The sequence below is a fragment of the Candidatus Nomurabacteria bacterium genome (assembly GCA_023898465.1).
In the GTDB taxonomy this organism is placed as follows: Bacteria; Patescibacteriota; Patescibacteriia; order HK-STAS-PATE-3; family HK-STAS-PATE-3; genus HK-STAS-PATE-3.
The window spans coordinates 346029-576714 of record CP060223.1 but is presented as its reverse complement, the minus strand read 5'-3'; the positions used below and the strand labels follow the sequence as shown (position 1 = coordinate 576714).

Annotated in this window: 237 protein-coding genes and 4 tRNA genes (2 of these 241 only partly in view); 161 read left to right on the top strand and 80 right to left on the bottom strand. The window is 45.1% G+C overall.

Features of this window, described 5'->3' with window-relative positions; translation table 11 throughout:
* From H6760_02855 to H6760_02760, 20 genes are all read left to right on the top strand, one after another.
* Positions 1 to 354: the 3' portion of a PspC domain-containing protein gene (locus H6760_02855; GenBank protein USN53094.1), read on the top strand. The gene continues 90 nt to the left of window position 1, outside the view; only the last 354 of its 444 coding nucleotides appear in the window; its start codon lies beyond the left edge, outside the window; the stop codon is at positions 352 to 354.
* A 3-nt stretch (positions 355 to 357) separates the two neighbouring features.
* The gene (locus H6760_02850) at positions 358 to 1341 is read left to right on the top strand and encodes a hypothetical protein (protein ID USN53093.1); all 984 of its coding nucleotides are present in this window, start codon (positions 358 to 360) and stop codon (positions 1339 to 1341) included.
* 550 nt (positions 1342 to 1891) lie between these two features.
* A complete protein-coding gene (locus H6760_02845) occupies positions 1892 to 2806 on the top strand; it encodes an A/G-specific adenine glycosylase (GenBank protein USN53092.1) in 915 nt (304 codons plus the stop codon).
* A 456-nt stretch (positions 2807 to 3262) separates the two neighbouring features.
* Positions 3263 to 3979, top strand: coding sequence for a hypothetical protein (locus H6760_02840; protein ID USN53091.1), 717 nt, complete (start codon positions 3263 to 3265; stop codon positions 3977 to 3979).
* A gap of 96 nt (positions 3980 to 4075) precedes the next feature.
* A complete protein-coding gene (gene xseA / locus H6760_02835; GenBank protein USN53090.1) occupies positions 4076 to 5344 on the top strand; it encodes an exodeoxyribonuclease VII large subunit in 1269 nt (422 codons plus the stop codon).
* A complete protein-coding gene (gene xseB / locus H6760_02830; GenBank protein USN53089.1) occupies positions 5341 to 5556 on the top strand; it encodes an exodeoxyribonuclease VII small subunit in 216 nt (71 codons plus the stop codon). The genes xseA and xseB overlap by 4 nt, the downstream gene beginning before the upstream one ends.
* A gap of 1 nt (position 5557) precedes the next feature.
* The gene (locus H6760_02825) at positions 5558 to 6154 is read left to right on the top strand and encodes a hypothetical protein (protein USN53088.1); all 597 of its coding nucleotides are present in this window, start codon (positions 5558 to 5560) and stop codon (positions 6152 to 6154) included.
* A gap of 51 nt (positions 6155 to 6205) precedes the next feature.
* Positions 6206 to 7003, top strand: coding sequence for a VIT1/CCC1 transporter family protein (locus H6760_02820; GenBank protein USN53087.1), 798 nt, complete (start codon positions 6206 to 6208; stop codon positions 7001 to 7003).
* A 3-nt stretch (positions 7004 to 7006) separates the two neighbouring features.
* A complete protein-coding gene (locus tag H6760_02815; protein USN53086.1) occupies positions 7007 to 7672 on the top strand; it encodes an ABC transporter ATP-binding protein in 666 nt (221 codons plus the stop codon).
* Positions 7665 to 8906 (top strand): ABC transporter permease, encoded by a 1242-nt coding sequence (locus H6760_02810; GenBank protein USN53085.1) that lies wholly within the window; start codon positions 7665 to 7667, stop codon positions 8904 to 8906. The genes H6760_02815 and H6760_02810 overlap by 8 nt, the downstream gene beginning before the upstream one ends.
* A 19-nt stretch (positions 8907 to 8925) precedes the next feature.
* The gene (locus H6760_02805; GenBank protein ID USN53084.1) at positions 8926 to 10263 is read left to right on the top strand and encodes a hypothetical protein; all 1338 of its coding nucleotides are present in this window, start codon (positions 8926 to 8928) and stop codon (positions 10261 to 10263) included.
* Positions 10264 to 10318: 55 nt separating this feature from the next.
* Positions 10319 to 10666, top strand: coding sequence for a hypothetical protein (locus tag H6760_02800; protein ID USN53083.1), 348 nt, complete (start codon positions 10319 to 10321; stop codon positions 10664 to 10666).
* 1 nt (position 10667) lies between these two features.
* Positions 10668 to 11486: a hypothetical protein gene (locus H6760_02795; protein ID USN53082.1), complete on the top strand. Its 819-nt coding sequence runs from the start codon at positions 10668 to 10670 to the stop codon at positions 11484 to 11486.
* Positions 11479 to 11712: a DUF4342 domain-containing protein gene (locus H6760_02790; protein ID USN53081.1), complete on the top strand. Its 234-nt coding sequence runs from the start codon at positions 11479 to 11481 to the stop codon at positions 11710 to 11712. Before H6760_02795 ends, H6760_02790 begins: the two co-directional genes overlap by 8 nt.
* Entirely contained in the window at positions 11705 to 12049 is a 345-nt protein-coding gene (locus H6760_02785) for a 4a-hydroxytetrahydrobiopterin dehydratase (protein USN53080.1), read from the top strand. The genes H6760_02790 and H6760_02785 overlap by 8 nt, the downstream gene beginning before the upstream one ends.
* 171 nt (positions 12050 to 12220) lie before the next feature.
* The gene (csrA, locus tag H6760_02780; protein USN53079.1) at positions 12221 to 12643 is read left to right on the top strand and encodes a carbon storage regulator CsrA; all 423 of its coding nucleotides are present in this window, start codon (positions 12221 to 12223) and stop codon (positions 12641 to 12643) included.
* A gap of 81 nt (positions 12644 to 12724) precedes the next feature.
* Positions 12725 to 13849 carry a CapA family protein gene (locus H6760_02775; GenBank protein USN53078.1) on the top strand — a complete coding sequence of 375 codons (1125 nt, stop codon included), beginning with the start codon at positions 12725 to 12727 and terminating at the stop codon, positions 13847 to 13849.
* Positions 13850 to 13878: 29 nt separating this feature from the next.
* Positions 13879 to 14307, top strand: coding sequence for a DUF1761 domain-containing protein (locus H6760_02770; protein ID USN53077.1), 429 nt, complete (start codon positions 13879 to 13881; stop codon positions 14305 to 14307).
* A 135-nt stretch (positions 14308 to 14442) separates the two neighbouring features.
* Positions 14443 to 14679 carry a DUF378 domain-containing protein gene (locus tag H6760_02765; protein USN53076.1) on the top strand — a complete coding sequence of 79 codons (237 nt, stop codon included), beginning with the start codon at positions 14443 to 14445 and terminating at the stop codon, positions 14677 to 14679.
* Between the two features lie 96 nt (positions 14680 to 14775).
* Positions 14776 to 15213 (top strand): hypothetical protein, encoded by a 438-nt coding sequence (locus tag H6760_02760; GenBank protein ID USN53075.1) that lies wholly within the window; start codon positions 14776 to 14778, stop codon positions 15211 to 15213.
* Positions 15214 to 15218: 5 nt separating this feature from the next.
* On the opposite strand, the gene H6760_02755 is transcribed toward H6760_02760, so the two are convergent.
* From H6760_02755 to H6760_02740, 4 genes are all read right to left on the bottom strand, one after another.
* Positions 15219 to 16952: a cytochrome c biogenesis protein DipZ gene (locus H6760_02755; protein ID USN53074.1), complete on the bottom strand. Its 1734-nt coding sequence runs from the start codon at positions 16950 to 16952 to the stop codon at positions 15219 to 15221.
* Positions 16953 to 16956: 4 nt separating this feature from the next.
* Positions 16957 to 17592 (bottom strand): thioredoxin family protein, encoded by a 636-nt coding sequence (locus H6760_02750; GenBank protein ID USN53073.1) that lies wholly within the window; start codon positions 17590 to 17592, stop codon positions 16957 to 16959.
* Positions 17593 to 17748: 156 nt separating this feature from the next.
* On the bottom strand, positions 17749 to 18102 hold the full coding sequence (locus tag H6760_02745; protein USN53072.1) for a hypothetical protein: 354 nt from the start codon (positions 18100 to 18102) through the stop codon (positions 17749 to 17751).
* Positions 18103 to 18105: 3 nt separating this feature from the next.
* A complete protein-coding gene (locus tag H6760_02740; protein USN53071.1) occupies positions 18106 to 18309 on the bottom strand; it encodes a helix-turn-helix transcriptional regulator in 204 nt (67 codons plus the stop codon).
* 109 nt (positions 18310 to 18418) lie between these two features.
* Between H6760_02740 and H6760_02735 the strand changes: the two genes are divergently transcribed.
* The 6 genes from H6760_02735 (at position 18419) to H6760_02710 (ending at position 22448) form a co-directional block, all read left to right on the top strand.
* Entirely contained in the window at positions 18419 to 18955 is a 537-nt protein-coding gene (locus tag H6760_02735; GenBank protein USN53070.1) for a YbhB/YbcL family Raf kinase inhibitor-like protein, read from the top strand.
* A 116-nt stretch (positions 18956 to 19071) separates the two neighbouring features.
* Positions 19072 to 19728 carry a hypothetical protein gene (locus H6760_02730; GenBank protein ID USN53069.1) on the top strand — a complete coding sequence of 219 codons (657 nt, stop codon included), beginning with the start codon at positions 19072 to 19074 and terminating at the stop codon, positions 19726 to 19728.
* Positions 19729 to 19823: 95 nt separating this feature from the next.
* Positions 19824 to 20603: a PD-(D/E)XK nuclease family protein gene (locus H6760_02725; GenBank protein ID USN53068.1), complete on the top strand. Its 780-nt coding sequence runs from the start codon at positions 19824 to 19826 to the stop codon at positions 20601 to 20603.
* Positions 20604 to 20666: 63 nt separating this feature from the next.
* Positions 20667 to 21359 (top strand): DNA alkylation repair protein, encoded by a 693-nt coding sequence (locus H6760_02720; protein USN53067.1) that lies wholly within the window; start codon positions 20667 to 20669, stop codon positions 21357 to 21359.
* Between the two features lie 65 nt (positions 21360 to 21424).
* Positions 21425 to 21892 (top strand): hypothetical protein, encoded by a 468-nt coding sequence (locus tag H6760_02715; GenBank protein USN53066.1) that lies wholly within the window; start codon positions 21425 to 21427, stop codon positions 21890 to 21892.
* A gap of 16 nt (positions 21893 to 21908) precedes the next feature.
* Positions 21909 to 22448 (top strand): hypothetical protein, encoded by a 540-nt coding sequence (locus H6760_02710; GenBank protein USN53065.1) that lies wholly within the window; start codon positions 21909 to 21911, stop codon positions 22446 to 22448.
* On the opposite strand, the gene H6760_02705 is transcribed toward H6760_02710, so the two are convergent.
* A complete protein-coding gene (locus tag H6760_02705) occupies positions 22428 to 22727 on the bottom strand; it encodes a S26 family signal peptidase (protein ID USN53064.1) in 300 nt (99 codons plus the stop codon). The genes H6760_02710 and H6760_02705 overlap by 21 nt on opposite strands.
* A 1-nt stretch (position 22728) precedes the next feature.
* The gene (gene sodN, locus H6760_02700) at positions 22729 to 23181 is read right to left on the bottom strand and encodes a superoxide dismutase, Ni (protein USN53063.1); all 453 of its coding nucleotides are present in this window, start codon (positions 23179 to 23181) and stop codon (positions 22729 to 22731) included.
* Positions 23182 to 23422: 241 nt separating this feature from the next.
* Here sodN and H6760_02695 point away from each other — a divergent pair, with 241 nt between their 5' ends.
* From H6760_02695 to H6760_02670, 6 genes are all read left to right on the top strand, one after another.
* A complete protein-coding gene (locus H6760_02695; GenBank protein ID USN53062.1) occupies positions 23423 to 24844 on the top strand; it encodes a L,D-transpeptidase family protein in 1422 nt (473 codons plus the stop codon).
* Between the two features lie 120 nt (positions 24845 to 24964).
* On the top strand, positions 24965 to 26629 hold the full coding sequence (gene secD / locus H6760_02690) for a protein translocase subunit SecD (protein USN53061.1): 1665 nt from the start codon (positions 24965 to 24967) through the stop codon (positions 26627 to 26629).
* The gene (gene secF, locus H6760_02685; GenBank protein ID USN53060.1) at positions 26626 to 27537 is read left to right on the top strand and encodes a protein translocase subunit SecF; all 912 of its coding nucleotides are present in this window, start codon (positions 26626 to 26628) and stop codon (positions 27535 to 27537) included. The genes secD and secF overlap by 4 nt, the downstream gene beginning before the upstream one ends.
* A gap of 111 nt (positions 27538 to 27648) precedes the next feature.
* Positions 27649 to 28794 (top strand): hypothetical protein, encoded by a 1146-nt coding sequence (locus tag H6760_02680; protein ID USN53059.1) that lies wholly within the window; start codon positions 27649 to 27651, stop codon positions 28792 to 28794.
* A gap of 33 nt (positions 28795 to 28827) precedes the next feature.
* Positions 28828 to 30246 carry a hypothetical protein gene (locus tag H6760_02675; protein USN53058.1) on the top strand — a complete coding sequence of 473 codons (1419 nt, stop codon included), beginning with the start codon at positions 28828 to 28830 and terminating at the stop codon, positions 30244 to 30246.
* Positions 30247 to 30249: 3 nt separating this feature from the next.
* A complete protein-coding gene (locus H6760_02670; protein USN53057.1) occupies positions 30250 to 32019 on the top strand; it encodes a type IV secretion system DNA-binding domain-containing protein in 1770 nt (589 codons plus the stop codon).
* Positions 32020 to 32034: 15 nt separating this feature from the next.
* Here the strand turns inward: H6760_02670 and H6760_02665 are convergent, their stop codons facing one another.
* Entirely contained in the window at positions 32035 to 32433 is a 399-nt protein-coding gene (locus tag H6760_02665) for a hypothetical protein (protein USN53056.1), read from the bottom strand.
* Between the two features lie 170 nt (positions 32434 to 32603).
* Here H6760_02665 and H6760_02660 point away from each other — a divergent pair, with 170 nt between their 5' ends.
* On the top strand, positions 32604 to 32864 hold the full coding sequence (locus H6760_02660) for a hypothetical protein (protein ID USN53055.1): 261 nt from the start codon (positions 32604 to 32606) through the stop codon (positions 32862 to 32864).
* 195 nt (positions 32865 to 33059) lie between these two features.
* On the opposite strand, the gene H6760_02655 is transcribed toward H6760_02660, so the two are convergent.
* Positions 33060 to 33458 carry a hypothetical protein gene (locus tag H6760_02655; protein USN53054.1) on the bottom strand — a complete coding sequence of 133 codons (399 nt, stop codon included), beginning with the start codon at positions 33456 to 33458 and terminating at the stop codon, positions 33060 to 33062.
* A 260-nt stretch (positions 33459 to 33718) separates the two neighbouring features.
* On the opposite strand from H6760_02655, the gene H6760_02650 reads away from it, so the two are divergent.
* Both H6760_02650 and H6760_02645 read left to right on the top strand, forming a co-directional pair.
* Positions 33719 to 34993 (top strand): DNA polymerase IV, encoded by a 1275-nt coding sequence (locus H6760_02650; protein ID USN53053.1) that lies wholly within the window; start codon positions 33719 to 33721, stop codon positions 34991 to 34993.
* 110 nt (positions 34994 to 35103) lie between these two features.
* A complete protein-coding gene (locus tag H6760_02645; protein ID USN54045.1) occupies positions 35104 to 35427 on the top strand; it encodes a hypothetical protein in 324 nt (107 codons plus the stop codon).
* Between the two features lie 126 nt (positions 35428 to 35553).
* On the opposite strand, the gene H6760_02640 is transcribed toward H6760_02645, so the two are convergent.
* The 4 genes from H6760_02640 to H6760_02625 all read right to left on the bottom strand — a co-directional run bounded on the left by H6760_02640 (position 35554) and on the right by H6760_02625 (position 39697).
* The gene (locus tag H6760_02640; protein ID USN54044.1) at positions 35554 to 36966 is read right to left on the bottom strand and encodes a carbohydrate binding domain-containing protein; all 1413 of its coding nucleotides are present in this window, start codon (positions 36964 to 36966) and stop codon (positions 35554 to 35556) included.
* A 185-nt stretch (positions 36967 to 37151) separates the two neighbouring features.
* On the bottom strand, positions 37152 to 37751 hold the full coding sequence (locus H6760_02635) for a hypothetical protein (protein ID USN54043.1): 600 nt from the start codon (positions 37749 to 37751) through the stop codon (positions 37152 to 37154).
* Between the two features lie 77 nt (positions 37752 to 37828).
* Positions 37829 to 39310: a 4-alpha-glucanotransferase gene (gene malQ / locus H6760_02630; GenBank protein ID USN54042.1), complete on the bottom strand. Its 1482-nt coding sequence runs from the start codon at positions 39308 to 39310 to the stop codon at positions 37829 to 37831.
* A gap of 6 nt (positions 39311 to 39316) precedes the next feature.
* On the bottom strand, positions 39317 to 39697 hold the full coding sequence (locus H6760_02625) for a phage holin family protein (protein ID USN54058.1): 381 nt from the start codon (positions 39695 to 39697) through the stop codon (positions 39317 to 39319).
* A 250-nt stretch (positions 39698 to 39947) separates the two neighbouring features.
* Between H6760_02625 and H6760_02620 the strand changes: the two genes are divergently transcribed.
* From H6760_02620 to H6760_02500, 25 genes are all read left to right on the top strand, one after another.
* Positions 39948 to 40955, top strand: a complete 1008-nt coding sequence (locus H6760_02620) for a hypothetical protein (GenBank protein USN54041.1) — start codon at positions 39948 to 39950, stop codon at positions 40953 to 40955.
* A gap of 43 nt (positions 40956 to 40998) precedes the next feature.
* Positions 40999 to 42117 (top strand): tRNA 2-thiouridine(34) synthase MnmA, encoded by a 1119-nt coding sequence (mnmA, locus tag H6760_02615; protein ID USN54040.1) that lies wholly within the window; start codon positions 40999 to 41001, stop codon positions 42115 to 42117.
* Between the two features lie 60 nt (positions 42118 to 42177).
* Positions 42178 to 43524 carry an ABC transporter ATP-binding protein gene (locus tag H6760_02610; protein ID USN54039.1) on the top strand — a complete coding sequence of 449 codons (1347 nt, stop codon included), beginning with the start codon at positions 42178 to 42180 and terminating at the stop codon, positions 43522 to 43524.
* Between the two features lie 2 nt (positions 43525 to 43526).
* A complete protein-coding gene (locus H6760_02605; protein USN54038.1) occupies positions 43527 to 44726 on the top strand; it encodes an ABC transporter permease in 1200 nt (399 codons plus the stop codon).
* A 45-nt stretch (positions 44727 to 44771) separates the two neighbouring features.
* Entirely contained in the window at positions 44772 to 50192 is a 5421-nt protein-coding gene (locus H6760_02600) for a fibronectin type III domain-containing protein (protein USN54037.1), read from the top strand.
* Positions 50193 to 50194: 2 nt separating this feature from the next.
* On the top strand, positions 50195 to 50512 hold the full coding sequence (locus tag H6760_02595) for a hypothetical protein (GenBank protein USN54036.1): 318 nt from the start codon (positions 50195 to 50197) through the stop codon (positions 50510 to 50512).
* On the top strand, positions 50496 to 50999 hold the full coding sequence (locus H6760_02590) for a hypothetical protein (GenBank protein USN54035.1): 504 nt from the start codon (positions 50496 to 50498) through the stop codon (positions 50997 to 50999). The genes H6760_02595 and H6760_02590 overlap by 17 nt, the downstream gene beginning before the upstream one ends.
* A 101-nt stretch (positions 51000 to 51100) precedes the next feature.
* Positions 51101 to 52789 (top strand): MFS transporter, encoded by a 1689-nt coding sequence (locus H6760_02585; GenBank protein ID USN54034.1) that lies wholly within the window; start codon positions 51101 to 51103, stop codon positions 52787 to 52789.
* 40 nt (positions 52790 to 52829) lie between these two features.
* Complete coding sequence (locus H6760_02580; GenBank protein USN54033.1) at positions 52830 to 53168, top strand: hypothetical protein; 339 nt, start codon at positions 52830 to 52832, stop codon at positions 53166 to 53168.
* 18 nt (positions 53169 to 53186) lie between these two features.
* Entirely contained in the window at positions 53187 to 53969 is a 783-nt protein-coding gene (gene heR, locus H6760_02575; protein USN54032.1) for a heliorhodopsin HeR, read from the top strand.
* 66 nt (positions 53970 to 54035) lie between these two features.
* Positions 54036 to 54482 (top strand): hypothetical protein, encoded by a 447-nt coding sequence (locus tag H6760_02570; GenBank protein USN54031.1) that lies wholly within the window; start codon positions 54036 to 54038, stop codon positions 54480 to 54482.
* Positions 54483 to 54978: 496 nt separating this feature from the next.
* On the top strand, positions 54979 to 55524 hold the full coding sequence (locus H6760_02565) for an RNA polymerase sigma factor (protein ID USN54030.1): 546 nt from the start codon (positions 54979 to 54981) through the stop codon (positions 55522 to 55524).
* A gap of 4 nt (positions 55525 to 55528) precedes the next feature.
* Complete coding sequence (locus H6760_02560) at positions 55529 to 56680, top strand: hypothetical protein (GenBank protein USN54029.1); 1152 nt, start codon at positions 55529 to 55531, stop codon at positions 56678 to 56680.
* Positions 56681 to 57050: 370 nt separating this feature from the next.
* A complete protein-coding gene (locus H6760_02555) occupies positions 57051 to 57323 on the top strand; it encodes a hypothetical protein (protein USN54028.1) in 273 nt (90 codons plus the stop codon).
* Positions 57324 to 57748: 425 nt separating this feature from the next.
* The gene (locus H6760_02550; GenBank protein ID USN54027.1) at positions 57749 to 57925 is read left to right on the top strand and encodes a hypothetical protein; all 177 of its coding nucleotides are present in this window, start codon (positions 57749 to 57751) and stop codon (positions 57923 to 57925) included.
* Between the two features lie 343 nt (positions 57926 to 58268).
* On the top strand, positions 58269 to 58745 hold the full coding sequence (locus H6760_02545; GenBank protein USN54026.1) for a hypothetical protein: 477 nt from the start codon (positions 58269 to 58271) through the stop codon (positions 58743 to 58745).
* A gap of 89 nt (positions 58746 to 58834) precedes the next feature.
* Positions 58835 to 60091: a hypothetical protein gene (locus H6760_02540; protein ID USN54025.1), complete on the top strand. Its 1257-nt coding sequence runs from the start codon at positions 58835 to 58837 to the stop codon at positions 60089 to 60091.
* Positions 60092 to 60141: 50 nt separating this feature from the next.
* A complete protein-coding gene (locus H6760_02535; GenBank protein USN54024.1) occupies positions 60142 to 60621 on the top strand; it encodes a metalloregulator ArsR/SmtB family transcription factor in 480 nt (159 codons plus the stop codon).
* Complete coding sequence (locus tag H6760_02530) at positions 60611 to 62842, top strand: copper-translocating P-type ATPase (GenBank protein USN54023.1); 2232 nt, start codon at positions 60611 to 60613, stop codon at positions 62840 to 62842. The genes H6760_02535 and H6760_02530 overlap by 11 nt, the downstream gene beginning before the upstream one ends.
* Positions 62839 to 63885 (top strand): sulfite exporter TauE/SafE family protein, encoded by a 1047-nt coding sequence (locus H6760_02525; protein USN54022.1) that lies wholly within the window; start codon positions 62839 to 62841, stop codon positions 63883 to 63885. The genes H6760_02530 and H6760_02525 overlap by 4 nt, the downstream gene beginning before the upstream one ends.
* A 16-nt stretch (positions 63886 to 63901) precedes the next feature.
* On the top strand, positions 63902 to 64147 hold the full coding sequence (locus tag H6760_02520) for a cation transporter (protein ID USN54021.1): 246 nt from the start codon (positions 63902 to 63904) through the stop codon (positions 64145 to 64147).
* Between the two features lie 53 nt (positions 64148 to 64200).
* The gene (locus tag H6760_02515) at positions 64201 to 64521 is read left to right on the top strand and encodes a YdeI/OmpD-associated family protein (GenBank protein USN54020.1); all 321 of its coding nucleotides are present in this window, start codon (positions 64201 to 64203) and stop codon (positions 64519 to 64521) included.
* 2 nt (positions 64522 to 64523) lie between these two features.
* Positions 64524 to 64889, top strand: coding sequence for a DUF1801 domain-containing protein (locus H6760_02510; GenBank protein ID USN54019.1), 366 nt, complete (start codon positions 64524 to 64526; stop codon positions 64887 to 64889).
* Complete coding sequence (locus H6760_02505) at positions 64890 to 65552, top strand: M48 family metallopeptidase (GenBank protein ID USN54018.1); 663 nt, start codon at positions 64890 to 64892, stop codon at positions 65550 to 65552. It begins immediately after the preceding gene.
* 54 nt (positions 65553 to 65606) lie between these two features.
* On the top strand, positions 65607 to 66251 hold the full coding sequence (locus H6760_02500; protein USN54017.1) for a hypothetical protein: 645 nt from the start codon (positions 65607 to 65609) through the stop codon (positions 66249 to 66251).
* Between the two features lie 24 nt (positions 66252 to 66275).
* Here H6760_02500 and H6760_02495 read toward each other — a convergent pair whose 3' ends face one another.
* The 4 genes from H6760_02495 to H6760_02480 form a co-directional block, all read right to left on the bottom strand.
* On the bottom strand, positions 66276 to 68222 hold the full coding sequence (locus H6760_02495; GenBank protein USN54016.1) for a hypothetical protein: 1947 nt from the start codon (positions 68220 to 68222) through the stop codon (positions 66276 to 66278).
* A complete protein-coding gene (locus H6760_02490; GenBank protein USN54015.1) occupies positions 68209 to 68598 on the bottom strand; it encodes a HAMP domain-containing histidine kinase in 390 nt (129 codons plus the stop codon). The genes H6760_02495 and H6760_02490 overlap by 14 nt, the downstream gene beginning before the upstream one ends.
* Before the next feature lie 210 nt (positions 68599 to 68808).
* Positions 68809 to 69663, bottom strand: a complete 855-nt coding sequence (locus tag H6760_02485; protein USN54014.1) for a hypothetical protein — start codon at positions 69661 to 69663, stop codon at positions 68809 to 68811.
* 217 nt (positions 69664 to 69880) lie between these two features.
* A complete protein-coding gene (locus H6760_02480; protein USN54013.1) occupies positions 69881 to 70567 on the bottom strand; it encodes a response regulator transcription factor in 687 nt (228 codons plus the stop codon).
* A 79-nt stretch (positions 70568 to 70646) separates the two neighbouring features.
* Between H6760_02480 and H6760_02475 the strand changes: the two genes are divergently transcribed.
* Positions 70647 to 71021: a response regulator gene (locus H6760_02475; protein ID USN54012.1), complete on the top strand. Its 375-nt coding sequence runs from the start codon at positions 70647 to 70649 to the stop codon at positions 71019 to 71021.
* Here the strand turns inward: H6760_02475 and H6760_02470 are convergent, their stop codons facing one another.
* Positions 71022 to 72398: a cysteine--tRNA ligase gene (locus H6760_02470; GenBank protein USN54011.1), complete on the bottom strand. Its 1377-nt coding sequence runs from the start codon at positions 72396 to 72398 to the stop codon at positions 71022 to 71024.
* Between the two features lie 174 nt (positions 72399 to 72572).
* Here H6760_02470 and H6760_02465 point away from each other — a divergent pair, with 174 nt between their 5' ends.
* The 25 genes from H6760_02465 (at position 72573) to H6760_02345 (ending at position 99168) form a co-directional block, all read left to right on the top strand.
* The gene (locus H6760_02465; protein ID USN54010.1) at positions 72573 to 72995 is read left to right on the top strand and encodes a hypothetical protein; all 423 of its coding nucleotides are present in this window, start codon (positions 72573 to 72575) and stop codon (positions 72993 to 72995) included.
* 6 nt (positions 72996 to 73001) lie between these two features.
* Positions 73002 to 73451: a hypothetical protein gene (locus H6760_02460; GenBank protein USN54009.1), complete on the top strand. Its 450-nt coding sequence runs from the start codon at positions 73002 to 73004 to the stop codon at positions 73449 to 73451.
* A gap of 445 nt (positions 73452 to 73896) precedes the next feature.
* Positions 73897 to 74136 (top strand): hypothetical protein, encoded by a 240-nt coding sequence (locus tag H6760_02455; GenBank protein USN54008.1) that lies wholly within the window; start codon positions 73897 to 73899, stop codon positions 74134 to 74136.
* Positions 74137 to 74184: 48 nt separating this feature from the next.
* Positions 74185 to 75186, top strand: a complete 1002-nt coding sequence (locus tag H6760_02450; protein USN54007.1) for an ATP-dependent Clp protease ATP-binding subunit — start codon at positions 74185 to 74187, stop codon at positions 75184 to 75186.
* Between the two features lie 70 nt (positions 75187 to 75256).
* Positions 75257 to 75442 (top strand): hypothetical protein, encoded by a 186-nt coding sequence (locus H6760_02445; GenBank protein ID USN54006.1) that lies wholly within the window; start codon positions 75257 to 75259, stop codon positions 75440 to 75442.
* A gap of 173 nt (positions 75443 to 75615) precedes the next feature.
* The gene (locus H6760_02440; GenBank protein ID USN54005.1) at positions 75616 to 76137 is read left to right on the top strand and encodes a hypothetical protein; all 522 of its coding nucleotides are present in this window, start codon (positions 75616 to 75618) and stop codon (positions 76135 to 76137) included.
* Complete coding sequence (locus tag H6760_02435; protein USN54004.1) at positions 76134 to 78476, top strand: DUF853 family protein; 2343 nt, start codon at positions 76134 to 76136, stop codon at positions 78474 to 78476. The genes H6760_02440 and H6760_02435 overlap by 4 nt, the downstream gene beginning before the upstream one ends.
* Before the next feature lie 294 nt (positions 78477 to 78770).
* Positions 78771 to 79307, top strand: a complete 537-nt coding sequence (locus tag H6760_02430; GenBank protein ID USN54003.1) for a class I SAM-dependent methyltransferase — start codon at positions 78771 to 78773, stop codon at positions 79305 to 79307.
* Between the two features lie 47 nt (positions 79308 to 79354).
* Positions 79355 to 79972 (top strand): hypothetical protein, encoded by a 618-nt coding sequence (locus H6760_02425; protein ID USN54002.1) that lies wholly within the window; start codon positions 79355 to 79357, stop codon positions 79970 to 79972.
* 69 nt (positions 79973 to 80041) lie between these two features.
* Positions 80042 to 81667, top strand: coding sequence for a DNA polymerase III subunit gamma/tau (dnaX, locus tag H6760_02420; GenBank protein ID USN54001.1), 1626 nt, complete (start codon positions 80042 to 80044; stop codon positions 81665 to 81667).
* A 60-nt stretch (positions 81668 to 81727) separates the two neighbouring features.
* Positions 81728 to 81801, top strand: a tRNA-Gln gene (locus tag H6760_02415).
* Between the two features lie 344 nt (positions 81802 to 82145).
* Complete coding sequence (locus H6760_02410; GenBank protein ID USN54000.1) at positions 82146 to 82682, top strand: host attachment protein; 537 nt, start codon at positions 82146 to 82148, stop codon at positions 82680 to 82682.
* Positions 82683 to 82851: 169 nt separating this feature from the next.
* The gene (locus H6760_02405; protein USN53999.1) at positions 82852 to 83571 is read left to right on the top strand and encodes a hypothetical protein; all 720 of its coding nucleotides are present in this window, start codon (positions 82852 to 82854) and stop codon (positions 83569 to 83571) included.
* 6 nt (positions 83572 to 83577) lie between these two features.
* Positions 83578 to 84195: a hypothetical protein gene (locus H6760_02400; protein ID USN53998.1), complete on the top strand. Its 618-nt coding sequence runs from the start codon at positions 83578 to 83580 to the stop codon at positions 84193 to 84195.
* A gap of 1 nt (position 84196) precedes the next feature.
* A complete protein-coding gene (locus H6760_02395) occupies positions 84197 to 84961 on the top strand; it encodes a hypothetical protein (GenBank protein ID USN53997.1) in 765 nt (254 codons plus the stop codon).
* A gap of 10 nt (positions 84962 to 84971) precedes the next feature.
* Positions 84972 to 86192 carry a serine protease gene (locus H6760_02390; protein ID USN53996.1) on the top strand — a complete coding sequence of 407 codons (1221 nt, stop codon included), beginning with the start codon at positions 84972 to 84974 and terminating at the stop codon, positions 86190 to 86192.
* Positions 86189 to 88984: a S8 family serine peptidase gene (locus tag H6760_02385; GenBank protein ID USN53995.1), complete on the top strand. Its 2796-nt coding sequence runs from the start codon at positions 86189 to 86191 to the stop codon at positions 88982 to 88984. The genes H6760_02390 and H6760_02385 overlap by 4 nt, the downstream gene beginning before the upstream one ends.
* Entirely contained in the window at positions 88984 to 89415 is a 432-nt protein-coding gene (locus H6760_02380; protein USN53994.1) for a GtrA family protein, read from the top strand. Before H6760_02385 ends, H6760_02380 begins: the two co-directional genes overlap by 1 nt.
* Positions 89416 to 89515: 100 nt before the next feature.
* Complete coding sequence (locus tag H6760_02375; GenBank protein ID USN53993.1) at positions 89516 to 90232, top strand: glycosyltransferase family 2 protein; 717 nt, start codon at positions 89516 to 89518, stop codon at positions 90230 to 90232.
* Positions 90233 to 90241: 9 nt separating this feature from the next.
* On the top strand, positions 90242 to 91267 hold the full coding sequence (locus H6760_02370) for a GDP-mannose 4,6-dehydratase (GenBank protein ID USN53992.1): 1026 nt from the start codon (positions 90242 to 90244) through the stop codon (positions 91265 to 91267).
* Between the two features lie 19 nt (positions 91268 to 91286).
* Positions 91287 to 92462 carry a methionine adenosyltransferase gene (locus H6760_02365; GenBank protein ID USN53991.1) on the top strand — a complete coding sequence of 392 codons (1176 nt, stop codon included), beginning with the start codon at positions 91287 to 91289 and terminating at the stop codon, positions 92460 to 92462.
* A complete protein-coding gene (locus H6760_02360; protein ID USN53990.1) occupies positions 92459 to 93394 on the top strand; it encodes an NAD-dependent epimerase/dehydratase family protein in 936 nt (311 codons plus the stop codon). The genes H6760_02365 and H6760_02360 overlap by 4 nt, the downstream gene beginning before the upstream one ends.
* The gene (locus H6760_02355; protein ID USN53989.1) at positions 93384 to 94694 is read left to right on the top strand and encodes a nucleotide sugar dehydrogenase; all 1311 of its coding nucleotides are present in this window, start codon (positions 93384 to 93386) and stop codon (positions 94692 to 94694) included. The genes H6760_02360 and H6760_02355 overlap by 11 nt, the downstream gene beginning before the upstream one ends.
* Positions 94695 to 94702: 8 nt before the next feature.
* Positions 94703 to 96655: a glycosyltransferase family 39 protein gene (locus H6760_02350; GenBank protein ID USN53988.1), complete on the top strand. Its 1953-nt coding sequence runs from the start codon at positions 94703 to 94705 to the stop codon at positions 96653 to 96655.
* Between the two features lie 2 nt (positions 96656 to 96657).
* The gene (locus tag H6760_02345; GenBank protein ID USN53987.1) at positions 96658 to 99168 is read left to right on the top strand and encodes a glycosyltransferase family 39 protein; all 2511 of its coding nucleotides are present in this window, start codon (positions 96658 to 96660) and stop codon (positions 99166 to 99168) included.
* Here H6760_02345 and H6760_02340 read toward each other — a convergent pair.
* The 15 genes from H6760_02340 to H6760_02270 are packed head-to-tail and all read right to left on the bottom strand — an operon-like array spanning position 99140 to position 114484.
* Positions 99140 to 99856: a class I SAM-dependent methyltransferase gene (locus H6760_02340; GenBank protein USN53986.1), complete on the bottom strand. Its 717-nt coding sequence runs from the start codon at positions 99854 to 99856 to the stop codon at positions 99140 to 99142. The two genes, H6760_02345 and H6760_02340, sit on opposite strands and share 29 nt — an antisense overlap.
* Before the next feature lie 27 nt (positions 99857 to 99883).
* Positions 99884 to 100774: a sulfotransferase gene (locus tag H6760_02335; GenBank protein USN53985.1), complete on the bottom strand. Its 891-nt coding sequence runs from the start codon at positions 100772 to 100774 to the stop codon at positions 99884 to 99886.
* A gap of 2 nt (positions 100775 to 100776) precedes the next feature.
* On the bottom strand, positions 100777 to 101724 hold the full coding sequence (locus H6760_02330) for a glycosyltransferase (GenBank protein ID USN53984.1): 948 nt from the start codon (positions 101722 to 101724) through the stop codon (positions 100777 to 100779).
* Positions 101725 to 101729: 5 nt separating this feature from the next.
* Positions 101730 to 102683 carry a hypothetical protein gene (locus tag H6760_02325; protein USN53983.1) on the bottom strand — a complete coding sequence of 318 codons (954 nt, stop codon included), beginning with the start codon at positions 102681 to 102683 and terminating at the stop codon, positions 101730 to 101732.
* A 1-nt stretch (position 102684) separates the two neighbouring features.
* Positions 102685 to 103650, bottom strand: coding sequence for an exo-alpha-sialidase (locus H6760_02320; protein ID USN53982.1), 966 nt, complete (start codon positions 103648 to 103650; stop codon positions 102685 to 102687).
* Positions 103651 to 103653: 3 nt separating this feature from the next.
* Positions 103654 to 104958 carry an ATP-grasp domain-containing protein gene (locus H6760_02315; protein USN53981.1) on the bottom strand — a complete coding sequence of 435 codons (1305 nt, stop codon included), beginning with the start codon at positions 104956 to 104958 and terminating at the stop codon, positions 103654 to 103656.
* A 9-nt stretch (positions 104959 to 104967) separates the two neighbouring features.
* The gene (locus H6760_02310) at positions 104968 to 105669 is read right to left on the bottom strand and encodes a WbqC family protein (GenBank protein USN53980.1); all 702 of its coding nucleotides are present in this window, start codon (positions 105667 to 105669) and stop codon (positions 104968 to 104970) included.
* A 12-nt stretch (positions 105670 to 105681) separates the two neighbouring features.
* Complete coding sequence (locus H6760_02305; GenBank protein ID USN53979.1) at positions 105682 to 106809, bottom strand: DegT/DnrJ/EryC1/StrS family aminotransferase; 1128 nt, start codon at positions 106807 to 106809, stop codon at positions 105682 to 105684.
* 1 nt (position 106810) lies between these two features.
* On the bottom strand, positions 106811 to 107887 hold the full coding sequence (locus tag H6760_02300; GenBank protein ID USN53978.1) for an FkbM family methyltransferase: 1077 nt from the start codon (positions 107885 to 107887) through the stop codon (positions 106811 to 106813).
* Positions 107888 to 107891: 4 nt separating this feature from the next.
* A complete protein-coding gene (locus tag H6760_02295) occupies positions 107892 to 109682 on the bottom strand; it encodes an ABC transporter ATP-binding protein (protein USN53977.1) in 1791 nt (596 codons plus the stop codon).
* 1 nt (position 109683) lies between these two features.
* Complete coding sequence (locus H6760_02290; GenBank protein USN53976.1) at positions 109684 to 110562, bottom strand: glycosyltransferase family 2 protein; 879 nt, start codon at positions 110560 to 110562, stop codon at positions 109684 to 109686.
* A 1-nt stretch (position 110563) separates the two neighbouring features.
* On the bottom strand, positions 110564 to 111445 hold the full coding sequence (locus H6760_02285) for an FkbM family methyltransferase (GenBank protein USN53975.1): 882 nt from the start codon (positions 111443 to 111445) through the stop codon (positions 110564 to 110566).
* Entirely contained in the window at positions 111442 to 112572 is a 1131-nt protein-coding gene (locus H6760_02280; GenBank protein ID USN53974.1) for a glycosyltransferase family 4 protein, read from the bottom strand. The genes H6760_02285 and H6760_02280 overlap by 4 nt, the downstream gene beginning before the upstream one ends.
* A complete protein-coding gene (locus tag H6760_02275) occupies positions 112569 to 113531 on the bottom strand; it encodes a glycosyltransferase (GenBank protein USN53973.1) in 963 nt (320 codons plus the stop codon). The genes H6760_02280 and H6760_02275 overlap by 4 nt, the downstream gene beginning before the upstream one ends.
* Entirely contained in the window at positions 113528 to 114484 is a 957-nt protein-coding gene (locus tag H6760_02270; protein ID USN53972.1) for an SDR family NAD(P)-dependent oxidoreductase, read from the bottom strand. The genes H6760_02275 and H6760_02270 overlap by 4 nt, the downstream gene beginning before the upstream one ends.
* A 104-nt stretch (positions 114485 to 114588) precedes the next feature.
* Here H6760_02270 and H6760_02265 point away from each other — a divergent pair, with 104 nt between their 5' ends.
* Complete coding sequence (locus tag H6760_02265; protein ID USN53971.1) at positions 114589 to 114789, top strand: hypothetical protein; 201 nt, start codon at positions 114589 to 114591, stop codon at positions 114787 to 114789.
* On the opposite strand, the gene H6760_02260 is transcribed toward H6760_02265, so the two are convergent.
* The 7 genes from H6760_02260 to H6760_02230 all read right to left on the bottom strand — a co-directional run bounded on the left by H6760_02260 (position 114779) and on the right by H6760_02230 (position 121727).
* Positions 114779 to 116290: a hypothetical protein gene (locus H6760_02260; GenBank protein ID USN53970.1), complete on the bottom strand. Its 1512-nt coding sequence runs from the start codon at positions 116288 to 116290 to the stop codon at positions 114779 to 114781. The two genes, H6760_02265 and H6760_02260, sit on opposite strands and share 11 nt — an antisense overlap.
* A gap of 140 nt (positions 116291 to 116430) precedes the next feature.
* Positions 116431 to 118209, bottom strand: a complete 1779-nt coding sequence (locus H6760_02255) for a M23 family metallopeptidase (GenBank protein USN53969.1) — start codon at positions 118207 to 118209, stop codon at positions 116431 to 116433.
* A 3-nt stretch (positions 118210 to 118212) separates the two neighbouring features.
* Complete coding sequence (locus tag H6760_02250) at positions 118213 to 119736, bottom strand: hypothetical protein (protein USN53968.1); 1524 nt, start codon at positions 119734 to 119736, stop codon at positions 118213 to 118215.
* 18 nt (positions 119737 to 119754) lie between these two features.
* Complete coding sequence (locus tag H6760_02245) at positions 119755 to 120300, bottom strand: T9SS type A sorting domain-containing protein (GenBank protein USN53967.1); 546 nt, start codon at positions 120298 to 120300, stop codon at positions 119755 to 119757.
* A 147-nt stretch (positions 120301 to 120447) separates the two neighbouring features.
* Complete coding sequence (locus H6760_02240) at positions 120448 to 120663, bottom strand: polysaccharide biosynthesis C-terminal domain-containing protein (GenBank protein USN53966.1); 216 nt, start codon at positions 120661 to 120663, stop codon at positions 120448 to 120450.
* Positions 120664 to 120704: 41 nt separating this feature from the next.
* Positions 120705 to 121058 carry a hypothetical protein gene (locus H6760_02235; GenBank protein USN53965.1) on the bottom strand — a complete coding sequence of 118 codons (354 nt, stop codon included), beginning with the start codon at positions 121056 to 121058 and terminating at the stop codon, positions 120705 to 120707.
* A gap of 165 nt (positions 121059 to 121223) precedes the next feature.
* Positions 121224 to 121727: an oligosaccharide flippase family protein gene (locus H6760_02230; GenBank protein USN53964.1), complete on the bottom strand. Its 504-nt coding sequence runs from the start codon at positions 121725 to 121727 to the stop codon at positions 121224 to 121226.
* A 244-nt stretch (positions 121728 to 121971) separates the two neighbouring features.
* On the opposite strand from H6760_02230, the gene H6760_02225 reads away from it, so the two are divergent.
* The 7 genes from H6760_02225 to H6760_02195 all read left to right on the top strand — a co-directional run bounded on the left by H6760_02225 (position 121972) and on the right by H6760_02195 (position 126124).
* Positions 121972 to 122556, top strand: a complete 585-nt coding sequence (locus H6760_02225) for a glycosyltransferase family 2 protein (protein USN54057.1) — start codon at positions 121972 to 121974, stop codon at positions 122554 to 122556.
* Between the two features lie 32 nt (positions 122557 to 122588).
* Entirely contained in the window at positions 122589 to 122894 is a 306-nt protein-coding gene (locus H6760_02220) for a DUF2304 domain-containing protein (GenBank protein ID USN53963.1), read from the top strand.
* A gap of 1 nt (position 122895) precedes the next feature.
* Complete coding sequence (locus tag H6760_02215) at positions 122896 to 123120, top strand: hypothetical protein (protein ID USN53962.1); 225 nt, start codon at positions 122896 to 122898, stop codon at positions 123118 to 123120.
* A gap of 14 nt (positions 123121 to 123134) precedes the next feature.
* Positions 123135 to 123329 (top strand): hypothetical protein, encoded by a 195-nt coding sequence (locus H6760_02210; protein ID USN53961.1) that lies wholly within the window; start codon positions 123135 to 123137, stop codon positions 123327 to 123329.
* Positions 123330 to 123409: 80 nt separating this feature from the next.
* Complete coding sequence (locus H6760_02205) at positions 123410 to 124030, top strand: glycosyltransferase family 4 protein (GenBank protein ID USN53960.1); 621 nt, start codon at positions 123410 to 123412, stop codon at positions 124028 to 124030.
* Positions 124027 to 125055, top strand: coding sequence for a glycosyltransferase family 4 protein (locus H6760_02200; GenBank protein USN53959.1), 1029 nt, complete (start codon positions 124027 to 124029; stop codon positions 125053 to 125055). Before H6760_02205 ends, H6760_02200 begins: the two co-directional genes overlap by 4 nt.
* Positions 125048 to 126124 (top strand): glycosyltransferase family 4 protein, encoded by a 1077-nt coding sequence (locus H6760_02195; protein USN53958.1) that lies wholly within the window; start codon positions 125048 to 125050, stop codon positions 126122 to 126124. Before H6760_02200 ends, H6760_02195 begins: the two co-directional genes overlap by 8 nt.
* A gap of 132 nt (positions 126125 to 126256) precedes the next feature.
* On the opposite strand, the gene H6760_02190 is transcribed toward H6760_02195, so the two are convergent.
* Positions 126257 to 127807 carry a hypothetical protein gene (locus tag H6760_02190; GenBank protein USN53957.1) on the bottom strand — a complete coding sequence of 517 codons (1551 nt, stop codon included), beginning with the start codon at positions 127805 to 127807 and terminating at the stop codon, positions 126257 to 126259.
* A 41-nt stretch (positions 127808 to 127848) separates the two neighbouring features.
* On the opposite strand from H6760_02190, the gene H6760_02185 reads away from it, so the two are divergent.
* On the top strand, positions 127849 to 128934 hold the full coding sequence (locus H6760_02185; protein ID USN53956.1) for a glycosyltransferase family 4 protein: 1086 nt from the start codon (positions 127849 to 127851) through the stop codon (positions 128932 to 128934).
* Here H6760_02185 and H6760_02180 read toward each other — a convergent pair.
* Both H6760_02180 and H6760_02175 read right to left on the bottom strand, forming a co-directional pair.
* Positions 128931 to 129809, bottom strand: coding sequence for an EamA family transporter (locus H6760_02180; GenBank protein ID USN53955.1), 879 nt, complete (start codon positions 129807 to 129809; stop codon positions 128931 to 128933). The genes H6760_02185 and H6760_02180 overlap by 4 nt on opposite strands.
* A 2-nt stretch (positions 129810 to 129811) precedes the next feature.
* Entirely contained in the window at positions 129812 to 130171 is a 360-nt protein-coding gene (locus tag H6760_02175) for a hypothetical protein (GenBank protein USN53954.1), read from the bottom strand.
* Between the two features lie 67 nt (positions 130172 to 130238).
* Here H6760_02175 and H6760_02170 point away from each other — a divergent pair, with 67 nt between their 5' ends.
* The 6 genes from H6760_02170 to H6760_02145 are packed head-to-tail and all read left to right on the top strand — an operon-like array spanning position 130239 to position 135755.
* On the top strand, positions 130239 to 131846 hold the full coding sequence (locus tag H6760_02170; protein USN53953.1) for a glycosyltransferase family 39 protein: 1608 nt from the start codon (positions 130239 to 130241) through the stop codon (positions 131844 to 131846).
* Positions 131847 to 131850: 4 nt separating this feature from the next.
* The gene (locus H6760_02165; protein ID USN53952.1) at positions 131851 to 132693 is read left to right on the top strand and encodes a hypothetical protein; all 843 of its coding nucleotides are present in this window, start codon (positions 131851 to 131853) and stop codon (positions 132691 to 132693) included.
* 4 nt (positions 132694 to 132697) lie between these two features.
* Complete coding sequence (locus H6760_02160; GenBank protein ID USN53951.1) at positions 132698 to 133090, top strand: hypothetical protein; 393 nt, start codon at positions 132698 to 132700, stop codon at positions 133088 to 133090.
* Positions 133083 to 133577: a dTDP-4-dehydrorhamnose 3,5-epimerase family protein gene (locus tag H6760_02155; protein USN53950.1), complete on the top strand. Its 495-nt coding sequence runs from the start codon at positions 133083 to 133085 to the stop codon at positions 133575 to 133577. Before H6760_02160 ends, H6760_02155 begins: the two co-directional genes overlap by 8 nt.
* Positions 133564 to 134502 (top strand): carbohydrate kinase family protein, encoded by a 939-nt coding sequence (locus H6760_02150; protein USN53949.1) that lies wholly within the window; start codon positions 133564 to 133566, stop codon positions 134500 to 134502. The genes H6760_02155 and H6760_02150 overlap by 14 nt, the downstream gene beginning before the upstream one ends.
* Positions 134499 to 135755: an adenosylhomocysteinase gene (locus H6760_02145; GenBank protein ID USN53948.1), complete on the top strand. Its 1257-nt coding sequence runs from the start codon at positions 134499 to 134501 to the stop codon at positions 135753 to 135755. The genes H6760_02150 and H6760_02145 overlap by 4 nt, the downstream gene beginning before the upstream one ends.
* Before the next feature lie 158 nt (positions 135756 to 135913).
* On the opposite strand, the gene H6760_02140 is transcribed toward H6760_02145, so the two are convergent.
* Together H6760_02140 and H6760_02135 are read right to left on the bottom strand one after the other, a co-directional pair.
* A complete protein-coding gene (locus H6760_02140) occupies positions 135914 to 136237 on the bottom strand; it encodes a hypothetical protein (GenBank protein ID USN53947.1) in 324 nt (107 codons plus the stop codon).
* A gap of 30 nt (positions 136238 to 136267) precedes the next feature.
* Complete coding sequence (locus H6760_02135) at positions 136268 to 136849, bottom strand: hypothetical protein (GenBank protein ID USN53946.1); 582 nt, start codon at positions 136847 to 136849, stop codon at positions 136268 to 136270.
* A gap of 425 nt (positions 136850 to 137274) precedes the next feature.
* Between H6760_02135 and H6760_02130 the strand changes: the two genes are divergently transcribed.
* Positions 137275 to 137592 carry a hypothetical protein gene (locus H6760_02130; GenBank protein USN53945.1) on the top strand — a complete coding sequence of 106 codons (318 nt, stop codon included), beginning with the start codon at positions 137275 to 137277 and terminating at the stop codon, positions 137590 to 137592.
* Positions 137593 to 137622: 30 nt separating this feature from the next.
* Here the strand turns inward: H6760_02130 and H6760_02125 are convergent, their stop codons facing one another.
* Complete coding sequence (locus tag H6760_02125) at positions 137623 to 137913, bottom strand: hypothetical protein (GenBank protein ID USN53944.1); 291 nt, start codon at positions 137911 to 137913, stop codon at positions 137623 to 137625.
* 124 nt (positions 137914 to 138037) lie between these two features.
* Here H6760_02125 and rfbB point away from each other — a divergent pair, with 124 nt between their 5' ends.
* The 3 genes from rfbB to H6760_02110 are packed head-to-tail and all read left to right on the top strand — an operon-like array spanning position 138038 to position 140632.
* Positions 138038 to 139057: a dTDP-glucose 4,6-dehydratase gene (rfbB, locus tag H6760_02120; protein USN53943.1), complete on the top strand. Its 1020-nt coding sequence runs from the start codon at positions 138038 to 138040 to the stop codon at positions 139055 to 139057.
* Positions 139054 to 139878, top strand: a complete 825-nt coding sequence (gene rfbD, locus H6760_02115; GenBank protein USN53942.1) for a dTDP-4-dehydrorhamnose reductase — start codon at positions 139054 to 139056, stop codon at positions 139876 to 139878. The genes rfbB and rfbD overlap by 4 nt, the downstream gene beginning before the upstream one ends.
* A gap of 4 nt (positions 139879 to 139882) precedes the next feature.
* The gene (locus H6760_02110; GenBank protein ID USN53941.1) at positions 139883 to 140632 is read left to right on the top strand and encodes an NTP transferase domain-containing protein; all 750 of its coding nucleotides are present in this window, start codon (positions 139883 to 139885) and stop codon (positions 140630 to 140632) included.
* A 2-nt stretch (positions 140633 to 140634) separates the two neighbouring features.
* On the opposite strand, the gene H6760_02105 is transcribed toward H6760_02110, so the two are convergent.
* Complete coding sequence (locus H6760_02105; protein USN53940.1) at positions 140635 to 141990, bottom strand: PEGA domain-containing protein; 1356 nt, start codon at positions 141988 to 141990, stop codon at positions 140635 to 140637.
* Positions 141991 to 142070: 80 nt separating this feature from the next.
* On the opposite strand from H6760_02105, the gene murA reads away from it, so the two are divergent.
* From murA to H6760_02085, 4 genes are all read left to right on the top strand, one after another.
* Positions 142071 to 143324, top strand: a complete 1254-nt coding sequence (gene murA, locus H6760_02100; protein USN53939.1) for a UDP-N-acetylglucosamine 1-carboxyvinyltransferase — start codon at positions 142071 to 142073, stop codon at positions 143322 to 143324.
* A complete protein-coding gene (locus tag H6760_02095; protein USN53938.1) occupies positions 143324 to 144559 on the top strand; it encodes a S41 family peptidase in 1236 nt (411 codons plus the stop codon). The genes murA and H6760_02095 overlap by 1 nt, the downstream gene beginning before the upstream one ends.
* Before the next feature lie 82 nt (positions 144560 to 144641).
* Entirely contained in the window at positions 144642 to 145088 is a 447-nt protein-coding gene (rplI, locus tag H6760_02090; protein ID USN53937.1) for a 50S ribosomal protein L9, read from the top strand.
* Positions 145085 to 146728, top strand: coding sequence for a CTP synthase (locus H6760_02085; protein ID USN53936.1), 1644 nt, complete (start codon positions 145085 to 145087; stop codon positions 146726 to 146728). Before rplI ends, H6760_02085 begins: the two co-directional genes overlap by 4 nt.
* Positions 146729 to 146759: 31 nt before the next feature.
* Here the strand turns inward: H6760_02085 and rpmA are convergent, their stop codons facing one another.
* The 11 genes from rpmA to H6760_02030 form a co-directional block, all read right to left on the bottom strand.
* Complete coding sequence (gene rpmA / locus H6760_02080; GenBank protein USN53935.1) at positions 146760 to 147038, bottom strand: 50S ribosomal protein L27; 279 nt, start codon at positions 147036 to 147038, stop codon at positions 146760 to 146762.
* Positions 147039 to 147102: 64 nt separating this feature from the next.
* Complete coding sequence (locus H6760_02075) at positions 147103 to 147378, bottom strand: hypothetical protein (GenBank protein USN53934.1); 276 nt, start codon at positions 147376 to 147378, stop codon at positions 147103 to 147105.
* A 4-nt stretch (positions 147379 to 147382) separates the two neighbouring features.
* The gene (locus tag H6760_02070) at positions 147383 to 147934 is read right to left on the bottom strand and encodes a hypothetical protein (GenBank protein ID USN53933.1); all 552 of its coding nucleotides are present in this window, start codon (positions 147932 to 147934) and stop codon (positions 147383 to 147385) included.
* Complete coding sequence (locus H6760_02065) at positions 147931 to 148491, bottom strand: PilN domain-containing protein (GenBank protein USN53932.1); 561 nt, start codon at positions 148489 to 148491, stop codon at positions 147931 to 147933. The genes H6760_02070 and H6760_02065 overlap by 4 nt, the downstream gene beginning before the upstream one ends.
* Complete coding sequence (gene pilM / locus H6760_02060; protein USN53931.1) at positions 148488 to 149537, bottom strand: pilus assembly protein PilM; 1050 nt, start codon at positions 149535 to 149537, stop codon at positions 148488 to 148490. Before pilM ends, H6760_02065 begins: the two co-directional genes overlap by 4 nt.
* A gap of 1 nt (position 149538) precedes the next feature.
* Positions 149539 to 151398, bottom strand: a complete 1860-nt coding sequence (locus H6760_02055; GenBank protein ID USN53930.1) for a hypothetical protein — start codon at positions 151396 to 151398, stop codon at positions 149539 to 149541.
* Positions 151398 to 151976 carry a hypothetical protein gene (locus H6760_02050; GenBank protein ID USN53929.1) on the bottom strand — a complete coding sequence of 193 codons (579 nt, stop codon included), beginning with the start codon at positions 151974 to 151976 and terminating at the stop codon, positions 151398 to 151400. The genes H6760_02055 and H6760_02050 overlap by 1 nt, the downstream gene beginning before the upstream one ends.
* Before the next feature lie 20 nt (positions 151977 to 151996).
* Positions 151997 to 154204, bottom strand: a complete 2208-nt coding sequence (locus H6760_02045) for a type II secretion system protein (protein ID USN53928.1) — start codon at positions 154202 to 154204, stop codon at positions 151997 to 151999.
* Positions 154201 to 155403 (bottom strand): type II secretion system F family protein, encoded by a 1203-nt coding sequence (locus H6760_02040; GenBank protein ID USN53927.1) that lies wholly within the window; start codon positions 155401 to 155403, stop codon positions 154201 to 154203. Before H6760_02040 ends, H6760_02045 begins: the two co-directional genes overlap by 4 nt.
* A gap of 2 nt (positions 155404 to 155405) precedes the next feature.
* On the bottom strand, positions 155406 to 157133 hold the full coding sequence (gene tadA, locus H6760_02035) for a Flp pilus assembly complex ATPase component TadA (protein ID USN53926.1): 1728 nt from the start codon (positions 157131 to 157133) through the stop codon (positions 155406 to 155408).
* Between the two features lie 81 nt (positions 157134 to 157214).
* Entirely contained in the window at positions 157215 to 159017 is a 1803-nt protein-coding gene (locus H6760_02030; GenBank protein USN53925.1) for a glycosyltransferase family 39 protein, read from the bottom strand.
* Here H6760_02030 and H6760_02025 point away from each other — a divergent pair, their 5' ends adjacent.
* From H6760_02025 to H6760_01805, 45 genes are all read left to right on the top strand, one after another.
* Positions 159018 to 159389 (top strand): hypothetical protein, encoded by a 372-nt coding sequence (locus H6760_02025; protein USN53924.1) that lies wholly within the window; start codon positions 159018 to 159020, stop codon positions 159387 to 159389. It abuts the gene before it with no gap.
* Positions 159390 to 160436 (top strand): phospho-N-acetylmuramoyl-pentapeptide-transferase, encoded by a 1047-nt coding sequence (locus tag H6760_02020; protein ID USN53923.1) that lies wholly within the window; start codon positions 159390 to 159392, stop codon positions 160434 to 160436.
* A 1-nt stretch (position 160437) separates the two neighbouring features.
* Positions 160438 to 161865, top strand: coding sequence for a UDP-N-acetylmuramoyl-L-alanine--D-glutamate ligase (gene murD / locus H6760_02015; GenBank protein USN53922.1), 1428 nt, complete (start codon positions 160438 to 160440; stop codon positions 161863 to 161865).
* Positions 161865 to 162983, top strand: a complete 1119-nt coding sequence (gene ftsW, locus H6760_02010) for a putative lipid II flippase FtsW (GenBank protein ID USN53921.1) — start codon at positions 161865 to 161867, stop codon at positions 162981 to 162983. Before murD ends, ftsW begins: the two co-directional genes overlap by 1 nt.
* Positions 162980 to 164059: an undecaprenyldiphospho-muramoylpentapeptide beta-N-acetylglucosaminyltransferase gene (murG, locus tag H6760_02005; GenBank protein ID USN53920.1), complete on the top strand. Its 1080-nt coding sequence runs from the start codon at positions 162980 to 162982 to the stop codon at positions 164057 to 164059. Before ftsW ends, murG begins: the two co-directional genes overlap by 4 nt.
* Positions 164059 to 165426, top strand: coding sequence for a UDP-N-acetylmuramate--L-alanine ligase (murC, locus tag H6760_02000; GenBank protein USN53919.1), 1368 nt, complete (start codon positions 164059 to 164061; stop codon positions 165424 to 165426). The genes murG and murC overlap by 1 nt, the downstream gene beginning before the upstream one ends.
* The gene (murB, locus tag H6760_01995; protein USN53918.1) at positions 165416 to 166312 is read left to right on the top strand and encodes a UDP-N-acetylmuramate dehydrogenase; all 897 of its coding nucleotides are present in this window, start codon (positions 165416 to 165418) and stop codon (positions 166310 to 166312) included. The genes murC and murB overlap by 11 nt, the downstream gene beginning before the upstream one ends.
* Position 166313: 1 nt before the next feature.
* A complete protein-coding gene (raiA, locus tag H6760_01990) occupies positions 166314 to 166598 on the top strand; it encodes a ribosome-associated translation inhibitor RaiA (GenBank protein USN53917.1) in 285 nt (94 codons plus the stop codon).
* A 52-nt stretch (positions 166599 to 166650) separates the two neighbouring features.
* Positions 166651 to 169347 (top strand): preprotein translocase subunit SecA, encoded by a 2697-nt coding sequence (secA, locus tag H6760_01985; GenBank protein USN54056.1) that lies wholly within the window; start codon positions 166651 to 166653, stop codon positions 169345 to 169347.
* Between the two features lie 91 nt (positions 169348 to 169438).
* Positions 169439 to 169879, top strand: coding sequence for an NADAR family protein (locus H6760_01980; GenBank protein USN53916.1), 441 nt, complete (start codon positions 169439 to 169441; stop codon positions 169877 to 169879).
* Complete coding sequence (locus H6760_01975) at positions 169876 to 170310, top strand: NUDIX domain-containing protein (GenBank protein ID USN53915.1); 435 nt, start codon at positions 169876 to 169878, stop codon at positions 170308 to 170310. Before H6760_01980 ends, H6760_01975 begins: the two co-directional genes overlap by 4 nt.
* Complete coding sequence (locus tag H6760_01970; GenBank protein ID USN53914.1) at positions 170307 to 170711, top strand: DNA-binding protein; 405 nt, start codon at positions 170307 to 170309, stop codon at positions 170709 to 170711. Before H6760_01975 ends, H6760_01970 begins: the two co-directional genes overlap by 4 nt.
* A gap of 521 nt (positions 170712 to 171232) precedes the next feature.
* On the top strand, positions 171233 to 171430 hold the full coding sequence (gene infA, locus H6760_01965; protein USN54055.1) for a translation initiation factor IF-1: 198 nt from the start codon (positions 171233 to 171235) through the stop codon (positions 171428 to 171430).
* Positions 171430 to 171543 carry a 50S ribosomal protein L36 gene (gene rpmJ / locus H6760_01960; GenBank protein ID USN53913.1) on the top strand — a complete coding sequence of 38 codons (114 nt, stop codon included), beginning with the start codon at positions 171430 to 171432 and terminating at the stop codon, positions 171541 to 171543. Before infA ends, rpmJ begins: the two co-directional genes overlap by 1 nt.
* A gap of 2 nt (positions 171544 to 171545) precedes the next feature.
* Complete coding sequence (rpsM, locus tag H6760_01955; protein USN53912.1) at positions 171546 to 171938, top strand: 30S ribosomal protein S13; 393 nt, start codon at positions 171546 to 171548, stop codon at positions 171936 to 171938.
* A 3-nt stretch (positions 171939 to 171941) separates the two neighbouring features.
* Positions 171942 to 172412, top strand: a complete 471-nt coding sequence (rpsK, locus tag H6760_01950) for a 30S ribosomal protein S11 (protein ID USN53911.1) — start codon at positions 171942 to 171944, stop codon at positions 172410 to 172412.
* A 1-nt stretch (position 172413) separates the two neighbouring features.
* On the top strand, positions 172414 to 173025 hold the full coding sequence (rpsD, locus tag H6760_01945) for a 30S ribosomal protein S4 (protein ID USN53910.1): 612 nt from the start codon (positions 172414 to 172416) through the stop codon (positions 173023 to 173025).
* Positions 173026 to 173054: 29 nt separating this feature from the next.
* A complete protein-coding gene (locus H6760_01940) occupies positions 173055 to 173807 on the top strand; it encodes a DNA-directed RNA polymerase subunit alpha (GenBank protein ID USN53909.1) in 753 nt (250 codons plus the stop codon).
* 4 nt (positions 173808 to 173811) lie between these two features.
* Positions 173812 to 174165, top strand: a complete 354-nt coding sequence (gene rplQ, locus H6760_01935) for a 50S ribosomal protein L17 (protein USN53908.1) — start codon at positions 173812 to 173814, stop codon at positions 174163 to 174165.
* 16 nt (positions 174166 to 174181) lie between these two features.
* The gene (gene rplM, locus H6760_01930; protein ID USN53907.1) at positions 174182 to 174529 is read left to right on the top strand and encodes a 50S ribosomal protein L13; all 348 of its coding nucleotides are present in this window, start codon (positions 174182 to 174184) and stop codon (positions 174527 to 174529) included.
* Positions 174530 to 174535: 6 nt separating this feature from the next.
* Entirely contained in the window at positions 174536 to 175015 is a 480-nt protein-coding gene (rpsI, locus tag H6760_01925) for a 30S ribosomal protein S9 (GenBank protein ID USN53906.1), read from the top strand.
* A gap of 46 nt (positions 175016 to 175061) precedes the next feature.
* Positions 175062 to 176531, top strand: a complete 1470-nt coding sequence (locus tag H6760_01920; GenBank protein ID USN53905.1) for an oligosaccharide flippase family protein — start codon at positions 175062 to 175064, stop codon at positions 176529 to 176531.
* Positions 176491 to 177615, top strand: coding sequence for a glycosyltransferase family 4 protein (locus H6760_01915; GenBank protein USN53904.1), 1125 nt, complete (start codon positions 176491 to 176493; stop codon positions 177613 to 177615). Before H6760_01920 ends, H6760_01915 begins: the two co-directional genes overlap by 41 nt.
* Positions 177608 to 178333 carry a glycosyltransferase family 2 protein gene (locus H6760_01910; GenBank protein ID USN53903.1) on the top strand — a complete coding sequence of 242 codons (726 nt, stop codon included), beginning with the start codon at positions 177608 to 177610 and terminating at the stop codon, positions 178331 to 178333. Before H6760_01915 ends, H6760_01910 begins: the two co-directional genes overlap by 8 nt.
* On the top strand, positions 178333 to 179217 hold the full coding sequence (locus H6760_01905) for a glycosyltransferase family 2 protein (GenBank protein USN53902.1): 885 nt from the start codon (positions 178333 to 178335) through the stop codon (positions 179215 to 179217). Before H6760_01910 ends, H6760_01905 begins: the two co-directional genes overlap by 1 nt.
* Positions 179218 to 179221: 4 nt before the next feature.
* Positions 179222 to 180781: an O-antigen ligase family protein gene (locus tag H6760_01900; protein ID USN53901.1), complete on the top strand. Its 1560-nt coding sequence runs from the start codon at positions 179222 to 179224 to the stop codon at positions 180779 to 180781.
* On the top strand, positions 180768 to 181790 hold the full coding sequence (locus H6760_01895; protein ID USN53900.1) for a glycosyltransferase family 2 protein: 1023 nt from the start codon (positions 180768 to 180770) through the stop codon (positions 181788 to 181790). Before H6760_01900 ends, H6760_01895 begins: the two co-directional genes overlap by 14 nt.
* A gap of 1 nt (position 181791) precedes the next feature.
* Entirely contained in the window at positions 181792 to 182622 is an 831-nt protein-coding gene (locus H6760_01890) for a glycosyltransferase family 2 protein (protein USN53899.1), read from the top strand.
* A gap of 49 nt (positions 182623 to 182671) precedes the next feature.
* Positions 182672 to 184612, top strand: a complete 1941-nt coding sequence (locus tag H6760_01885; protein USN53898.1) for a DUF4012 domain-containing protein — start codon at positions 182672 to 182674, stop codon at positions 184610 to 184612.
* 1 nt (position 184613) lies between these two features.
* Positions 184614 to 185627, top strand: a complete 1014-nt coding sequence (locus H6760_01880; protein ID USN53897.1) for a rod shape-determining protein — start codon at positions 184614 to 184616, stop codon at positions 185625 to 185627.
* On the top strand, positions 185628 to 186812 hold the full coding sequence (locus tag H6760_01875) for a glycosyltransferase family 4 protein (GenBank protein ID USN53896.1): 1185 nt from the start codon (positions 185628 to 185630) through the stop codon (positions 186810 to 186812).
* A gap of 42 nt (positions 186813 to 186854) precedes the next feature.
* A complete protein-coding gene (locus H6760_01870) occupies positions 186855 to 187823 on the top strand; it encodes an AAA family ATPase (protein ID USN53895.1) in 969 nt (322 codons plus the stop codon).
* On the top strand, positions 187816 to 188883 hold the full coding sequence (locus H6760_01865) for a hypothetical protein (protein ID USN53894.1): 1068 nt from the start codon (positions 187816 to 187818) through the stop codon (positions 188881 to 188883). The genes H6760_01870 and H6760_01865 overlap by 8 nt, the downstream gene beginning before the upstream one ends.
* 1 nt (position 188884) lies before the next feature.
* Positions 188885 to 189430 carry a ribosome recycling factor gene (frr, locus tag H6760_01860; protein ID USN53893.1) on the top strand — a complete coding sequence of 182 codons (546 nt, stop codon included), beginning with the start codon at positions 188885 to 188887 and terminating at the stop codon, positions 189428 to 189430.
* A gap of 3 nt (positions 189431 to 189433) precedes the next feature.
* Complete coding sequence (locus H6760_01855; protein USN53892.1) at positions 189434 to 190552, top strand: site-2 protease family protein; 1119 nt, start codon at positions 189434 to 189436, stop codon at positions 190550 to 190552.
* Positions 190527 to 191807, top strand: a complete 1281-nt coding sequence (locus tag H6760_01850) for a hypothetical protein (GenBank protein ID USN54054.1) — start codon at positions 190527 to 190529, stop codon at positions 191805 to 191807. Before H6760_01855 ends, H6760_01850 begins: the two co-directional genes overlap by 26 nt.
* Positions 191808 to 191809: 2 nt before the next feature.
* Entirely contained in the window at positions 191810 to 192868 is a 1059-nt protein-coding gene (locus H6760_01845; GenBank protein USN53891.1) for a rod shape-determining protein, read from the top strand.
* 1 nt (position 192869) lies between these two features.
* A complete protein-coding gene (gene mreC, locus H6760_01840; GenBank protein USN53890.1) occupies positions 192870 to 193694 on the top strand; it encodes a rod shape-determining protein MreC in 825 nt (274 codons plus the stop codon).
* Positions 193684 to 194229 (top strand): hypothetical protein, encoded by a 546-nt coding sequence (locus H6760_01835; protein USN53889.1) that lies wholly within the window; start codon positions 193684 to 193686, stop codon positions 194227 to 194229. Before mreC ends, H6760_01835 begins: the two co-directional genes overlap by 11 nt.
* Positions 194213 to 196150, top strand: coding sequence for a penicillin-binding protein 2 (gene mrdA, locus H6760_01830; protein USN53888.1), 1938 nt, complete (start codon positions 194213 to 194215; stop codon positions 196148 to 196150). The genes H6760_01835 and mrdA overlap by 17 nt, the downstream gene beginning before the upstream one ends.
* A 122-nt stretch (positions 196151 to 196272) precedes the next feature.
* On the top strand, positions 196273 to 196737 hold the full coding sequence (gene greA / locus H6760_01825; protein USN53887.1) for a transcription elongation factor GreA: 465 nt from the start codon (positions 196273 to 196275) through the stop codon (positions 196735 to 196737).
* A gap of 58 nt (positions 196738 to 196795) precedes the next feature.
* On the top strand, positions 196796 to 198280 hold the full coding sequence (gene lysS / locus H6760_01820; GenBank protein ID USN53886.1) for a lysine--tRNA ligase: 1485 nt from the start codon (positions 196796 to 196798) through the stop codon (positions 198278 to 198280).
* Positions 198273 to 199568: a serine--tRNA ligase gene (gene serS, locus H6760_01815; GenBank protein USN53885.1), complete on the top strand. Its 1296-nt coding sequence runs from the start codon at positions 198273 to 198275 to the stop codon at positions 199566 to 199568. Before lysS ends, serS begins: the two co-directional genes overlap by 8 nt.
* Positions 199561 to 200682, top strand: coding sequence for an alanine racemase (alr, locus tag H6760_01810; protein USN53884.1), 1122 nt, complete (start codon positions 199561 to 199563; stop codon positions 200680 to 200682). The genes serS and alr overlap by 8 nt, the downstream gene beginning before the upstream one ends.
* Before the next feature lie 10 nt (positions 200683 to 200692).
* Entirely contained in the window at positions 200693 to 201733 is a 1041-nt protein-coding gene (locus tag H6760_01805) for a hypothetical protein (GenBank protein ID USN53883.1), read from the top strand.
* A 313-nt stretch (positions 201734 to 202046) separates the two neighbouring features.
* Here H6760_01805 and H6760_01800 read toward each other — a convergent pair whose 3' ends face one another.
* The 5 genes from H6760_01800 to H6760_01780 form a co-directional block, all read right to left on the bottom strand.
* The gene (locus tag H6760_01800) at positions 202047 to 202700 is read right to left on the bottom strand and encodes a hypothetical protein (protein USN53882.1); all 654 of its coding nucleotides are present in this window, start codon (positions 202698 to 202700) and stop codon (positions 202047 to 202049) included.
* A gap of 162 nt (positions 202701 to 202862) precedes the next feature.
* On the bottom strand, positions 202863 to 204188 hold the full coding sequence (locus tag H6760_01795; GenBank protein ID USN53881.1) for a peptidoglycan DD-metalloendopeptidase family protein: 1326 nt from the start codon (positions 204186 to 204188) through the stop codon (positions 202863 to 202865).
* Positions 204189 to 204393: 205 nt separating this feature from the next.
* The gene (locus tag H6760_01790; protein USN53880.1) at positions 204394 to 205830 is read right to left on the bottom strand and encodes a glutamate--tRNA ligase; all 1437 of its coding nucleotides are present in this window, start codon (positions 205828 to 205830) and stop codon (positions 204394 to 204396) included.
* On the bottom strand, positions 205823 to 206974 hold the full coding sequence (locus H6760_01785) for an amino acid permease (protein ID USN53879.1): 1152 nt from the start codon (positions 206972 to 206974) through the stop codon (positions 205823 to 205825). Before H6760_01785 ends, H6760_01790 begins: the two co-directional genes overlap by 8 nt.
* Positions 206971 to 207699, bottom strand: coding sequence for a WecB/TagA/CpsF family glycosyltransferase (locus tag H6760_01780; protein USN53878.1), 729 nt, complete (start codon positions 207697 to 207699; stop codon positions 206971 to 206973). The genes H6760_01785 and H6760_01780 overlap by 4 nt, the downstream gene beginning before the upstream one ends.
* Positions 207700 to 207870: 171 nt before the next feature.
* Between H6760_01780 and H6760_01775 the strand changes: the two genes are divergently transcribed.
* From H6760_01775 to H6760_01750, 6 genes are read left to right on the top strand one after another with little or no spacing between them, the layout of a single operon-like run.
* Positions 207871 to 209301: a hypothetical protein gene (locus tag H6760_01775; protein ID USN53877.1), complete on the top strand. Its 1431-nt coding sequence runs from the start codon at positions 207871 to 207873 to the stop codon at positions 209299 to 209301.
* A 6-nt stretch (positions 209302 to 209307) separates the two neighbouring features.
* Positions 209308 to 210102 (top strand): hypothetical protein, encoded by a 795-nt coding sequence (locus tag H6760_01770; GenBank protein USN53876.1) that lies wholly within the window; start codon positions 209308 to 209310, stop codon positions 210100 to 210102.
* 3 nt (positions 210103 to 210105) lie between these two features.
* The gene (locus tag H6760_01765) at positions 210106 to 211947 is read left to right on the top strand and encodes a hypothetical protein (GenBank protein USN53875.1); all 1842 of its coding nucleotides are present in this window, start codon (positions 210106 to 210108) and stop codon (positions 211945 to 211947) included.
* Positions 211948 to 211983: 36 nt separating this feature from the next.
* Positions 211984 to 212490, top strand: a complete 507-nt coding sequence (gene def / locus H6760_01760) for a peptide deformylase (protein USN53874.1) — start codon at positions 211984 to 211986, stop codon at positions 212488 to 212490.
* On the top strand, positions 212463 to 213401 hold the full coding sequence (locus H6760_01755) for a methionyl-tRNA formyltransferase (protein ID USN53873.1): 939 nt from the start codon (positions 212463 to 212465) through the stop codon (positions 213399 to 213401). The genes def and H6760_01755 overlap by 28 nt, the downstream gene beginning before the upstream one ends.
* Before the next feature lie 16 nt (positions 213402 to 213417).
* Positions 213418 to 213783: a DUF2200 domain-containing protein gene (locus tag H6760_01750; GenBank protein USN53872.1), complete on the top strand. Its 366-nt coding sequence runs from the start codon at positions 213418 to 213420 to the stop codon at positions 213781 to 213783.
* Between the two features lie 37 nt (positions 213784 to 213820).
* On the opposite strand, the gene H6760_01745 is transcribed toward H6760_01750, so the two are convergent.
* The 13 genes from H6760_01745 to H6760_01685 all read right to left on the bottom strand — a co-directional run bounded on the left by H6760_01745 (position 213821) and on the right by H6760_01685 (position 225289).
* Positions 213821 to 215347: a glycosyltransferase family 2 protein gene (locus H6760_01745; protein ID USN53871.1), complete on the bottom strand. Its 1527-nt coding sequence runs from the start codon at positions 215345 to 215347 to the stop codon at positions 213821 to 213823.
* Between the two features lie 47 nt (positions 215348 to 215394).
* Positions 215395 to 216390, bottom strand: coding sequence for a carbohydrate kinase family protein (locus H6760_01740; GenBank protein ID USN53870.1), 996 nt, complete (start codon positions 216388 to 216390; stop codon positions 215395 to 215397).
* 1 nt (position 216391) lies between these two features.
* Positions 216392 to 217267 (bottom strand): class II fructose-bisphosphate aldolase, encoded by an 876-nt coding sequence (locus H6760_01735; protein ID USN53869.1) that lies wholly within the window; start codon positions 217265 to 217267, stop codon positions 216392 to 216394.
* 22 nt (positions 217268 to 217289) lie between these two features.
* Positions 217290 to 217595 carry a metal-sulfur cluster assembly factor gene (locus tag H6760_01730; GenBank protein ID USN53868.1) on the bottom strand — a complete coding sequence of 102 codons (306 nt, stop codon included), beginning with the start codon at positions 217593 to 217595 and terminating at the stop codon, positions 217290 to 217292.
* On the bottom strand, positions 217585 to 218442 hold the full coding sequence (locus tag H6760_01725; protein ID USN53867.1) for a hypothetical protein: 858 nt from the start codon (positions 218440 to 218442) through the stop codon (positions 217585 to 217587). The genes H6760_01730 and H6760_01725 overlap by 11 nt, the downstream gene beginning before the upstream one ends.
* Before the next feature lies 1 nt (position 218443).
* Entirely contained in the window at positions 218444 to 219916 is a 1473-nt protein-coding gene (locus H6760_01720; GenBank protein ID USN53866.1) for a hypothetical protein, read from the bottom strand.
* Positions 219917 to 219968: 52 nt separating this feature from the next.
* Positions 219969 to 220883: a magnesium transporter CorA family protein gene (locus H6760_01715; GenBank protein USN53865.1), complete on the bottom strand. Its 915-nt coding sequence runs from the start codon at positions 220881 to 220883 to the stop codon at positions 219969 to 219971.
* Positions 220884 to 220954: 71 nt separating this feature from the next.
* Positions 220955 to 221028 (bottom strand) — tRNA-Gln (locus H6760_01710).
* Between the two features lie 86 nt (positions 221029 to 221114).
* Positions 221115 to 222038: an ABC transporter permease gene (locus tag H6760_01705; protein ID USN53864.1), complete on the bottom strand. Its 924-nt coding sequence runs from the start codon at positions 222036 to 222038 to the stop codon at positions 221115 to 221117.
* 2 nt (positions 222039 to 222040) lie between these two features.
* Positions 222041 to 222721 (bottom strand): cell division ATP-binding protein FtsE, encoded by a 681-nt coding sequence (ftsE, locus tag H6760_01700; GenBank protein USN53863.1) that lies wholly within the window; start codon positions 222719 to 222721, stop codon positions 222041 to 222043.
* Positions 222722 to 222788: 67 nt separating this feature from the next.
* Entirely contained in the window at positions 222789 to 224339 is a 1551-nt protein-coding gene (locus H6760_01695; GenBank protein ID USN53862.1) for a serine hydrolase, read from the bottom strand.
* 30 nt (positions 224340 to 224369) lie between these two features.
* A tRNA-Gly gene (locus H6760_01690) sits at positions 224370 to 224443 on the bottom strand.
* A gap of 84 nt (positions 224444 to 224527) precedes the next feature.
* Entirely contained in the window at positions 224528 to 225289 is a 762-nt protein-coding gene (locus tag H6760_01685) for an alpha/beta fold hydrolase (GenBank protein ID USN53861.1), read from the bottom strand.
* Positions 225290 to 225355: 66 nt separating this feature from the next.
* Between H6760_01685 and H6760_01680 the strand changes: the two genes are divergently transcribed.
* A tRNA-Thr gene (locus H6760_01680) sits at positions 225356 to 225431 on the top strand.
* 40 nt (positions 225432 to 225471) lie between these two features.
* Here H6760_01680 and H6760_01675 read toward each other — a convergent pair.
* The 5 genes from H6760_01675 to murJ form a co-directional block, all read right to left on the bottom strand.
* Positions 225472 to 226443, bottom strand: coding sequence for a peptidylprolyl isomerase (locus H6760_01675; protein ID USN53860.1), 972 nt, complete (start codon positions 226441 to 226443; stop codon positions 225472 to 225474).
* A 134-nt stretch (positions 226444 to 226577) separates the two neighbouring features.
* Positions 226578 to 227000, bottom strand: a complete 423-nt coding sequence (locus H6760_01670; GenBank protein USN53859.1) for a septum formation initiator family protein — start codon at positions 226998 to 227000, stop codon at positions 226578 to 226580.
* On the bottom strand, positions 226984 to 227532 hold the full coding sequence (locus H6760_01665) for a PH domain-containing protein (protein ID USN53858.1): 549 nt from the start codon (positions 227530 to 227532) through the stop codon (positions 226984 to 226986). The genes H6760_01670 and H6760_01665 overlap by 17 nt, the downstream gene beginning before the upstream one ends.
* A gap of 108 nt (positions 227533 to 227640) precedes the next feature.
* Complete coding sequence (gene lepA, locus H6760_01660; GenBank protein ID USN53857.1) at positions 227641 to 229422, bottom strand: elongation factor 4; 1782 nt, start codon at positions 229420 to 229422, stop codon at positions 227641 to 227643.
* A 115-nt stretch (positions 229423 to 229537) separates the two neighbouring features.
* Positions 229538 to 230686, bottom strand: the 3' portion of a protein-coding gene (gene murJ, locus H6760_01655) for a murein biosynthesis integral membrane protein MurJ (GenBank protein USN53856.1). Its footprint extends 483 nt past the window's final position; the window shows 1149 of its 1632 coding nt (coding positions 484–1632); its start codon lies off the right edge, out of view — the gene reads right to left on this strand; its stop codon occupies positions 229538 to 229540.

Sequence of the window (230686 nt, the reverse complement as noted above, 5' to 3'; positions counted from 1 at the left end):
GACCCAGTTATTTTTCGTATCGTCTTTCTCTTGCTTACCATCTTTGATGGGGCGGGCGTGCTTATTTATGTTGTGCTTTGGCTGCTTATACCACTAGAAGGCGCAACGCACGCTGCTACAACACTAAGTGAGCGCGCGCAACAGGTGGGAAACGAAATTCAAGAAAAGGTTGATGCGGTACAAAACGCTGGACAGGCAAATCAGTTGCAAAATTTTCTCGGGGTCATTGTAGTGGTGTTTGGTGTAGTATTGTTGAGTCGGCAACTCTTTTCCTTTACCTGGTTGCAGTGGCATAGTATTTGGCCTTTGACGTTTATTTTTCTCGGCATTTTTATTCTTATGAAACGGAGCTAAGCTATGACAGAGACACCGCTTCAAAATCACGAAACACCTACCTTAGGAAAAGAGGCTCCACCGCCTCCACCGCCAAAGCCAGAGGTAAAACCGGAGCAGCGCGAGTCGCGTTTGCATCGTCATAATCCTGGGCGCATACTTTTTGGCATCACCTTAGTTATTGTTGGGTTTCTCTATCTAGCAGAGACGACCGGTTGGGTTGATGTGCATTTCAATCTCTGGGAGCTGTGGCCTCTGGCTATCGTCTTCTTAGGAATATCACTCATCACCAAGTCATCCTGGGGGACCTGGGTTATGGTGATTGTGATAATTCTCGTTGCAGCCGGAGTCGGCACTTCCTCGCTTTGGATTAATGAGCGAGAAGTTGAACTAAAAGACATTGACTTAGCGCGCGCAACGGACGTGGTTGCAGCAGACCTGACTATTGATATGGGAGCAGGTTCATTAGATATGCAAGCTGGCGATGCTGAATTAGCCCAAGGAACTTTTAAATCGGACTTTACGAGCCTGTCACAAGTAAGCGATGTGAATGCGGATAGTGTGCAGACGGTAGAATGGAAGACTCAAGGAAATTGGAGCGGCCTTGGATCACACATTAATCAGCTTGATCTTTCCTTAACGCGAGAGTTGCCAATTGATCTTTTGATCAAGAGCGGTGCCATGAGTATGGATTTAGATTTCACTGAAGTGATGCTGCGCAAGTTGACTATTGCTACGGGAGCTTCAAGTCTTAATCTCACGCTAGGGGATTTACTTGATGAGAGTGAAGTAGCTATTGATGCTGGAGCTAGCTCAGTTGATATTAGCGTGCCAAGTACCCTAGGAGTAGATGTAAACGTTGATGCTGGATTATCTTCGAAGAATCTGGATGGCTTCAGTAAGACAGGTGAGAAAACCTATCGCTCAGACAATTACGACACTGCAGAAAAACATCTCAGCTTAACTCTCGACCTTGGCGTTTCCAGTCTCAATATTCATTGGGACTAAAAACTTCATAGCATAAAAGGAAGACCCCCGAACATGTCGAGGGTCTTTGAGTATCAACCAGGGATTATTCGCGCTGGAAGATTCCGATTGGTGATCACGCTAGGAGACGCATCCTGGTCGTGCACGAAGCAGGAGATGTGGTTCACTATCCAGCCTGGTAGAGCGGGTTTGATTCGCCCCAGGAAGGCCTCGATCTCGCGCTCGACCTCATCCCAGAACTGGCGATGCTCGGGCGGCAGGTCTTTGAGATGAACTTGAGATCCATCTTTGAGATTTCCCGGTGCCGAGTCGATGCTGATGGTGTATCTGAGTACCAGGCCTTGTTGCACACATTCCCTTGGAAGCGACTCAGGCGGCTCAAGCTGGAAGGTGCAATTGACTGTGACTGAAATCGCGGAAGGCTGTTCCAGAGTCGTACACATAGGCAACTCCTTCTGGACGGTTGGATAAAGAACTGTATGCAGAGCTAAAAACACTTTATGCTTTCTGTCAACTTTTAGGATCTATAGATGTATAATTCTGGGTCTTTATTCATGCTATACTGGGCGCGATGAAGCTACCCAGCACAACCCGGCGAAAGAAATTTCAACAACGAATTTTAGCATGGTTCGCGGCCCATCAGCGCGATTTACCATGGCGGAAAACTCGTGACCCTTATCGCATACTCGTCTCTGAAATTATGTTGCAGCAAACGCAGGTCAGTCGGGTGATTCCGCGCTACTTTGCTTTCTTACAAGAATTTCCTACGGTACGCGCCTTGGCTGCAGCTCCTCGTTCAAGTGTTCTACGGCAATGGTCAGGCTTGGGTTATAATCGTCGCGCTATAAACTTACAACGAAGCGCGCAGGAGCTAGTCCGTGAATACAAAGGTAAGTTTCCGGCCGATGTGGAGTTGCTTGAAGCGCTACCGGGTATCGGGCCCTATACTGCTCGAGCGGTTGCTGCCTTTGCCTTTGAGATATCCGTAGCAATGGTTGATACGAATGTTGAGCGTGTGTTGACTCGTTTTTTTGTCGGCTTAGACACGCAGCCAAAATTGAGCACAAAGGAAATGGCAGTCTTAGCTGCCTCGGTGCTCCCGTCCACCCAAGCTTGGAAATGGGGACATGCTATGATGGATTTTGGTGCTACTGTTTGTATCGCGCGTGATCCCTTATGCGAAACCTGCCCGCTACGCAATACCTGTCAGGCCTTTCCCCAGATTCAGAAGTTACGTCAGCAGGGAAAAGCTTTACCGCGCACAAAGCGCCCGGCCAGTCCCTTCCACGACTCAAGTCGTTTTTATCGCGGTCGTATCGTCGCCCTACTAACTGTTGAAGCGATGAGTGCGGCGCAGCTTTTTCGACACATACAAAAATCATACCCAAAAGCTGAACGTACGCGCTTCACCACCGCGCTGGATGCTTTGGGCAAAGAAAGGATTGTGGAAAGGGTAAAGGGTAGACTGCGCTTGCGAGACAGTTAGTTTTCGCATTATAGTGAGATAGGCAAGAAGGAGGGAGTAATGATTTGCCTACGCTCTTATCATAGCGTTGCTCAAGTTGCGCATTGGTGCGATCGTTGCTGTCAACCGATTTATCCCGGTGAGATGTATGAGGGAGTGGTCCAGGTCTTACCGAATCAGGAGCATCGATTGATCGTTTGGAAGACGCATATTAATCCTAGCTGTGATTTCCCGGAAGATCCGGATGAAGAGCTATACAGACGCGATGGAGAGGGCATCGCGTCTTTACTTTTGCAAAATATGTATACCCCAGGCGAAGATGACCATTTTCGCCTGGGGCTAATGGTTGACAAAATCACCTGCAGATGCTAGGTTACGGTGTTTCATGCCGGATGTTTTCGCGGCAGAAACAGGCTCATTTCACGATTCTGCGAGAGTGGAATCACTTACAAGAGTTCCAATAACTGGGGGTATCTGATGCGTTCGTGGATTTTTTCTTTGGTTACACTGTTGGCCCTGTCCTTCAGCAACTTTGCTTGTGGTGGGAAAGAGCCAACGCCACCCGAGTCTTCGCAAGAACGACCGACGCTCGTCGATGCAACCGGACCCGTGTTCGTACATACGGACTGGAATCGCGATAAGCGTCAGGCCTTGATCAAAGACATGGCTGATCAGGCGCTGTATCGTAACCAACCGGACCACCTCATCGGCATGGTTTCGGACGAGATCCAGTTCTCCAGCCTCATCAACGTGAGGGTGGTAGGCTACCTGGGTAGAGTGGATTACGTTGACCAAGGTCGTCGATGTCAAGGTGACGAAGTGATCACAGACGGCGTCTTCGATGTTCGTGGCGATGTCAACTTCGCTCTCTTGGATATTCAAGATCCGGGGATGCAAGACAACGTCTACTTCGGTCGGGAACCTGAGAATCGGCCCACGGTGTTTTTCATCAATCTGTCTGGGCCAGGCTTCCTTGGTCTTTCGATGGATCGCATCGGTGAGATTCTGAACACGAGACAGTCGGCTGAGGACAAGGCTAGGGCTATCCTGAACTATCTTCAGTCTCTTCCTGTTCAGGAAGACTGCGCCGGTACCCATTGGGAACGCCAAGCGGTTATTATGCCGACTTGGTTGAGTTGGGGCGAACAGGTCGCTTTGGCCAGTCTACTGGTCGAGCGTCCGCCATGTGGCTAGCTCGCCTTTGAGCTCGTGCAGACCGCGTTATCGACCATCGCTTTATGCGAAGGAGGATGGCGCGGTTTTTCTTATCCAAAATGCTATACTACCCCTATGCCTGAGATGCGCATAAAAAACGCTCAACGAATCTACTCAGTCCACGAGCTGGTCCAGGGCGTTCGCGAGCTTTTGAAACAAGCAGTCGGCGTGGTCACTGTCCAGGGTGAGGTGACGGCCTATCGTGAGCCAAAGGGTAATTTAGTCTACTTTGAAATTAAGGATGCCAAGAGCGCGGTGCTCTGTTTCGCGATGACCTGGGAAATGAATGTGCCGATTGAGAATGGCATGGAAGTGCAGGTGGTTGGCTATCCCTCCCTTTTTCAACGTCGTGGTAGTTTTCATTTCAAGGTTATGGAAATCCGGCCGGTGGGCGCTGGGGCAATACAACAAGCCCTGGAAAAGTTAAAAGCCAAGCTGGAAGGTGAAGGACTTTTTAGCGAGGCACGGAAGCGGGCGCTGCCACGTTTCCCTGAGAGCATCGGGCTGATTACCTCTCCTGATGCCGCAGCCTATAATGATGTCCTGCGTGTGCTAGGTAATCGTTGGGGTGGCGCAGATATTCACTTCGCCCCAGTGCCAGTACAGGGGACGGGCTCAGCAAATCACATCGTGGCTGCTCTGCGAGGTATGCAAAGTCTCAAACCCGATGTGATTATTTTGACTCGAGGAGGAGGCTCAATCGAGGACCTCCACGCCTTTAATGATGAACAGGTTGCTCGAGCTGTTTTCGCCAGCGAGGTGCCGGTAATCTGTGGAGTAGGTCATGAGCGCGATTGGACTATCGCCGATTTAGTAGCTGATAAAAGAGCGGCTACACCTTCAAACGCGGCGGAGTTGGCTGTGCCAGATCGACGAGAAATCAACTTTGCACTTGATGCAATGCTTGATACTATAGATGTGCGATATACGGCACTCTTGCGTGCACAAGAAGCGCGAATCCAAGAAGCAATCCAAAGCATACTTGATCGTTCCCAAGTGCAGACCGAGGAATTGCGCAATCTTTTGCAAGTCTTTACCTCAAGCTTTCGCCGCTTCTCTTTAGCACTTTCACAAGCTGATCAAGAGTTAAGTCATTTAGCCTCGCAACAAGAACAGGGCTTTATGAATATGCTTACTTCTTGGCGGCAGCGTGTAGAGCATAGCGAGCAGCTACTCATATCCTTATCCCCGCAGTCGACTTTGGATCGGGGATATAGCATTACTCGCGATGCTAAAACAGGCGCAGTCATCCGCAATGCAAAAGGTATTCAAAAGGGACAGCGCATTCGCACCCAAGTTCATCAAGGAAATATTGACTCAACGGTTAACACTTCACACACATGACTACAAAACGATCACAGAAAAAAATAAGCTTCCAATCATCATTTCAGGAGCTACAAAAAATTACCGACCGTTTCGAATCAAGCGATTTAGATTTAGACGAAGCAATGCAGCTATTTGAGCGGGGCCTCACCCTGGCTAAAGAGTTGAAGAAACGCTTAGGGGAAATGGAGAATACGGTGAAACAAATGAAGAAGAAAGTAGATCAAGAATAATATGTTTCGTCCGCGCCATAAAAATCTAAGCGGCCCCCTACTTATCGTCAGTATTTTTATCTTAGTGGTTGGTTTGGGGATTTTATGGAAGCTGTATAATGCAAATGAGACTGTAGTAAATGAAAATGCCCCAGCGCTTCTGCAAAATACTAATGCGGTAAACTCCTCAAACAACAACTTCGCCTTACAGCCAGAGCAAGAGATTCCTGAAACGGTAGCGCCACCAGCACCAAAGACAAGCGCTGACGCACCGCAGAGTCAGAGTGCCTGTGAAGTAGCCGAAGGCGAATGGATTTGGCAAGATGGATTTTGTCTGCCCTCAACGCAGAGCGCGTGCTTGGCTTTTGACGGGCTATGGGGACCGAGTGGTACCACTATTCCTGATGGGTGCTCTCTCTGGGCTGAGGACGGCGGTAATGAGTGCAGTGACAGCGGTGATTGCATCGGTCGTTGCATCGTGCAAGAAGGCGATATTCCGCAAGGGGATAGAACTGATGATGATTTGCAAAACGTGACTGCCCATTGCACTACCCGCGCCCGAGTGGCTGGTTGTTTAACTGAGCTGCAAGGCGGGGTGCCGACAGTATTGTGCCAATAATCAAGATATTGCTAGCTTAGCCTGTACGCGTTATAGTGCTACGTGCCTGCTATGAAAAATATCCCAAACACATTTCCTAAAGAGCTAGAAGAAGCGCTGCAGCGTAAGAAGCAGGTGCTAAACTTACCGGAAAATTATACCCACCATCAGGTAGAGGATGTTTTTCACCAGCGAGCTACAGGGCGCTACCTGGCTGATATTGTATTTGGAGCCAGCGATGGTCTCGTCACGACTTTTGCAGTAGTGGCTGGTGCCGCGGGCGCCGATTTAGCTGCTACGGTAATTATCATCATTGGTGCGGCCAATCTTCTCGGTGATGGCTTATCAATGGGCTTAGGTAATTACTTAGGTAAACGCTCAGAGGGTGAATACGAAAAAAAGCAGCACGAAAAAGAGAACTGGGAAATTGATAACTTTCCTGAAATTGAGCAACACGAGATCAAGGAGATTTTTGCGCATTGGGGATTTCAGGGTCAGGCACTTGATAACGCGGTTGCTACCGTGTGCAGCAATCGTGAGATATGGATTGAAATAATGATGAAAGAGGAATTAGGTATTTTTAAAGACGATGATTACCATCCAGCTAAACACGGTCTAGCCACTTTTATTGCTTTTGCGCTGGCTGGTTTCGTTCCTCTACTTCCTTTCCTCTTTGGCTATGCTGGTATGTTTGCCTTCACTGCCTCTATGGTGCTGACCGGATTAACCATGTTTTTTACTGGCGCCTTTCGATCAAAAATTTCCACCATCACGTTTTGGAAGGGTGGCTTAGAGATGTTAGCGGTCGGCGCAATTGCTTCTGGATCAGCTTACCTTATTGGTGTAGTCTTAAGTCGAATTTTGGAATAAGTTATGGCACTACTTGAGTTAAAAAATGTAGTTAAGGCGTATCAGTTAGGTGATCACTCACTTGAGGTTCTGCACAGTGTAAATCTATCGGTCGCCAAAGGGGAGTTTGTCGCCATTATGGGACCCTCTGGGTCAGGTAAGTCGTCGCTTTTAAATATCCTAGGTTGTTTGGATTTACCAAGCAGTGGGGAATACCATTTTGATGGACGTTTAATCCAGGGCTTAGGCTCAAACGCCTTAGCCAAGATTCGCTTAGAGGAAATCGGTTTCGTATTCCAGAGTTTTAATCTCTTACCTCGCTATAGTGCGATGAAAAATGTGGAGCTACCTTTAACCTATAGTCGGAAAAAGAATCGCAAAGAAAAGGTAATGGAGATCCTCGAGCAGGTTGGCTTGGTTGATCGGGCGCATCATGCACCGCGTCAGTTATCAGGCGGAGAGATGCAACGCGTTGCGATTGCGCGGGCGCTTGTGAATGACCCTAAAGTTATTTTTGCCGATGAGCCAACTGGTAATTTGGATTCTAAAACCGGTGTAGATATTATGAACCTCTTTGCCAAGCTGCATGCACAGGGCCGAACCCTTGTAATGGTTACTCATGATGATGAAGTGGCGGCCTACGCTCAGCGTAGAATACTTATCCGTGATGGGGAGGTGCGCGATGCTTAATCTCATTTGGGAGAATTTACGATTAGCCCTAAGTGCTATCTGGAACAGTCGCTTACGTAGCTTCTTAACCATGCTTGGCATAGTCATCGGTGTTTTTTCGGTGGTAACTCTGGTAAGCATCGGTACCGGTGTGCAGAAGGAATTTGAAAGCTCAATTTCTGATTTTGGTGCAAATATTGCCGCAGTCATTTCAGGTGACCTCGGTGGAGAGGAAGGCGGGGGAGCGATTACCAGTTTTGCCAGTCTCTCTTCCCTTAGTCTCGAGGATGTTGCCAGCATACGTACGATTGATGGGGCGAGTGTTGTAGCACCCATGATGATCGTTCCTGGAGCGGTAAGTATTAATGAGGATACGCCATTCCAACCCTTGATTATGGCAACGACTTCGGACATTGATACCTTGCTTGAGTTTAACTTCGTGAATGGTCGAGGTTTTTCTAGTAGTGAAATGACTGACAGCGCTAGGGTGGCGATCGTGGGAAGTGATTTTGCGGATATGTATTTCCCAGATGGCGCACTAGGTCAGGATTTTATGCTTCTCGACGAGAAATTTACGATTGTTGGTACTTACGCGAGCTCTTCAGAATTGTTTAGCGGTGAGTCTAATGGCGTACTCGGCAAGGTTCCTAACTTCAATGAATCAATTCTCATTCCGGTCTCTACAGCTGAGGACGTGCTTGATACCTTAAACATTTTCCGAATTGTTGCTCGCTTTGATAAAACCGAGCAAGTGCAACCTGGTGTTGATGCTATTCAAGAAAAGCTACTTGCCAATCACAAAGGAGTGAAAGATTTTTCAGTCTTAACCGCAGACGATATTCTTGATTTGTTTGATCAGTTTTTCGGCATTCTCACTGGCGCGGTAGCGGGCATTGCTGCTATTTCACTGATCGTCGGAGGAATTGGCATTATGAATATTATGCTCGTGTCAGTGACTGAGCGAACAAAGGAAATCGGCCTACGAAAGGCGATTGGCGCTTCAGGAGCAAACATCCTTTTACAATTTCTCATAGAATCGGTAATATTAAGCATTGTTGGTGCATTGATAGGTATAGGCTTGTCGATCATTGCCGGGATATTTATTCAAGCCAAGCTGGGCTTGAGCACATTCCTGGACATCAGGATCGCCTTTATCGGAATAGCCTTCTCGGTACTTATTGGCGTGATATTCGGAGTTGCTCCGGCTATCCGAGCCGCCCGACTAAATCCAATCGACGCACTTCGCTACGAATAATTAATTTTTGCAGTATTCCATGCCTGTAACACAAAAACGAACGAAGAAGACAACAGCAAAAGCAGCTCGAAAAACAACCAGCGTGAAAAAACCTAGCCAGAAAAAGCCTCGAGCCAAATCTCGACAAGTTTCGGCTGCAAAAATTTTACCACAGGCACAAACAACACCTAGTTTACCATCGGCTCCAATCAAAGCTGCTTTGCCGGTTGCTCGTCAATGGCCTCGATGGGCGCCATACTTTGGCGGACTCGCGTTAATCGCTTTAGCGGTTACTGGCGCGATGCTCTTTGGCGCACCAAAATATCAAGACACCGATTCAAGTCAGGGCATAACTTTAGGTGAATCTGATGCAGTGAATCCTAGCTTAGAAACTTCGCAGCTCAGTGTTTGGCAATATGCATATACTTGGAATGGGAATACTCTTGATCAGGAGACATCAGAGCAAAGCACTTACTCTGAAAACGTTAGAAATGTTACAGAAGAAGATTTTACTGCCATCGCGCAGCAATTCGGTTTAGCTGATACTATTCGCTCTACCGTCTTTGATGAAGATAACGTTTCTTTTGAGGCCGGCGTGGTTACTCCTAGCGTAGAGAATAGTGGAGATACCTTAACTCCGCCAGACGCCACTGTATTGAGCGATCCAAATGCGTATCAGCTTTATGCCTATGCTCAGGATAATCGCTATTGGTATTCCTTACTCTCAAGCGCAGATTGGTTGTCAACGCATCAGAGCGCAGTCCCAACAGCAGACGAGGCTAAGCAGCTAGCTGAAGACTACCTAAAGTCGAGAAATCTTTTGCCAGCCGACGCAGTAGGTCCTTATGTTGCCAATGCGACAGAGAACACGCCCTTTATCTCCGTGTATTACACCCAAGAAATAAATGGCGTACCAGTCATCGATCAGAGTGGTGAATTGATTCGTTATGTGACAATTGAATTTGGCGCAGAGGCAAAAGTGATAAATGTTACCGGCCCAGTTATTCCAGTGCTTTTACAGGAATCAGATCAGAAGATTTTTGCTAAGAGCGCTTCACAGGCCTGGGATGAGCTGCAGGATAATAAATGGGGACCAGGGCGTGATCAAGTTGCTCAACCGAACGAAAACGCTCAAGTACATACCCAGAATATAGCTGTGCAATCAGTTGAGCCAGCGTACGTGCAGGTTTGGACGCCGACCACAGACGGTAAGCGCCTTTACGAGCCATCCTATCGTTTTATTGGTTCAATTGACGACGCTGATACTGCTACCTCATTTGCCTATTACCTGGTAGTGCCGATGAATGATGATGAGAGTGTTGCAGGTAATGCAGTCCCGACTGCGACAGATCTTCCTCTAGACGTGCAGCCCTATTAGGCCAGGTTTCCATTCACCTTGAGGTTTGCTATGCTGTAGCTAGCTACTTTTTGCTATGCGAGCTTCAACCCTCATTATTCTCATACTCTTTCTGGCAACGCTTGCCTTTGGCGGTGTATATTTTTTTAGCTCGTCAAAGAGTGTATCTGAGGATAATACTAACTCAAGTCCACATAGTACAAATACTGCAGGTCAATTAAATGTAAATATTGAGACCACTGAGCTCTCAGCAGTGCCACCAGAGCCTAGCGATGATATTGATAGTATTGCTAACGCATTAGCCTCAGATGCACAGGTTGAGGAAACGACTACGTTAAAAACCGACGACGCAGCTCTTTTGAGCGAGGACGAACAAGCGTTGACTGATTTAGGTCAGGCTTATACTGAAAGTGACTTGCCTTAATATGCGCTACACCACGCATCGCATTTCAATAGTTGCCCTAATCGTGTTAGCTGTTTTGCCAACACTCGCTTTGGCTCAAGTAAATTTCGGATCTGCGGTAAATAAAGCGCGAAATGTGGCTGACGCTACAAACGCACGTAGCGCGGAATTACAAGAGCAAGTGGAATCAGCGCTATGTACGCGGCTTGATACTTTACTTGTACAGCAAAGCCAGCGTTTCTCTGCTAAGGAGGATGCGGTAAGCCTCGTACAAAATCGTCGTGAGCAAAGCTGGAATACCCGGGTGGAAAGTCGCGAGCAATCGCTTGATGAGCATCGGGATACCTGGGATAAAAATCGTCTACAACAATTTACTCGCTTACGTGCAAGGGCAAATACGGAAATTCAGAAGCAAGCGGTGGAAGCATTTATCCAAAATGTTGAAGACGCGATAGAGATTCGTCGTGCAGCCGTTGATGCAGCGTTGGCGACATATCGTAAAGGGCTTGAGGATTTATTGGCTGAACGTAAAAGCATTACTGCCGCAGCAACTGATGAGTATAAAAGCGAAATTGCAGTTGCTCTAGATGCAGCGAAAATTGATTGTGTTAGTGGTGTAAATGCGAGCGCGGTGAAGAGCACACTTCTTGATGCTTTTGCCGCTGCGAAGCGAACTTTACAAATTGCACTTAGTGATTTACGAGCAAGTAGCGATGACCTACAACAGCTAAGCGAAGCACGGCGAAGTGCAGTTGTGGCAGCCGGTGAGGCCTATACATCCACTTTAGCGCAAGCTACCAAGACTCTTAAGCAACAATTTGGAGAACAAAGCAATGACTGAAGAATTTAAAGTCAATGGTGAGGACCTTGTTCGCAAGATCAAGGAACTCATCCACGAAGGCAATGTTCGTCGCATTAGCATACGGCAAGATGATAAAACCATGCTGGAAATTCCAGTTACCTGGGCAGCGGTCGGCGCGGTGATTGCGCCAGTTTTTGCCGCAGTTGGTGCTTTAGCAGCATTGGTGACCGAATGCACTATCGTGGTGGAGAAAAAAGATGAGTGAGCTCCTAGCGAAGAAATGCGTTCCATGCGAGGGCGGTATACCGCCGGCAACTGATGAAGAGATAGCTCAGCTTCTCCCGCAGCTTTCTAACTGGGAAGTGAAAGTAATAGAGAAGAATGGTGTGGAAATGAAGACACTGCAAAAGCGTTTCACTTTTGACGACTTCCGAGCTGCTATGGCATTCCTACGTAAGGTTGAAGGGCTAGCCGAGTCCGAAGGACATCACCCTGACTTTTGCGTTCACTATAATAAAGTCGATTTCACCTTGTTTACTCATGCCATTCGCGGTTTGCATGAAAACGATTTTATTCTGGCCGTTAAGATAGACCGTCTCTAGAGTGGTTGACCCCACACCAAGTTTGGTGTGGGACTCACTCCGTACCAGGTTCGGTGCATGGTTGACAAAATAGAGAGACTCGCGTAGTATCTCCGTTTGCAACAGGAGGGCGTTTTTGGCGCCCGAGAAACCAAGGATGGCCACACAGCCAAGCAATGGAGTACAAGAGTCATGCTCATTTTGACAAGGAAGTTGGGGGAGAATATCCGGGTAGGTGATCGGGTCAAGATCATCATCCTGGATGTGAAGGGTGGACAGGTCAAGATTGGCGTTGATGCGCCGAAGAATGTCGCTGTCCACCGGGAAGAGATCTACGATCGGGTGCGCGATGAGAATCGTCGGGCATCCGGTGTTTCAGCTCAAGCTCATGGCGAGGTCGCACAGAACTTCGCTGACGCCAAGCAAGCACCCGAGGTGAATAGCTCGTCTGCCAAGCCCAGCAAGCTGGAATTGGCGGCGGGGCGAGTGAAAGAAGCTTTCAGACTGCCGTCCACAAGGACCGGAAAGTCGAGAAGGCCTCGGTCCAATGGAGTGGACAAAAAGCCTTCTTCGAAGCCCAAGTCTTCGCCCAAGCAGCCGGTCAATCCTCGTTGACCACTATGGCCTGTCGTCATCTTTCGGTGTCGGCAGGCCTTTCTTATTCCTCGTTTTTGGAAAATAGGGTATCGTGTGGGTATGTCTGCCCGTTACTTTTATCCCGTAGTTGTTATCATCCTGGTCTTAGGCGCAGGTTGGTTTTGTATTGCTCAGGTGGCAAATAAGATTGCCGGGCGAGCACCGAGGGTATACGCTTCACTACAAGATCAGCTTGTCTATGAGCCCTCAACAGACTTGAGTGAGGTGCCTGAAGAATCGTCACAAAGCATGCATCTCTATGCTGTGGGGGATATTATGCTTTCTCGTACTGTGGCAGATAAGATGGCGAAAAAGGGAAATGACTATCCCTTCTCTGGCATGAAAGATATTTTACAGCAGGCCGATGCAGTGTTCGCAAACCTGGAGTGTCCTATTACAGCCGGTCGGCATATTGAAGCAGAAGAGTTAAGCTTCCGGGCTAACCCTGGGGTTGAAGAGCTAATGGCTGACGCAAATATTTCCGCAGTTTCCTTGGCAAATAATCACAGTCCTAACTTTGGAAATGATGGATTGTTAGATACGATAAGCTATCTGGACGCAGCCGGGATCGCCTCGACCGGGGCAGGCGAAGATTTAGATCAGGCGGAGCAGCCGGCCTTGCTGACGCGTAATGGAATTACCATCGCCATCGTTGCGTACACCTGGAGCTCCTTAGTTCCAGCCAGCTATGGCGCAAGCGACACGCAGCCTGGGACTGCGTTTATGGACATAGCAAATATGCAGTCCGCTGTGCAGCGAGCGCAAGAGATGGCTGACTATGTGTTTGTTTCGATGCACTCTGGTATTGAATATACTTACACGCCAACACAGCAGCAGATTGATTTCGCTCATGCAGCAATTGACGCTGGAGCAGAGCTAGTGATTGGTCATCATCCTCATGTGGTGCAAAATATCGAAGCGTATAAGGGGAAGTATATTCTCTACAGTCTAGGTAATTTTATTTTTGATCAAATGTGGTCACAACCAACCAGGGAGGGGATGCTGGCTGATATCGAAATCGATAGCCAGGAGGGTGTCACTGGTTTAGACTTCGTACCGGTTATTATTGATGACTATGCGAGGCCTCGTCCGGCTACAGATAAAGAAGCGGAGCCTATCCTCGAGCGCTTACAACTCGATAAGGTTGCTTGTCCCTGCACTACCCAAACGGCAGATGACGCCTAAACCCCAATCGTATATACTATGCACAAGTTTTGAAAGGGGGTGATTATGTGTTCGATGTAGCTATTAATTATTGGGCGGTTTTAGTTGCTGGTGCCTCATCCATGTTGGTTGGTAGTATTTGGTACGCACGAAGCGTTTTTGGTAAGGCCTGGATGGGCTTTGTAGGAAAAACCGAGGAGCAAATTAAAGAGGGGAATCCGGCAAGATCAATGTTCTTTGCCTTTATTCTTTCTTTAGTTGTAGCTTATGTACTTGCGCATGTCATTGGGTATGTAAAAGTTACCACATTGGTAGATGGGTTGCTTACCGGTTTTTGGATGTGGCTAGGATTTGTCTTTGCCACTGTTGGTACAAACTACTTATTTGAGTTTAAGAAGTTTGGCCACTTTGCCATTACCACTGGCTATCACCTGGTTCAGCTCCTTGTTATGGGGGCTATTTTAGCCGTGTGGCAGTAATTTGTATTGCACTAAACAAAAGCCCCGTGAAAGCGGGGTTTTTGTATTCTAGTAATAAATCCCAATATATAGCACTATTTTTCATTCAGTGCTATACTTATTCACAGCATAACAAGAAAGGGGGTGAGTAACGTTATGAAAATGAATGTAATGGATTGGATCGCAATGATCCTTCTCGTCATTGGTGGCCTTAACTGGGGTCTATACGGTGCTTTTGAATTTGATTTGGTAGCAACTATTTTTGGCGATCTCTCAGTGGTTTCCAAGATCGTCTACGTCCTCGTTGGTCTCTCAGCGTTGTACGTGCTTGTTACCTTGCCAGCAAAAGGCAAGTCAGGTTCATCGAGCATGCCTTCGATGCCTCAGCAATAGTATTTCTTTGAAACTTGTTTTGCAGCGGGCTCACGGTCTAAAAAACTGTCGCGCGCTGCAAGCCGAGGTGTTAAAGATTCCTTAACTTTGAAACATATGAAATCTTCGTTGGCCTTAACTTTGATTTTGCTTTTCGTGGTGTTGGGCGGTCTCTTGTCAGGCTATTTAAGCTATGTAAATTTGTTTGCGAACGGATGTGGTCAAACCATTATTAGCTGCGGAGTGAACCCTGTATATATTGTTGGCTTACCAAACTGCGTATATGGATTTGCCATGTATGTGGCTATTGGAATTTTATCCGCAATCTATTGGGTGAAGGGAAGTTCAAAAGGTATCGCCAATGCTTTAGTTTGGTTAGGTTTGGTGGGCACGCTTTTTGCACTGAGTCTCTCGGTATACGAATTGTGGTTGGCTGCGGAGAAGCCAGAATCCCTCCCAGCTTGTGTGTATGGATTCTTTTTCTACCTCGGAATTTTTGTAGTGAGCCTGCTTCTGCGCCGTAACGAAATGCGCAAAATGCAAACAACCGTATAGCTACTTTACCCGAAGGTAAAAGTGTAAGCCTCTAGTCCAGCGGCTGGGATTTCAATCGTCAGTGTATGGCTGCCGTAGTTTTCTGTGCTAATGAGATGATAAAGGGTGTGGGCTTGTATGGTAACCTGACCGTTTTTATCGACATCTGCACCTGTTTGAGTTGAGCTAAGGTTTTCTCCATCCAACTTGAGTTGCAGCTGCACAGCGTTATCCGCTGCTGCCACCATGTAGACATTCTTCGCTTGATAGGGAAGTGTAATACTTGCCGTATTTGAATTTGTTGCGTACTCGTCCTGGAAGTTCCAAGTTCCGCTTAGGTAGAGCATATTTTTTTTCATATCATCCGGCAGAGTGAGCTCTTGGGATCCAGTTTGAAATTGAGTACCGTTGCCGAGGTATTGATTTCGAGCTGAGCCAAAATAAAGCTCCGGTGTAGCAATTTGGGTGAAATCAGTATCCGTTGTTTCGGTGCTAATACTTGCATTGACTGACTTGCCTGCGTTTTGTAATGCCTCTTGGATTTGTCGTTCAGTTTCTTCATAGCCACCTTCGCCAATGTGATCATAGATGATGTTACCATTTTGATCGACTAAATACTTCCTGGGCCAATAGCGATTTTTATATGCTGACCAGGTAGCGAAGTTGTTATCCTGCATGACCGGATAATCAATCTCGTAATCCCGCAATGCTTTTGCCACGTTATCAGGATCTTTTTCAAATTCAAATTCAGGTGTGTGTACGCCAATGATGACCAGTCCATCATCCTTGTATTTCTCCCACCAGTCCCTGAGGTAGGGGAGGGTGCGCTGGCAATTAATGCAACTGTAGGTCCAAAAATCAACCAGTACCACTTTACCACGCAGCTCTTTTAAGCTTAGTGGATCGGAATTAAACCATTCACCGCCTGGGATGAGCTCAGGCGCGGGCGTGTCTTCTTTTTTGCTCTGGGTTGCTTCGTTCATAGGCTTGCCTTGGATATCTTCATTTGGCTCAGCATTAAGCTTATCTAATTCTTGCTGGACTTGCTCGTTGTCCTCAATCTTAGTTAAGCCAATGCCATAGTTTGGGAAGGTATCGAGAATAAAGGTTTGAAATTTCCTATCAAGGTTGGCTGAAATACCAATTGCCGTAATAATCATGAACACACCAAAAGCCTTTTGGATGCGACCGGTGTTTTGCATTAGCCAAGGCACTCGCTGCAAGAGATGACGTCCGCCATACATGATCGCCAGCATTGGAATAGCTGTTCCGATAGCATAGGCTAGGGTGATAAATGCGGCGCCGCTGCTTACTGAGCCGGTGAGCGCGAGTGAAATAACCGATGCCAAGATTGGGCCGACACAAGGCGTCCATAGCAAGCCAATACTAAGTCCGATGAGGATGCCGCCCCAAAAGCCAGTTCGATTTGCTTGACGGGGTGCTCGGCTAGAAAGGCGCGAGAAAAGTTGCTCTAGCCAGACTTGGACTCGAGGGAAGAGGAGGCTAACCCCAAAGCCGAAGAGCACGACAATTGAGAAGGTCCGTAAAGCCCCGGCTGAGATTCCAGTAGACTGCACAATGGTGGCCAGGAAAAGTGTAAAAAAGCTGAAGCTTAAAATAAAGCCGAGAACAATTCCGAGCGGCCTCCGTTTACTGCCAGTCACTGATCCAGTCAGGATAACCGGTAGTATTGGCAGAATACAGGGTGAGAGGACGGTGACGACACCGGCGAGAAAGGCAAATCCAATAAGTAATAGCATGGATTTATTGCAGCTTCCTTGCTAAGAGGTCAACGTCTCCACCATTCCATTTTGCTAATTCATTTCCATCGGCATCGACCTGTACAAAAGTGTGCTGGTAGGTGATGTCGTACTTATTTTTTAAGGCAGTTTGGGAATCGTAATCAGTTTTTAAAATGACAACTCCTGAAGGGATCTCATCAAGCCGCGATGTAAATGCTTCGTTCGCAGCTTTGCAGGTTGGACACCAGGTGGCGTGAAAAAAAAGCACACGCTTTTCATCGCTGGCGCTAGCAAAAGCAGCTGGCGTGTAATCAATGTATTGACCAGGAGCGGCGCTAACCGAGTTAGTGTTTGCGCTGCCATCTTTTTCCATTGCATGCTCGTCATCCTCCATCATGGCGTCGCTATTGGTGTTTGTGTCGTCTTCCATCATGTGTTCTTCGTCGTCCACCATGGCCTCATTTGTATTGTCATCCATGTGGTCATCCATCATCGCTTCGTTTGTATTTTCATCTTGCATCATGGATTCGTTTTCGTTGCTGTTGCTTGAATTTGTGCTGGTAAAATAAATAATTAACCCCAAAGCAACTGCAATAATGGTGATTATCGCTGCAATGGTTAGACCGCTGAGGCCTCGTTGATCTTTGATGTTAAGCATGGGATCTCCGGGTTTAAAAGTAATTGCCCTTAGTGTAAACGGCAAGTTTTTATATGTCAAGTCGACTTTACATGCCTTTCCCCGCATCTAACATGGTGCGGGGGTTCGGCACGCAAGCATGTTGGGTGCTATTGGACGAATTATGCTATAAGCTGATTATTTTTCCTGCTGGAGTGTTGCAATAATCTTTGCTAGCAACATAACGGCTACGGTGGCAATGAGCCAAGCATCTAAGGCATGTTGCAGGCCTTGTACAATGATGCCTGTAATACCGATGAGGATGCCAGCTAAGAAGGCGCTGCGTCCGGCTTTTCGTTGTACATGTTCTTCTCGCTCATCTCGCGGACGCTCTTTCCAGAAAAAAGCAGCATAAGCAAAACCGATCAGCGCTAAAATAACGATGAAAGACATTTCTAGGGTACTCGGCATCCACCAATCAAAAGGATTAAGCAGGCCTAGACTCAGTAAAATAATGATTATGGCGAGGATAAGCGTGGCGCGCGTATTCATACGTTATTCGTCGAGTGAAAAAATATCATCAGTCTTTTTACTGTAATGCTGGGCGATTTTTAACGCAAGCCGAACCGAAGGGGTGTAGTTACCTCGCTCAATAGCAATAACCGTTTGGCGGGTGACGCCAACAGCTGCCGCAAGTTCCTCTTGGGTCTCTTCATTTTTCTGCCGGTACTCAGCCACTTTATTCAATACCTTTTCCATAGCGCTAGCCTACTGCTTTCTTTTTAGCACGTCAAGTTGACTTTACACGCCCTTTATCTTCTCTATGTATAGCTTGCTTGTTCGCTCATCAGGTGTATAGTGAGGATGCATGCGTATTCGTCTCATAATAGTTATTGCTCTTTTTTGCGGCGCAGTACTTCTTTATTTCATAGCTAGCAAGAAAGATGCTAGCAAGGAGGGAGATATGCGACTTACGAGTACAGCCTTTCAAGAAGGTGAAAAAATTCCTTCACAGTATACATGCGATGGAGATGATGTGAATCCACCTTTGCATATTAGTGAAACTCCGGACGGCACGGTCAGTTTTGCGCTAGTGATGGATGACCCTGATGCGCCGGGAAGCACTTGGGATCATTGGATAGTTTGGGATATTTCACCAGATACCAATGAGATAGTAGAAAATAGTGTTCCGCCTAATGCCCGACAAGGCACGAATGATTTTCAGCGTTTGCAATGGGGCGGCCCCTGTCCACCAAATGGAACACATCGGTATATTTTTACCTTATATGCTCTAGATACCTTTTTAGATTTGGAGGAGGGTGCTACCAAGGATGATTTAGAGCAGGTAATGCAAGGACATATATTGGCGCAGGCTCAGCTGCTAGGGTATTACCAAAGGCCATAGTAGTTTTTAGTTGACCAAGGATTAACTTCATGTTAGCGTGAGGCCGATTTATTGCACTTTTTTCTACAGGCAAGAAGAGGGGAGGCGCGATGACTACGGAATCGAGACTCAGGCGTTTGGGGGTGCAGCTCTACCGTAAGGGGATTGTGCAGACGGGTGAATTCAGACTGAAGGTGCACGATCGTTTGCCCGAAGCTCCGCTTTCTCCAATCTACATCAACCTGCGTGTAGCACCTCGGGGCGAGCTTACCGCCCTGCTGATCACAGAGATTGCCCGTGAGTTTCGTCTCTGTGCACAGCGGAGGGAGCTGGCTTTCTTTCATGTCGTGGGTTTGCCAACGGCGGCGGAACCGCTTGCTGAGAGTTTTGTCTTCTCAGCTGATTTGCCAGCTGACCGACTCCTTCGGATGGAGAAGGGTGAGGCGGGAGGGAAGCGGAAGATTGCTTCGATCGTGCATGGGAGCATGCAAGCTGGTGCTGCTTGCCTCATGCTTGATGATGTCGTCACAGCGGCTGACTCCAAGCTAGAGGCAGCACAGGCTCTGCGAGAGAAGGGTCTGGTAGTGACCGACTGTCTCGTGGTGGTGGATCGGGAAGGCGGAGGGATGCGGGATTTGGCCAAGAACGGAATTCAACTCCACTCCCTCTTCACACTCTCCGGACTCCTCTCGCTACTGGAGGAGGAAGAAGAAATCACCCCTGATGAAGGGAGACGTGTTGCGAGCGGTATCCAGGAGCTCAATGCCTACCTGGAGGCTCATCCGCTGAGCTGAATGAGACGCCTGGTGAATACTTATTTGCCAGGCGTTTTACTTTTACCACTTGAATTGGTTGCCTTGAGGCCCTTTTCACGCTATGCTTTTACTACATGAGTCAATACTATAATCCGCGTCGGAAATCTAATCTCTACGATCCAAAAAGTACTCGTCCTTTCCGACTTAGTCGATCAAAGATTGACCTTTTTCTCAATTGTCAAAGATGTTTTTATCTTGATCGGCGATTAGGCGTAGCACAGCCACCAGGATTTCCCTTTAATCTCAACTCCGCAGTTGATGCATTATTAAAAAAGGAATTTGACCTGCATCGGGTGAAAAAAACTGCTCATCCCATGTTAGCGGCCTATGGCATCAAAGCGATTCCTTTTGCCCATGCAAAAATGGATGAATGGCGTGATGCGCTGCGAGGCGGAGTTGCTTTTCATCACGTGCCAAGTGGTTTCCTGGTAACCGGTGGTGTAGATGACATCTGGGTGAATGATAAAGATGAGTTGCACGTGGTTGATTACAAGGCGACGGCAAAAGACGGCGAGGTTTCATTAGACGCTGATTGGCAGATTGGGTATAAGCGGCAGGTTGAAGTGTATCAATGGCTTCTGCGTCAAAATGGTTTTAAAGTTTCTCCGACCGCTTACTTTGTCTATTGCAATGGTAAAACTGATGCAAAGGCCTTTGATGCCAAGCTTGAGTTTGATGTGAAGGTGATTCCATACAAAGGAAATGATGGATGGGTAGACGAAGTGCTGGTAGAAGCAAAAGATTGTTTATCCAGCTCACATATACCTGACTCTGCCGAGGATTGTGACTACTGTGCGTATCGTGCAGCAGCCAGAGAGGTAGAGCGCAAACCCGGCCAACAAAAATTGTTATAAACTTCCCGTAGGCGAAGAATGTATCTTCGCCGAAAATGAATTCTTCGGCCGCGCAATATGAATATGTCTACTCAAGCGCAAGTACAAAAAATATTATCAGATCTAAAGAAGCAGGGGAGCGCGAAGAATCGAGCCGGCATGAGTCGCTTTGGTATTAAAACGCAAAGCGCTTTTGGTGTGTCGGTAGTTTGGTTACGCAAATACGCTAAGCAGTACGGCAAAGATCATGCCCTGGCGCTGGCTCTCTGGAAAAGCGCTAAACATGAAGCACGTATTCTGGCTGCTTTCATCGATGAACCGAGTAGGGTAAGTAAAGCTCAGATGAATGCTTGGGTAAAAGATTTTGATTCATGGGACGTGTGTGATCAGGTCTGCGCGAGTTTATTTGATAAGACCCCATATGCATTTGCGATTGCTCTGCAATGGGCTAAGCGTAAAGAAGAATTTGTCCGTCGAGCCGGGTTTGCGCTCATGGCTGCTTTGGCTTGGCATCATAAAACAGCAGAAGACAGGCAATTCGTGCCTTTCCTACGGGCCTGCATTGCGCAATCAGGCGATGAGCGTAACTTTGTGAAAAAAGCAGTGAATTGGGCCCTGCGTCAGATTGGTAAACGAAATCGTACTTTGCATAGCTTAGCTATTGAGACTGCTAAAATCCTCAAAGATTCACCAAGTAAGAGTGGTCGCTGGATAGCCTTAGATGCGTTGCGCGAGCTCCAAAGTCCTAAAATAAAAGCGCGTATTCCACAAAGTTAGGAATATACCTGTAGCACTGAGTCGGGGTTCAAGTGCTATCGGTTTTATGCTATACTAGGGATGTTATGACAGAGACCTATTTCCAAATCATGATCCGCATCAAGGACTCCTTTATTCCAATGATCAAGGAGAAGCTTGACTTAGGAGATGGGACTGAAGTTGATGAAGTCGACTACTATTTGGGGTCTGGTGGAGATAGTGGTAAAACTGAGAAAATTACCGTCTCAGGTCGTACCACTCTTCATGAATTTATTGAAAAGGAAGGTGCACTTTTCAAGCTTACGCAGGAGCACCTTAGTGCCGCAGATCGCGATGGCAAAGTGAAGCAGGATGAAAACTTGGTAAAGATTGAAAAGCATCGCGAGTTATTTAAACAAGATGGTGTCGAGGTGGCGATTGATCACGTACATGACCTGGGAACCTTTTTAGAGATTCAAGGCAAAGATCAGGCTGGAGTAGAGGGTATTTGTCGCAAGCTTGGTTTTACCGCATCGCAATACATCGATCACCCATACGATTGGTTAAAGCGTTAGCGTGAAAGAGATTATTATGAGATTAGGTCGACAAGATATTTTTTTTCTTACCCGTGTATATCCGGGACTACTGTTGCTTATCAGTTTAATGCTCGGATTGTTGTGGGGACAATTGGTCTTTGCTCAGACACATACGCTTGATCTACGTTCTGATGCAGAAGATGTGATGATACTGCAAAGCACCAAGTTTGTTTTTGTCTTGGACGGTGAAGAAATTCGTGATCAGTTAGCCCAGAACGTACAGGTTAGTCTTTCTCAAGATGACATCGTTTTAGCAGCTGTTAATATGAGTGCGAATAGTCCTGATTTCCTTTATCGCTTTAGCTTGCCCGGGACCTATGACCTGAATGTAAAAGTAATTGCCGCTGATGGCGAGTTGGTAGAAAAAACTTTTTCATTTCGTGTTGCGGCAAAAGCTTCTGACCCGGAAGAAATTGCCCGGGGAGTGCTTATTCTCAGTATTGCTGGAGGAGTCTTGTTAGCTTTCACTATAGGCTTTGTTATCGTGCTGCAAGGTAGACATAAGAAGCAGCGCTTAGACAAAAATTCTACCTAGGATATTCTTCCTATCCCATTGACCAAGCTGGCGACTGTCAGTACTTTTCGCAGCGTTGTCACCATGCAGTGTATACAAATTGTGTTCACCCATTTTTTGTACTTCAGCGATGCGTTTTATGATCAAGGCATTATTTCGTGGATCGCGAGCCAGCACCACATCATTTATTTTTGGAGAGCTAAAGTAGTAGGGGAGCACAAAGCAATGCTGCCCGGGCTTTAGCGCAGGCAGCATACTTTCACCTCGCACAACAATATGTCGAGGTAGATTAAAATGCATTTTAGTGGTGAGAGGCCTGATGATGCATCTCAGCCAGCTTCATGATATCAGCGTGCATTTTTTCAGCTGCTTCGAGATCAACGTGCTGCTTCACATATGAACACTGTTTGGCAAGCTTCCAAATGAACTCATGCAAATCAGGAAAAGCATCGAGATGCTCTGGTTTGAAAAAATCAGTCCAGAGTATGAGAAGTTCGCGCTTGGCAATTTCACTTTGCTCCTCTTTGATCAGTGTATAGCGGGCAACGGTGTGGTGGTAGTTGAGTTTATCTTCTGGACTTGATTGCGGAGTGGGCGTTGTGAGCTCAAGGAGCTTCTTAGTCATGCTCACTGCTGCTCGCGCGGCAATTTCCGCGGAGGCACCATCGTATACTCCACAAGGTCCATCACAGTGGGCCGAAGCCTCCTCGCCAAATAGTACTTTAGAGAAAATGCTCTTAATTTTTTTCTTCATAGAAGTGTCGAGAGTAAATGCTGAGTGCTGCTATTGTAGCAAAAGGAGCAGCGAACTCAAGATATATGTTGACGAGAAGCGAAAAGTGTGCTATGATGTATGCAGTCGGCTCTTTCCAAAAACAAAAAGAGACACAAAAAGAGTCTTATCGGGTGAGGAATCACTTCGGGTTTACTAGCTTTCTAGCGAGTCCAAATTGATTCCTCACCCGTTCTCCCTTTTCTTTTGGAAAGACAAACAAATGCAAAAGTATTTTCTAGCTCAGAAGTATACCTTACTCATAACGACGCTCCTCTTCGGGGTGTTTTTTGTTTCAGGCGCTCAGGCAGTGCAGCTCTCTCTTTCACCTGAGATAAGAATTTTTGATACGCACTTTAGTCAGGTAAATCAGTTTTACGGTTTCACTGAAGCCTTTCAAGGTGGAGCAAGCGTAGCGACTGGAGATGTAAACGGAGATGGTAAAGATGAAATAATTGTGGGAGCGGGTCCAGGCGGCGGACCAAACGTGCAAGTCTTCACGAGCGAGGGAGTAAAGCTCAGCAGCTTCTATGCGTATATGGATGCGTTCCGAAAAGGTATTTACGTGGCGAGTTGTGATTTGAATAATGACGGTATTGCAGAAATCGTGACCGGTCCACGTCGCGGCGGCGGACCAAATGTGAAGGTCTACACCATGGAAGGCGAGGAGCTTTCTAGCTTCATGGCCTACGACAGCGCTTTTCGTGGCGGAGTTACTGTTGCTTGTGGCGATCTCAATGGTAGCGGCACTGGTATGATTATTACTGCTTCGGGTTTTGATAGCGGAAACCAAGCTAGACTTTTTTCACTTGATGGTGAATATCAAGGTCTGGACTTTTGGCCATTTGCAAAATACGAACGCGGCGGGTTAAGTGTGGCTACTGCGGATGTGAATGGTGATGGTGATGACGAAATTCTTTTCGCGCTGCATCGCTTTGGCCATGCTTGGGTGAAGGTATATGACGTAGCACCAGATCGCCCTATCATTAGTGAGTTCATCGCCTTTCCGCTAGCGTTCCGTGGTGGGGTAAATATTGCTGGAGCGGATTTAGATTTTGATGGTCGCGATGAATTACTCGTAGCAGCCAATGGAAACGGTGGACCACACGTACGTGCCTTCACTGCGCAGGGCGAATACCTGCGCGACTTCTTTGCCTATAGTGGAGATTTCCGTGGCGGCCTCTTCATTGCCGCTGGCGATATTGATGCAGATGGTGAAGACGAAATTGTGACTGGGCCAAATCGCTTGGTCGTTGCAAGTGTGGATCAGGTAGGGAAACGCATTGTGGTGGATCTTTCTGAGCAGCGCTTATATGCCTATGACGATGGAGTCCTCCAAAATAGCTTCCTCATCTCCAGCGGAGTAGCGCGCTATCCTTCACCAAAAGGTGAGTTCGCGATTTATCGCAAAGTGCCGGTCATGGACTATGAGTGGACCTACGGCCCGCAGCATCCGGACAACTACGATATTAAGGACGTGAAGTGGAATCTTAATTTCACTCCACATTACTATCTGCACACCGCGTATTGGCATAATAACTTTGGTCATCCTATGAGCCATGGCTGCATTAATATCTCAGAATCGAATGCAAAGTGGGTGTATGAGTGGGCGCCAATAGGAACCAAAGTGGTAGTGCAGGATTAAGCTGGGGACGAGCAGGCGGTAAAAGCCAAATAGTAACAGGTGCGTGATGCCTAATGGTCATGCCGAGTTTTGTTTTTCGCCACTTGATTACTTACTCTTTTTGTCCTACAATCTTCCCGTATGACCGTACGGAAGAAAGTTTGGCTCAGTTTTGCCGGGATTCTATTGCTCACCCTGCTAGCTGGTACCATTGACTATCAAAAACCAATCCGGATTCACGTAGGGCCAGTAGACTGGACTATTGATTTACCTGTTCAGCTGGGTTTGGATTTGCAAGGCGGCGTGTCATTGCTCTATGACGCTGATCTATCGCAAGTAGCTCCAGCTGAGGCGCAAGACGCTGTAGAAGGTGTTCGCGATGTTATTGAGCGTCGAGTGAATGCCTTTGGTGTATCCGAGCCAGTTGTCCAAACGCAAAAGGCTGGCGATCAATGGCGAGTCTCGATTGAATTACCAGGTGTCACTGACGTGAACCAGGCAATCGCGCAGATTGGTCAAACTCCAACCTTAGAATTTCGTGAACAGATTGAGACCACACCAGAGGATCCAGCAGCCATAGAGGCGCAAAACGAAGAAGTGCGAAAAAAAGCACAAGACGTATTAGCACAAGCGCTTCAACCTGACGCTGATTTTGCTCAATTGGCCCAACTCTATTCCGAAGATCCGGGTAGTAAAGATAATGGGGGCGATCTCGGTTTTGCGCAACAAGGCACTTTCGTGCAAGAATTCGATGACGTTCTCTTCGGTGATTTAGCGGTCGGGCAGGTGTATCCGGAGCTGGTTGAATCGCAATTCGGTCTGCATATTATTAAGAAGACCGACGAGCGTACAGCGAATCAAGATGGGCAAGATGTGCGAGAAGTTCAAGGTAGTCATATTCTTTTTATACTGCAGTCAACTGAACCCTCAACCGATTTTGTGGCAACTGGGCTATCGGGTAAGGATTTGGAACGAGCTTCAGTCGTGTTTGATCAAACTACCAATACTCCAGAGATTAGTTTGAATTTCAATAGCGAGGGTACACAGCTTTTTAAAGAAATTACTGAGCGCAATGTTGGCAAGGTGGTGGCTATTTATTTAGATGGCTTCCCATTAAGCTTACCAACAGTTCAGCAGGCTATCACGAGTGGAGAAGCGGTTATCTCAGGTGATTTTACCTTGCAAGAAGCGCGAGACTTAGCTCGTAATTTAAATGCTGGTGCACTGCCAGTACCAATTACGCTTGTTTCTCAACAGAATGTAGGACCAACCCTTGGTGAGCGTTCAGTGCAGTCTAGTTTTGTTGCTGGCATAATTGGGCTCGGCTTAGTTGCGCTCTTTATGATTCTCTATTATCGCTTGCCTGGCCTTATCTCAGTTTTGGCTTTAGGGGTATACTCCGCCGTAGTTTTTGCCATCTTTATTCTCTGGCCAGTGACTTTGACTCTAGCTGGAATTGCTGGATTTATTCTTTCCATCGGAATGGCAGTAGACGCAAACGTGCTTATTTTTGAACGCATGAAAGAAGAGTTGCGTGAAGGTCGACCACTTAATCAAGCGATTGAAGAGGGTTTCCGACGCGCTTGGTTGTCTATTCGCGATTCAAACATTTCAAGTTTAATTACCACTTTTATCTTGGCCTGGTTTGGTACAAGTATCATTAAAGGATTCGCGATTACCTTAGCGATTGGTATTTTAGTAAGTATGTTTTCAGCCATTGTAGTTACGCGCACATTCTTACGTCTCACTCAACGATGGGTGAGTGTGGCCTGGCTGTATGGAGTACGGAAGAAGGAACAAGTATGACGCTAAAGATTATCCAAAAGCGAAAATATTTTACTATCATTTCCGCGATACTTGTTGTGGCCTCTATTGTCGGTGCTTTGATTTGGGGCTTGAAGCCTGGTATTGATTTCACTGGCGGTTCTCGATTGGAGATAAGCTTCCCAGAACTTCGTCCAGAACTTTCGACGATACAAGACGCATTGAATCCTCTAGACCTGGGTTCTTATCAAGCAGTTCCTTCTAACGAAAAAAGCCTCATCCTAAAAACACGCGCCTTAAGCAATGACGAGCGCCAATCAGTCCTAGATGCCTTAAGCGCTTTACAAGAAGAGCAGGTGAGTGAAGATTCATTTACTGCGATTGGACCGAGTATTGGTCAAGAGTTGCGCAAGAAAGCGTATTCAGCCATTGCTTTAGTTCTCATAGGTATCATCGCGTATATCACTTGGGCCTTCCGTAAGATTTCTCGTGGCGGACCGGTGCCCAGTTGGGTATTTGGCGTTGGCGCGATTGTTGCATTGATTCATGATATTTCTATTATCGTAGGTCTCTTTGTGCTCTTTGGTCAGATATTTGGCACAGAGGTTGATTCACTTTTTGTAACAGCTTTACTTACGGTGCTAGGATTCTCAGTGCACGATACCATTGTTGTTTTTGATCGTATTCGTGAGGGTATCCAGCGTTATCATAATGAGCCTTTTGAAGAAATCGCTAACCGGAGTATTAATGAGACCATGTCGCGCTCTATTAATACCTCGATGACGACATTGTTTGTATTAGTTGCTCTGGCGGTACTGGGAGGAGAGTCAATTCGTATGTTTGTGATAGCGCTGATTGCGGGTATTATCGTGGGAACTTACTCCTCAATTTTCATTGCCAGCACGTTATTGGTTGAGTGGCATAATTGGCGAGCGCGACGCTTTCGTTAAGCTAAGATAGGGGACGGATTGAAAGGTTTTTTGTTTTGGTCAAATAGCTTGACATATTTTTGCTAATGTGCTATATTATCGTTAGTACGCTTGATTGTAAGCAATACGTCAATGGATACAAACGAGTCCAACTCAATTTTGGACAAAATCCTCAGCTCCAAGCAGCAAACTGATATGGAGCAATTTAACCCCTCTGAAACCATTTCTTTGTTACTCAAAGAGCTAACAGGAAAGGAAGAGGATATTTTACGTCGCCGACACGGTTTAAGCGGCAAAGAAACGCAGACCCTAGAAGAGATTGGTGCGCTTTATCAGGTTACTCGTGAGCGTATTCGCCAGATTGAGGGAACTGCGGTAAAGAAAATCCGCCGAGCCAAGGTCTTTGATCAGGTAATGCACCAGGTGCAGCAGCTTTTGACTACCACGCTGACTGCTCGGGGCGGCATTATGGAAGAGGAAGCGCTCCTCGAACACTTACTCAGCTTTTCTGGTCCAAGCGACATGAATCGCCGAGCGGTTATTTTTGTCTTGAGTGAATTACTAAAAGATACTGTTGAATTGATGCCTGAGAGCGAAACAATGCGCCGGGCCTGGAAACTAAAGGGTGCCGGACTCGATCTCTTGCGACAGACTGTTCGTGAGTTAGTCAGCGTGGTTACCAAGATCGGACACCCGGTTGAGTTGCCAGACTTACTCCAAGAGTTTCGCCAGACAGAGTTTGCAAAAATTCATGAGCATGCGTTGTCAGATGATATGTTGCATTCAGCCTTGCAGCTGGGTAAGGATTTAGGACGCAATCCTTTTGACGAATATGGTTTGACGAGCTGGGGAAGCATTTCTCCTCGTCGTATGAATGATAAGATTTACCTTATCCTAAAGAAAGAGGGCCAACCTCTTCACTTCACTGAAATTGCAAAGCGGATTAATACCGCCGGCTTTGATCCTCGTAAAGCATATCCGCCGACCGTGCATAATGAGCTGATTCTCAATAAGGAATATGTGTTAGTTGGCCGTGGAATTTATGCCTTGCGCGAGTGGGGCTACAAAGAAGGTGTGGTAGCTGAAGTGTTAGCTGACATTCTTCGCAAAAAAGGTGAGCCGATGAGCCGAGAAGCACTGGTTGCTGAGGTGCTTTCTCAGCGTGTCGTGAAAAAGAACACCATTCATTTGGCGCTGACCAATCGACAAATGTTTACTCGATTAGATAACGGGGACTATACCTTAACGCAAACACCACCCGAAATACCCACAGCCTAGCCCTTTTCCGTCCGTGCTCAAACAAACACGCAAATGACAATTGATTTTTCCTTCCTCAGCGAATTTTCTAACCCTTTCGCCATCACCTGGTTTCTCTTTACACATGGCGGCTGGCTTATTATTATCGTTGCGTTGTTTTGGGGAGGCTTCAAGCTATGGACTGGTTACGCCCAGGAGCGTTTTGCGTCTACTATTGAGTACGTCATTTTAGCGATTGATGTACCACGTGAAACTGAGCAGACACCGAAGGCGCTCGAGTCAGCTTTTGCGCACATCCATGGTGTTGAGTCAGCACCCTCCTGGTACGAAAAAAATATTAAGGGAGAGTTTCAGCCACCGCTCAGCTTTGAAATTATCAGCATCGGCGGCTTTATCCAATATCTCGTGCGGATTCCTATTCAATATCGTGATTTAGTTGAGTCGGCTTTTTACGCACAGTATCCAGACGCGGAAATTAGCGAAGTAGAGGACTACACCCAGCAGTTTGTCGCCCAGTTTCCAAACGAAGAGTACGATCTCTGGGGAGCGGATATTGTGTTGCGTCAAAAGGATTATTACCCGATCCGCACCTATCCGGCTTTTGAGCATACGATGACGCAGCAGCTGCTTGATCCGATGGCATCACTGCTTGAATATATGAGCCGCTTACGACCAGGTGAGCAGCTTTGGATTCAGACAATGATTGTGCCACCAGATGATGATTCGTGGCTGGATGGAGCTCGGGGAATTATTAAGAAGCTCGCTAAGGCAACCTATGGATCAAGTGGAGGTGGTGGAGGCTTGCTTGATAATGTGCTTTGGCTACCAAAACAGGTTGCCAGTGGCTTGACTGAAACCTTTACCGCTGACCTTGTCAGTCCTTTTGGTAAAGAGGAATCCTCGGATTCAAAAGAGGCTTCTATCATGAGTCACTTAACGCCAAACGATAAAGCAGTTATTGAAGCGATTTCGTACAAGACCGCCAAGCTCTATTTCGATTGTAAAATGCGTATTGTATACTTAGGCGAAGGCGATTCTTTTTCCAAGGATCGCGTGCCAGGTATTACCGGAGCCTTAAAGCAATTTAATACCCTGGACATGAATGGCTTCAAAGTCGATAAGAAGACAAAGCCAAAAGCAAAATACTTGGGTAAAGAAAAACGGATTGCCACTAAGAAGAAGCGAATTTTACGAGCCTTCCAAAATCGTGACATGTCGACCGGTGCTGATCCCTATGTGCTGAACATTGAAGAGCTTGCCACCATTTATCACTTCCCAGTAGTGAACGTGAAAGCTCCATTAGTGCAGAAGACAGAAGCTCGCCGCGCTGAACCTCCAAGCAGTTTACCAGTTGAAGTGGTGCCAATTCGTCGAGCAAAGCAAGTTCAGTCCGTGCCGGTGGACCCTGATCAAGAGGTGCTCAGTTCGGACGCCGAGGAAAAGGATCAACCGCCCAGTAATCTCCCAATATAATCCATGAGTGAAGATATTAATTTTTTTGCTAAAACGAATTTCCGCAATCAGCAGCGGCGCTTTGGTATTAGAATAGATGATCGACGCCGTCACATGTACTTTATCGGTAAGACCGGTATGGGTAAGACGACGGTGCTTGAAAATATGATGATCCAGGATGTGCGAGCTGGTCATGGCTTAGCTGTGATTGATCCGCACGGTGACTTTGTGGAAAAGATTTTAGATTACATTCCTTCACATCGAATTAATGATGTGGTGTATATTAATCCGGCTGATGTAGATTATCCGGTAGCCTTCAACGTCTTAGAAAGTGTAAACCCTGCCCACCGCCACTTAGTAGCCTCGGGTCTTGTTTCGGTGTTTAAAAAAATGTGGAGCGACTCATGGGGACCTCGATTGGAATACATTTTGCGCAATAGTATTCTCTCCTTGATTGAGTATCCTGGGTCAACACTTTTGGGTATTCCTCGTATTCTCGTCGACAACGACTATCGATCAAAAGTGGTGGAGAAGCTAACTGATCCTATTGTGAAGGCTTTCTGGCATGAGGAATTCGGCCAATACGCTAACCAATTCCGTACCGAAGCTGTTTCACCTATCCAAAACAAGATTGGTCAATTTCTTTCCTCATCAATGATTCGTAATATCATTGGCCAGCCGAAGAGTACTTTTGATTTGCGGCAATTGATGGACGAGCAAAAGATTGTCTTACTGAACCTTTCCAAAGGCCGTATTGGTGAAGATAATGCAGCTTTGCTGGGTGGTATGATGATTACCAAGATTCAGTTGGCGGCCATGAGTCGCGTAGACATTGCGGAAAAAGATCGTAAAGATTTTTTCCTCTATGTTGACGAATTTCAAAACTTTGCCACTGAGAGCTTTGCCAACATTTTGTCAGAGGCGCGTAAGTATCGCTTAAATCTTATCATGGCTCACCAGTATATTGAGCAGTTAGATGAGCAAGTTCGCGCGGCTGTTTTTGGCAACGTCGGATCGATCGTGTGTTTCCGTGTTGGTGCCGCTGATGCAGAGTTTTTGGCTAAAGAGTTTGATCCCACCTTCACTGAGACTGATTTAGTAAACCTGACCAAGTACGATATTTATCTCCGCTTAATGATTGATGGAGTAGCTTCTGAGCCTTTTTCCGCTACAACTCTGGAGCCAGTGAGCGGTCCAACCGGTAATGGGCAAAAAGTGATTGAGGTGTCACGTGAGCGCTATGCTAAGAAGCGAGAGATTGTAGAAGATAAAATCCGCCGATGGACTGGAGTTGATGAAATCTTCCTCGGACAGGGTTCCCAGGGTGGCGGAAATCGTAGCGGCGGTAATAGGGGTGGAAATGATCGTCGAGGGGGAAGTGGACCGCGTCAAAATCAAGGCGGCGGATCTCGACAACGATCAGGCGGGAATGACCGAAATCGTCAACCAAATCCTCAAGGTAATCAAAACAGCTCCCGTCCACGCAATGAGCGAGAGCAGGGAAGAAACGATCGACCGAATTTTACACAAACGGCACCTGAGCCTGAGCAGTTGCGTGAAGTAGCTCCTGAGCCACCAAAAGAAATTAGCTTACACGAGGCGCTGAGTAAAGGTCCTGTGCAATTCACAGCGAAGCCTAAGAAGAAGCAACCTCAGGAAAAGAGTCAGCCAGCCAAAAATACTCCGAAGCAAGCTGAGCAGTCAAAGTCTGTTCAGGCACAAGAGAAACATAGTCAGCCACAGACGCAATCAGGTAAGTCTCTTCAACCTGGGCAGGTTATCAAATTTACATAAGAAGCCACCGCAGCACTAGGCCGCGGTGGTAGATTGTTCGAGCTCGGGAAACACGCGTTCCCGATCTTGGTGTGCCATGATCGCTGTTCTCACACGGTTGGTGACTTCCGTTGCTGTAGCTCCGGGCTTGAAGGTGATATCTCCTTCAGGATTTTCGATATCCCAGGTTTCCAGACGATCAGGGTTTCGGCGAGAGCGGAGAAGTAGACTGAAGCTAGCCGCACCCTTCGTGAGGCTGGTTTCGACTTCCAGGACTCTCCTAATGACCGTTGGAACTTCGGCCGTGGTGAGGATGGCTGACTCGGTTTGCAGTGGCACGATCACGCACTTTCGCGTTGCATGCAAAACATAGAGAAAGACTCGGACACCATGACGTTGGTGCAGTAGCGCTGCTCCGACGTTTCCGATGACCATAGTGCCTCCTTTGGTCAGGACGGTAAAGAGCAAAGGTCTGCAGTGTAGCCTAGAGCAAAGGCGGGGGATAGGCAAGGGCGAGACGAAAGTCACCCTCCTCGTTTGCACTCGGGGTTGACTTTCGGTTTTTCTTCGGTTATACTAGAAAGGTAAGTAAAAGCGAAAAAGCCATGCAATCCGAAGCATATACCCAGGAAGCTGATCCCATCGGCGTCTTAGTAGCCTTTCGCGACCGTCAGGTTACGCCGATTGCTTTTCATTGGGGCAAGAAGCGCTATCGAGTGGAGCGGGTGAATCTGACCTATCGGCGCCGAGATGGCAATAAGCTTTATTATCATTTTGCTGTTTCAAGCCAGGACAACACTTTTGATCTTTGTTTTGACACCATACGCTTGGAATGGTGTCTATGGAGGGCAAACGAAAATATATGACACCGCGTACGATTCGAGAAACAAAACAGGAGCGGGGCACAAAGCGCTGCAGTCAATGCGCTAAGCCTATGCGTGCTTTACCTTCCTTTGTGACGCATGCGATGAAGCCTATGTATTGCAGTGAGTGTGAAAAGGTGGAGTTTGTGAAGTAGAAAAAAGCCCAGCACACCGGAGTGTCTGGGCTATGTAGCTTCCTTACCAATAGATTGGGGCCTCGAAGCGACCAGAGTTGATCAGCTCGTTCATGCGCCACCTCGCGCCCCGTTGCCAGGACTTCCCAACATTGAGCCAGCGACTATGGCCCAATGAAGCGATTTCATAGAGCGCCCTCATCGCCCTTGTCCTGCTCTCGGGATTAGGGTTGTGCCGCGCGTTGGTCAAACGGATGAACTTGGCGAACTGATGATTTGTGCAGTGACCCAGGACTCCCCAGATGATGTTCTGGATAGACCTCTCGACGTAGCTACGGGTCAGCAGGACGTAAAGCCCAAGCACGACGTCGGTGTAGCTCGGTCCCTGAACGCCGCTGGAGAGAGTGACGCTGAGACCCATTGTCTCAGCTCGCAGTCTCATTTCGTCCTGTAGTTCGGGCACGATCTCTTTCCTCGGGACCGTACTCCACTTCATCAAGGAATAGTAGAGCGTTCTGAGAAAGGGTGATTCTTCGTTGATGTCTGATGGAGTCCTCGTTTGGTGAGCACTCTTGCGACTCATAGGTTTTACCTCCTGTGTAAGGAACACTGTCTCCACCACGGATGTGAGTAAGTGCTCACAGACACCCGATTCAGGGGCATCAGACAGTCCTCTTACTTACCACCCATAAGCTTGTTTTGTCAATCTAGTTAAGTAATCGTATGTCTCATTCTCGCCTCATTCTCCATTTCGATATGAACTCGTATTTCGCCTCAGTCGAGCAGCAGGCGAATCCGAAGTTGCGAGGTCGGCCGGTCGGCATTGCCGCCACCATGGCGCCGGGAGGCTGCATGATTGCCACTTCACGAGAAGCAAAAGCGTTAGGCATTGTGACTGGTATGCGGGTGAAGGATGGTTTGCACATTTATCCTGCCCTGAAGGTGGTAGAGGTTGATCCACCAAAGTATCATTCCACCACTGAAGCAATTTTTCGTATCATGGCTGAGTACTCTGAGGATATCGAGCCTTACTCAATTGACGAGGCTTTTGTTGATTTCACTGGTGACGCCCATTCACTTGATGAAGTGGCGAAGATAGGTGAGGCTTTTCGTCAGCGTATTTTTCGCGAGGTGGGCGAGTGGCTGCGGTGTTCCATTGGGGTAGCACCAACTCGCTGGTTAGCTAAGTTCGCCTCTGATATTGCGCCAAAGGGTGGGACGGTTGTGCTTGAGCGGCGCCAGGTGCCAAGCTACTTGGCCGGCCGACCAGTGACTGAGGCTTGGGGGATTAATAAGGGCTATGAACGTCGCCTGCATGCTTTAGGTATTTTTACTCTCGAGGATCTTTATCGCTATCCAGTTACTAATCTAATGGAGGCTCTCGGAGTGCGTGGCTATGAGCTCTGGGCAAATGTGCAAGGGATTGAATTAGGCGGTGTGCAGGAGGAGCGAGACCCGAAGTCAATTGGACATACGCATGTCTTGCGTGAACGTACGCGCGATCACACTTTTCACCGAGCGGTGTTGATGAAGCTTTGCGAAAAGACTGCTCGGGAATTGCGCCAGAAGAACTTAGAAGCCCATGGCATCTGGGCAATGGCTCGCAGTGTGCCAAGTGAATATACCCGTATGGCTGAAGGCGCTTCACACGGTGGACAGCGTAAGTTAGGTGATGGGCTACGCGAAGGGCGAAAGCTTTTTCAATTGGCCTGGGATATGTTAGCACCAGAAGTTCATGGACGCTTCCTTACTTTTTTAGGCATAGGCACTTTTCGCTTACGCCCAAGGAGCGGTCAGCTCAAGATTTGGCCCGAGGTAAATCACGATGCTGTTGAAGCAGTGATTGATCGAGTGCATGAGCGTTATGGTGCGTATATGTTGCGTTGGGGAGCAATGTGGAATGTACGGAAGCATGCGCAAGAGCGAGTGGGCTTCCGTAAAACTATTGCAGCAAGCACAGTATTGCATGATAATTCGCCAAGATTAGCAAGATTTTAGCTTTATATATTGACAAAATAAACGAAATGTGCTATTATATTGCCCAGATACGTTTTGTACATTGACTCAAACTCGACCTTTTGAGGTCGGTACATACGAGGAATACTATTATGGCACGCTTGTTTACGGGTTTGCTCAAGCTGGTCGGAAAGCACATGGGACTGGCGATCATTCTGTCGCCCTTTGCCATGGGTGTGTCGGTGGCGACTCTTGCGATCATCTCCCTCCTCATGTTTTGGGGAGGATTCCCCACGGTACTCGTGTTTGAAGGCACGGGTCATCGTCCCTTCATCGAAGGAGTCTATCGGGGTTTCTTCGGAGACCTCGGCCGCTGGTTCCTGCTTATTGCAGGCGGGATCCTCGGGTTCCTCACGCTATTGTCATTCATCCTGCATCTTTGCGGGAAGGAGGAGGTCAGTACTGAGGGCGCCTGATCCCTCCTCGTCTCTCGCCGCCAAGCTTCTTCGGAACTTTGGCGGCTTTTCATATACAAAAAAGCGCCTGAGAGAGTAAATCTCTTCAGGCGCTGTTGTAGATGTGTTGACGCATGGTTCCAGCCTCTAACGCACCATTACAATGCGTTTGATGGCATGGACACTAGCGCCGGTGACCTGGACAAAGTAAATGCCGCTGGGAGCACGGACACCGCTGTGCAGCAATCCGTCCCAGATGTAGGTATGAGTCCCGGCAGACAAGGAGCGAGACTCGCCAGCAATTTGACGTCCTCCCACGTCAAAGACGTTGATACGAACATCAGCTCGTTGCTCTAGAGCAAAGACTGCAGCGTTCGCTTGGGTGGCCAGGGCTGATGGTGTCGCGCTTTGTGCGTCACCGCCTCCGACGCTAAGTACCGGACGCAAGCTGACGTCGTCGATCCAGACCGGAGTACCAGGGTCCCAGTTACCAACCGCAAAACCGAGACGAGCAACACCACTACGATTGGCAGTGAAGCTTTGTCGCACCTCAGTCCAGCTACTGTTGAGCACGGGACCAAAGACGAGTCCGCGGTTCGCAAAGCTCTGTGGGTCAACCAGCTCGACCACAATAGTCTGCGGGTCACGATTGGTCCGGGCGTAGAAACGCAATTCATAGCGTTGTCCCTGTTGGACAGTGACAAGCTGCTGATACTGCGTTTCGTAGTACTGACCCGCTTGAGCTGGTCGTAGCTTGGCTGAGTGAGCACCACTATGGGACACAGCATCGCACAGAGCATAGCCGGGTCCAAAGTGATCCTCGAATCGCCAAGCGTGCTGGCAGACCTGATCGCACTCGAACCCTCCGTTCACAATGAGTTCACCTGGAGCACGGAAACAGTCTGCACTGGGATCAACCGGCACTATCGTTACGTTGTCGAAACGATAGGTCGCCGGATGTTCACCAATGTAGAAACTGAAGCGTGCATCAGAGATGGTCTCACTGGAGCGAAAAAGGTATTCGAAGCTGCGTCGATCGGTGTGCAGATCGCAATCAGCCCAGAGGCCGATCGAATCATAGCTGGCCGGATTGATAATTCCGACCGGTATGATGTGGCGAACGCTACTGTCGCCGTCGAAGCTCAGACGATACCATTGACCATTGATCAGCGGGATCGATTGCTTGAGCTGGACTTCGTAGTATTGTCCGCTACTCTGCACGGTGACGCGACCCTCATTGCTACAGGATGCTGCAGCGCGTCCATTGGGGTCCTCCAATTCCCATTCTGAGCAAGTGCCCTGGTCAAAAGCGCCGTTTTGGATGAGGTTTTCTCCACCTCCTCCATCACGACTGCAGCTGACTTGACCCTCGAGACCGATCTCGAATTCGCCACCTCCCATACTGGTGAATACGAGTCCACCTGCCGGCGTGGTGTGAAACTGGCGAAGGTCGCCGTTGTCACACACGTCGACATTCGCGTTGCCGCGCATGCCAAAAACGAAATGAGTGACTGTAGCAGTCGAGGCTTGAGCGTGGCAGAACAGAAGAATGAATGCCACGACCCAAGCCGTGGCAGTCTTCTGCACCACGTTTGAGCCTCCTCTTCCCTTTGTGAATATACGTTCCGTTCGATAGCTACTACTATTTCTAGACCGGCCAGTATACTAAAAAGAGGGCTTTTGTCAAGTCATACGTAAAATAAAAAAGGCCCTGAAGTGTTTACCTCAGGGCCTGGGAGATCCTCCTACTTGGGCACGAAAGTTGGCATGAAGTTGTCGACGACAGAAACCCGGTGGGCATCGATCTGGACCAAGAAACACTGCAAGCTCTTTGGCGTGATGCCCAGTTCGAGCATCTCCTTCGCAGCTGCCGCTTCTAGCACGATGATATTTGCGTCATCGCCATGCTCTTCACGGAGTCGTTGGAAGAAGAGTGGAATTTGATCGCACCTTTGCCATTCGGATTCGAAGAAGCGAACCTCTTGAATCCCGCCACCCAGGGCTGTGAGAGTGACGACGGCAGCCGGATCAGTCTGCGACCAGAATCCAACCCGGGCCAGCTCATCAGGTTCATACAGCTCGGCGCGAAGTGATGCGTGCAAGTGATGCAGTCTGTGCAGGTCTGACCGGTCGATCCCTCCAACTGCGAGGTTTCGATAGGCGGCCGTCACTACCAGGCATCCAGGAAAACGAACCACCCGCGGCCTTTCCGAGACTTCAGCTGTACCGTTCTGATGCCCCGGCTGGATTTGGTCCGCGACGAGATAGCGCTGCAGTAGTCGTGTGAAATCAGCTTGATTGCTGAAGGCTATTTGCTCGTGTACACGAGCCTGAATAAGCGACATCCGATTACCTCCATTTTAATGTGCGACCTATCCAAAATCTGTACAATACTTATCGCATTCTACAAGAAAAGTAAAGACTAGATCCGACGCGTTTCTTTGAGCAGACTTTTTAGCTCTCGCGCTGTTTTTTTGCTGAGAGAGGTCGAAGTCAATCTCCAGCTCCAGTTATTTCGCTTGGTGGCTGGGGTGTTTATACGGCTGCCCTGGCCAAGCGCAAGCAGGTCTTGCATTTGTATGATTACTATTTTCGCTTTGTTCCATAGCAGGGCGTGGATGAGATTTTGCCCAATGTGTTGGGTGTCGCTCTGCCCATAGCGTGTCGCATTCATTTTACTTGTGCGCTTTGCATTGTGGAACCACTGTTTGAGTGGAGGGAGGTCGTGGGTGCCGGTATAGGCTACACAGTTTATTGGATAATTATCAGGATGGTGCACACTTCGCTTGCCATCACTTAGGCCAAATTCAAGTATGCGCATGCCGGGAAATTGAAGAGCATTCCTTAGCGCAATCACATCCGGTGTTATGACACCCAGGTCTTCGGCCACACAGTGTAGGTGTTGAGCCTTTTTCTGAATTGCGCGGAAGAGTTTTTTACCAGGCACTTTTTCCCAGTGTCCACCCTTGGCTGTTTTTGCTTTTCCAGGAATAACCCAGTTCGCTGCGTAACCACGGAAATGATCGAGCCGGAGCATGTCATAGAGCTGACTTGCTTTAGCAAAGCGTTGCACCCACCACTGGAAGTGAGTAGCTGCGTGTTTTTTCCACTTATAAGCCGGTGAACCCCACAGTTGTCCGGTTTTAGAAAAACTATCAGGTGGAACTCCAAGTACTTGGAGGGATTTACCCTGCGGGCTTATGTAAAAAAGTTCTGGATGACTCCAAACATCAACGCTGTCATGCGCTACGGCGAAAGGGAGATCGCCAAAAATACGCACACCTTTTTTATTGGCATAGTCTTTTAATGACTGCCATTGTTGAGTAGCAACCCATTGGCCAAAAGCGTGCTGCTGTATCCTATCGCTTTGTTTCTCGCGAAACTTTTGCAGTGCTTTAAAATCTCGTTCTCGATAGACGTTGATCCAACGAAACCAGGGTCGACCTCGCTGCGTTTCTTTGATTGCCATATAAAGCGCAAAATCGTCTAGCCAGTCTTTTTCTTGCTTTTGAAAAGCAGCAAAGTCACGCCGTTGCTGAGCGCTTGCATGAAGAAGGAAATATTTCCAAGCTTGGTGCAAAATTCGGCGTTTTGTTTGCGCTACCTCACGATGGCGAACTCGTTTTGCATCACTCTGTAGCGCACGAGCAGTTTTTGCATCAAGGAGTTTCTGTTGTACCAGAAGTTCCGGGCTAATAAGTTGCCAATTCAGCGCAAAGGCGGAAACGGTATTAAAGGGTGACCCCAGCGAGTCAGGGATAAGGAGAGGCAGGATGGTCCAGTATCTCTGACCTGCTTCCTGCAGCCAATCTACATAGGTATACGCAGATGGCCCAAAATCACCAATGCCATAGGGACTAGGTAGTGAAGAGACCGGCAGTAAGACTCCGGAGGCGCGTTGCATGCAGGGCTATTTAGGTTGACCTAATACTTCCACTTTTGGTTTTGTGTTGCGCTTTTTTGTAAGTCCGTTGGTGAACCAAGAAATAATCCAAAGTAGTAATCCAGCTAGGAAAGCAGGTCCAAATCCATCAACCTGAAATCCTTGCACAAAGCTCGCTACAAACCAGATAAGCAGGGCATTAATCACAAAGGTGAAAAGTCCGAGAGTGAGGATGGTAACGGGCAGGGTGAGGATGATGAGCAGCGGTCGGATAACCGCGTTCAGGATGCCTAGGATAAGCGCGGTAATAAGCGCGGCATAAAAAGAATCAACCGCAAATCCAGGCAGGAGATAGGCGACCAGGAGGAGGGCGAGTGCGTTAAGAATCCAACGAAAAATAATATGCATACGAGCAGTATAACGTATTGTTTCTTTCCATGCCACTTTGGTTTTTTTGGGCTAAAAAAAGATTTCTGTTATACTGAGTCAGTGAAAACTTGTAAACAGTGCAAGAAAAAATATGAGGAGGGCAGTGAAGACTACTGCGCGTCGTGCCTCCAGCAGACCCAAAAGGAAATCCTCGGTCGCTGGGACGACCTTGAGGAATCGGATTAGGTCGACGCGAAACAAAAAAACAAAGTTGTATAGTATTCCGCGTTTGTATTGGCAGACACTTGTGCTTTCAATTGTCCTTTTTAGCATAGCTCTGCTCACCCGTTGGTATAACCCTGGAACTACATTAACCCCGGGGCCTATCACCAATACCTCAAGCGCAGAAAACGATTATTCCTTTGTCATACCAGAAGCGCCTGACCTTGACGCGCCACAAAGCTGGACCCTCAGTGATGAGCCGATCTTACGAGGTATTACTAATGTTTCAAGTATTGTGTACCCCGATGGCACGATCGCACTCTACTATGTGCAGGATGGGAATATTTATCGGAGAACTTCTCAAGATGGGGTAGAATTTGGTGATCCCGAGTCAACCGGCATTTCTGAGGACACTAGCATTCCTTTTGATCGCCGTCCGGAAATTCATAATCCAGCAGTGCTTCAAATTTCGAGTGAGTATTTCATCATGGTGTATGAGTTATCACCTCGACAAAAAATTGAAGTGCCGCAGATTGATCAACCTCGCGCTTTTTATGTAGCCTTTTCTTCTGATGGATTGCGTTTTAGCCAGCACGGCAAAATTGTTGATGGTGCTCGTAATGATGCAGGCTTGTTGAGTAGTCCTGATCTCCTGCTTCTCCCAAATGGCAACTTGCGTATGGTATATGAGTCTCAGGGTGATCGAATTGTGAGCATGCTTTCAGAAAATGTTGGTCAGGACTGGATCTGGGAAGGTGAACGCATAGCCGCAACGGTATATGATCCAGCGCTTCACTACCTAGGGGAGGATTACATTCTCTATTACGCTGCGCCGCGAAGTGACATTTCGCAAGACGGGAACATTGTACAAAGCTTGGCAATTTTCCAAGCCGAGAGCAGTGATGGACTCACTTTTACGAAAACCAATCAAGCCGTATTGCTCGGTCCAAACAATCGCAGTATTCGACAGCCGGAAGTTATTACGCAGAGCGATGGGAGCGTCCGTATGTATGTTGAAGTTTTGCGAGAGGGTACGACTGATGTCTATGACCTCTATACCGCGCTAGGCAAGTAAAGATGCTTGCATCAGGCTTCGGCATGTGGTACATTGCGTCGCTATGACGAAGAAGAAAAAAATCGCCGTAGGTATGTCCGGTGGGGTTGATTCTTCGGTTGCCGCACTTTTATTGCGAGACCAAGGATATGACATCACGGGCGTATTTATGAAAAACTGGACCAAGTCCAAGATTTCGCCATACTGCTCAGAAGAAGCTGATCGCAAAGATGCGGTCCGGGTTGCTACCCAGTTAGGCATTCCTTTCGAAGTCTGGGATTTTGAAGAAGAGTATCGTCAACGGGTTATGGATATCTTCTTTGCAGAATACGCTGCAGGTCGCACGCCAAATCCTGATATTCTTTGTAATAAGGAGATTAAGTTTGGATTATTTTTACAACGGGCGCTTGCCGAAGGATATGATGCAGTTGCAACCGGACATTATGCCCGAGTGCGTCATGATGCAGATGGGTCTCATCTTCTCCAGGGTTTAGATAGCAACAAAGATCAGTCGTATTTTCTCATGAGTTTAGATCAGCGCAGTTTGCCCTACGCGTTTTTTCCAATCGGTGAGTATACAAAACCTGAAGTGCGAAAGATGGCGCGAGAAGCCGGACTGCGCACAGCGGAGAAAAAAGACAGCCAGGGTATCTGCTTTGTTGGTCCAGTGAATATCGCTGAATTTTTACAAACACGCTTGCACAAGCAGCCCGGCGAGGTGATAACTCCAGAGGGTAAGGTTATTGGTCAGCACCAGGGAAGTATATTTGCCACCATTGGCCAGCGAGAAGGCCTAGGGGTGAGCGGCACGGGTATTCCGTACTATGTGGCAGTAAAAGATACCGAGCATAATCGTCTTATTGCCGTGCAGGGGAATAAGCACCCTTTGCTTTACTCTACCTGGCTGAGCATGATTGAGCCAAGTTGGACAATGAGAGAGCCAGAATTTCCTTATCATTGCCAGGCTCGCATTCGTTACCGTCAGCCAGCCCAGGATTGCGTGATTGAGAAGCAGGATGGGCACTTGCGCGTTTCTTTCACTACAGCACAGCGTGCAGTCACGCCAGGACAGTTCATCGTGTTTTATCAAGGGGATGAGCTTATTGGAGGGGGAATTATTGAGGCAAGTGAAGCAATGGCGGAACTTGCGCAAATGCCTATTTGGCAGGCAAAAACTAGATAAGTTCCTCAAAAAAGCGTATACTTAAAAGAGTTTTATTCAGCTGTCGGAGTATACGCGAAGGTGGGCAAGCAAGTACTACAGCCAATTATTGAAGTAAAAGACCTTAACGTGACCTATTTTATGGGTCGCAAGAATGAAGTGAAAGCACTTCAGCGTATTAACCTGGAAATTTATCCAGGTGAATTTATTATTTTCTTTGGCCCTTCGGGTTGTGGAAAGTCTACCTTACTCTATTCAATTGCTGGCCTAGAAACCCATACGCATGGAAATATTTCAGTAGATAAAAAAGACATTGCTCATCTGACCATGCGAGAGATTGCTGAGTATCGCCAGCATAAGATTGGCATGATTTTTCAAGCCTTCTATTTGATACCAACCTTATCAGTTCGCAAAAATGTACTTTTGCCGCAAATGGCAATTCATACTGCGGTGGCCGAGCGAACTAAGCTTGCTAACGAGCTTCTCAAGCACTTTGGCGTGATTACCCAGGCTGAAAAATTGCCAACAGAGCTTTCTGGTGGTCAGCAGCAACGAGTGGCTATTTGTCGCGCTCTAGTAAATAATCCCGACATTGTGCTTGCGGATGAGCCGGTTGGAAACCTTGATTCAAAGTCAGCCAATGATGTGATGGATTTGATTCATGAGCTAAATGAGAAAAGAAATAAGACGATTATTCTCGTCACGCATAATCCGGCCCATTTGCATTTAGCCCATCGGGTTTTTTATATGAAGGATGGGCAGATCATTCAGACGAAAGTGAACCGAGCTATTCATCCCGGCGTGAAAGAGGTAAAAGAGGTGCCGCCCGTTGTGCCGCATAATCTCGAATTACTCCTGCGATCATATACCACCTTAGAGCCTCAGCATATTGAACATTTGCTTCTGCCCTATAAGTCGCGTGAGATTGTTACCGAGGTGCTGACAGGATTAACACTTCCTCAATTGTCAAAGCTAGAGGAGCAAGTGCAGCACATGTTGATGAGCGGGCTGCGTGAGGATCAGCGTTTAGAACAGTTACTTGACCTCAATATTGAGGACGGCGGCTTTGGCTTGGATCATCGCACCGCAGAAAAGATGACTGAAAAGATCGCCCAGCTTGTCGAGGAAATTAAACTACTTCAGCAAAGAGAGGGCGAAGCGCAAGCTACAAGCGAAGAAGAACGAGTGCACACAATTCGACATTATCTCCTCGATGTGTTTGCTATTCATATGAGGAGCGCGGATGAACTGCGTCGTTTCAATACAGTACTTCAAAATCGTTTACAGGGTGTTATTGATCAAAAAGAAGCTTTTCGTCAATTTGATTTACCGTGGGATGAGGGCGGCTTAGGATATAACAGACAAACAGCTCGTAAATTAGCTCGCCGTCTAGAACTAATTATGTTAGGTAAGTATCAGGTCGAGTAAGTATGCGTATTCCGGATCTCCTTTCACTTTCGACGCGTATGTTTACTACCCGTCCAATGCGGACCTTTTTAACGATCTTAGGCGTGGGTATCGGTATTGGCGCAGTGCTCTTCCTCGTATCGCTAGGCTATGGTTTACAAAGAGTTATTTTAAGCCAAATTACCACCGCCGATGCATTGTTAAGCTTAGATGTTGCCCCTGGAGATTCCGGCTTGGTTGTGTTGGATGACGCATCCTTAAAGAATCTAGAGGATTTACCAGAGGTAACAGAAACTGCGCGTTTGAAGAGCTTTTCCGGCCAGATCCACTTCCAGGGCTTGAGCAGTGACTCCCTTTTACAAGCAGTAGACCCAAATTTTTTCAGACTACATGGCTTGCAAGTCGATCAAGGTGAAATATTTAGCAGTGAGGCAAGTCAGGCAATTGTGTTATCAAGTGCTGCCGCTAAGCTCTTTAATAAGAGTGCTGACGAGATGTTGCATCAAGAAGTGACTATGACCGTATATGTGGCACAGCTTGATGAGCAGGGTTTTGAAACCGTTGATGTGCGTGAGGTGGAGCAGAGCTTCACAGTTCAGGGAATTATTGAAGATGAAACATCAAGTTTTGCCTATGTGCCGCTTCAAGAGTTGGGCATTGATGACATTGAGTCCTATGACCTAGTAAAGGTGAAAGTAGCTGAGCAGGATGCGCTGGCGACTGTTCGTGATCAAATTATTGCTCGTGGATACCTTGTTTCCTCATTATCCGACATCATCTCCCAGGCAAATCAGATATTTAACGTGCTACAAATCATCCTCGGTCTCTTTGGATTAATTGCCTTAGTTGTTTCAGCAATTGGTATGTTTAATACCATGACAATTGCCTTACTCGAACGTATTAATGAAATAGGTATTATGCGCTCGGTTGGTGTTACGCGAGCGGATATTCGTAAGATGTTTTTAATCGAGTCAATGTTGATGGGCTTTCTCGGTGGTCTGGGTGGCGTATTATTAGGATTTTTGGCTGGTCAAATTACTAATGTTGGATTAAATTTCCTGGCGATGCGCTTAGGTGGACGCTCTTTAGATTTATTTTATGAACCACTGTGGTTTGTTGTGGTTATTATTGTTTTTTCCACCTTCATCGGTTTCTTAACTGGTATTTTTCCTTCACGTCGCGCTGCAAATATGGATCCATTGGAAGCGCTGCGATATAAGTAATAGTTTTCACTTGCTCAATAGTGGAAAAAGTGGGATAATTTTGTCGTGACCAAAAAAAGGTCGGCGAAAAAAAGCCCCCCAAAAAGAGCTGGTTTCGGAATATTTTCTTTATCAGCCAGCTTACAGAAAAAAACAACGCTTCTTCGCGCGAAACGCAAGAAGCAGCGTCCTTATACCGCGTTTATCCCATTATATTTTGGATGGGTACTTGCCATTTCCTTAAAACGTAATAAAAAGGTAGCGCAAAAGGTAATAAAGCCTTTTAAAAGTTCTCGACGTTACGCAGGAGCAATTATTTCGTCTGTTTTACTCATTAGCGTGACATTTTGGGCTCTCACTATTGGTTCCTCTCGAGCGGCCACTTATTATTGGGTGCAGACAGACTGGAGCGGTGGTCAAACTGCAAATACTGCTCAGCATCCAGGTGATCAGACAGGTTGGAATGAGTACTCAGCAGCTGATGCAAACCTTAACATTGGCACGGAACTAAGCTTAACTACCACGTCGCAGTCTCTCGTGCAAACGAGTGATGCTGATTTTGGTACAGGTACCACGAGTAGCACTCAAGTCACGGGATCGGGAAGTGGGGCCTATGTTGAGTTGGCCCAATCAAGTGGTGGCACTGCCTATTCCGACACCACTGACGCAAAAGGAGTTTTTGTCGACGGTAATTATGCCTATATTGCCGATGGCGTTGATGGTTTGAAAATTTTTGATATTTCGAATCCTTTATCACCTCAGCCCCTTGGTAGTGTCGACACAAACGACGCGCGAGACGTTACCGTTTCAGGCAACTATGCGTATCTTGCTGACTATACCGGTGATGTTCGTGTAGTGGATATTAGCAACAAAAATGCGCCGAGCTTAGTAGGGCAATATACAAGCACGGGAGAGGTGTACAGCGTATACCTTCGTGGATCATATTTGTATGCCGGTTTTGCAGTAGGAGGTTGTTCAGGTTTTTGTCGTGTGATGCGCATTTATGTGTTGTCTTTGGCGGATCCGGTAAACCCAAGTCTCAGTGCGTCAAACGTTTCATATCAAGCAAGACCGTATCGCCTGGTTGCTGATGGTGATTACTTATATGGGGTTGGGTACGATGATTACGGAGAGGCTGCGAGTTTAAACATATACAATATTGGAACCCCGGGTTCTATTAGCGGTGTACGAGGATATTCGTATGATTTTGAAGCCTTTGATGAAGGATATGATGTAGCTATAGTAGGTAGCTACGCATATACCGCAGACTCCTCGGTTGGTGTCACTATTATTGATATTAGTAATCCATCTGTCCCGGTTCGCATAGGGGCTTATAGTACAGGTTTGACTGATGTGCGTTCAGTAGAGGCGGTAGGCACAGACTTGTACATTATTGATGACGCAAGCTTAAAAGTGCTTGATGTGAGCAATCCAACCTCTCCATCAGAAGTGAGCAGCACCGCACTTACCGCGCTCGGAAAACATGTGTTGCAATCAGGCACCACTAGCTATATGGCTGATGGTGCAAGCGGATTAGCCATTAATATTCCTTCAACCTATCTTACACCGGGCACTTTCACCTCAGCGGCACTTAATACAAACGGAAACACTGTTTTTGATACCTTAAGTTGGAATGCTACCGTTCCAGGAAGCACCACTTTAACTGTTCAGGCTCGTACCTCAAATGATTCAGGCATGAGTGGAGCACCTGATTGGTCCGGATGCGGTAATTTAACGAGCGGGAATGATATTAGTTCTGACGCTTGCGTCACGGATGGTGAGCAATACATTCAATATCGAGTGAGTATGTCGACGAGTGATACTAGTGCTTCGCCGCACTTTGAAGACATTAGCATCGGTTATCAACAATACCCATCATCACAAACACTGACCTCATCTGCTTTTGATAGCACCGATGCATTAAATGCGCTGGGGGGTATGCGCTGGACAGAAAATCTACCGAGTGGTACTGAAATCAAATTTCAGATTCGGACCGCTCCAGATAGCTCAGGATCTCCTGGTACTTGGTCAAGCTGGCTTGGTCCTAGCGGCACAGGGGATTATTATACTGATCCAAGTGGCGGAGAGACGGTGAATAGCACTCATACCGATAGTACGAATGATCAGTGGATGCAGTATAAGGTATGGCTAGAGTCTTCAAACGGTTATGCGGCGCCAACACTGTATGATGCAACTATGGTGTATGTGGTAAATGCACCGCCTGAGTTTGAGGGCGCACCAACAGCTACCCAGCAAAGCAGTGATGGTAGCGTGCTTATCACTTACTCAGTTCGTGACCCAGATGGCAGCTCTGGCTCAGGACAGGTGACCCCGAGTTTTGAATATTCGTTAAATAATGGCCTTGATTGGTTTAACGTGACCACAGGGCTATCATCCGGGGCAACCGATCCTAAAGACATCGATGAAACTAATTACACTGAATATAGTGCAAGCTGGAACGCAAAAGCCCAAATCGATGGGACCTATAGCACCACTACCTTAATTAGAGTCACTATTGATGATGGGGAATTAGCAAATAATACAGCCAGCGATGAAACAAGCGCCTTTACTCTTGATGTAAAAGACCCAGTCCTCGGTAGTCCGGCAATTGTGGTGGACGCACGTACTGACCCCGCTTCTCTCGATCTCTCCGGCTCTGATGATAGCAGCCTTGAAATGCAAGTATCTTTGCGGAGTGACTTTGTTGGCGCGACGTGGGTAAGCTATGCCTCTTCCTCAACTATTTCCTTGGTTACTGATCCAGATACAGTCTATGTCCGTTTCCGTGATGCGTACAAAAATACCAGCAGTAGTGCATCAGCGGTAACACCAGAAACACCAACAACAGTGATTATTCGTGATATTAGTAATGTAGAAGCTGATGCCTATCAACTCTTTATTTCTTGGAAGGCAGTAGCACTGCCCGACCCAGGCTTTAGCGAATACACGGTGTATCGTTCAACAGACGGCACGAGCTATAGTACGATTAGCCACATAAGCGATAGAGCAATTAACTATTATCTCGATCAAAGTGTTACAGCAGATACAAGCTATTGGTATAAGATATCAAGCGAAGATAGCGATGGAAATTTTTCTTACTACTCGGCGGTTGTCTCAGAGTCTGCCAACGGACAAGGAGGTACTGATAGTACGCCTCCAACTATTTCAAATGTAGCAACCAGTCAGATAGGTACTCAGACGGTCACTATTACCTGGGAGACAGATGAGCTCTCTGATTCTACTATTGGATATTCAGATACCCCAGCTGATTTTGGTACGACTATCGGTGTTGCAACTCTGATGGATAATGAAGCAGGTGTTGGTGTTCACCGAGTCATACTTACCGGACTCGATCCCTCGACAACGTACTATTTCAGAGTTCGTTCAGAGGATCCGGGTGGGAACTCGGCAACTGACTCTGACGGAGGTGATGGATATACGGTAACAACCTTAAGTGGTCCAGCAATTTCTAATGTAAGTACGCAAGAGGTGAGTAATACTGAAGCGAGTATAAGCTGGTTAACTGATGTAGAGTCTGATTCACACGTCTTCTATTCAGTGAATTCAGATATGAGTGATGCCATTGAGGTTGGTCTGGATACTCCACCAACGATGAATCATTTAGTGAAGTTATCAGGACTGACAAACGGTACCCTGTATTACTACTATGTAACCTCAGGCGTAGCTTTTGATAACAACGGTGGTGAATATTACTCCTTTGTTACGACTAGTGATACAGTGCCACCAGTCTTATCAAATATACAGGCCGATCCGGTCATTGACACTCGAGCAGTAGTTACCTGGCTAAGTAACGAGCGAGCAACATCTCAATTGCGTTATGGGACAAGCTCGGGAAATTATACGGTTACAACGAGCTTAGACGAAAGTCTCAACCTAACCCATTTAGTTACCTTAAGTAATCTCAGCCCTAAGACGACATACTATTACACTGTTTCGTCAGTTGATGCTTCAGGTAATAGCACAACGAGTACAGAAAAATCCTTTAGCACTTTAGAAATGCTGTCTGAGGAATCAGATGTAGAGCAACGTGAACAAGATGCTATTGATGGTAGTAAGGATGAGACAAATCCAAGCATAACCGGCATCGAGGTGGTAAACATTAGCGATAGCGCTGCCACTGTGCGTTGGACTACAAGTGAGGAAGCGAATAGCTTTATTCAATTTGGCCTTACCACAGTTTACGGAACTATTTATGGTGACTGGACTTATGCCACCAGTCATAGCCTTACTCTGCAACAATTAAACAGTGGGTCTACTTATCATTATCGAGTTATTTCCGTTGATGCAAGCGGCAACACGTCGATTACCGGCGATAAAACATTCACTACGTCTGGCACTGCACCAATCGATAGAAACAATCCTGATGAGATTAAGAATATCCTTGAAGAAAATCTTGATCTACTGAATGATCTCTATGGCAATGTTAGCATTGATATTTTAGAGCTAAGTTTAGAAGAGCAGTATCAACTCATCGAGGAGTTATCAAAAATAATTCCTACTCCGCTTATTAGTGGAGAGCCTCGCGTGGATGTTGGTCCAACTTCAGTCACTATCCAATGGAGAACTGATAAAGACTCTAATGCCCTGGTAGCTTACGCTTCAGATGCTGACTTTGCTCTGGCACAACAGTATACTCAGGTGGTGGGTGATGCGGAAACCTATAGCACGACCCATTCAGTTACGGTTTACAACTTACAGCCTGATACAACCTATCATTACCAAGTGCGTAGTCGAACAAAGATTAGCCAGACAACGCAAAGTGCAGACTTTAGTTTCACTACTGATCCGCAGGTTTTTGATATTCAAAATTATGCCGTCGAAAAAATATCAAGCGAGGAAGCGGTATTCCGCTGGACCACCACTCGTGATGCAGATGCCACTGTACGGGTGATACCTTATCGCAATAACATCAAAGCGGTCGATGAGTTAAGCAGTGTTCGAGATGATACGCAAACCATTATTCATCAGGTGACTGTAGATAGTTTTGAGTCTGGAGTGACTTACGCAATTGAGTTGGTAAGTGTTGATGCAGATGGCAATACGGTTTCCAAGACGCTTGACTCCTTTGTGACCGGCGATGAGAATGCGCCTCCGCTTATCTCGCAGATTCAAACTGACTCAGCCCTTTCCCCGGGCCGTGATACTAAAGTCCAAACCATCATCAGCTGGCTAACAAATGAGCCAGCCACTAGTCGAGTGTACTATCGACAGGGTGTTGCCAGTGCTGATGAAGCAATTACCGAAGCCACGCCACTTGATACAAACTATACGAAACGGCACGTTGTCGTTTTGACAAGTTTTGAGCCAGGTTCGGTGTATCAGTTCAAGGTGGAGAGCACGGATTCCAGTGGACAGACCTCGGTGTCTGAGCCTCTGACTATTCTTACTCCACAGCAAGAACAAACAGTTGTGCAGGTAATCCTAGGATCAGTGCAAGACCTCTTTGGTTGGTTAAATCTTTTCTAAATATGTTTCATCGCGGACCACTTAAAGCAACCCCGTTCAAACATGCACTTTATCTCATTAGCGCTACTGTGTTCGGCGTGCTGTTAAGTTTGCTGTTACATTTAGGAATTGAGCAGTGGTATTTAAGCTGGGCTGAGAAAAATGGACAGGTTATACATTGGACCTGGGGATGTGCGCTTCCACCATACATTCAAATTGGCTTGTTACTACTTGGAGCGATTGGTGGGTATTTCTTAGGGCGATGGTGGTGGCGAGTGCTCTATATTGAGCAGCGCTGGGTGCGGCAAGCTTCAACAGGGGATTATGAAGAAAAAAGTTAAAGTAAACGATAGCTTTCAGCAGGCCTACACATACTACCGGACAGAAGCGCCTGGCCGAAACTTTGCTCCAGAGTTTACGCCTGAATTAAGTCCTGCGCAGATGCTGCGACTAGGTGTTTTTGGGGGTAAGTACCTCAATGATTGTCAAAAAGAATTTCCCGCTTCATGGTTTCGCGGCGCACGATTATCCTCCACCCATAATCCCCACCTCAATTTCTTTGCTGTCGACGCTAGTCAATCTTTAGCAGAGTGGCAGCGCAAAGGCTGGATTTATCCAGAGGATCCACGAGGTTGGTTTCAATGGTACTGTCGCTATTATTCAGGCCGTCGTATTCCCAGGGAGGATGAGCGTCAAATAAAGCGCTGGAAAGCTATTCGTCGTCACGTTGGTCAAATCAAGAAGTATTGCGCGCCTCGTGATATGGCTTGTCGCCGTCGGCAACGTCAGGCGCTGCTACACTGGGCCTATGACGCTCGGAAGATATGATGCCGTAGTCTCGACAAGTTATTGAGCGGCGAGTATACTTGACGTTACGTTATTATCCGGGAGTGCTCCGGGTGAGTACGGCCATTCATTTTTTTGCAATTATGGAAACAAATACTTCACATCCTATTCGCGCTTGGTTCCAGAAGTGGGGCCTAGTAGTTGTACTTAGCCTTGCTTTGGTGATTATCATCTTTGATACCACCATGCTTAATGTTTCTATTCGAAACGTTGTGCATGATCTCGGTACAAGCTTGCGAAATGTGCAGTGGGCCATCACCATCTATTCTCTTGTTATGGCAGCCTTTATGCTCACTGGTGGCAGAATAGGTGATATGTATGGCCGCAAAAAGCTTTTCCTTATCGGCGTAGTGGTGTATGCGACCGGCACTATCACTGCCGCACTCAGTCCGAACGTAAATGTGTTGATATTAGGCTGGTCAATTATTGAGGGCATTGGAGCGGCATTGATGATGCCAGCTACTGTTTCGCTTATTTTGGCGAATTACCGCGGCAGGGATTTGCGCATTGCCTTCGGCATCTGGGGCGGCACCGCTGGCGCGACTGCAGCACTTGGACCACTATTCGGCGGTTATATGACTACGCATTTTAGCTGGCGCTGGGCTTTTGCTACTGAGGTGATTATTGTCATAGTTATTCTCGCTCTGGCTCGCTATATTCGTGATCCACGCACGCATGATGCTTCACGCGAGAAGCTTGATTATTTAGGCGCCATCCTGTCAGCGTTTGGTCTTGGTTCGGTGGTGTTTGGCCTCTTGGAAGCAAGTCAGTACGGTTGGTGGAAGGCAAAAGAGATTTATTCTATGGGCGATATTGCTATACATCCTTTTGACCTTTCCATTACCCCAATAGCAGTAGCCCTTGGCGTGCTCATACTCATCTTTTTTGGTTTTTGGCAGCGACGCTTACATCGTTCACAACGTGCAGATGGTTTAGTGCCCCTTATGAATCCAGTGATATTGCAGAATCGAGCTTTTTCCACTGGCATTGTGACATTGACCATTCTCGTATTAGCTCAATCTGGCATCTTCTTTACCATTCCAGTTTTACTACAGGCTATTTTGGGTTTAAGCGCCTTTGATACGGGCCTAGCATTGATGCCGATGTCGATCGCCTTGTTTATCGCCGCTGGGCTTTTCTCACGTTTCACTGGTCGCTTCCACGCTCGCTACATTATTCAGCTCGGCATTCTCATCTCTTTCATCAGTGCTTTTGTGCTCAAGAGCGAGTTCTCAGTTGATATGAGTCAATGGGATTTGATTCCCGGTCTTGCCTTGTATGGCTTTGGTTTTGGATTAATCATGTCCCAGATTACCAATCTTACTTTAGCCACTATTCCACTGCAGTTTTCTGGCCAAGCGTCAGGTTTAAATACCACCTTCCGTACTGTGGGCCAGGCACTTGGTACGGCTATTATTGGGACGATTCTCTTAAGCTCCTTACTCTCTCATGTTGAAACAGGCGTCCAGGACTTGGTAAATATCCCTGAGGCAATGAAGCCTCAGTTGATTGAAGCGATTGAGGAGCAGGCTCGTACTTTCGGTAACGCTGAACCGGGTGATACCTCTAACATCCCAGCTGAACTGCTGCCGCAGTTATCCCGTCTACAGTACGAGGCAATCGTTGATTCAAACAAAGATGTGATGAATTACGCAGCTGCTTTTACCTTACTCACCCTCATTGCATCCTTCTTCTTACCTAGAGACGCTGAACACGAAGAGATGGCAGCAGCAGGAGCGTCGCTTACAGATCCAGTAGCAGAGCCTAAGTAAGTACTACGCAAAGACCGAGGCAAGTGATATACTTTAGTATATGCGTACGTTTTTGATTATCCTTGCCTGTCTACTTAGCTGCCTCTTTGGATTTTTTCTCGTCCTGAATGTGCTTTTTTCTGATAGCGCCGGGATAAATGATTACATAGTTGCTGGAGCAATAATTTTTGCAGTGTACTTGCTTTTTAGCGCTGGCTTTACTTTTGCGTTTCCATCACTTTGGAAAGCGTGGACGGGTATTTGGCTAGTACCAGCTGCACTATTCGTGCTACTAATGCTATGGCGTGAAAGCGAACAATGGTTGTGGCAACTTATTCTTTTTGGTATTATTCTTTTTGCCGTTTGGATTGGCGCGTGGCTAGGCAAACGGTTTAAGTAAAGAAAAAAAGGGGGGGGTATGAAAATGCGTAGTCAAAAAGAGCAGTTAAAAAAACTACAAGTCTGGAATTGGTCAATGGCCGCCCTTCACTTCGTGCAAGGCGTCATTATGGTTTTGATAAGCAATAATTCATCTTTACCAGTTGTTACTTCATACCTGAAAATCGATCCAAATAATCCAGTTTTTGGTGTAGCTCCACTTCCTGAGCATTTGTTTGACTTACGCTTAGGCCCCACCGTAGCGGTCTTTCTCTTCCTTTCTGCTTTTGCGCATTTCCTTCTAGCCGGACCTTTGCGGGAATGGTATGAGGAGAATTTGAAAAAGGGCATCAACAAGCTGCGTTGGGCTGAGTATGCCTTATCCTCGTCAGTTATGATTGTAGTTATTGCCATGCTTTGTGGTGTGTACGATCTTTGGCTACTCATTTCGCTGTTTGCCTTGAATGCGATTATGAATCTCATGGGCTTGATGATGGAAGTACATAATCAGACGACCAAGCATACGAATTGGCTTTCGTACTGGATAGGAGTTTTGGCTGGCTTAATTCCCTGGCTGGTCATTGTTGCTTTCTTCATTGGCGCGGTACAGTCGACCGGAGTGGAGATTCCTACCTTTGTTTATTTCATTGTGGCCACCATCTTTGTCACCTTTAACATCTTCGCGATTAACATGGTCCTGCAGTATAAGAAGATAGGGAAATGGCAGGACTATCTCTACGGTGAAAAGGCCTATATGATTTTGTCCCTGGTGGCGAAATCAGCTCTAGCCTGGCAAATGTTTTCCGGTACTCTCCGGCCTTAACCTGAATGCTTGACCTGCAGTGCAGCGGGTGTAGACTGCTTTTGGGTATGCAAGAGGGAGGTGCATATGTCGAATTTCCTCTACGCGCAACTCAGTGTTCAAGAAGAAGAGATTCTAGAGTTGTGCGAGAGAGTGAAAAGGTGGCGCCTGTTTATCCGGATAGGGTCAACTATAGCCACGCTAGCGTTTCTGCTATTTGAGCTTGTTGCAGTGTACTACTGGGCAAGACTGGAGGATTTGCTCGGGTATCTGACTCTGCCCGGTGCTTTAACAGCGATGCTGCTCAGCTCCGGGTTACTGGGGTGGCTTCTAGTGCGCTATCTGCTGCTTGGTTCGTATTACCAAGGTCTAGACCGGGAGATGCGAAACGAACTAGCCACTAAGCATGGTCAGGCGCTCTATGAAAAGCTCATGGCGGCGCAACGGGTGTATCAGTTCTGTGTAGAGCGTCGCTCTGGTATTGGACTGGTGTGTAGCACGCTTCATCGGATGCGTTCAGCACAACAGTTCTAGTTCTCATCCCCAGACCAATCGGCCTGGGGATTTCTTTTTATAAAAAAGCACCCCCGTCGGTACAACGACACGACGGGGGCACATGCGCAGTGAGCCTGGGGGAGTGCTCAGGTGCGCAGGCGTAGGTGGAGAGAGAGGCATCTGAGCCGAAGCATCGGTGAGTCATCATCACAAAAGGTGATCAGCTTTGCAGCCAATAGACCATAAGGATATGACGCCGAACATGTCAGCACCAGACTGGCGGGGGATCCTTAGGGATGAAGCCAGTACAAGTAGTAACAAGGGTGGGGAGCCGCTTCGGGCAGTGGGATGATGCAACTACCGCTGTATGAAGGTAGCGAGGTGTCTGGGGGGACACCTATCTCATCCCGCCTCTCTCTCATTTCTAATGAACATCGAGTGCATATACTAGACTAGATATGAAAAAATGTCAAGTAATAGCATTTCTTGGTAGATGTAACAAAATAATCCTATTTCCGATATACTAATATACGCTATGCAACACGAAAGCCAAGTACAGGAAATCGTCGCCAGAGCGCAACAAGGGGATCAAGAAGGGGTGGCCGAACTTTTCCACCTTTTCGGAGACCGGGTGTTCCGTTTCTTGCTTATGCGGGTCAGTAGTCAGGAAACAGCTGAGGATTTAACCCAAACTGTTTTTCTTGAAATGATTCGCTCATTGCCCCGATATAAGGAGCAGAAACATGCAAAATTCTCTACCTGGCTTTTTCAAATTGCCCGTTTCCGCTTGATTGATCATTATCGTGGCCAACGCACCCAGGTTGATATTGAGAGCGTGAGTCATACTTTATCAAGTGATCCGGATGAGATGCCAGATGTAATAATGGAGCGGGAAATGGAATCAGCCTTAACCCGCCTTCCTGAACGCTACGCAACTCTGCTCCATATGCTTTATCGAGAGGATCTAAGTATAAGTGAAGTGGCAAAAGTAATGCAGATCAGTGCTCTCAATGTGCGCGTATTGAAACATAGGGCTTTGCAAGCCTTACGCAAGGAAATGGAACAACTCTCTTATTCGTAAATATATGTCGAAACATTTTTCATCAAAAGAAATTATCAAGCTGTTAAAGATGTCTCATTCTCAGTCTTTATCTCCGGCTGCCCGTGAACGTATTGAGGCTCGTTTGCGTATGGCTGCATCGAGCGTAACAGTCCCGGAAGCTGATCGATATAAGCAGCGATCAGGTTTTTTCCTTAATCACAAAAATATGATTGCAAGCATCCTTATCGCTATCGTGTTATTAGGCAGCGGCACCGGCACTGTCCTCGCAGCGAATAATGCCAAGCCAGGAGATTGGCTCTTTGGTATTGATCAAGCCGTCGAGCAAGTCCGTTTAAATTTAGCCACCTCAGCTGAGGCGCGACTCCGCATCCAGGCTGAGATTGCAGCTGAGCGAGCAAAAGAGCTAGCTGAGTTAGAGCAAGAGCAAAAGGAGCAACTAGCTCGAGATGCTGCTGATCATGTAAATTCCGCTCTGCAAAATGCGCAACAAACCGTAGCTGAAGTGCGCGATGAATTAGAAGCCAAAGAAAATGAGCATGCTGCAGCGACGCTAAGTAACGTTGAAGTAAAACTGCGTGAGATTGAAGACGCACAAAACAGTCATAGTCTTCAGCGAATTGAAATTGAAGTGCACGTAGCTGGTGCACAAGCCTTTGTTCAGGCTGAAGTAGCAAATCAGCACAGTGAGTTTACCCTGACTACGACTGATCGTGAAGAAATTATTAAAGCAGTTACCGACCGTTTAGGCTTAAGCGAAGCCCAAGTTCGGGCAGCTATCAAAATTGAGTATGATGGTGTAGATCTGCAAAATGCCAATAGCAGTGATGACCATTCTGACACCAATGATGATCATGGAAATGATAATAAGAATACGCATGTAGATGCAACCAACTCTCATGAAGGAAATGTGAATGATGATACCAATTCACATAACAGTAATAGTAATTCAAACGATTCAGAGGATCACGGCGATGAAGAAGAAGCCCAATGGGAAATAGAAGTCCGGGTACGTGAAGATGGCACAGAAATTAAAGCCCGCCGTGGTGATACACAGCGCTATGAGTGGACCTCTGCAAATACCAGCACCTCAAGTTTGGCTCAAGAGATTGCGACACGCACCGGCCTAAGCGCGTCGCAGGTACAAGCACTCTGGGATTTTGAAATAGATAATTAGGCTCATTCCTCCTTTCAGCCTCAAAGGCCAGGAGAGGGCAGCTCCTGGCTTTTAGGTATCTATAAAAAAATGGAGCCCCAGCGCATCTATGTTTCCCGATTGGAATTCGGGCGACAAGTATTGATGCCTGGGGCAGGATCCCGTTTTTTTTCGGCTTTTGAGTGGGATCGGTCCCATCAGCCTATCGCCGTTCTACGCTCTCGATGAACCGCGAAACATTCACGCGAGAGTGCCGACAAAACGGATTCTGAGACAACTTCTCTGTCGGCTTGAGAAGTGTCGCTATAATAAACCCCGAGCCTTGGGCTCGTCAAGACTACTTTTACTTTTCCTGCTTGAGGCGTACAATATATATATGCGTGAAAGACACATGCGACCAATCCAAGAAGAGCTTTTTCCCGACCAGGAGGCTCATATGGGTGAACAAGATGCAGAGACCGAGGTGCTGGAGGTTGATCGTCTACATGGTCGAGTGGAAATAGGCGCTGAAGGCTTTGTGCTCACCTTTTATCGTAAGGGGAATGAGGTGCAGCTAGGCTCGATTCAAGGTGCCTTAAGAGAGCAGGATGTACCAAAGGCGGTGCGAGACAAAGCGTATCGTCGTGCTTCTGCTATCCTGAGGACTGAGCAACGAGCGGCCTAGATTTCATCTAGCCGTTGGTCTTTACCGGCGGCTTTTCCTTTCCACTTATCAATAATATGCTTCGACTATAAATTATTTCACTTTTACCATTCGACTACTCTATAGCATTGCGGCCTTCTGGGTATGCTTTGCGTTGTTTTGGTTATTTCGCGACTCAGATTACCGCTTCTTTTATTCTAGCTTTGCGTTAGTAAATGCTTTTGCGCTCTTCTTACTTACTTGGCAATTACGATTGAAAAAGAAGTGGGCCTACTGGATGCTTGCTCTACTCATGTTGTTGAATATTTTTTTGACTATCACTGATCAAATAGGGTGGTTTGATTTGGTATATTTGTTTCCGGCGACTGTATCCCTTTGTTGTCTATTTTATGTTCGTCGCGAAGTGGTATAATTTGTCCTGTAAACATAATTAGTTAAGGAGTTATATGAATAAGGCAAATGCAGGGAGTAGTGGGGCTTTCTATGGTCTCGGTCTGATCGGTGCCGCTATCTACTATATCTCGGTAGCGACTTCATTTTGGATTGGCGTACTCGGTTTGTTAAAAGCGATTATCTGGCCCGTTTTCTTTGTCTACGAGGCGCTGAAGTTTTTGGGGGCGTAGTAAGTATGCCTAAATGCAGCCGCTGTGGAACAAAAACAACAGGAACGTATACACTGTGCTACTCATGCCAGACTAAGAAAAAGTCTTCGAGTGTAAAAAAGTATGGCACGAAAAAGTGCCGGAGTTGTGGTACAGTTATTTCCCGCGATCGTTCGCTTTGTTATAGCTGCTATAAGAAGAAAACAAGATAAATGCCTGCCGATCCTCAGCTTGTTGAAGGTACAAGTAGGTTTATGGGAATAATGCTGAAAGTATTTCTTCCTGCTTTTGGAATAATACTTCTGTTTACTATTGCGGCAACCTACATTCAAGTAAAGTTGAAAAAGTTTATTAAGAAAAAATAATGTCTACCTCAACAGAATTCACTCACAATCTCATTAAAGGTAAAATTGCTGAAACGATATTTGCACAAATGTTTCGCGAATCACGCCAATTTACAGTACTCGAATTTGGGTATGAAAAAATTATCCCTGAGCTTATCCAGCAGGGTTATTCACAAGATAATCCAACAGTTAATATTTTACGTACCGCGCCAGATTTCGCTGTCATTGATCATGCAACAAGCGAAGTCAGATTGATAGAGGTAAAATATCAAAAACAACTAAGTCCTGAATATGTGCTTATAGATGCTAAACGGATGGCTAAGTCTTGGAATCCTTCTTGGCTCTTTATTGCAACGTTGGATGGATTCTATTTTGATGAAGTAAGAAATATCATAGCAATAACCGGTGTAATGCCGGTTTTTACGCATCCACAAATTGGTAGTGATACTCAAGCAAAATACTTGCGTATCCTGAAGGATTTCGAGCAAGGGCAGTAAAGAGATATTTTACAGCGAAAATCCTTTTAATGCCTATTAAAATCTACTCATACTGAGTAAGCTATTTTTTCTATGCTATACTTACCCATATGAAAAAAGTAGCGACGCTCGTCATCATCGCTGTCCTCATTCTTCTGGCAGTGCTTATTGTGCTATTCACTCGTAGAAATAACGACAATACTGTTAGTCAAAATCAAAACTCCTCAATGCAAAATGAAGAAAATATCAATACACAAGAGCAGGCGAGGACGCCGGCTGATGTAGCTGGTCAGGAATTAAGTCATGGACATTGTCAGGGAACCGACAAACCCTTGCTTACCGATTATCCCATGGACCCTAGCGATGTTGGATTTATTATCCCATACGGATTAATGATCGGTGGGCACGTCACCCCAATTGATCATCAATACTTCTCACCCGAGCCTTTTGATTCACCTATTGATGCCTATCCAGTATACGCAATGGCCGATGCGCGGATTGTTGATATAGGGACGCGTACCCACTCTGGTCAGGGGCAAAATGCGAACAAGACCGTGACAGACTTTCGGATAGTATTCAGCATGAGTTGTCATCTATTTTACTACTATGATTTAGTCACTGGTTTAGCACCTGATATACTTAGTGCCTATCAGCAGCAGGGGAATAGTATTGATTTACCTGTGAAGGCTGGACAACGTATAGGGAGTATCGGCGGGCAGACTCTCGATTTTGCTGTTTGGGATACAGAGAGCGAGCTTAGCGGCTTCGTGGTGCCGGAGCATTATGAGCGTGAATCGTGGAAGATTCATACTGTTGATCCGCTGCCGTACTACACTGAAGAACTTCGCTCCCTAGCTTTGACCCAGTATTTACGTACAGTTGAACCACGTAGCGGCAAGATTGACTATGATATTGATGGACGGTTAATTGGCACCTGGTTTGTGATGAATCCTGATGGGACCACAAATGGTTATGCGGGCAATGATCCGTCTGCGTATTGGACTACCCATCTCGCGATCGCTCCAGATCATCTCGACCCTAGCGCTACGGTAATTTCAATAGGTAACTGGCCAGATGGCGCTTCACAGTTCACTATTGCTCACGACGCTGCTAAGCCAGTTGATATTAGTCCAGAAAACGGCCGGGTAGCCTATGACCTTTACGAGCAAGTCTATTACGCTGATGGCCAAGTTTGGGATAGATCAAGTTTGAGCAGCACTCTGGAGCTGCGTTCAGGAACAAGTTCAGCTGGATGTTTTATGGTAGAGATGCTGGAGAGTCGTAAATTACGGGCTGAGGTTTTTCCAGGTCAGGCGTGTAAAGATATAAACACCTTTAGCACAGGCGCGGTCGTCTACATTCGATAGGGGATTTCTTGACAGTTTTTTCTGAAGTATATATATTCGAAATAGCGAATATGTATGAACAAGTTTTTAAACTCCACGCCAAGCTTTTAAAAGCGCTTGCACATCCGCGCCGTTTGGAGGTTTTACATTTACTAAAAGAAGGCCCAGCAACGGTTGAGGAAATGCAAGACATGCTTGGTTTGCCACAAGCAAATCTCAGTCAGCATCTTAAAATACTTCGTGATGCTGGAGCGGTAAGTTATCATCGGCTGGGAAAGCGTCTTCGATACCATTTAGCTCATCCGAATTTTGCTAAGGCGAGTCAACTTATTCGCGACATTATTGTTGTTCAACAGGGCGATAAAAAACCTGATGAATTCAGTAGGACAATGAAGGATCTTATGCCAATCGTGCATGACCCTGTATGTCACATGCGTGTCTCTCCGAGTACGGCCGGCGCGGCCATGCAATATCAGGGGAAGAAATATTATTTTTGCGCGAGTGGATGTAAAAAGGCTTTTCAAAAAAATCCAGGAAAATATGCCAAATAATGTCCAACAGATCAATTTTCATGTGTCTGGCATGCATTGCGCAAGCTGTGCGGCAAATATCCAACGTCGTCTAAAGAAACTTCCAGGTGTAAAAGAGGCAACGGTAAATTATGGAAATCATCAAGCAGCAGTTAGCTTCGACCCTCATGCAACTCCAGAGTATGAAATAGGGCAAACCGTTGCAAAGTTGGGTTATAAAGCGCACATAGGCGTACATGATCACGGCGATCTTACGGAAAAGGAACGAGTCGAAGAGTTGCGTCAGTTGAGACAGAGATTGTTTGTTTCTTTCCCACTCACTGTACTATTGCTTATTGGCGCGATGGTGCCAGGAGCGCCTGATTGGCTGCGTCAGTCATGGTTGATGTGGATACTTGCCACCCCGGTACAGTTTTGGGCTGGAAAAAACTATTACCTGAGCGCTTGGTCTGCGCTGAAAAATCGCACGGCCAATATGGATACGCTTATCGCCTTAGGAACTAGCGTAGCCTATGCCTCCTCAGCATTCTCAATAGTTTACGAAAATCAATTAGCGGCATTAGGTATTAGTCAGCTAGCGTACTTTGAAACTTCAGCTACGGTAATTACATTAGTGTTACTGGGTAAATTTCTCGAGTTGCGAGCAAAAGGTCAGGCAGCTACAGCAATGAAGCGTTTGTTGAAGCTAGAGGCAAAAATAGCGCATGTATTTCAAAAAAAAACTTGGCAGGATCTTCCCCTTACTGACGTGCGTGTAGGAGACCGTATTTTAGTGAAGCCAGGTGAAAAAGTTCCTGTTGATGGGAATATTGTGTCTGGATCCTCTGCGGTAGACGAAAGCATGGTGACTGGGGAAGGCTTGCCAGTAGAGAAAAAGGCAGGAGACCAGGTAATTGGCGCAACTATGAATACTAGCGGTGCTTTTGAGATGGAAGCAAGACGAGTGGGTGATGAAACTATGCTGGCACAAATCGTACGCTTAGTTGAAGAAGCGCAAGGATCTCGACCCCCGGTACAGAATTTAGCTGACAAGATCTCAGCATATTTCGTGCCAATTGTTATCGCTCTTTCATTGCTCACTTTTGGACTTTGGTTATTTTTTGGACCAGATCCAGTTTGGGCACACGCACTTGTAAGCATGGTGAGTGTGCTTATTATTGCTTGTCCCTGCGCGCTCGGCTTAGCCACTCCCACTTCAATTATGGTCGGCATTGGTAAGGGTTCAGAGCTTGGGATACTTATAAAAAATGCTGAAGCGCTTGAATTGGGGAGACGTGTGCAGACCATTGTGTTTGATAAAACTGGCACCTTAACGGAAGGCAAGCCCCGTGTACAAGATATACAAATGATGCGTACTTTTTCCGTCCAGGAGCAGCAAGAGTTACTTGGCCGTGTCCGGACAATTGAAGAACGCTCAAATCATCCTTTAGCAAAAGCTATTGCGCAGTATATCAATGACAAAGGAATACCTAGCGCAGAAACAGCGCCTGAAATAATTGATGTGCCCGGAAAAGGAGTTCGGGCTAAGGATACTATCGGTCAAATGAATATTGGTAGTGCCTCACTGTTGGCTCAAGAGAATATCCAAATCGATGCAGACCAGGCTCAATTCATGCCAGTGAATATGTCTCGTGTATATGTGGCCGACAATCATGAAGCCCTCGTCTCCTTTAGTATTGCTGATACGATACGTGAGGAATCCGCCAGCGTAATTGCCGCCTTAAATCATCAGGGCATACAGACCATAATGCTCACTGGTGATACTAGAGAAGCAGCGCAGCACGTGCAGCGTGAGCTTAAACTTTCGCAAGTTATCGGACAGGTGCTTCCACAAGAAAAAGAGCAGCGAATAAAAGAGCTGCAGCAGCAGAAAAAAGGCGTCGCAATGATTGGGGATGGAATTAACGACGCGCCTGCCTTGGCAGCGGCGGATCTAAGTATTGCAATGGGGCAGGGAACTGATGTTGCTATTGCGACCGCTGGAGTTGTGTTACTTCGTCCAGACTTACGGTTAATTCCAGTGACTCTTGCGCTTTCTCGAGCAACTATGAAGAATATTTGGCAAAATCTTGCTTGGGCTTTTGGTTATAATGTTCTTCTCATACCCGTTGCCATGGGAGCATTAGCGCCGATTTGGGGAATTACTATCAATCCAATTTGGGCAGGCGCTGCAATGGCCTTTTCAAGTGTTTCAGTTGTGCTTAATGCCTTACGATTAAAAACGTTTCGATCACACATATGAATTATTGGGTTTTTTTCTTAGCAGGCTTAACTACCGGTGGCTTAACCTGCCTAGCTGTCCAAGGGGGGTTGTTGGCAGGCGTGATAGCTAATCAGAAGGAACGATCTGAAAACGGAAAAACATCACTAAAATCTAGCGATGCACGAATCCGCGGAACAGATATTTGGCCAGTAGGTATTTTTTTACTAGCGAAATTAATTGTACACACCGCCTTTGGTTTTTTGCTTGGCTGGCTTGGTTCAGTGTTAGCGATAGGATTAAATGTGCGTATCGCTTTTCAACTTGCTGCAGCGTTGTTTATGTTTGCTACAGCAATGAACTTATTAAACGTGCATCCAATCTTTCGCTTCTTAGCATTTCAGCCACCGCGTTGGCTGCAGCGCTTTGTGAAGAAATCAAGTAAGAGCGATACTTTATTTGCCCCCGCAGTATTAGGGGTCTTGACCGTCTTTATCCCTTGCGGCGTTACTCAGGCAATGGAAGTGGTGGCAGTTACTAGTGGCAGTCCTATAGCTGGAGCCCTTATTATGTTTTTCTTTGTGCTTGGTACTTCACCAATTTTTACCTTACTTGGCGTCATGACCGCGAAGCTCTCAGATACGATGCATGGATGGTTTCAAAAAACTGCCGCTGCTATTTTGATTGTCTTGTCGCTTATCAGCTTCAACGGGATCCTTAATGTGTATGATGCACCAATTACGTATGAAAAAATTATTGCAAAATTTCAGAACACAAGCACACCAAAGGCTGTTAGTGATGAAGTGGTACTTACTAACGGTGTGCAGCGAGTAACCATTAACGTGTTGGGTCAAGGGTACTCGCCCCGATATTTTGCGGTTGAAAAGAATAAGCCAGTGGAGTTGATATTGCAGAGTAATGACGTATATTCTTGTGCGGTTGCTTTTACTTTTCGACAATTTGGTATTGACACTTTTTTGCGTCCCACTGACCGACAAAGTTTTCAATTTACTCCAACGCAACCGGGCCGATATACATATTCATGTTCTATGGGTATGTATACAGGCGTGATGGAAGTTATTTAATTCACAATATCCAATTATGTTTTTTCAACGTAAAAAACAAAGCGATAGGCAAAAGACCCTTCTAAAAATTAGTGGTATGCATTGTACTTCATGTAGCATGACCATTGATGATAGTATTGAGGATTTGCCTGGTGTTGATTCTTCAAAAACTAATTATGCGAAAGCACGCACCGAGGTTACGCACGGTGATGAGGTAAAGGCTGACCAGCTTATTCAAGCGGTTCGCGAAGCGGGTTACCAAGCTGAAATTGATATTTCATAATACATCTTGCATGTGTTAATATCAGAAGTGAAGAAATAAACACTACGACTAAAATGTCTCAAAAAATTTCCCCTGGAACAGCTCATACAGTTCCACCTGACCTACAAAAAGCATTAAGCGCTGATAAGGCCGCTCTTGGATTATGGGAGAAACTTACACCACTTGCTCGTAATGAGTGGATTTGTTGGACCACCTTTGTGAAAAAGGAAGAAACGAGAAAGGAGCATGTCCGACGAGTGGTGAGTGAGCTAAAGGAAGGTATGCGACGTCCATGTTGTTGGTTAGGCTGTATTCATAGAAAAGATAAAGCAGTTAGTCCTTCAGTACGAGGGATACTTGAGAAACGAAATAAGAAAACCGCAAGAAAGAAGTAGCTATGCAAAAAGCTAAAACAGTAAGTGCATATATTAGTGCAGCGCCGAAGAAAGCCCAGCCAATGCTACGGCAAATACGGAAATTAATAACAACCGTAGCACCTAAGGCGGAAGAAAAGATAAGCTATGGTATGCCTTATTATGACTGGAATGGTCGTCTAGCATATTTTGCTGCATTTCGTGATCATGTGAGCTTCTTTGTTATGTCGAGCATGCGTTCTGATTCAAAATGGGCAAAGAAACTCGCACCGTATCAAACAGGTAAAGCCACACTACAGTTTCCTTTCGATTCCAAGATTCCTCTTAGTCTACTCCGTCAGCTACTTACTCATCGTTTGCGTGAGTTAAAAGTAAAGTCCGGGAAATAAATGCATACGTATCGCCTTATTCGGTCACGCCGAAGAAGTGTGGCAGTATTGATTACGCCCGAAGCGCAATTGCTGATCCGAGCTCCTCTTCAATTCCCGGTAGAAAAAATCGAAGAACTCCTACGACAGAAGTCGACCTGGATTGAGCAGCATCTCCAACGGATAAGAAAGAACGGTGGACCGAGAAAAGTAAAACAATATCAAGAAGGGGAGCGTTTTAACTATAAAGGTAAAATATTTACCCTACATTTTTCCTCAATAAAAAAAGCAACTCTCCGAGATGATGTTTTGCTTCTACCAACACAAAAAAGACTTCAGGCAAAAAAACTAGTGCACGAATGGTACAAGAGAGAGGCGCGAGAATATCTTTTTTCACGAATTCAGGAATGGAGCGAGCGGACCGGCTTAAAGTATAAAAAACTTCGTTTGAGCAGCGCTAAAACACGCTGGGGTTCCTGCAGTCTGGGTGGAAATATCGCTTTGAGCTGGCGTCTTATCTTATTACCCTCCGAAGCAATTGATTATGTGCTCGTACATGAGTTAGCCCATCTACTTGAGCATAATCACAGCAAGAAATTTTGGCAGCGGGTCGCCAGTATTTTGCCGAATTACCAGCTACAGAAGCAATGGTTTCGACAGAACCGGCATCTTGATACCCTATAGACAGCTGTACTGAGAGGTGTATGCTTATAGTATCAGAATCTTAATGGATGTAGTATGCGCAAACTTATAGGTTTTTTCTTGATTTTATTAGGCTTGGGTTTTCTCCTGCAGCAGCTTGATCTTGCTTGGGCAGACAATCTACCAAATTTTTGGTGGTCCTTGGCAATAATCGCAGTAGGTTTTTACGCATTGAATAATAATCGTCGCATGTGGTTTGGTCCGGCCCTCATTATTTTAGTTGGCTTATTATTGTTTATTGATCAACTCGATCTCTTTGCGAAATCTGCCTGGACCTTATTCTGGCCAATCATTATCATTGTCTTTGGTGCCCGGATCGTCATGGGAAAGCAATGGGATGGAAGGATGAAGGAGGATCAAGGGTCAGCTGATGCAAGCGTGGTATTTAGCGGTATAGAACGCAAAGTGACTGGTCATTTTAAGGAAGGACAAAGCTCAGCCTGGTTCGGTGGCATTAAGTTAGATTTTCGCGAAGCAGATTTGGCTGAGCAATCAGTCCTGAACGCATCAGCCAGTTTTGCTGGTATTGATATTATTGTGCCAAAAAATGTGCGGGTGGTGATGAATGTAACACCGATCTTAGGTGGCTCAGAGGATAAATCACAACCCGATCCAAATGCGAGCAAGACTCTGACAATTCAGGGTACGGCTATGTTTGGCGGGATTAGCGTGAAAAATTAAGAGCGCCAGGAAGTTTTCACAGTTCTAGGCTGGATGAAAGTTTTTTAGAAAGCCTAGTATTTGCTTACTTTGTTTTTTTGCCTCTTTAGCTGCAGTTTCCGAGGAGTGAAGAAGTGAGCTGAGGTACTCAGGATTTGCTATATTAATTTGTCCAAGCTCATTTTTTGCTTCAGCAATATGCTGAAGAATTTCTTGACTAATATCATTGATACATTCTTCCCAATACATTTTTTTTAGTTTTGTAAGATCCTCTTGAAAGTTAATTTCTTTAGTTGATATTTTTTTAATCACCCGCAGGTTGGCTGGCGTGATTCTTCCTTTTGTTAAGTCAGTAAGCCAGTCATGTGCATCATCGTTTAACTGACGTGCTATGAGGAAGTGTTTAAAAAAGTTTTGCAAATGTTGAAGGGGAGCTTCTTCTAAGCTATAGCCGTGGAGCGCAAATACCGTTATTGCTGGTAGTGCATGTCCAAAGCTTTTTTGTGCTAGCTGCGAAAGATCCTTAAATGCAGGCAAGTGTTGGGGTAGCTTAAGTTTTTTTTCATTAACGTGTAGTCGGCAATGGTCAATTTCCCATGCATTAGCCGCGTCTATGGCATTAAGAGTGTTTTCGAGATAAGTAATACCTCCCGGGATATATTGCAAAAGCTTAGTGTATTCTGATTGAAGAGTGCGGAGTAAAACATTGGCGAGAGGTAGCTTCTCAATGAGATCTTTTTCATCGAGAATGTGATCGTAAATGCCATAGGCAATCCATCCATAGATATTATTTATTGCGAGACGTAGCAGATACTCATAGTCGGATCTAAGTATATTTGAGGAAAGTGCTCGGTAACTTAGTAAAGAGAGGAGTGCGATATGTGCGTTTTCTTTTTTTTCAATAAAGTGCAGTATTGTTTGCTTACCCTGATCTTGTAACTCTGGCGCAAGACTAGTAATTTTATAAGAAAGAATTTGATGGACGTCATGCAGAAAGCGCGCCTCGCTTTCATTTGCCTTTGCGATAGTTACAGGAGATTTTTTCTCTTTTTGATGTAGTGCAAGTAGGCAGTATGCGGTTGTAAGGGCGCTCGATCGAGCAATCATTTGTTCGCCCTCGAAGCAGGGATCAATACAATAAGCAATGGCTGGCCAAGCTCCTTTTTCTTGAGCTTCCCGTAAGGACTGTTGCGCACGAGTGCTATCGAATTCATTTTCTCGAATGCCAAGCTCCCTCAGCGTTTCAATAGCTAAAGCGTTATGTAATGGATTACCCCAGGTGCCGTCAGGGAGTTGGAGCTTCTTGATATGACGTAGAATAAAGCTTGAATGTTTTTGAGGGCTACGATAGGAGAGCGCATAGAGGATTGGGAAGGAGCTAGGATAATATCGCGAGAGGAGAACTTCCTGTCGCAATGCATTTTCTAAAAAAGCATCTAGGCGCGGTGTTTTTACTCCGAGGTAACGTAAAAGGCGGGCGATATGTGCATTGACTGCCAAATCAGTATCTGACCATTCACCATCAGGGGAGTGAGAATTCAGTAGCCAGGTGCGGTAGGGTCCGCCGGGTTGCTCTTCCTGATGAATAAGGAGTTGAGTGAGCTTGGCCAACTCAGCGCCGCTTAGACCGTCGGTGTGAAGTAGATGGAGCGCATTCCATCCACATATCGTATCATCGAGGTCATCCGGATAGGGGATTTGTGTAGCCTCTGTACTTGTTCTATTCCAGTAATTAAATGAACCCTGCGCGTTAATTTGTGAACGTAAAAAATGCTCGGCTTTCTTAATGATGAGTTCTGTTTCAGTGTACTCGCGAAGTTGAGCAAGGCAAAAAAGTACATGTGAAGTAAAAAAACTCGTGAGGCGCGGAATTCCCCTGGGATTTTTTTCGCTTAGTGGGCTTGATTGACTGAGGAAGCCCCCTTCTTTTGTTTGTATGTTTTGTAGGTAACGTAGTCCTTGTTTGATGATCTGCGCATTAGTGTTCTCCATGTCGCGTCGGTGAAGAGTTTTGAGGCCAACGAATGGTAAAGGTTGTATATTCGCCGCTTTGCACCTTAATACTTCCTCCCAATTCTTGCTCAACAATACTTTTAACGGTGGATAGTCCAATGCCTATCCCAGTATCACTAGGCTTGGTCGTATAAAATGGCTCAAATATTTTATAGAGCTTATCTTTCGGGATACCAACTCCATGATCTCGGACGCTCAGTTCATTATTTGCATTATCTGCATGAAGTGTGATGAGTACAGTTTTATCTTTTTGCTCAGTTCCTTGATACGCCTCAATCGCGTTGGTTAGGAGATTGAGTATGAGCTGTCTAAACAGGAGAGGGGAGCCATAAATGGAAATTTCTCTAGTGGTCACGCAGGCGATATGCACCTTTGCTTCAGTGCTTTGGTATCGCAGTAGCTCGATAACATCGCTAATCTCATTTGCTGGGAAAAATATTTCATGGCTTTGTTCCCGACTAATTTGCTTTTTAATCCTTTGAATAAATTCTTGTAATTTAGCTCCTACTTTTACGGCTTGCTGTATACGTTCTTGTGTGTCTCCTTGCTTTGCTTCATCACTTTGTTAGAGGCGATGGATATTTAAGAGCAGGCCATTAAGTGGATTAATGAGATCATGAAACAGTCCTGCTGCTAGTCGGCCAAATTCAGCAAATTGAGACAGCTCGGATATTTTTTGTAGCTCAATTTTTCGCAAAGCCTTTGTGCGATTTTGTACCGTAATTTCTAGTAGGTCTTTCTCTTGTTTCAGGGCTTCCTCAGAATATCGAGCGCGTTGCAAAGATTTATTGATTTGGGAGTTAGCCAGCCATGAGATCACAGTTAAAAAGAGCAGTATGATAGAAAAATTTATGGCATCGCTTACTCGTATCCCTTGTTGTATCCAGGCTCGGTCCGGTGTGTGTATACCGTGCTCTTCCAGATACGCAAAATAAATCAAGATAGCCGCAGTGGCAATAGCCAAGCCAATACCAAAGCGAGCTGAAATAAGCATTCCGGAAATAAAAAGGAGGACACCAAAACTCAGTAGTGCGGCCGGCAAATCAATACCCCAAGTATAAGCAGCAAAGCTTATACTGAAGAAATATACTCCAACGACAATGTACGATGTAATCGTAATGTGTTGTTTTTTCATTAACCAGAAGAGAAAAACAAAGGCGAGAAGTATGATGAAAGGGACGGCAACTCGCAGATCGGTGAAGTCAGGGCTTTGCAGTAATCGAATAAGTACGCTGAGATTCAGCGCTAGGACAATAAGTATGGAGGTCGTCAGAATAATAAGGAGAATAAATTCCTTACGACGCTTATCCTCATCAATGGATTTAAGTGCAAAAAGCAGACGAAAAAAATGAACGCCCTTACGCGGGTAGTTCGGTTTTGAAAAAAAGCCGTTTCCAAACTGAGGCGTCGGAGCGTTCATTTTGCGCTATCAGGGAGACCAGGGCTGGAACTCACTTTGCTGCAGAGCAATTTCGGTGCTCTGCAATTCCCCCCGCGTCTCAACTTGGTTGAGCATTTGCTCCAGTAAGGTGCTCATGTGGCTTATTCCTATTAAATTTGTACTACTGCGCAATGTCGACCAGCAAGGCGCACATGTACTATAGAGCAGGTGAGATAAAGAATTGCTTAACTTTATCTTAAGAAGTGATTTTGGAAACTGAACTTATTTTATAACCTCGACCCGGGAGTGTTTCGATTATTTGTCGCGAAGCTTTTTCATTGAGCTTCCGACGCAAATTGAAAATATGCGTTTCTATTGTGTTTGAAAAAGTATTAATTGCCATATCCCAGACATGCTCAATAATCATTCCTCGGGATAAAGGACGATCTGGGTTTCGCATTAAATACTCCAATAATTCAAACTCTTTGCGAGTTAGATATACTTCTTGGCCCCCACATCGTACTGTTTGCTGAATGAGATCCATTTCAAGGTCACCAACGGCCAGTGTATTGTGCACAAAAGTATCGGGTCGACGCAAAAGTGCCCTAATTCTGGCTAATAATTCATTAAAGGAAAAAGGTTTCGTGAGATAGTCATCAGCGCCTGAGTTGAGAAATTCTACTTTCTTTTCGGTATCATTTACCACCGAAAGTGCGAGAATAGGTACCTTATTTCCACGATTTCTTATTTCTTGGCATACTTCCCAGCCATTTTTATCCGGCAGCATGTAGTCCAAAATAATCAAGTCATAGGTGTGATCCCATGACATTTTTGCACCAATGTTACCATTCTCAGCAATATCAACTGAAAAAGCCTCCGCTTCTAAAGCCGGCTTGAGAAACTCACGGATTTCTGGGTTGTCTTCGATGAGTAGTATTTTCATTTTCCCCTCGTAAATGATCCAATTATTTAAGCAGTCTTACTATAGCATAAGTATATAGAAAGTTTGCTATACTCCTTCTGTGTCTAAACCTCGAGTACTTCATTTTGAAGATGACCCAGCTTTTGCAGAAAAGTTTGGCCAGCGTCTGCGCCAAGCTGGCTTTGAGGTGCGACACTTTACTAACCCAAGTGCTGATCCGGTATCTATAGTTATGAATGAAAAGCCGGACCTGATAATTTCAGATATTGTTATGCCAGTGATGAATGGAATTGCCTCTGCTCGTTGCATTAAAGCTGACCAGCGTACAAAGCACATCCCCTTAATACTCCTTAGCTCCCTATGTTCACGCGTGGATATGCAAGCAGGTAGGGAAGTGGCTGATCAGTACGTGGTGAAATACGAAGGCGGCATGGATGAAGCCATCACCTATGCAAAAAGCTTTGTCTCAGTGTAATTAGGCTCGGCGGACAAAAGCGCCGCTTGGTCGATCCTCAACTACATACCCAGCATCGAGAAGTTGCTGACGAAGCGTATCCGCCTTTTCCCAGTCCTTTGCCTGTCTGGCTGTTTCGCGCTCTTGTAATAAGGTGTTTAATTCCTCAGGCAGCGTAATTGGGCGGATGCTTTCAATACCTAGTCCAAGAACTCGATCAAAACCTAAGAGGGTGGCCAGTTTATCATTGGTAGGTATTTCCGAGCGCAACAACTCCCAAGTTATAGCCATAGATTTTGGCAGATCTAAATCATTGTTGATGGCTTCGTGGAAGCGCTGCTCAAAATCTTCATTCCTTTGTCCCGGCTCTATAGCGCCCCAACGCTCTATTTCGGCAGTCATGTTTTGCCAACCTCGCTGGGCTGCCTCGAGAGCTTCCCAGGTAAAGTTTAACTTGGTGCGATAATGAGTTTGCAATAGCCAGAAGCGGTAGGCGATAGGATCAAAGGCCTTTGCCTGCAGTGTTTTTAAGGTAAGCGCATTTCCTTCAGATTTACCCATACGACCCTCGTCTATTATAAGGAATTCGCCATGCAGCCAGAAACGGGCCAGCGCTTGGCCGGTCACTGCTTCGCTCTGGGCAATTTCATTCGTATGGTGGACAGGAATATGATCAATACCGCCGGTGTGAATATCAGCAGTCGGTCCAAAGGCTTTCATCACCATAGCTGAACACTCTAGATGCCAGCCCGGGAAGCCAACTCCCCAAGGAGAACCCCATTCCATTTGGCGCTGTTGGTTAGCTGGACTGAACTTCCACAGAGCAAAGTCAGTCGGATGACGCTTCTCAGTATTCACTTGCACGCGGGCGCCTTCCTGTTGTCCGGCCGTATGTAGTCGGGCGAATTCGCCGTAGCGGGGGAAGGTGCTGGTGTCATAATAAATTCCATCGCTAGTCTGATAGGTAACCCCTTTTGCCTCAAGTTGTTGAATCAAGGCAATTTGTTCTTGGATGTGTTCGCTCGCACGTAGCCATTGGGTAGGGCGTTCGATATGCAGGGCATCTAAATCATGAAGAAAGGCTTCCTCATAGGAACGAGTGAGCTCGAGCGCACTTTTTGCTTCACGTTTGGCTTGTTGCTCGACTTTATCTTCTCCCTGATCAGCATCGTCGGTGAGATGTCCAACGTCGGTGCTGTTCATGACTTGGGCAACTTTGAAACCATTGTACTCAAGAGTTCGGCGGAGGAGGTCGCTAAACACATAGGTGCGGAGATTACCAATGTGCGCGAAGCCATACACCGTTGGTCCGCATGAATACATTTTTACCGGACTCTGGTCTGGTTGAGTAAATATTTCTTTCTGTCGTGTCAGTGTGTTGAATAGCTGGAGTTCCATGTAGGGGAAGTGTAGCAAGTAGAGGAGTGCATGGGCAATAGTATTCGCAGCTGAAGATGGCCATCTTCAGCTTTCGGTTGGAGGTTATTTATTACTCCTCTTGACAAAATAGAGAAAATATGCTATCATGCTCTGTTCACAATTGGAAGCACTCTAGCTACGGAGGAAAGGAAAATGAACCGCTCGCTCTTTGTCATCATGTTGTTGACTGCTGGCGTGACCCTCCTCACGGGTTGCGGACCGACAGCTCGCTTCTGTCACGAAGTTTTCGTGTGCGACAACCCTGTCGCGCATGGACACGAGGTGGTGGAGTCGACTGGAGGCGGGGAAGTCATCTTCGCCAACACTGGTCCACTTCGGGATTTCACGCAACGAGTGATCGTCTACGATTCTGACAGGAATCCTCTGGACCAATTCACGTTGGACGGAACATGTCCGACTTTCGTGAAGTGGTATCCGGAGGGCAAGTATCTCTGGACATCCTTCAACGTCGATGGGAAGAAGACACGTGACGGAAAGTTCTTCGTCCCATATCAAGGACGGAGCTTCCGCTACTACAACCATCGCTACGCTGCTGGCGTGGTGATTGGGAGGTAATGAACAATGCAGGTGTTCAACCGTTTCTTCGCTATCGTTGCTCTTCTGGGCATCGTAGCGTCGCTCCTCTCTGGGTGTGCATTCACGCTCACGGGACCGGATTTCGCAGGTTCGGAAGGCATCTTCTCGAACGACTGGAACTACACCTTGTCGTACGAGATCACTCGGCATGCAGCGGCGGACGAGCAAGACGGTACTCCGCCGCGAAGACTGACCGTGCATCCCAATGAGTACGGGACTATGACCCTGAACGAGGGGCGATACACTATCAAAGTGTATCAGTCACAGATCAGTGATCGTGTGTTTCGTACTTTCACCATCAACGTGCCGGCGATCACGGCTGAGCGCATCTACGAAGTTGAAACCGTCCGCGGTTTCACGGGCAAGTACGCTTGGGTCGTCGCGGTGTGCACCAACAACAACGGCGGACCGGACTTCACGGTTCGCGGACAGTAGTGAGGAGGAAGTATGATCTTCCCGACTCACTCACCACCATGACGCCTGTTACTCATTTGAGTGCAGGCGTCTTTCTTTTGCCTGAAGTTTTTGTATAAACTCCAGCGATGCTGAATGGCGAAGATGAATTCTTCGCCTGCGCTACGCAGGAGAAAATAATAACCGCGTAGTCCAAGAATTTATCTTGGACGGTGCATGGAATAGGGAAGGGAGGGGGGGCAATAAAGTCACCTTTACAATTCCGCGAAGTACCACCTTCGCGGAAGAAGCGCTCTCCCTGAACGTGGTAGTCCAGGGAGTTTGGTAATATATTAAATTGAACATTGCCGAAACAATTGACGCGTTATTTTATGCTTGCAAAAAGTAAAAAAGTGTGCTAGAATAGTAAATGTAAAAGAAACACAAAGACTGAATATGGTCTTTGTTTTTCAAACCAGGAGGCCTTATGCCAAATAAAAAAACAATCCCAGTACAAACCACTACACAAGTAAGCACAAGTCAAAAAATAGCCCTGCTCTATGTTGTGTCAGTGGGTGTTATCGTACTTGGCTCAGTTCTTTTTTCCGCCATCTACACTTGGACAGGCGGGAAGCAAGACACTATCCCGACCGCTAGCGCGACAAAAACATATCGCAATGGCGAAGTGCTCGGCGTAGATCAAGTCTTTGTTACCTCAGAAGAATAAAAACGTACAGCGTTAAGCGCTGTAAGCAAAAGAAAAACAAAAAAGGTTATGGAAATATTTGTACCACTCGGAATTGGGTTGATTGGACTGCTGGTAATTTTTTATTACGTTAAGGGACAGAGGGATGGCGGCCATCATGTCTCGACTTTAGGTTTATACGCAAATGATTTAACCCACCTTGCACGCCAAGGGAAATTAGATCCAGTGATTGGTCGCAGTCATGAGATTCATCGACTTATTCAAATTCTCTCACGCCGTACAAAAAATAATCCCGTGTTGATCGGTTACTCAGGAGTTGGTAAGACGGCTATAGTTGAGGAGTTAGCCAGCGAAATTGCCAACGGAAAAGTTCCCGAAACTTTGAAAGGGAAACGCGTGCTAGCTCTCGACTTAGCTGGCTTGGTTGCTGGCACAAAATATCGCGGTGAATTTGAGAAGCGCTTAAAAACTTTACGCGATGAAATCATTCATGCGAACCGAACAATCATTTTGTTCATCGACGAGATTCATACCTTAGCCGAGGCAGGTGAGGCATCTGGTGCAATTGATGCAGCCGATATTCTGAAGCCGGCTCTAGCACGCGGTGAGTTACAAGTCATTGGCGCTTCTACCCCTGAAGAGTATACAAATTATATTTCACGTGACAGTACTCTAGAGCGACGCTTCCAGCCGGTTGCCATTGAAGAGCCAAGTGCCGACATGACTTTAAAAATTTTGTATGGATTACGTTCGCGATATGAAAAGCACCATGGTGTACGTATTACCGACGAGGCATTAAATTATGCGGTGCAACTTTCTAATCAAAAATTAAGCAACCGTCATTTCCCGGATAAAGCAATTGATGTGATTGATGAAGCGGCTGCCAAAGTAAAACTCGAGTCACTGAACAATCAAGACGGCAAAGTACCAACAGTTATCGAATCTGATATTCTGACCGTTGTCCAAGAGTGGGAAAAGGACAACCGACTGGAAGAAGAGCTGCAAGCGCATGCTCCTAAGATTGCGCCAACACTTCCCACCTCATCATCTCGAAACCAAGTTCCCGTATAAAGGTCGAAGGGAGTCGGTTTAAAAAAAATTATCTCCGTTCAGTACAACGGAGCAAAAAGGAAAAAGAAAAATGGAACCATCACAAATGAATACCACACCGGTAGCTTCAACTACTGACCAGCCAGCTGCTGCCCAAGCTAAAGCACAGCCACATGTCCTGGTTGAAGTTATGGAAGGTGTCACACTTTCTGCCCTACTCATTCTTTTCAGCTTTTTATGGGCTGTCGGTGCAAGTGTGTACATGGGTGCATACTAAGCCGTTGATTGGGTAAGGCCTTATCTGCTCCGCTCTGGTTTGTTCCGAGCACTTCTCATCCCGAGGAGTCTTCCGAACAAATTGGAGCGGGGCTTTTCTTTTTTCTTCAAGTTGAGAAAGCAAGATGAAAATGTTATACTTTCATTTGTTTTAAGGGGTATAGGGGAACACACGTGGCTGATCAAACAAAGGAACATCAAGAAGCACCACCGGCTTTTTCGCCAGAGCGTGCAAAGCCCGAGGCGATAGCTCCTGAATTTGGGATTGAACAGGCTCCGCAGCCTGAAAGGGTTCTTGAAAGTGAGTCGCAACACGAGCAGGAAAAAATACATTCTGATACGGAATCTCGACGACGAATTGCTCAACCGCAGACTAAGACCAGTCAAATAGAGCCGGCCCTCCCTTATGGTACGCCAGCGCAGCAGGTAGAGGCTATTTTGGAGGAAAATCTGCAAGAGGTTTTTCGCGGGATGAGTCCTGAGCAGCAGCAGCGCTTCAAACAAGAAGGAGAAAAAACCGCTCAAAAGGTTACCGAATTGCTGAGTGCGGTAAAAGTAAAGGTACAGGCCATAACGAAGGTTATTTTACGTTGGCTACGATTTATCCCGGGCGTGAGTCAATATTATCTCGAGCAAGAAGCAAAAATTAAGACAGATAAGATTTTGCGCTTACGTCATCCAGAAAAGGATTTATGATTTTTGGTGCATTATTACAAATAGGCGGGCCAGGTGGAAGTTTAGCCACCCCCTCGGTTGAAGATATTAGCCAGAGTTTTTTTGAGCAACCTATAGTGCAAGTAGTATGGCCAATAGTGCTTTTTGGGCTGGTTGTTGTATTAGCCCTCTGGTTAATTCGCTGGTATGTGCGAGCAAAGCATCGTGTGCCAGTTGCTTTGGAGCATGTAGTACTGCTCGTAACAGTGCCTAAAGAGGCGGCGCAAGATGAACATCAACCAAGTGATCCGCGCGAACTCCTCTCCGTGGCAGAAACGCTCTATGCCAACCTAGCTGGCATCAAGGCTGAACAGCACGCAAATATTCTTACGAACGCTTGGTATAATTTTCTCTATGGCCGAACCGATCATCTCGCGTTTGAAATTGTTGCGCAAAAGGGATTGATAAAGTTTTACATGGCCGTACCGAGACACTTGCAGCAGCTCCTCGAATCACAAGTACAAGCGCAATATCCCATGGCGCATATTGAGGAAGTGCCTGACTATAATATTTTCCCTCCGCAGGGTTATGTGGCGGGAAGTTATTTGACGCTCGCAAAAGCTTCCGCCTATCCAATACGCAGCTACCGTACACTTGAGTCTGATCCACTGAACGCATTAACTAATGTGATGTCAAAGCTGGACCCTAATGAAGGCGCGGCAATTCAAATGGTCTTGCGTCCGGCAGGTACGAGCTGGCAAAAGAGCGGACATGCTATTGCCAGACGTATTCAGGATGGTAAGCCGGTTGGGCAAGGTAATTCAGGTGCTATGTCAGTGCTGGGCGCCACTTTCCGTACTTTGCAATCAAGCGTCTCTGGTACAAGTGAAGCTGATCGACGGCAGCGGATGGAACGGGAAATGACTCCATATCAAATGACGCCGGCTGAGCAGAGTAAGGTGGAGGCTATTGGGGTAAAGTCTTCTAAATCAGGTTTTCATGTGAATATACGTGTCATTGCCGCCTCCCAAACCCTAGCGCGAGCACGCATGATTCATCAGGCCGTGGTGAATGCCTTTTCCCAATACACCTCACCAGAATCAGGTAATGGATTTCGACAACGCTCCCTCCTTTCTAAAACTCGTTTTGTGCGGGACTTTGTTTATCGTAGTTTTAATGAGGGCCGTCGCTATGTGTTAAATACTGAGGAATTGGCCAGTCTTTATCACCTGCCCTCAGCCACGATTGAGACTCCAAATATTCTTTGGTTGGGTGCTCGTAAGGCGCCACCACCGGTCAATGTGCCACAGGAAGGTCTCTTACTTGGTACAAATATCTATCGGGGCGCTCGCACGCCCATACGTATTTCGCGAGAAGATCGTCGCCGTCATGCCTATATCATTGGTATTACCGGCACAGGTAAATCGGTTGAAATGCAGGAAATGGCCAAGCAGGATATTCGCAACGGTGAAGGTGTCTGCGTGATTGATCCGCATGGTGATTTAGTTGAGCATTTACTGGGCTCGATACCAGAAGAACGCATGAAGGATGTGGTATTGTTTGAGCCGGCTGATACTGAGCGTCCCATTGGCTTGAATATGCTTGATGCTGAGGGAGAAGAGCAAATCGACTTTGCTATACAAGAAATGATTGCCATTTTCTACAAGCTTTTCCCGCCAGAAATGATTGGCCCGATGTTTGAGCATAATATGCGTAACGTTATGCTTACTTTAGCGGCTGATCGCGAGGCACCAGGAACGATTGTTGATATTCCACGCATGTTTACTGACAAGACTTTCCAGCGATATAAGTTGAGTAAGGTGCAAGATCCGGTTGTTCGGGCTTTTTGGGAAAAGGAAATGGCACAGACTTCAGACTTCCACAAGTCCGAAATGCTTGGCTATCTTATTTCTAAAGTCGGTCGCTTTGTAGAAAACCGCATGATGCGCAACATCATTGGTCAACCGCACTCCGGGTTTGACTTTAGGAAAATAATGGATGAACAAAAAATACTCTTGGTGAACCTCTCCAAGGGACGGACCGGTGAAGTGAACTCTAATCTGCTTGGGCTTATCCTGGTAACCAAGCTTCAAATGGCCGCAATGTCACGGGCGGCTTTGCCTGAAACAGAGCGCAAAGATTTTTACCTGTACATTGATGAATTTCAAAATTTTATTACGCCATCAATTGCAACTATTCTTTCCGAAGCGCGTAAGTATCGACTCTGCTTAACACTTGCGCATCAATATCTAGGTCAGCTTATTGAAGACGGTAAGTCGACCATGCGAGACGCGGTCTTGGGTACAGTTGGGACTTTGTTGGCTTTCCGGGTGGGCGGAAGATGCAGAAGTTTTTGCTCGACAGTTTTCACCGGTCTTTAATGAGTATGATGTGATTAACATTGAGCGCTATAATGCGTATGTGAAGCTTTTGATACAGAATACTGCGGCTCGTGCTTTTAATATGCAGTCATTGCCGCCGACCGCATCAAACCCCGAATTAGCAGCACAGCAGGTCCGTGAATTGTCTCGTCAGCCCACTTTGGTATGGAGTATTTATTTTGAGCGGGTCTACTGTGGGTTTTGCGCTTATCGCAACGGGATTTATTACTTGTATCATAGTGCTCTTTGGCCTTGGCCAAGGTTCGCTAATGGTAAAGCATAGGTCGCCTTAATATGGTAAGCCTCGCTTCCACATCGCCAATTTTCATCTTCTTTGTCTTTCTTATTTTATTTCTTGGTAGCGCTGCTTTCGCTGGCTTGCGGGCAGCGCCTTGGCTTCCTACTCGTCAACGTGATGTTGAGCGGATGTTTCAGTTAAGCAATGTCCAGCCAGGCGAGCTTGTCATGGACCTGGGAGCCGGTGACGGCCGCTTTTTGCTTCATGCGGTAAAGCAATATCAGGCTCGGGCGGAGGGTTTTGAGATTTCGCTTCTTCCTTACCTTGCCTCGTTATGGCGTTTGCGCGGTTTAGCTCGATCACAGGCAAAAATGCATTTCCGAGATTTTTTTCATCAGAAGCTTGATCAAGCCGATCTAATTGCCTGTTTTCTTACTCCAAAAGCCATGGCTAAGCTTGAAAAGAAGTGGTTAGCCGAGGCAAAACCGGGAAGTCGCTTAGTAAGCTATGCTTTTCCTTTCCCCAATATTTCTCCAAAAAAGGCTGATAAACCTGATCCAAAGAGCGGGACAGTCTACCTCTATATACGTTGACGACAGGGGGGAAAGGCTGCTATGCTGTTTCCACAAAGAAAGCCAAAATGAGTAACGGAAATAACGCAAAAATCATACGTCAATTGATTGAAAGTGCCGAGCAGAGCCTAGCGAGAGCCAAGGCCATGCTTGAGGATGATGGCACAGAGGCAGTTGGCGCAAATACCGACCTCTTAGCTCAGGCTCGTCAAAACGGTAAAATGACTGTTGAAAACGGCGCCAAAGTAGTTGAAGGCCTCTTTGACGGTCAAAATATGCTGGGACCTGATGGCAAGCAGTACTCGGTGCCGGCAAACTATGCCTCAAAATCCAAGCTAGTTGAAGGCGATCGCCTTAAACTCACTATTATGACCGATGGTTCGTTTGTGTATAAGCAGATTGGCCCAACTGAGCGACAACGACTCATTGGTCAATTATTGCGCGATGAAACCAGTGGCGAATTCGAGGTTGCGGCTGCCAATCGAGCATATAAAGTGCTTTTGGCCAGTGTGACGTATTTTAAAGGCGAGGTAGGCGATGAGATCGTTATTTTGGTGCCAAAAGAAAAGGATAGCCAGTGGGCAGCTGTGGAAAATATCATCAAAAAGTCCGACGGTACTCCAGTAGCACCACTCGAAGAATTTCCGACTGAAGTGGCAGAAGACGATCTAGACTCCCCAGTCTAGAGCCAAAAGCACTGCTCCGTTGTCAAAACACTTCACCTTCGCTAAAATGGGTGAGCTTTTGCATATCGTATGGCTGGAACTACCTCATTATCACGTACCTACCGACCGCAGACTTTTGCTGATTTAGTGAACCAAAAGCATATTCGTTTGCCTTTGGAGCGGGAGATCATCAGCGACCGTATTGGCCATGCCTATATGTTCACTGGTCCGAGAGGGGTTGGTAAAACAACCACTGCTCGCATTTTTGCAAAGGCGATCAATTGTGCACAGCGCCAAGGAGCTGAGCCGTGTACCAAGTGTGCAAATTGTCAGGCCTTTCGTGAGAATCGCGCAATGGATGTCATTGAAATGGACGCGGCCTCTCATACCCAGGTAGATAATGTGCGCGAGAACATCATTCCAAACGCACGCACTCGTCCGAGTGTTTTTCCGTATAAAGTGTTTATTATCGATGAGGTGCATATGCTGTCGACCTCAGCATTTAACGCACTACTTAAGATAATTGAAGAGCCACCTGAGTTTGTGGTATTTATTTTTGCAACAACTGACATTGAACGGGTTCCGGAAACTATTATTTCACGTTGTCAGCGTTTTGATTTTCGCCGTCTAGAGGCAGAAGATTTACTCGATCGACTGCAGGATTTATGTAAGAAGGAAAAGGTAAAAGTTGTTGATTCAGTCTTAGAGCAGGTAGCTCACTTAGCAGACGGTTCAATTCGCGATGCAGAGAGTCTTTTAAGTCAGCTTCTCTCCCTCGAAGAAAAGGAAATAACTGAAGAGGTTGCGGCAATGGTTTTGCCTCGACGTGACCGCGAGCGGGCTATTAAGGTTTTTACCGCAATCACTGAAGCGGATCCACTGCAAGCACGGAATGAATTGCGTGAGGCCTTAGCGGCGGGTAGTCGCGTTGAGCAGTTCTATCTCGATATGTTGGGCGTGGTGCAAGATTTAATCCAAACAGCAGCGGAAAAACAGGCAAAGAAAGGTGATATAGCCGAACTCTCAACCAAATTACGACCAGGCATGTTGTCTAGTTGGTTGCGTGGATTATTGGAGCTGGAAGGCATGCTTCGTGATGTACAAGTGCCAGAGCTTCCAATAGAGCTTTTTATACTTGAACAATCCCAGGGAGGGGAGACAATAAGTCGTCCACCTGAAGATCCGCCAAGCCCACCTGAGCCTCCTTCAACCCCTAGTGCTCCCACCGAGGAAATCCCTCAAGTAGAGGAAAAAACCGAAGCGCCAGCTCCTAAGGCAAAAAAAGAAAAACCCGTAAAAGCCTCTTTACCTGCTGACGTGGGGGTACAAAAGCTCTGGGAGTCATTAGTGTTAAAGGTGAGCGAAAGTTCACATAGCTTGGCCGTGGTATTAAAAGTGTGTCGTCCAAAAGCCAAAGAGGAGGGGGTTTTTACTATTTCAGCAGCTTATCCATTTCATCGTGACCAGCTGCTTGAGCATAAAAATAGGGCAGTGCTTCTTGAAGCACTTCGTGAATTGACTGGCGAGGACTTAAAAATTGAAGGGGTGGTTGAGCGAGTAGAGTACACGCGGGCTGATGATATTCCTCAACGCTTGGATGATGTGAGTCTTGATACGAGTGATCGCGTGGCCCCTGCAAAAGCGGCCCCTAGTCGCTCAGAGGTTTCGACTGGTGATAGCACTTGGGACAAGGTCTTGCAGGCTTTTAGCGCATAAGGTAGGGTAGTATTCTGTACGATATAAGGGGAAATCTGTACATTATCGCGCTGCGTTGATTCGGGAGTCGTCTAGTGGTAGGACGCTAGGTTCTGGCCCTAGTAACCGGGGTTCGAGTCCCTGCTCCCGAGCCATCGCAGCGAAGATTATTTCTTGAGACGGGTAAATTGCATAGAGCAAAGAAGCTGCTGTAACATTCGCAGGCGATTTTCGATTCCCCGAACTAAAAAATATTATTGCACAAGAGTTTTTACCTAGCGTCAATATTGACATGTGCTTTTGTGGCGAGTAACCTAAACATACAATCTATTCAGCAAAGGACTGCAACTACAGCACCAGCTGCGCCAGGGGAATCCGAGTGAACGCCAACTGCCTCCTCGGTTTTTTCATCCCCATTGTGGAAGTGAAAGAATGCTCTTCGCCCTCAGGTAATACATATAGAGATAGCTTCAAACTATTAACTTATGTAGGAGGATCTATGCGACGAAGATTACATATTACGCAAACACTGCCTCAGTTTACTAATGAGCGCGCCTTGTTTATTGTGACTGGGACAAAATCCCTCGAGCTCTATGAGGCAATGAATGGCACAATAGAAAACGTGCTCTCATATAGAATCGAGGCGCCGGAATACTCAGATAAGGAGGGCCATTTTGCCAAACGCCGAGGTGGAAAAACTCTTGCTTCTGGCGCGGTGCGAGAAGATGTGGAGGCTTCCTTGCGAGTGAAGTTTCTCCGTCAGTTAGAGAGCAGTCTGCAGACGATTATGCACAGTGGTAAGGTTACTGCAGCATATATCTTTTCCCCTCAGCATATGATGAATGATGTCGTAAAAGTTATGCCGCGAGCAATTCAGAAGCAAACAAAGAAAGTGGTGCAAGGAAACTTTACCAAGCTACACCCCTTTGAAGTGCTACAAAAAATAGTTGATAAAGGGGAGGAAAAGGTGCAGGTAATTACTAGCGAGGCAATGAAGCTCCTACAAAAGGCTCAGTTGCAAACCAATCTTCATTAGTTGAGAACTTCTCGCCGAATTCCTTAGTAAGCCGGCGATACCAATCATGCTCCAGTACCAACTGGGGCTTTTTGGTAGAGAGTTGACAATCTCTCGATATTATTCTCTAGTCTTTTTTTATAAAATCAGGTACACTCAAGGCGTTGTAATTAATGTAAAGGGGATTTGTATGTTTGAGAACCAAGAGTCAACACCAACAGCGCAGCCAGATCAAGGCATGCGTGCAGCTCCAAGTTTTCCACAAGCTACACCTCCGCCAGCACCTCAAAATCCCTTTATTCCGCAACAAAATCAAAATACTCCGCCTCAGCCTCAGTGGCAGGCACAAACGCCTCCACCTAAAAAAGGATCTAAGGCTTGGCTTTGGGTACTCCTCGTTATCCTGGTGGTGGTAGCGGGTGGAGCGGCTGCATATTACTTCTTCTTTTTACCCAGCGACACCAATACTAATGTAAATACAGAAACGACCAATACGGTAAGCAATCAGGCAAGTAACACTGTGGTAAATCGCACAAGCAATACTAATACGAGTAATTTGAATACTGGTACCGAATTTACCACAAATACAAACACCTCAAATGCTAATCAGGCTACAAATACGTCAAACACGAACACAAGTACAAATCAGTCGAATCAAAACAGCAGTGCGCAAAACACAAATTCCAACGTTGATACTGACAGAGATGGCATAACTGATACGCAAGAGGCTGCTCTTGGTACTGATCCAACCCTAAGTGATAGCGATGGAGACGATCTTGGCGATTTTAAAGAAGTGTACATATATAACACCGATCCATTGAACCCTGATTCCGATGGCGACGGCTATTTGGATGGTGAAGAGGTAAATAACGGATATAGCCCTCTGGGATCCGGTCGACTCGAGAGTTAATGAGCTATGCCCGAGACCAACTCAGAATTTGAGCACGACGACTCTCGCGGGACCCTGAACAGTCCTGGTTTGCCTGATGAACCAGTCGCATTTAGTGAGCCAGATGTTAAGAAAGTTATATCGCCCAAGAGTCCTCGGGTATTTACCATGCTACTCCTTTCTCTCAGCGGGATTGTAATAGTTGGGGGTGGAATTCTTTTACTCGTGCCAAAAAAAGATGACTCTGAAGCAACAACAAATTCCACCACGAATGCATTACAAGATTCGATCCGTCGAATTTTACCTGAACGTCAACCAGGAACAAATGCAAGTGAAGTCCAGCAAACTCAGACGAGTGCTACATCAAGCAGTAGGGCAGTAAATCAAAATACGAATACGAGTAATGTAAATAGCTCGGTGTCATATCGAACCGATACAGATAATGATGGACTACTCGATCGTCTAGAGGCGCAATATGGCTCTGACCCAGAGAAAAGCGACACCGATGGTGATGGCTTAAACGACCTTCTAGAGGTGTATGTATATCAAACTGATCCGACTGAAGAAGATAGCGATGGTGACGGTTTTAGTGATGGCGAAGAGGTAAAAAACGGTTATAACCCAAATGGTTTAGGAAGAATATAGCATGCTTGCGTTTATTAGATTTTTACCAGCCTTTTCAACAATAGTCTTCCTTAGCGGGATGTTTGTCCTCACTCTCCGTCCTGGCTTAGTTTGGATAATCGGCGCCATTCTCACGGTGTGGAATATCCTTAGTGTGTATTTGCTAGCTGGACGGCAGTGGAGGTCGCTAACTTTTTGGTCACTTCTTATCCTGCCATTTTGGTTATATCTCAGTAGTCAAAGTATTGTCTTGTTTATCACCTCGTCATTTATTCGATGGGGCATCACTATTATCATCCCGTTTGCTCTTGGTTTTTATTATCGACAAATCTTTCATTACCACTACTCGCCGGGTAGATATCAACCCTTTGCTTTAGAAAACCTTTCAAATGGATTTGCGTTAGTGGTTATGTTCTTTGCCAGCGCCTCTCTTTACGGAATGATAGTTTTTTTGGGATTTAACTGGTTCATGCTCTTGCCTTTTTGGGTTTTAGTAGTCGTGAGCGTTTCTTATGAAATGTTATGGGTAAAAAAGACCCTGGATGTGCGGGGTTGGCGCTGGTTTGCTGTTTTTTCCATCATGCTCAGTGAGGTCTTTATCGTGATGAGCTTTTTTCCAACAAATTTCATTGTAAATGGAGCTGTTATTACAATCATTTACTACACCTTGGTGGCCATGCATCGGGCTGCATTAAAGGAGAAAATTGAACGCAACATGATACTGCGTCCTCTTGTGTTATCATTTATCTTACTCGTGATTATATTAGGAACCGCCTCCTGGGTTTAGTTGTACAAGTATGAAACCAAAGATCGCTCCCACATCCCCAAAATATTCCCAAGAAGCCTCAGTTGAGAAGCTTTATAACCAAAGTACAATTGAGCAACCAAGTAAACGAGTTTCTTGGATTTCTATTCTTCTTTTCACGGTTCTATTTGGTTTGTTATCTGGGGCAGTAGGGATGGTACTTCTCAATAGTCTATATCAACAGAACCCTCAATGGCCTTTTTGGCGAGATATTCGTCTCGCAGAAACCTCAAATGAGGCTCGAGAGGTTATTATTCGGGAGACAGGGAGCACCGATCGGATTGACCAAGACAGGCAGGCGCTTTATGACCGAGTGACTCAATCACTCCTTAGTGTATATCAAGTTGAGGATACTCAGTACACGTACCTTGGTACAGGAGCTTTTGTTACCACTGATGGTATCTTTGTTTTTGATGGAAAAGTTAATGCAAGTACCATTAGTGGTCAGGTTGTCGCATATACTAATGCAGGAAAAAAGTTGGACGTAAGTATTCTTGCCTATGATCCAATTAGCGATCTAAGCCTTGGTCAAGTGAGCGGAGAGCAATACCAAGTATTGAGCTTTGGTGTAGCTGCGGATTTGCACGCCGGGCAAGGGCTATATATTTTAAGTGCGAATCGATCACTTGGAGTGCCGCAAATTCGTAGTACGCAGTTAGTCAGCGCAAATGCATCAATAAACAGTGATCCGCTTTCGCTTGAATCAAGCGAGGTCTTATCCCACGATATTTTGCTGAGTGGAGAAGCGGCGGTGAGCCCGGGGTCAATTGTGGTTGATCAAAACGGTTCTCTGCAAGGTATATATTTGCAACAAGAAAATCCAAATCGTATTTTCCCTGTTGTATATATACGAACAGCTCTTCAGGCCTATACCAGTTCAGGACTTATCACACGGACTCGATTAGGTGTGCATGGTTATGATTTGCATAACTCAGTAGGATTAAGTGAGAGCCAAACGAATCAGCGAAATGATGGGTTTTTGTTGGCAGGGACCGCGGCTGACCCAGCAGTTGTTGAGGGTGGGCCGGCCAGCGAGGCGGGTCTACAAGACGGCGACATCATTATCTCCGTGAATGGTCAAAATATTGACCAGTCCCACAGCTTGCAGCAATTACTCCAGTCCGTGACTATAGGCGCTGAAGTGGATATAAATTACTTACGGGACGGTGTAACGCAAAACAGTAAAGTTATCTTAAGTTCACTGTCGACATGAGATGGGGGCGCTTCATAGGCGGAATAGTTCTAGTTTGGATTTTCAGTTTTTTTAGTCCGCAAGTAGAAGCGCAAAGTCAGTTTGTATATCCTGGTCAGCGGGTTGTGGGATTTACCACAACTGGTATAAGTGCAAATGAGGAAGGTGACATTATTACCGATAATGATCATCTCGCCACTATACTTTCGACCTTTCCCTCCTTAACTGTGCAGCAATTAAGTGCGCAGAGTTTTCTTTTTTCATTACCAAATGAAACTGAGGCAAATGATTTGCAGGATAGACTTGCCTCATTGCCTGAGACTCGGTATATAGAGCCAAATTATTTAGTAGGAGCAACCTTCACTCCTAATGATCCTTTGTATAACCAGCAATGGAATTTTACAAAGGTAAAAGCGTCTCAGGCCTGGGATTATGACACGAGCAGTCCAACCCATGGTGGTGATCCGAGTGTTATCGTCGCAGTCTTAGATACTGGCGTTGCCTATCAAGCATATACAGACCCTAACCCAGCGAAGTGTTTAGTAGAAAATCCGGGTAATTGCTTATCAGCTGGTGCAGAGTATGCAAAAGCGCCAGATTTTAGTGCCACAAATTTCACAACTGGATATGACTTTGTAAACGAAGATACTCATCCGAATGATGATAATGGACATGGTACACATGTAAGTAGCACCATAGCAGAGACAACACATAACAGCCTCGGCGCTGCGGGTTTGGCATATCACAGCACAATCATGCCGGTTAAAGTTTTAGCCAGAGATGGATATGGTACTACTGCTGATATTGCGCAGGGGATTGATTATGCGCGAACACACGGCGCTGATATTATATCCATGAGCTTGGGAACAAGTAGCTACAGTCAGGCTCTGACTGACGCAGTAAATGATGCTATTGCTCAGGGAATTCTAGTGGTCGCTGCTACCGGAAATGCAAATAGCTCAACCTTGCTATACCCAGCTCGCACCTCAGGAGTTATTGCCGTGGGAGCTACCGGAAATACCACACAAAATACTCGCGCCTCGTACTCTAATTATGGACAAAATATCGCCTTGGTTGCACCAGGCGGGGATGGCTCCTCATCAATTATCCAGCAAGGATTCACAAACCTCGATGGGGATAGCCTACCAGCTGATTTTACCACTTTTGGTTATGTGGGCTATCAGGGCACGTCGATGGCCACTCCACATGTGAGTGCTGCCTTAGCACTCTTTTTAGCAGCCGGCGCTGATCCTGCTGATGCTAAAGGCGTGCTTACTGAAACAGCTAAGGACCTCGGTAGTAGTGGCTATGATCTCGAGTATGGATACGGGCTTTTAGATATTGATGCCGGCTTGTCTGTTATCACTACTGATGTTACGCCGCCAGTATCCTCAGCTAGTCTCAGTCCCAGTAGTCCAAACGGCCAAAATGGTTTTTATAGCACAGCCCCGCAGATGACATTGTCCGCTAGCGATGATGCCGCTGGGGTGAGTGCAATTTTTTATCGCATTAATAGCGGTAGTTGGCAGACATACTCCAGTGCAGTGACTTTGCCTAAAGGTAATATAACTGTGGAATATTATGCCGAAGATCTTGCTGACAACATTGAAAGTGCCCATAGCTTTGAAGTAAAAATCGACACCCTGGCTCCAACGGTTACCATAACGTATCCTTTTGCAGGTAGCTCAACCGGGAATCGACGTCATTATATCGTTGGCGTATCACGTGACGATGATTCAGGAATTGCTGAAGTGACCGTGAATGGGCGTCTTGCTTTTCGTGATGGCAATACCTACTCCGGCGTGCTTACTTTAGGGCCGGGATTGAACACCGTGACAGTGAAGGCCACTGATCAGGCAGGGTTAGTGAGCACAGCGACTGATACGATGAACTACGACGTTTGGGTTAATCTACTCAGCGCGCCTTTAAGCAACCATAGTCCAACCGTGCGAACCTTGCGTCAGGATGGGAGTCTCCTATGGGAGACAATGGCCTATGCTCCAAACTTTACTGGAGGAGTGAATATTACTTCAGGTGATATTGATCGAGATGGATTAATGGAATTTGTAAGCGCGCCAGCTTCAAGTGGTGGTCCACACATTCGCGTCTTTTCCTCGCGTGGGGCTTTGGAATACCAGTTTATGGCCTATGCGCCAAGTTATCGAGGTGGAGTAAGCATTGCAACCTGCGACTTGGATGGTGATGGACGTGATGAAATTATTGTGGGTACTGGTGCAGGAAAAGCGCCCCAAGTGCGCATTTTTAGCGGCGGAGGCTTATACGGTCAATTTTATGCCTACCCATCATATTTTCGCATAGGTCTCTCTGTTGCATGTGGTGATGTGACTGGGGATGCTATTCCTGAAATTGTTGTAGCGCCAATTAGTAACGGTGGGCCACATGTGCGTGTTTTTAATGGGAGTGGAGGACTGGTCTCTCAATTTTTCGCTTACCCAAGCTACTTTAGAATCGGTTTAGACCTGGCAGTTGGTGATGTGGATGGTAATGGCGTATCAGAAATAGTCGTTGCTCCTTTAAGTAATGGTGGACCGCATGTTCGAGTATTTAATGCGAGTGGGGAAGTGCAGTCTCAATTTTTCGCTTTTGCCGAGAATTTTCGCGGAGGAGTACGCATTGCGAGCGCGGATGTGAATGCTGATGGGGCTGACGATATCATTGTGGGTGCAGGGATTGGCGGAGGGCCACACCTGAGAGTTTTTGATGGTAACGGAAGTGTCATTGAACAAATGTTTACTTTTGATCCAGCTTTCCGCGGTGGCATCAGCGTTGGAGCAAACTTTGAGCCAAGATAATGCAGCAGCTTGTTAACTACATTCGCCAACACCCATTCATTGAGCGCCGGCCTGGCCTGGCGCAATTTATTAAGTTTGGTGTTGTTGGGTTTGGGAATACCTGCCTAGACTTTAGTATTTATTTTTCGCTCACTCGTTTTTTTCACGTTCCCTTTTTAGCAGCAAACGCGGTTGCATTTTTAAGCGCAGTAAGTTTAAGCTTTACCTTAAATAAGCGCTGGACTTTTCGTGATCGTCAAAGAGCCTTTCGTCGGCAATACACTCGCTTTGTCGCTGTGAGTGCGGTAGGCGCAGTACTAACCGAATTAGGACTTTGGTTTTTTGTTGTCGTAGTAGGATTGCACGATATTTATGCAAAGATAGTGTCAGTGCTCATTGTGCTATTTTGGAATTTTTTTGCCAATAAATTTTGGACCTTTCGTCAGCATTAAGTATATGACCTGCTTGTCCAAAGGCTTAAAAATTGGTATACTAGCGGCCGAGCTCGGTACACATTTTATTCAGTATTGAGCCGTACATTAAGAAATAGTCATGTCAAATCCTGTTGAGCTTTCCATTGTTTTGCCGGCGTATAATGAAGCGAAGCGCCTGCCTCCCAGCTTGGAAACTATCCTTGAATATTTCCCCAAGCACTACCCCGATCTTAGCTACGAGGTAGTGGTGGTGGATGATGGTAGCACGGATGGTACTGCTCGATTAGCAGCTGGTTATGGGAAGCCGGTCCGGGTGCATTCTGTGCCACATGGCGGTAAAGGTGCTGCCGTTAAGGCTGGAATGCTAGAAGCAAGAGGTGTCTGGGTGTTGCTGACCGATACTGATCTCTCCACTCCGATTCAAGATTTCGCTAAGTTTTGGCCGGAGCGTAAGCAGTATGATGTGTTGATTGGCTCGCGAGCATTACCCGAAGCTGATATTACCGTTCGTCAATCTTCGGTGAAGGTAACGCTGGGACGAATTGGAAATAAGTTGATTCAATGGTTAGCAGTGTCCGGCATAGAAGATACGCAATGCGGATTTAAACTGTATAGTAAGCGCTGCCGTATGCTTTTTCAAAAGCAGCAGCTACGAGGGTGGGGATTTGATTTTGAAATACTTTTCCTGGCAAAAAAATTTCACTTCACGATGAAGGAAATTCCTGTGACTTGGAAGAATGATTTTGCTAGTAAGGTGCGTCCCTCAGATTATATAAAAACTTTTTGGGAGCTTCTTAGTGTTCGATACCATGACATTTTAGGTCATTATCGTTAAGTACTGCGTATGAGCAGACCCATTTTTGAAAGAAAAAACATATTAGTAACAGGTGGAGCAGGATTCATTGGATCTCATCTTTGTGATGAGCTGGTGAAGCAACACAAGGTTATTTGTTTAGACAATTTTTCAACTGGTCGAGAAGAAAACATAAATCATCTTCTCCAAAATCCAAATTTTGAGTTTGTGAAGCATGATTTGTCTGATCCGATAGATCTTGATCACGAGCCAGGTCTTAAACCTTTTCAAGTGGAGTTCCAAGGAGTGCAGGAAATTTATCATTTCGCCTCTCCGACTTCACCAAAGGATTATCTACAGATGCCAGTTGAAACACTGGTAGCAAATGCTCAAGCAACTCGGAATGCTCTTGAAATGGCGAAAAAATATCAAGCCAGTTTTCTCTTGGCTTCTTCTGATGCCATTTATGGCGAACCCATGGAAAGGACTCCATACCCAGAAGAATATTGGGGCTATGTGAATCCGGTTGGGTCGCGATCGGCCTTTAGTGAGGGTAAGCGCTTTGCCGAAAGCTTAACCGTGCACTACCGAGAAAAATACGCATTAAAGGCAAAAATCGCCCGACTCTTTAACACCTATGGTCCTCGCTTGCGCGTAGACGATGGTAGAATGGTGCCGGAAATGATTAATGCGGCGTTGCGTAACGAAACTATTACGGTATACGGTAAAGCAGATGATACCACGACTCTTTGTTACATCAGCGATATTGTGGAGGGCTTACTGCGACTCATGAAATCAAGCGAGTTAGGGCCAGTTAATCTGGGTAGTCCTGATCAACATCGCCTAGAGGATGTAGTAAAGTACATTCAAGAACTTACGGGCAGTACATCAGGATCTCGTTTTACCGAACACACTAAGTCAACAGTTATACAGGGCGTGCCTAATATAGCTTTGGCAAAAGAGCGCTTAGGCTGGTTTCCAGTAGTGGCCTTATCAGAAGGCTTACGCCGGACCATTGATTACTTTAAAGGCGCAAAAAATATTGATATTTCAGCTAGTATTTCAAAAGACCAGTAATAATTAAGGAACTAGGAGCATGTCAACGAATCGACATCATGTCTTTACTTCAGAGTCAGTAACCGAAGGCCACCCTGATAAGGTGTGCGATCAAATATCAGACGCAATACTTGACGAATTATTACGACAGGATCCCCATAGTCGCGCAGGTGTCGAAACCATGGCAACTACCGGCTTGATTGTTGTTGCAGGAGAGATAAGGACAAAGGGATATGTTGATATTGCAAAAATAGCTCGAGAGACTATTCGGGATATTGGCTACACTGATCCAAATATGGGATTTCATTGGCAGGACTGCGGCGTGATCGTCGCAATTGATGAGCAGAGCGCTGATATTGCGCAGGGTGTAGATGAGGGTAAGGGTAAGTATAAAAAGCAAGGAGCAGGTGATCAGGGACTCATGTTTGGTTATGCCACTGATGAAACACCTGAGTTAATGCCATTGCCGATTATTCTGTCTCATAAACTTTCTCGTCGCTTAGCATACGTGCGAAAGAAAGGAATAATGCCTTATTTAGGGCCGGATGGTAAAACTGAGGTAGCGATCGAATACGAAAATGGTAAAGCAAAGCGTTTAAACACTGTTGTTATTGCTACGCAGCATAATGAAAAAGTAAGCGAGAAAAAAGTCGAGCGCGATGTCATGAAGCACGTCATCCGACCAATAGCAGGACGCTGGATGGATAATAAAACACGTCACTTCATTAATGCGACAGGAAAGTTTGTGAAGGGTGGACCTCCAGCTGATGCAGGCTTGACCGGACGAAAAATTATTGTCGATACCTATGGAGGACACGGTAGCCATGGTGGTGGAGCATTCTCTGGTAAAGATCCTTCCAAGGTTGACCGATCAGCTTCATACATGGCTAGACATGTTGCCAAAAATATTGTCGGCGCAAAGCTTGCCAAGAAGTGCGAAATACAGCTCGCCTACGTCATTGGCGTTGCTGAACCTATCAGCGTGCTTATCGACACAAAAGGCACAGGTGTCATTAGCGATGGTAAATTAGAAAAGATCGTTCGCCAGGTGGCGGATTTGACTCCTGGTGGTATTATCCAACACCTTAATTTACGTAGGCCTATTTATCGACCAACCGCAGCGTATGGACACTTCGGTCGTAAAGAAGCAAGCTTTAGTTGGGAGCAACTCTCCTTAGCTGCTAAATTCCGATCGGCGGCCAAAAAATACCTATGAGCAAAGTCGTCGTAACTGGGGGAGCTGGATTTATTGGTTCTCACTTGGTTGACGCGCTGCTCTCCCAGGGTAATCGAGTATTGGTGATAGATGATTTGTCCACCGGCAATAAAGAGTATTTGCATCCGGAGGTTGATTTCTTAGAACTTGATATCTGTAAAGATAAGACCGCTCAGGAAATTAAAAGGTTTAAGCCGAACCAGATATTTCACTTAGCTGCGCAAAAAAATCTACGCTACTCACTTGAACATCCAGACGAAGATGCCAATATTAATATTATTGGTAGTATTAAGTTACTTGAAGCGGCTCGTGAAATACAGGTAGAGAAGTTTCTCTTTGCCTCAACCGGCGGGGCGATTTATGATGCAGATGAGGCAAGACCAACTCCAGAAACTGGTTTAGCTGCACCTATTTCACCGTACGGAATAGGGAAGCGGGCCTTTGAGTATTATCTTTCGGCTTATACGAAAGTGTATAAGATGCCCAGCGCAGCACTCCGCTTAGCAAATGTATACGGCCCTCGGCAAGATCCAAAGGGTGAAGCGGGTGTAGTGGCAATATTTATTGATCACGTATTGCACAATCGTTCACCGCAAATTAATGGTGACGGATCGCAAACTCGAGACTTCGTATTCGTTTCCGACGTTGTGCGGGCTTTTATTGCGGCGGCTGACTCGGATCGTGTCGGCATATTCAACGTTGGTACGAGTCAAGAAACCAGCATCAGCCAGCTTTGGAGCTTAATAAAAGATTCCATGCACAGCGATCTTGAAGCAAAGCACGGTCCGGAGATTCCCGGTGAATTGATGGCGAGTAGTCTTGATGTGCAAAAAAGTGCCAAGGAGTTGAATTGGGGGCCGAGCATTGATGTTGCTATGGGTATAAATGAAACAGTCTCTTGGTTTTTCAAGCAGCAAAAGTATGCGAAGTAAAAAGCGTGCTATTCGTTCACAAAAAACTAGGAAAGGGGCTTTAGCCGTTGTTGGATTGGGTTATGTTGGTCTTCCACTTGCATGCTTAGCTGTTGAAAAGGGATATAAGGTCCTGGGAGTCGTTCGAAGTCAAAAAAAAGCAGAAATGATCAGCGCTGGTGTATCTCCGATTGATGATGTGCGAGTCCGTAAAAATTTAAAAAAGAATCCTTTCTTAGCTACAACTGATTTTAGTGTAGTGAAAAAGGCAAAAGCTATAATTGTTTGCGTACCTACACCAGTTGACCACGCATACAATCCTGATTATGGTCCAGTAATCGATGCATGTAAAAAAATTGCGAAGCATCTTCACAAAGGACAATTGATTATTATTGAGTCCACCATTAATCCTGGAACTTGCGAAGAAGTTCTCCTTCCCGTGTTAGAAACATCTGGGCTTCATGCTGGTAAAGATTTTACCTTAGCGCATTGCCCTGAACGAATTGATCCGGGTAATGCAAAATGGAATGTGCGAACGATTCCCAGGGTAATTGGCGCGTATACCAAAAAAGGTAGAGCAAAGGCAATCCGGCTGTATGAGAGTATTATTGATGCGCCAATCCGGCCAATGGAATCTCTCAAGGCCGCGGAAGCGACAAAGATAATGGAAAATTCTTTTCGCGATATTAATATTGCCTTTGTGAATGAGATGGCACAATCATTTAGCAAATTGGGCATTGATATTTTAGATGTTATTGAAGGTGCTCAGACAAAGCCTTTTGCCTTTTTAGCGCATTATCCTTCATGCGGCGTTGGAGGTCATTGTATACCCGTTGATCCATATTATCTCATTGAGCGAGCAAGGCAGATTGGCTTTGATCATAAGTTCCTTAAGCTAGCGAGGGAGATTAATAATGGAATGCCAGAGTATACCGTAAAGCAGCTCATAGAGGCACTAAATCAAGTTGCTCTGCCTGTGAAGGGTACGAAAGTAGGCATATTAGGGGTAGCGTATAAGGCCAACATCGATGATGTGCGCGAGAGTCCCTCATTTCGCATTCAGGAGCGTCTTAGAGAGCTTGGCGCGCAAGTAGAGGTGTATGACCCTCATGTACCACAAAAATCCACAGTGGAGAGCCTAGAGGCTCTATTATCAAAGGTAGACGCAGTGATTCTGGTGACAAACCATCAGGCATTTCTCGATATCCCAAACAAGCTCTGGAAGAAATATCATGTAAAAGTCCTCATCGACGGTAAAAATGCGCTTGATAAGTCTGCTTTGCAAAAGGCCGGCGTGCACTATCGAGGAATTGGGCGATAGGAGTTTTTGTGAATGTACTAACTAGGCTCGGTAAACAAATCGGGCAAGAAAGTGAAAATGAGGCTCAGAACGACGCGAAGAGGGTAGAGGTCTTTAGGACGCGCTTCCCACGTTTCGCGGAGTTGCCTATCCTCGGATCGTTTTTTCGTTTTATCGTTCGTGAAAACTGGATTGCCCTTACGTTTCTCTTCTTGATCCTATTCGCTTGGACCCTGATTAAGCTTCCATATTTTTCATACAATTTTACTGGTGAACATGAATTAAAGTACAACACCTATGTAGAGCCGGCGCTCCACATGATTGAAATGAAAAATCCCTTTTGGCATCAAAGGAAATATTTAGCAAATCCCGTAAGCAATCCCCAAGGAATTTTTAATGATTTTTCACACATTCCAGTTTTGGAATGGTCTTTAGCAGGTACTTATACTCTGCTGCCTCAGAATTCGCTTGAATGGAATACTCGTTTACTTACACACTTGATCGGAATGCTCACCTTAATCGCTGGATATATTTTTTTGCGATATTGGATAAGTAAATTCCCTTCGTTAATAGTAATAAGCTTACTCGCGTTAAATCCCATTCTTAGCTTTGCGAGTTTTGTTACCGTATATGATAATTTGTTGCTGCTTTGTACATTTTTAACCTTAGCCTTTTTGTCGGAGTCACTCAAAACCAAAGATCCTGTCTATATCATGTCCGCTGGCCTTTGCTTTGGTTTAGGTTTGACGATGAAAGATTCTATTGGTGTGTGGCTTCTTCCCGCTGCACTATTGTTGCTTTGGTTACAACGAAAAAATATCTCTTTTTTTATTCAGCAAAGCCTTACATTTTTTTTCATCGCGGCAATTCCATACGGGATGCTTGTGACTGCTGTATCTAGTCTCCCGCGCTATCCCATACGCGACGCTTTTATTATTGTTTTTTGGCTACTCGCCTTACTTCTCCTTATCCATTACCGACATCGTTTTTCCAGATATATAGCAACTATAGTTGCTTTTGTGCAAAAATTTCAAATTTGGAAGTATGCTTGTATCGGATTAGTTTTTATAGGAATAACTCTTTATTGGTTGGAAAATAAAGACTCAAATACAGTAAAAGAATTTTTGACCGACGGGCAATTGATTCTCTATTGGCCGATGTATAAAGAATTGCTTTCTCAATTGCGCGAGTATGTTACAACTCCAATAGCGTGGTTGGCAATAGCAGGGATAATTTGCAGTCCTCTGATTTTTTTTCAAAAAACAGAATCAAATAAGCGAATTTTGCACATGGGTATTACTTTGGGATTTTCGTCAGTTTTTTATCTCATTCTCGCTTCCAAGGTAATCTTTTTTCATAATTATTACACCTTGATAATTCTAGTTTTTTTGTGTTTTTCGGCAGCCTTGACCTTGTATGGTATTGCCAAGCTTCTCAATAAAAGGATTTTTATGCTTCTTTTTCTGGCTAATGCTTTCATCTGGCTCTTTCCAGTAAACCTGCACGCAATTCAAGTTCGCTTAGAAAAACAACGTCCCGAATACTTAGATGCACTAACATATTTACGTCAGCATACGGACTTAGATGATATATATATTGATGAGAGTTTTGTAATGACACTTACGATAGGATCAGGGCGTCCCAGTTTTGCAAATGTTGATATTCTAGATGAAACTAAACTTGAAGATTCGATAGCTATTCGTGGTTTAGCAAAAACAATGCAAGCGTATCATGTCCGCTATCTTATTACCGCAAATGCAGAGCCTGACTATCAGCGTTTAGCCCCACTTTTTACAAAAGAGGATATGCAGTCGAGCTATTATCGTCGATCCGATATTATTAAATCTCAACTTGACCCTTCTTATCATTTTTTTCAAGATCAAGATTTGAGGATGAAGATTGTCGAAGAGTCTCGATTAAAAGATAAATTTCGATTAGAATATTCTACGGGATACTATAATTTTTTCACTTTTGTAGAGTAGTAATGTCACATTTTTTTCATAAGACATTCAAATACTTGCCACCAATTTTTCTCGGCGCTATTTGTTTAGTTTTCTTTTGGAATCGAGATCTGGCTATTGAGATGATCGAATTATCTTTGCGTTTTTTACAAATTAATATTTTCCTTAGTATCTTGATTCTTTTTGCCTATCAAGGAATACGGGACACTTTAAGAAGAAAGATATCATTTACTTTGTTAATAGCACTCGCAATTTGGGTAAACGTATGGAGCGCTGTCCACATAGAGAGGGTCTTGATACAAAGTACCGATGTGAGCGCTTATTTAAGCTTCTTTGTGCTTGTGTTGACGCTCGCCTTGCTTTTTACTTTCACAAATAGACTTCGTAGAGAAAAAAGTCTTGAAAAAATGCAAATCCCATCACTTCATTACGGGATTGTTTTGTTGGCTGTTTTGATTATATCGCTTGTGGCAACCTTTACACAGCAGCGTGGAATTTTTGTGACTATATTAAATACGCCCGTAAGTGCAGTCTTGTACAGTACGGCTCTATTATTCTTCATTTGGCTTATATTAAATAATAAAGTGATATATCGTGAACGCAAAATCGAAGATGTGGCAGCCCACGATGAAGACAGTAGTGAAAAGCTGTATAGAAAAATTCGTTTTAGCCATTCCCGTTTTAGTCGCATCCCTTTGCTTCCTACATTGTTCATACTTTTTCGTAAAAAGAACGTTTTATCCATTTTTTTGTTGGCATTAATTCTGTTGAATTATTTTGCAATTCGAGTCCCATATTTCCATGACTCGTTTTTTATTAAACTTCACCCTGGAAAATATGTGAGCTATGTGCCAGTTGCTCAAGAAATGTATGAAGCAAAAAATCCATTTGTATTCAGAAACCCCGCTTACGCAGGAATTTTTGGAAGTGCTGAAGATCAGGAGTACGGTACATTTTGGCGTATGCCGGTACTTGAGTGGACCCTTGCTCCATTCTTTAGTTTGAGGTCATATTTTAGCGATGAGTCAATTGTTCGTATATATCTTACTATTGTTGGCTCCTTTATTTTAGGAAGCATATTTTTATTAACCAGACGACTTTTTTCACCTCTTGTAGCAATTGCACTTACGTACATTTTTTCACTTACTCCAGTTTTTAATTTATTGACTTGGACCACAACACTTGATGCAACAGCACTATGTTTTTTGCTTTGCTCAGTTAATTTATACCTTTACGGGAAAAGAGACGCCTCTTTCATCATCCTTGGTTTTGCCTTCTTATGTAAGTTATCGTTTGTCGTAATAGGCGGTCCACTTCTTGCTTTACTCGTACTCTTCCTCGAAAAGGAAAAGATGTTGCATTTAATTAAGTTGGCATTAGCAAGCTTTTCTCCGTATATTTTCTTTACCCTTTTTCTCCGCAGCTTGCCGGCACATGCTGATGAGTGGGGGAGAAATATTACTATGCTTGTGGTATTCCTATTACTAGTTTTAGGTATTTATCTGGTTCTTAAATATCCATTTACTAAGGCACTTCGTTTGCTGCAAAGAAACAAAAAAGTTTGGCGGACAAGCCTTATTTCTACTGGGGCATTTTTTCTACTACTCTCTCTTTTCTTTTTGCGAAAGTCCCTACAAGCTCTTGGTGGTGAATTCCTAACAGATACATCGTTGCTCTTAAACGTGGATTTCTATCTACAATTGTTTGATAGAGTTCGGTATATGAGTACACCCTTTATCAGCTTTGTATTTTTTATCTCTTTAGGTACATTTTGGTTTCTACCCCGCAAGAAATTTTATATACTCCTCACTTTCTTCTTTACTTCATTTATTTTTTTAATCCTGGCTTCAAAGTCAATTCGCTTTGCATGGTATTATAATCATATTTTTGTTTTGACCATGGTTCTTTTTGTGGGCGGTGTTTTGTATCAAATTGAGAAGAACCTCGTCTTATCAAAGAAGAGCACTATAGCAACATTTACACTCATATTATTAACTATGGGGCTTACTTTAAATCCTACACCAGAGTACTTTCTTCAAAGTAAGTTATCTCAACTCGAAGTGCAGGCCATACGAGACGTAATATTGAAGAATAGCGACGCTAACAGTAAGGCCATGACATATTCTTCAGAATACCGTGTGCTTTATTTATATACACACCAGCCATTTGTGCAGCTAAGTGCGATTTCGAATCAAGCAGAATTGGAAAGTCTCAGGAAGGATATTAGCGATTTAGGTTTTCCTGGAGCAATGGAAAAATACCACCTAAGTACTTTTATAGACACCAAAGGTCAAAATAACTTTATCTCTTTACTCTATCTCTTCACTGATTCCACCGACAAAATAGCTACAGATCGTTCCGATTTGATCCTCTCTAAGCTTTACGAAGATGTGGAGTACTATGATGAAAATGAAGAGAATCTCAACACCAAAATTGATCCATCAAAATACTTTCAAGCAATTGGATCGGTACAGGGTGTAAGTGTTTACGAGATCATTGATCCGCCTAGTGCTGATGCGAGTGATGTGCAGTAGCACCCTTCTCGCTCTCTTCATTCGTACGATGACGTAATTGAATGATGTAGTTTGGATAAAAAAGCGGTTCATGTACTAGGCGCTTTGGCATTATTTTTTTTATGAAACGGAACAGCTTGAAGAGAAAAGAATTTCCTGTGCCAACTACATAATGTATTTCTTCGACCTCAAAGCCATAGCGCCTCACAAAGAGGCGGAAGTACTCCGGAATAATTTTTACAGTTATATCATCGTCAGGATGTCCAACATTTTTCTTTGCATACCATGTCAGGAGCTGAGGAACGCAGAGAATGTTGTCATCAGTGATAATGAGTTTACCGTCGGGAGAGAGATGCTTTTTACAGCTTTTTAGGAAACCATCAATATTGGTAAGATGATCAATTACTTTTGATGCAATAATAACTTCAAACTCTTCGTTCAGATTAAAATCTTGCCCATCTCCATACCGGATGTCGTAGCCCTGTTTGGCTAAATGGTCAATTGCTGGTTGGTCAATATCAATACCAGTAGCATGAGTTCCATACACGTGGAGATAATCAAAAAGCCAAGTGCCAATCCTGCGCTGCTCCTCAATTCCTTCAATAGTATGGTTTACGCAACCGATTTCTAAGACCCTTTTGCCTTTTGATCGATCCACTACAAACCAGCGATCATCAGCACGTTTCTTAAGTATATCGAGATCCATCATATGCTTACTTTTCTGAATACTAAATGGTTAAATGTAGCCATAGTTTTTTAGCTCGTCATGCAGTATATGGGTCAATTTCTCGTAGCCTTGCTTGTCCATGAGCTGGGAGGCATCCTTATACTGAAATCGCTGAACCTTAGCAGACTTGATGATTTTAGCAGAGTTTGCCGATTCCACAAAGCGACAGATTTTTTCTAGCTCCGAAGTAGGATTTTGGAGAATATCCTCAAATCGGATGGATAAAACATCCTCTCCAAGTGGGTTGGCTTGCCGCTCAATTTCACGAACAGACATTTTCCAGTACAGGGCGGCTAAAATGAGAGGTCGAGATGGATCATCGCTTTTTTTAGGTAAGTAGTTTTTAAATTCCTCGGGCGTCTGGATAAAATAACTATCAATACTACTTTTTTCAGTAAACATATAAGGGTAACTACGGAGCATTTCAACTGCTACTGCGCGCCCATCTCTGATAAGGTGAATAAATTTTGCCTCAGGAAAGACTTTGTGATAAAAAGATATGCGAGCAGGTCGGCCGCAGTCAATGAGCATACGATTTTTTTTCTGCGCTTGCATTTGTTTTCTCACCCAGTGCTGCAGTTTTTTTTGATTTGCTTCATTCACATGAGTTTGCTCAAGTGAACCGTACTGAGTCATTATTGGAATAAACTTGTGAGAAATTTCTTCAGGGTGGGGGAGTATGCGTAAACGAGCATGTTTTTGTAAATATCTTCCCAGCCATGGAATTTGATATATACGTGGTAAATAAGCCGGCCAAGTATGAGTATAAAATTTGCTTGAGTATTGGGAAAACCAGGCGAAGTCATTACCTTGCGCAAGTAAGGTGTGCAGTATTGTTTTTCCACTGCGCGGGGAGCCTATTAAGAACACCGGGCTGTTTGGATATGTAGTGGGTTCCATGGCTAACGACGTGCTACCTGTTCAACTATGCTTGTGATAAATAGATTACCAATTGCAAACATTTTTTTTGTAAGCGAAAGAGAAGAGTACGATTTTGAATATTTTGTTCGGATGAGTTTTAGCATTTGTCTTACTTTTGTTATTGGATTTTTCACACTTTTAATTTCGTAGCTTAGCTGTTTTTTTAGTACTTGATAGGCATATATATATTTACTAAATTCGTTAAAACCTTCAAGCATTACAATCATACCTGGAAAGAGTTTTTGTCGGTATGAAAAAGTTTGCATGCGTTTACTCCACGAACCCTCGACGCCAATTCTTCGCATGGCCATGATTTTATCCAGATATACTACTGTACCAAGTTGAGAGAGATAGAGCTTCAAGGGTATATCCCCAACAGGCGAGTGACGAAGCCAATCAGGTGGGTCTATAATATATTTTCTGGGATACACAAGAGTGGGGGATGGTGCCATCGTGCCGTAGCCAAAAAAGGTATTTTTTGGAATAATTGTTTTTTTGTTAAAGGGACGAATCGTCTTATTGGTTGCTTTATCTCCGTTGATAATTCGAACCGAGTGGAAGGTGAGACTGCACTCTGGATGTTTTTCCATGTAGCCAATTTGGATTGCCAACTTTTTTGGATCCGACCAGTAATCATCTCCTTCACAAAATGCAATATATTTTCCTCGTGCGGCTGACAAAGCGCGAAAATAATTATTACGTGCCCCGACATTTCCATCAGAAATCGCTAGGTGGATTTTATCAGGGTACTTTTTTGCATATTCCAAGCAAATTTCCCTGGTTTCGTCTGTACTGAAGTCTTCTCCAATGATAATTTCAAAAGGGAAGTCAGTTTCTTGCTGTAAAAAACTTTCTATTGCTTCTGCAATATATGGACCATGATTGTATGTGACGCATACTACACTGACGAGAGGAGAATCAGAATTCATAGGTATTATCCAACAAGCTTAGCTAAGCCAAAACCATCGCGGCCGAAGGCGTTTCCATTATAAAGTAAATATATTACATCATCTTTTTGAAAGACGTGAGGGTAGCACTGCATTTCTGAATCCCAGCCCTGGTCTGAAACAGTGATACCAGCTTGGGCATCATCTCGAGTCCAATGGGTAAGGTCATCCGAATAGGCGCATCCAATTCGATACGCACGATTTTTGTTTGTTCGAAAATCACTGGCTTCGCGATAGCAAAAGTACATGTAGTACCTTTGCTTAATTTTAATTACAGTAGGAAGCGCCTGACACTCATCGGCATTGAGAACGTCACTAATAATTTGACGATTATCATTTTGCCAATGTATGGCGTCTAAGGAAGTTGCATGAGCAATTTTGTATACTCGTGCAGCAGGTTCCTGGGCTGTTTTTGGTTTCCATCGTACTCCGTTGATGTACCACATATGAAGTTTTCCTTCGTATGCTTGGACAAAAGGATCGCCTACCATAAATGGCTCATGAAGAGAGGAGGTAAGGATAGGGCCATCACTATTTCGCTGAAAGCTTTCTCCGTTATCAAAGCTTTCCACCAGGCCAATAGATGTTTCCACTGATACAGAAGATCTACGAGAAATGCCGCTTGTGAACCCTAGTACTCGATCTTGAAACCTTAAGACATTCATTGGAAAGATGCCGTGTTCATCAAAGGTGCCAAGTTTCCCTAAAGGAAGTACGGTTTTTTTTGAGACTTCAAGTACTTTAGAAAAGTCATTTGTAAAATCGACATAAGCAATATGACTGAGGTAGGTTGTGGGTGTATCTGCTTGTCGGGTAGAAAAATATATCCGTATTCGGTCGTCCAAAAGTAACACCTGAGGCGATTGCGCGAAAAGCTTGCAATCGTTTGGAAGATTGTGTTGGGACGGATCAAAAATTTTTCCGAGTTTTTCCCAGTGCATATTATTGTAAACTCCCTTCAAGTTCAGCAATTCCAAACCCTTCTCGACCAAAGTTATTTCCCAAGTAGAGCATGTAGGTTTTTCCGTCCAGTGAAAAAATATGAGGAAAAGAGATCATTTCTGAATCCCATCCTTCAGTCGATATGTCGATGCCTACCCGTGAATCGTCACGCTGCCAATGAAATCCATCCTGAGAGTAAGCATAGCCAATCCGATAAGCCCGATCTTTATTTGTACGAAAATCAGAAGTATGCCGATAGCAAAAAAACATGTGATAGATGTCGTTAGCAAAATAAACGTCAGCGCTTGCTTGCGCCTCGTTCTCACCTAAAACGTTTGGAATAATTTTTCGATGCTCTTTTTTCCATGTAACGCCGTCAGTTGATGTAGCCATCCGGATGCCATAAACCGCCTCAGTCTTTCCATTTACTTTTCTCCAATGAGTCCCGGCGGTATACCAGAGAAACCAGCGATTTTGAAATTTCCTAATTTTAGGAACCGCAACTAAGAACGGCTCATCAGGGCTATACGAGAGTACGGGTCCAGGGCCAATTTTTTCAAAAGTTTCCCCATTGTCCTTACTTTCAGCCAGACCAATAGCGATATTGAATGGAACGGAAACGCATCGAGTCCATCCGCCATAGTAAGCGAGTAATCGATGCTTATCTCGAATGACTGAGATGGGCATAATACCAAACTCGTCAAAACTACCAATTTCTCCAAGCGGAAGCACGGGTTTTTTTGAGATCCTAAGAATATTAAAAAGGTTTTTTCGATCAAGATCAACAAAGCCGGCATAGCTTGTCGCTTGACCATTTTTGTCCGGAAGTGGCCGACAAGAAAAATATACTCGAACAAAAGAATCAAAAACTAAAGTGGCAGGAGCTTGAGCAAAAGTCTGCATCCACGCATCATTTCCGTTTTGTGTTGGGTCAAATACTTTTCCTAGTTTCTTCCAGCGGAACATGCCTTATGTATTAAGTAATAAACTCTCGATGGCGTCTACATCAAATACAGGAATATTGTGACGCTGCTTTACTTTTTCTCTATCAAAAAAGTAGTTATCAATAAAAATTGCATCGTCGGCAACGATGTGATCAGTCTTGTCCTCTCCAGGATGTAAAATCACAATCTCGTCAAATAGATTTTTTGCAAGGCAGTATTTCTGTAATGTCTCATCGAGATCGAACTCATGTTTTGTGAGAAGACAAATTTTCTTATGAGCATATTTACATTGATAGAGAAACTGCAGTGCGATAATGTTAATTTTTTCATTGATGATAATTGTATCATCGAAATCAATGTATACTTTTGTGTAAGTGAAATCAGCTTTATATCGGTTTAGCATTCTGCGATCAAGCGTGATAGGATAGTCATTTTTTAGAATCTTTACATCGATGTCGAGCGCGTCGAATATCGTGAGTAAGGCAAAATTAACTCCAATTTGACGATAAAGACCCATAGTACTTGCCTGGCGAACTGCAAATTCCATGAGTTTATATTTACCTGTGCTATCTTTTTTTACTTGAAAAAACCACGCGCCTCGAATAGCAACCTTTGTATTTATTGTTTCGGCAATTGTCTGAATATCCTGAGTGACCGGACGAGACTCTGTCCTAAAGGAAATGCCAAAATCAATTCTTGCTCTAGTCCTTGGTCCAATAAAACGCAACTGGCCATGTCGATCGGTAAAACAATCAACACTCAGCTCCTCGCCTGGTAAATATTCGTAAGCAACTAAGTCAGGTTGCTTACTGGTTTGTTCCTGCAGCTCTTCATATGTATGAACTAAACAAGTGCCTTTCCCGCCTTGTCCCTGATTTGGCTTGAGGAAAATAGGATACTCAAGATTCTGATATGGCGGTAAATACTGCTTTGGCAGGAAATCATAAGCTTGAAAAAGCTCGTAGGTGAGGATCTTCTGTCGAGCTATCCTTGTGCTTTCGTATGGAGAAGTCAAAATTTTTGCTGGATATTTATCCCGGTGTTTTGCCAAAAATTCAGTTACTGAGTCATGTGTTGGCATGACCATATCGATTTTTTGCTCTTTTAATAACTCGGTGAAGTGGTCATTAAATTTTTCGTCGGAGATTTGATATGGACCCTCGAAGTAATGCTCGGAATCATATAAGTAGCTCGCGTGATCAGACTTTCCCGAAGCTCCAAATATTTCTACGTGGAGGTTATGACGAAGCGAGTGATAAATTTCAAAAGCAATTTCTGAGCCAGCCGGGAAGAGGAGTACGCGAATTTTTTTATCTATTTGAGCGGGCATATGGGATTATTATTCGAGAATGTATTCTTGGAGTAAGTCCTTTAGCGCTTCCTGACTATTAAACATCATAACATCTATAATAGAGAGATAGGGTACATGTTCTTTATTAAACTGTTGGTAATGATGTGCTTGAGTTCGGAGAAATTGGAGCGCAACGCCATTTTTAAGGAAATGCTCTTTTGTATATAATTCTGTTCCACCAATTGGATTAATATATTGATTTGCTTGGAGTGCTTTGCAAATAGCCAATACGCGCTCGCTTGATTTTAGCGTATGGTCGACTGGAACCTGAGAGGAAATGATAAGAGGGGTGGGGATGTGGAGATATTCTTTGATGAGTTGCAGGCTGTTAAAAAGAAATTCAAAAAGATTGACCGAATCTTGTTTGAGTATCTTTTCAACCAGAGTATATGTAGGAATGAAGTAAGGGGCTTTCTGATAAGAGGATTTGAGTCTGTTTAATATACTACTTCGTTCCTTTATCCAATTATCAGCTAAGCAACGGTCGCGTATATCGAGATAATCAGAATCTTTCTTTATCGCTAGAGAAATAGTTTCAATTTTTCCATTGAGGAGGATACGGTTACGATTGATCCACCCCTTCTTGGTATATTGAATGTTGTCGTAAACCACAAATTCATCTACAGCATTCATCAGCTGAAAATATCCGATATAAGGGAAAAAATAGGGCTGCATGATTGCTATTTTCATCTGAATGGATTCCTATGTAAGCATTCTTTTAAGACTGCTAATGATGCGTGTAAAATCACTATCACTTAAATCATGGTATAAGGGTAGACAAAGAACCTGTTCGCTAATTTTAGATGCAACCGGAAGCTGCGCTGCTTTAGTTGTCGCCAGATTTTCGTAGAGTGGAATTTTACTTATGAGTGGATAAAAATATCTACGAGAAAAAATATTGTCTTTTTTTAATTCCTCATAAATATAATCTCGCGTATGAATACAATGTTCTGTATCAATAACAATCGGGAAGTAGGCGTAATTATTTTGTACGCCTTCCTGGTCTTCTAAGAAATGCAAGCCAGGTATATCAGATAGTGCTAGACGATATTTTTCTACAATTCTTTTTCTGGCTTCTATATATTTAGCAACATATTTTAGTTGAAGTAGTCCATATGCAGCTTGCACTTCGTTCATTTTGGCATTAATGCCGGGACCAATTATTATTGTCTCATCTTCAAAGCCAAAGTTTTTTAGGTGATCAATCCTATTTTTCATTTCTTCACTATGGGAAATGATCGCACCACCCTCAATTGTATTAAAAACTTTCGTCGCATGAAAGCTTAGGACAGAAAGGTCGCCAGCATTTAATACAGAAATACCATCTTGCTTCACATCAAAGGCGTGGGCGGCGTCGTAAATGACCTTGAGATTATGCTTTTTTGCTATCATGTCGATTTCCTTTGTCCTGCATGGGTAACCATAAATGTGCACAGGCATGATCGCGCTTGTTTGAGGTGTAATAAGTTCCTCAGTTTTATTAGGATCAAGTGTAAAATGAGTTGATTCAATATCAGCAAATATTGGAGTTATTTTGTTCCACCAAAGTGCATGCGTTGTTGCGACAAAGCTAAATGGGGTAGTAATAACTTCACCTTGGATATCAAGTGATTGCAGTGCAGTCATCAAAGCAAGTGTTCCATTGCTAAATACAGATACAAATGGAACATCCAGATGTTTAGCGAGGGCTAGTTCAAATTGTTGATGGAATGGTCCATTATTTGTTAGCACTCGATTCTCCCATATCGTTTTTAGCTCAGCAGTAAATTCTTCAAGTGGCGGGAGTGCTGGTTTAGTTACATAAATTGGTTGTTGGTTTGAGCTCTGCATATTAGTTTTCGACTTTCGCAAAGAGTACACTTTCTTCACCGTAGATTGAATAGTGGTCAAAATAAAACTTATAGCCCAAGTTTAAGCTTTCAATATAGGCAGGAATGTGCTTGCAATCACTTGGTTTATGGTAGACGCAAATAGACAACACAGGCCGAAATTTTTTTATTACATTTTCAGCACCTTTTAATGCCTCGAGCTCTGATCCCTCTATATCCATTTTAATAAAGTTAACGTTTTCAAGTGTATTTTGTTCAGCAAAATCATCAATTGAGATTGTATGATAAGTAGTTGATGCTTCATCTACACCAGTAATAACTTTGTTTCCTGGACCAAGGTTGTTGCAGGTTATAGGCTCGTTGCTTTTCGACCATACGGGTTTTTCCACCATGGTAATTTGTTTTGCATATTCTGGGTTTAGAGAAAGGTTTTTTCTCATTACCTCGAGGTTTTCAGGTAGGAATTCAAAACTGTACACTTTTCCATTTTCTTTAACCCTTTCAGCGAAATACATAGCCGTTTCGCCCCAACACGCTCCAGCATCAATAACAACGTCGCCTGGCTTAGCTGCAATAAGTGTGCCATTATATTGGTATTGCGGCTGTACAAAGCTACTAAAAATGCTTGGGCTTATCGAGTATGCTTTTCCCTTATATCCATATTGCTCAAGATCAAACAAAAATAATTTCCAGTCTAAAAAGTTTGGTGAGAGAAAATCGTCTTTATTAGCAACGCTTTTTTCAATGTCTTCAATCCTCTTAAAGTAGTTACCGTCATTTAGCGGGAGCTTTACTTTACGACTTCCCAACAATCTGAACGTGAGTACTTGTATTAACAGTTCTCTAGAATAGTCGTCGCTAAGTCGATCATAAAGATAATGAAAACTGTCGATTAGTATTTTTTTTCTTTTGAGAATTAGATTGAACAATCCAATTCTGTATGTGAAATCCGATAATATTTCTAATAACCAGACTTTGAATTTCTTTTTTTTAAACCGTATTTGAAGAACATTATCTTGATAATTATTAGGAAAATTCTTTTTTATTGATATATTTAACTCTTCATTAAATGTGTTCATATTCTTACCTTTTTTCATTTACGAGTAACTCGCTGTTTTGTTGAATGATATGTGAGTAAGTCCCAGAATCTTTTATGTGTCCTTTTTCGATGAAAAACAAGTTATCACAATTCTCTACTGTACTGAGACGATGCGCCACGATGATAATGGTTCTATCCCGTTTGAGGTTTTCAATTGCATCAATAATATATTTTTCAGTTTGATTATCAAGCGAGGATGTCGCCTCATCCATTACTAAGACCTCTGGGTCATGATAAAGCGCTCGGGCAATACCGATGCGCTGTCTCTGTCCACCGCTTAAGCGAACACCTCGTTCACCAACCATTGTGTTCACTCCTTGCGGTAGGGAGGCAATGAACTCTTCTAGCTGTGCCATTTTAATAGCACGAGAAACCTGTGCATCATTAATTTCATTGTCGTTTAGTCCGAAGGCGATATTATTACGAATAGTATTATCAGCCAGGAAAATAGTTTGCGGGATATAGCCGATATTTTTTTGCCAGGCTGCCATAGTATTTTTTATATCTTTTCCATCAACGAGGATTTGCCCCGAATCAATTGACAGTAGTCCGAGGATAATATCCACTATGGTGCTTTTTCCAGCTCCAGAAGGGCCAACAAATCCGATTGCCGCACCTTTTGGAATAGTGAGACTAACATCTTGCAGCACTTGTTTCTCACTGCCTGGGTAGCGAAAATATACCTTTTGAAGACTTAAGGTCGATGAGATGGAAATCTTTTTATTGTCAGAGTTTGTGTGTATTGGAGTTTCAATTTTACTCAACTCAGCAATATCATCATGGATTGAGTTTAGCGTATAAGTGTAATAACGAATCACATTACTATTACTCACAACCTTATCTAAAGAGGGCATAAGTTTAAATGTGGCAACGCCGAAGAGACTTAGTACTGGTAAGATCGACTCTACACCACGTCCTTGCCACACGAGTACTAAGGCGACTAAAAGCATGCCTGCCACCGCAACGGTTTCAATAACGGGCCGGGCGCTCATCTTAAAAATGTTTTTGTATGTTTCAGCTTTAGCGTAAGTATGGATCGATTGAGTAAACGCATTAATAAACCAAGATTGTCGATTCTTTACGAGTATTTCCTTTATACCACCAACACCTTCATTCACGCGACGAATCATAGTTTCTCGTTCAATCAGAGATTCAGATCCGAAGTGTTGAATCTTTTTTTTGACTAAGCGAAGGAAAAAAATACCACTTGATCCGACAAAGAAAAGCACTATGAGTGTATTGAGTGGCTCAACCGCAAAAAGAAAGATACTAATACTAATGATCATGATTGATTCCATGACCACCACCAGCAAGGGGAGCATGATGTAGTGTACGAGTAAGGTGGTTTCTCCAGTTACATTACGCACAAGGCGAGCTGAATTATTATTAAGGTGATAAATATAAGGCGCCCGCATGTATGAATTAAAGAGCCGAGATGATATTGCGCTGAATCTGCGATAAACGAAATGCGATTGGATATACTGAAACGAAATAATATAGGCATTTTTTAAAACAAAGAGCACAATGAGAAGAATCGACCCGTAGGTAAGTAAGCCTTTTGCATCCGTAATATTTGCACGTTGTAGTATTGGGGCAAGCCAGGTGATTTGAAAAAGAGTATCAGGATTAGAAACCGTTGAAATGAATGCAAGAATTAGACTAATCCCGATAACTTCTAAAATCGCTGCAATGAGCATTAAAACAAAAATGCCAAAGATTTTTTTCTTATCACCTGGTGGCAAAATCACCTGAAGCTTCTGTAGAATTTCTTTCATACTAACCCTTCTTTTTTATGCTTAACCAAGTATATACCAACTTCTGCAGAATGTTATTCGGAAGAAGACAAACATATTTGTAGAAAAGATGGCGCTTCAAATCAAGACGATATCTATTTTCCTTTAGAAAATGTAGATAACTTCTCCGGTAGGCGTGGTAATTTCGTCGTGCATTGTTATAAGCAGCGTATTCCTGTTTCTCAGATATTTTGTCGTGGATAAATTTACTTTGAATTGAGACGAGACAGGAATATTTGCTCTGTTTTAAATGTAGACCTTTCTCCAGATCCTCAAAGCCGATAAAATAATTCTTGTCCCAAACGATAATATCCTCAAGTTCTTTTCGATAAATCATTGCCCCCGCGGCAACATCATCAAGCTCTATAAAATCAAGGTCTGATTTTTCTGGATCGATATGAGGTCGCTCTATTTTAATTTCTTTTTTTGATAGAATAATATTGCGTCCACCTGTCCACCAGAAGCTCCCATCAATTTTATAAATTGAAAATCCAATAGCGCCAATCGTAGGATTTTCTGCAAATTTTTTAAATACGGGGACGTCCCAATCTTTATTTACATACATGTCATCATCAAGCATGAGGATGAAGGGTGTCTCAATATTTTTTACAATTTCGTGTCGAGCAGGGGAGCAGCCGATATTTTTTGTGTCAAAGATAACCGTAGTATCGCTACGCTGATTAATACCATCTAGATACTCCCTGATTCCATCATCCTCGTATCCGTTGTTATACACACGGAGAAGAAATGCAGTACGGGTATTTTGAAAAAGAGCATCTATTGTTTTTTGGAGCTGCTCAAGCCTTCTGTAGTGAACTATACAGACAGTGAGTAGGGGATGTTTTTGAGCATCCTGGGTCATGTTATTTTTTTATGAAAAACATTTCAAATGAGCGTTTTTCTTCCAGCAAGCGCGGATCGCTCTTTAATTCAGCCATAGTCATTTCCTCAACAGTGGTTTGTCCTAGCTGCTTCCGAAGATAGTTATCTCGCGAGATTGCTTTATGTATAGTGAAACCGCTTTCTTCCAAAATGGTAAGCAAATTCAACATTTCTTCCCTTGAAACCAGCTTTGGATGCAGCTCAATAAAAAGTTTTAAAGGGCCAGGCTTAGCAAGGAATTGTTTCATCCCATAAATAACTCGACATTCATAGCCTTCTATGTCCATTCGGATAAAGTTAACCTTTGGTTTATCTGCTAAGAAGGCATCAATGGTAGTTGTCTCTACCATAATTGAGGTTCTCTCTTCATCATTTTCGCTCGGAAGGAAGCTGTGCAGGTTAGAATCCTTACTTAGGAAAAATTCTGAGTGACCGACTTTATCGCTGACCGATAGTTTACGGACATCAACATAATTTTGCAGTTCATTTAACTCCACATTTTTTTTAAGTAGCTCGTAGTTACTAGGATCTGGCTCAATTGCGTAAATTTTACCTTGGCCTTGTAGTCGACTCGCTTCAAGTAAAACGTAGTAGCCAATATTTGCGCCGGCTTCAAAAATTTCGTCTCCAGGCTCGATAAAGTCTAGCATTACCTTAGAGGCCTCAGCTTCGCGATTATGATCTAAAGCGAGCTGTTTAAAAATATTATTCTCCTTGATGTCTAATCCAACACGATTAAGATAGAGAACAATTTTCTTTCCATACACTTGTACGGATATTTGGCCATTTAGGTGAATTGCTTTAATAAAAGTCCAACGCAGATTTCGCCAGGCAAGGATGAATAGCAGTTTTATCTTTTTCATAGTTTAACTCCGTAAGGTGTGAATAGTTGATTATATTGATGAAATACAGTTGTCCAGCTAAATTTTTCAAGCACGCGTTTGCGGGCAAGTTGACCTAAGCGTTGAATCTCTTCACTGGAGGTGGTGAGATGACGCAGCGCTTCATTGATACTTGTTTGGTTTTTTGCTTCTATGGTAATACCGGCCTCACCCATTGTTTCTGCTGCTCCACCCGAACTGCTGGTGATTATAGCGCAGCCCGCGCTCATCGCCTCAAGTAAGGCGACACTTGCGTTTTCCTTAGGTGAAACCAAACTATAAATGGCAGCGGATTCAAGAAGTTCTTTGTATTCGTGGCTAAGATTATCAAGCCAACCATGAAAAACTATTTTACTTTTTGCGTTACTTGCTAGCTTTTGAAGTTCTGTCATCATAGGACCATCACCAGCAATGTGTAATTCATATCCCAAGTTTTCTTTTGCCATTGCATTTATCAAATACTGAAAACCTTTTCTTGGTAATAATCGTCCAGTGGAAAGAATGATTTTTTTCTTTTCTTGTGGCACAAACTTCTTTTCATCTATGCCGTTAGGAATGTAATAAATTTTACTATGTAATGCAGAATTAATATTCTTTTCAATGAGGGTTCCTAGATATTTTGAGGGAACAATAATTTTATCACTATTATTGCTTACCAAGCGGAGTATTGGGCCGGTAAATTTGTGAAGAAGCTTAAATCTATCATCGTTGAAGCCAGGAACATCACTACCGTGACTGGTAACGACATAAGGCAATTGATATTTTTTTTTGAGCCACCATGAAATAATTCCACTAGGTATTAAAAAATGCGTATGATTAACGTCATATTTTTCTTTTTTTAAATGGTTTGTGAAAAAGAAAAAAGCGGAGATGATGAATGTGAATTGTTCCCATGGCGTACATATCTCTTTTTTTGCTCGAACTGAACGGAGTCGAAAGATCCGCATACCGTCTTTTTCTTCATATCGAGGGAGGGTTTTATAGCCCATTGTGACAACAGTGACTGAATGGCCATTTTGCACAAATCCTCGAGCTAGCTCGTAGCTAAGTGGACTAGCGCCACCACCAAGAGGTGGAAACTCGTAATTAAGTAACAGTATTCGACTCATGAATTTTCTCTACGCGATGTGGTAATTGAACGTATGGTGTAGATTTGCCGTTTGCCGTTGTAGTAAGTCTTGATAGCAATATCACCCAGGAGTCCAGAAATAAATAATTGGATGCCAGCTAGGATCAGAAAAACAGAAATCAATGGCCAGATGCTGTTTTGGAGTGAGATAATTCCCATTAGTCGAGCAATGGCAAGGTAAAGTCCTAAGACGAGACCAGCGGCTCCAGCCAATATGCCAAGACCGCCAAAAAGATGGAGAGGACGGCTAGAGTATTTTCGCCAAAACCAGACGCTTACCATATCGACAAAACCTTTTATCACGCGGCGCCAGTTGTATTTTGTTCGGCCAGTGGTTCGAGCGCGATGATTAACGACTATTTCGCCGATGCGGAAACCTTTCCACGCTAGAATTGCCGGTATGAAACGATGAATTTCACCGAAGAGGTCCAAGTCCTCGAAGCATTCTCTTCGATATGCTTTGAGCGTGCAGCCAGAGTCTTTAATTTTATCTGCTACTAGAAATCCGCGAAGGAAGTTTGCTCCACGAGACAAAAAGCGCTTCGAAAAAGTGTCTTTTCGGTTTTTTCTCCACCCAGAAACCACATCATACCCCTCTTCAATCTTCGCATAAAGTCCAGGTATGTCTGCTGGATCATTTTGTCCATCACCGTCCAGGGTAAAAATAATTTCCCCTTGAGCATGTTTAAAACCAGCGTCCAGTGCAGCGGTCTGTCCAAAGTTTTTTCGCAAACGGATAATCGTAATCGGATGTAGAGATTGTAATTTTTCAAATGTGCCGTCTCTGCTTCCGTCGTCTACAAAGATAATCTCAAAAGGTTTTTGCATCGTCTGCATGATCTGAAGAATCTCAGCATGAAGACTAGCCACAGCCTCGACTTCGTTATAGACCGGTACGACGACTGAAAAAAATGCTTTAGTGGTTGTTATTTCATTCATACGCGATAACGTTTATACCATTCATAAAAATGTTGGAGACCGCTTTCGATTGCGGTGCTTGGATCGTAACCAAGCAGTTTTTTTGCTTTCGTAATATCCGCAAAAGTTTGTTGCACATCACCCGGCTGGGGACCCTGTTGGTCAACAATAGCCGTTTTTCCAGTTACTCGTTCTACTGTTGCGATAAATTCATTTAATGAGATCGTATGAGAGTTACCTAGATTAATAATTTCGTAACCAATATCAGCTTGTAGACTTGCGAGAATTCCAGAGATAATATCCTCAATATAGGTGTAATCTCGGCGCGTTTCTCCGTTGCCAAATTTTGTAATAGCTTCGCCACGATGCACTTTATCAACGAAGAGGTAGGGCGCCATATCCGGCCGTCCTTTTGGTCCATATACGGTAAAAAAGCGTAGACAGGCCACACTCATGCCGTGCAATGCATGATAAGTGTAGCTAAGTAATTCACCAGCTCGCTTTGTTGCCGCATAAGGTGATATCGGTGTATCAACAGCATCTGTTTCACTAAAAGGGGTTTTTTCTTGATTACCGTAGACCGAAGAGGAGGAGGCAAAAATAAATTTAGGGATTTGAAAAACCCGAGCAAGCTCAAGCATTTGCACAGTGCCATTTACATTTACATCAGTATAAAGGGTTGGTTTCGCAATTGAAGGCCGCACTCCCGCCCGAGCGGCAAGGTGAATAATGGCGTCAATTGGTTGTGAATATTTTTGCAGAAATGTTTTTATTTCTTCTGGTTTACGAATGTCGCATTGAAGAAAGGAGTATTCAGAAAATTCTTTGAGCTGCGTTATATTTTCTTGCTTTTGGGTAACAGAATAGTAATCATTCAGATCATCAATCCCAATGACGCGATGTCCTTGTGCTAAGAGGGTGGTGGAGAGGTGTGATCCAATAAATCCTGCGGAACCGGTAATAAGGTAGTTCATGGAAGGGGCTGAGGAATCGCAGTGCTGAGCAGAAGCAGGCGTCCTGAAAATTTACGTAAATAATGAGAAAGGGGTATACTGCAAGGGAGATTTATACTAACGTTATGCAATTTCATCCTTTTCAATCAGCGAAAACATCCTGGATATTTTTTATACAACGCTTTTTTATCATTAGCGCGGTGGTATCAGCGTTAGGTTTTTTACTAGAACTTGTCCTGCCTGGATTCATCATTTATACAATACCGCTTATTTGGTTGCTTATGCCTTTTATTTTGGCGACACTAGGACTTATGCTTATTCAGTAGAGCGAGTGATTGAGACGTCAACTTTTTGCAGGCGATATTGAGGGGATCCCAGGCGAGTATCAGCGCTATAGCGTATTTGCAGGCCATTGTCTTCGTTGAGGAAGCTTTTATCAAAGTAGAAATCGCGATTCAGCAAGTATCTTCCATTCACCGGATTTTGTTTTTCGTAACGTGCTAAGACGTATTCTATTGAAGTATCTTTGGTAGTATCGGCAGTGAGACGACGAGTTGGGATAGTAAAAGGGTTAAAATAAGCAAATGCATCAAAAGCAATAACAGCGCTTTTATCTATTTCAATAAGTGCATGATTGGTACCTAATTGAATACTGTGTGGATTTTTTGCTGTAGCGAGGTTAGGGAAGCTGTAGTGCACTGAGCTGCCAACTTGTCGGTCAGAAGCGAGTGTTATCTGGTGACCATCTAAACTGATATTTTGTGCGCTGGCGTCAATATGCCAGGCAGGAAAATCAATATTTTGAGAATTTGTGTATAGAGTTAGAGGATTTGCGCTGCTGTTATACACGTTATCAACAAGCAACGGGGAGCTTGCTAAAACAACATATTGTTGATTTGTGCTTAGTTTTGACTGAATATCTGGATTATCAACCTCAACTCGATACATTCCAGGATTAAGCCCCTCGAGGGTAAAATCTATAGCACGAAGTGGGGTTCGAACTTTAGAGGCGCTTACTACGCCATCATCTGGAAGCGTGGTGACATATATTAGCTCACCAGATTGATCAAAAACGTTTATTTCGGTCGGATCTGGTCCTTCGTAAAAATTAAGCTCCTGTACATCTAGGTGAATATGAAGAGAGCCGCTTTCCAATAGCAGGGTATAGGTTGTATAAGGTCCCTCGAGATAGGGTAGGGAACTTTCTAATTGCTTTTTTTCAGGAAGATTAGCGAGAAATTCGCTCTGGAGCACTGGATTGAGAGCGGCATGAAAAGTGGCAATTACAGGCGTTTCTGCATCAGATTTCGGTGGGTTTTTGTAGAAATCCTGTATGGATGCGTAGCTTGGGTTTCGTTGCCACAGAGTAACGCCGTCCTGGGTGATTGAGCTCCACTCTAGAGCTTCGAGCTGGGCGGAGTATATTGGCCCTAGGTCATAGCTAATTCCACTGGGGTGGACGAGTGAAAGCTCTAAACTATCGAGGTGTTTGGGATCAAATTCAGTTGAAACGCTGAGATGATTTTTTTCGCTTAACTGCAGTGTTTCTGGTATTTTTAGCCAAATATTGGTCTCGGGCGTCGTTATGGTATGACGTTGAATCGCGTACTGCTTCCCGTTTGCAGGGTTCTCGCCAATTTCTGTAGTTTCATTGATGGCTGGAAGAGCTCTGAGCACCTTATCATTTGCAGGAAAATCAAGGGAAAAACTAAGATTTTGACCAAAAAACGCAAGGTTTTTGTTTAGCAAACCCAATCCAAATACAATAAAAAAGCCAATTACTATAGAAATGAGGTAGCGACTGGCCTTCTCTTGTTTTTCTGACATTTTTTGGCAAAAAAAGGATAAAAGTTCAGGCTAGAGTATACTAAAAATTGGTCATTTTGAAAAGTAAGAAAAACGCGCCTCCAAGTTGCTGGCCTGAAGGCGCGTGAAAGTGCGATGTATGCTGGAATAGCCCCTCCAAGCTATTGACACAGCTCAGTTTCAACGAAGAAGACCTCGTCGAAGTTGAAGGTTCCGACAGATCCCGGCGGTACCTTTACCCCGAATTTCGGGTAGGTGCTGAGGTCGCCGGAGTTGATTGTGAAGGGTTCACTTTGGAATTGATGCCACTGCCCGTCTGCGGTTGGGTTGCTCACGAGGGCGTTCAGACTTCGTTGACCAGTTGAAACACTACTCTTGAACAGTGCCCACTCGAACGGAGCCGTGGAGGTGGTGTTGTACCAGAAGCCGATTCGGTAGAGTTGTCCTGGCGTGATCTGATCGCAGTTGGTGCGAGTATAGATCATCCAATCATCTCCATCAGCGTTCACAATACGTACGTAGTGTGAGTTGCTTCCAATGCCTCCAGGCGGCCAGCTATAGCTTGAACCTCCATGAGGGTCAGCCGTCCATCCGTCAGGCACACTATTGCCGTCGTCGTCTCGGTTGAAGCTGAGGTTGCAGTCGGTTTCGAAGCAGAATTCCACCGTGGCCATTCCACTCACGTTTCCGACCTTATCCAAGGCTCTGACGTAGAAGACGTTGGTGCCCGGGTGAACGCTTTGACTCCCATTCACTTGTACCGAAGTACTAGTCGTGGAGTTCGGTGTAGATCCGTTGATTTGCCACTCGTAGAGATCCAGTCCACTACCCACGTCGCTCGAAGCATCCCAGTCAAAGAAGAACGAGTTGGTGCTCGTGCAGTCTGACGGGTTCACGCTCAAGTTCGGCGGGACCTGCGGCGCGTCGGCGTCGACATAGATAAGGAAGTTCATCTCCCCCCATCCGTCGATTCCGATGTCTGCTCCGTGGAAGGGGCGGAAGTACACTACTTCACCGTCAAGGTCAGTTGGAACATTTGGTGTTCGTGCCTGGAAGGTGAATGTTGCAGTTTGACCAGGAGCGACTGTCCCTTCGTCAAACGAGGTTACTCGTTGAGTGTTGCAGGATGCAGGGCACCCAATCCAATCTACTGGCTCAAGCCAACAGTTTTTGGGTGTGCCGTTCTGAAACACCGATCGTAGTTCAACGTAGTTATTCGTACCAACGCCTCCGCTATCAATCCACGTTGCCGTTCCCGTATTTCTGAATCTCGCCAAGTATGATTTGATGTCGCCAGGCTTGGTCCAGAATGGCGGGGCAGCGGGTGGATCTTGACCAGCAGGAGAACAGAGGTAGGGTGTGCCTAAATAGCCAGTCTCGTAGTTGTGGCCACTAGTCAAATCGCCTATGAATTCATCGCTTCGGAAGAATCGAAATTCTCCACCCGCGGTCACATCCCTAGCCCAGATGTGTTCGGCAACAATTGATGTGCTACTTGAAGCGCCTATCTGAGGGTTTCCAGTGTGCAGACCAAAGTGTACATGATCACCGTAACAATTTCCTGTACAGCCTTCAAGCGCAACAGGCATCCCTGTTGTTATCTGCTGTCCATCAGAAACAAGAAAGCTCTTGCAATGCCCAAGGAGAACAAAAGTGTTGTCTCCAACGTCGATGTTTACGTGTTTTCCGAATCCGGATTCACCTTCATCATGCAGATAGACGGTTCCGGATACTGGGGCGTACAACGTTTCATCGCCATTGTTGATCGTGTCTAGATCGATGTCGTAACGTGTTGAAGTGTACTGATGTGAGTACTCGCCATTGGCACCTTGCGTACATTTGTGAACGGTCCCTTCAGCAAAGGGAAGCTGAAGATTTGGTTGTACGGCAAAGGCACTACTCGCAAGAGCCAGGAGTAGGACCGAGAGAATCCATCTCATCCCTCACCTCCCATCTGTTGGCGCGACAACGCGGAGATTCACGTCTTCGTAACCTTTTTGGCGAGCTTTGACCGTCCAAGTGAACGGTGCATTACTCCCGCTGGGGTCGACGAGAGTGAAGCTGTTCAGCCCACGCTCCACGTACCATCCGCCGCCGTGCGCTCCATAGAAGGTCGCGTTGACTTGCATAGGATGCTCATCAGAAACGACCACGGTCGCGAGGAAGCGTTCAGACAGCTCGACTTGGGCTCGGCCGTTTTCCAGCTGACTTTCGCCGCTGGCAGAGAACCAAGCTTCGGCCGATTCCTCAGCATTCAAAGCCAGAGTGCCGTAAGGTGTTTCCACAATACGGTTTTTCTGACCAGTGACGCAGAGGTCGCCGTTGATACGGACAGGTCCCACCAAGAGCAGATCGCCTCCGTTCCCCTGGAACTCAACACGGTCTGCACCGCTTGGGTCCTTGAGACGAAAGAGAGATCCGCCGCCAGTAGTGTAGGCGATCTGGTGCCCGGCCAGGTAGTACTGACTTGAATTGGTATTCCCGTTCACATCGAGTGTGAATTGCGGATTGGTGGTGCGAATACCGAGCCCGTTTGCGTTGTAACGCATAAGCTCGGCGCTTCCGGCATACCCAAAGGTGAGCGTGTTGGTCGTGTTTGCCGGCACACCTATGAAGGCGTCCTGCAGCGTGTGCGTACGGAAGCCCATGTAGGTTTGCTTTGTGACGTCGTTCGTTCGGTCGATGTTGAAGATGTTTCCAGCCCCCGCGTTGACCGGGTTCACCACGTGGAGCTGTGAAATTGGACCATCCGTACCAAGCCCAAGGTAGCCTGACTTCGTGAGATAGACCTTTGTGAGATCTTCATGCTTCAAGTTCATGAAGTACCCACTAGTAGTTCCAGTGGTGTTCATGTAGATGCCAGCGCCAGTTCTGTAGGCCAAGCGCACGTCTGAGCTGCTGCTTCCATCACTGTTTGTGAATCTGGCAGCCCAATCTATGCCTTGTCCTTCAACATGTAGGGGCTCGTTTGGATTCTCCGTCCCGATCCCCACAAACCCAGAATTGGTGTTATGGATATCGTTGCCGTTCGCTGCCCAGAATCCACTACCACTATCTCCGCCATTTCCGGCCGAATCAGCATAGACTGCGTGTTCAGATAGCTTGGCGCGGAAGGCGTAGGGGACAGAAGCGAGCTCGGTGCGTGATTGCAGAGTGTCACCCTGCACAACGACGCTGAGATAGAGGGTTTCGATCTCATCGAGGTTGCTGGGAAGCGGCGTGATCCGGCCGAGGTATGACTGCATGAGTCCGTCCTGGACCGCGAGACCGGTTTGTACTTCTTCCCAGAGGCTGGTACCGCCACTTGCCTGATCGTAGAGCAGGAAGGTGACGTTGTAGCTGCCGTTGGCTGCCTGTCCACCATCTTCCAAGTAGCCCTGGTAGGTGAGCAGGTTTGGCACAGAAGCAAAGACGAGCGTGGCACAACAAAGCGCCACCAAAATACAGAGACTCTGGAACTTCAACATGATCTCATCTCCTTCTACTTAGCGGATAACCGCCAGCTTTTTGGTTGCCCTGTTGTTTTTGCACTGAATTTGGCACCAATAGATGCCATTCGCCAGCGCCTTTCCACTGTCGTCTCGTCCATCCCAGATAGCAACCTGTGGACCGGATTGCATCTCGCCTGAGACCAGTGTGCGTACTCGACGCCCGGTGACGTCATAGATTGCCATGGTAAGGGGCGATTTCTCTCCATTGATCCCAGGGACATTGAAGTGAATCAGACCGGATTGACCAATCGGATTGGGTTGAATGTTCGAGAGGCTTAGGCGGTGTGCCTGAGTTTCAGGTCCTCCCACTGCCGAGGTGTCATGGTTCCGAGGAATCCACGGCCCTTCGATCAGTACCCAAGTAGTATCGGCATGTTGGCTAAGGTCAGCCCATCCGATGACGCTCACCAGACGGTATTGCGCTGATTCACTCATACCATTACCTGGCATGAGTGTCCCATGGCGCAGCGTGAGCTGTGCCAAGCTCGGTGTTGCCAAGCCAAAGCTAAGCAACATCAGCAAAAAACTGAGCGTTTTCATGCATCCTCCCAAACGCGCAACTTACGCTTCGTTAGTTTAGATTGTCAACGTGCGTGCCTCATGTGAGTACTTTACTCAACATGAATACAGCGGCCCCTTTGTCAGGTCGCCACCGTCACGCAGAAATTAGCAAATCCCTCTATTTTGTCAAGCAGTTTTAAGCTGTCGTCGGAGGAAAAATGAGTTTATCCCATACCGTAGTGCAAAGGTGACCACTGTTGCCCAGGCAGCACCGATCATCCCAAGTTGCGAAATCAGCCAGTAATTCAAGACAATGTTGACTAGGGCTTCAATAAGTACTGTATAAAAGTTAAATTTTACCTTACCTAAACTTAAAAGCGCGGTATAGTTGACCATGGCCAATGAGCTGAAAAAGAGTGAGAGGATCAGAACCTGAAAGACCTTTATTCCACTCTCGTAGTCTCTTCCAAAGAGTAAGGGATAAGCGTGGGAGCCAGGAGAAAAGTAAGGCGCAGAGTGGCAGCATCAGCATGGCCATTTTGTGCTGATCCGTTTGATGCTCTGTTGTAATTGATTCGTATCAGCAGATTGTTCCGAGAGATATGGAAGCGCAGTTTGCATGATGGCATTTGGAAGTATCCAAAGTCCTCGGATGAAAGCGCCATCACACTGTAGATTCCCACATCAACCGCATCGCGAGTGAGTAAACTAATCATGACGACATCAGCAGTTACTACAACAACTTGGAATTGATTGGCCAGCATGGCGTACCAGCCAAAAGCAAAAAGCTTGCGCATTTTTTCTTTTACATACGATGGCTCCACCAGCCTTGGGGTAGTCGGCTCAGTAAAATAAGCGTCACAAGTGCCATACCAATAGCGAATCCGTAGAGGTATCCTGAATATCCAGCGTAAAGAAGTCCACCTAAGGTAAGGACAACAAGTACAAGCCGCTGGGCTAATTCATACCATGCTTTTTGCTTGATTCTTTTTCGGCCATGTTCCCAGTGCACAACTATGCCAAAAGCGTCGCAAGGGGATCAGCCAAACCATCCAACGTAACGCTGCTTGCGCTGTCGCATCGCCAATTAAGTTTGGTATAAAGCTTAGTCCAAAAGCCAGAAGGGCTGTGAGCAAAGAAGTGAAAAGAATTCCGTAACTGGCATGACTAAGCAGTGATTTTTTCTCCTCCTCGTCATTTGGCTCGGCAATATATTTCAACATCGCCATGGCTAAGCCAAAATCACCTAAGAGGATGAGAAAGTCCAGTACGGAATGAATGAGGCGAATATGCCCGACCGATTCCGTGCTGAGCACGCGGACAAGCACAAGTGTAACCACAAAGCCAGAGATTTGGACAATACCGGAACTGCTTAATAGGTGCAGCATCCCAGTGCGAAAGGCTAAGGTAAAATCCTTTTTTGCGTCAGTATATAAGTTTTGGAGTTGCGGATTTGGGAGTGGCATTCGGTATCATCATAGTGGCTAAAGTGACAAGTCACAATAGGCGTGATCACAAAGGCACGTTGTTTTTATTAATCAGCACGCTAAGTTTGGATTTTTTATAGCGTGACCCCTTGCATTTTTGACCGCTTTTTAGTAGAGTAATTTGTGCCATGAAGGTGGCAATTGTTATTCCTGCATTTAACGAAGCAAAGACTATATCTGATGTGGTGCGCGCAGTCCGTGCAGTCACGCCGGATGTTTTGTTATTGACGATGGTTCTAGTGACGGTAGTGGTCAGATAGCTCAAGCAGCAGGTGCACGGGTGTATCGCCACCTCATTAATCGAGGTCTTGGTGGAGCGCTTGCTACCGGCATTCAGGCTGCCATCCGAGCTGGCGCAGAATACATTGTTACCTTTGATGCTGACGGTCAGCATGAAGCAAAAGATATACTACGCATTATTGAGCCGCTTGAAAAAGGTGTAGCTGATGTTGTTGTAGGCTCACGTATGCTTGTCCGCGATAAGACGCAGCCTAGGATGCCTTTGCGTCGTCGGCTGTATAACGCGATAGGAAATCGGATCACCTTATTCATGTTTGGATTACAGACGAGTGATAGTCAGTCAGGCCTCCGGGAGTTTACTCGACAGGCTGCTCGCACCCTGCATCTGCAGTCAAATCGCATGGAGGTGTCTACGGAAATAATGTATGAGGTGAAGCGGCACGCTTTCCGTCTAAGCGAAGTGCCAATTGCTGCAATCTATACTGAATACTCAATGTCAAAAGGACAGAGTTTTGGAGAGGGTGTAAGAACTTTTTTTCGATTGTTATTACTTCGATTATTGAAATAAGACTATGCTGATACAGATTCTCGTTATTGTGTTTGCCTTCTTCGTGGTTGTACGGACTGCATATCGTTACGCAAAAAGGATATTACTGCCAAAGAATTCTTTTTTGGCTTCTTATTTGGCTGGGCATCAGTGTTATAGTCCTTTTACCTCGATTAACTGAGTATCTTGCTAAATTCCTCGGCGTTGGACGAGGCGTCGATGCTATTCTCTACATCTCGGTCATTGGTTTAGTGTATGCGCTGTTCCGAGTGATGATGAAGATTGAACATTTGGAACAGGAGATAACCACGATTGTCCGCGAGTTAGCACTACGTAAAGAAACGGATAAAAAAGAATAATATGAAGATCCTCATTCTTGCAGAATTTTTCCCATACACAGCAGATCTTGATTTTCGGGGCGGTGTAGAAGCACGCACATATTACTCGGCACTAGAGTTAGCAAAAGAGCATAAAGTAACTGTCATTGCCGCACAAGAAGGACACCTGACTCAGGAACCACTACCTGGTATTGAGGTTATTCGTTGCGGTCCTCGCGTTCTTTCACTCAATCAGGCGGTTTACTGAAGCGCTACATATTTATGCGTAATGTGATTGCAACTGCGCTTAAAAAAGATATTGACGTAGTTGAGGGGACAAATTTCCTGCTTTATCAAGCAGCTATCACTATTGCCAAGAAAAAGAAAATTCGCGCGGTAGCAACCTATCATGATGTGTGGATAGGTGAGTGGCGGGCTAACCTTGGTTTTCTTCTAGTCTCTTCGGTGAATTTGTAGAACGCCGCTTTTTAAAATTCCTTTGGGATAAAGTTATCGCAGTGAGTACCGCTACTCGTGCGAAGCTATTGCGGCATGGTATGGATCCAAAGCGTATTGCCGTAATACCAAACGGAGTTGACTTCACTCGTCTGCCTAAAAACCTTGAACGCTATGATGACCCAACTATTTGTTTTGTTGGCCGCCTAGTGAATTACAAACGTATACCTGATTTATTGGAAGTAGTAGCTGAGCTGCGGAATGATATGCCAAATCTGCAGGTGAAAATTATCGGTAGCGGTCCACAGCAAGCCAAGTTAGAAGCCCTAACTGAGCAGCTGGGTGTTTCGGATCGAGTGCATTTTTCCGGCTTCGTGGAAAAACATGTCGATGTCTTAGAAACAATGGCAAAGAGTCATATTCTCTGTCTCCCTTCCTCAGTTGAGGGCTTTGGGATTGTCTTGGCTGAAGCAATGGCCCTTGGCACGCCTTATGTAAGTAGCGAGTTGCCACCCACCCTCGAAGTTACTGAAAATGGGGTAGGTGGCATTTTATATCCTCCAGGAAATACGCACGCGCTTGAGGACGCAATACGAGCGATATTGAGCAATGATGATTACGCGCGTCAGCTAGGTGAAGCTGGTCAGAACTTAGCCCGTCAACGCTATGACTGGCAGGAAATCGGACAGAAGCTTCGTAGCGTTTATTCGCAACTAGGATGAATATAGCCTTACTTACCGGTACATTTTCTCGCTTTTCTGGAATTGATCGAGTTGTGGCACAACAAGCTGAGTCGCTCAGTGCGGAGGGTCATACAGTGACGGTCGTGTGTCTAGAGGGTGACATGAAGAGTGAGCATTACAAGGTATTTGTGTTGGGTATGCCGAAGTCGCTTTTTTGGCAGCGAGTGTATCGCTTAGGGTTTTTTGCTCTAGATCGAGCAAAAATTCGTTCAGCTATGAAAAGCTTAGGAAAGCAGGATACGGTGTATAGTCATCAGTATCCTCTCAACGCTTTAGCACATGAAATGCAGCGAGAGTGGGGAACTCGCTATGTCTACTACAATCACGGCATTCCACCAGCTAATACTTTTTCTACTTGGACTGAAAAAATATACATCACGATTTTTCGCTGGCTAACGAATCGCTCCTTACGAGATCCGGATGAGATTATTTCTATTAGTCGCTTTTTAGCAGAAGTATGTAAAGAAGAAACAGGTCGCGTCTCGCGTGTCGTACATGACACGGTTGATAAGGAGCGATTTCGTGAAGCGGTTTCGGGTGACGAAATTCGCGCGCATCTGGAGCTGGGTGATGCGCCAGTCCTACTTACTGTTGGGCGCTTATCTCCGCATAAAGGTTTTCACATGCTCTTAAGTGCATTTAGTAAAGTGCGTGAGCAAATTCCGGATGCGCATTTGTTAATTGTAGGAAAAGCAACTTTTGAGAAATATCTTGCGCAACTGAAACGGGCAGCTGGACCACATACGCATTTTATCGGTTTTGTGTCAGACGAAGATTTGCCAAAGTTTTACGCAGCCTGCGATCTCTATGTCACTGCGACACAATGGGAGGGCTTTAACCTGCCTTTTGCCGAGGCGCAAGAGTTTGCTAAGCCTGTTATTGCTTTTAGTGTGGGACCGCATGCAGAGGTTTTTCGTGGTAAAGGAAAATTAGTGCCTCCAGGGGATGTTGATGCTATGGCTGACGCGATCGTACGTTGGCTCAAGGAAGAGCGACATGAGTAAGCGACTCCTTATTGTCACACCTTCCTTTCCACCCGAAGGAAGCGGGGCAGCCCAATATTATGCAGAACTCGTGGCAGAAGTCCCCGAGCATCTTGAGGTGCATCTATTGACTACCTGGACTGGAAAGGAAATCACAGGATCATCCATACATTTTCACCCTGCTCTGCCGAGTGTGGTGCGCTCTTTTTTTCTCATCCGCATACTCCTTTTACCACTGTGGACTTTTTTTTGGATACTTTTTTTTCGCCTTAGAAAAAAGATTGACGTCGTGCAAGTGCATTCTAGTACGGCAATAACCTTAGGGGTAGTTTTTGCGAGTATAACATTAGGAATACCAATAGTTTACGACGTGCAAGATATGCAAGCGCCACTCTGGCTGCTGCGTTTCGGACGTAAGCCAAAATACCTGACCGTTGGTGAGGCGGTAACGCAGAGAATCCGTGATATGGGAATTGCCGAAGCACGCATTTTAGAAATTTCTTCTCTCGTTCCTAGCACCTTACCAAAGGATCTTCCAAGACGAGAGTCAAATCAATTTATCTTTGTGGGCAGCTTACTTAAAAAAGCAAAAGGTTTAGATGTATTAATTGAGGCTATGCGGGCAATTGGTAAGACAAACACAGCCTGCCAACTAAAAATTATCGGAACAGGAAAAGATCTCAAATGGTTGCAAAAAGAGATTCGCACAGACTTATGGCTTGCTTCTCACATTAAGATATTGGGAGAGCTGTCTCATGATGAAGTCCTGCGTGAAATGGCACGAAGTCAGGCGCTTATTTTACCCTCATTAAGTGAAGCGGTCCCACGTGTTATTATTGAAGCGTTTTCCCTGGGAACGCCCGTAATTGCCACTCGGGTGGGAAGTGTGCCGAAATTAATTGGAGACAATGAGCGAGGCGTACTTATTCCAACAAATGATGCACAGGCGCTTGAGCAAGCAATGTATCAAATGCTTCGCCATGACGAGGTTGTTTCGGGTATGAGTGATGCAGCTCGTAAGTACGCGCAAACTATGCCGAGCTGGGCAGACCTACGAAGAAAAATTTACCACTTTACTCTTGGTGTATGAGTGACATAGTATATGCTCCAGCACATTTTTTTACTTGGCTATTTCGCTTGCTTTTGCCAGCCAGTATCGAAAACCAAGCGCCTTTATTAGGATTAAGCGTTGGAATTATTATTACTTCGGTGGCCTTACTGTTTATTCTTCGTTGGCTCCTAGGTAGCGATACACGGCGTAATAGGGAATTGGATCGCTAAATCCCTCAAGAGTTATTGTTTGTTTTGAGGTAAAAATATTTTCAAAAACTGCTTGACTTGCAAAGCGCTCATCTAAATGAAGGAATCTTTGATAGGTATCAGTGGAAAGAATAATATATTTGATGTTATTTTGAGTAAGGTAGGGAATAAGGTTTTCTTCTGGGCCAAATAGTCCAATAACAATAGGCCAATTTCTCACGCTCGCGGCACGTAAATTAGTTGCCTCAAATGAAATGGCCGGTTGAAGATTTGTAATACTGGCAATTTTTACCATGGTTAGTGGGTCGCTAGCAAAAGCACCTTCAGGCAGAGCTTCACGTAGATCATTGAGACCTTGTAACTCATCATGGCTGACTGCGTCTTTGAGCGGTGCTTCATTGCTATTAAGTAATTGTAACGCGCCTAGTGGAATGATGGTTAGCAGCAATAGAGTAAAAATAATGACGCGATAGGAGTTTGGGATTATGCTATTGATTGCCAAGTAGGCATATCCCGCTAGTAGTGAAAAAGGTATGAAGAGATAACTAATTGCTCTCTCGGGCAGGAAAGCATATTGACCAAATTCTTGCATTGCAACCAGTGTGCTCGCAATCAGAAAAGCCCATAACATCCAAAGTGACGTTTTATTTTTTGATCGATACGTGTAAGTGAGAAGTCCGGCGAGTCCTAGTATGATCGAAATAGCAACAAATGGATTTTGTACTACATGAAGCAATTGGGCAATGGCTAAGGGGGCGTCGCTCTGTGACTGGAAGCTAGAGTCACTTGGATTTATTGGTATCCCATTTTTCAAAATTTCAGGGAGTAATAAAATGATGAAGAGCGCTGCGCCAAGTCCGAACGCAAAAATATCATGAAGGATTTTTCTGTAATCACGCCAAGCCCGTACTATAGATAACGTTGCAAGAATACTTAACCAAAAAGGAGCTGAGGGGAGGTGCAGGAGGAGTATGCTTAAACTAAATAAACTAAGCATGATGAGGCGAGGGAATCGAGTTAGCGTGCTGTTGAGTACATACATTGCTGCAAGGACTACACACATACTTACCGTGCGCGGGAGTAGATAGAAAAAACTGCTATCCTCGGTGAAGAAGATGCTTAGTAGCGCGCCAAAGAGTGCTGCGTCCACTCTCCTAGTGCTTTGCTTAATAACGAGAAAAAGTAAGCTTATCCAGAGTGCCGCCGCCCCTATGTTAAGGAGTGGAAGAAGTGTCGTGAGAGGAATATGAACAACACTTTGAATACTCGCGATAATAAAGTGGAAAAGTGGTGCTAAGCTATAGTGCGTTGCCGCTGCGTAGGTTGGCGCGCTTTGAGGAATCTGACCTGAGTCAATTATCTGTTGCGTAAACCAAGTATGAAAAAAAAGATCGCCACCTGCCTGGTACGGAGCCCTGAGTACGATAAGCAGTGTGCATGCGCTAAAAAAGAGCGCTAAGGCGATAAGGCCAACTTTTTCCAATAAAGATTCGTGCTGAAGTGGGCTGTTCATGCTAAGCTGTAGGCTAGCACGAGAATTTGCCTCAGACAATAATGCCCCAATCTATCCTCATTATTCATAATACCTTGCCAAGTTATCGACGTGAGCTTTTTGCATTACTTGGTTCCTGGTTTCAAATAGACCTCTACATCAGCGAGACGGCCTCAGAGAGTCTAAAAGGCGTCCCAGGAGTACAGATTTCTCCTTTGTCGGGGCAGGGGAGAAAAGGTGCTTTACAACAGCTTAAAGAAAAGAAGTATGCAGCTGTGGTTACCGGAAATTGGGACACACCTCAGCAGTTATGGGGATTTTATAGTGTGGCTAAGTATTGCCGCAAACAAAACGTCCCTTACCTGGTGTGGTCAGAAGAGTGGGCCTGGCCAATGACATGGCGTCGCAAACTTGTGCAGCCAATTATTTCGACCTTAGTTCAAAATGCTTCGGCAGTCATTGTGCCTGGGGTCAGGAGTGAGCAGCACTTTTTACAAATGGGTGTACGGGCAAAAAAGATTTTTTGGGCGCCAAATGCCAGCCGAGTAGAGGTACGAGAGGCAAGCTTTAAGGAAAGTACCTTACCTCAAATACTCAGCGTAGCAAGATTTTTGCCACGTAAGGGCCTAGATGTTCTCTGTAAATCCTTTGCTAGTATGCACGTGCCAGCTGAGTTGATTCTATTTGGTGCAGATGATAGTCAGGCGCCTGGATATCGACAGAAGCTGGAGCAGCTTTGTTACGCATTAGACATTGCCAGTCGAGTTCATTTTATTCGCGATGATGGGGATGTCAGCGCAAAAGTGCAAGCGTATGCAAATTGTGATATTTTTATTCTTGCTTCAACAGCACAACCAATTGCTGAGCCCTGGGGCTTGGTTGTAAATGAGGTTATGGAGTTTGCCAAACCAGTTGTAGTGACTGATGCGGTCGGATCAGCAAATGATCTTGTGCAAGACGATGTGAACGGCTTTATAGTGAGAGCAGGGGATACCAACACACTTACTCGCGCACTTGATACCTTAGCAAGTCAATCAAGTCTGCGTGAGCAATTTGGTCGTGCGTCAAAGGAGCGCATCGTAAACTTCAGCTACGAAAGAATGGCTGAGGGCTTTGCTCAGGCATTGCGGTCTGTAGTTAAAGGCTAACTAATTAGCACCACGCCCAATATTATGAAAAGGATCGCAATTATTTTTTGCGCGGCTATTTTGCGATTGAGCAATTCAGGTACTAAATTGGGTTTCCACTTTGCGAGAAGGATCGTGAAAAGAAAAAGGAAGAGATATTGTACGGTGATAATGCTACTCGCTAAAGTGACGTACCAGACAGCTATTGCAGCGGTGTAGATAAGTGCTGCAAAGTGCGCAATAATTTCTGACCCAACATAGAGAAGTGTGCCATCCCAGCCTTTTTTTAAATTTTCACGTACACCTTTAATATGTGGAAAAAATATTATCCATCCAATCAAGGCGGTAAAAAGCGTTATCCAGGCAAAGACTGTCCAATATGAATAGTAATCTAAAACATATTTACTCAGGATGTTGTACACGGCAATGGAGGACGAGCTAAGGAGCATTATGCTCAGCGACTTGTTTTTAAACACTGAAGCAAGTGAGCCGCGGGAAAGTATGAGAAAGGTCCCGAAGATGAGTCCGGCAATGCCAAGATAGGTGGTGAAGGCAAAAATTTCATGCAAAAAAATAGCACCGAGCATCGCGGTGAAAGCTGGTATAAAAGCAAAAAGAGGAACTACGCGAGAAATTTCTTCTCGGGAAATGGCAATGAAGTAAGTGTATCCCATGAGTGTCCATAATGCTCCACAGGCCAGAAGTATAGGCATATGAGTTAGCCGAACAGGCTCTTGGATAAAAAATAATATTCCACCACCTATAACAGTATAGAGGCCGCTTATTATGATCATTATTTGTCCTGGGCGTTCGATATGATGCGTGATAACTATTTTATCGATAATATTGCTGCTCGCCCAAAAAATCGCAGCAATAAAAGAGAGAATAATTCCCAAAGTCACGTTTTTTTACTCCTGTGCTGTAATACTAAGATAAGTATTCCGATTCCACTTAGTATGGATAAACTGAGTAAGACCACTGTTTGACTGAATGCTATTCCCAACCTGTTCAGCGCTAGCAAGGTAACGCCCACAAGAATAGCCGAAAGTAGTACGCGAAGGAGAAGACGGACAAAAGAATGAAGTTGTCCCTGCGTAATAATTTCCAGCCAGATGGCACCAGGAATAAAAAGTACCCCCGTGATTCCTAGGCCGAATATGATTGACTCTGTAATTTTTAGCCAAAAGAGTCCAACTATACACGAGGCGATGAATATGAGGAGTGCATGAACGGTAATTTCTCGTAAGTAGGTATTCATACTTGCATTGTATGGACCTTCGCCCTAAATTGTAAAGCCATAGGTCCTCCAGTATACTAAAATAGCTATGTCGACATTTACTTCAGTACTACAGGACAAAGCAGCTCGACCGTTTTGGGCTTTAGCAGCTCTTGGGCTTGTTATGTTTTTTCTCTATACTTTTGGTTTACACGGCACGCAAACATACGGATCTCCTGATGAGACGGCTAATGCATTTTTTGCTCGACACTATGCTCGCACAGGTTCATTTGTCATAGAGGAGTCGCTTGAGTCTTTAGCAGGCGGATTACTGCATCCACGTAGCATGCGCGCAATCGGGGATAGTATTGTTCCGGCTTCATGGCTAGGATTGCCTTTGTTCTATGGGCTAGGTATTCGTATTTTTGGTGAAGCAGCGTTGCCATTTTTTACAGCAGCGATAAGTATATTCACAAGTTTTTTTGTTTTTGCGCTTTTTCGTCGAATCTGGAATAGTCAGGTCGGGTGGTTGAGTTCTGTCTTGTGGCTTATCCATCCGATTTTCTGGTTTTATAATCACCGACCGCTTTGGCATAACACTATTTTTGTTGACTTCCTATTTATTGCCTGGTTTTTCTTTGTGAGGTGGTTAGGAAAGAAGAGGATTGTTGACGCAATTGGTTTTGCGGTAATGCTAGGTATGACGCTAGTCATAAGAACCTCGGAATTGGTCTGGGTGCTACCAGCTTTTGCTCTCTATTGGATAGTAGTTCGTCAAAAAGTTCCATGGAGTCACCTTTTCCTTATCGCAGTAATTTTCGTGTTGTGTTTTATTCCGATTGCGTATTACCAGCAGCTCACCTTTGGCAATTTTCTCAGCACTGGTTATACGATTACTGATAGTGCAACAAATAACGGAGTTCACTTAAATAGTCTGACCGCACTTTGGGTAAGTCTTGGTCACCTCTTTTTTCCTTTTGGTATTCAAATCAGACAGATTGCTCAAGTTGTTGTCCATTACCTCTCATCTTTTTTAGGCGTATGGACTATTCTTGGACTTATTGGCTTACTCCTCGTCATCTTCCGTGGTGCAAAACAAAACCGTGAAGCATTTGCCTTTGCTTGGGTAACACTTTTTTCCTTGCTCTATTTAGTGTTGCTTTACGGGAGTTTCACCTTTAGCGAATTTCTTGACCCGTCAGTATTGCTCTTTGGATCATCATATTTGCGTTACCTTATGCCGGGACTCCTACTCCTTGTGCCTTTTATGGTAGTCGCTTTGCATTTTCTTTTACACAGAATACGTTTTGGTAAGAAAATTTCGCTCTTCCTTTTGTTCATACTCATGCTGTTTTCCCTGACACGAATTTATGCTGATCCTCTCTATGGGCTGGCACTTGATCGCGAGGTGCAAGAAAATATTGCAAGCTATAATAAAGAGACAGTGCTGGAAAAAGTTCCCTCAAATGGAGTATTGCTAGCTCGAGATCAAGACAAGGTATTTTGGCCATTACGAAAAGTGATTGGATACAATGTATTACAAGCAGAACATCAACGTGCGGCAAATGCGCTTGTCGAAAAAGTACCTGTCTATGCTATAGTTTGGGGCGAGGTGGAAGCAGCGCAATTACAAGCCTATGCGCAGCAGACTGGACGCAGCTGGCGTTTAGTTAGTCCCTTGGAGGGTGGACTCAGTCTCTATACCCTGGAAAGATAAACACATGGAAGAAATACCTGCTGAGAAAAAAAATAAGACAATCCTTGTTTTGCGGATTTTTATTTGGCTGTCACCTTTCGCAGTGCTTATTTGGTTAGCCGGACAGTACACCGGCGCTTTTGGCGTAGTAACACTCCGGACAGATTTTCATGATTCCTCGTCAATAGTTAAAGTGGATGATCCAACTCGACTGCAATTAACTGAGTCCAGCTCCTCCAATAAGCCACAGTATTTTATTGACCAGGAATTGCGCTTTACGGTACGTCCGAGTGTTGCGTTTGTAGATATTCAGATGCGCCTCCGATTTCAAAATCAAGATCGACCTATTGTTTTTCTTAATCCGCAAACAAGGCTAGATATCCCGCCAGTAAATATCCCTATTAAAAGTGATGCACTTGATAATCTTACCTGGCATGTATTAGACAATGGCAGTGTACGACTTTGGCAAAAAGAAAAACGTTTTAACACAATCGATGAATTTTTTGCAAGTGATGATCATCCGAACCTTGCATTAGCTTGGTATGCGCCCGGTTTAAGCCAGGTAAGGAATGATCTATCAGCCGAAGTAATACTTCCTGAGATGAGTGGAATAGAGGTAGAGCCAAGTACAGTCGATGAACTTTTATCTTATGATGAAATACTTAGCACTTATCGTCCACCAATCCCAGATGGTCAATGGTCGGTTGCTGAGTTGACTTTCCATCTACCAAGCTTGTTTGTAAACGATAATCGATTTTATTTTTCTCTACGTGCACCATCTATGCAGTCTGATGCAGGTAGGGTAAATCTTGATTGGTTACAGACACAATTTACCAAGACGCCCCTTTGGTCACGTGTTTTAAACTAGTATCATGGATCATTCACCTGAACCAAAATTTAATATCCTCGCCCGTGATATTTTTGCTGCTCTGCTTTGCTTTACTTTTATTTTATTATTGATTGATCCCTTTGTCAGTCATTTCCCTCAGAATTTTATTTCCTACCCTTATCTCGTTGGGACAGTGATTCTCATTGGCGTACTGACCATTGCGCAGGACGCACATATATTTGAGCAGTCAGAAGAAAATTCAGTGACCTTACTCCGCATCGTGTTTCCATTACTAGGAAGTGTTGTTACGCTTATTCTTACTGGGTTATTACTTAAGGATTTTGGCTTGGGTGGATGGATTGTCGCTGCGTTGACCGGTATCCTCGCCTGGAGTATACTGAGTGCTGATATTCGCAGCATTTCTCACGATGATTGAAGGTGTAAAAATAAAAAAATTGACGGTGCATCAAGACATACCTGACCGGGATGAAGATGTGGGTAAGCCTGGTTTTTTAATGGAAGTGTTACGTGATGATGACATGTTGCTTCAGCGCTTCGGGCAAAGCACCATGACCGTCGCGTATGAAGGTACTATTAAAGCTTTTCACTATCACGAGCATCAAGATGATTTGTGGTTTGTGGCGACCGGAAAAGCAATGGTCGTGCTTCATGACCTACGTGAAGATTCTCCAACAAAGGGGGAGACTCAAGTCCTTTTTGCAGGCAAGGATGATTATAAGGTGATTGTTATTCCAATTGGTGTCGCGCATGGATATAAAGTGATGAGCCAAGACCCGGTCATTTTGTTTTATCACACTACTTCTTCGTATAATCCAGCGAACCCGGATGAAAAACGTCTAAAGTATGACGATCCAAAAATAGCATTTGATTGGTCAAAGGAAACTGCACATGCCGACACTTAGTATCTTAGTCAATGGTTCAATTGCTTACGATCGAATATTAAATTTCCCCGGAAATTTTGTAGATCATTTGCTCCCAGAAAAACTCCATCAATTGAGTGTGAGTTTTTTAGCAACTGATATGCAAAAAGGTTTCGGAGGTACTGCTGGGAATATTGCGTATTCACTAACTTTACTTGGTCTTCATCCCGAGTTGGCTGGACGAGTTGGAAATGATTTTGATGAGTATGCAAAGCATTGGCAGGCCTACAAAATCGGCAAAAAACTTTTAGAAAAAGATGCGAAGCGATCAACAGCCGCAGCAACTATGATCACCGATCGATCTGATAATCAGATTTCAGCTTTTTATCCTGGTGCACTTGCCAAGCCACTAAAGAAAAAAGTCATCCCCAGAGATGTTGCACTTGCAATCGTGGCAGCTGGTAATCCGGCAGATATGTTGCGCCTGCCTAAGCAATTTCGTCAGCAGGGGATTCCCTACATTTTTGATCCTGGTCAGCAAATTCCTGCGTTGAGTGCAGCGAATTTAAAAACAGCGATTCGCGGATCTTACGCACTCATCGGAAATGACTATGAAATTGCGCTTATAGCAAAAAAACTTGGGGTAAAAGAAAAAGGACTTTTTCAATTTACCTCGATGATAATTACCACACTGGGTAGTCGAGGTTCTCGCATTGCCTTACCAGAATGGTCTTGTGAGGTAAAGGCGGCAAAAGCAAAGAAGGTGATAGATCCGACCGGAGCTGGTGATGCATATCGAGCCGGACTTTGCTATGGTATACTAAAGGAGTGGCCATTAGAAAAAGTGGCACGTTTCGCTTCAGTTGTAGCAGTCCATGCAGTGGAACACTATGGCACACAAGAGCATCATTTTACATTATCCAGCCTTAAGAAACGTTATCAGTTAAATTATCGAGAAGCGCTATGAAATATGACGTAAAAAGCCTGACGCTTGCCGCAGAGGGCAAGAAAAAAATTGATTGGGCAGAGCGAAGTATGCCCGTATTGCGAAGTATCCGAGAACGCATGGAGCGCACAAAGCCGCTTCGCGGACTTCGTTTATCTGCTTGTCTGCATATCACGACCGAAACCGCAAATCTTTTACGTACTCTGAAGGCGGGTGGTGCGACGGTGTACGCTTGTGCTTCAAATCCACTCTCGACTCAGGACGAAACAGCCGCTAGTCTCGTGAAGCATGATAAGATCTCGGTCTTTGCTCGTCATGGCGCGAATCGTACTGTCTACTACAAGCATCTCAATGCAGCACTTGATCCAAAGCCTCAGATAACTATTGATGATGGCGCAGACTTGGTTTCACTGTTGCATGGCAAGCGCTCTCAAGAAGCTGAGCACATCTGGGGTAGCATGGAAGAAACAACCACCGGTGTTATTCGACTTCGCAGCTTAGCAGCTTCTGGTAAATTAAAATTTCCAGTGGTAGCCGTGAATGACGCGCAAACAAAACACATGTTTGATAACCGCTATGGCACGGGTCAAAGCACGCTGGATGGTGTCATTCGCGCTACTAATACTTTACTGGCTGGTAAAGTGGTCGTTGTGGTCGGCTACGGTTGGTGTGGTCGTGGGGTGGCTACTCGCGCAAAGGGAATGGGCTCGCAGGTAGTGGTCACTGAGGTTGACCCGGTGAAAGCATTGGAGGCTCGAATGGACGGTTTCGAGGTTATGCCAATGAGCCGAGCCGCTAAAATCGGTCACATTTTCCTGACCTTAACAGGTGATATGCACGTATTGCGACCAGAGCATTTTAAAGTGATGCAAGACGGCGCCATTCTCGCTAACTCCGGCCATTTTGATATTGAGATTGATCTTAAGGGCTTGAAGAAAATGTCAAAGTCAGCCTCGCTACTCCGCGACAATGTTGAAGAGTATATACTGCGAGGTGGCAAGCGAATTATTGTCTTAGCTGATGGACGACTCGTGAATTTGGCTGCAGCTGAAGGACATCCACCAGCAGTGATGGATATGAGTTTTGCGAACCAGGCTTTAGCAACTGAGATGATTGTGAAGAATCACAAGACACTTGAGCGCCGGGTCTACTCTGTTGCCCAAGAGGTTGATCAAAAAGTGGCTGCACTCAAGCTCAAAACTATGGGCATCCAAATTGATAAGCTGACTCCAGAGCAGGAGAAATATCTTAACTCTTGGGAAATGGGAACCTAAGAAGTTATGAGTAGCAATGAAGCTGCACTACGACCGGAAGCAGTAATCTAAATTTGCATAACTTTGTAAAACAGATAGACAGGGCCTCTGTGCCCTGTCGTTTGTTTAATGAAAAAGCCGCCTCACACATGAAGTGATATTGGCGGCTTTGAGGGGGGTCAGTTTTTCGCGAGGTAGAGGGTGGTGAGGAAGGGTCCGCAGCTCTCTGCTTCCACCTCGACACCAACGAAATCATCGAAGGGGACGAAGCACTGACTGGGATGACCGTCGCAGTGGTAGAACACGTAGGTCGTGCCTACCCGCTCACCGGTGGCTTCTTCGTCGATCTGGATCGGCTGAAGCCACTGAGCCTTGCCGTCCAGGTCAACATGAACCATATCGAGCTTCGCGCCCGGGATCACTTCGTCTCGGGTGACCAAGCGGCGACCCGGAAGATCCGGTGCCCGGTTCAGGATATCTTGACGGTTGATCATCGTGGACATGAATCCTCCTTGGTGGAAGCCCTGTGAGCGCTAGATCTTGACGAGGTAGAGGATTGTGTAGCGGTGTGGGAAGAGGGTCTCAGGTTCTGCTTCGGTGGACAGGAAGCGTTGTACGGTGACCGTAAGGTCCTTCAGGCCATTGGCCTGGGAGTAGACCACATGATCTTCTCCGTAAGCTTCTTGTATCGGTTCGTCGGCCAGACGGATCCGACGTGGTTGTTCAATTCTGAGATCAAAGCCCACCTCAGCCTCGAACAGCTCTGCTCCTGGCGCGATATCCTCAGCAGTTGCCAAGCGGAACTCCCGAAGGAGCGGAGTGTTTTTCAGGATTTCAACGTGGTTCATAATCTTCACCATCTTTTTTACTGGCACTTGTTCGCCCTCCTGCACGGTACTAGACGGATGTAAAGAACGAGGTAATATAGTCCAAAACCTCATTTTTGTCAATAAGGAAAGACCTGCGAACAAACGTCGAACAGGTCTTTGTTGTGGTGAGTATTGAGGATTAAGCCCGCTTGAAGCTAATACGCAGAGTGCTTCGATCCTCAGTCCATTGCCAGGTAACTGTGATTGCGCCTCGCCAAGCAGCCTGGAGAGCTCTGAGTTGCTCATCAGTCCCTTTGAGTTCAGGCGAGAGACCAAGAGCTTTTGCTCCAGGACCTCTTCTAGTAATTAGGACCGTGATGCTTTCTTTCTTGAAGAGTCCATCGATCGGTATGTCGCATTCTTCGCGCAGCCACTGGCAGGTACCGCGTGGGATTGCCCCTGAAAGACGCTGCTTTAGCCTGTCTCGGCGTTCTTGCTCAGTGGCCTCTCGTGAAGTGCACCAAGCAAGATATCTTGAAATCGGACCCGTTTTTTGCCTGGACTTCACCTTTGTGCTCCTTGTTCAGTGAATGTGCAAATGAGCTAGACAAAAGACCTTAGCAACATATTGCAAATCAAGCAAGCCTTGTTTGTTTAAACAAGGAAGGCGGGAGTATACTACAGACATGAGACATTTTTCTTCTTCTCAGTATAGAGCTCTGCGCTGGACTATGCGCATTCTCAGCCTTTTAGTCATTTCATTTGGACTTCCATTCTACTTTGGCTATGGAAATCCCTTACCCTTTATTGACTCGAGTTATACGCTTTGGGATAACACGTGGCTTAGCGTTTTTCCCATAATGTTTATTGGTCTTGCCCTGGGTTGGAAATATGAACGACTTGGCGGATATCTCAGCGCCGGTGCAGTGTTTGTGGGTCTCATTATTGGCATCATTGCTGAAGGTGAGATTCCCGTGCACATGCTAGTACCGCTGGCTATTGGAGTAGTCTTTATCTTTTTAGGAGCAAGAAAAAGAGCCATAGCTTGATGAGCTATGACTCTGTGTCGAGGGCGGGTGCTAGTAGCTGATGGTGACGCGAAGCTTGGTCACGCCCTCTGGAAGCTGAGTCAGGTCGATCTCGATACCTTCCTGATCGTCGTCTTCCTCGCGCTCCCACTTGGTGACGATGGGGTCAGCCAGGTCAGTGAGTATTCCGCTCGGATCAGGTTCATGTCCATCGAAGTAGATCTCGACTTCTTCTGGCAGCTGGACACCTGCAGTTTCGCAGGAATCATGAACTGCTTTCATTTTCCGCCAGCGCTCGTCAGGTACTCGGATGCCGTGGACGTTGAGATTGCAATCAGGCATTTCAGTTCTCCTGGGCTAAGTATGTGCACATGGCCTCGAGGTTGAAACCTTACAAAAGCGCTTGAGTAATGTCAACGAAACAGGTCTTGCCAATTACCCTAAAATCAGGCTAATCTAAGTACATATGCGTATATTGGTGACCGGAGGGGCTGGTTTTATGGGGTCGGATTTTATCCGATTTGTGCTGTCAGAACATCCAGAAGATGAGGTGCTAAATTATGATAAACTCACATACGCCGGCAATTTAGCTAATTTAGCGAGTGTAGCTGATAATTCACGCTATCATTTTGTACAGGCTGATATTTGTGATGCGCTTGCAGTAAAGAAGGCAATACAAGACTTTCAGCCCGACGTGATAGTAAATTATGCTGCAGAAACACATGTGGATCGTTCAATCCATGATCCAGAGGCCTTCCTTCGCACCGATGTCATGGGTACACACGTGCTACTTGAAGCAATGCGTGCATCAAAAGTTTCCCGTTTCTTGCATATATCAACAGATGAGGTTTTTGGCAGTCTGGCTGAGGGGGAAGCAAGTGAAGAATATCCTTTCCGACCTACGAGTCCGTATTCAGCCTCAAAAGCCGCTGCCGAACATCTTATAATGGCGTATTGGCATACCTACGAGACGCCAGTACTTATCACACACGCAACAAATAATTATGGGTGGCATCATTATCCCGAAAAAGTGATTCCGCTTTTTATTACCAATTTACTTGAGGGTAAAAAGGTTCCGCTGTATGGGGATGGGAAAAATGTTCGTGAATGGCTTTTTGTACGCGATCATTCTCGCGCGGTAGATTTAGTATTACGGAAAGGCGACTTAGGTCAATCATATAATATCGGTTCCGGAGAGCGCATCACAAATCTTGAACTTACCTCTGAGTTATTGAAGCAGCTAGGAAAGGGTGAGGAAAGTATTGAGCGGGTAAAAGATCGTCCAGGTCATGATCTGCGCTATGCCTTAAATAGTGAAAAATTGAGAAATCTCGGCTGGAAGCCAAGCTATACTTTTCAGGACGGCATTCAAGAAACAGTAGAGTGGTACAAAAAGAATGAAGCCTGGTGGCGCCCACTGAAATCAGGCGAATATCAAGAGTACTACGCCAAGCAGTACGGAGATACTAAAGGAGACTCAGCATGAAGGTCTTAATACTTGGCGCCAAAGGTATGCTTGGTTTTGAGCTGCAACGAGCGTTCGCCGCGGAAACTTGCACCTTATGGGATAAAGAAGACCTGGATATTAGTGATGCTGATGATGTAAAGAAAAAACTCAAAAAGCTAAAACCCGATTTAGTGGTAAATGCCGCTGCCTATACCGCTGTTGATGAGTGTGAAAATCACGAAGATGTTGCTAATAAAGTGAATGGAGATGCGGTAGGGTATATAGCAACTTCTTGTGCTGATATTGGTGCAGTCATGATGCATTTTTCGACTGATTATGTGTTTGATGGAGAAAAAGACGGAGGATATACTGAGACCGAAACTCCCAACCCATTAAACGCTTATGGGAGAACGAAGCTGCAAGGTGAAAGTTTATTACAAGAAGCCACAACGCGATTTTATTTGATCCGTACCTCATGGCTCTATGGGAGAAATGGAAAGAATTTTGTAGATATGATGTTAACTGCAGCACGAGAAAAGAGGGTTTTACGTGTGGTGAATGATCAGCATGGTTGTCCAACTTATGCAAAAGATTTAGCTGATGCAGCTTATCGCTTAGTTCGAGAACAAGCGCCATTTGGGATTTATCATTTGGTAAATAGTGGAAGCACTACTTGGTTTGATTTTGCAAAGAAAATATTTGCCTATAAAAAACTTGATGTGCCGGTTGAGGCAATAGCCACAAATGATTTTCCTCGCTTAGCCAAACGTCCAAAAATTTCTATACTGCAAAATACCAAAGCCCCTGCTCTGCGGCATTGGGAAGCAGCCTTACAAGAGTATTTGACCACGAAAGGATAATCTCATGAAAGGTATTATTTTAGCTGGTGGAACTGGTAGTCGACTTGCGCCACTCACCAAAGTAACAAATAAGCACTTATTGGCAGTGTATAACAAGCCAATGATTTATTATCCAATACTTACGCTGAAGCAAGCTGGAGTGACAAATATTTTGATTGTTTCGGGACGCGGACACGCTGGTCATTTCTTAGAGCTACTTGGCTCGGGTGATGAGCTTGGAGTGCGGCTTTCCTATGAAGTTCAAGAAAAAGCCGGTGGAATTGCTCAGGCTTTAGGTTTGGCTGAGCACTTTGCTGATGGTGATAAGGTGGCCGTCATCCTAGGAGATAACATTTTGGAAGATCCTATCCAAGAAGCAGTAAAAGACTTTGAAGCACAAGAAAAGGGCGGAAAGATTTTCCTCAAAGAAGTAGAAAACCCTCAATCATTTGGCATTGCTGAAATTCAAGGAGAAAAGCTCGTACAAATAGTAGAAAAGCCAAGTGAGCCAAAGTCTAATTTGGCTGTGATTGGTGTATATATGTATGATAGTAGTGTGTTTGAAGTCGTCAAAACCCTGCAGCCGTCAGCTCGCGGTGAGCTAGAAATCACCGATGTAAATAATCATTACATACAGCAGGGGACTATGAGCTACCAAATCCTTCGTGGTTGGTGGGGCGATGGCGGAGAATCCTTCGACAGCTTACTTCAGGCGGGACAGTTAGTAGCTGACCATTGCAAAAAAAATCCTCAGCACTCCTGGAATGGAGCCTAGTCCTAACGAATGTCGTAGCGCGTAAGCAACATTTGCCCACTTCTCAATTCAGAGAAGAGTAGAGATTTACCATCATTACTTGCGCCTATAAAATATTTTCCCTCCGCGCTCTGAATGAGCGTGCTTTGTGATGGATATTCTTGTTTTGTGGTGTACACTTCAATTCTTCCATTGTTAGAAGTATATGCCATGTGTGTGTTGGGCAACCATCCAAAATCTTCAAAGTTTTGACTTGTTCGCGTAAGTAATTGTACTTGTCCGCTTTGCACGTTGACTAAATTAAGCTCGTAGCCATCTGCTACTAATATTTCATCATCATTATTTGGGTTCCAGGCAATTGCATTCACGGAAACAGAAAGCGGTAGGGTAAGTAAGGGGGATCCAGGTGTATTGCGAATGAGGCTCAAGCTTAGACGCCCGGTATGAAGTAGTCCAAACCATTGGTTTTTTTGTTCGAGCAAGGTGTACGCATCATTATCCAGGTCTTGTATTAGTTCAGGCTCGCTTCGAGTTGAATCATATGAAAAAATATGAAATCCGAATGTATCCGAGGCAATAAAGTAGCCGCCGTTCGCATTAGGTAGGAAAGAGCTAACCACATCAGTCGTTATGAGCTCTGATTCTCCGGTAAAGATGTCAAGTCGATAAAAACCATTTGAGGTTTTGTAAAAAAGAAAATCGTCGCTTTGCTTGCTCCACCAAGTCTCCAGTACGTCCTGTTGTAACAAGTCAGTTATATCTCGTGTGCTCGCACTATTGGTGTTTACGAGCAGCCAGATATTTTTTTCGTTCCGGAGCATTTTGAGGAGAATGTAATTTTTTTGCGCGCTCCACTGCAGGTCTTTAATTTCTCCTGCCTCGATATTTTGAATACTTTGCCGTGAAGTACCATTGAGGCTTAATACATGAAGGTTATTTCCTTCCTCAGTCGGTGTGCTTAAGACAATTGATTTATGGTCCCCTGAAAGACGTCCAGCTTCAAATGGTCCTGACCAAAGTTGTGTTTCTTTGGGGGAGGCATAAAAAAGTGGTAAGTCAGAAATAACCGTAGACGCTTTTCCGGCTATTCGAATTTGCGATGACCAAGGTAGATAGTCCGCTTTCTCTATCCGTAGCTTGTATTGACCAGGGGCAACAGTACTAAAGCGAATAGGGGTAGTAGCCCGGAGTTTTTTATCATTGAGAAAAACATCAGCTCCTTTGGGCTGGGATGAAATAACCAGAATTCCAGTCTGATAAATGGAAAAATTGCTAAAATTGACTCTATAGCCACTGGCATAAAACACGAATAATGGTGCCAGGATAATAAAGGCAATTATTGCACTAGTGAAATACAGGCGGCGTACCCTAGGGGTCATCTTTGACGGTTTGGGGGCTTTACGATACAGTATGTATAGCAAAATTTAGTGTAGCAGATTGAACAATACTTCACCAAGAGATGCAATTTACGATTAATGGTGGCCGGACTTTGTCTGGCAGTATTCGAGTGAGTGGTGCCAAAAATGCAGCCCTGAAATTCATGGCAGCGGCGCTTTTGAGTAAAGAGACGTGGACACTAGAAAATGTGCCTGAAATTGCAGATGTGCATAACTTGGCTGACCTACTACGGGCTATTGGTGCTGATGTGCAACATCCACACGAGAATACGTATGTTATTAATGCTAAAGAGGTCCAAACAAGCGAGCTGCCGGCTGACTTATCAGCTAAATTGCGCTCATCTATACTTTGTGTAGCCCCGCTGCTTGCCCGATTTGGTGAGGTGCGCTTCAGTTTTCCAGGTGGTTGCGTTCTTGGTAAGCGTCCCATTGATCTTTTCTTGGATGGATATCGTGCCTTAGGCGCAAAAGTCGAAGAGAAAGATGACGTTTTTCATATCAGCGCTAAAAAAATACAGGGCGGTGAATTTACCTTTCCCTGGATTTCTCATACCGGAACCGAAAGCCTTATTTTAGGGGCGGTGATGGCGCAGGGCACCACCAAGATAATTAACGCTGCTATGGAGCCTGAGGTGGCTTCACTCTGTGAGTGGTTGAATAGCCTAGGCGCAAAGATAGAAAATGTGGGACATCACACCTTAACAATTCACGGCGTCGATAGCTTAGGTGGAGGAAAAACTCGAATTATGCCTGATCGTATTGAAACAGGCACTTTCGCAGTACTAGGAAACCTTATTGGCGAAGAAATAGCCATTACTGATACGCAACCAGAGGATTTAGCGACCTTTTGGACGATGTTAAAGCGAGCTGGTGGGAATTATGAAATAAATGACAGCACGGTACTTGTACATAAAGCAAAGCACTTGCAAGCTCTTGAATTACGAACTCGTGAACATCCAGGGTTTAATACTGATTTACAGCCGCCATTTACTGTTTTACTTACTCAGGCTAGCGGAATGAGCCTTGTTCAAGAAGTTATTTATGAAGGCCGACTTTTCTACACCGACATTTTGAATCGTATGGGTGCAAAAATCATTATGGCTGATCCCCACCGTGTGGTGGTCGAAGGTCCTACGCCACTGGTTGCGAAAAAAATGGAGTCACCTGACATTCGAGCTGGTATGGCTTTGGTTATCGCCGCTCTTATCGCAAAAGGAAAAAGCGTTATTGATAATGTACAACAGGTGGATCGTGGCTACGAACGAATTGATCAGCGTTTACGTGAGCTTGGTGCGCAGATTGAGAGGGTCGAGTAATGGATCCGTATAGTTTCCGTAGTGAATCATTGCAAACACGGCAGCGGCGCTTCATTGGAGGGCTACTTTTGCTTGTTATTGGCTTTGGGCTTGGCTGGTGGCTTCGCACGCCCCATCCAGACACTCTAGAAGGCTTCCTAGGCGCTTTAGAGCGCGTTTCTGGATCAAAGAGTAGTACAGCAGTATTCGAAAGCGTCTGGAACACGATAAAGCAGGATTACCTACATCAGCCAGTAACGAATGATGAGTTAATCGAGGGCGCAATTGCTGGAATGGTGAATAGCTTAAGTGATCCTTACACGATTTATTTGAGCTCAGAACAAACAAAGGACTTTTTAGGCGACATCCAGGGAAATTTCGAAGGTATTGGAGCCGAAATAGGCATTAAAAAAGACAGACTAACTGTTATCGCTCCTTTACCAGACTCACCAGCAGCAAAAGCTGGTGTACGAGCTGGGGATGTTATCTTGGCTATTGATGATCAGCCAGCTGACTTTCTTACTTTAACCCAAGCGGTAGATATGTTGCGTGGCGCTAAAGATACCACTGTTCAGGTTACTGTGCAGAATGGTGATGAGGATGCACGAACGCTAACAATTACTCGTGATGCAATTAGTGTAAAAAGCGTTAAAGCTGAGCGCAAAACGCTTGAGAATGGTAAAGAATACGCATTCATAAGCATATCCAGTTTTTCTGACACAACGCAAGCTGAGCTGCACGAGGCGATTAGCGATATGATATTAGACTCTCCAGATGGCATAGTGCTTGATTTACGCAATAACCCGGGTGGTTATTTACAGGCAGGGATAGATGTCGCGAGCGTATTTCTCAATGAAGGCGATACAGTGCTTTTTGAAGAAAAAGGGGATGGCCAGCGCATAAGTTATTCGACCACTGGTAAGCATGAATTAAAAGACCTCCCTGTTGTCGTTTTGGTAAATGAAGGTACAGCCTCAGCGGCTGAGATTGTTGCCGGGGCATTACGGGATGATGACGGCTCTCAATTGGTTGGTGTTACTACTTTTGGAAAAGGCTCTGTCCAGGACTTTATCCAGTTAGAGAACGGGGCAAGTGTAAAGATTACGGTTGCACGCTGGTTAACTCCGAATGGGACCTCGATTGATCAATCAGGCCTAGATCCTGATCAAAACGTTGAGCTCACCCAGGACGATTATGATAATGACCGGGATCCGCAATTAGAGGCGGCCCTCCAGACACTTTTTCCTAGTGAGTAGTAAAAAGGCTGCGAAATAGCCTAAATAGCGCGAAGCTTTTTCAGATTGCACATCATGTGCTAAAATGCGCATGAATTCAAGTATGGACGTTATCCTCATAGCTTCAGTACCAGGGCTTGGAAAAGCCGGGGAAATTCACCATGTGAAGCCCGGATATGCCCGCAACTTTTTGTTTGCGAGGAATTTAGCCAAGGTGGCATCACCAGAAGCGATTGCTCAAGCAAAGGAGAAGGCGAAGAAGCAAAAAGATGAGGAAGTAAAAAACCATGCTCAACTGAAAAAGCTCCAGCAGGCCATAGAAAAAAGCTCCCTTGAACTGCTTGCAAAAGGAAATAGCGACGGCACTTTATACGGCAGCTTAGGGGCACAAGATATACGTAAGGCTTTACAAGAAAAGCTTACTCTTCGGGTGCCTGAACATTTCCGTATTACTCCAGAGCATCTTAAAAATGCTGGCGAGCAAAATATTGATTGGCAAATTAACTCCCTCAAAGGGTCGCTTCATATTATTATTAAGGTCCAGCAATGAGCACATCAAAAAAATCCACCAAGTATGTTTTTATAATGGGAGGCGTGCTCTCTGGCTTAGGTAAAGGTGTTGCCACCTCATCGATCGGACTTTTATTGCAGCGTAAGGGTTATCGCGTTACCTCACTTAAAATAGATCCCTACGTTAATGTTGACGCAGGTACTATGAATCCGACTGAGCATGGGGAAGTTTTTGTTACCAAGGATGGCATGGAAACGGATCAGGACATTGGAAATTACGAACGTTTTTTGAATACTGAGCTTACCAAGACAAACTACATGACCACGGGCTCGGTTTACCTGTCACTCATCCAGGCTGAGCGTAATTTGGCTTTTGGAGGCAAGCAGGTAGAGGTTGTGCCACACGTTCCAAATGAGGTCATTCGCCGCATCCGTGAAGCAGTGAAGAAGAGTAAGGCTGAGATTGCACTTATTGAAATTGGCGGAACAGTTGGCGAGTATCAGAATTTGCTTTTCCTAGAAGCTGCTCGCATGTTAAGCCAATTGCAGCCAGGTGATGTGCAGTACGTACTAGTAAGCTATCTCCCTATTCCTGGAAATCTAGGAGAAATGAAGACGAAGCCAACGCAATATGCGGTGAGAACGCTTAATTCAGCAGGTATACAGCCGCATTTTATTTTGGCTCGAGGCTCACATGCACTTGATGCTCCACGCAGAGAGCGCATAGCCATGAACACAGGCGTTCCGGCCAAGGATATCATTTCCGCGCCTGATGTATCGAGTATTTACCAGATTCCTTTGAATTTCGAAAAGGAGCATTTGGCAGATAAGATATTAAATAACTTTGGCTTAAAAGCCCGCAAGAATGATTTAGCAGATTGGAAGTCCCTAAATCGAAAAATCGAGAATCCGAAGAAAAAGGTGAGAATTGGTATAGCTGGTAAGTACTTTGGTAGCGGCGATTTCACCCTGCTCGATGCATATATATCAGTTATTGAGTCAATTAAGCATGCCGCTTGGGCAGTACATGCCAAGCCTGAAATTGTTTGGATAGATTCGAGCGAATTTGAAAAAAATAGCTCAAAACTGCGTGGACTTGATAAGCTTGATGGATTAATTGTTCCGGGTGGATTTGGCAGTAGGGGTATTGAGGGAAAAATAAAAGCGATTCAATATGCTCGAGAGCATAAAATCCCGTATTTTGGTCTTTGCTATGGCATGCAATTAGCTGTAGTGGAATTTGCTCGCCACGTATTAGGGTGGAAGGATGCAAATACCACGGAAATTAATCCAAAAACGTCACATCCAGTCATTCATATACTGCCGGAGCAAGAGGAAAAGCTAAAACACAAGGATTACGGCGGTTCAATGCGCTTGGGTGAATATCCTTGTAAGCTAAAAAAGGATAGCGTAGCGGCAAAAGCGTATGGAACGCAAAAAATACTTGAGCGACATCGTCATCGCTACGAATTGAATAATGAATACCGACCTGAATTAGAGAAAGCTGGATTGCTTGTCTCTGGTACCTATACGCAAAAGGACTTGGCAGAGATTGTAGAATTACCCGGGCACCCATTCTTTGTTGGAGTGCAATTTCATCCAGAATTTCTGACTCGACCTACCCAGGCTCACCCCTTGTTCGCAGCGTTTGTCCGGGCATGCTTGGCAAAACAAAAATAGCCCGTCGGACTACCTTTGCTTTTGCTATCAGTTATTCAGCCTGAATAGAAACGTAACGTCGAGCAACTAACTTGTTATTAAACAGGCGGACTTTGCGCTGTTTTACTTGCACTGTTCCGCTGGTAACAGCGTACAGAGTATCATCATTGCCTCGTCGGACGTTTACTCCAGGGCGGAGGTGAGTGCCACGTTGACGTACAAGTACTTCACCAGCACGGACACGCTGTCCACTAAAACGCTTCATTCCTAGTCGTTGACCAGCGGAATCGCGTCCTAGCGAAGTGGAACCTCCAGATTTAGTATGGGCCATAGGTCACAAATAAGTGCTAACTTGAGGGAAACTATCACATATACTGTATTTTCGTCAAGTTTTCCTAACGATGAAATATATCAACCGCGTTTGCGGGCTTAGGGGCCGCTCTCCATTCTTGATCTCTGATAATAAGGTCGTCGTATTCACTCGTTAGAATCTTGGTTTGCTTTCGTTCAGTGAGAATAGAGTCAAGCGATTGAGGTTGAATAAGGGTTTGATAAATGTTGCTATAGAGGAAGAAACCAAGTGCGCCTACCAGCACCAGGACAAAAAGACTCAGTAAGAGACCGTGGAAACGTTTTGTGGCTTGTGAGAGTGAGGAGAGAGAAAGTGTCATAGTATTATTCCTTCCAGAAGGTAGACGCCTCGAGACTGAGCGTCACTGCGTTACCCGTGTCTGTATCTGATTGGCTGCGGTTATTAGCCGCACTAGGGGAGAAGCTGACGTTCTCTATCTGAAGGAGCCAATTTAAGCGTTCAATTTCATGAATAAAGCCAAGCACCTCACTGAAGCTGCCAATGGCTGACAAGCTAAGCGCCCCTTCCTTTTTTTGTGCGCTAGGCTGGTCAAAGCTTTTTACATCCAATACAACGTTTGAAGCGGAGGCGGTAGATTCTAGCTGGGTGAGGAAATCAAGTGCAGTGGCAGGGCTGATAAGGCGATCCTGCAGAGTATTAATTTTGCCCTCTAGCTCTCCGCTACGTTGGATAAGATCATTGGATCGCTCGGTGAGTTGATTTGTCTCAGCCTGAGTGACGCGACGTTCTGTTATTGTTTTTTTACTTCCTTCAATATTTTGCCAGCTTGGTAAAATGATGAGTAGCAGCAAGGCGAGTGAAATACCAAGCTCGACTATAATGAAAACTCGAGTTTTTTGTCCGGCTAGTTTCATTTGCTTATGTTAAAAAACTCATCGGTTAAATCAGTCTGCAGCGTAAAGCGGATATTTTCCCGGCTAAGTAGATCTGTAATTGGTAATTCCACGCTCTCAAACCATCCAGTGTTTGCTAGTGCATCACGTAGGGAAAGGTAACTATCACGGTTGCTTGCGCTGCCAGCTAAGGTAAGCTGTTTTGCATTCATATTTAAGCTAAGTTGATCTACTTTTATTCCTGTGGGAATTATCTTACTAATTTCAGCAACACGATCACTGAGGGGAAAGATGAGTTCTGTCTCTTCACTAAAAAACTTTACTAGAGTATTAAACTCACGCACCTTTGATTCAGCGGCAGTAGTTTGCTGCACGAGTTCGGTTTGCTGGGTGGATTGGATTTCATCGTCAAGTTGTTGAATGCGTACATGAAGGAGCTGGTTGGTACCCCAAACAAGTCCGGAAATGAGTCCAACGCTTAATACAATAAGCAGAGACGTGTGCTGAAAACGCAACTCTTGATAAGCTCTTTGGAGGGCCTGGCGATCTTCTTGAAATAGAAAGTTAAGTGATTTCATGCGAGTTCGTGCAAAGCTAATCCTAAGACCGTAGCAGAGGACTGCAGATCAAGCGATGTAAGCTCCTTCTGTGGTATCTCAAGCTGATATCGCTCACCAGGTAAGCCTGGCTGAATTGGTATGCGCAGCTCTTCCTGTAGGTATTCAGCTAGGCCAGGCAGTGAGCTCATTTCTCCGGTTACTAGCATGGTGCTGATGTTATGCACCGGAGCGGGTAAGTGGCTACTTGAGTACTCTTTTATTTGTTCAATATGTTCCATTAAGGCACTTATTTCAGGAAGAAGTGCGCGTCGCACCTCGCCTTTTCCTTCTTTGGCTTGTAATCCGAATAACTGAGCAGCCTTCCGTGCCTTATCAGCATTTAAATCAAGCTTTTTACTGAGTAGACTGATAATCGATTCACCTGAAAAAATAGGCGTAGAGGATGAAAAATATACTACGTTTTTATTTACGATAAAGATAGTAAGGAGCTTTTGTCCAAAGTGCAGCACCATGGTTGGGGTTTGTGCGTCATGTGAGGTCAGTAGAGCGCGCGCTATGGATGATGACTGAGGCTCTAGAGCGACTGGAATAAGATTCGCCGATCGAAGTACCTGAGTATACGCAGCAATTATGTTTTTTGGGGCAGCCCCTACAAGGATATAATTTGTTTTTGCGTCTTTATCTACCAAAGTCCAGTCAAGTTGAATATCTTCTAATGGATAGGGGATTTGCTGTAGTGCAGCAGCTTGTACGTCGTCTTTCTCAATACTTTTTTTTGCCGGCAGAGTGATGACTGTGGTAAAAACGTGCTGCTCAGGAATAGCGCATACTACATACTGACTGCTAAAATTTTTCCCAACAGGTGACTTAAGCGCGTTGAGGATAGCTAACTTTACTTGATCAGATTTAAGGATCTCTCCTCGCTCCATTGCGCCGTTTGGTATTTGCGAAAAACCATAAGAAGAAAGAGAGAGCTTTTTTCCATGACGGTGAATCTGTGCCACGCGTATTTCCGTGTCACGTATTTCTAAACCAAAGGCATTTGAGAAATTAGGTAGTGGCATACTATTGTTCTTCCCAACTAATCATAACGTATTCTCCGCTTGTCGGGAATAAGGGGGGAGGACCAAAAATGAGATTATCGTCAAAATACAAATTTCGGTTTTGATATCCAGTGTCGTCAGTGTAGGCAAATCCATATCGCTCATTAGTAGCGATTGAGCCATCAAGTGTGACGGTATCCCTGTGGACATAGTCTCCACATGCATTTGGACTATAGCGGTTATTTGGCAAACCATAGTCGGCATAGTAGGGACGACCCACCCGTCCTTTTTGGGCGATAATCGCAGCATCAATCTCTAAATTATCCTCACTGTAGAAGCCAATATGAAAGTCATTTTGAGCAATAAGCCCTATGGTATCCGTGCCATCTTCATTTGTGTAGTGGAGATCATTATTTACAATAATGTTTGCATTTCCACTGGCCAGAGGCTCCTCTGCGGCAACAATAGTAAGTTTTGCATTATCAATACTTCCATCGATCCAAATATTATCTTCAGCAAAAATTATTCCATTAGCCGGGAAAGGTACATTGAGAGAACTCCCACCTTCGTAAGTAAAATTACTTTGATTTCCAATTGAGAATACATCAGGATAGGCATGCCATGATCCACTGCGGTATAAGCAGCTCGCTTGAGATGTTACACGGCGCATGTCCATTGTCCCGTTCGTTTTTAGTGTTATATGATAGCCCTGGACTCCTGAGGGGGATAAGTATACGCCGCTTGGTTCTTGTGCAGCAGTCTTCAGGGTTGCTAAATCACCCGTGATGCCATTGAAGTCTACTGGGGCAACGGGAAATTCACGTCCACCCTCAAAAACAGTATTAGGATTTGGCTGATGAGTATGTACGCAATCCTCCTGTGGGCCGCTATGATCTGGATCATCATAAGTGCTGCATGCGCTCGTAATAAGTCCATGCGCGAGTCCATCAAAGCGAATGCCATAGTTAGAATGTATCTTGCCAAAGGTTTCTGTGCCTTCACCAAAACGCATAACATCGTTGGCAACAACTGCATACTCAGATAAAGAGGGGATGCCAAAACGCGCAATTATCGTTCGTGTACTTTTTTCACTACTTAATAAGTAGCCTGTAGAGCTCACGGTGGTAATCGTGCTACCTAGGCTAGGTGGTGTCACAGTGATGCTATATCTTCCAATCACATTTCCATCAAAATCAGTATAGGGATGAATAAACGGACCGCTTGAATCGACTGGAGTGAGTGTAATCGTGTACATGGAGAGTGCGCCACTTGCTCCAGAGGCTAGATTACCACCTAAAAGTACGCTGGAGCCAGCTGAGAATTGTTTTTGCCAAACACGCAGCGGAGATGCCCCAGCATCACTTACTTGGATTTGTTGGCCAGAGTCGGTGAATGATCCGCTTAGCCAAGTTGGAGCCGTACCACGATTATCGTAACCAATAGAGACAATAACTGGTCGATTTACCCAAAAGCTCAAAAAGGAATCAGATGTGTCTGCAGCATCAGCTTGTTTTGTCCTTAACCAGAGAGCCTGGTCGAGAGAGGCGGGAATACTAAGTAATGTGGATGTGGCATCGCTATAGTATTGAGAGCCAAGGTCGAGATAGGCTTCGGTATATCCTGCCCGAGAAATATCATCAAGTAAAATATCATCGCCATCGGTATAGTCCTCTGGACTATGTGCTAAATGCCAACGGTAATAATTAATACCCGCCTCCGCAATAGCGTGCACTCGTTCACGATCGGCTGATCGGATAGTTAAACGCTTTTCTGCATTAATTAGGAGAAATCCAGCCGTGAAAATGGAAAGCAACACACCGCTCATCACAATCAGCATGATGAGTTCAACTCCGCTCTGATTTTGTAATCGAGGAATTTTCACTAGAGGTTATCTTTTAAATTTCGAATAGTTGCCGAGGAGACTAATTCAACAGCTTCGGGAGGTGAACCGGGCGTTTCATCAACCTTTAAGGTAAATTGCACATAACGCACATTTGTTGCAGTTACTGGAAAACTAAGTGCAGCTTCACTGCCGGTATAGGTGTCATCATAATAGGCGAAGGTTGGCGTTGCGCCGTTATAAATATCAGTCGCGAGATTACTCACAACTTCATTTGCAGGGAGATACTGGAGAGGAGTGCCGACAGGCTTGATAACACCACGTGATAGCGTGCTTCCGCTCAGCGTGTAGCGAACACGCTCAGTGAGATCATCGCTATCAATATTTGCGTAAAAGATGAATTCATTTGCCGTAGCTGAATTAATTGGATAAGCGCCAAGGGAACTTTCACGCGCACCTCGAATTTCTTTTAACATACGTTCCATTGCACTCCGACCTTTACTCAAGGTTGAGGTGCGATCGTTAAGTTTAAAATAGGATTGGTAGCTTGAGGCAATAAAAGAAAGTACTCCAACCATAATAAAACTAAATATCGCAATGGTAACCGTCACTTCAAGCATGGTAAACCCTTGTCTATTTATCATGATGGATCGAGGTCAACATAATATACGGTATCGCCGGACACATCGACTGAGGAAAGAAATTGCTGATACCCGCTTCTATCAACGGTTATTTGATAGGTATCTGGATCGAGACTGCTAAAAAATACCTGTCCCGGAGGAATACAACCAGCGCTATGCACCAATGATATGGAGCTCAGTGTTGGAGAAGCGCTTTGATTAGCCGTGCTCAGTATAACTTGATAGCGCAAATACTGGTCACCGGTATGACCAGACCACAGTGAGTCACCACTGGTCGTGTAATATGTGCCTGCAGTACCATCAGGGCCTACATAGTTCCATGTTGCATTATCAGTGTTTGTGGCAATTTGAAATTTTACACTTGTGCTACCAACCTCGCTCGGCTGTGCAAGTGGAGCCCAAATTATATTATCAAACGCACTATCCGGTCCAAAATTAAAAGTAGAAGAGATGAGTGTTCCACTTACTCGATACGCTAAATAATTATAACTCAGGGAAAGATCTAAAATTCGAGGAGTCACACTTGTATTTGTGGTACTAAGAGTTGCTCGCCAGCGTAAGTCAGTGCCCTGGGTGCTGAAGGTGTGATTTATCCCAGGAGTAACCGCCTCAAAGTGTGCACCACCATCGGCCGATAGCTCGTAACTAATTGACTGACTATTTAGCTCTTCGGTAACAGTGAGCGTGGCGCTCGTGATAATACCTTCCTCACTGTTAAGCTGTAGCGATGCTAGAGTGCCGGGACTTTGATAATTTCCTAAGTCGAAACTAAGCTCGCCGCGATTACTCACCGTATCCCAGTTAGCTGTGCTAGTTACCGGATCCTTGTATACGTCAGTGGTAAAATCTTCACTAAAATTTCCGTTGCCGGGATCTTGTACAAGGGTAATATCTCCCGCGTTTGTGTCGTCAATATTTCCATCCTGACTAAAGTACATTGTTTCGTCACTATAGTCGGCTTGACCTGATCCACCTGACCAGTCACTTTGCGTTAAGGTGCCTTGTCCAGTCGTTTTTGTTTCGTCAAAGTCAACGCCATCTTCTACGTGTACACTTGCATCGGAGAGAGGTGTTGCAGTGCCTGCCTCTCTCACTGTGATGAGTAGGGTATTTGCTGAATCGGGTACGAGATGGACGTAAACCGTCTGATTACTACTTGGTAATACATTATAAGGCTGACTAATCGTTGTTCCGGCGACATCCAGTCCTTCACTTGGATCAATTAGCTGCGTGTAATAATCCCATTGCAAATCCGACAAACTCAAATGTCCTAGCGCGTCCGTGGTATGTGCTTGATCATAGCGATATACATCAGGTGATGTGCCGTCCAACCAAGCACCACGGAGGTTCAGCTGCACATTTGAAACCGCCGTGCATGTGTCATCTACAGTGTAAAGCTCGAGATTTGCCGTATGGTCCAAAAAGAAGGTTGATTCAGTTACATCACCAGCAATAATTGACGTATCAGGTCGAGTAGGATTGGGATTAGCTACACTCGGCGTAACCGTATAGTCACTGTTATGGCCTGTTTTTGAAACTGTAATTTGATAGCTGTCTAGGGCAGGGGGGAGAGAGGATAAAAGTAAGCGCCCATTCGTTCCAGTGCTGCTGCTAATGTTTATTACTGGAACGGTGGTTGTATTTACTACGTTTACATCAGCCTGACCCACTGCTTGACCTTGGGCGTTTAATACTTCAATGAAGAGAGATCCAGTACCGTCATCTGTTTCAACACCATTCGGTACAATTTGCGTGCTTAAACTGACAGGCGTGTTGCACGGATAATGGCTCCAGCAAACCCTCACCTCGACAAATTTATAGTCGCTCGGTTGCGTATCAGTAGGTTTACCCGCCACAGTGCCAAATGCATCTCCGTCAAAAGGATCGTCAACGTATTTAGGGTACACACTAACCGTAAATGTCAGACCATTACGATTCACTTGTCGAGAGCTAGGCAGCACACCGAGAGGCCAGCCAGTTGTTGTGCCGACATCTGCGTAAGGAAGATTTTCGATGATTTCAATTTCCTCACTTGCTAAGCTAGAAGCAGTTAGTCGGGCGCGCGCAATGCCAAGGGCTTGTAAATTTGAGTAATACATACTCAAAACGGCCGCAAGAATAATAGAAAGTATGCCTAAGCCAACCAAAGCCTCAATCAGAGTGAAGCCTTTAGGAGTTTTTTTGTTTTTTGTTCGCGCTGACTTCAAATGGCTTCGGTGAGTTGATAGATGGGGAGAATAATCGACACCGCGAGAAGCGCGACCGCGCCACCCAGCAAGAGCATGAGTATTGGCTCAATGATAGTCGATAAATTACTCATCGTGTCATCTACATCTGATTCATAGAAGTCAGCAACCTCGTTGGCGATTTGATCAAGAGATCCACTTTGTTCTCCAACTGTTACCATTTGTATGAGAATCGGGGTAAATAAATCAGGATGCTCGCCAAGCACAGTAGCAATTGTTGAGCCAGTTTTTAGTTTTTCAGCTGCTTGTTCTATGGCTAAGCGATACTGACTGTTTGACATTGTCCGAGCAATAATTTGAAAGCTCTCAACAATATGTATATCAGTCTCAAGTAGTGAAGAGAGAGTACGAGTAAGTTGAGCCAAGTGAATTTTTTTCACTATTTGACCAGCTATGGGTAACTTCAAAATAAGCCGATCCATGGTATAGCGCACTTTATTCAGCTTTAGGAGGCGTAAAAATCCGACAACGGCGAGTGCTACGCCAATTGCGATGAGATATCCGTAATGAATCAATACGTCGCTTGTTGTGATGAGAATTTTTGTCGGAAGTGGAAGTTCTACATTACTTTCCTCAAAAACAGTGACCAATTTAGGTACAACAAAGACAGTTACCGCTATGCCTATTGCGACCATAGCAACCACGACAATAACAGGATAGGTGAGCGCGTTTTTTACCTTTGCAACAAGCAAATGATCTTTCTTTAGCTGCACCGCAAGTCGTTTCAGGACCTCCTGCAATTTACCGCTCGATTCACCAGTTGCAATCATGCTCACAAAAACTTCACTAAACACATCTTTGTGCTTTTCTAGGGCTGAGGCAAAGGTTTTTCCAGACCGGACATCGCTGGTCATCTGCGCAATAATCCACTGAAAGCGCTTATTGCTAATTTGCTGCGCGAGAGTTTGCAGGGCAAGACTAAGAGAAAAGCCCGTACGTATCATTACCTCAAGGTTTTGTGTGAAAAAAAGCTTCTGAACAATCGAAACTCGGTTCAAAAGCCTATCCATTACACCTGATTTAGGCGCTTCTTCTTTCAAGCCATTGATTTGCAAGCCCTTGGTCTCAATTTGCGCCTTTGCTTGCTCTTGAGTATCAGCAACAACGCTGCCTTTTACCTTTTTACCCGCTTTTACTCCAGTATACGTAAAAATCGACATGACTATTCCTTAGTAACTCGAAGCACCTCTTCAATAGTAGTAAGTCCCATTTTTGCCTTAATAAATCCGTCTTGCACCATAAGCAACATGCCTTCCTCAATTGCTGCTTTGCGTATTTGATCAGCCGTTGCTTGCTCCATGATCAGTCGTGAAATAGTATCAGATACCTGCAGCACCTCGTAGATACCTATACGACCCTTATAACCTTCAGAATTGCATTGTTTACATCCTTTCCCTCGATAGAAAAGTAATTCATCAAAGGACTGCTTATTCGACATAATAACTCCCTCGGCTTGCAATGCTTTGAGGATAAATTCAACATTAATTTGCTTTTCTAGCTCCTCGATAGATTTCTTGGTTAAGGTGTAGCTCTCAATACAGTTTAGGCAAATTTTTCTTACTAAACGTTGTGCAATCACGACGTTTGTGGTTGAGGCGATTAAGAAAGTTGGCACATCCATTTCAATGAGACGGGGAAGTGCGGTAACCGCATCATTGGTGTGCAGAGTGGAGAGTACTAAGTGTCCAGTTAGAGCAGCCTGTGTCGCCATATTGGCAGTCTCATTATCGCGAATTTCACCAACCATGATGATATTCGGATCCTGACGCAGCAGAGCACGTAAACCATTAGCAAAAGTTAAACCGATTCGAGAGTTGGCCTGGGTTTGATTTACCCGGGGCATGCGATATTCAATAGGATCCTCGACAGTGGAAATATTTACCTTGGGCGTATTTAATATGTTGAGAATCGTATAAAGCGTGGTGGTTTTTCCTGACCCAGTCGGTCCGGTCACCAGAATCATGCCGTGCGGTTTTTTAATATTTGCCTTAACAAGCTCTAACGCACTTTGCTGCAGACCGAGCTGCTCAAGAGTAAGTACCTGAGCTGACTCGTGCAGAATACGTAAGACGATTTTTTCACCATCATACACAGGTAAAATGGAGACACGAAAGGAAACTTTGTGATCGTCAGTATTTATTTTAAAACGACCGTCTTGTGGTAAACGGTGCTCGTCAATTTTGAGATCTGACAAGATTTTTACGCGAGCTACCACGCCATTATGTATTGTTTTCGGCAGGGTCATTACTTCGCGCAAAATACCATCAACTCTATAGCGTACTATGGTATCGTGCTCAGTCGGCTCGATGTGAATATCAGAAGCGCCTTCAAAAATCGCGTATTCGAGTAAGGTATCAACAATCCGTACAACTGGCAGGTCTTCAGCAAGCTTTTTTAGGTCCTTTTCCGAGCTAACATCTTTCTCATCAACCTTGGTAATGTCTTTAAACTCCGCTCGAAGTCCACGATGATACTGTTTTAGTATTTCCCGAATACTACTCGGTGTGGTAATCGCAATTTCTATACGCTGCTGGATGCGGCGTTTTAGGAACTCAGTAATCTGTAGGTCATCTGGATCAAGCATGGCAACTTTAAGTACTTCGCCGCTTCGATCATAAGCCACAACGTTATGCATCTGCACAAAAGGCTCGGGGATTAAGTGCAAAACATCTCCGCGAACTACTTGGTTTTTCAGGTCAACAAAAGGAAGCTTGTAGGTTTTTGCTAAAGCTTCATATAAAATCGCCTCGGAAACTAGATTTTCTTGCACTAACCAATCACGAAGATCGGCGTTCTTATTACGAGCGTCGAGCGTGGCTTTTTCTACTTGTTCTACGCTGAGTATTTTTCCTTTCGTCAGCGCTTCTTTGAGTTTTTCTTCGTGTGACATCCCCCTGACCCCCTAAGTACCTCTTGTGTTTAGATTTTGCGCTTTTGATTATACCAGAGAAGTGCTGAAACGTAAAGTAAATTAAGGTAGCTCGTAGATAAATATTGATCCGCGAATTTTTTTCACCGGTTGATACTGCCAAAGCCAAGTGTATGGGTAATCCGGATTCGCTAATGTGCCAACGTCTATGGCTAAAATTCCAGATGGAGCACCCTGTTGCGCAACTTCGTCATTCGTGGGCAGATGGAGAAGGTGAATGCCTAAGACATCGAGATCACCAGAGAAGAAAAATACGCCGCGGATTGCGTCGATCTGCTTCTCATCCATATATTCTTTGAGATCATAATACCCCTGACCCCAATCAAGGTTTGAATCAAGTAAATATTTTGGCCCATTACGTTCACCGCCGACTATCTCACTAAAATACGAAAGATGATTTGGGTAGGTAAGTACAGCCATAATCAGTACTATGCCAAAAAGTATCCCGGTAATTATTTTTCCATAAAAAAATCTCAGCAACACTCGATCCAGCATAAATGCAACAGCAAGATAAATAAAAGGAAAGATAGGTAAGAGATGCCGAACGCCAAGATTAATATGACTTGTGAGACTTACGAGGAAATATATGAGCGGCGGTAAAACTAGCAAGTAACTTAAAAAACTACGTGAGCGGAAAAAGTGCCACACCCTAGTGAAAAAGGGGTGTGTTTCCGCGCTCGTCTGTACTTGTAGCCAAGCTTGACGAGCTTGCCAAAACAAGAAAAGCAGGAAGAGCAACAAAATTACTGCTGGTAGTTTAATAATAAGGGCGATGGGGAAGTAATACCACCAGCCTAAATTAGAGGTTTTTCCTAATAAATACGTGCCGTGACCATAATAATTATGCAATGCCAGCTCCATAATACCGTCAAAGTAGTGGAGGGCGGGGATTGGCACGGTATGAACAAAATTTCGTATGGATTGAGACGATGAATGTGTAGGATTAAGCACATTTTCCCAAAAAGGGATACCAACAAGTGCCCCGGAAGCCTCTTCAAAGCCCTTCATATCAACTAGATCATAATACCCCTCAACACTTGGTATAGTGCTAATCGTTCGCAGCTCGAAACCATATATTGTCCATGTGCTTATTGCAAACAAAAGTATAAGACCAAGTAATAACAATAAAGCTCGCTTTGCGGTAAATTTTTCACTAATGTAGCTACGGTTGTATTTTTTGATAAAGAGAGCAATGAGCACTAAGGTAAGAAAAATTGGCCATAGAAAAAGTGCAGAGAACTTCACCAGTTGAGCAATAGTAAAAGTAAAGGCAAAAAGGAAAAAGCGTCGCAGATTTGGTTTTTGTACAAATCCAAGTAAAGCAATAGTGCTGAAAAAATAAAAAGCAGTAAGACTCACGTCCGTTGTGATCAGTCTGCCGTGGGCAAGCAGGGTTGGATCAAGTGAAAAAAGTATACTCGCTAAAAGACTGGCCCTCGGTGAAAAAAGTTTTTCGCAGAAGAAATAGAAAACTGCGATCAAAAGCAAAAAGAGTCCGATGATGGGTAGTCGACCGAGAAAGAAGAGGCTTTGCGGATTAGCTAAATTATGGTATAAAAAATCACGAGCAAAGTCCCATTGATTAGCATCGATCCAGCTTTGTGCATCGCTTGGAAATTGCAGATTTAGCAGTAAAAGCGGTGCGCTAGATAGCATCTTACTGAGAGGGGGATGCTCGGGATTTAAACGAAAATCGCCAGTTTTCCAATAGGAATAACCACTGGCAAGGTGGGCGCCTTCATCAATTGTTTGCGAATCACCTAGAGCGCCAAAGATTTGTAAGATCGCAACGATGAGGAGCACGCCTATCAGCGCTATGCGATATTTGTGTGAGCTTGCCTGCATATGGTTCCAATACTTTCTCCTATACTAACGAATATCCGATTATTTGGGAAAAATCGTTGGGCAACTCTTTTTCTGTTGCTTAGCTTTTTGCTCAATATAGCGATTTGGCTGGCTATATATCGCTTTGCCCAATCAAGTGACGACTTTGTGCCGCTGCATTATAGCACTGTGCTAGGTATAGATAGAATCGGCCAATGGGAGCAGCTCTTCTACATGCCCGCGATCGGGCTACTTGTTATTCTCTTGCACTTTCTTTTTAGTGTTCTTTTTCGACGCGAACGAATTGTGCCCGATGTGCTTATGAGTGGAGCGTTTTTACTACAAGTGATGCTTACACTCAGCACAGGATTTTTGCTTTATAACTTCTTTTAAATGTTTCACGATACTTTTTCCGTACTCAAAGTTTTCTCGCTCGCGACACTTGCTTTTATTGTTACGATACTTTGGACACCACTTCTGACAAGCTTTCTCTATCGTCACAAGTTAGGTAAGCAAATTCGAAGCGAAGATTCTGCACCGATTTACGCAAAAATGCACCAAGCTAAGTCAGGCACCCCTACTATGGGTGGGATGCTTATCTGGGTAACTACTTTAGTTATTGCGCTAGTTATTGCTTGGATAGCACTCTTAAGCGACTTTGATTTCTTTAAACAGCTCAATTTCCTTACTCGTTCAGAAACCCTTTTACCTCTCGGTGCATTAATCGCTACCGCACTAGTTGGGTTGCTAGATGATTACTATAATGTGCGTAAAATGGGCGCAAATGGAGGTGGATTACGCGTCCGGCACAAGCTCATTATTTATACCGCCATCGCTATTGTTGGCGCCTGGTGGTTTGTTGCTAAGCTTGATTGGACCACTATGTATGTTCCTTTTCTTGGGAACTATGACCTGGGCTGGTGGTTTGCACCGATTATCGTGTTCCTGATTGTGGCAACGTCATTTTCGGTAAATGAAACGGATGGGCTGGATGGTTTGGCTGGCGGCACGCTTCTTGCTTGTTTTGCGGTTTTCGGACTAATTGCCTTTAGCCAGGGTAGTGTTGATTTGGCAACATTTTGCGCAGTTATTTCCGGGGCCTTACTTGCATTTCTTTGGTTTAATATCCACCCGGCCCGCTTTTTCATGGGCGATACGGGATCAATGTCGCTTGGTACCACACTCGCAATAGTGGCAATACTTACTAACGCTGTATACATTTTGCCAATTATTGGCTTTGTGTTTGTTGCTGAGGCGCTTTCCGTCATCATCCAATTAAGCTCAAAAAAGATTCGAAAGAAAAAAGTCTTTCTTTCCACCCCCCTGCATCACCATTTCGAAGCAATTGGTTGGCCTGAAACAAAGATTGTAATGCGTTTCTGGGTACTTACTGCAGTTATGGCTGTATTAGGATTAAGCTTCTATCTCTTTGTCCAATAAAATGCTGACAAAGGCAACTGATTTACGTAAAGCACTTAAGAAAGAGTGGGCTGGAAAACGCGTGACTGTCATGGGTTTAGGGCAGTTTCAACAGGGGAGTGGCTGGTCCTCGGTGAAATTTTTTAGTGAGCTTGGTGCAAAAGTAACGGTGACTGACGAAAAGTCACCTGCTCATTTCCAGGCTGCAAAAAAAGCGCTACAGAAATTTAAGCCGCGCTATGTATTTGGCAAACATGAGCTGCGTGATTTTACACAAACGGATCTGGTTATCTATAACCCTGTAGTACAGCAGGATTCACCCTTTCTTCAAGCGGCACGGAAAAAGAACATTGCCACAGAAAGCGACATCAGTTTTTTTGTGCAGCATTGCCCATCAAAACTCACTATTGGCGTTACTGGAACGCGCGGCAAATCAACTACCACGTCTTTAATTGCCACTTTACTGCAGACACAGTATGCAAATGTCTTTTTAGGTGGAAATATTGGAGTATCGCCGTTAAATTTCCTTTTTAAGATTAAGGAAAATGATCCAGTAGTACTTGAACTCTCGAGTTGGATGTTGGAATCAGTTGCTCATTTAGGGTGGAGTCCTCATCTGGCGGTTTTCACAAATATTTATCCGGATCACCTAGATCATTATCCCAACATGCAAGCCTACATTCAGGCAAAATCACTCCTGACCGCTTTTCAGAAAAAGGGTGACGTGCTTATTGCAAATCAAGATAATGAACTGCTGAAAATAATTTTGCGTAAGGCAAAGGTACCAGTGCAATGGTACAGCGCCTCCAAAAAAGGAAAAAATATTTACCGCTTGAGCCAAAAAGCTTTTCTAGCACCCGGATCAGGGACTCGTACACTGGCTCAACTCAATGATCTGCAACTACCCGGTCAACACTCACAAATGAATGCATTAGCGGCAATCGCGGTTGCCGATGCACTGCGTGTACCGAGTGCGAAAATCAGCAAAGGATTACGCAGCTTCCAAGGAGTAAAAAACCGCCAAGAAGTAATTGCAAAAGTAAAGGGAATAACCTACATCAACGATACAACAGCAACAACGCCAGAGGCTGTACTAGCAGCCTTAGACGCATTTCCTAAACCAAGGGTGCTGATTGCCGGGGGAAGTGATAAAGGTCTAGATTTCAGCGTTTTGGCGCAAAAAATTAAGCAGGAAATTGCCCATGTAGTACTTTTGCCTGGTCCAGCAAGTGAAAAATTACATGAGCGTTTGCGACATATTTCTTACACCAAAGTGCATGGCCCGGTTGATACTATGCCCACTGCAGTGCATGTTGCGAACAAGCTTCTTACAAAAAAGGGAAGTGTTTTACTTTCTCCAGCTGCTGCCAGCTTCACGAGCTTTACTAATGCGTACGCCCGAGGCGATGCTTTTCGAAAAGCGGTCCATCACTTACTAAAGAAGCACTAATGCGCCATCAATTACGACAAGCTGACTACGCATTACTTATCACCATTGTTGGTTTAGTTCTCTTTGGTCTGATCATGCTTTCCTCAGCCTCCTCGGTGATTTCTTTTCAGCAATATGGTGATTCGAATGCCTTACTTCGACGGCAAATTATCAGCGCCGTCCTCGGCCTGGCTGGTTTCTTTATTATTCAGCGGCTTGATTATCATTTATGGAAAAAGTTTGCCGTACTTTTGCTTTTCCTCAGTATAGTTTTTCTCATCATGGTTTTTGTTCCTGGAATTGGAGAAGAATACCTCGGCGCTCGTCGATGGATTAATTTAGGCGTGCAGTTTCAGCCTACCGAGCTTGTTAAATTAGCCTTCTTAGTTTACCTAGCCTCTTGGTTAGAAAAGCGACGAGAAGGATTTCGAGAACCGATATATAGCTTTGTCCCATTTATGGTTATCCTGGGAATTATCACATTACTCGTTATGGCTCAGCCAGACCTAGGAACCATGACCGTCATTGGACTTATTGCGGTTATTGTCTATTTTGTAGCTGGCGCTCCGGCTAAGCACTTTGCTTGGATCACGGCCATAGCTGTTTCGCTTTTTGCCATTTTTATCAAAATTGCACCGTACCGGGCTGCTCGATTAACTGTTTTTCTTAACCCAGCCCTTGATCCGCAGGGAATCGGCTATCACATTAATCAAGCACTTCTGGCTATTGGGACAGGTGGCATCTTTGGTGTTGGACTTGGACATTCTAGGCAAAAGTTTAATTATCTTCCTGAGGCTGCTGGTGACTCGATTTTTGCCGTTATTGCTGAAGAGCTTGGCTTCCTCATGGTGGTCGCACTTCTCGCAGTGTTTGCCTTCCTTATTTACCGCGGTTTTCAAACTGCCCGACAAGCCCCTGACGACTTTGGTAGGTTACTCGCCGCAGGTATTACCGCCTGGCTTGGTTTGCAGGCCTTTGTAAATATCGGTGCGCTTTCAGGAATCCTACCTTTGACTGGCATTCCTTTGCCTTTTGTGAGCTACGGTGGTACTGCTTTAGTTATCAACTTAGCCGCCGCAGGTATACTGCTCAGCATTAGTCGCCAAAAAAAAGAAGTTAAATCTTTTCGATCACTATGAAGTCCTTGCATGTAGTGTTAACAGGCGGGGGAACAGGCGGTTCAGTAACCAGTCTCTTAGCAATTGCAGAAGAATTACAAGCGCAAGACCCTAAAATTCGTTTCACTTTTATCGGCACTGATGATGGCCCTGAGCGAGAATTAGTAGAGCAAAGTGGAATTGAATTTACCAGTATTCATGCGGGAAAGCTCCGAAGATACTTCTCATTCCATAACTTTTTTGATCTCTTTAAAATTGCTGGCGGTACGATGCAGTCCTTGGCACGTTTAAGAGATTTGAAGCCGGATATTATCGTAGGTACGGGTAGCTTTGTAAGTGTGCCAGTTATGTGGGCGGGTAGAATGTTACGCATCCCTAGTCTTGCGCATCAGCTTGATATTGACCTTGGTTTAGCAAATAAACTTGTTCTGCCGAGCGTCAGCCGACTCACACTTGGTTTTGAAGAGACGCGACAACAACTCGAAACATCTAAAGCACTCGTAACCGGAAATCCATACCGAAAAGAGATACTAAAAGGAAGCGTTGAGGAAGCGCGGTCGCTGTTCAATCTGCGAAGTAATTTACCAACTATTGTAGTTATGGGCGGCGGCACTGGTGCACTGCGTTTAAACCAACTTATCGCTTCAGCCTCACTTCGCTTGCTTGAACATTTTCAAATTCTCCATCTCACCGGTAAGGGGAAGGGTGGATTTAGCGTGCCGCATCCAAACTACCACACCTATGAGTTTCTTACGGTTGAAATGCCTCATGCGTACGCTGTAGCTGACATTGTCATCAGTCGTGCTGGATTATCAACCTTAACCGAGTTGTCACTCCTAGGAAAACCAAGTATCATCGTGCCAATTCCAGGATCTCATCAAGTGAGAAATGCTGAGTATTTTAAATTACACGACGCTATTAAAGTCCTCCCTGAACAATCCTTGCAGGCCAGCAGACTCTTGGCTGAAGTTGAGCAACTCATGAGTAATGCCGATGTTCGAAGCGAGTTAGCTATGCATATGCAGCAACTTGCTCGTCCAGATGCAACAAAAAAAATTGCTCAGGAAATTTTACGAATTACTGGGAAGGTAGAATAATGAAGCTTCTCAAAGCAAAACATGTGCATTGCATAGGCATCGGTGGCATAGGTATTAGCGCACTTGCCCGTTGGCTTCGCAGCGAGGGAATCAGCGTGAGCGGCAGCGATGCAGCTGACTCAGATAATATACGTCAACTCCGTGATGAAAAAATTGAGGTGCGCATAGGTGAATCGCATTTGCCGGAAGCAAGCGAAGTTGTGCTGTATAGTCCGGCAATAGCAGTGACACATCCAGAACGTCAGGAAGCGGCAAGGAAAAATATCCCTGTGTTAAGCTATCCAGAGGCCTTAGCGCAAATGAGTGAGGGGCTTCAGGTAATTGCCGTCAGTGGAACGCATGGTAAAACAAGCACAACTACTTTTCTTGGTATGCTACTCGAGGCTGCTCAGCTTGATCCAATCGTTGTAGTAGGCAGTCGCGTAAAAAACTGGGGCGGCAATTTCCGGGCTGGAAAGGGAAAATATCTTGTGTTGGAAGCAGATGAGTTTAATCGTTCATTTCTTAACTATCATCCAGAAATAAGTGTTGTCACAAATATTGAGCATGATCACGTTGATACCTATGCTCATTTTGAGGATGTTCTTGATACTTTCACCCAGTTTTTAGGACAAACGAAAGGTACATACTTTTTAAATGCCGACGATCCAGGCATTCAGCAACTACCTCAGCATATTCGTGATCGAGCGCATTGGTTCAGCTTAAATAACGCAAAGCAAGATCTACAGATTTCACACGACATAAATGGTAGTACGCTTGTCTCATCCGAATTCGGAACTATTCACGTGCCGCTTCCTGGCGAGCATATGATAAGCAACGCGCTGGGCGCTATTGCCGTTGCACAGCACCTAGGAGTCAAAAAGGAAGCGATAGAGCTTGGCTTTTCTCGCTTACAAGGCATAGAACGACGCTTCCAACATTTAGGGACGTATTTTGGGACTGAGTTTATTTCCGATTATGCCCATCATCCCACGGAAATTGCCGCGACACTACAAGCTGCCAAGCAGATATTTCCTGATAAAAAACTCATCGTGGTATTTCAGCCGCACCAACAACAAAGATTAAACGCCTTTGGCTCAGCATTCACTGAAGCACTTGTACCAGCTGATACGATACTCTTATATCACACCTACGAAGTACTTGGTCGCGAACAAAATAAAGCAAACGTTTTTACCTTGGAAGATTTGTATGCTCAATTGCAGGAGAAAAAGAAAAATGTAGAACTTTGTGACACTGAAGAGGTCTTAGATAAGTCACTCCATACTCACATTTCAAGTAATGCGGTTGTGCTTTGCTTGGGTGCTGGTTCAGTGCACGCCCTTATGCAAAAAATCTTAGCTAAGGAGCAACACGACAATGCAAGATAAGCTACAAGAGCTATTACGCCGCTTCCCAAACGGGAAAGAGAACGAGATATTAGCACCCTACACGTATTTTAAAGTAGGTGGTCCCGCAAAGTTGTTTTATCACCCACAGACCGCGCAAGAGTTTCTTTCCTTATTACGTGCAGTTCAGGAATTAGCACTTCCTTTTATTGTCCTAGGCTCTGGGGCAAATGTGCTTATTTCTGATCAGGGTTTTGATGGGGTGGTTATTCGATCAGGTGGAAAGCAAATTACTTTACTTGAGGATAGTGTTTTAGAAGCAGAGGCTGACGTTCCACTCAGTTTACTTATGAACAGCGCAGCGCAGCATGGCTTAAGTGGTATGGAATTCCTAGCCGGCATACCGGGTACTGTGGGTGGTGGGATATTTGGCAATGCCGGAAATTCGGAATATGGACTGGGAAATAAGAGTAGTAAGGTTGAGGGACTTGATACAGGTGGTACGGTAAAGCTTTTTACCCCGGAAGAATGCGCCTTTGCCTACCGTACAAGCGTATTTAAACAACAGGGCGGTGTGGTTTTACGAGCTTGGTTTCCATTGCAAAGTGACGATCCGGTGGCAATCCGCAGTCGAATAAACGAAAACTTGCTTCGAAAAAAGGAAGTGCAACCACTAAAAAACGCTTCGGCTGGCTGTATTTTCACCAATCCTCCTGGCCAGTCAGCTGGTCGACTCATTGATCAAGCCGGACTAAAAGGTAAGGAAATCGGAGGCGCTCAAGTGTCTACCCAGCATGCAAATTTCATTGTGAACACCGGAGAAGCAAAAGCCGAACATATAGTTATGCTCATTAGCTACATTAAACAGCAAATCCGTGATTCTTATGGGGTTCAACTCCGTGAGGAAATACGGTATATTGGATTCTAGTATGAATATAATCATCCACGGACAAAATATCGACACAACTGACGCGCTGCGTGAATATGCGGAAGATAAGATGCAGCGTTTAGAAAAGTATGCGAAGGATATTACGCAGCTTTCTCTTACTTTCGAGCGTAATTTTCATCATCGTCACGGCAAAATTTGCACCGTAAAAGCCCAAATGCAGGTTTCTGGACCAGATATCTACGCAGAGACTGAGCATGAGGACTTCTACGCGGCAATTGATATTGTCCAAGATATGCTTGAAACTCAATTGAGAAAGCGCCATTAACAACTAATACCTTTACAGAACCTGCTCAGCGGGGTAGAGTACGGTTCGCACGATTATGTCGGTTTTGACGAAATTGTTTGGAGATGCAAACGCCCGCACCGTGAAGTCACTGCAGAAGACAGTTGACGAGATTTCGGCGCTAGAGGCGAAGATACAAGGCATGGACGATGCCGCTATTTTGCAGCGCGTGCAAGAAATTCAATCCGAGCTCCGAGAGCAGGAAACACCTACTGCGGAAAAGTTTTTGGTTGAGGTTTTTGCGATAGTCAGAGAAACGGCCAAGCGAAAACTTGGCATGCGCCATTTTGATGTGCAGTTAATTGGTGGCATGGTCCTTCATAAGGGCATGATTGCTGAAATGAAAACTGGTGAAGGAAAAACCCTAGTTGCCACTTTACCGGTAACATTAAATGCTCTCAGCGGTAAAGGCGTACATGTGGTTACGGTAAATGACTACCTCGCCAAACGTGATGCACAGTGGATGGGCCCGGTTTACCACGCCCTAGGCCTCAGCGTGGCCTCTATTCAGCACGAGGCTGCGTTTCTTTACGACCCTGAGTTTCAATCAGATGATCCGCAATGGAATAATTTGCGACCAGTTCAGCGTAAAGACGCGTACGCAGCTGATATCACTTATGGAACTAATAATGAATTTGGCTTTGATTATCTGCGCGATAATATGGTGCCGGATGCCTCGTTGAAAGTACAGCGGGCATTACATTACGCCATTGTCGACGAAGTTGATTCCATCTTAATTGACGAAGCTCGCACTCCGCTTATCATTTCCGCCCCTGCTGAAGATTCTGGTGAAGAAAATTATCGTTATGCTGACTTAGTCCAACGCCTAAGCGAAGGAGCTGACTATAACGTTGATGAGAAAATGCGTAGCGCCACCTTAACCGAGGGAGGAATCGCTAAAATTGAACAAGCTTTGCATATTGAAAATATGTATGAGGCGGGTGGAATTGAGACAGTTCATCGAGTTGAACAAGCTCTAAAAGCGCACGCATTATTCCAACGAGATAAAGATTACGTGGTAAAAGATGGTGAGGTGGTTATTGTCGATGAATTTACTGGTCGTTTAATGTTTGGCCGCCGTTATTCTGAGGGCTTGCATCAGGCCATTGAAGCAAAAGAACGAGTGGAGATTAAGAAGGAAAGCGAAACCCTCGCTACCATTTCTTTCCAAAACCTCTTCCGACTTTACGATAAGTTAAGCGGTATGACTGGCACAGCAATGACTGAAGCGGAAGAGTTTTCAAAAATATACGAGCTCGAGGTTGTAACTATTCCAACAAATAAACCCTTAGCCCGCGTTGACCTGCCTGACAGTATTTATAAAAACGAAAAAGGGAAGTTTCTTTCCGTCGTGCGAGAAGTAAAGCGCCGTCATGAGCTGGGACAACCAGTGTTGCTCGGCACTATATCGATTGAAAAGAATGAAATTTTAGGTGAATTACTCAAGCGCGAAGGGATTCCGCACGAGGTATTGAACGCAAAAAACCACGAAAAAGAAGCGGCGATTTTAGCACAAGCCGGCCGCAAAGGTGCGGTCACCGTTGCAACAAACATGGCAGGTCGCGGCGTCGACATTATCCTCGGTGGAGCGCCTTATCAAGAGCAGGAAGCTGAATTTGTACGTTCAGTTGGCGGTCTGCACGTTATCGGCACTGAGCGACACGAATCACGTCGGATTGACAATCAGCTCCGCGGGCGAGCCGGGCGTCAGGGCGATCCAGGTTCGACACAATTTTTTGTCTGCATGGATGATGATCTCATGCGCATCTTCGGCTCTGATCGCATGAAGAGTATTATGGAACGTCTTGGCTTGCCTGAGGATATGCCAATCGAAAATAAGCTTATCTCCAGATCAATCGAGCAAGCGCAGAAAAAAGTTGAAGGTCATAATTTTGATATTCGTAAGCATTTAGTTGAATACGATGACGTGATGAATAAACATCGCGAAGTCATTTATCGCAAGCGAAACGAATACCTGTCAGCTGAGCCGGAAAAATTACGCGAAATCGTACTGAAATCGATTGAGGAAGAGATTACTAAAGCAGTTTCTTTTCACACCGCTTCTGAGGATGAGCACGCCTGGGATATTGAAGAAATATACGAAATTGTGGATTCCATGTTTCCAATTGCCATTGAAAAAAGAATTAAGCTTGATGAATTACGTGCCCAAGCAGGGGATACTGCTGCGGATGCAGCGGCGCGACAAGCTATCATTCACTACTTAGTTGATTTAGCGCAAACAGAGTACGCCCGCATTGAGGAACATATTAGCGTTGAGAGGATGCGCCAAGTAGAGCGAGGAGTAGCTTTACGCTCTATTGATACGCTTTGGATTGAGCACCTCGACAACATGACCCGATTGCGCCAAGGAATTGGCTTGCGTGGCTATGGACAGCGCGATCCTCTAGTGGAATACAAAAAAGAGGCGTATGGCATGTTTACGCAACTCATTGACTCAGTAAACAATTCCATAGTTTTCACCCTCTTCCGCATGTCTCAGACGCAGAATATTGCGCAAGCAACTCCAATGCAGCGACGAGTACTTACTATGACCGCGCCGGCTAAGGTGCAACAAGATGCTAAGTCGGCTTTTTCACCATCAGACCCAAATACTCCGGCTGCAAAAGCACCAAGCGCGCAAGAAACCACAAACGCCTTACCAAAAGTGGGTCGTAACGACCTTTGTCCTTGCGGTTCAGGCAAAAAGTATAAAAAGTGTCACGGGGCATAAATACAAACTCTACTAGAAATAAAGTTCAGCTGTTCGGTTTTATAAAATAGTATTCTAGTATATGTATCCAAGCTCAAGTAAAGATCTAAATATGGAAAGCGGGGATGAAATATATTTTTTTACTCCAGCCTTTCATGTTTTCGATTCTTTTTCAGCCCATAGAATTGACATATGGGGACAAAGCTTTCCTACTGCTGAGCACGCATATCAATGGCAAAAATTTCGCGACTACCCTGAAGTCAAACAAGAAATACTTGCTTCACGAAGTCCGGAAATGGCTCACCGACTTGCACAAAAACATAAAGAAAAAATATACAAGGAGTGGCATTCTGAAAAAGTGCGCATTATGAAGGAAATTTTTTGCGCTAAGGTAAATCAAAATCCTGATGTAATGGAGGTTCTTAAGAAAACAGGTGATAAAGAAATTATTGAGAACTCTCCTGTCGATGATTTTTGGGGTAACGGACCTCAAAAAACAGGCCTGAATATGATTGGTAAAATCTGGATGGAAATCCGTAATGAACTAACATGAATGCAAGCGTAAATAACGTTAAGCAAATTATCATCGTTGTCGGACTCATTACAAACGAAAACGGTGAACTTTTATTACAACGCCGAATTGATAAGCTTATTCCAGAGGCTGATGCCAAGTGGGAATTTCCTGGTGGAAAGATTGAAGTAAATGAAACAGTTGAACAAGCACTTCATCGCGAAATAAAGGAAGAAATTGATTGTGAAGTAAGCATTACTCGTTTACTTCCGCTTGTTCAAACCAAAATGTGGCGAACAAATGAGGGTGTGGATTGGCAAGTAATTCTTATCCCGTATGAATGCCGCCTCGAATCAGGCACGCCAGTGGCCAAAGACAAAAAAGTGGCGGAGGTACGCTGGTTTAATAGAGACGATGCTCTCGGCGAAAGTAATCTACTTAGCGGTGTGATAGAGTTAATTCAAGTACTATGAAACAACTTACTTTTCGTTTACGGCCAGGACAACTCCTTAAAGAAGAGATTGAAGCGCGGACGCAAAATGTTTCGGCTGGTGTTTTACTCTCCATCGTAGGTGGTCTAGAAAATGCTGTCCTGCGTATGGCGGGATCCGAGGCAAACAACCAAGCAGTGAAAGAATGGGATGGTCCATTTGAAATTGTTTCCGGCACCGGAACAATCTCATCAAAGGGGTGTCACATTCATGTGTCTATATCCGACAAGGAAGGAAATGTCATAGGTGGACACTTGCGCGATGGTTGTAAGGTAAAATTTACCGCCGAAATTGTTATTGGCATATTTGAGGATGTGGAGTACCAGCGTGTATTTAGCGAAGAAACCGGCTTTGACGAACTGGAAGTTCGGGAAAATGCTTGACATGACAAGATAGCGGCGTACACTTAGCTTAAGGAAGCAGGGGAGTACACGTTGTCACAAGGAGTGTTTTTTACAAGGTAGCTGCATCAGCAGAGCCTTGTATTGTTGCACTTGGGCAAAGGCTCCTGCTCGGACTGTCATCAAAAGCTCGCGACAAGTCATATTTTTCCAGTTTCAGAGTTGAGAGGCGCTGTACTCCACAAGTCTGGGACATTGCATACAGGCGAGAACTCATTGATGCGCTCGAATCGAGTTCCGGGCAGGAGTCTTTGTCTTTTTGCTAATATTAGCCAAATATATTCAATATGTAAGAAAACATGCTTACTCTTGACGAGAAAAGCCACATCCGTTATAGTTGCGCCAGTGTGCACGACTTTGTGATTGACCCTGACGTATCTGGAAATAGATCTGATGCTTTTACCAGGGTTAGGCGTGCACAATAACAACGCCTAGTTCAACTTTCTATTTTGGCGAAAGACCCAAAGAAACAACTCAATGTCAGCGAAAATAAAAAGGGTTTTATTGAGCTGATCGGCACCGTAACCGAGCAACTTCCAAACGCAATGTTTCGGGTGGAGCTCGAAAACGGCAAAGAAGTGCTTGCCCACCTGTCTGGCCGTATGCGAATGTTCAAAATTCGTATTGTACCAGGCGATTCGGTGACACTTGAAATGACGCCATACGATTTAACCAAGGGTCGCATTACCTATCGACACTAATGAAAGTACGTCCATCAGTAAAAAAAATGTGTTTAAAATGTCGCTTAATTCGTAGAAAGAAGCGACTTGTCGTGATATGTGAAAACCCACGACATAAGCAACGTCAAGGATAATTATGGCTGTTCGTATCGCTGGAGTAACACTCCCAAACAACAAACGCATTGAAATTGCTCTGACCTACATTTACGGTATTGGTCGGACTCGTGCCAAAAAAATTCTTGAAATGGCTAAAATTAGCAATGATTTGCGCACGCAAGCCCTTGATGAGCAGCAGACAAATACACTCCGCGAATTTATTGAAAAAGAATTCCGCGTCGAAGGTGAACTTCGTCGTGAAATTAGCGCAAATATTAAGCGTTTAAAGGATATTGGCGCGTATCGTGGATCCCGCCACTCAAAGGGCTTACCAGTCCACGGGCAACGAACCAAGACAAATTCACGTACAGTTCGCGGTAACGTCCGACGTACGATGGGTTCAGGTCGCAAACCAGCAGCTGAAAAGACATAAACTATGAGCGAAGAAGCAACACAAGCAGAACAGAAAGAGGAAAAAGTCGCTGAAAGCACTGAAGCAAGTACTTCGGCTGCGCCAGCGGTGAAATCTTCTCGAGGTAAGAAAAAGAAGAAAAAGAAGTTTGTCACACATGGACAAGCTCATATTCAAGCCAGCTATAACAACACCATTGTCACTTTGACTGATGGAAGCGGTAACGCATTAGCCTGGGGATCATCCGGAATGGCTGGATTTAAGGGCCCGAAAAAGGCTACCCCATACGCAGCTGGAATTATTGTGCGAAATGTTACTGAAAAAGTACGCGACACCGGCTTAAAAACGCTTGACGTTTTTGTGAAGGGTATTGGTTCTGGTCGTGAGGCTGCTATCCGAGCCTTAAGCGCCCAAGGTTTCACCATCAACTCCATCAAGGACATCACCCCAACCCCACATAACGGCTGTCGTCCACGTAAAGTACGCAGAGTCTAATATGGCACGCAATCTCTCACCTAAAGCAAAGCAATCTCGACGAGCCGGTGCAGATATCGGCATCAAGTCAAAAATCCTGGTAAAGCGAAATTATCCACCAGGAATGCACGGACAACGTGTGAATCGCCGTGTTTCAGCCTACGGCACTCAGCTACGCGAGAAGCAAAAGGCAAAGGCGATTTATCGTCTCTTAGAGCGTCAATTCGTTAAATATTACGAACGAGCAATCCGCAAGCAAGGTAATACTGGTGAAATTCTATTGCAGCTTTTAGAAACCCGTCTCGATAATGTTGTTTTCCGCCTTGGTTTTGCGCCAAGTCGTGACACTGCTCGTCAGTTAATCAGTCACGGACATTTCTTGGTAAACGGTCGCAAACTCACTATTCCTTCCTACGAAGTAAAAGTGAATGACCTTATCAGCGTACATGAAAACCGCAAAGAATCAGCCTATTGGCAGGATGTGAAAAAACTCCTTACCAAAAATACTACTTTGCCATCTTGGCTTACTCAAGATGTAGATAAACTTGAAGGCCGTGTAGAGCGACTGCCGGCTGAGGACGATTTGAAGCTTGGCATCGAAATGCCACAGATCGTCGAATTTTATTCACGATAATTAGTTCCGTTTTTTACCCTCACACGATTATGGAGAACATTCCTCTTCCATCAAGCATCGACGTCGAGCGCAAAGACGCTCAGAGCGCTACCATCACGGTTACCCCGTGCTATCCAGGCTACGGTACAACTCTGGGTAATGCTATGCGACGCGTGCTCTTAAGCTCACTCCCTGGCGCTGCAATTACAGACGTCAAAATTAAGGGTGCTGATCATGAATTTACCACTCTTCCAAATGTGAAAGAGGATGTGGTTACCATTATTTTGAATCTCAAATCAGTTCGCTTGAAGCTCCAAGGCGACGAACCAATGACCATTACCCTGAAGGTAAAGGGTGACAAAGTGGTAAAAGCGAAAGATTTCACTGTTCCAAGTCAGGTAGAAATCGTAAATGGTTCACAGGTGATTGCCACCTTAACCGATAAAGATGCTGAATTTGAACTAGAGGCACGAGTTGCTCCTGGTCGTGGCTACATTCCAGTTGAAACACGAGAAAAAGAAGAGCGTGAAATCGGTCAAATTGCTATCGACGCTATTTACACACCTGTACGCACAGTCAACTTCTCAACTGAGCACGTTCGTGTTGGTCAAATGACAAACTTCGATAAGTTGAAGCTGGATATTACCACTGATGGAACTATTGACCCTGAACAAGCCTTCCGTGATGCTGCCGAAGTACTCTTTGCTCACTTTGACTTGTTAAAAGCACCTCTCGCTGAGAAGGAAGCTGAAAAAGAAGAAGTAGCTGAGGAAGCAGAAGAAGAGGTTAAGGAAAGCAAATAAGTCCATGCGGCATCGATTAACGACAAAAAAACTTAATCGCCCAAAGGCTAACCGAGAAGCTTTGAAAAAGGCCTTGGCAAATAGTTTTATTCTGCATGAGCGGATCACGACCACAGAAGCAAGGGCAAAATATATTAAGCCCTTTGTAGAAAAGCTGGTTACTGCCAGTAAAACTTCTAGCCTAGCACAGCGCCGACGCCTAATTTCTCTGCTTGGTAACGAACGCAATGCGAATAAGCTACTCACCAAAGTCGGCCCACGTTTTGCCAAGCGCAATGGTGGCTACACTCGAATTATCAAACTTGGTCAGCGCCAAGGTGATGGTGCTGCAATTGTCAGTTTAGAATTTGTTGAATAAGCGTATGACAAAGGAAATGCAAATCGAACATATTACGCTTGATGCTAAAGGCAAAACCTTTGGACGGATGTCATCTGAAATCGCGCGCTATCTCCAAGGCAAGCATAAGGCAACATATCAACCAAACCTGGTTGCACCTGTTCAGGTTACTGTAAAAAACCTTAACGAGGTGAGTTTTAGCGGGAATAAACTGGATAACAAGATAATCTACAAGCATACCGGCTACACTGGTAATTTAAAGCAACAAACCCTGCGTCAAGCATTTACAAAATCTCCTGAAAAGGTATTGCGTGATGCGGTCCGCCGTATGCTGCCTAAGAATCGACTTCAAGCAAAGCTACTTAAGAATCTTCATATAGTTTAACGAGTTATGGCTACAAGCAAGACAACGGTAAAGCAAAAGGTTGCCCGAGAACGAAAAGCTCGTGGTGTTGCACCTAAAAAATCTGCACCAAAGAAGCGAGACTACTTATATGCTGTGGGTCGACGTAAGACCGCAGTCGCTCGCGTCCGCCGCTTAGCCGGTGGTGTAGGGGAGATTACAGTGAATGAAAAGCCACTGAATGAGTACTTCCCAGAACCGGAATTGCATACCATCGTGAAATCACCGATTGATCTTGTTGCAGCTGATGAGCGCTTTGCTTACACCGTAAAAGTGCAGGGTGGTGGTAAGCACAGTCAGGCTGAAGCAGTTCGACATGGCATTGCTCGCGTCCTGCTCGTGGCTGACCCTGAGCATCGTAAAGCTCTCAAACAAGCTGGGTGGCTTACTCGTGACGCCCGCGTGAAGGAGCGTAAGAAGCCAGGTCTGAAGCGTGCTCGACGTGCACCGCAGTGGCAAAAGCGCTAGTTCGCACTCCGTCAGATTTATCATAATTTCGTGAGAGGGTTCCGACTTGTCACCTTCCGAAAGTTCAGGAAAAGTACTTAGAAACTCGACCTATCTCACGGCCGCGTATATTGCACAAAAAGTGCTCTCATTTGGGTACTTTGTTTTTTATTCTCGCACACTTTCACCTGAGCATACGGGTATTTATGTCTTTGCTATTTCTTTTGTCACGATCTTTAGCATTGGTATTGATCTGGGACTTAACCCAGTACTTATTCGTGAAGTCGCTCGAGCAAAAGAGAAAACGCAAAGTTATCTTTCCACCATACTGGCGATTAAAATTTTCTTGGCGGTGCTGGCCTATGCCGGAATTTGGGTTACCGCACTCATTTTAGGATACGATATTCTTACCCAAGAAGTGCTTTGGCTGGCTGGAATCTCAATGGTTATCGAATCCTTCAGCGTTACGCTGTATGGCATTTTTCGTGGGTATCAAAACTTCCGCTACGAAGCCACTGGAACGATTATTCACCAAGTCTTTGTGCTAGGTTTCGGCATTGTTGGCTTAGTAATTAACCCTAGTCCGATTATCCTGGGTATTGCCGTGATGCTCGGCGCCTTGGCAAACTTTTCCTATGCACTTTGGCATATGGTCAGGACGCTGAAATTCAAAGTTACTCCTCGGATTGATCTTTCGGTTATCAAGCAATTTGCTAAGTGGGCAACACCGTTTTTCCTGGCTGGCATCTTCACGAAGCTCTATGCCTACGTTGATATTGTCTTACTTAAACAGATGACGGATGACGCACATGTGGGATGGTACAGTGTTGCCTACAAGCTTACGTATGCTATTCAGTTTTTACCTTTAGCAATCTCTAATAGTGTCTTTCCGGCCTTCAGTGAGCTTTATCTTAGCTCACAGGATAAGCTGCGACGCTTGCTTGAACAATCATATTTTTTCATGCTCAGTATTGGCACACCAATTGCGGCTGGTGTTTTTGTCCTCGCTGGTCCTCTGATCACCAACCCAAATCTTTGGCCAACCTACGCCCAGAGTATTTCAGCTTTGCAGGTTTCCATCCTTAGCCTTCCATTTATTTTCATTAATCTCATTGCCGGAACCTTGCTTGGAGCATGTAATAAACAGAAAATTCACACGATTAATATAATGATTACAACCATTGTTAACATCGTGGCGAATGTTATTCTTATCCCACAATGGCAGCATGTTGGAGCAAGTGCAGCAGCGCTCCTTAGTGCATTAGTACTCTTTGTGCTCAGCACAATCTGGTCATGGAAAGTGGCGAAGTATCGCATCGTTTGGCTCCTCGGACGTTGGGCTCGCAGCCTCATTGCTTCTGCGATTATGGTAGGGATTCTTTTAGCGCTTGGTTCTAGCTTGTCTGTCTTTGCCCTGCTACCGATCGCCGCGATTATTTATGCCATTGCCTTCTTCCTAGTTGGAGGGATAACCCGTACAGACATACAAACACTTTATGGGATTATTCGACGAAGAAATGGCGCAACGGCAGAATAAAACATTACTCATTACCGCTTTTTTTCCGCCTAAACTTGGAGGTTTAGAGCATTTTTGGTCTGAGGTAACGAGACGATGGCCAGAGGATTCGCTGATTATTTGGACGGATAAAGAAGTAGACGCGAATGATGACAACATTCCACACCGGGTAATTCGTCAAAAGCTTTTTGCCTGGTCTTGGTGCAAGCCAAGCTGGCTTCCTATGCTTTGGCGACTTCCACGGTATATACGTCGCTTTGAAATACATCGCATTTTATTTGGCCACTATGCGCAATACGCTATCCTTGCGCCACTCATGCGTCTCTGTTTAGGAATCCGCTACGATATTATGTCTCACGGCATTGATGCTGTGTTGCCGCAACAAAATCCAGTGCATGCATTTTTTTACCGGTTGACCTTACGCTTTGCCGACACTCTTTATGCAAACAGCAATCAGACCGCAAAGCATTTTGGTACAGACCCAAAGCTTCAGAAAAAAATTCGCATTGCACACCCTGGGATTGATTTTGCTGATTTTCCGGAATTACCACAGAGAACATCAACTGAAGGTTTTACCGTCCTCACAATAAGTCGACTAGTAGCAATGAAGGGGATTGATGTCATGCTTCACGCTTTAGCATTGCTAAAAGCACCTGTTCGCTACATTGTCGTTGGTGATGGTCCCGAAATGGGCGCCCTCAAACAACTCGCCAATACATTAGGCATACTTGAGCAAGTACATTTCATCGGAGCAATACCAGACAATGCTGAAGAAAAAGCTAAATGGTATGCGCAAGCTGATGTGTTTGTACTACCTAGTCGCCCAGTGAGAGGACACGCAGAAAGTTTCGGAATAGTACTCTTAGAAGCTGCTCGTTATAGGCTACCTGTTATCGCCACAAGGCAAAGTGGAGCCGAGGATATTGTGCTACCCGCGCAAAGCGGACTACTAGTTGATCCGGGAAATCCAGAGGAGTTAGCTAGAGCCATAAAAGAGCTTATGGGTGACCAAACCTGGGCACAACAATTAGGTGAGAAGCATTATACTCGTGTGCAAACTGAATTTACCTGGAAGCGCACAATGGAGGAGCTCCTTCATGAATGAGCTTATTAGTGTTATCATCCCGTGTCAAAATGATGCGGAGACTCTACGCACTACTGTACAAAGTATTCAGGAGCAGCAAAGTGTTAATGTAGAAATTATTATTGTCTGCGACGGAGCAACTCAAGATACTTTGCATATTGCCCAGGATTTAGCTAAAGAAAATATCCAAGTACTTCAACAGGAAGCTCAAGGCGCACCAGCTGCTCGCAACGCTGGAGCACGACTCAGTAAAGGTGCATATCTTTACTTTTGCGATGCAGATGTGAAGTTAGCGCCGAATGCGCTTCACACCTTACTCACTGCACTTCAAAAAAATACTAAGGCCGCCTTTGCTTATGGTAGCTTTGTGTTTGATGAGCGGCCAATGCCAGCAGTACATTTCAGCCACTACTGGCTACAACGCTTAAACTTTATTTCCACGATGTCGCTCATCCGCCGTGCACATTTCCCGGGCTTTGATACTCACCTGAAGCGCTTCCAAGACTGGGATCTCTGGTTAAGTGTGGTGGAAAAAGGAGGCAGGGGAGTCGCTGTAGCACCTCAACTCTTTCAGACCTTAGCACATCAGCGCAGTGCAATTAGCACTCGTAGTGAGTTGCGGGCCGAGGCTAAGGCGTACCTGTCTCAAAAGCATCAACTCCCTAAAGGCGGCGCATTGAAGAGTCTTGTATGGAAAATCTCCTTTACGATTTATCGGCTTCTGCACCCAGTACGCTAATGTCTCAAACACCTATGACCGTAATAATTGTGAGCTGGAATGTGAGGGAGTTAGTACTCCAATGCATAGCCGCGCTTTTGCAGAGCAGGCAAAATCCAGAAGATATTATCGTTGTCGATAACGCCTCCCAAGATGGCTCGCTTAGGTCGCTAAAAGAAAAGTATCCAAACATTACTCTCATTGCCAATAGTAAAAATGTAGGCTTTGCAAAGGCGGTAAATCAAGGCATACGTGCTGCAAAACCCGGCCACATGCTACTCCTTAACCCAGATGCAATTGTCAAAATAGATACGTTAAGTAAGGTAAAACAAGTGCTGGAACAGGAAGAAAATATTGGCGTGCTCGGATGCCGTCTCGTAAATGAAGATGGAACAACGCAAGAGAGTATTCGAGCTTTTCCTCAGCTAAGCGATCAGTTACTCATCATGCTTAAACTGCATCGATTTTTCCCTCGTTTTCCTGCCTTGAAAAGGTACTACGCATCGAGTTGGAATTATACGCAGGATGGGGAAGTGGATCAGGTAAAAGGAGCATTTTTTCTTATACACAAAAATGCAATTGAACAAGTGGGCCTACTTGATGAGGACTATTTTATATGGTTTGAAGAAGTTGATTATTGCTATCGTGTAAAAAAGGCCGGACTTAAAGTCTTTTATACCTCACAGGCAGAAGTATTTCATGCTCGAGGTGAGAGCTTCAGGCAAGTGCTCAGTATTACCAAGCAGCGCTATTTTATTCACAGCATGCAAATCTATTTTGCCAAACATGGCTCACGATGGGATACTATAGTTCTTAGACTCGCTCGACCTCTTAGTCTTTTTCTGGCCGCGCTGGCCGCTCCGCTTAGCATGCTAAAGCTTAAAACTCCAACCGCGCATGACTAATACTGTGCTGAAGAAAGTTTCCTTGCTCTCTAGTGTGTGTTTAGCGCTTTACGGATTAGCGTATCTTGGTTTTCTCTACCCTTGGATAAATACCACGCTTTTTTTCCTCATTGTTGCGTGTACCATTTACCTTAGCTTTCGAGCACCGGAGTATGGAATTTATATAGCTCTGAGCGAACTTATTATTGGCGGCAAGGGTTACATTTTTTCTATTGTCGCTTTTGGTCAGGCTATTCCCATTCGCTACGCCATTTTCGGCATTCTCGGTCTCGTCTTTCTTTGGCAAGTCATACGTGAAAAAAGAATAACGGTATGGCAAAGCCAATTTCGCTGGCCATTACTCAGCTTGGCGCTCTGGATCCTCCTCGCAGCTATGCTGGGCTATGCAAAAAATCCGCACGAGATATGGTTTTTTGACCTCAATGGCTATATTTATTTTCTTTTTGTTTTCCCGTTGTTCCAGAGTATACGAAATATAGGGCAGCTGCGTAGTCTTGCTTACTGGGGCGCTGCCGCAACCTTGGCCCTAATAGTTTTTACCTTCTTCTTAAGCACACTTTTTGCCACGGTCTATTATCGTCCAAATTTTGTAAGTGCCACCCAGGTTGATTCAGGACAACTGGCAAAGTTGGATGAGGATAGTGGTGAGCCAGCCCGACTTGGCCAGACTACAAAGCTCGATGCTTCAAAAATTCAACTTGACCGCAGTGAGATAACTCAAGATCGTCCAAGTGTCTATCGCTGGGCAAGAGATACCGGCATGGCTGAAATATCATACTTTAGTGGAAGAATTTTCCGGGTTTTTGTAATAAGCCATCTCTACATTTTATTACTACTTTTTCCAGCCCTGCTTTTTCTCTTACAGACAAGTAAGTGGAGCAGCTCGCGATACATCGGTGTACTTAGCCTCTTTTTACTTGGCGCAGCACTGTTTATCGGATTCTCACGTAGCTTTTGGTTTGGGTTAGCTGTCGGAATACTTTTTCTTTTTGCCATATTACCAAAGCAATTCAAGTTACGCCTTTTCCTTACCTCGCTGACTGTGCTTGTTGTTATGCTAGGAGCTTTAGCAATTGTGCCGGGTGCTTGGGATGCCAGCGTGGGACGCCTGCAATCACTTTTTCAACCTAACACCGAGCTTGCCGCATCGAACCGTTTACAATTACTGCCCAATGTTGTTGAAAAAATAAAAGAGGCGCCTCTTATTGGATCCGGCTTTGGAACACTTGTTCGATATCGTTCACTGGTAGCCGGGACCGACGAGGTAGAAACTGTAGCGGTCTATGTGTATGAGTGGGGCTACTTAGACCTTTTAGTAAAACTAGGAGGTATTGGCTTACTTATCTATCTCATCTTTTTGGGAAGTGTCTTTCGGAAAGGATTTCAGTGGAAGGTACAAAACCAATATGAACTGATTATTAAACTTGGTACGCTCAGCGCATTACTTTCCTTACTCGCTGCTCACGCCTTTACACCATATTTAAACCATCCGCTTGGTATTAGCGCGATACTCATGTGCGCTCTCATTTTCACGCTTGTTCCAAATACTCATGCAGAATCCTGAAACGCCAGAATTAAGTATTCATATTGTCACCTGGAATAGTGGAATTTTTATTCAGCATTGCTTGGAATCGCTAAAAAAACAAAGCTACCAAAACTTCCGCGTGTTAATTATCGATAATAATTCTACTGATGACACGCTTGCAATTCTTAGCGCAAACTATCCACAAATTCAGGTAATAAAAAATCGTACAAACCTGGGCTTCGCAAAAGCACATAATCAAGGTATTCATTTCTCCAGCTCACCATTTGTCCTTGTGCTTAATCCGGATATCATCGCCACATCTACATTCCTGGAAACTCTGATGCATGGCATACAAAGCAAGCCCAAATGCGGCAGCATTGGCGGAAAAACGCTAAGATTCGCCTTTGCGGAAGGGGATTTGAAGCAAGTAGATATGTCTGATAGGATTGATTCGGTCGGTTTACAGGGTCTGCGTAGCCGGCGAGTGGTCGATCGTGGGGAGGGTCAGCGAGATCGAGGTCAATTCGATGCTCCTACCCCAGTGTTTGGCATAAGCGGCTCTGCAGTAGTATACCGACGACAGGCCCTAGAAGATGTTCGTTACCAAGATGAGTACTTTGATGAGGAATTCTTTGCCTACAAAGAAGATGTGGATATGGCCTGGCGCTTACAGCGACTTGGTTGGGAAGCATGGTGCATACCACAGGCGCTGGCATATCACCATCGAAGTGCCCGAGGTGATAGTGAAAGCACCCGACAGGTTGTTGCTGAACATCGACATAGAGCAAAGGTGATTAACGCACTCTCGTACCGAAATCATTTGCTCATGCTTGCAAAAAATGAAAGTATCGCAAGTTTTCTTCTTAGCGCTCCTTGGATACTAAGCTATGAACTGAAAAAGTTTATTTACCTGCTTTTCTTTCAGCCTTCAGTTCTGCGGCAGAGTATCGCTGCTCTCAAATTAATGCCCCTAATGCGGAAAAAGAAAAAAGCCCTCATGCATAAGGCTCGCGTTTCCCAACAATCACTTCGTAAATGGTTTCAATAGTATGGTTGAACTATCAATAATTATCGTAAATTATAAATCGCGCGGTTTAGTAAAAACCTGCTTGCGTGGTATTGAACAATCTCATTTGCGCTGTTCATATGAAGTTATCGTCGTAGATAATAATTCCAATGACGGCACAATGGAAATGCTGCAGGAGCGTTTTCCAGACGTCAAAGGTATTCAACTTAATGAAAACAGGGGCTTAGCATCTGGAAATAATGTGGGTATGCGAGCCGCGCAAGGTCAGTTTTTCCTTATCATCAATCCTGACATTGCCATTTTTGAAAACATGATCGAGAAGATGCTCGATTTCATGAAAAAAAATCCGCAAATTGCTTTACTCGCTCCAAAACTTACCAATCCTGATGGAACTGTCCAGGAATCAATGTATCGATTTCCTGGCATGATGATTCCTCTCTATCGCCGTACACCTTTGGGTAATTTGCCTTGGGCAAAAAAGGCACTTCGCCACTACATCATGCGTGATACCGAAAAGACGCACACGCAGCCAGTGGACTGGGTATTAGGTGCCTGTATGCTCGTACGACGGTCAGCCTATGAGCAGATTGGTGAAATGGATGAGCGATACTTCCTTTATTTTGAAGATGTGGATTGGTGCAGACGCTTTTGGGCGGCAGGCTATGCGGTCTACTATTATCCAGAAGCAGCCTTAGTGCATTATCATCGTCGTTTATCTGCTGAGAGTCCGGGCCTTAGTGGCATATTTACTGCAGCCACCCGAATTCACATTCATTCCGGTATTCGCTACTTTGCCAAATATTTTCGGCAAAACACGCCATCCTCACATCCTATTCCAGGCTTGACGGAGTAAGCATTTTTCAGTAGAATTTGAAGCTCCATTGCCTAGTTGAAAGTGCAACGTGCCAGAACGCGCAACATCTATAAATCTACATAAGAAGGGTAAGCAAAAGAGACGGTGGCCTAAGGTCCTCGGGATTGTTTTAGGCAGTCTTATCATCATCATCGCTATTCTAGGTGCTTTCTCGTATCCATCTGCTGTGAAGGTTGCTCGAGCTGCCAAGGACGGTCAAAACGCGCTTCTCAATGCCCAGGAACATTTTGAGGCACAGGATTTTTCTGCTGCCACGATTTCCTTAAACGATGCGATTGGAAAGTTTGAAGAAGCGGATAGCGCTCTGCGAGGGCTAGCCTGGCTTCGCGTTTTGCCATATGCTGCACGTCAATACACAGCAGCCGATCATCTGATTCAAGCCGCAATCACCAGCAGTCAAGCAATTCATGAAATTGCAGATTTTGCGAATACTACGATTGTTCCATTTCAAAACGCTTCTGGGCAATTAAGCTTAAAGAGTTTAACACCGCAAGATAAGCGAGTGCTTTTAGGTAAACTACATGACGCTGATCCTGTCCTACGTGATGCTGAAACCAAAATTACGCAATCAGTGGAGGAGTTTAACAAGGTGCCGAAGACGGGCTTAGTTGGCCCACTACAAAGCGCAATTGACCCCATTAGCGAAAAGCTTCCTTTGGTGCAGAGCGCGGTGGCTCAGTTTTCATCTCTAGCGCGCACTATTCCAGTTTTAGCCGGCTATCCTGATAAGCAAACCTACTTATTCTTGCTGCAGAATAATACTGAACTCCGTCCAACCGGTGGATTTATCGGCACCTATGGCGTCTTAAAGGTTGATGCTGGCGAAATTGAGACTTTTACCACAGATAACATTTATAATCTCGACGTTCCAGCTGAAAAGTTCCTGGATATTGACCCACCCGAGCCGCTGCAAAAATATTTACGAAGTACGCAATGGTTTTTACGAGACTCTAACTGGTCACCACATTTTCCACGAGCTGCTGAGCAAGCCCTCTGGTTTTATGAGCAAGAACGCGGTCCAGTAAAATCCTTTGATGGAGTAATCGCGGTTACTCCAAGTTTTATTGAGTCATTGATCGAACTAACCGGCAGTATAACTGTTCAAAATATCGAATTTACACGTGACAACTTCGTTGACACATTACAGTACCAAGTTGAACAGGGATATTATCAACAAGGTATAGACGAATTAGCACGTAAAGAAATCATCGGCGAGATGTCACAAATCCTCATGGATCGTCTTTTAGCGCTCCCTCAATCGGATTGGAATAGACTTTGGTCAACCTTCCTAGAAAATGTTGAGGAAAAGCAAATTCTGCTCTATCTCAAGGATCCTGAACTGCAGGCGATTATTCAGGACGAAAACTGGGGTGGAGAAGTAAAGGAAACAGAAGATGACTACCTGTATGTTGTTGATGCAAACATGGCTTCGCTTAAGAGTGACCCGGGAGTAAAGAGAACTATTAGCTACTCAGTTGAAATGGTTGATGGTGAGGCTATTGCTACGCTTAACGTGCACTACCGCAACGAGGGGACAATTACCTGGAAGTCTACCCGCTATAGAACCTACACTCGCATCTACGTCCCGCTTGGCAGTGAGCTCATTAGTGCAGAGGGTTTCCTGACCAACGATAAAATTCAGAATGGTAAAGCAACTGAACCCACTCTTGACGAAGACTTAGGCAAAACAGTTATTCAAGGCTTCACTTCGATTGAGCCACTTGAAGAAGGGGACTTACACATCCAATATCGTCTACCAAAAGCTATTACAGATACTCTAAAGAAGGGTGACTATCAGCTTGATGTGCAGAAGCAGCCAGGCACAGAGCCACATAGCTTAGAAATACGTATCCACCCTGGATATAAGTCGCACACCATTACACCACTCGAGTATCTGCAAAGTGAAAACGATGGCGTATATTTAAGCGGTCCATTATCACACGACCTGACCTTCATCCTGGAGAAATAGCATGGCTTTTTTCTTGAAACGATTGGGGATTGATCTTGGTACCACGTCAACGCTCGTCCATGTGCCCGGGCGTGGTATTGTGATTAATGAACCGTCTGTGGTGGCAGTCTCATTGATGGACAAGAAGGTGCTCGCAGTGGGTGATGAAGCAAAGGAAATGTTAGGAAGAACCCCTGACACTATTGTGGCATATCGACCACTTCGCGATGGAGTAATTGCCGACTATCGCACGACTGAAGCAATGCTGCGGTATTTTATTAATAAAGCTTCTGGCGGTGTCCGCTTTTTCCGCCCTGAAGTTATGATTGCTGTACCGGCCGGCATTACCTCAACTGAACGAAGAGCTGTGGTCGACGCAACCTTAGCCGCTGGAGCAAAGGCCGCGTATATTATCAAAGAGCCTATTGCAGCGGCTATTGGTGCAAATATCCCGATCGGATCTGCCTCTGGGCACATGATTATCGATATTGGCGGTGGTACCTCAGAAATTGCTGTCATTTCCCTGGGTGGTATTGTGGCAAATACCTCAGTGCGCATTGGAGGAAACAAATTAGATGCCGCAATTCAGGAATACATACGCAAAAAATATGGCCTAGCAATTGGCGAGCAAACAGCCGAGCAAGTCAAAATAATGATCGGGTCTGCTTTACCAATGGATGAGAAATTGGCTCTAGAAGTTCGCGGACGCGATATTATTAGCGGTCTACCAAAAACCATTACCGTGCTGTCTGACGATGTGACTGAGGCAATTCAAGATGAGCTGGCTGGGATTATCCAAGCAGTCAAATCAGTGCTCCAGGAAACTCCTCCTGAGCTCTCTGCCGACGTCATTGATAAAGGCATGGTACTTAGTGGCGGATCCTCACAGCTACGCAACATTGATCGACTCATGTCTCAAGCTACCGGTGTGCCAGCCTATGTGGCTGATGATACCCGTCTCTGTGTTGCTCGCGGCACCGGAGTTGCTCTAGAAAACCTCGAATCCTACAAGCGCAGCATTTTAATGACAAAGTAAATGCGAATCGGTATTGATGCATCTCGCGCCAATACGCTCCACCGTACCGGCACAGAATGGTACTCGTTTTTTGTTATCAAGGAGTTACTTGAGCAAGATACAAAAAATAGCTACGTACTGTATGTGAAGGAGCCCCTAGTTGCTGATATGCACTATCTGGCTGAAAAAGCTGAGATACGAGTGCTAAAATGGCCGCCAAAATTTCTTTGGAATCTCTTCCGGCTATCTTGGGAAATGTTTTGGAATAAACCTGAGATACTTTTTGTACCTGCTCATACAATTCCGTTTATCCATCCCAAAAAACTTATCACGACTATTCATGACGTGGGATTTGAACGCTTTCCAGAACTTTATGCGCAGCATCCCATTGGGCCAAAAAGAGGAGTATTGCGCTACCTCTTTAGTTTTTTTGTGCGACTTTTCTCACTAGGACGCTACGGAAACAACGAGCTAGATTATCACCGCTTTAGTGTCCGCATGGCGTTACAACATGGAGGCGAGATCCTGACCGTTTCGAATTTCTCCCGCGATGAAATTTGCCACTTTTTTCCTTTTCCTAAAGAGCGCATTCGGGTTATTCATAATGGCTTACACCCTGATTACGCAAAGACTTATTCAGAAGAAGAGATTGCGCAAACGCGTCACACATATGCGCTTCCTGAATCATATGTATTTTTTATTGGGCGTTGGGAAAAGAAAAAAAACATAGATGGACTTTTGCGCGGTTTTGCACAATTTCAAAAAGAAAACAAAGATCAGCATCTTGTCTTGATTGGCAAGCCGGGTACGGGCTTTGACGAAGCCTGGGCTGCACTTGATGAAGAAACGCGGAAACAAATCTTTTTACTTGAGCGAGTACACGAGGAAGTTCCGCAAATTATGGCTGGAGCCCGCATGCTCCTTTTCCCAAGTAAATACGAAGGCTTTGGATTACCGGTTTTAGAGGCCATGGCGCTCGGCGTGCCAGTGATATGCTCAAAATTTGCGTCTTTGCCTGAAGTGGCTGGCAATGCAGCTTACTATTTGAGAGATGATACACCAGAGAGCATCGCCCAGGCACTAAAGGATGTGAATGGTTCAAGCGAGCTGCGCGAACAATTGCGTGAAAAGGGGTTCCAACAAGTAAAAGGCTTTAGCTGGCAAAAAACAGGTCAACAAATACGAGACCTAATTGAGCAAATGTAGCTTGCGAAAAAGCCCCTGATATGGTAGAGTCGATTCGCTTTGATGAAGAAAAAAACTCCTAAGCGGGCGCAAAAAAACGCCAACTGGTCATTCCCGCACTTTATAGGGAACGAGCAGGTTTGTCAGTATTTGCAAAATGTCCAGCAGTCAGGCTCCTTACATCACGCCTACCTTTTTACCGGACCCGCTCAAGTAGGCAAAACCACGCTAGCTCAAATCTTTGCCCATCATATCCTTAACGATATGGAGGCTACGCTACCATGGCCAATCGTAAGCTCAACAGAATTAAGTTCCCACACTGACTTTGTTGGATTTTCTGCTGCTGAGTTTTCAGGTGTTGAAGATGTACGAAAAATAGTGCAAGCAGCACAACAAAGTCCCTTACGAGCAAAACACCGTGTTGTACTCATGAGTGATATAGATGCACTTTCTGAATCGGCTATGAATGCATTACTCAAGGCATTTGAGGATGCGCCGCCAAAAACACTTTTTCTCTGCACTAGCTCACACCCACAGCTCCTCCTTAGCACGCTTCGATCTCGCTGTCAGCAAATTCCTTTGCAGGGAAGTAAAGATGCTCAACTTGAAGAACATTTACTTGAACATTTCTCTGAGAAGAAGCGCACGCGTGATATTGTCGCTTTAGCAGAAGGTCGTCCTGGACTACTTACCGACTGGGTAAATGACAGTGAGGCACTAGATGCAGCTGAACAACTGCTCGAGAATATTCGCCAACTACGCACTCAGTCGCTTCATGAAAAACACCAATTTGTTACGACTCTTTTCAAGGGCGTGAAAGAATTCTCTGAAAAGCAAGAGATTGCTGCACGATTTCTCCACTATCTCGTACTCGACGAAAAAAATCGACTCTTTCAAAAAGACCAGACTGGACAAAAACTTCAGGCACATCGAGTGAAACATGTGCGCAAAGCGCTTCAGGGTCAAAAACTATTACGACAAAACACTCAAGCAGCACTTTTACTCGAGGATTTACTTCTCACCTATGTCTAAATCTCTACTACGCACCACACTTCTCTCTATTGGATTACTTTCCATTATTGCACTCACTGGACAGAGTTGCACAATTTTTGGACCCTCAAAACAAGCAGACGGTGGAGCTTTTCGTAGCGATGATCAGGGTCAAACTTGGGAGCAAAAAGCCATCATCGGCACGGTTGATAAAAAGCTGGTCACCATTGAGAAAGCGAATGGCGGCATATTTGTCTTTCACCCATCTGACCCAGACACCATTTACTATGGCACCCGTGGAAACGGTCTTTATCGAACTGAAGATGCAGGCGAGCGCTGGCAGGTAACTGGACGCCAAGATGGTAACGTTATTGCCTTAGCAATCGACCCGGAGGAGCCGGAAGTCCTCTATGCTGGCTACGGACCTCATATTGAAAAAAGCTTTGACGGTGGAATTACCTGGGATCGCGTGTATACAGAATCACGTGAGCAGCTTGTTATTACCAGCATTGTTATTGAACCAAATAATGCCGATCACATCTACGCCAGCAACACGGGTGGAGTGATTCTTGAAAGTCTCGATCGTGGTCAGACCTGGCACGTGCTTCACATTTTCCAAAGCGCAGTTAATCAGCTCTACATGCATCCAAATGATGCAACAATACTCATGGCTATTGTGGATAAGAAGTATCTACAACGTTCCGGCGATGCAGGATTAACCTGGACTCCTTTGCAAGAAAACCTAATGCAATTTAACGGTGCAAATGTGGTAAACGCATTAGCATTCGACACACAACAAGCATCACGCATATATATCGCTACCAACTATGGCCTGCTTCGTTCAAATGACCTTGGTAGTAATTGGGAGGCAATGCAAACTTTGGTGCCTAATAACACACTGGTGATACGTACTGTGCATGTTGACCCGCGCAACTCAAATAATATTTTCTTCACAACAGAAAATAAATTGCATATCAGCAAAGACGCCGGAGCTACTTGGGAAGTAGTTACTATTCCCACCAGTCGACTTGTCACGGTATATGCGATTCATCCTCAACGTCCAGATCAACACTTTATTGGTACACTTTTTGTAGAGAAATAATATGTCCGACACCTATACAGAAAAATTTCAAAAAGCACTTGATTTCTATAAATCGCAATTAGCAACATTGCGAACCGGCCGAGCAAATCCGGCCCTAGTGGAAAATCTAAAAGTTGAAGCTTACGGTTCAAATATGCCTCTGCAGCAATTGGCAAATATTTCCGCGCCTGAGCCTCGTTTAATAGTCATCCAACCCTGGGATGCTTCAATGGTCCAGGAAATTGAAAAGGCCATTAAGGCTTCACCGCTTGGGCTACAACCTAGCCTCGATGGCACAACTATTCGCTTACCATTACCTGAATTAACTGAAGAGCGTCGTAAAGAGCTGTTGAAAGTTGTGGTGCAGTTTGAAGAAGAGGCAAAGGTGGCAATGAAAAAAACCCGCGAAGAAGTATTGCGAACTTGGCGTGATCAAGGAAAAGAGGGTTCACTCTCAGAAGACATTGTTGAACGGCAGGAAAAAGAGCTGCAAGAATCACTGCAAAAATTTCACACGCAATTACGCGACTTAGCCAAAGCAAAAGAAGAAGAAATAATGACTGTATAAGCTATGTTACTTACCCTCATCGTATTTATCGTCGTATTTAGTGTAGTCGTCTTTGTTCATGAATTTGGACACTTCAGCGCTGCTCGTAAACTAGGTGTAAAGGTTGAGGAATTTGGTTTTGGTTTCCCGCCTCGCATTGCCGGAATCCGACGTGGCGATACTATTTATTCGATTAACTGGATACCATTTGGTGGCTTCGTACGCTTAAAAGGGGAGTCTGGCGAAAATGTCGATCCTGATAGCTTCGTAGCCCAAGCACCTTGGAAACGCGTCGTCATCCTCTCGGCGGGCGTACTCATGAACGTAATTACTGCGGCGGTATTACTCAGTATAGCCTTTGGGATTGGTATTCCATCCGCTTTAGATCAAGACCAGCTCGCATCAGGTGGTCAGGTTTCTGATCATAAGCTACAGATTGTGACGGTAGTCGAAGGATCACCAGCCGAAAAAGCTGGCTTAGCTGTGAATGACGTTATTGAAAAAATTAACGGTCAGGAAATACGCACGGTGAGCGATCTCCAGGCCGCCACCTCACAAGAACCTATTGAAGCGCTCGAACTGCAGTATTCGCATGAAAATGAAAGTAAAACACTCACGGTAACTCCTGAGATCGCCGAGGGTGATACGACGCCGAAGATTGGTGTAGCGGCCGCCGAAACCGGTCTCGTACGCTACCCATGGTATCAAGCACTTTGGTTGGGTCCTTGGTATACGCTACAGCTGCTCTGGCTAATTATCGTATCGCTTTTTGAGCTCTTTAAGCTCCTATTTACTCAGGGAATGGTTTCACCTGACGTGGCAGGCCCGATTGGTATCGCTGTTGTGACTGGGCAGGTAGCTAAACTTGGTTTCGTCTATGTCCTTCAGTTCACTGCGGTGCTATCGCTTAGCTTAGCAGTGATGAATATTCTTCCAATTCCAGCTTTAGACGGTGGAAGAGTTTTCTTTGTTCTTCTCGAAAAAGTGCGTGGCAAAGCAGTCAGTCCAAAAGTTGAGGGTCTAGTGCATACGATAGGTTTTTATGCCCTCATTCTTTTTATTCTAGTTATTAGCATTCAAGACATTAATCGTTTTAACATCGGAGATCGCGTCCGTGATTTCTTCCAAAGCTTCGGTTCCTAACCTTGTTCGACAGTCTCAACTCTTTGGCACCACATTACGTGAAGCGCCAAGAGGCGAGGAAAGTATTAATGCCCGCTTGCTAGAGCAGGGAGCTTTTATTCGCAAGCACATGGCTGGAGCATATAGCTATCTTCCGCTTGGTTTGCGTGTGCTTCGGAAGATTGAAACCATCATCCGAGAAGAGATGAATGCGGTTGATGGACAAGAAGTGCTCATGCCGGCCCTTCAACCAAAAGAGCTGTGGGATAAAACTGGTCGATGGGAAGGACTGAAACCTGTCATGTATCAGTTCCTCGATCATTCTGAAAAGCACGTAGGCCTAGGTGTAACACACGAGGAAGTCATTGCTGAACTCGCTCGGCAATTTGTAAAATCATATAAGGATTTACCTGTTGCGCTGTATCAGATTCAAACAAAGTTTCGTCACGAAGCTCGACCAAAGTCTGGTTTGAATCGTGGCAGGGAATTTAGCATGAAGGATCTCTATAGCTTGCATACCAGTGAAGATGATATGAATGCATACTATGAGAGAGTGAAAACTGCTTATCTCAATGTGTTTACCCGATGTGGCCTGGATGCAAAAATTGTTGAAGCATCCGGCGGTGACTTTACTAAAGAATACTCACACGAGTTCCAGGTGCTCACCGAAGCAGGTGAAGATCATATATTTTACTGCCCTAATTGTACTTTTGCGCAAAATAAAGAAATCGCAAAGGTAAAAGAGGGTAATCCTTGTCCAAATAATCCAGAGGATCGCATCCAGATTAGCCGAGCTATTGAGGTAGGTAATATTTTCAAGCTTGGCACAAAATACAGCGATGGCATCGGAGCTCATTTCGTGAATGAGGAAGGTAAAAAGATGCCTATTATCATGGCTTCCTATGGTATTGGCGTTTCGCGTTTAATTGGGACCATTGTTGAAGTACACAATGATGAAAAAGGTATTCGCTGGCCCTTGTCCGTAGCACCTTTTGACTTCCACGTTGTGCAATTAGGCAATACACCAGAGATTAACTCTGCAACGGAAACCCTCATTACCTTACTTCTCAATGCAGGTAAAACTGTCCTCTATGATGACCGCAATGCATCGGCCGGCGAGAAGTTAAATGATTCGGATCTGCTGGGGATACCATATCGATTACTCGTTTCAGCAAAGACAGGTGACAAGGTCGAGGTAAAAAAACGTGATGAGAAAGACAGTCAACTTCTCTCGCCACAGGACATCTTGCACACCTTGAGTGGGGAGAAAGGATAAGCATGCTCAATAGAATCTTTGGTCGTTTTTCCCGCGACATGGGAATCGATCTCGGCACCTCAAATACGCTTGTGTACGTACGAGACAAGGGAATTGTCATCAACGAACCTTCGGTAGTTGCCATCAACACCCGCACCGATCAAATTCTTGCTGTAGGTGATGAGGCGCGTAAAATGGTAGGAAAAACACCTGGGCACATTGTAGCTACTCGGCCTCTGGTTGACGGTGTAATTTCCGACTTCGAAGTTACTGAAAAAATGTTAAAGCACTTTATCCAAAAAGTGCACCGAGAAAACTCTGGGCTTTTACCGCGCCCACGCGTAGTTATTGGCATTCCGCTCGGTGTAACAGAAGTGGAGCGTAAAGCAGTTGAAGACGCCACTCTCTCAGCTGGCGCACGTGAAGTGTATCTTATTGAAGAACCAATGGCGGCAGCGATTGGATCACGACTGCCTATACAAGACCCTTCGGGAAATATGGTCGTCGATATTGGCGGTGGAACTACGGAGATTGCAGTCATTGCGCTAGGTGGTGTGGTGGCTTGGAAATCTCTGCGTATAGCCGGCGACGAACTAAATGAGAACATCATTAATTACGCCCGCGATCATTTTAATCTGCTTCTCGGTGAACGAACTGCTGAGGATATTAAAATTGCCATTGGCGCAGCAAATGAGAAGGTGGAAGAGCGAGAAACAAAAATGCGGGGACGCGACTTGATTAGTGGATTACCTCGCGAGGTCACTGTAAGTAGTCAACATATTTTAGAAGCTACTCAACGCTCTGTGCGTATGATTATCGATGCAATTAAAACTACGATTGAAAGTACTCCGCCTGAGTTAGTAGCTGATATTTACGAGCGAGGTATTATCCTCTCTGGTGGCGGCGCCTTACTCCGAGGCTTAGATCAATCAATTCAACGAGAGGCACGCATTCCAGTTCATATTGCCGATGACCCACTTACTACGGTAGTACGTGGGACCGGTATAGTTTTGGAAGATCTTGATGCGCTACGTAAAGTACTCGTGCTCTCAACCCAAGACGAAAACGTCTTAATTAAGTAGTATGTCACAGCGTCGTCTCTCAGCCAGAAGTTTTACGCTACTTTTTCTGGTAGCTATTCTTCTTTTGGTAGTGCTTGATGCTTTTGGTTTTGGTAAACCTTTTCGATCTTTAACCTCGGCTATTATTAATCCGATTCAAGAAGCAAGCGCCTCTATGGCGGCTGGTATTCAATCCTGGTTCCAACCAAAAGGCGTAACAGGGGACCTCCAGTTCCAGGTGGCCCAGCTCGAAGAAGAGCGGAATTCCTTGTTGGTAGAAAATGCAGAGCTGCGTTCTTTGCTCCGTGACCAAGCCAGCGCAAATGAACAATCACAGTTACTAAGCACTAAAAACCTACGTTTCCAGGTCACGCGCGTTATTGGTCGCAGTTTAGACCCTAGTGCACAAATTATTATTATTAACCGTGGGCAATCTTCCGGTGTATTTGTTGGTCAAGTTGTTGTAGTGGAGGACGGCATTGTGATCGGTCGTGTTTCTTCTACAACAAGTAACACTGCTCAAGTCCTCTTGGTGACTGACCGACGCAGTAAAATATCAGTAGAAGTACAGAATGAGTTTAACTCTCCTGGAATTGTAATCGGTGAAAGGGGACTCGCACTTCGGCTTACCACTGTGCCGCAAGATGAACCAATCGAGTTTGGACAAAGCATCGTAACCGCTGGACTAGAAGCCGGAGTCCCTCGTGGATTACTGATTGGTACGGTTGGCGATGTCAGCTCAACTGCCACGAATCTATTTCAAAGTGCCAGCATACGCTACCCAGTTTCACTTGATCGGCTACAATTAGTATCAGTAGTCCAAGGACCAAGCACAGATGAAGAATAGTCTCATAGTCATAATTGCGCTTGGGTTGGTCGTTTTTTCCTTAAGCGCACAACCTTATCTACCCAGCTGGCTACACCCACTGCAACTCTGGCTTGTTTTTCCTTTAGTATTACTCACCGTATCAGTTCGACACTCGCTCTCGGTTGCCCTAATCACCGGCTGGATGCTCAGCGTCTATTTTTATAGCGCCTTTCCTGCTCAATATATCATTATTATTCCAGCTAGTTGCACTATGAGCTTTTTGCTCACCAACTCCTGGCGAACTCACCGAATCTGGCTACTGGTGCTGACTTGCACGCTTATTGGTAGTATTGCTTATATACTTTTGACCTATGGGGTCTTTTTCAGCTACAGTTTATTAACCCAAAGCAATGTAACTGATGTTTTTGCACCTTCCGCGTGGTCATATTTGCTGCTTGGTATCGCGGAAAATGTATTTTTCGCCCTGGTCAGTTATCGCTTTATCCAAATGCTTTGGCCAGATCGTATGCAAGCACGTAACCCCTTAACTGGTACACATGCCTTCACTACGTAGCAACCCTTTCATTGACTCAGTCGGACCGTCCCGCGTATACGGTCGAGTAAACCGTTCCTCACCAAACGCTTTTTCAGTGGATGAGGTAATTCAAGGTGGTCAGGAATCTGGAGTGCCGAACTCGGTGACCCAAAGATATTTTCGTATACTTTTCCTTTTTGTCGGGGTGCTTATTTCTCTGCTGACCATCCGCACTTTTAGTCTCCAGGTAGTTCAAGGTGCCGAGCGTCTTGATCAGGCGGAAAACAATCGCATCCGCACTGAGCGTATACCAGCTATGCGAGGACTTATTTTGGATCGTAATGGCGAACAGCTTGTAAAAAACGTGCCGAGCTTTAGTGTGGTGATGATTCCAATTGATCTGCCTGAAAAAGAAGATGAGCGCAATGCGCTCCTTGCACATATTGGGAAGATGCTGGAAATACCTTTTGAGGATATTAGCTCGAAATTAACCGATGAAACGCTCTATAGCAGACTGCCGATTGAAATTGCTGAACGTGTGCCATATACCCAAGCTGCTCAACTTATCACTGAAGACTATCTTTATCCAGGTATTGAGGTTGAAACTATAGCAGCCAGAGAATACGATCATGCGAATTCCACCTCGCACATACTCGGCTATGTAGGTAAAATTAGCGATCAGGAACTGGAGGAGGATCCCAGCTATAGTCGACTCGACTACACAGGGAAAACCGGTCTAGAAAAATACTACGAGGATGAACTGCGTGGTCGTCATGGCTATCGACAAGTTGAACGGGATCATCTCAATCGCGAGAAGCGTTTAATAGCCAGCCAAGACCCAAGTCCCGGAAAAACACTTCGTACATCAATTGATATTGGTTTGCAAAATCGACTGCAAGACGCCCTAAATGAAAGTGTCGATAAAAATAACGCCAGTGGCGGTGCGGCAGTAGCTTTGGATCCGCGCACGGGAAACGTACTCGCAATGGTGAGCTCGCCTGGCTTTGACGCTAATGCCTTTAGTCAGGGGATAAGCGTTGACGCCTATAGCCAACTTATTAACGACCCTAAAACACCTCTACTTAATCGCGCAATCTCGGGCGAGTACCCATCTGGCTCAACTATTAAGCCAGTTATTGCAGCAGCAGCCTTAGAGGAGGGAATAGTTACACCGCAAACGATTATTCAAAGCTCTGGTGGCATTCGTATTGATAAATGGTATTTCCCAGACTGGAAAGCTGGTGGTCACGGTCCAACAAACTTAGCAAAGGCGATTGCCGACTCAGTGAATACCTATTTTTACACCATTGGTGGTGGTGATGGCGATATTGACGGCTTAGGAATCGACCGACTCAATGAGTACACCAAACGCTTTGGTTTCGACCAAAGACTTGGGATTGATCTGCCAAATGAAGCTGATGGATTTTTACCAACCCCGGAATGGAAAGAAGAGGTGAAGGATGAACCATGGTATATTGGCGACACCTATCACTATGCCATTGGTCAGGGTGATGTGCTTGTCACGCCACTGCAAATTGCAAACGCGACTGCGGCAATTGCAAATGGCGGCACGCTTTATCGACCCCAGATTGCCATGGATTGGCTGGACGCGGAAGGTAATCTTCTCTCTCACATTAACCCTGAGGTGCTGCGGCAAAATGTAGTAAGCGCCTCATCTCTAAAAGCTGTCAGAGAGGGAATGCGTCTTGTCGTTACTAGTGGTAGCGCAGTACGTCTCAATAGTATGCCGGTTGCAATTGCTGCTAAGACCGGTACTGCTCAGTTCTCCTCAACTACCAATGCAACACACGCTTGGTTTACCTCATTTGCCCCATATGAAAATCCTGAGATCGTCATCACGGTAATGGTGGAAAAGGGCGGCGAAGGTCATGCAGCCGCTCTGCCGGTTGCCCAAGCTGGATATGAGGAATATTTCGCTAATATTGAGGCTTCGCAGTAGACTATTGACATAGCAGGAGTGTTCAAGTAGTATATCCGCAGTCAATTAAAACGGATGGCTTCATGCCTTTGGCATCGCCGCAATCCGAACTTCTGTTTCGACTTTTTCCCGTAAGATAGTATATGACACAAGAAAAATTCCTCACTCCTACAGGATTAAAAAAAATCCAGGATGAACTTGAGCAGCTGAAAAATGTTCGCCGCAAAGAGGTGGCAAATCGCATCCAAGAAGCAAAAGAGCTTGGTGATTTATCAGAGAACGCAGAATATACCGAGGCTAAAAACGAACAGGCTTTTATTGAGGGTCGCATCAATGAACTTGAAATGATTCTCAAACAAGCAAAGGTCATCGCTCAAACCAAAGGCGGGGACATCGTTTCAATTGGCTCAACTATCACTGTGCAGCATTCAGATGGCAACAAGCACATCTACACGATTGTGGGCTCAAATGAGGCTGATCCAGTTGAGGGTAAAATTTCCCATGAATCTCCTCTTGGTCAGGCTTTCCTAGGCCGCAAGACTAAGGATAAGGTAACTATTGTAGTACCAAAGGGCACTACCGAGGTTACTATTCTGGAAATCGAATAATATCACGCTCACCATTGCCGAAGCACTGCCTGGCGTGATACACTCCAGGCGATTTGGTATGCCAACACAAGAACTTGACCAGCATCGTTTCAGGAAGGAAAAACGGGCCACTCTGGAGAGCCAAGGGCTTTTCGCGTATCCAGCTCGAGCACAAAATTCCAGAACGCATAGAGTAGGAGAGCTACTTTCTGATTTTGATGCACTTGTTACCGCGGAAACAAAAGTAACACTTTATGGACGACTGCGAGCTATTAGACTGCATGGCACGCTCTGCTTTGGTGATATTGAAGATGAGAGTGGAAAAATACAACTCTCGCTCGCAAAAGATAAGGTGGGGGATGACGCTTTTGAAAAGTGGACCAGCCTGGTAGACCTGGGTGATTTTGTCAGCCTGACTGGCACTCTGGGTACTACGCGACGAGGAGAAAAAACTATTCAGGTTGAGGAATATCAGATACTGAGTAAGAGTCTTTACCCACTGCCTGATAAGCGCAAAGGTTTAAGTGAAGCTGAAACAAGACTTCGGCATCGAGAGCTTGATCTCTTAACTAACCCCGAGGTTCAAAATAGATTTCGCACGCGGGCAAAAATTATAAGCGCGATTCGAAGCTTTTTGGATGGTCAACAATTCCTAGAGGTAGAAACACCAATTCTCCAAGGACAGGCTGGAGGAGCCAGCGCTAAGCCTTTTATTACTCATCACGATACACTTAATCAGGATCTGTTCTTACGCATTGCGCCTGAGCTTTATTTAAAACGTCTGCTGGTCGGTGGCTATGAGCGAGTATACGAAATCGGTCGCTGCTTCCGTAATGAGGGAATTGATCGTGACCACAGCCCTGAATTTACTCAGGTGGAATTTTATATAGCCTACGCGGATTACCAAGCCTTAATGAAGATGACCCAGGAGCTCTTCACAAACATTTTGAAAGCAACTGAACTGGGTGACACGCTTGCTTTTGGCGATAAGCATATTACTTGGCCAAAAGAAATCCCTCAAATGACTTTCCGTGATGCAGTGCGCAAATACGCTAAGCTGGATATTGAGCGCTTCCCAGAGCGGGATGCCTTAGCCCATGAAGCTGAACGCCGCGGCGTCGAGGTAGCAGCGTCAGATGGACGAGGAAAAATAATTGATAGCATTTTTAAGAAATTCGTTCGTCCTGAATGCATCAATCCCATCTTTATCATTGATCATCCAATTGAGCTTTCTCCGCTCGCAAAAGCAAAGCCGGATGATAAGCGCTATGTTGAACGTTTCCAATTGGTAGTTGCCTCAACTGAGTTAGCAAATGGATTCAGCGAGTTAAATGATCCAATTGATCAGCGCGACCGATTCCTTGAGCAACAGCGCATGCGTGAAGCAGGGGATGATGAGGCACAACCACATGATGAGGAATATGTGCAGGCGCTTATGTATGGCATGCCACCAGCCGCTGGTATCGGCATTGGTATTGATCGATTAACTGCCATACTTACCAACGCAAACAGTCTGCGAGAATGTATACTTTTTCCAAGCTTACGGAGCAACGATCATGCTTGATACTTCTTTCATTTTGGCTAATCAGGACATTGTACGCGAGGCCATAAAAAACAAGGGGGTATCAATTGACTTTGATCGCTTTCTTCAAGTCGACAAAGAGTATCGCGCACTGCTCAGCGAAACAGAAACTGTACGAGCAGAGAGAAATGCACTGGCTAAGCAAGGCAAACAATCTGATCCTGCCCAGATCACTCAGGCAAAGGAGCTTAAGCAAAGGCTGCAGGACTTGGAAGCAAAATTAAAAGAGTTAACTCTCGAGCGTGATGAAATGCTTTGGCGCATGCCAAACATACCTTGGGAAGGAGCTCCGATTGGCCCCGACGCAAGTAGCAATAAGGTGATCAAGCAAGTCGGCACACCAAAGACATTTTCCTTTGAAGCAAAGGATCATATTAGCCTCGGCCTTGCTCTGGATATTCTCGATCTAGAGAAAGGCGCTCAAGTAGCCGGCTTCCGTGGATACTATTTAAAAAACGAAGCTGTGCTTTTACAACAGGCAATTCTTTTACTGGGCTTGCAGGAAATGCAAAAAGCTGGCTTTACCTTAATGACACCTCCAACTGCTATTAAGGGTTTTGCGCTTTACGGAAGTGGTCATTTTCCTTTTGGGAAAAATGAAATCTTTTCACTACAAAGTCCAGGCAGTGAAACTCCAGCGGATGATCGCGAGGCGCTATATTTAGCCGGCACTTCTGAGCCTGCACTACTTTCGTACTACGCAAATGAAACTATTCCAGAAGTGCAATTGCCAAAACTCCTCTGCGGTATTAGTCAATGTTATCGCGAAGAAATTGGCAGCTATGGTAAAGACACAAAGGGACTTTATCGTGTGAGAGAATTCGTAAAAGTTGAGCAAGTCGTGCTATGTAAACCTGAGGCTGCTGAAGCAGAAAAATGGTTTACTACCATGCTGGATATTTCTCAAAAAATGTTAGAGCATCTCGACTTACCATATCAACTCATTGAAACTTCGACGGGGGATATGGGGGCTGGTAAACGCCGCATGGTTGATATTGAAACATGGATGCCGGGCCGACAAGGGTATGGAGAAACGCACTCCAGCTCAAACCTCAGCGACTGGCAAGCCCGCCGATTAAACATCAAAACGAAAGGCGAAGGAGAGGGGAGCGAGCGACAATTTGTGTACACACTAAACAATACTGTCATCGCTTCACCGCGCATCCTGATTGCACTCCTGGAAAATCATCAGCAGAAAGACGGCAGCGTAAAGATACCTAAGGCTCTGCAGAAAATTGTTGGCCTAAAAGAACTTCGCCCCCGTGCCTAAAACAGAATTTACTTGGATTGAGCTGAGTAAATCGGCGCTTGTACATAATGCCAAGGCTTTTCGACGTATCAGCGGAAATGCGAAGCTTATGGCAGTGGTAAAATCAAACGCCTACGGACTAGGAACACCTGAGGTAGTAAAGATACTTCAAAACAACGTGGACGTATTTGGTACGGCGAATCTTGACGAAGCGCTAGAGTTACGAGCTCTGGGCATACGCAAACCAATTGTTGTTTTAAGCTACTGGGATACTCAGAGCGCGAGTGCTGCGGTGCAAAATAATATCTCCCTTGTATTGCACTCGTTTGCCCAACTCCAAGAGATACGCGCCCTACCTACAAGCTTACAAAAACGCCTCTCTCTTCATCTTAAGCTTGATGTTGGCACGAGCCGGATCGGCTTCCTGCCAAACGAGCTCGCAAAACTAAAAAAACTACTGCTAGCAAAACCAGCGCTAAAAATGAATGGCGTGTTTTCTCATTTTGCGCAATCAGAAAGTAATAACAAGTCTTTTACACTTCAGCAAAACAAGCGTTTCCAGGAATGTGTTGAAGAGTTACAGGTAGTACTTGATAAAAAAGCTATTCGTCATATTAGCTGCACCGCCGCGGTACTGAAGTATCCTAAGATGCGCTATGACATGCTGCGAGTAGGTTTAGGCATGTATGGTTTGTGGCCAGCCCCGGAGCTAAAAAAAATACAAGACCTCAAACTTCGTCCAGTGCTAAGTTGGAAAACTCGAGTGCTCGCAATTAAAACACTGCCGCCTAGCACGACAATCGGATATGATCGCACCTATCGAGTGAAGAAAAAAATGCGAGTGGCTGTACTTCCTATCGGGTATTTTGAGGGCCTGCAACGATCACTCTCTAATAATGGTCAGGTACTGCTGCGAGGGAAAGTAGCAAAGTTTTTAGGCCGCCTATCCATGAATCTCAGTGTGGTAAATTGTGAACTAATTCCTCAAGCAAAAGCTGGAGACGAAGTGGTTATTATCGGCCGGCAGGGGAGAGAGGAACTAAGCGCACAGGATATTGCCAAAGATATGGGCACTATTAACTATGAAGTAATTACCCACATCCATCCTTTGCTCCCGCGACACATTGTGAAATAATAGGGAAGTTATGCGGCGATTCCTTTCTCGTATATTTTCACGTCGGAAACGACGAACACTCCCGAAGCCTGCTACGAGCGAGGTGCATTATTCGCATCGTAGTAATCCACTTTTTCCAAGCGAACAAACCCGTCTCCAATCTCGTTGGCGGAACCGCACACTTCTTATTCTCCAAGTGCTTGTATTTGGGTTGCTCTGGTACGTTATTATGAACTCGCCAATGTTCCGCATCTCATCAATACACATCGAGCTCATCGATAGCACTACTCAATTGGAGCAGCAAATTGCCACGCAAGTAGATGTGTTGTTAAGTAAACGAACACTACTTGTCATACCCAACCAAAACTATTTTATTTTACGACCCTTATGGTTTGGCGACCATCTTGAACAGGCGATAGCCAACATCTTAGGAGTAGAAAATATCTCCATCCAAAAAGACTTCCCAAATACACTCACTATCAGCATCCAAGCAAAATCAGCAAAATATATTTGGCAGTCACGCGAAAAAAAATATTTCATGGATGAAAATGGCTTTATCATTTCAGAAATACAAAATAATGATGAGGAGCTTAACTTATTGCGTATTGAAGATGAGAATGAGTTGAGTGTTGATGTGGGGAGTCAAAAAATAGATGCAAACATCTTACACGGGATACAAAAATTTACTGATAGCTTTCCGAGTGACTTTTCTATGCAAAAAGTACTTATACCTCAACTTGATTGCGTGAATACTCCTTCTGAGGCAAATATACCTGTAGAGGATGACTCAGATGTCATAAGTAACACAAATAAAACAACGAATACAAATCTAGCTGCGAATACAAATGAAAGCGAGGATCTGCCTGAGTCTACATGTGATATACAACAGCTGCTATATTTTACACCTGAATTTCATATCGTCACCGAAGCTGGCTGGCAAGTATATGTCCTCAAAGATGATATTGAAGCGCAGATCAATAAACTACAGCGAACTTTGCAAGACCCGAGCGTACATCCAGAAAGCTTACGATATATTGATGTGAGATTTGGAGAGCGTGTATACCTAAAATAGGGTAAAAGACGCCGTAGAGAGCAAAATAGAGGCTAATTTCGCACTATCTGCCTAGATGCTAGGAATAGGCCTTTTATTGCATTATATGGTTATAGCGACGTAGAAGATATATTGTGCGACACTATATTAGTTACACAGGTTATGCTCCCCTCTAAGAGCAGGCGAGGAATTTATCCTCGCCGAATCTAAACGCCCAAGATAAATTCTTGGGTAGCGTAGATGCATTATACTTCTCGCTTGTAATAGCTTCTTTAAAGAAAGAAAGCTCGGAGCTGCTACTCACCTAAGTAAGTAACTTGCTCCGAGCTGGGAACTAGCGCGTGGATACCACTTCAGCGAACTGGTCGGTCGCTACCCTATCGCTTTGGGTATCGGCCTGGTCCGGTAGAAGGGTTCGAGCGTGCTGTGAGCCAAGTGGGTCATCGACTCGATAGACTTGAGTCCGAAAACCCTCGTCGACGTAGAGCTCGCGCGCCTCGCCGTCGAACTTGAGTGCAATGGCGCCACTGATCTGGACTGGGCAATCACCCGGCTGTCCGACGTAGCTCATCGATCCATCAGCGTGCGTATACATCACCGTGACGCCGTAGGCACCTCCCTGACACGCCGCGTAGACCTCGAAGCACTCGCCGTCACTCATCAAGCTCAACGAAGGATGCTCGTCGCGCAGCTCGATCGTACTCGACACGGTGCTGAAGTAGTCATCGTAGTTGAGCGTTGCCGGCACTTGCGTGCAGTACAGCAGTGGCCACGAATTGAAGGTCCAGGAGCTCTCCCCTTCGGTCACCACAGTCGAGCAGTTACCGTCCGTGAGGAGCCTCATGAAGTCATAGTAGGCCGAAGTGCACATGATCACCGGCTGAGGATCACAGACCTCTTCCTCAGCTGCCTGAGCGCCCGTCCACGTACCGAGACTGACGATGAAGGCCATCAAGAAGGCCAGGTAAGACATGCTCTTCCAACGCATGGTTAACCCTCCAATGCTCTACAGTCCTTTGTCAATATGCAGGAGTAGCTTACGCCAACAATGGGAAGCCCTCCTCTCCCTATGTTGCAGTATGAACATAGTACCTAACAAAACAGGCCCGGTAAAGGCCTGCGGCAATTCGACAACATTCACACAAGAATGCTACGGCAAGTAGTTCAAAGGATTAACTGGAATACCGTTAAGTCGAAACTCTAAGTGCAAGTGTGGTCCGGTCGTAAAGAGTCCAGCACCAGCCGTGCCAGGCGTTGCCCCACTTAATCCTATCACCTCTCCTTTGCGGACAAATTGCTCTGGCGACACATATACCGCACTTAAGTGGCCATAGACCGTTGAAATACCGCCACCGTGAATGATGGAAACATAGTTATAGGCTGGAATTCGTCGTCCCCTGCTGTCGGTGGTCCAATTTGTGTCACGAGCAATACTTACTATACCATCGGCGGAAGCCCGAACTTGAGTGCCTTGAGGCGTCGGGACATCAATAGCGTTATGCTCAAAATAGCCGCGATAAGGATAGCTAGGATCATGGAAATAAGCACTAATGCCTCGAGTTGGATTTACTGGCCAAATAAAGTCATTTTGAGCCTGCAGTAAAGTATCTAAATCGATATTTTCCTCAGAGAGACGGTCGCGGAAACGATTCTCAAGTACAGAAACTTCGGAAGTGGCCTGATTAACCTGCTGTTGGACCTCATCAAGCAATGATTGTAATTCACCTGACTCCCCTTGCACCTGAGTCAAAAGCAACTGTTGGTATTCTAACTCCTGTGCATGCGCATCTTTAGTACTTTCCAAACGTGTTTTTGCCTCATCGAGTTCACGCTTTTTGTCAGTTAAGGTATCTAGATCATCCTCTAGACCCTGTTTTAACACATGCAGCTGATCAAGCGCCTTCTTGGTTTCATTTTCAATATCCTTTACCGCCCGTTCCTGCATGAAATAACTCGAGAAGTTATCATGTAGTAAAGAAATTTCTAAATATGTGCGACTATCATTGCGATGCATGACTCGAATAAACTCACCGATTCGATCTTTTGCCGCATCTATTTCTTCATTTCGCTTGGCTATTGATCCCTCTACTTGCTGTATTTCTAATCCATACTTCTCAACCTCTAGATTGGTTTTTTCGAGATCGGTTTCCGTCTGAGCGATTTGATCCTCTAAAGTGGAAAGCTGCGTTTCAATTGACTGCGATTGCTGGAGTTTCTTGTTAATATTTTGCTGGTAGGCTTGACTCTTCTTTTCTAAGTCATTAATTTCATCGCGCTTATTTTCAATATCACTATTGAGATTAATGAGCTCGGTTGTTGTTTCATCTGGAATACTAACGTCTTGAGCTTTCGCAATACCAGCTAATTGCTGCCATGAGAATGACAAAAAGCCGCCAGCCGCGATTATTGCGACCAGGAGGGTGCATATACTAATGCGTAGATATTTTGCTTTTTGGTTGAGCTTTTTTGCCCCCATATTGCCTATATACTATAGCACGAGATAAAGTTTTTGGCTAGTCCTCACAAAAAACCGTTAACATACTGTATATCGCACAAGTCTTACTCTTGTTACGCTTGTGTGAATGCATTTATTGCTGAAGATACTCATTCACGCGTAGCCCAAGAATTTATCTTGGGCGTTTGGATTCGGCGAGGATAAACTCCTCGCCTGCGACTAACTATTATTGAAGCGCTTGCAATGCTTGTTGAATGCGCTTTTGCGCCTCTTCCCTACCGAAGAAATGCAGCAGCTCAAATGTCCCAGGTGAGGCTTTCTTGCCGCTCAAGGCGACACGCAAGGGCCAAAAATATTCTCCCACTTTTTTACCCAGAGTTTCTACTTGCTCATGGAAGAATTTTTCTAAAGCTTGCGTACCCCATTCACCATTGTACGCCATCAGCCAATCCATATCTTGCTGAAGCGCGGCATGCGCCTCTTCCCTACTCTGTGTTTTGAAGGGAACGATTTCCTGATCATAGTGTAACTCGTTCTGTAAAAAGCTCAGCCGCTCAGGTAATTCACTCAGCTGTGTAATTCGTTCAATTACGAGTGGCAGCGCCTCATCTAATCGCTCAAGATATTGCGGAGCGATCACATCAGAAATATAAGGCCGGGCAAGCACGCTCAAGTCTTTTATATCCATTGTTTTGATATACTGCGCATTGAGCCAGGCTAATTTTTCCGGATCAAAAACTGCTGAAGATTTTTGCAATCCTTCTAGTGAAAACTTTGCTAATAATTCCTGGCGGGTATATTTTTCTTGATCATCAGAGGCGTGCCATCCCAGCAAAGCAATCGCGTTTAACAAAGGCTCAGACAATACACCGTCTTGCAAAAATTTTTCTACTGAATGCGCGCCATGGCGTTTCGAAAGCTTTTTCTTGTCTTTACCTAAGATGAGCGGGAGGTGGACAAAAACCGGCGCTTCCCATCCAAAGGCCTGATAAAGCAAAACGTGCTTTGGTAATGATGGTAACCATTCCTCGCCCCTCAAAACGTGCGTAATCTGCATAGCATGATCATCGATGACCACTGCGCTGTGATAGGTGGGAAACCCGTCAGCCTTGAGAATAACAAAATCATCCAGCGTGCTAGTAGCAACGTTTAAGTTACCCCGTAAGAAATCATTTACCGTGATTTTTTCATTATCCGGCATGCGAAAACGTACTACATGCGGCTCAGTTGGTTTTTCATTATAACGATCACGACAATGTCGATCATAGCCTGGAGCTTGCTTGTTTGCGCTTTGCTCAGCACGCATTTTTTCTAATCGCTCCGGTGTACAAGTACAATAATATGCCTGCTTCTTCTCAATCAACTCTTGTATCGCCTCATGATAGATGCTTAGCCGCTCAGATTGACGATATGGTCCATACTCACCACCCAGGCCCGGACCCTCGTCTGGCTGCAAGCCTAATTGTTGGAGAGTTGCTAACAAGCGCTCTTCTGCTCCCTCTACATAGCGTGTCCTATCCGTGTCCTCGATACGTAAAACAAATGTACCGCCATACTTGCGAGCAAGTAACCAATCATAATATGCGGTCCGTAATCCACCGAGGTGCAGCTCACCAGTTGGCGAAGGGGCAAATCGGACTCGAGGTGCCGTCAAATCAGCCATAATACTTCAATAAAAATGGGGTAAGAATGCCTAAGATAACTCCGAATCCCAAGAGTAGCATGAGCGGACGAGTGAGAAAAGTAAGCCAGTCGCGCTGCCGATAGAGATGTGCTCTGCCATGGGAAAAACGATCATACATGTGCAGGATAATAATTGCCTCGGCACCAACTGCCAGCGATCCAACAATACCCATGACATTTAAGTAATCACTAACTCCAGCTAGAGCTACGGCCAATGGGAAAGCTAAAGTAGAAAAAAGCGCGAGGTGCTTAGATTGACCATAATCAAATTGAAAAGTCTTGTGCAGATTCATTCCCAAACTAATGAAAGAGGTAAAGGTGGCAATGAAACCAATTATATAGCCGAACAATAAAACTTTTTGTGGCAATAATCCAACCAAGCCACTAAGTGCGTCTCGACTACTCGCCATGCCACTCATTGAAAGTATTGCATAAACAAACAAGCAATAAATAAGCACAGCGCTCGCTAGGGCAATAAAATACGTTTTACGCATATGCTTTTCACTCCTCTCCCCTAACTCAGCTGCATCGGGTACCACATCAATGCCCCAGAGTGAAAAAAGTACTGCGCCGTAAGGCAGAATAAAGTATCGAATATCCCAAGAAGAAAAATCAAACTGCACAGTTCGTGATCCTGTGATAAATAACATCGCCAGAAGCACAAGGAAGAAACAAAGCAATAAAATTTCCACACGAGCAATTGTTTTTGCTTGTACATAAAGGAGAGCCGCCGCACTCACATAAAAAACTAAGAGGTAGAATAGCGAACTACCTCCCACACTATCCGCAAATAAATCATGCAAGAATTGTCCGCCTAGGATAGCGTATACGAGCAAGGCGCCCCAAATACTCATCGTGGTGGTGAAAATTGCTGCCTGTTTCCAACGATGCCCTAAGTGCTGTTCAACATAACCGGGTAGCCGGTGTTGGCCCTGACTATTATGCAAAATGCGGATATAGCAAAATCCAACAATAAGTAAAACAAACCCGGCTACCAAAAACCAAAGTAAAAGACTTGTCCAACCCGCTCGGGCTGTCAAATAAGGCAAACCAAACATGCCCACGCCCAGTATTGCTCCGAGTAAAATACTTAACTGTGAAAATGTGGTGCTGGGTAATTTCATTCTTTCGCGCGAATTACAGCCAGTGAGAAACGATAGGTAGCAGTGATAATTCGCTGCCAGCGCCATGGTTGTACAAGGAGGCGCCAAAACCATTCTAAGCCAATAACTCGCAGGAAACTAGGTGCTCGACGTACGTTTCCGGCAAAAACGTCAAAAGCGCCACCGACGCCTACAGCGATTTTCACTGATGAAAGGTGTGGCAGATTTTTTGCTAGCCATAGCTCCTGCTTAGGGATACCAAGCGCTACGAAGAGTAAGTCTGGTTTTGCGCGTTTGATGCGATCACGCATTTCACGATCAGATAAGCGAATACCCCAAAAACGAAATCCACTTTCTGCTCCGACAATCTGTAGGCCTGGATGTTTTTTTACCAGACGAGCAGCTGCTTTTTCTGCCACACCTGACTTAGCACCAAAGAGATACACCCGCTCCTGTTGTTTGGCCGCCTGTGCTAATAGGGTGCTCATAATATCAATTCCTGGATGTCGATCTGCTAAAGCCTGACCACGATACTTTGCCGCCAGCATAACGCCAAATCCGTCTGGTAAACGAAGATCAGCTTGCTCGAGTGCTTTTTGCAAATCCTTATTTTCTCGAGCCTCCATCAACATTTCCGGATTCACCGTGGCAATCATGTGTCCCCTGCTCTGACGAAACGCAAATAACTTGTTTCGCAGTTCATCCTTTGTCAGAGAATCAATACGTACACCAAAAAGCTTTAACATAGGTTTTGCAATTGAAACATCATCTTAATCCGTAACAGATGAGTAGACAAAACGATGTATTGAGTAACAAACTTACTCATTTCATGCACGTTTTACTGCTTGAGAATTGATTTTTAGCAAGCCACTCATCGCTTGCACTATAGCAGAAAAACCAGTATACTTCTATCTACCATGCGGAACACTTCAAACCCGTATCTGCGAAAAATTACGCTGTTTCTCGCAGTCATAGGGACCATACTCACCATCAGCCTTCCCCAGGCTGGTTTAGCGTTTAGTTTTAACAAAAATAACCTGCTGAATAACACTGACCTCTTCAACTGGCAGTCAATGAATGAAGGGCGAATTCAGCGTTTCTTAAACACTCTCGGCGGCGCACTAAAAGATGTGAGCGGTTATAACGCGCAGGGCGAGCGTAAATCAGCTGCCGGACTTATTGCCGAGGCTGCAGCAAAATATCGACTAAGTCCACAGTTTTACCTAGTTTTGATTGAAAAAGAATCAGGACTTGTCCGAGCCCGAAAAACTGCATCACAGGAACTTATTGACCGGGCGCTGGGCTATGGCTGTCCTGGAGACTGCGATCCAGCCTATTTCGGATTTGGCACCCAGGTTGATTCTGCGGGTAATCGCATTCAAAATGGCTATCTAGCTGATATGCAGTCACGCGGCTATACTGTTTCTGGTTGGGGCGTTGGCATTCCCAAAACCACAGTTGATGGTATTGAAATCACTCCTGATAATGAGGCAACTGCCGCCCTCTACACCTACAACCCTTACGTAGGCGCCTATGGTGGCGGAGATCCACGATGGGGTGGCAACTCTCTCTTTGCCAAGATTTGGCAAGAGTGGTTTAGTGTCCGCTATTTTGATGGGGCACTCCTCCGAGCTCGCGGTGAGGCCGGTATTTGGTTAATCAAAGATGGCAAGCGGCATCCTTTCCATTCTCGCTCAGCCTTCTATAGCTCCTATGACCCAGAAAAAGTTATTGATGTAGACCCACTCGTCCTCGAGGCGTATCCAATCGCAACACCAATTAAATATCCTGAATTCAGCCTTCTCCAATCCCCTGACGGTGGCGTCTACCTCTTAGCAGATGGCAAAAAGCGCCCAATTCGTTCACGAGAGGTTTTCCGTCAGCTCGGATTTAATCCTGAAGAGCTGATTCATGTTAGCTACGATGATCTCTCCATCTATCCTGATGGCGATGAGATTAAGGTGGACAGCGTTCACCCGATTGGCGTACTTTTTCAGGAACGCGAAAGTGGCGGCATTGTCTATGTAGAAAATGGACTTCGTCATCCTATTTACTCAAAGGAAATTCTACGGTCACGCTTCAAGTATCAGCGATGGACTACGGTCAGTCGTGCAGAGCTTGAGCAATACCCAATTGGTGATCCGGTAAAATTCAAGGATGGTGAAATCGTCACCTCCCCTGGAGCCGACGGTGTCTACTTAATCACCGACGGTGTGAAACGCGGTATCCCAAGTCCTGGCGTTTTTGACCAACTGGGTTTGAAATGGAGTAATCTCATTTGGACTACTGATCGCGCCCTAGATATTCACCCAACAGGCGAAAAGATCACCTTTGAAGTTGAAGAATAAGCACGCATGTCGCTGGTATTCGCGGCAATCGCCCCACATCCTCCACAGCTAAGCCAAGAGCCAAATCCTGGGTCAAGCGATCAACTGCAAAAAACTCGCCAGGCTTATCATACCTTGGCGCAGCAGCTTTATGCTGCCAAGCCAGACCTATTGGTTATCCTTAGCCCCCACGAGGGCGCTATCCCTGCCGCTTGGGAAATCACTGTAGGTGAAACGCTTAAAGGTGATTTAAAGGAATTTAGCGACTTTAGCGCTCAGTTAGAAGTACCTGGCAGTATTGCTTTTAGTCATCGCTTAAAAGAACGAGCGGAGGATCATCGCTTCCCTCTCCTGCTACAAAGCGGTCAGCAGCTTGACTACGCTACTGTACTGAGCGCTATGCAAACAATGCCACACCTACCAAATGCTCGACTCGTTTCCTTAATGGTGGCAAATACAAACAATCGAGCACAGTATGAATTTGGTAAAATGCTTCGCGAAGAAATATTTGCGACAAATGAAAGAGTTGCCGTGCTTGCCAGCGCAAACCTTTCATATAAGCGTGGGAAAAACTCACCGGCTGGGTATACACCAAAGGCCTCTGCGCTTGATGCCCGAATCATGGAAGCATTACTCCAGGGAGATGAAAAAGCAATTCTCCACATCAGCAATGAAGAAGCGGAGGAAGCAAAAATGCTTGGACTCGGTCCGCTTTCTTTATTGCTCGGAGTCTTATATCGCAAACATTTTTTCGGGCGTATTTTGGCCTATGAGTATCCTTTTGGGGTTGGATATTGCACCTGTATTCTTGAAACGCATTAGGGTATGAAAAAACAGTTTGCCGAGGTTTATCCCGCCCTGGCTCTCCCCAGAGAACTTAGCTTTTTTGATTACGCCTTACCTGAGGGGATGCATTGCGAGCCTGGACAAATAGTCCGGATTTCATTTCGTCGTAGGAAGGTCTTTGGCATTGTGAAAAAAATGAAGTCGCAAAGTGATGTTCCTGCACGAGCGATACAGCCGATACTGGAAGTTTTTCAGGCCGGTGCTTTCACGTCTGAACAAATAGCATTGCTTGAATGGGCAGCAAAAGAATACCATAGCTCCGTCGGCTTAGCGCTTCGCTCTGCCTTCCTCTCCCCCACTAAAAAAGAACAAAAACTCTCCGCTACACCTGCGCAAGTTAAAAAGAGTGGGAAATTCTCTTTTACTTTTTTTCAATATGATTTCCCTCGCGCTCACGAGGAATATCTCAATGCCTTGTTGAAGAAGCGTGACCGACAGAGCATCCTTATCCTTTTTCCGGATATCCAAAGTCTCGAGCACTATGCAGAAAGCGACGCAGTTCTCCCGCTTCAAGCACTTATCCTACACGGCTCGCTCAGCCGCAGTGAGCAATGGCAAGCGCGTGAACGGATACGCCAGGGCAATCTCCTTGTCTTAGGCACGCTAAGTGCGCTTTATGAGCCGTTTACCGACCTGCAAAGTATTGTTCTGACTGATGAGTTTGAAGATATGTATAAGCAGACCGACCGCCAACCGCATATCCATGCACGAAATCTTGCTATACAGCTAGCAAAAATACATGGAAGCGGACTCATTTTTACGGGTCGGATTCCCAGTCTAGACGCCTTGCAGATGCTAAAAAAATATAGCGGCTCCTGGCACCGGAGTGAGCGTTGGGGCTCTCAGACAACTACGCAAATTTCATCCATGAAAAATGAGCAACGTGAGGGACCAGGGGGCATACTCACCTTAGTAAGCACGCAGGCTATACAAGAATGCTTAGCTAAAAAGGAAAAAGTAATTATCTTCCGAAACCGACGTGGTAGTTATCACAGTCTCAATTGTCGAGAATGCGGTTGGCGTCCAAGCTGTCAGCAATGCGCAACTCCACTCAAACTCCAAGAGCGTGGACTTTTTTGTCCTTATTGTAATCGCACGCAAAACATTCCCCTACAGTGCCCTCAATGTCGAAGTGTAGAAATAAAACCAAGTGGTTATGGTATTGAGGGAAACGCAAAAGCTTTACGAGCACTTTTCCCTGATGCGCACATACTAACGATCGATAAATCAAGCGCATATACAAAAGAAGATCTCGCAAAGGCTGATATTCTCATTGGTACGGAAAAATTATTTCGTTTAGCTCTTCCTCCAATTAAACTAGCCGTACTACTTTCCTTAGAGAGTGAACTCACCCAATCGAGCTGGAATGTTACCGAAACCGTGTATCAACACATTCGGTCACTACAGTTTGCGCAATCTGCTATTGAAAAACTTATTGTGCAAAGCTACGACACAGAGCAATATATTCTTGAGCACCTCTCCTCAACTGCCATTCAAAGCTTTTTAAAAAATGAATTAAAGGAGAGACAACGATTTCACTTTCCACCGAGTATCCGATTGCTTAAACTTAGTTACCAACTTCAAGTAAATGAGATAGTTGATAAACTTGAAGCTTCAATTTTAGCAGTGCTGAAAAAAAATAATACAACGATTATACAAGAAATCTTACCAGCGCAAGTCCGGGTATATGGAGACAAAAAGTTAGTCCAAATTTTACTTAAGTTAGATCCAGAATGCACGGCTGAACAACGAGCTAAAATACTTCAATCGCTTCCACCTGAATGGATGATTGACCTTGATCCATCTGCCAGCACAACTTGATTTTTCCTCATATTTTGAGTATACTGGCGCAGTCATATGGCCCATCTCCACGTCACACAGTACAATGAAGAAAGCATTCGACAGCCCTCAAAGGCGGTCACGCTTGATGATATTCGGGCCGGCACCTTTCGTAAGCTGGTCAAGGATATGTTAGAAACGATGTATGCTGAGAATGGCATCGGTATCGCCGCCCCTCAGGTTGGCGTAAATCTTCGTATTATTATCGTGGAAACAAAAGACGGGCCAATAGTTATGATGAATCCTGTTATTCAGAAAAAATCGCTTCGCAAGGAAACTGTTGAAGAGGGCTGTCTCTCGGTTAAAGGAATTTTTGGCCCAGTACCACGACATAGATCGCTCACCGTCAAAGGCTACGATGAAAAAGGTGAAAGTTACACAATGCAAGCTGAAGGCTTATTAGCACGAATTTTTCAGCACGAAGTTGACCATCTGAATGGCGGCCTTTTTATTGATAGAGCAAAGGGAATTACTCACGGAACATTTGATCTCAAAAAATGGAAACGCCGTCCGTCGTCTTTTTAGGTTCAGGTGAATTCGGAGCTCAGACACTTGAGCCTCTGGCAAAGTGGGGTGCGCTTCGTATTATCGCCGTTGTCACCCAGCCAGACAAACCCGTAGGTCGAGCCCAGACCCTCACACCAAATCCTGTTGCCGTATTAGCAAAGCGGCTAGGATTACCTATCATGCAACCAAAGAAGTTGGATGAAGTTTTTGCACATTGGCTACAAGAAACAAAGCCTGACGTAGCGATTGTCGCTTCTTATGGCAAGCTTATTCCTGAGGCAGTGCTTAATATCCCGCCAAAGGGTTTTGTGAACGTACATCCGTCGATGCTCCCGAAGTATCGCGGAGCAAGTCCTGTGGCAGGAGCTCTATTAAATGGCGAAAAAGAAACCGGGGTAAGTATTATGCTGCTGGATAAAGGTCTCGATACTGGCCCAATTCTTCAGCAAGAAAGCTATGTAATTCCGGGGGGCATTTTACGAGAACAGCTCCATGAACGTTTAGCAAAAAAAGGTGCTGAGTTATTGCAAAATTCACTCCTCCCCTACCTGGCAGATGAAATACAGCCTACACCGCAGACAAATGAGGGAGTTTCTCTCACGCAAATTCTTACGCGCGAAGATGGAAAAATTGATTGGACAAAAAGTGCTGAGCAAATTTATCATCAGTTTCAAGCCTTGCATCCTTGGCCAGGCATCTGGACTACCTGGAATGCACAGCAAATGAAACTCTTAGATGTACAAGTTGCACTGCTGGCTGATCAAACTAAAGCTGGTGCAACCTTTTTACAGGACCACACACTCTATGTGCAGTGTGGTTCAGGTGTGCTCCAACTGAAGGGTTTGCAACTAGCTGGGAAAACACCACAAAGCTCTGAGTCATTGTTACGTGGATATCCTAATCTTGCGCATACGGAATTAGGAAAATAATATCGCCATCTCAGCTATGAAGCAATCTAAAACAAAACTAGCACGAATCTACAGCATGCCCTTTTCGAGCATCTATCCCCTCTATGTTGCAAAAGTGGAAAAGAAAGGGCGTACAAAAGCAGAGCTTGATACGGCCATTCAGTGGTTAACAGGATATTCAAAAAAACAACTTGAAACACAGCTAAAACAACAGAGTGATCTAACAAGCTTTTATACAAAGGCTCCTAAGCTAAACCCTGCCCGGAAAGCTATTACTGGGGTAATTTGTGGCATTAGGGTGGAAAATATCAAGGAACCCCTCATGCAAGAGATTCGCTATTTGGATAAATTGGTGGATGAACTAGCAAAAGGAAAAGCTTTGGAAAAGATTTTGCGGAAATAAAAAGAGTTCTCGTTATAGACAACTATCCGCAGTCTATTTACTCTTTACTTGATTCCTCGCTCCTCACCTTCTCAGTTGTCCAAAAACCCAGATATTTGCCCAGCATTAAGCGAGTTTGCGCCTCTATAGCCGGAATAGAGCCAAATGCGATAGTGGTGATCGGAAACACTACCCATTGGAATATCATGGCAAGTTTGCGCCACTGCTTTACTTTACGTGGCCGTGGAGGCAATATCATCCAAGTAATTGCCGCACTCACAAACAAACCAGTCAGAGAAAGAGTGAGAATGGTTTGTAATACAAAAGGGGCTGATTGAAAAAGCGCGGTTGTCCGCACAGCCTCTGGGGCAACCCAAAGCGGCGCATAACCTAGCACAAAAATGAGTATAGGGGCCGTGGCCCATGAATACTCCCCTTCCAGCTGATTCCAAATATAGCGCAGCTTTTTGCGCAATGACATTGTTGGCATGTCACGAAAATTCCAAATCATAAACGGAAGATTTTCAGTGCCATAGGCCCAACGACGAATTTGCTTATATTGATTAACCACACTTTGCCAAAAAGTCCTCCCCTGCACAGTATCCATGGAAACTGGAAGGTAGATTGGCACAACTTCATAATCGCCATCGTAATTGACTAAACACTGCAAAAAGATGCGAGAGTCTTCCGTGACAATGTCATTCTGCCAAAATCCTACGTCCACCAAAGCCCGGAAGCTCATGCTGTGTGACGAAAAAGTAAACATGCGGTCGTTGCGTATAGTCTCGGAAAGCAACCAAAAGGTAGTTGAGCTGGCCACCACACGAGTGAAGGCTGGGGCGTCCCAAGTGTTATTTTGGAAAACTGGAATGGGCTGATAACTATTACGATGCGGATAGGCTTGCGTCATAAACTCATAGCTCAAGCAGGCCAGGTATTCGCGGTGCACACAAGAATCAACATCAAGCGAAGTAACGATAATGTCATCGTAATTCCAACCAAGCTCATCAATTCGCTCCTTCATCCTATGACCAGCCCAGGAGATATTTGACCCCTTGCCTGGCATTTCTCCTGCCAAATCAGCTGGATGATAGGTAACCAACCACTGACCAAATTGATGGCCGTATTTTTCGCTTAATTGGCGACCGAGTTCATGCGCGCGTTCGCCATCACGCTCCTCTAGAGCAAGCACAACAAAAATTTGCTCGCGAGGCACACTTGATTCAACAAGATATCGTAAGCTCGTATCGATAATATGAAATTCATCTCGGAAGCTAGGCACGACAACTACATGCTTCAGTTGATGGAAGCGTCCGAGTAATCTTGGCTGTTGACATTGCGCTAACCAATCAATTTTATTTGCCCGGCGGTAACGAGTGTACGCTAAAATAATGTATGTCAGCACATAGGTAATACGAACCAGCCATAAGACGTCAAAGACAATAATGAAAACTATCGCCCAGAGCGGCTTCCAAAAGATTGCCACAAGCGTTACAGCAAAAGTAAGCCAAATGAATGCACCTGGGAGTATTTCGAGAAATCGGTACGTCCGAATCTCACGCTTCATTTTTTCAGAAACAGCCATAACGCAATACCAAGAATCTAAGTAGAATACTAGCTAGCGGTCGGAGCTTAATTTGGGAAGCGATACTTGTCAACCCTAATTTTTTCGACCGATGGAAAACGGCGTAATAATCCTGGTTTTGCTCCTATATGCTGAATAACCGACTCTGCATTCAGGGTGCCTACTTTTAGGGCATAAGGAATGTCCTCGCGCTTCATATAGGCGGCCACAAAGCCGGCCCCAAAGGCATCCCCTGCACCTGTAGTGTCTAAAACACGAATAGGTCGATTAGTAGAATGGAAGCGGTACTCATTATCGCAAGAGAAAGACCCGTCCTTGCCGGCTGTAATCACCACGATACCCGGTAAAGCTCGGCCGAGTTTTTTTAGCATTCCAACCTCATCGGTATGGGGCATGCCGGTGAGAGCTGCTGCCTCTAGGTCATTGAGGAAGAATATATCAAGTTTGCGGAGGAGTGGAAAAAGTTTCTTGGCGGGATGACTTAACTCACTCGTACCTGGATTGCAGGCTACCTTTATGCCCTTTTTGTTTGCATGGTTAAGAAGCCGGCCCAAAAGGGACATGTTCCCCGCTAAGGAAGTAATATATAACCACTTGCTTTGCAATTTTGACCATGGAATATCAGAAGTTGTGAAATGAGCAGAGGCTCCGCGATGTGCAAGAATTGTGCGCTCACCAGCGCTCGTAAGTAGTAAGGTAGAATAACCAGTTTGATGCTTCGCGTCACGAATAATGGTAGAAGTGTCTACGCCTTCCCTTTTTAGAGTATTGAGGACGTCTTGACTATGCGAGTCGCTTTTTCCAATTCGAGTAATAATACCAGTGTGATAGCCAAAACGTGCAAACGAAACTGCTGAGTTTGTTGCTCCACCGCCGGTTTCAAAGGTGATATCTGGAATATCAATTTTGGTACCAAGCGCCATGCACTCCGCCTCCCCGGTACTAAAACGATCATCTCGAACCACTTTAAAACGAGCACTCTTTAAAAAGACATCTCGGGTACCTGAGCCTATGGTAATGATATCCAGGTTCCGGGTAGACATACTAGGCCTTTCCCTTACTCCCAAAGAGTTCAATTTTTTTCTCAACTACACGCTGTACCGCATTCATGGCTGGTGGCAAATAATCATAAGGCACAATAGAGGCGGACTTTTTTGCCAACTCCTTACTGAGCGCGTCAGTGAAAGCAAAACGCAGTTCAGAATTTACATTTATCTTGTTTACTCCTGCTTTCACTGCTTGGCGGATCTTGGGCCCTGGTATTCCCGAGCCACCGTGTAAGGAAAGGAAACACGGAACTGCTTTACGAATAGCGCGAATCCTTTGTACATCAATATGCTTAGCGCCCTGATACAAACCATGCGCTTCACCAACTGAAATAGCTAAAGTGTCGATACCTGTTTTTGACACAAAGTCGTGAGCTATTTTAGGGTCAGTTAAATTCTCTGGATCTATCACATGGCGCTGGCCTTTATGCACTTTTGAGCTCCCACCAATATGTTCGCGTTCTCCCTCAACAAGCAAGCCCTTCGCGTGAGCCTTTGTTACCACTTTCTTTAAGATTCCAGCGTTCACCTCTGGATCAAGTTCTGAACCATCAAAATGAATAAGATCGTAGCCGGCCGTAATTCCCTCTAAGGCTAATTCATATTTCTTCGAATGATCAAGGTTTAAGATAATCGGTATTTGATACTCTCTACGAAATTGCGCGATAACCGCAGCTAATAAGGCTGTTCCAAAAAACTTTGTCTCACCCCCAGAGGCCTCAATAATAACTGGTGAGTGAAGTTTTGCTGCGGCGTTCAGTATCCCTTTTAAGGCAGGGAGCGTGGAAACATTAAAAGCTCCTACAGCATAATGACCTCTTTTTGCTTTTTCTAACACTTTCCAGGCTTGTGAGTTTCTTTGCTTATGTACCATATAGTATGCAGTATATCACATTTTAGGCTCTCTGATATGCATTTCTTAAGCGAGGATCCATCATGCCCGGCTTCCAAGTAGGCTGAAAAATAATAGACGCTTTTGCTTCGGTAAAACCTTCTAAACCATGCAACACACTTCTTACTTTTTCTTCAAAGTATGGCCCTAATGGACAACCGGGATAGGTTAAAGACATGCTCACTACGCATATCTTATTAACTATGTGGATGTTATAAATCAGCCCCAGACTTACGATATCCACATGGAGCTCGGGATCCTCAATCGTGGCAAGGCGCTTGGCAACTGTTTTTCTTAACTCACTGTCCAAAGCTTGTGTGGTAATCGTAAAAGAAAATCCAATGGGTGCTTAAGACCCGACAGAGCCAGTTAGTGTTTTCCTGTAAGGATGGTAAATACGCGTATGGACGCACGCAGGCAGTCCTCGCATCAGGAAGCTTGTAAGAGGATCCACTCTTGTCATACACCTCTATCCCCTGGCTCGCGCCGAAGTCAGCGAAGAAAAATCGTCCGCTTAAATTCACCCCGGAGCTCACATCCACGACTCGCTCTCCTCCGGCTAACTGCTGGCTTATTTCTTTACTTAATGCCTCTGTATCTTTTTCATGTATGCGATAAATTGATGACGACATCAATGCGGTAATATTCCAGAAAATTAAGAAAAGGATGACGTACATAGCCAAGTTAAAACAGAAGCGAAGAAAAACGTGGTCAGTATTTCTAGGTAAAGTGTCCGTCTTAGCTACTACTAGCAACCCAAGTCCAAGGATAAAAAACTCTCCCACATAACCTAACCAAGATGAGAGATAGACATAAGGGAGAAAGAAATAACTCACGAGTAGGGAAAGTAGACCAAAGGCGAGAACAGTCGGTCGTCGAATAATTGCGCCAAAAAGAAAAATACCAAGTGCTTGCACAACTAGCGAGGCAATAAGTACCCACCAAATAGTTACTGACTCGCCTAGGTGCAGCATCACATCAAAAAACCACAATAGCGCCGATGCTATGATGAGAATAAAAACAAAATTCTTCACCCGTAAAAGGCCAATCAAGTGTGAGCGACTATGCTCGTGATCAGTATTACCATTTTGTTGGGCTTGGTAGCCGGGCACTTTATACCCGGGCTGGCCTGGAGAAAAATTCGGCGCACGTACCATACTATTCCACTATTTCAAAGTTTAAGTGGTACACCTCCTGCTGACTCACCTGCAGAGTCAGAATGTATTTTCCTAATGCGCTGGGTTTAGGTACGCCAATTTCACCGTTAATCAACTGTATCTGTGAATTTGGCACGAGAATACCGCCATCCTGCTGGGCTAGTGAAAAAGTAGCGGTTACACTTTCTGAAATGTCTGACTGCATGCGAACCACTAGGACAATATCTTCATTGAGAGAAAAAACTGTTCTTGCTTGACTCGGCTTGCCCTGCTCTAAAGCGGCCAGGCTAAGGTGTTCAATTTTTACCTTTGCGTCTGATTGCTCGCTTGCGATATCTACCTGTTGTAAGGGCGCAATAATAACTGGACTAGCTGACAATTGCACCTGTTCTGCGTTCATTATTCTTTCCGTCCCATTTGCCGCGCTCACACGTACCTGGCCTTGTAAAAAACTTTGGAGTGTTTGCTGCTCCGTTTCCCCTCCCCAAGCGATCCAGCGTTCAAGCTTATTTGGTAGAGAAAAAATAATGATGCTATCTGAAATCTTTTGTACCTTGGTAAATTGATCAGCACTTTGAATAAAAGTGCGAACAGCCGAGCGAAGTGCTTGACCCTCTTGTTCATTTTGCTCAGGGATAACAATTTTACTAGCCCCCTCAGTGAATAATCGTGCGATTGTCGTTACTACACCTGAACTAAATGCGTCAACTTCATTATTTAACACTGGAGATACTTCGGGCAGTATGTACCATGAATCATCCCAAGCGAACACATTTGCATGATTCTGCGCTGCATTCTGAATGAGCTTTTGTAATGCATTCCAAGGCTGAGCATCGCCGGCATAATGAAACTCCGTAGAGAAACGAGTCAGCTTATTAGGAAGATAGAAGGCAATGTGTTGTAAGTCTGTTTGAGAAGAATCTGCTGCGTAACGCTCAATAAGACTGTCGACAAAGAAGCTGAAAGCGCCAACATCACATGGCTCAGCGTATGCCTCAGGAAGCTCTGTTGTGAAGTCGGCCTCATCGCTACTATGGCAAGCCTCGTAATCCCAACCAGCATACGGCGCAATAGTAAGTACTAGGTGAAATCCGTTTTGTCGCGCCTGTGCAACTATTTCATCGAGGGCATCCCAGCGAAATTGTCCAGCACTCGTTTCTATTTCACCCCAAACAATTGCTTGATCGCCCGAGAGCATAAACCAGCCAGCACCGGTTTTTGCCAGCTCCGGCATATCAACTACGTCACCCTGCAAAACTATATGCGAATGTATGCTCCGTAAAGGCTTCGCGCTCTGGGCAAATGTTTCTTGTCCCAGGACAACTGACTGGGGCGTGTTTACGGGACTCACTCGTCCCACACTCGAGCCAGAGACAGGCTCATTCTCTGCACCTAACAAAACAAGCGCAATGGCTAAAGAGGCTACCAGCCCTCCTGCAACAATTAAACTGGTGCCCTTTTTTGTCATCTGCATGAGCTAAGTATACCAAAAAAGGCCCTTTCGGGCCAATCTCATTCACTAAATACTACGTAAGGCGACGACGCTTCAAAATGTAGTATGTGACAATCATGATGAGCAACAGGAAACCCGAGATGAGAAAAAAGGCATTCGGTCGATCGGCAAATGGCAAGCTAATGTTCATGCCATAAAAATTAATTATCAGACCTGGGATGATAGTCACAACGGAAATAACCGTCAGCGTTCGAATAATCTCATTTAAACGCTGCGAAATTAAAGTCTCATTTGTGCGATCTAATCCTTCTACCGTATCTTTGTAATTATGCAAAACGCTCCAGGTGCGCTCTAAACCGTCATGAATGTCATCAAAATACACGGACAACTCATCAGGAATAAACTTCTTTTTTAGCTGCACCATTTTATCGATAACATGCAGCTGCGGCTCGAGTAGACGTTGATAAGTTAAAATATTTCTACGGACAATAGAGAGATCCATTGTGGCACTTCGCTTACTCTCACTAAAAACTTCTTCTTCAGCCACTGAGAGTCGTTCACCAATAATATCAATGACCGGCTGAGAAGCGCTAAAAAGTAAATCCAGCACTTTGTAGAGCAAGTAAGCCGATGAATTCTGCAATCGATTTGGCTTAGGGTTTGCTTCAATTTTCTGCTTATATTCCTGGAAATACTCGCTCAAACCTGGGTTTGGCTGATTGGTAAGCGTAATCAAATAGTCCGGACCTAAAAAGACGTTTAATTCCTGGACGCGAATCCGACGCTGCTCCCGATCGTATTGTGGGAAATGAAATACTAAAAAGAGATAGTCGTCGTAGATATCAATCTTCGGACGCTGTGTAACACCAATACAGTCTTTTAGGTCGAGCGGGTGGAAACGATAATGCTCCTCGAGGTATTCAACATCTTTATAAGATGTCTGCTCGATGTAGATCCACTTTAGGTTTCGGAATTCAAGGATTTCCATGATGTCCTTTGATGAGTTATCTGGAAATGACGATGCGTATTTTATCGCGCATCATACGGATTACCTTTTCCTGGCTGGGGAGGATGGATTCGAACCATCGTACCTGCCTCCAAAGGGCAGTGTCCTACCATTAGACGACTCCCCACCGTCTGTATGCCTAGGCAAGTAATATATGGTTTTTTACAGAAACCGACGAGGCACTATACCCCGCTTTTCCCTTTTCGTCAACCCTCAAACCTTCAAATAACGGCCTACAGCCACTGCCGCACTGAATATGCTCAAAAGGATGGCTGTACCGAGCTGCAGTAAGACTACTTTCCAAAATTCGGCCTGGAAATACCCAAGGAAGGAGAAATCGTACCCTGTAAAGAAATTATTAATTGCCGGGGTTGAACTAACTACCGCAGGATAGAAAAGCAAGGCAGTAACAATCGTCGCAATGATAGCGTACAGCACACTTTCAATAAGGAAAGGTACGCGAACAAAATTGTTTGAAGCACCAACCAGTTTCATGATGCCGATTTCCTCACGGTGCGTATAAATAGTAATACGGATGGTGTTAAAGATGACCAAAAAGGCAATAAGGATAAAAATTGCTACAACAATAAAACCAACTTCGCGGAGATTTTTTACAATTGCAGTAAGTCGCTCGATAACTAATTGCTTACTTGCAAAATCCCTGTCTTTGTCCTGAATGAGCGGGGCAACACTTTCGGTATCAAAGAATTCAAGTATAGTCGGATAATCCTCTAAATCTTTTGCCTGTAAAACCAAGACCGGCCCTAATGGATTTAAGCCTAGCTCTTCAATTGATTCCTGGATAACCGGATCATCCGAGTTTTCTTCTCGAAACTTTTCCAGAGCATCATCAGCACTAATTACCTCAAGCGAATCCACCTCTGGACGATTTCGCAATTGATCAGCTAATGACTCTACCTGCTGGGTGCTTGTATTTGCGGTAAAGAATATCGAAACATCGACTTTGCTCAGCACGGAATTAATCGCTTGATTTCCCAATGCTTGCGCGGTCACCAGAGTGCTGATCATGAAAAGAGTCAAGGAAAGTATGACAATAGTCACCACTGATAACCAGGCATTTCGGTAAAAATTTTGAAATGCGAACTTAAATACTCTTGAGAGGGTTGCGGATGACATACTTACAGGAGATACTTCCCGGCCTTCTGGTCCATCACCATATGGCCTTGGTCAATAGTAATAACGCGTTTACGTAAAGTGTTTACGATTTCTCTATTGTGAGTCACTAGCAGCACAGTTGTCCCAAACTCATTAATCTTCTTCAGTAGGCTGATAATTTCCTGAGCGTTAATTGAATCAAGATTTCCCGTTGGCTCGTCAGCAACCAATATCTTCGGACGATGCACAAGTGAACGAGCAATAACAGTACGCTGCTGCTCTCCACCTGATACTTGATGTGGGTAGCGGTCCATCTTTTGCTCTAATCCAACAATTTTAAATACTTGAGGGACGATGGTGTCAATATTCTTCCTACTTGCACCAGACACTTCTAAAGCAAAAGCAACATTTTCAAATAATGTACGTTTGGGAAGTAATTTAAAATCCTGGAAAACAACTCCGATTTGACGACGAAGCAGAGGAATTTCTGATTGACTAATTTTCGTAATATCCCAACCACCAATAACCACTTTGCCTTTCGTTGGGCGAAGCTCGGCAATAATAAGTTTAGTGATGGTTGACTTACCTGATCCTGATTGACCTACAATAGAAACAAATTCACCAGGCTCGATGTGTAAATTTACATCCTGGATACCTACACCACCATTGGGATATATTTTTGTAACGTTTTCGAAACGAATCATGAATCCCCCTCTTACCGGTCCCCTCCCTCTCTAGGGTAAACCAAGAAGAGCTTTGCGTCCAGCGCTATTATTGCTCCATTGCCCAACGACCTAAGCGCAACATGTCATCATTGCGCGTATTTCCGTTTTCTGAACCTAAGATAACCACTACACGTTGCTTTGCTCCATCAACAAACTTTAGAGCAAAAGAGGCGTGTCCAGTTCCTAGATAGCCGGTTTTTCCACCAAAAATTGGTAGACCACTGCCGAGGATATGGTTAGTACTATGAAGCGTAATTATTCTTTCGTGGTTAGTACCAGTGTTTGCACTAATAGCATCCGAGGCACTTACGGTCATTAATCGGACGCCATTACGGTTGAGAATATAATTTACCAATTTTACAACGTCGGCCGGTGTAGAGACGTTACCTGCGTCAATGCCAGTTGGTTCAACAAAGTGCGTGTTTGACATACCGAGGCGTCGAGCAGCGTCATTCATACGTGCAGCGAATTCGCTCGTCGACATACCAGTTGAGCGTGCCAGAGTTTTCGTCACATTATTAGCAGAAGCAATTAATACGGCCTTCATTGCTTCGTCCGCGGCAATGACATCGCCCGAGCTCATATCAATCGAGCTTTCTCCTGAGCCAACATTATCGCTCGCACTGTAGGTAAGGTTTAACTGATCAAAGGGTACGCCGGAGTGATCACGGTGCCACTCAAGATATACCATGACAGTCATAAGCTTTGTAATGCTTGCAATTGACTGCTGTCGTTGATCCTTCTCGTAGATAACTCGATTATTTACCGGATCAAACACAATGGCAGAGCTGGCGCTAATAGCAGGTGCAGAGCTGCTCGGCTCTTGCCCTTGCTCCTCAGCAATACTGTCAACCGCTTCAACGCGCACATGAATAACACCAATCCCTGGATTGGCGATCACATCAAAGGCATCGTAGGTTAAGTCAATAATTCGACCATCAACATAGGGCCCGCGTGAACGAATGGTTACATCGACTGAAGTACCATTATCAATGTTTGTCACCCTCACCTTTGTGCCTAGGGCATAGTCATTTGAGGATGCGGTAAGTGGGTGCTGACTATCACGATACCAGCTCGCTATACCCTCTTGGACGCCGCCTTCTTCAAAAATTGCGATTTTAGAATACGGAAGATGCGTAAAAGCACGGACTCGCTGCTGATCTGGCACATCATAAGAACTCAGTGGAATCCAGCGAGTGCGATTACCGTCCCAGAAAAATGCTCGGCGCTTATGATTAGTATCAGAGTGATACTTAAGTGCCAAAATAACATCTCGGCCAAAAATCTGGATGGGGTCAGTTAAAATGTCAAACTCATAAATTTCACTCACGCGATGCATGCCCTCGGGCGCCTCCATAGCATCTTCTGCCAAGCCTTTGCGCATAGTGACCCGAGCTGGACGATGTACCACACCTGGAAAAATTCCCATGATAAGCTCGTCTGACGGGGTGTGTAGTGTATAGCCCCGCTCAACCGTTGCCTGATCAAGCTGCAAGCGAATCATATCTTCATTCTGCTCTTGGGCTAGACCTAAGCCAGGTACTAGCGAAAAAAGCATTGCGGCAACTAGGAGTGAGGTAATACTTCGTCGTAACATATGTGAGGATATCTACAATGAGAATAATCTTGGAGCGGGTAACGGGATTCGAACCCGTGTCTCAACCTTGGGAAGGTCGCATACTGCCCCTGTACTATACCCGCAAAAACGCTGGCAAGGGCAGAAAAACTAAGGATACAATGGGCTATCTTAAGGAATCCTATCACAGCTTGCCCCTGAGGAAAAGACTAGTGTAATGAACGCACGAAATCTGTCAGTAGTCGAAATACTTCACTTTTGTCATTTGAGCGAAGTGGCGAATGATAGGAGTCATGTACCCAATAAAGACGCTTTTGCTTGCTTGGCAAGGCCGCATAAATAAATTCAGCACTATGCGGTTTTACAACGCTGTCCCGACTCGAGTAAATCATGATCACTGGGATCTGCACCTGTGAAAATTCAGTGCGGCTGATCTTAAGAAAATCGAGAAACTGCTTATAGGCACGCAACGGAATTTCAATGTATGAACCTCGAGCCAGATAATCAGCCTTACCCTCGTAGCGCACCCAGGCCTTTTTCACTGAAAACTTAATACGCATAAGCATAGGAAGCACTAAACGCTTCCACCATTCACCATAGGTAAAAATCGGCGTTGATAAAAGCCCAATGCCGGATACTTGTCCTGGGTGGCGCAGAGCCAGGTCAGTCAAAAGATTACCGCCAAATGAATTGCCAATAACTGCGATTTTGTCACAATGTTCTTGTAGTGTATGAAGCGCTTCATCGAGCGAGGCTCGCCACTCGGCTATCCCATTCTGCGCTAAATCACGCGGATCAGTGCCGTGGCCAGCTAACCTCTTCACTAAGACGGTCCAGCCTTGAGTATGCAGCTCTTCGGCCAACTCGCGCAGGTCATAGGCAGAGCCAGAAAAGCCATGAGTAAGCAATACCCCAAAGCGACCTCCCTGTAAAAAGTAATCGCCTGCTTTTGGATGAATCGGATAGGCCATTTCTTGACGTTACTCCCCTGTCTTCGCTATTCTTCCCTTGCTCTGAAAATCGGACAATAATAACTCGCCGAAGTAGCTCAGTTGGTAGAGCAATGCTTTCGTAAAGCAGAGGTCGGGGGTTCGACTCCCCCCTTCGGCTCCACGCTCCGCATCGTACTGTGCGAAGCTACTTTTTAGCATCCCTATAGTGCGCTTTCTGGCAATACCTGGACATCATCCTTGCTCCATACAAAGCCCTTGGCAAGCAACCATACTGAGGCATCTTTTAGACGCTCATCAATGAGGTCGTCCACGCTCTTTGTGCGGATGAGGATATGGCGGGCTCGATAAGTTGGATTACCATCATCGTCCGTAGCTTTTTCCTCGAGTTGAATGATGTGATAGCCAAAGCTCGTTTCAACGATGTCGCTGACTTCACCTGGCTCAAGTTGACTCACTGCGTCTTCAAATGGCTGCACCATTTCTCCCTGACCAAAGAAGCCTAGCTCACCGCCATTGCTGGCAGTTGATTCATCTTCGCTAAACTGCTTGGCAACTTCGCCAAAATCTTCATTGCCATTTTTTACTCTGGCCAAAACCGCATCAGCTAACTCACGCTTTTGTGCATTTTCATCGTTATTATTCGCCAGTTTCTCTTGAATTGCTGAGCGAACGAGGAAGGGTCGAATTACCTTTTCTTTAAAGGTGGCAACGTCCCAATTATATAGATCGCGAATATTTTGCTCTACAGTCTCAACATTACCTGATTGACTAACAACGCTTTGGTATTCTGACTCCACATCAGCGTTACTCACCTTCACACCCTGATCATGCGCAATTTGATTTGTCATTGCGTCGCTAAGCAGCTTATTTAACACAATTGCAGTTAACTCCTCGTCACTTGGTTCTGGGAAGAGATCAGGACTTAGGTCTGATTGCGCTTTGTAGTAATGACTTAATGTCGCCTTATCCTCCAGCATTGCGGTGTAGGAAATTGGCTGACTATTCGCAAAGACAATAGGATAGCGAAGTGTTTTTGCCACATTAGTGACTACATTTACCTTCCAGTCAAACACGTACAAACCAAGACCAACCACAATCAATAACAAGACAAAGAGTCCGAGGACGCCTCCGATAACTTTGACATAGAGATTGTTGAGTTGCGGCTTTTTCATTTTAGCTTGAGCATCTGGCATTACTGGCGCCGGCGTAGGAGCAGCGGCAGGACTTTCTTGACTTGGTTGTGTCTGAGGCATGGGATTGAGATAAAGATAGTACTCTAGAAGTGTACGGAATTAGGCCTTTTCCGTCAATCTTTTGCCAAGAAAAGCCACTTCCACCATTTGTTTGGATTACCCTGCACTTTTTGGGGATCTGTACCTTTTGCATTCTCTACATTTACGTTGTCAGGCAAAGTTTTTTCGGAGCCTGGCACAATAAGTACTCGCTCGCCCTGACCCTGGAGGCCAAGTTTAAGACGAGCTTCTTGTTCATGGTAGGTCGAGCTTTGCAAATATGTCAGAAGCGAGCCCAGCTCAGTATTGCGTGACTCTAGGGCTGCAATTTCCTCTGATAAACCAGATAACTCACTATGTACATCGTGACGCCGGATAAGCTCTTTTACAATTGAGGTACTGATTACGGCGAGAACGAGTAAAGCAAGAGCTAGCACAAAGCGAGTTTTGGCTAAGGGATTTTGTTGCGTTTGGCGCTTTTTAGATTTCCTGGGCATGGTTCCCCTCCTCTGGCTGACTTTTTGCTCGATCAGTCAGCGCGCTCTCATCCTGAAGATGCGTAATCAGATCTTGCACGTGCTCTGGATTCTTAATATAGGCCAATTCAATCCTCGTCTGCGTGCCTGCAGTTTGAATAACAATCCTGCCATAGTGAAAAAGTGTGGCAAAGATACCTGAGCTTGAATAACTCACATCTTGAATACGTCGATAGGTGGTCTCAGAAACCGTACGATCAAAAAAGCCTCTTTGATCAATATCAACAATCCTCTGGTTGGTAATGAGCAGAACATTCATTGACCACATGTACCATTGACGCCATGAGAAAAAAATCACCGCTAAAAGCACCAAGCAAAAGAGAAGAAAGCCCCAGGTGCCTCTTTGTATAAAAAAGGTTAAAAAGAAGAAATCGAGCAGCAGCACAATGCCCAGCAGAGAAAGTCGAAATGCCACCATAAAGGGAAATTGCTTCACTATCCGCAAGACCGTTTCTCCATCTTTTAAATTTTTGCTAATATACGAATCGAGCATATGGCACGTAAGAAAACCGCACACAAGATTTGGCTGGTTGTTTCCATCATCATGCTGGCAGCAATGATACTCTTTACGATATCACCGTTTTTCAGCTAGATAAGGGAATTAACGCCGCAACAGTTTAATATAAGCATCAGCCGGGATAGAAACGCGCCCCATGGTTTTCATGCGCTTCTTTCCCTTTTTCTGCTTTTCCAAGAGTTTACGCTTACGAGTGACATCGCCTCCATAGAGTTTTGCCGTGACATCTTTGCGCAATGGAGCGATTCGGCTGGAGGCAATCACCTTACCGCCAATCAAGGCTTGGATTTTGAGTTCAAACTGTTGACGAGGAAGGATGTCCTTGAGGGTATCAACCACGCGTCGACCTTCTCGATACGCCTCATCGCTATTCACAATCATGGTGAGCGCATCAACCATCTCTTCGGCAACGTGGATATCCAATCGAGTCACGTCTGCCTCTCGGAAGCCTAAATAATCGTAATTTAAAGAAGCATAACCCTGCGATACGCTCTTCAGTGTATCATGAAAATCGCTGATCAACGAGGATAAAGGCACTTCATAATGCAACACTAAGCGACCTCCTTCGAGATACTCGGTAGTCTTGTACACCCCGCGCCGATCAGTCACTGCCTGCATGACCGGGCCTATCCAGTCGTTTGGACTGACGACGGTTACACTCATCCACGGCTCCTCAACTTTCACTATGTGATTCGCTTCCGGCCAATCCATCGGATTTGCATAATCCTTTGTTTCTTTGTTTGTTGTAGTGATTCGATAGGCCACTGATGGGGCGCTCACAATAACACTGATACCAAATTCTCGCTTCAGACGCTGCTCTACCACTTCCATATGCAGCATGCCTAAGAAACCACAGCGAAAACCAAAACCTAGTGCTGGCGAATGCTCAGGAATGTAGTCTAAGGCAGCGTCGTTCAATTTTAACTTTTCAATTCCTTCGCGCAATCGCTCAAACTCATCGCCCGATTGGCAATAGAGTGCGGCAAAAACCATTGGCTTCATTGCCTGATATCCCGGCAGTGCTGTGGCAACGCTTTTCGTGGTGCTTATCGTATCACCCACTTTTGCCTTTTCAATGTCACGCAGTCCGGTCACGATATATCCAATCTCGCCGGCTTTTATTTCAGGCTTTGGTTGAAACTCCATGCCAAAGTGACCAACCTCGAGCGCTTTGGTTTGCGTTTTGGTAGCAAGAAAACGGATATCCTCATTGCTGCGAATTGCGCCGTTGACCACTCGCACCGAGCTAATCACTCCTCGATAGTCATCAAAGTAGGAGTCAAAAATAAGCGCCTGGGTTGGTGCATCAAGCGTACCTTTGGGTGCTGGCACTTCAGCAATAATTCGCTCAAGTACTGCTTCGACACCTTCCCCCGTCTTGGCAGAAACAGCTAAAATTGACTCGGGGTCCACACCGATGAGTTGGGCTAATTCCTGCCTCACCCGCGGCACATCAGCATTCGGCAGATCAATTTTGTTCATAACCGGAATGATCTGTAGATCCTGTTGCAAAGCTAAGTAAAGATTGGCGACTGTCTGCGCCTCGACACCTTGCGTCGCATCGACAATGAGAATTACCCCCTCAACAGCTGCTAAGGAACGTGATACCTCATAGGTAAAATCCACATGACCTGGTGTATCAATCAAGTTCAGGGTATAGCCCTTATACTGCATCTGAATTGGCTTGAGCTTGATCGTAATACCCCGTTCACGCTCTAAATCCATCCGGTCGAGATACTGAGCTCGCATATGCCGAGCATCTACTGTACCTGTCAACTCCAAGAATCGATCGGCTAAAGTCGACTTCCCATGATCGATATGAGCGATAATACTAAAATTTCGAATTTGCTTATCAGCGGAATTCATAGAGATTACCGAGTCCCGTCCCGCCTACTTAGTAGATAAAAAAACAGAGTGGTAGCGGGATGATCAATATGGGCAATGATGCTGAAATTACGGATGTGTTGATGCATAGACGGGCTTATTCTGCTCCCTGTTTCCACTTACCACCGTTTCTTAGCACAGCTCTCAATTGTTGCCAAATCCGCTGCAGACGTGTTGTGACAAGATGCACCTCATCAAAACGGAAAGTGATGGCAATTCCCAAATATACAAGAATACCAATACTGCCCGCTATTGCCCCTTGCAAGAAGATGCCGATAAAGGTCCGATTGTTAATTCCAGGTAAAAATGCGCGCAAACTTATCCAGGTAACCAAGGCCATCACTGCTGAGGCGAGTAAAATATTAATAGTCGATCGGATTATTCTCTCGTCATCGAGATTTCCATGCCGTACCCGAAGCACTGCCAATAAGAGCAGCATATTCACCACATTGGCTACGGAAAATGCAGCAGCCAAACCAAGTATTCCGTGCTGAGGCGCCAACCAGATCGATAAAGCGACGTTGACCAAGAGACTGACCACAGCGATTTTTACCGGAGTGCTTGTATCCTGATCAGCATAAAAAGACCGAGCTAACATTGGTAATAAACTTTGGGCTACTAGTGAGACTGCGAAATACCCCAGCGTCTGCGCAGTTAAATATGTTGCCTCCCAATCAAACTCCCCTGCCCCCAAGACAACACGAACAATATGCGCACGTAGTAAGAGGATGAGGACAGCGGCCGGCACGATAAAGAAGACGATCCGACGTAGGGTTATAGAAAAATGCGTCACAAACTTCTCTTTATCCTGCTGAGAAAAAGCTTCGGAAAAATATGGGAAGGCCGCCACAGCAAGCGAAACTCCGACTAAGCCAATGGGAAAGCTTTGTAAATTGTTTGCAAAATTAAAAATGGCGACCGAGCCCGCTGCCAGAGTTGACCCAATGATGGTAATGACAACATTGTTCAATTGGTTTACTGCTAGGCCTAAAGTTCGCGGCAAAATAAGGCGCATTATTTTTTTCACTGCTGGATCGCGCATATCAAGTGCGGTGGAATAGCGATAACCCGTGTGAAAGACGGCCGGAATTTGTACAAGCATGTGCAATGCCGCACCTAACACAACCCCCCAGGCTAAACCTGGGATGCCCCACCAGCTATAAAACGCGGTGATACCGACGATGATGCCGACGTTGTAAAAAATCGGCGCCATAGCATACGCAGCAAATCGTCGAAAAGCGTTTAA

Coding starts and splice junctions, on each gene's coding strand:
- H6760_02540 (USN54025.1), top strand. CDS start 58,835: ATGAAAAAAGTAGCGACGCTCGTCATCATCGCTGTCCTCATTCTTCTG.
- H6760_02555 (USN54028.1), top strand. CDS start 57,051: ATGCGACCAATCCAAGAAGAGCTTTTTCCCGACCAGGAGGCTCATATG.
- H6760_02025 (USN53924.1), top strand. CDS start 159,018: ATGGTTCCAATACTTTCTCCTATACTAACGAATATCCGATTATTTGGG.
- H6760_02245 (USN53967.1), bottom strand. CDS start 120,300: ATGAAAACGCTCAGTTTTTTGCTGATGTTGCTTAGCTTTGGCTTGGCA.
- H6760_02480 (USN54013.1), bottom strand. CDS start 70,567: ATGAAAATACTACTCATCGAAGACAACCCAGAAATCCGTGAGTTTCTC.
- H6760_02840 (USN53091.1), top strand. CDS start 3,263: ATGCGTTCGTGGATTTTTTCTTTGGTTACACTGTTGGCCCTGTCCTTC.
- rplQ (USN53908.1), top strand. CDS start 173,812: ATGCGGCATCGATTAACGACAAAAAAACTTAATCGCCCAAAGGCTAAC.
- H6760_02345 (USN53987.1), top strand. CDS start 96,658: ATGTCACATTTTTTTCATAAGACATTCAAATACTTGCCACCAATTTTT.
- H6760_02085 (USN53936.1), top strand. CDS start 145,085: ATGAGCACATCAAAAAAATCCACCAAGTATGTTTTTATAATGGGAGGC.
- H6760_02140 (USN53947.1), bottom strand. CDS start 136,237: ATGTCCACGATGATCAACCGTCAAGATATCCTGAACCGGGCACCGGAT.
- H6760_02205 (USN53960.1), top strand. CDS start 123,410: ATGGATCCAAAGCGTATTGCCGTAATACCAAACGGAGTTGACTTCACT.
- H6760_02065 (USN53932.1), bottom strand. CDS start 148,491: ATGAAATCACTTAACTTTCTATTTCAAGAAGATCGCCAGGCCCTCCAA.
- H6760_01865 (USN53894.1), top strand. CDS start 187,816: ATGTCTAAATCTCTACTACGCACCACACTTCTCTCTATTGGATTACTT.
- H6760_02680 (USN53059.1), top strand. CDS start 27,649: ATGGATACAAACGAGTCCAACTCAATTTTGGACAAAATCCTCAGCTCC.
- H6760_02135 (USN53946.1), bottom strand. CDS start 136,849: ATGAGCAACTCAGAGCTCTCCAGGCTGCTTGGCGAGGCGCAATCACAG.
- mreC (USN53890.1), top strand. CDS start 192,870: ATGTCACAGCGTCGTCTCTCAGCCAGAAGTTTTACGCTACTTTTTCTG.
- H6760_02825 (USN53088.1), top strand. CDS start 5,558: ATGTTTCGTCCGCGCCATAAAAATCTAAGCGGCCCCCTACTTATCGTC.
- pilM (USN53931.1), bottom strand. CDS start 149,537: ATGCCACTACCTAATTTCTCAAATGCCTTTGGTTTAGAAATACGTGAC.
- H6760_02270 (USN53972.1), bottom strand. CDS start 114,484: ATGAACTACCTTATTACCGGTTCCGCAGGATTTATTGGATCACACCTC.
- H6760_02665 (USN53056.1), bottom strand. CDS start 32,433: ATGGTCATCGGAAACGTCGGAGCAGCGCTACTGCACCAACGTCATGGT.
- lepA (USN53857.1), bottom strand. CDS start 229,422: ATGAATTCCGCTGATAAGCAAATTCGAAATTTTAGTATTATCGCTCAT.
- H6760_01780 (USN53878.1), bottom strand. CDS start 207,699: ATGTTAAAGCTTTTTGGTGTACGTATTGATTCTCTGACAAAGGATGAA.
- mrdA (USN53888.1), top strand. CDS start 194,213: ATGCCTTCACTACGTAGCAACCCTTTCATTGACTCAGTCGGACCGTCC.
- H6760_02410 (USN54000.1), top strand. CDS start 82,146: ATGCGACGAAGATTACATATTACGCAAACACTGCCTCAGTTTACTAAT.
- H6760_02765 (USN53076.1), top strand. CDS start 14,443: ATGAAAATGAATGTAATGGATTGGATCGCAATGATCCTTCTCGTCATT.
- H6760_01695 (USN53862.1), bottom strand. CDS start 224,339: ATGTTACGACGAAGTATTACCTCACTCCTAGTTGCCGCAATGCTTTTT.
- H6760_02590 (USN54035.1), top strand. CDS start 50,496: ATGAAGAAAAAAGTTAAAGTAAACGATAGCTTTCAGCAGGCCTACACA.
- H6760_02635 (USN54043.1), bottom strand. CDS start 37,751: ATGTCGCTTATTCAGGCTCGTGTACACGAGCAAATAGCCTTCAGCAAT.
- H6760_02580 (USN54033.1), top strand. CDS start 52,830: ATGCGTACGTTTTTGATTATCCTTGCCTGTCTACTTAGCTGCCTCTTT.
- def (USN53874.1), top strand. CDS start 211,984: ATGGCCCATCTCCACGTCACACAGTACAATGAAGAAAGCATTCGACAG.
- H6760_01785 (USN53879.1), bottom strand. CDS start 206,974: ATGAAATTACCCAGCACCACATTTTCACAGTTAAGTATTTTACTCGGA.
- H6760_02785 (USN53080.1), top strand. CDS start 11,705: ATGAGTGAGCTCCTAGCGAAGAAATGCGTTCCATGCGAGGGCGGTATA.
- H6760_02795 (USN53082.1), top strand. CDS start 10,668: ATGCGCTACACCACGCATCGCATTTCAATAGTTGCCCTAATCGTGTTA.
- rfbD (USN53942.1), top strand. CDS start 139,054: ATGAAGGTCTTAATACTTGGCGCCAAAGGTATGCTTGGTTTTGAGCTG.
- H6760_01765 (USN53875.1), top strand. CDS start 210,106: ATGAAAAAACAGTTTGCCGAGGTTTATCCCGCCCTGGCTCTCCCCAGA.
- H6760_02040 (USN53927.1), bottom strand. CDS start 155,403: ATGTCGATTTTTACGTATACTGGAGTAAAAGCGGGTAAAAAGGTAAAA.
- rpsM (USN53912.1), top strand. CDS start 171,546: ATGGCTGTTCGTATCGCTGGAGTAACACTCCCAAACAACAAACGCATT.
- H6760_02530 (USN54023.1), top strand. CDS start 60,611: ATGCCAAATAATGTCCAACAGATCAATTTTCATGTGTCTGGCATGCAT.
- H6760_01715 (USN53865.1), bottom strand. CDS start 220,883: ATGGAAATCCTTGAATTCCGAAACCTAAAGTGGATCTACATCGAGCAG.
- rpsI (USN53906.1), top strand. CDS start 174,536: ATGGCTACAAGCAAGACAACGGTAAAGCAAAAGGTTGCCCGAGAACGA.
- H6760_02585 (USN54034.1), top strand. CDS start 51,101: ATGGAAACAAATACTTCACATCCTATTCGCGCTTGGTTCCAGAAGTGG.
- H6760_01975 (USN53915.1), top strand. CDS start 169,876: ATGAATGCAAGCGTAAATAACGTTAAGCAAATTATCATCGTTGTCGGA.
- H6760_02310 (USN53980.1), bottom strand. CDS start 105,669: ATGAAAATAGCAATCATGCAGCCCTATTTTTTCCCTTATATCGGATAT.
- H6760_02495 (USN54016.1), bottom strand. CDS start 68,222: ATGGAGAACACTAATGCGCAGATCATCAAACAAGGACTACGTTACCTA.
- H6760_01745 (USN53871.1), bottom strand. CDS start 215,347: ATGGCTGTTTCTGAAAAAATGAAGCGTGAGATTCGGACGTACCGATTT.
- H6760_02400 (USN53998.1), top strand. CDS start 83,578: ATGCCCGAGACCAACTCAGAATTTGAGCACGACGACTCTCGCGGGACC.
- H6760_02170 (USN53953.1), top strand. CDS start 130,239: ATGTCGACATTTACTTCAGTACTACAGGACAAAGCAGCTCGACCGTTT.
- H6760_01845 (USN53891.1), top strand. CDS start 191,810: ATGCTCAATAGAATCTTTGGTCGTTTTTCCCGCGACATGGGAATCGAT.
- serS (USN53885.1), top strand. CDS start 198,273: ATGCTTGATACTTCTTTCATTTTGGCTAATCAGGACATTGTACGCGAG.
- H6760_02355 (USN53989.1), top strand. CDS start 93,384: ATGCGAAGTAAAAAGCGTGCTATTCGTTCACAAAAAACTAGGAAAGGG.
- H6760_02300 (USN53978.1), bottom strand. CDS start 107,887: ATGAACACATTTAATGAAGAGTTAAATATATCAATAAAAAAGAATTTT.
- murA (USN53939.1), top strand. CDS start 142,071: ATGCAATTTACGATTAATGGTGGCCGGACTTTGTCTGGCAGTATTCGA.
- H6760_02385 (USN53995.1), top strand. CDS start 86,189: ATGAGATGGGGGCGCTTCATAGGCGGAATAGTTCTAGTTTGGATTTTC.
- H6760_01685 (USN53861.1), bottom strand. CDS start 225,289: ATGGCCTATCCGATTCATCCAAAAGCAGGCGATTACTTTTTACAGGGA.
- H6760_02735 (USN53070.1), top strand. CDS start 18,419: ATGCGTATTCGTCTCATAATAGTTATTGCTCTTTTTTGCGGCGCAGTA.
- H6760_02820 (USN53087.1), top strand. CDS start 6,206: ATGAAAAATATCCCAAACACATTTCCTAAAGAGCTAGAAGAAGCGCTG.
- H6760_02325 (USN53983.1), bottom strand. CDS start 102,683: ATGCACTGGGAAAAACTCGGAAAAATTTTTGATCCGTCCCAACACAAT.
- H6760_02570 (USN54031.1), top strand. CDS start 54,036: ATGTCGAATTTCCTCTACGCGCAACTCAGTGTTCAAGAAGAAGAGATT.
- H6760_02380 (USN53994.1), top strand. CDS start 88,984: ATGCAGCAGCTTGTTAACTACATTCGCCAACACCCATTCATTGAGCGC.
- H6760_02450 (USN54007.1), top strand. CDS start 74,185: ATGGAAATATTTGTACCACTCGGAATTGGGTTGATTGGACTGCTGGTA.
- H6760_02130 (USN53945.1), top strand. CDS start 137,275: ATGCGCATTCTCAGCCTTTTAGTCATTTCATTTGGACTTCCATTCTAC.
- H6760_02315 (USN53981.1), bottom strand. CDS start 104,958: ATGCCCGCTCAAATAGATAAAAAAATTCGCGTACTCCTCTTCCCGGCT.
- H6760_02215 (USN53962.1), top strand. CDS start 122,896: ATGAAGATCCTCATTCTTGCAGAATTTTTCCCATACACAGCAGATCTT.
- H6760_02650 (USN53053.1), top strand. CDS start 33,719: ATGTCTCATTCTCGCCTCATTCTCCATTTCGATATGAACTCGTATTTC.
- H6760_02360 (USN53990.1), top strand. CDS start 92,459: ATGAGCAAAGTCGTCGTAACTGGGGGAGCTGGATTTATTGGTTCTCAC.
- H6760_02280 (USN53974.1), bottom strand. CDS start 112,572: ATGAGTCGAATACTGTTACTTAATTACGAGTTTCCACCTCTTGGTGGT.
- H6760_02285 (USN53975.1), bottom strand. CDS start 111,445: ATGAAAAAGATAAAACTGCTATTCATCCTTGCCTGGCGAAATCTGCGT.
- H6760_02595 (USN54036.1), top strand. CDS start 50,195: ATGTTTCATCGCGGACCACTTAAAGCAACCCCGTTCAAACATGCACTT.
- H6760_02235 (USN53965.1), bottom strand. CDS start 121,058: ATGCGCAAGCTTTTTGCTTTTGGCTGGTACGCCATGCTGGCCAATCAA.
- H6760_02365 (USN53991.1), top strand. CDS start 91,287: ATGTCAACGAATCGACATCATGTCTTTACTTCAGAGTCAGTAACCGAA.
- H6760_02460 (USN54009.1), top strand. CDS start 73,002: ATGCAGGTGTTCAACCGTTTCTTCGCTATCGTTGCTCTTCTGGGCATC.
- H6760_02200 (USN53959.1), top strand. CDS start 124,027: ATGAATATAGCCTTACTTACCGGTACATTTTCTCGCTTTTCTGGAATT.
- H6760_01755 (USN53873.1), top strand. CDS start 212,463: ATGGAAACGCCGTCCGTCGTCTTTTTAGGTTCAGGTGAATTCGGAGCT.
- H6760_02195 (USN53958.1), top strand. CDS start 125,048: ATGAGTAAGCGACTCCTTATTGTCACACCTTCCTTTCCACCCGAAGGA.
- murG (USN53920.1), top strand. CDS start 162,980: ATGAAGTCCTTGCATGTAGTGTTAACAGGCGGGGGAACAGGCGGTTCA.
- H6760_02850 (USN53093.1), top strand. CDS start 358: ATGACAGAGACACCGCTTCAAAATCACGAAACACCTACCTTAGGAAAA.
- H6760_02845 (USN53092.1), top strand. CDS start 1,892: ATGAAGCTACCCAGCACAACCCGGCGAAAGAAATTTCAACAACGAATT.
- tadA (USN53926.1), bottom strand. CDS start 157,133: ATGTCACACGAAGAAAAACTCAAAGAAGCGCTGACGAAAGGAAAAATA.
- H6760_02435 (USN54004.1), top strand. CDS start 76,134: ATGATTTTTGGTGCATTATTACAAATAGGCGGGCCAGGTGGAAGTTTA.
- H6760_02625 (USN54058.1), bottom strand. CDS start 39,697: ATGCATATTATTTTTCGTTGGATTCTTAACGCACTCGCCCTCCTCCTG.
- H6760_02750 (USN53073.1), bottom strand. CDS start 17,592: ATGCTTAACATCAAAGATCAACGAGGCCTCAGCGGTCTAACCATTGCA.
- mnmA (USN54040.1), top strand. CDS start 40,999: ATGACGAAGAAGAAAAAAATCGCCGTAGGTATGTCCGGTGGGGTTGAT.
- H6760_01855 (USN53892.1), top strand. CDS start 189,434: ATGTTACTTACCCTCATCGTATTTATCGTCGTATTTAGTGTAGTCGTC.
- H6760_02810 (USN53085.1), top strand. CDS start 7,665: ATGCTTAATCTCATTTGGGAGAATTTACGATTAGCCCTAAGTGCTATC.
- H6760_02565 (USN54030.1), top strand. CDS start 54,979: ATGCAACACGAAAGCCAAGTACAGGAAATCGTCGCCAGAGCGCAACAA.
- H6760_02675 (USN53058.1), top strand. CDS start 28,828: ATGACAATTGATTTTTCCTTCCTCAGCGAATTTTCTAACCCTTTCGCC.
- H6760_02800 (USN53083.1), top strand. CDS start 10,319: ATGCGAGCTTCAACCCTCATTATTCTCATACTCTTTCTGGCAACGCTT.
- rpsK (USN53911.1), top strand. CDS start 171,942: ATGAGCGAAGAAGCAACACAAGCAGAACAGAAAGAGGAAAAAGTCGCT.
- H6760_02710 (USN53065.1), top strand. CDS start 21,909: ATGAGATTAGGTCGACAAGATATTTTTTTTCTTACCCGTGTATATCCG.
- H6760_02660 (USN53055.1), top strand. CDS start 32,604: ATGCAATCCGAAGCATATACCCAGGAAGCTGATCCCATCGGCGTCTTA.
- H6760_01805 (USN53883.1), top strand. CDS start 200,693: ATGCGGCGATTCCTTTCTCGTATATTTTCACGTCGGAAACGACGAACA.
- H6760_02150 (USN53949.1), top strand. CDS start 133,564: ATGCCGACACTTAGTATCTTAGTCAATGGTTCAATTGCTTACGATCGA.
- H6760_02050 (USN53929.1), bottom strand. CDS start 151,976: ATGCTTGAAGTGACGGTTACCATTGCGATATTTAGTTTTATTATGGTT.
- H6760_01880 (USN53897.1), top strand. CDS start 184,614: ATGGCTTTTTTCTTGAAACGATTGGGGATTGATCTTGGTACCACGTCA.
- lysS (USN53886.1), top strand. CDS start 196,796: ATGCCAACACAAGAACTTGACCAGCATCGTTTCAGGAAGGAAAAACGG.
- H6760_02425 (USN54002.1), top strand. CDS start 79,355: ATGAGTAACGGAAATAACGCAAAAATCATACGTCAATTGATTGAAAGT.
- H6760_01795 (USN53881.1), bottom strand. CDS start 204,188: ATGGGGGCAAAAAAGCTCAACCAAAAAGCAAAATATCTACGCATTAGT.
- H6760_02535 (USN54024.1), top strand. CDS start 60,142: ATGTATGAACAAGTTTTTAAACTCCACGCCAAGCTTTTAAAAGCGCTT.
- H6760_02295 (USN53977.1), bottom strand. CDS start 109,682: ATGAAAGAAATTCTACAGAAGCTTCAGGTGATTTTGCCACCAGGTGAT.
- H6760_02505 (USN54018.1), top strand. CDS start 64,890: ATGCATACGTATCGCCTTATTCGGTCACGCCGAAGAAGTGTGGCAGTA.
- H6760_02500 (USN54017.1), top strand. CDS start 65,607: ATGCGCAAACTTATAGGTTTTTTCTTGATTTTATTAGGCTTGGGTTTT.
- H6760_02070 (USN53933.1), bottom strand. CDS start 147,934: ATGAAACTAGCCGGACAAAAAACTCGAGTTTTCATTATAGTCGAGCTT.
- H6760_02075 (USN53934.1), bottom strand. CDS start 147,378: ATGACACTTTCTCTCTCCTCACTCTCACAAGCCACAAAACGTTTCCAC.
- H6760_02670 (USN53057.1), top strand. CDS start 30,250: ATGAGTGAAGATATTAATTTTTTTGCTAAAACGAATTTCCGCAATCAG.
- H6760_01940 (USN53909.1), top strand. CDS start 173,055: ATGGAGAACATTCCTCTTCCATCAAGCATCGACGTCGAGCGCAAAGAC.
- secD (USN53061.1), top strand. CDS start 24,965: ATGACCGTACGGAAGAAAGTTTGGCTCAGTTTTGCCGGGATTCTATTG.
- H6760_02715 (USN53066.1), top strand. CDS start 21,425: ATGACAGAGACCTATTTCCAAATCATGATCCGCATCAAGGACTCCTTT.
- csrA (USN53079.1), top strand. CDS start 12,221: ATGCTCATTTTGACAAGGAAGTTGGGGGAGAATATCCGGGTAGGTGAT.
- H6760_01725 (USN53867.1), bottom strand. CDS start 218,442: ATGGTACGTGCGCCGAATTTTTCTCCAGGCCAGCCCGGGTATAAAGTG.
- H6760_01915 (USN53904.1), top strand. CDS start 176,491: ATGGGATTATTCGACGAAGAAATGGCGCAACGGCAGAATAAAACATTA.
- greA (USN53887.1), top strand. CDS start 196,273: ATGACACAAGAAAAATTCCTCACTCCTACAGGATTAAAAAAAATCCAG.
- H6760_01980 (USN53916.1), top strand. CDS start 169,439: ATGGAAAGCGGGGATGAAATATATTTTTTTACTCCAGCCTTTCATGTT.
- heR (USN54032.1), top strand. CDS start 53,187: ATGAAAATGCGTAGTCAAAAAGAGCAGTTAAAAAAACTACAAGTCTGG.
- H6760_02125 (USN53944.1), bottom strand. CDS start 137,913: ATGCCTGATTGCAATCTCAACGTCCACGGCATCCGAGTACCTGACGAG.
- H6760_02740 (USN53071.1), bottom strand. CDS start 18,309: ATGGAAAAGGTATTGAATAAAGTGGCTGAGTACCGGCAGAAAAATGAA.
- H6760_02155 (USN53950.1), top strand. CDS start 133,083: ATGATTGAAGGTGTAAAAATAAAAAAATTGACGGTGCATCAAGACATA.
- xseB (USN53089.1), top strand. CDS start 5,341: ATGACTACAAAACGATCACAGAAAAAAATAAGCTTCCAATCATCATTT.
- H6760_01970 (USN53914.1), top strand. CDS start 170,307: ATGAAACAACTTACTTTTCGTTTACGGCCAGGACAACTCCTTAAAGAA.
- H6760_02375 (USN53993.1), top strand. CDS start 89,516: ATGTCAAATCCTGTTGAGCTTTCCATTGTTTTGCCGGCGTATAATGAA.
- H6760_01670 (USN53859.1), bottom strand. CDS start 227,000: ATGCCCAGGAAATCTAAAAAGCGCCAAACGCAACAAAATCCCTTAGCC.
- H6760_02520 (USN54021.1), top strand. CDS start 63,902: ATGTTTTTTCAACGTAAAAAACAAAGCGATAGGCAAAAGACCCTTCTA.
- murB (USN53918.1), top strand. CDS start 165,416: ATGCAAGATAAGCTACAAGAGCTATTACGCCGCTTCCCAAACGGGAAA.
- H6760_01665 (USN53858.1), bottom strand. CDS start 227,532: ATGCTCGATTCGTATATTAGCAAAAATTTAAAAGATGGAGAAACGGTC.
- rpmA (USN53935.1), bottom strand. CDS start 147,038: ATGGCCCATACTAAATCTGGAGGTTCCACTTCGCTAGGACGCGATTCC.
- secF (USN53060.1), top strand. CDS start 26,626: ATGACGCTAAAGATTATCCAAAAGCGAAAATATTTTACTATCATTTCC.
- H6760_02550 (USN54027.1), top strand. CDS start 57,749: ATGAATAAGGCAAATGCAGGGAGTAGTGGGGCTTTCTATGGTCTCGGT.
- H6760_01735 (USN53869.1), bottom strand. CDS start 217,267: ATGGTACATAAGCAAAGAAACTCACAAGCCTGGAAAGTGTTAGAAAAA.
- H6760_02305 (USN53979.1), bottom strand. CDS start 106,809: ATGCAGAGCTCAAACCAACAACCAATTTATGTAACTAAACCAGCACTC.
- H6760_02755 (USN53074.1), bottom strand. CDS start 16,952: ATGCTATTACTTATTGGATTTGCCTTTCTCGCCGGTGTCGTCACCGTC.
- ftsW (USN53921.1), top strand. CDS start 161,865: ATGCGCCATCAATTACGACAAGCTGACTACGCATTACTTATCACCATT.
- H6760_02145 (USN53948.1), top strand. CDS start 134,499: ATGAAATATGACGTAAAAAGCCTGACGCTTGCCGCAGAGGGCAAGAAA.
- H6760_01770 (USN53876.1), top strand. CDS start 209,308: ATGTCGCTGGTATTCGCGGCAATCGCCCCACATCCTCCACAGCTAAGC.
- H6760_02430 (USN54003.1), top strand. CDS start 78,771: ATGGTAAGCCTCGCTTCCACATCGCCAATTTTCATCTTCTTTGTCTTT.
- H6760_02515 (USN54020.1), top strand. CDS start 64,201: ATGTCTCAAAAAATTTCCCCTGGAACAGCTCATACAGTTCCACCTGAC.
- H6760_02455 (USN54008.1), top strand. CDS start 73,897: ATGCCAAATAAAAAAACAATCCCAGTACAAACCACTACACAAGTAAGC.
- H6760_02265 (USN53971.1), top strand. CDS start 114,589: ATGCAATTTCATCCTTTTCAATCAGCGAAAACATCCTGGATATTTTTT.
- H6760_02230 (USN53964.1), bottom strand. CDS start 121,727: ATGCCACTCCCAAATCCGCAACTCCAAAACTTATATACTGACGCAAAA.
- H6760_01740 (USN53870.1), bottom strand. CDS start 216,390: ATGTCTACCCGGAACCTGGATATCATTACCATAGGCTCAGGTACCCGA.
- H6760_02760 (USN53075.1), top strand. CDS start 14,776: ATGAAATCTTCGTTGGCCTTAACTTTGATTTTGCTTTTCGTGGTGTTG.
- H6760_02335 (USN53985.1), bottom strand. CDS start 100,774: ATGGAACCCACTACATATCCAAACAGCCCGGTGTTCTTAATAGGCTCC.
- H6760_02745 (USN53072.1), bottom strand. CDS start 18,102: ATGAATACGCGCGCCACGCTTATCCTCGCCATAATCATTATTTTACTG.
- H6760_02470 (USN54011.1), bottom strand. CDS start 72,398: ATGGAACTCCAGCTATTCAACACACTGACACGACAGAAAGAAATATTT.
- H6760_02510 (USN54019.1), top strand. CDS start 64,524: ATGCAAAAAGCTAAAACAGTAAGTGCATATATTAGTGCAGCGCCGAAG.
- H6760_02695 (USN53062.1), top strand. CDS start 23,423: ATGCAAAAGTATTTTCTAGCTCAGAAGTATACCTTACTCATAACGACG.
- H6760_02030 (USN53925.1), bottom strand. CDS start 159,017: ATGCAGGCAAGCTCACACAAATATCGCATAGCGCTGATAGGCGTGCTC.
- H6760_02605 (USN54038.1), top strand. CDS start 43,527: ATGCGTATTCCGGATCTCCTTTCACTTTCGACGCGTATGTTTACTACC.
- H6760_02190 (USN53957.1), bottom strand. CDS start 127,807: ATGAACAGCCCACTTCAGCACGAATCTTTATTGGAAAAAGTTGGCCTT.
- H6760_01890 (USN53899.1), top strand. CDS start 181,792: ATGGTTGAACTATCAATAATTATCGTAAATTATAAATCGCGCGGTTTA.
- H6760_02290 (USN53976.1), bottom strand. CDS start 110,562: ATGACCCAGGATGCTCAAAAACATCCCCTACTCACTGTCTGTATAGTT.
- H6760_02260 (USN53970.1), bottom strand. CDS start 116,290: ATGTCAGAAAAACAAGAGAAGGCCAGTCGCTACCTCATTTCTATAGTA.
- H6760_02775 (USN53078.1), top strand. CDS start 12,725: ATGTCTGCCCGTTACTTTTATCCCGTAGTTGTTATCATCCTGGTCTTA.
- H6760_02445 (USN54006.1), top strand. CDS start 75,257: ATGGAACCATCACAAATGAATACCACACCGGTAGCTTCAACTACTGAC.
- H6760_02545 (USN54026.1), top strand. CDS start 58,269: ATGTCTACCTCAACAGAATTCACTCACAATCTCATTAAAGGTAAAATT.
- rpsD (USN53910.1), top strand. CDS start 172,414: ATGGCACGCAATCTCTCACCTAAAGCAAAGCAATCTCGACGAGCCGGT.
- H6760_02395 (USN53997.1), top strand. CDS start 84,197: ATGCTTGCGTTTATTAGATTTTTACCAGCCTTTTCAACAATAGTCTTC.
- H6760_02465 (USN54010.1), top strand. CDS start 72,573: ATGAACCGCTCGCTCTTTGTCATCATGTTGTTGACTGCTGGCGTGACC.
- frr (USN53893.1), top strand. CDS start 188,885: ATGTCCGACACCTATACAGAAAAATTTCAAAAAGCACTTGATTTCTAT.
- H6760_01750 (USN53872.1), top strand. CDS start 213,418: ATGAAGCAATCTAAAACAAAACTAGCACGAATCTACAGCATGCCCTTT.
- H6760_02185 (USN53956.1), top strand. CDS start 127,849: ATGCCCCAATCTATCCTCATTATTCATAATACCTTGCCAAGTTATCGA.
- xseA (USN53090.1), top strand. CDS start 4,076: ATGCCTGAGATGCGCATAAAAAACGCTCAACGAATCTACTCAGTCCAC.
- H6760_01905 (USN53902.1), top strand. CDS start 178,333: ATGTCTCAAACACCTATGACCGTAATAATTGTGAGCTGGAATGTGAGG.
- H6760_01835 (USN53889.1), top strand. CDS start 193,684: ATGAAGAATAGTCTCATAGTCATAATTGCGCTTGGGTTGGTCGTTTTT.
- H6760_02320 (USN53982.1), bottom strand. CDS start 103,650: ATGTTCCGCTGGAAGAAACTAGGAAAAGTATTTGACCCAACACAAAAC.
- dnaX (USN54001.1), top strand. CDS start 80,042: ATGGCTGGAACTACCTCATTATCACGTACCTACCGACCGCAGACTTTT.
- H6760_01895 (USN53900.1), top strand. CDS start 180,768: ATGCAGAATCCTGAAACGCCAGAATTAAGTATTCATATTGTCACCTGG.
- rfbB (USN53943.1), top strand. CDS start 138,038: ATGCGTATATTGGTGACCGGAGGGGCTGGTTTTATGGGGTCGGATTTT.
- murC (USN53919.1), top strand. CDS start 164,059: ATGAAGCTTCTCAAAGCAAAACATGTGCATTGCATAGGCATCGGTGGC.
- H6760_02525 (USN54022.1), top strand. CDS start 62,839: ATGAATTATTGGGTTTTTTTCTTAGCAGGCTTAACTACCGGTGGCTTA.
- H6760_02020 (USN53923.1), top strand. CDS start 159,390: ATGTTTCACGATACTTTTTCCGTACTCAAAGTTTTCTCGCTCGCGACA.
- H6760_02790 (USN53081.1), top strand. CDS start 11,479: ATGACTGAAGAATTTAAAGTCAATGGTGAGGACCTTGTTCGCAAGATC.
- H6760_02815 (USN53086.1), top strand. CDS start 7,007: ATGGCACTACTTGAGTTAAAAAATGTAGTTAAGGCGTATCAGTTAGGT.
- malQ (USN54042.1), bottom strand. CDS start 39,310: ATGCAACGCGCCTCCGGAGTCTTACTGCCGGTCTCTTCACTACCTAGT.
- H6760_02160 (USN53951.1), top strand. CDS start 132,698: ATGGATCATTCACCTGAACCAAAATTTAATATCCTCGCCCGTGATATT.
- H6760_01675 (USN53860.1), bottom strand. CDS start 226,443: ATGAAAAAGCCGCAACTCAACAATCTCTATGTCAAAGTTATCGGAGGC.
- H6760_01800 (USN53882.1), bottom strand. CDS start 202,700: ATGCGTTGGAAGAGCATGTCTTACCTGGCCTTCTTGATGGCCTTCATC.
- H6760_02705 (USN53064.1), bottom strand. CDS start 22,727: ATGCATTTTAATCTACCTCGACATATTGTTGTGCGAGGTGAAAGTATG.
- H6760_02370 (USN53992.1), top strand. CDS start 90,242: ATGAGCAGACCCATTTTTGAAAGAAAAAACATATTAGTAACAGGTGGA.
- H6760_01790 (USN53880.1), bottom strand. CDS start 205,830: ATGGCTGATTTGACGGCACCTCGAGTCCGATTTGCCCCTTCGCCAACT.
- murD (USN53922.1), top strand. CDS start 160,438: ATGCTGACAAAGGCAACTGATTTACGTAAAGCACTTAAGAAAGAGTGG.
- H6760_02255 (USN53969.1), bottom strand. CDS start 118,209: ATGAGATGGATTCTCTCGGTCCTACTCCTGGCTCTTGCGAGTAGTGCC.
- H6760_02725 (USN53068.1), top strand. CDS start 19,824: ATGAGTCAATACTATAATCCGCGTCGGAAATCTAATCTCTACGATCCA.
- H6760_02275 (USN53973.1), bottom strand. CDS start 113,531: ATGAATGAAATAACAACCACTAAAGCATTTTTTTCAGTCGTCGTACCG.
- raiA (USN53917.1), top strand. CDS start 166,314: ATGAATATAATCATCCACGGACAAAATATCGACACAACTGACGCGCTG.
- H6760_01705 (USN53864.1), bottom strand. CDS start 222,038: ATGTCATCCGCAACCCTCTCAAGAGTATTTAAGTTCGCATTTCAAAAT.
- H6760_02165 (USN53952.1), top strand. CDS start 131,851: ATGGAAGAAATACCTGCTGAGAAAAAAAATAAGACAATCCTTGTTTTG.
- sodN (USN53063.1), bottom strand. CDS start 23,181: ATGAAGAAAAAAATTAAGAGCATTTTCTCTAAAGTACTATTTGGCGAG.
- H6760_02390 (USN53996.1), top strand. CDS start 84,972: ATGAAACCAAAGATCGCTCCCACATCCCCAAAATATTCCCAAGAAGCC.
- H6760_01875 (USN53896.1), top strand. CDS start 185,628: ATGCGAATCGGTATTGATGCATCTCGCGCCAATACGCTCCACCGTACC.
- H6760_01910 (USN53903.1), top strand. CDS start 177,608: ATGAATGAGCTTATTAGTGTTATCATCCCGTGTCAAAATGATGCGGAG.
- H6760_02210 (USN53961.1), top strand. CDS start 123,135: ATGCGTAATGTGATTGCAACTGCGCTTAAAAAAGATATTGACGTAGTT.
- H6760_02330 (USN53984.1), bottom strand. CDS start 101,724: ATGAATTCTGATTCTCCTCTCGTCAGTGTAGTATGCGTCACATACAAT.
- H6760_02405 (USN53999.1), top strand. CDS start 82,852: ATGTTTGAGAACCAAGAGTCAACACCAACAGCGCAGCCAGATCAAGGC.
- H6760_02095 (USN53938.1), top strand. CDS start 143,324: ATGGATCCGTATAGTTTCCGTAGTGAATCATTGCAAACACGGCAGCGG.
- H6760_01870 (USN53895.1), top strand. CDS start 186,855: ATGAAGAAAAAAACTCCTAAGCGGGCGCAAAAAAACGCCAACTGGTCA.
- rplI (USN53937.1), top strand. CDS start 144,642: ATGGACGTTATCCTCATAGCTTCAGTACCAGGGCTTGGAAAAGCCGGG.
- H6760_01775 (USN53877.1), top strand. CDS start 207,871: ATGCGGAACACTTCAAACCCGTATCTGCGAAAAATTACGCTGTTTCTC.
- rplM (USN53907.1), top strand. CDS start 174,182: ATGCAAATCGAACATATTACGCTTGATGCTAAAGGCAAAACCTTTGGA.
- H6760_01720 (USN53866.1), bottom strand. CDS start 219,916: ATGCAGATGACAAAAAAGGGCACCAGTTTAATTGTTGCAGGAGGGCTG.
- H6760_02560 (USN54029.1), top strand. CDS start 55,529: ATGTCGAAACATTTTTCATCAAAAGAAATTATCAAGCTGTTAAAGATG.
- H6760_02720 (USN53067.1), top strand. CDS start 20,667: ATGTCTACTCAAGCGCAAGTACAAAAAATATTATCAGATCTAAAGAAG.
- H6760_02250 (USN53968.1), bottom strand. CDS start 119,736: ATGTTGAAGTTCCAGAGTCTCTGTATTTTGGTGGCGCTTTGTTGTGCC.
- H6760_02340 (USN53986.1), bottom strand. CDS start 99,856: ATGATGGATCTCGATATACTTAAGAAACGTGCTGATGATCGCTGGTTT.
- H6760_02110 (USN53941.1), top strand. CDS start 139,883: ATGAAAGGTATTATTTTAGCTGGTGGAACTGGTAGTCGACTTGCGCCA.
- ftsE (USN53863.1), bottom strand. CDS start 222,721: ATGATTCGTTTCGAAAACGTTACAAAAATATATCCCAATGGTGGTGTA.
- H6760_02175 (USN53954.1), bottom strand. CDS start 130,171: ATGAATACCTACTTACGAGAAATTACCGTTCATGCACTCCTCATATTC.
- H6760_02485 (USN54014.1), bottom strand. CDS start 69,663: ATGAACGCTCCGACGCCTCAGTTTGGAAACGGCTTTTTTTCAAAACCG.
- H6760_02105 (USN53940.1), bottom strand. CDS start 141,990: ATGACCCCTAGGGTACGCCGCCTGTATTTCACTAGTGCAATAATTGCC.
- H6760_02805 (USN53084.1), top strand. CDS start 8,926: ATGCCTGTAACACAAAAACGAACGAAGAAGACAACAGCAAAAGCAGCT.
- H6760_02645 (USN54045.1), top strand. CDS start 35,104: ATGGCACGCTTGTTTACGGGTTTGCTCAAGCTGGTCGGAAAGCACATG.
- rpmJ (USN53913.1), top strand. CDS start 171,430: ATGAAAGTACGTCCATCAGTAAAAAAAATGTGTTTAAAATGTCGCTTA.